Source organism: Klebsiella sp. PCX (genome assembly GCF_021869705.1).
In the GTDB taxonomy this organism is placed as follows: domain Bacteria; phylum Pseudomonadota; class Gammaproteobacteria; order Enterobacterales; family Enterobacteriaceae; genus Klebsiella; species Klebsiella quasipneumoniae.
The window spans coordinates 1,899,599-2,121,841 of record NZ_CP091527.1 but is presented as its reverse complement, the minus strand read 5'-3'; the positions used below and the strand labels follow the sequence as shown (position 1 = coordinate 2,121,841).

At 58.7% G+C, this 222,243-nt stretch carries 232 protein-coding genes, 2 tRNA genes, 2 other RNA genes and 1 pseudogene (2 of these 237 only partly in view); 105 read left to right on the top strand and 132 right to left on the bottom strand.

Translation table 11 applies throughout. The features are described from left to right. Nucleotides 1-1,227: the 3' portion of a catalase HPII gene (gene katE, locus GQR96_RS09980; protein WP_049002938.1), read on the top strand. The gene continues 1,032 nt to the left of window position 1, outside the view; the window shows 1,227 of its 2,259 coding nt (coding positions 1,033-2,259); its start codon lies beyond the left edge, outside the window; its stop codon occupies nt 1,225-1,227. Between the two features lie 55 nt (nt 1,228-1,282). Here katE and chbG read toward each other — a convergent pair whose 3' ends face one another. The 8 genes from chbG to osmE form a co-directional block, all read right to left on the bottom strand. Beyond that, on the bottom strand, nt 1,283-2,041 hold the full coding sequence (gene chbG / locus GQR96_RS09975) for a chitin disaccharide deacetylase (protein WP_017898664.1): 759 nt from the start codon (nt 2,039-2,041) through the stop codon (nt 1,283-1,285). 12 nt (nt 2,042-2,053) lie between these two features. Beyond that, nucleotides 2,054-3,400 (bottom strand): 6-phospho-beta-glucosidase, encoded by a 1,347-nt coding sequence (locus GQR96_RS09970; protein ID WP_023289304.1) that lies wholly within the window; start codon nt 3,398-3,400, stop codon nt 2,054-2,056. A gap of 110 nt (nt 3,401-3,510) precedes the next feature. Continuing rightward, a complete protein-coding gene (gene chbR, locus GQR96_RS09965; protein WP_004203825.1) occupies nt 3,511-4,335 on the bottom strand; it encodes a transcriptional regulator ChbR in 825 nt (274 codons plus the stop codon). Nucleotides 4,336-4,362: 27 nt separating this feature from the next. After that, nucleotides 4,363-4,710 (bottom strand): PTS N,N'-diacetylchitobiose transporter subunit IIA, encoded by a 348-nt coding sequence (gene chbA / locus GQR96_RS09960; protein ID WP_004203824.1) that lies wholly within the window; start codon nt 4,708-4,710, stop codon nt 4,363-4,365. Nucleotides 4,711-4,763: 53 nt separating this feature from the next. Further along, on the bottom strand, nt 4,764-6,122 hold the full coding sequence (gene chbC / locus GQR96_RS09955) for a PTS N,N'-diacetylchitobiose transporter subunit IIC (RefSeq protein WP_004203823.1): 1,359 nt from the start codon (nt 6,120-6,122) through the stop codon (nt 4,764-4,766). An 11-nt stretch (nt 6,123-6,133) separates the two neighbouring features. After that, nucleotides 6,134-6,250 carry a hypothetical protein gene (locus tag GQR96_RS09950; protein ID WP_032425961.1) on the bottom strand — a complete coding sequence of 39 codons (117 nt, stop codon included), beginning with the start codon at nt 6,248-6,250 and terminating at the stop codon, nt 6,134-6,136. A gap of 19 nt (nt 6,251-6,269) precedes the next feature. Beyond that, nucleotides 6,270-6,590, bottom strand: coding sequence for a PTS N,N'-diacetylchitobiose transporter subunit IIB (chbB, locus tag GQR96_RS09945; RefSeq protein WP_002901547.1), 321 nt, complete (start codon nt 6,588-6,590; stop codon nt 6,270-6,272). A gap of 278 nt (nt 6,591-6,868) precedes the next feature. Next, the gene (osmE, locus tag GQR96_RS09940) at nt 6,869-7,207 is read right to left on the bottom strand and encodes an osmotically-inducible lipoprotein OsmE (RefSeq protein WP_004203822.1); all 339 of its coding nucleotides are present in this window, start codon (nt 7,205-7,207) and stop codon (nt 6,869-6,871) included. A gap of 282 nt (nt 7,208-7,489) precedes the next feature. On the opposite strand from osmE, the gene nadE reads away from it, so the two are divergent. Both nadE and cho read left to right on the top strand, forming a co-directional pair. Beyond that, a complete protein-coding gene (nadE, locus tag GQR96_RS09935) occupies nt 7,490-8,317 on the top strand; it encodes an ammonia-dependent NAD(+) synthetase (protein WP_004203821.1) in 828 nt (275 codons plus the stop codon). A 99-nt stretch (nt 8,318-8,416) separates the two neighbouring features. Next, nucleotides 8,417-9,280 carry an excinuclease Cho gene (gene cho / locus GQR96_RS09930; protein ID WP_017898663.1) on the top strand — a complete coding sequence of 288 codons (864 nt, stop codon included), beginning with the start codon at nt 8,417-8,419 and terminating at the stop codon, nt 9,278-9,280. 87 nt (nt 9,281-9,367) lie between these two features. On the opposite strand, the gene spy is transcribed toward cho, so the two are convergent. The 6 genes from spy to GQR96_RS09900 form a co-directional block, all read right to left on the bottom strand. After that, nucleotides 9,368-9,853, bottom strand: a complete 486-nt coding sequence (spy, locus tag GQR96_RS09925) for an ATP-independent periplasmic protein-refolding chaperone Spy (RefSeq protein WP_074186524.1) — start codon at nt 9,851-9,853, stop codon at nt 9,368-9,370. A gap of 343 nt (nt 9,854-10,196) precedes the next feature. Further along, nucleotides 10,197-11,162: a succinylglutamate desuccinylase gene (gene astE / locus GQR96_RS09920; RefSeq protein WP_069134916.1), complete on the bottom strand. Its 966-nt coding sequence runs from the start codon at nt 11,160-11,162 to the stop codon at nt 10,197-10,199. A 9-nt stretch (nt 11,163-11,171) separates the two neighbouring features. Next, complete coding sequence (astB, locus tag GQR96_RS09915) at nt 11,172-12,497, bottom strand: N-succinylarginine dihydrolase (protein WP_069134918.1); 1,326 nt, start codon at nt 12,495-12,497, stop codon at nt 11,172-11,174. Beyond that, a complete protein-coding gene (astD, locus tag GQR96_RS09910; protein ID WP_060657053.1) occupies nt 12,494-13,972 on the bottom strand; it encodes a succinylglutamate-semialdehyde dehydrogenase in 1,479 nt (492 codons plus the stop codon). The genes astB and astD overlap by 4 nt, the downstream gene beginning before the upstream one ends. Further along, entirely contained in the window at nt 13,969-15,003 is a 1,035-nt protein-coding gene (gene astA / locus GQR96_RS09905) for an arginine N-succinyltransferase (protein WP_032437637.1), read from the bottom strand. The genes astD and astA overlap by 4 nt, the downstream gene beginning before the upstream one ends. Beyond that, nucleotides 15,000-16,220 (bottom strand): succinylornithine/acetylornithine transaminase, encoded by a 1,221-nt coding sequence (locus tag GQR96_RS09900; RefSeq protein ID WP_004203812.1) that lies wholly within the window; start codon nt 16,218-16,220, stop codon nt 15,000-15,002. Before GQR96_RS09900 ends, astA begins: the two co-directional genes overlap by 4 nt. 438 nt (nt 16,221-16,658) lie before the next feature. Between GQR96_RS09900 and xthA the strand changes: the two genes are divergently transcribed. Continuing rightward, complete coding sequence (gene xthA, locus GQR96_RS09895; protein WP_004203811.1) at nt 16,659-17,465, top strand: exodeoxyribonuclease III; 807 nt, start codon at nt 16,659-16,661, stop codon at nt 17,463-17,465. 156 nt (nt 17,466-17,621) lie between these two features. Here xthA and GQR96_RS09890 read toward each other — a convergent pair whose 3' ends face one another. Beyond that, nucleotides 17,622-17,768: a hypothetical protein gene (locus tag GQR96_RS09890; protein WP_227665813.1), complete on the bottom strand. Its 147-nt coding sequence runs from the start codon at nt 17,766-17,768 to the stop codon at nt 17,622-17,624. Between GQR96_RS09890 and GQR96_RS09885 the strand changes: the two genes are divergently transcribed. The 7 genes from GQR96_RS09885 (at nt 17,697) to GQR96_RS09855 (ending at nt 24,311) form a co-directional block, all read left to right on the top strand. Next, a complete protein-coding gene (locus tag GQR96_RS09885; RefSeq protein ID WP_224052166.1) occupies nt 17,697-18,335 on the top strand; it encodes a TVP38/TMEM64 family protein in 639 nt (212 codons plus the stop codon). The genes GQR96_RS09890 and GQR96_RS09885 overlap by 72 nt on opposite strands. Next, the gene (locus GQR96_RS09880) at nt 18,322-19,032 is read left to right on the top strand and encodes a TVP38/TMEM64 family protein (protein WP_064150260.1); all 711 of its coding nucleotides are present in this window, start codon (nt 18,322-18,324) and stop codon (nt 19,030-19,032) included. The genes GQR96_RS09885 and GQR96_RS09880 overlap by 14 nt, the downstream gene beginning before the upstream one ends. Next, nucleotides 19,029-19,589: a carboxymuconolactone decarboxylase family protein gene (locus tag GQR96_RS09875; RefSeq protein WP_043521274.1), complete on the top strand. Its 561-nt coding sequence runs from the start codon at nt 19,029-19,031 to the stop codon at nt 19,587-19,589. Before GQR96_RS09880 ends, GQR96_RS09875 begins: the two co-directional genes overlap by 4 nt. 2 nt (nt 19,590-19,591) lie before the next feature. Further along, nucleotides 19,592-20,770 (top strand): ABC transporter substrate-binding protein, encoded by a 1,179-nt coding sequence (locus GQR96_RS09870; RefSeq protein ID WP_065904697.1) that lies wholly within the window; start codon nt 19,592-19,594, stop codon nt 20,768-20,770. Continuing rightward, nucleotides 20,743-22,278: an ABC transporter permease subunit gene (locus GQR96_RS09865; protein ID WP_065904699.1), complete on the top strand. Its 1,536-nt coding sequence runs from the start codon at nt 20,743-20,745 to the stop codon at nt 22,276-22,278. The genes GQR96_RS09870 and GQR96_RS09865 overlap by 28 nt, the downstream gene beginning before the upstream one ends. Continuing rightward, nucleotides 22,278-22,910, top strand: a complete 633-nt coding sequence (locus tag GQR96_RS09860; RefSeq protein ID WP_004203804.1) for an ATP-binding cassette domain-containing protein — start codon at nt 22,278-22,280, stop codon at nt 22,908-22,910. The genes GQR96_RS09865 and GQR96_RS09860 overlap by 1 nt, the downstream gene beginning before the upstream one ends. Before the next feature lie 93 nt (nt 22,911-23,003). Next, nucleotides 23,004-24,311: a sulfurtransferase gene (locus GQR96_RS09855; protein WP_065904700.1), complete on the top strand. Its 1,308-nt coding sequence runs from the start codon at nt 23,004-23,006 to the stop codon at nt 24,309-24,311. 48 nt (nt 24,312-24,359) lie between these two features. On the opposite strand, the gene GQR96_RS09850 is transcribed toward GQR96_RS09855, so the two are convergent. Beyond that, on the bottom strand, nt 24,360-24,974 hold the full coding sequence (locus GQR96_RS09850) for a CDP-alcohol phosphatidyltransferase family protein (protein ID WP_032455852.1): 615 nt from the start codon (nt 24,972-24,974) through the stop codon (nt 24,360-24,362). An 86-nt stretch (nt 24,975-25,060) separates the two neighbouring features. On the opposite strand from GQR96_RS09850, the gene GQR96_RS09845 reads away from it, so the two are divergent. Together GQR96_RS09845 and gdhA are read left to right on the top strand one after the other, a co-directional pair. Continuing rightward, nucleotides 25,061-25,471, top strand: coding sequence for a pyrimidine (deoxy)nucleoside triphosphate diphosphatase (locus tag GQR96_RS09845; RefSeq protein ID WP_057216769.1), 411 nt, complete (start codon nt 25,061-25,063; stop codon nt 25,469-25,471). A 182-nt stretch (nt 25,472-25,653) separates the two neighbouring features. Continuing rightward, nucleotides 25,654-26,997 (top strand): NADP-specific glutamate dehydrogenase, encoded by a 1,344-nt coding sequence (gene gdhA, locus GQR96_RS09840; RefSeq protein WP_004203797.1) that lies wholly within the window; start codon nt 25,654-25,656, stop codon nt 26,995-26,997. Between the two features lie 43 nt (nt 26,998-27,040). Here gdhA and GQR96_RS09835 read toward each other — a convergent pair whose 3' ends face one another. The 3 genes from GQR96_RS09835 to selD form a co-directional block, all read right to left on the bottom strand. Further along, nucleotides 27,041-28,021 (bottom strand): NAD(P)H-quinone oxidoreductase, encoded by a 981-nt coding sequence (locus GQR96_RS09835; RefSeq protein WP_065904702.1) that lies wholly within the window; start codon nt 28,019-28,021, stop codon nt 27,041-27,043. Between the two features lie 176 nt (nt 28,022-28,197). Further along, a complete protein-coding gene (locus GQR96_RS09830) occupies nt 28,198-30,144 on the bottom strand; it encodes a DNA topoisomerase III (RefSeq protein WP_023318003.1) in 1,947 nt (648 codons plus the stop codon). A gap of 4 nt (nt 30,145-30,148) precedes the next feature. Beyond that, a complete protein-coding gene (selD, locus tag GQR96_RS09825; protein ID WP_023318002.1) occupies nt 30,149-31,192 on the bottom strand; it encodes a selenide, water dikinase SelD in 1,044 nt (347 codons plus the stop codon). A gap of 225 nt (nt 31,193-31,417) precedes the next feature. On the opposite strand from selD, the gene phoC reads away from it, so the two are divergent. Continuing rightward, nucleotides 31,418-32,164, top strand: coding sequence for an acid phosphatase PhoC (gene phoC / locus GQR96_RS09820; RefSeq protein WP_004203793.1), 747 nt, complete (start codon nt 31,418-31,420; stop codon nt 32,162-32,164). Nucleotides 32,165-32,898: 734 nt separating this feature from the next. Here the strand turns inward: phoC and GQR96_RS09815 are convergent. Next, the gene (locus tag GQR96_RS09815) at nt 32,899-33,450 is read right to left on the bottom strand and encodes an NAD(P)H nitroreductase (RefSeq protein ID WP_004176531.1); all 552 of its coding nucleotides are present in this window, start codon (nt 33,448-33,450) and stop codon (nt 32,899-32,901) included. Nucleotides 33,451-33,616: 166 nt separating this feature from the next. Here GQR96_RS09815 and sppA point away from each other — a divergent pair, with 166 nt between their 5' ends. From sppA to yajD, 5 genes are all read left to right on the top strand, one after another. Beyond that, nucleotides 33,617-35,470, top strand: coding sequence for a signal peptide peptidase SppA (gene sppA / locus GQR96_RS09810; protein WP_049117586.1), 1,854 nt, complete (start codon nt 33,617-33,619; stop codon nt 35,468-35,470). Between the two features lie 138 nt (nt 35,471-35,608). After that, nucleotides 35,609-36,628 (top strand): asparaginase, encoded by a 1,020-nt coding sequence (ansA, locus tag GQR96_RS09805; protein ID WP_004203791.1) that lies wholly within the window; start codon nt 35,609-35,611, stop codon nt 36,626-36,628. A gap of 9 nt (nt 36,629-36,637) precedes the next feature. Continuing rightward, nucleotides 36,638-37,279: a bifunctional nicotinamidase/pyrazinamidase gene (gene pncA / locus GQR96_RS09800; RefSeq protein ID WP_004203790.1), complete on the top strand. Its 642-nt coding sequence runs from the start codon at nt 36,638-36,640 to the stop codon at nt 37,277-37,279. Nucleotides 37,280-37,449: 170 nt separating this feature from the next. After that, a complete protein-coding gene (locus GQR96_RS09795) occupies nt 37,450-38,703 on the top strand; it encodes a chitinase ChiD (protein ID WP_004203789.1) in 1,254 nt (417 codons plus the stop codon). 160 nt (nt 38,704-38,863) lie between these two features. After that, the gene (yajD, locus tag GQR96_RS09790) at nt 38,864-39,208 is read left to right on the top strand and encodes an HNH nuclease YajD (RefSeq protein WP_002901254.1); all 345 of its coding nucleotides are present in this window, start codon (nt 38,864-38,866) and stop codon (nt 39,206-39,208) included. Between the two features lie 93 nt (nt 39,209-39,301). On the opposite strand, the gene GQR96_RS09785 is transcribed toward yajD, so the two are convergent. Further along, complete coding sequence (locus GQR96_RS09785) at nt 39,302-39,580, bottom strand: YeaC family protein (RefSeq protein ID WP_004203787.1); 279 nt, start codon at nt 39,578-39,580, stop codon at nt 39,302-39,304. Nucleotides 39,581-39,623: 43 nt separating this feature from the next. Further along, a complete protein-coding gene (gene msrB, locus GQR96_RS09780; protein WP_023317991.1) occupies nt 39,624-40,037 on the bottom strand; it encodes a peptide-methionine (R)-S-oxide reductase MsrB in 414 nt (137 codons plus the stop codon). A gap of 338 nt (nt 40,038-40,375) precedes the next feature. Between msrB and gapA the strand changes: the two genes are divergently transcribed. Next, a complete protein-coding gene (gene gapA, locus GQR96_RS09775; RefSeq protein WP_004203784.1) occupies nt 40,376-41,371 on the top strand; it encodes a glyceraldehyde-3-phosphate dehydrogenase in 996 nt (331 codons plus the stop codon). Nucleotides 41,372-41,445: 74 nt separating this feature from the next. Further along, entirely contained in the window at nt 41,446-42,330 is an 885-nt protein-coding gene (locus tag GQR96_RS09770) for a D-hexose-6-phosphate mutarotase (RefSeq protein ID WP_004203783.1), read from the top strand. A gap of 60 nt (nt 42,331-42,390) precedes the next feature. On the opposite strand, the gene GQR96_RS09765 is transcribed toward GQR96_RS09770, so the two are convergent. Both GQR96_RS09765 and GQR96_RS09760 read right to left on the bottom strand, forming a co-directional pair. Further along, entirely contained in the window at nt 42,391-43,245 is an 855-nt protein-coding gene (locus GQR96_RS09765) for an aldo/keto reductase (RefSeq protein WP_023317989.1), read from the bottom strand. A 91-nt stretch (nt 43,246-43,336) separates the two neighbouring features. Next, nucleotides 43,337-44,083, bottom strand: coding sequence for a MipA/OmpV family protein (locus GQR96_RS09760; protein WP_004203780.1), 747 nt, complete (start codon nt 44,081-44,083; stop codon nt 43,337-43,339). A gap of 416 nt (nt 44,084-44,499) precedes the next feature. Between GQR96_RS09760 and yeaG the strand changes: the two genes are divergently transcribed. The 3 genes from yeaG (at nt 44,500) to GQR96_RS09745 (ending at nt 48,537) form a co-directional block, all read left to right on the top strand. After that, nucleotides 44,500-46,434 carry a protein kinase YeaG gene (gene yeaG, locus GQR96_RS09755; RefSeq protein ID WP_004203779.1) on the top strand — a complete coding sequence of 645 codons (1,935 nt, stop codon included), beginning with the start codon at nt 44,500-44,502 and terminating at the stop codon, nt 46,432-46,434. Nucleotides 46,435-46,519: 85 nt separating this feature from the next. After that, entirely contained in the window at nt 46,520-47,803 is a 1,284-nt protein-coding gene (locus tag GQR96_RS09750; protein WP_012968476.1) for a YeaH/YhbH family protein, read from the top strand. Nucleotides 47,804-48,054: 251 nt separating this feature from the next. Continuing rightward, complete coding sequence (locus GQR96_RS09745; protein ID WP_004203776.1) at nt 48,055-48,537, top strand: glutathione peroxidase; 483 nt, start codon at nt 48,055-48,057, stop codon at nt 48,535-48,537. A 147-nt stretch (nt 48,538-48,684) separates the two neighbouring features. Here the strand turns inward: GQR96_RS09745 and GQR96_RS09740 are convergent, their stop codons facing one another. Together GQR96_RS09740 and GQR96_RS09735 are read right to left on the bottom strand one after the other, a co-directional pair. Beyond that, nucleotides 48,685-49,125 carry a VOC family protein gene (locus tag GQR96_RS09740; protein ID WP_004203774.1) on the bottom strand — a complete coding sequence of 147 codons (441 nt, stop codon included), beginning with the start codon at nt 49,123-49,125 and terminating at the stop codon, nt 48,685-48,687. Between the two features lie 246 nt (nt 49,126-49,371). Beyond that, nucleotides 49,372-49,683, bottom strand: a complete 312-nt coding sequence (locus GQR96_RS09735; protein WP_004203773.1) for a hypothetical protein — start codon at nt 49,681-49,683, stop codon at nt 49,372-49,374. Nucleotides 49,684-49,750: 67 nt separating this feature from the next. Here GQR96_RS09735 and GQR96_RS09730 point away from each other — a divergent pair, with 67 nt between their 5' ends. Then, nucleotides 49,751-49,870: a hypothetical protein gene (locus GQR96_RS09730; RefSeq protein WP_032425956.1), complete on the top strand. Its 120-nt coding sequence runs from the start codon at nt 49,751-49,753 to the stop codon at nt 49,868-49,870. A 71-nt stretch (nt 49,871-49,941) separates the two neighbouring features. On the opposite strand, the gene GQR96_RS09725 is transcribed toward GQR96_RS09730, so the two are convergent. After that, the gene (locus GQR96_RS09725) at nt 49,942-50,823 is read right to left on the bottom strand and encodes a LysR family transcriptional regulator (RefSeq protein ID WP_017898598.1); all 882 of its coding nucleotides are present in this window, start codon (nt 50,821-50,823) and stop codon (nt 49,942-49,944) included. 175 nt (nt 50,824-50,998) lie between these two features. On the opposite strand from GQR96_RS09725, the gene GQR96_RS09720 reads away from it, so the two are divergent. Beyond that, the gene (locus tag GQR96_RS09720; RefSeq protein ID WP_069134920.1) at nt 50,999-52,195 is read left to right on the top strand and encodes an MFS transporter; all 1,197 of its coding nucleotides are present in this window, start codon (nt 50,999-51,001) and stop codon (nt 52,193-52,195) included. Here GQR96_RS09720 and GQR96_RS09715 read toward each other — a convergent pair. The 8 genes from GQR96_RS09715 to GQR96_RS09680 all read right to left on the bottom strand — a co-directional run bounded on the left by GQR96_RS09715 (nt 52,192) and on the right by GQR96_RS09680 (nt 59,441). Next, on the bottom strand, nt 52,192-53,208 hold the full coding sequence (locus GQR96_RS09715; RefSeq protein ID WP_043522477.1) for an acyl-CoA--6-aminopenicillanic acid acyl-transferase: 1,017 nt from the start codon (nt 53,206-53,208) through the stop codon (nt 52,192-52,194). The genes GQR96_RS09720 and GQR96_RS09715 overlap by 4 nt on opposite strands. 21 nt (nt 53,209-53,229) lie before the next feature. Continuing rightward, nucleotides 53,230-53,952, bottom strand: a complete 723-nt coding sequence (gene glnQ / locus GQR96_RS09710) for a glutamine ABC transporter ATP-binding protein GlnQ (RefSeq protein WP_004203768.1) — start codon at nt 53,950-53,952, stop codon at nt 53,230-53,232. Between the two features lie 2 nt (nt 53,953-53,954). Continuing rightward, on the bottom strand, nt 53,955-54,611 hold the full coding sequence (glnP, locus tag GQR96_RS09705) for a glutamine ABC transporter permease GlnP (RefSeq protein ID WP_049004538.1): 657 nt from the start codon (nt 54,609-54,611) through the stop codon (nt 53,955-53,957). A gap of 51 nt (nt 54,612-54,662) precedes the next feature. Beyond that, nucleotides 54,663-55,415: a glutamine ABC transporter substrate-binding protein GlnH gene (gene glnH / locus GQR96_RS09700; protein WP_048294509.1), complete on the bottom strand. Its 753-nt coding sequence runs from the start codon at nt 55,413-55,415 to the stop codon at nt 54,663-54,665. A 127-nt stretch (nt 55,416-55,542) separates the two neighbouring features. Further along, the gene (locus tag GQR96_RS09695; protein WP_017898603.1) at nt 55,543-56,097 is read right to left on the bottom strand and encodes a carboxymuconolactone decarboxylase family protein; all 555 of its coding nucleotides are present in this window, start codon (nt 56,095-56,097) and stop codon (nt 55,543-55,545) included. Next, a complete protein-coding gene (locus tag GQR96_RS09690; RefSeq protein ID WP_017898604.1) occupies nt 56,094-57,422 on the bottom strand; it encodes an aspartate aminotransferase family protein in 1,329 nt (442 codons plus the stop codon). Before GQR96_RS09690 ends, GQR96_RS09695 begins: the two co-directional genes overlap by 4 nt. A gap of 128 nt (nt 57,423-57,550) precedes the next feature. Continuing rightward, nucleotides 57,551-58,408, bottom strand: a complete 858-nt coding sequence (locus GQR96_RS09685) for a MurR/RpiR family transcriptional regulator (RefSeq protein WP_004203760.1) — start codon at nt 58,406-58,408, stop codon at nt 57,551-57,553. Between the two features lie 124 nt (nt 58,409-58,532). After that, nucleotides 58,533-59,441: a LysR family transcriptional regulator gene (locus GQR96_RS09680; RefSeq protein WP_004203758.1), complete on the bottom strand. Its 909-nt coding sequence runs from the start codon at nt 59,439-59,441 to the stop codon at nt 58,533-58,535. Nucleotides 59,442-59,541: 100 nt separating this feature from the next. On the opposite strand from GQR96_RS09680, the gene GQR96_RS09675 reads away from it, so the two are divergent. Both GQR96_RS09675 and GQR96_RS09670 read left to right on the top strand, forming a co-directional pair. Continuing rightward, entirely contained in the window at nt 59,542-60,651 is a 1,110-nt protein-coding gene (locus GQR96_RS09675; RefSeq protein WP_065697229.1) for an alkene reductase, read from the top strand. A gap of 2 nt (nt 60,652-60,653) precedes the next feature. Next, complete coding sequence (locus GQR96_RS09670; RefSeq protein ID WP_062913969.1) at nt 60,654-61,247, top strand: ester cyclase; 594 nt, start codon at nt 60,654-60,656, stop codon at nt 61,245-61,247. A gap of 88 nt (nt 61,248-61,335) precedes the next feature. Here GQR96_RS09670 and GQR96_RS09665 read toward each other — a convergent pair whose 3' ends face one another. Beyond that, entirely contained in the window at nt 61,336-62,085 is a 750-nt protein-coding gene (locus GQR96_RS09665) for an SDR family oxidoreductase (RefSeq protein WP_065904705.1), read from the bottom strand. Nucleotides 62,086-62,251: 166 nt separating this feature from the next. Between GQR96_RS09665 and GQR96_RS09660 the strand changes: the two genes are divergently transcribed. Then, entirely contained in the window at nt 62,252-63,157 is a 906-nt protein-coding gene (locus tag GQR96_RS09660) for a LysR family transcriptional regulator (RefSeq protein WP_004203753.1), read from the top strand. A 6-nt stretch (nt 63,158-63,163) separates the two neighbouring features. On the opposite strand, the gene GQR96_RS09655 is transcribed toward GQR96_RS09660, so the two are convergent. Further along, nucleotides 63,164-64,429: a Y-family DNA polymerase gene (locus GQR96_RS09655; RefSeq protein WP_004203752.1), complete on the bottom strand. Its 1,266-nt coding sequence runs from the start codon at nt 64,427-64,429 to the stop codon at nt 63,164-63,166. A 2-nt stretch (nt 64,430-64,431) separates the two neighbouring features. Beyond that, nucleotides 64,432-64,851 carry a translesion error-prone DNA polymerase V autoproteolytic subunit gene (locus GQR96_RS09650; protein ID WP_004203751.1) on the bottom strand — a complete coding sequence of 140 codons (420 nt, stop codon included), beginning with the start codon at nt 64,849-64,851 and terminating at the stop codon, nt 64,432-64,434. 270 nt (nt 64,852-65,121) lie between these two features. Between GQR96_RS09650 and GQR96_RS09645 the strand changes: the two genes are divergently transcribed. Next, complete coding sequence (locus tag GQR96_RS09645) at nt 65,122-65,364, top strand: DinI family protein (protein WP_004203750.1); 243 nt, start codon at nt 65,122-65,124, stop codon at nt 65,362-65,364. Nucleotides 65,365-65,547: 183 nt separating this feature from the next. Here GQR96_RS09645 and GQR96_RS09640 read toward each other — a convergent pair whose 3' ends face one another. Then, on the bottom strand, nt 65,548-66,684 hold the full coding sequence (locus GQR96_RS09640) for a glycosyltransferase family 9 protein (protein WP_074384552.1): 1,137 nt from the start codon (nt 66,682-66,684) through the stop codon (nt 65,548-65,550). On the opposite strand from GQR96_RS09640, the pseudogene GQR96_RS09635 reads away from it, so the two are divergent. The 3 genes and pseudogenes from GQR96_RS09635 (at nt 66,679) to GQR96_RS09625 (ending at nt 67,995) form a co-directional block, all read left to right on the top strand. Then, nucleotides 66,679-66,835: pseudogene (locus GQR96_RS09635) on the top strand (hypothetical protein). The gene GQR96_RS09640 and the pseudogene GQR96_RS09635 sit on opposite strands and share 6 nt — an antisense overlap. A 95-nt stretch (nt 66,836-66,930) precedes the next feature. Beyond that, nucleotides 66,931-67,431 (top strand): YbaK/prolyl-tRNA synthetase associated domain-containing protein, encoded by a 501-nt coding sequence (locus tag GQR96_RS09630; RefSeq protein ID WP_004203748.1) that lies wholly within the window; start codon nt 66,931-66,933, stop codon nt 67,429-67,431. A gap of 117 nt (nt 67,432-67,548) precedes the next feature. Continuing rightward, nucleotides 67,549-67,995 (top strand): DUF441 domain-containing protein, encoded by a 447-nt coding sequence (locus GQR96_RS09625; protein WP_004203746.1) that lies wholly within the window; start codon nt 67,549-67,551, stop codon nt 67,993-67,995. On the opposite strand, the gene GQR96_RS09620 is transcribed toward GQR96_RS09625, so the two are convergent. After that, nucleotides 67,979-68,773, bottom strand: coding sequence for an AraC family transcriptional regulator (locus GQR96_RS09620; RefSeq protein ID WP_072500731.1), 795 nt, complete (start codon nt 68,771-68,773; stop codon nt 67,979-67,981). The two genes, GQR96_RS09625 and GQR96_RS09620, sit on opposite strands and share 17 nt — an antisense overlap. A 107-nt stretch (nt 68,774-68,880) precedes the next feature. Between GQR96_RS09620 and GQR96_RS09615 the strand changes: the two genes are divergently transcribed. After that, nucleotides 68,881-70,056, top strand: a complete 1,176-nt coding sequence (locus GQR96_RS09615; RefSeq protein ID WP_072140547.1) for a CynX/NimT family MFS transporter — start codon at nt 68,881-68,883, stop codon at nt 70,054-70,056. A gap of 31 nt (nt 70,057-70,087) precedes the next feature. Here GQR96_RS09615 and GQR96_RS09610 read toward each other — a convergent pair whose 3' ends face one another. After that, nucleotides 70,088-70,780: a CTP synthase C-terminal region-related (seleno)protein gene (locus GQR96_RS09610; RefSeq protein ID WP_004203741.1), complete on the bottom strand. Its 693-nt coding sequence runs from the start codon at nt 70,778-70,780 to the stop codon at nt 70,088-70,090. A 145-nt stretch (nt 70,781-70,925) separates the two neighbouring features. On the opposite strand from GQR96_RS09610, the gene GQR96_RS09605 reads away from it, so the two are divergent. Continuing rightward, nucleotides 70,926-71,435, top strand: a complete 510-nt coding sequence (locus GQR96_RS09605; RefSeq protein ID WP_004203740.1) for a 2-thiouracil desulfurase family protein — start codon at nt 70,926-70,928, stop codon at nt 71,433-71,435. Between the two features lie 4 nt (nt 71,436-71,439). Continuing rightward, the gene (locus GQR96_RS09600) at nt 71,440-71,778 is read left to right on the top strand and encodes a DUF488 domain-containing protein (RefSeq protein ID WP_074186551.1); all 339 of its coding nucleotides are present in this window, start codon (nt 71,440-71,442) and stop codon (nt 71,776-71,778) included. Here the strand turns inward: GQR96_RS09600 and GQR96_RS09595 are convergent. Next, a complete protein-coding gene (locus GQR96_RS09595; RefSeq protein ID WP_004203736.1) occupies nt 71,768-72,007 on the bottom strand; it encodes a putative hemolysin in 240 nt (79 codons plus the stop codon). The two genes, GQR96_RS09600 and GQR96_RS09595, sit on opposite strands and share 11 nt — an antisense overlap. Nucleotides 72,008-72,307: 300 nt before the next feature. On the opposite strand from GQR96_RS09595, the gene GQR96_RS09590 reads away from it, so the two are divergent. The 3 genes from GQR96_RS09590 (at nt 72,308) to GQR96_RS09580 (ending at nt 73,798) form a co-directional block, all read left to right on the top strand. After that, the gene (locus tag GQR96_RS09590; protein WP_017898645.1) at nt 72,308-73,321 is read left to right on the top strand and encodes a sensor domain-containing diguanylate cyclase; all 1,014 of its coding nucleotides are present in this window, start codon (nt 72,308-72,310) and stop codon (nt 73,319-73,321) included. A 57-nt stretch (nt 73,322-73,378) separates the two neighbouring features. Beyond that, a complete protein-coding gene (locus GQR96_RS09585; protein WP_004150782.1) occupies nt 73,379-73,480 on the top strand; it encodes a YoaK family small membrane protein in 102 nt (33 codons plus the stop codon). Nucleotides 73,481-73,672: 192 nt separating this feature from the next. Continuing rightward, nucleotides 73,673-73,798 carry a hypothetical protein gene (locus tag GQR96_RS09580; RefSeq protein WP_004203733.1) on the top strand — a complete coding sequence of 42 codons (126 nt, stop codon included), beginning with the start codon at nt 73,673-73,675 and terminating at the stop codon, nt 73,796-73,798. Between the two features lie 59 nt (nt 73,799-73,857). Here GQR96_RS09580 and GQR96_RS09575 read toward each other — a convergent pair whose 3' ends face one another. The 4 genes from GQR96_RS09575 to fraE form a co-directional block, all read right to left on the bottom strand. Continuing rightward, nucleotides 73,858-74,121, bottom strand: a complete 264-nt coding sequence (locus tag GQR96_RS09575; RefSeq protein ID WP_004203731.1) for a DUF2534 family protein — start codon at nt 74,119-74,121, stop codon at nt 73,858-73,860. A 130-nt stretch (nt 74,122-74,251) separates the two neighbouring features. Continuing rightward, a complete protein-coding gene (gene leuE, locus GQR96_RS09570; RefSeq protein ID WP_004203730.1) occupies nt 74,252-74,890 on the bottom strand; it encodes a leucine efflux protein LeuE in 639 nt (212 codons plus the stop codon). 89 nt (nt 74,891-74,979) lie between these two features. Further along, on the bottom strand, nt 74,980-75,894 hold the full coding sequence (lpxP, locus tag GQR96_RS09565; RefSeq protein ID WP_017898648.1) for a kdo(2)-lipid IV(A) palmitoleoyltransferase: 915 nt from the start codon (nt 75,892-75,894) through the stop codon (nt 74,980-74,982). Between the two features lie 657 nt (nt 75,895-76,551). Beyond that, nucleotides 76,552-77,595 (bottom strand): fructose-asparagine asparaginase, encoded by a 1,044-nt coding sequence (gene fraE, locus GQR96_RS09560; RefSeq protein ID WP_017898650.1) that lies wholly within the window; start codon nt 77,593-77,595, stop codon nt 76,552-76,554. Between the two features lie 303 nt (nt 77,596-77,898). Between fraE and GQR96_RS09555 the strand changes: the two genes are divergently transcribed. Then, nucleotides 77,899-79,107: an HD domain-containing phosphohydrolase gene (locus GQR96_RS09555; protein ID WP_065904680.1), complete on the top strand. Its 1,209-nt coding sequence runs from the start codon at nt 77,899-77,901 to the stop codon at nt 79,105-79,107. A 73-nt stretch (nt 79,108-79,180) separates the two neighbouring features. Next, nucleotides 79,181-80,965, top strand: a complete 1,785-nt coding sequence (locus tag GQR96_RS09550) for a sensor domain-containing diguanylate cyclase (protein WP_065904678.1) — start codon at nt 79,181-79,183, stop codon at nt 80,963-80,965. Here the strand turns inward: GQR96_RS09550 and GQR96_RS09545 are convergent. Beyond that, on the bottom strand, nt 80,962-81,861 hold the full coding sequence (locus GQR96_RS09545) for a LysR substrate-binding domain-containing protein (protein WP_065904675.1): 900 nt from the start codon (nt 81,859-81,861) through the stop codon (nt 80,962-80,964). The genes GQR96_RS09550 and GQR96_RS09545 overlap by 4 nt on opposite strands. Nucleotides 81,862-81,982: 121 nt before the next feature. On the opposite strand from GQR96_RS09545, the gene GQR96_RS09540 reads away from it, so the two are divergent. Further along, nucleotides 81,983-83,485: a UbiD family decarboxylase gene (locus GQR96_RS09540; RefSeq protein WP_004203721.1), complete on the top strand. Its 1,503-nt coding sequence runs from the start codon at nt 81,983-81,985 to the stop codon at nt 83,483-83,485. Nucleotides 83,486-83,570: 85 nt separating this feature from the next. Here GQR96_RS09540 and GQR96_RS09535 read toward each other — a convergent pair whose 3' ends face one another. The 4 genes from GQR96_RS09535 to GQR96_RS09520 all read right to left on the bottom strand — a co-directional run bounded on the left by GQR96_RS09535 (nt 83,571) and on the right by GQR96_RS09520 (nt 86,071). Further along, the gene (locus GQR96_RS09535) at nt 83,571-83,981 is read right to left on the bottom strand and encodes a Spy/CpxP family protein refolding chaperone (protein WP_017898654.1); all 411 of its coding nucleotides are present in this window, start codon (nt 83,979-83,981) and stop codon (nt 83,571-83,573) included. A gap of 135 nt (nt 83,982-84,116) precedes the next feature. Next, nucleotides 84,117-84,803, bottom strand: coding sequence for a KPN_01159 family EAL domain c-di-GMP phosphodiesterase (locus GQR96_RS09530; RefSeq protein ID WP_004203719.1), 687 nt, complete (start codon nt 84,801-84,803; stop codon nt 84,117-84,119). Between the two features lie 434 nt (nt 84,804-85,237). Continuing rightward, on the bottom strand, nt 85,238-85,393 hold the full coding sequence (locus GQR96_RS09525; protein ID WP_032425982.1) for a hypothetical protein: 156 nt from the start codon (nt 85,391-85,393) through the stop codon (nt 85,238-85,240). Between the two features lie 45 nt (nt 85,394-85,438). Then, nucleotides 85,439-86,071 (bottom strand): ECs1377 family protein, encoded by a 633-nt coding sequence (locus tag GQR96_RS09520; protein WP_004203718.1) that lies wholly within the window; start codon nt 86,069-86,071, stop codon nt 85,439-85,441. 567 nt (nt 86,072-86,638) lie between these two features. Between GQR96_RS09520 and GQR96_RS09515 the strand changes: the two genes are divergently transcribed. Continuing rightward, nucleotides 86,639-86,836, top strand: a complete 198-nt coding sequence (locus tag GQR96_RS09515; RefSeq protein WP_004203716.1) for a hypothetical protein — start codon at nt 86,639-86,641, stop codon at nt 86,834-86,836. After that, a complete protein-coding gene (locus GQR96_RS09510; protein WP_114140415.1) occupies nt 86,796-87,275 on the top strand; it encodes an FUSC family protein in 480 nt (159 codons plus the stop codon). Before GQR96_RS09515 ends, GQR96_RS09510 begins: the two co-directional genes overlap by 41 nt. Here the strand turns inward: GQR96_RS09510 and cydB are convergent. The 6 genes from cydB to GQR96_RS09480 form a co-directional block, all read right to left on the bottom strand. Then, the gene (gene cydB / locus GQR96_RS09505; protein ID WP_065904674.1) at nt 87,193-88,203 is read right to left on the bottom strand and encodes a cytochrome d ubiquinol oxidase subunit II; all 1,011 of its coding nucleotides are present in this window, start codon (nt 88,201-88,203) and stop codon (nt 87,193-87,195) included. The two genes, GQR96_RS09510 and cydB, sit on opposite strands and share 83 nt — an antisense overlap. Next, the gene (locus GQR96_RS09500) at nt 88,200-89,606 is read right to left on the bottom strand and encodes a cytochrome ubiquinol oxidase subunit I (RefSeq protein ID WP_004203714.1); all 1,407 of its coding nucleotides are present in this window, start codon (nt 89,604-89,606) and stop codon (nt 88,200-88,202) included. Before GQR96_RS09500 ends, cydB begins: the two co-directional genes overlap by 4 nt. Before the next feature lie 54 nt (nt 89,607-89,660). After that, nucleotides 89,661-90,548 carry a manganese catalase family protein gene (locus GQR96_RS09495; RefSeq protein WP_004140512.1) on the bottom strand — a complete coding sequence of 296 codons (888 nt, stop codon included), beginning with the start codon at nt 90,546-90,548 and terminating at the stop codon, nt 89,661-89,663. 16 nt (nt 90,549-90,564) lie between these two features. Continuing rightward, nucleotides 90,565-91,071, bottom strand: coding sequence for a ferritin-like domain-containing protein (locus GQR96_RS09490; protein ID WP_004203713.1), 507 nt, complete (start codon nt 91,069-91,071; stop codon nt 90,565-90,567). A 26-nt stretch (nt 91,072-91,097) separates the two neighbouring features. Next, on the bottom strand, nt 91,098-91,592 hold the full coding sequence (locus tag GQR96_RS09485; RefSeq protein WP_008807707.1) for a YciE/YciF ferroxidase family protein: 495 nt from the start codon (nt 91,590-91,592) through the stop codon (nt 91,098-91,100). A gap of 90 nt (nt 91,593-91,682) precedes the next feature. Beyond that, nucleotides 91,683-91,868 (bottom strand): con-10 family general stress protein, encoded by a 186-nt coding sequence (locus GQR96_RS09480; RefSeq protein WP_004150795.1) that lies wholly within the window; start codon nt 91,866-91,868, stop codon nt 91,683-91,685. A gap of 631 nt (nt 91,869-92,499) precedes the next feature. Here GQR96_RS09480 and GQR96_RS09475 point away from each other — a divergent pair. Further along, on the top strand, nt 92,500-93,693 hold the full coding sequence (locus GQR96_RS09475) for a zinc-dependent alcohol dehydrogenase (protein ID WP_004203711.1): 1,194 nt from the start codon (nt 92,500-92,502) through the stop codon (nt 93,691-93,693). A gap of 111 nt (nt 93,694-93,804) precedes the next feature. Further along, nucleotides 93,805-94,032 (top strand): DUF1272 domain-containing protein, encoded by a 228-nt coding sequence (locus GQR96_RS09470; protein WP_004203710.1) that lies wholly within the window; start codon nt 93,805-93,807, stop codon nt 94,030-94,032. A gap of 54 nt (nt 94,033-94,086) precedes the next feature. On the opposite strand, the gene GQR96_RS09465 is transcribed toward GQR96_RS09470, so the two are convergent. Both GQR96_RS09465 and GQR96_RS09460 read right to left on the bottom strand, forming a co-directional pair. Continuing rightward, on the bottom strand, nt 94,087-94,632 hold the full coding sequence (locus GQR96_RS09465; RefSeq protein ID WP_004203709.1) for a cysteine hydrolase family protein: 546 nt from the start codon (nt 94,630-94,632) through the stop codon (nt 94,087-94,089). 301 nt (nt 94,633-94,933) lie between these two features. Then, entirely contained in the window at nt 94,934-95,575 is a 642-nt protein-coding gene (locus tag GQR96_RS09460; protein ID WP_004203708.1) for a GntR family transcriptional regulator, read from the bottom strand. A 157-nt stretch (nt 95,576-95,732) separates the two neighbouring features. On the opposite strand from GQR96_RS09460, the gene GQR96_RS09455 reads away from it, so the two are divergent. From GQR96_RS09455 to GQR96_RS09440, 4 genes are all read left to right on the top strand, one after another. Further along, complete coding sequence (locus GQR96_RS09455; RefSeq protein ID WP_004203707.1) at nt 95,733-96,206, top strand: OsmC family protein; 474 nt, start codon at nt 95,733-95,735, stop codon at nt 96,204-96,206. A 136-nt stretch (nt 96,207-96,342) separates the two neighbouring features. Continuing rightward, nucleotides 96,343-96,666 (top strand): antibiotic biosynthesis monooxygenase family protein, encoded by a 324-nt coding sequence (locus tag GQR96_RS09450; protein ID WP_004203706.1) that lies wholly within the window; start codon nt 96,343-96,345, stop codon nt 96,664-96,666. Next, nucleotides 96,659-97,051 (top strand): amino acid-binding protein, encoded by a 393-nt coding sequence (locus tag GQR96_RS09445; RefSeq protein WP_065904672.1) that lies wholly within the window; start codon nt 96,659-96,661, stop codon nt 97,049-97,051. Before GQR96_RS09450 ends, GQR96_RS09445 begins: the two co-directional genes overlap by 8 nt. Next, nucleotides 97,048-97,761 (top strand): ArsR/SmtB family transcription factor, encoded by a 714-nt coding sequence (locus GQR96_RS09440; protein ID WP_065904670.1) that lies wholly within the window; start codon nt 97,048-97,050, stop codon nt 97,759-97,761. Before GQR96_RS09445 ends, GQR96_RS09440 begins: the two co-directional genes overlap by 4 nt. Before the next feature lie 272 nt (nt 97,762-98,033). On the opposite strand, the gene icd is transcribed toward GQR96_RS09440, so the two are convergent. Continuing rightward, nucleotides 98,034-99,284: an NADP-dependent isocitrate dehydrogenase gene (gene icd, locus GQR96_RS09435; protein ID WP_004150800.1), complete on the bottom strand. Its 1,251-nt coding sequence runs from the start codon at nt 99,282-99,284 to the stop codon at nt 98,034-98,036. A 240-nt stretch (nt 99,285-99,524) separates the two neighbouring features. Here icd and rluE point away from each other — a divergent pair, with 240 nt between their 5' ends. Genes rluE through purB form a run of 5 tightly spaced genes read left to right on the top strand, consistent with a single transcriptional unit; the run spans nt 99,525 to nt 103,883 of the window. After that, entirely contained in the window at nt 99,525-100,175 is a 651-nt protein-coding gene (gene rluE / locus GQR96_RS09430) for a 23S rRNA pseudouridine(2457) synthase RluE (protein ID WP_017898965.1), read from the top strand. Between the two features lie 16 nt (nt 100,176-100,191). Next, entirely contained in the window at nt 100,192-100,650 is a 459-nt protein-coding gene (locus tag GQR96_RS09425) for an NUDIX hydrolase (protein WP_004150802.1), read from the top strand. Nucleotides 100,651-100,706: 56 nt separating this feature from the next. Further along, a complete protein-coding gene (gene mnmA / locus GQR96_RS09420) occupies nt 100,707-101,813 on the top strand; it encodes a tRNA 2-thiouridine(34) synthase MnmA (protein ID WP_012542211.1) in 1,107 nt (368 codons plus the stop codon). A 54-nt stretch (nt 101,814-101,867) separates the two neighbouring features. Further along, nucleotides 101,868-102,509, top strand: coding sequence for a high frequency lysogenization protein HflD (gene hflD / locus GQR96_RS09415; protein WP_004140557.1), 642 nt, complete (start codon nt 101,868-101,870; stop codon nt 102,507-102,509). 3 nt (nt 102,510-102,512) lie between these two features. Next, a complete protein-coding gene (purB, locus tag GQR96_RS09410; protein WP_004150804.1) occupies nt 102,513-103,883 on the top strand; it encodes an adenylosuccinate lyase in 1,371 nt (456 codons plus the stop codon). A gap of 54 nt (nt 103,884-103,937) precedes the next feature. Here purB and GQR96_RS09405 read toward each other — a convergent pair whose 3' ends face one another. Together GQR96_RS09405 and GQR96_RS09400 are read right to left on the bottom strand one after the other, a co-directional pair. Beyond that, nucleotides 103,938-104,300: a cupin domain-containing protein gene (locus GQR96_RS09405; protein ID WP_004206638.1), complete on the bottom strand. Its 363-nt coding sequence runs from the start codon at nt 104,298-104,300 to the stop codon at nt 103,938-103,940. An 83-nt stretch (nt 104,301-104,383) separates the two neighbouring features. Then, the gene (locus tag GQR96_RS09400; RefSeq protein ID WP_004206637.1) at nt 104,384-105,190 is read right to left on the bottom strand and encodes an AraC family transcriptional regulator; all 807 of its coding nucleotides are present in this window, start codon (nt 105,188-105,190) and stop codon (nt 104,384-104,386) included. A 282-nt stretch (nt 105,191-105,472) separates the two neighbouring features. On the opposite strand from GQR96_RS09400, the gene phoP reads away from it, so the two are divergent. The 3 genes from phoP to GQR96_RS09385 all read left to right on the top strand — a co-directional run bounded on the left by phoP (nt 105,473) and on the right by GQR96_RS09385 (nt 108,817). Further along, entirely contained in the window at nt 105,473-106,144 is a 672-nt protein-coding gene (gene phoP, locus GQR96_RS09395) for a two-component system response regulator PhoP (RefSeq protein ID WP_004206636.1), read from the top strand. Further along, on the top strand, nt 106,144-107,610 hold the full coding sequence (phoQ, locus tag GQR96_RS09390; protein ID WP_004206635.1) for a two-component system sensor histidine kinase PhoQ: 1,467 nt from the start codon (nt 106,144-106,146) through the stop codon (nt 107,608-107,610). The genes phoP and phoQ overlap by 1 nt, the downstream gene beginning before the upstream one ends. An 85-nt stretch (nt 107,611-107,695) precedes the next feature. Beyond that, entirely contained in the window at nt 107,696-108,817 is a 1,122-nt protein-coding gene (locus GQR96_RS09385) for a ribosomal protein uL16 3-hydroxylase (RefSeq protein WP_004206634.1), read from the top strand. 139 nt (nt 108,818-108,956) lie between these two features. Here the strand turns inward: GQR96_RS09385 and pepT are convergent, their stop codons facing one another. Further along, nucleotides 108,957-110,189 (bottom strand): peptidase T, encoded by a 1,233-nt coding sequence (pepT, locus tag GQR96_RS09380; RefSeq protein WP_004206633.1) that lies wholly within the window; start codon nt 110,187-110,189, stop codon nt 108,957-108,959. 257 nt (nt 110,190-110,446) lie between these two features. Between pepT and potA the strand changes: the two genes are divergently transcribed. From potA to potD, 4 genes are read left to right on the top strand one after another with little or no spacing between them, the layout of a single operon-like run. Then, nucleotides 110,447-111,583: a spermidine/putrescine ABC transporter ATP-binding protein PotA gene (potA, locus tag GQR96_RS09375; protein WP_004150811.1), complete on the top strand. Its 1,137-nt coding sequence runs from the start codon at nt 110,447-110,449 to the stop codon at nt 111,581-111,583. Beyond that, on the top strand, nt 111,567-112,424 hold the full coding sequence (gene potB / locus GQR96_RS09370) for a spermidine/putrescine ABC transporter permease PotB (protein WP_004150812.1): 858 nt from the start codon (nt 111,567-111,569) through the stop codon (nt 112,422-112,424). The genes potA and potB overlap by 17 nt, the downstream gene beginning before the upstream one ends. Beyond that, on the top strand, nt 112,421-113,206 hold the full coding sequence (gene potC, locus GQR96_RS09365; protein ID WP_004150813.1) for a spermidine/putrescine ABC transporter permease PotC: 786 nt from the start codon (nt 112,421-112,423) through the stop codon (nt 113,204-113,206). Before potB ends, potC begins: the two co-directional genes overlap by 4 nt. Next, the gene (gene potD / locus GQR96_RS09360; protein ID WP_017898962.1) at nt 113,203-114,249 is read left to right on the top strand and encodes a spermidine/putrescine ABC transporter substrate-binding protein PotD; all 1,047 of its coding nucleotides are present in this window, start codon (nt 113,203-113,205) and stop codon (nt 114,247-114,249) included. Before potC ends, potD begins: the two co-directional genes overlap by 4 nt. A gap of 44 nt (nt 114,250-114,293) precedes the next feature. Here the strand turns inward: potD and GQR96_RS09355 are convergent, their stop codons facing one another. The 9 genes from GQR96_RS09355 to pdxA all read right to left on the bottom strand — a co-directional run bounded on the left by GQR96_RS09355 (nt 114,294) and on the right by pdxA (nt 125,622). Further along, nucleotides 114,294-116,018, bottom strand: coding sequence for an aldehyde dehydrogenase family protein (locus GQR96_RS09355; protein WP_065905403.1), 1,725 nt, complete (start codon nt 116,016-116,018; stop codon nt 114,294-114,296). Then, nucleotides 116,015-117,643 (bottom strand): long-chain fatty acid--CoA ligase, encoded by a 1,629-nt coding sequence (locus GQR96_RS09350; RefSeq protein WP_065905401.1) that lies wholly within the window; start codon nt 117,641-117,643, stop codon nt 116,015-116,017. The genes GQR96_RS09355 and GQR96_RS09350 overlap by 4 nt, the downstream gene beginning before the upstream one ends. 237 nt (nt 117,644-117,880) lie before the next feature. Next, complete coding sequence (gene tkt, locus GQR96_RS09345; protein WP_069134964.1) at nt 117,881-119,884, bottom strand: transketolase; 2,004 nt, start codon at nt 119,882-119,884, stop codon at nt 117,881-117,883. A gap of 20 nt (nt 119,885-119,904) precedes the next feature. Further along, nucleotides 119,905-120,855 carry a transaldolase gene (gene tal, locus GQR96_RS09340; protein WP_004204605.1) on the bottom strand — a complete coding sequence of 317 codons (951 nt, stop codon included), beginning with the start codon at nt 120,853-120,855 and terminating at the stop codon, nt 119,905-119,907. Between the two features lie 30 nt (nt 120,856-120,885). Then, on the bottom strand, nt 120,886-121,344 hold the full coding sequence (gene rpiB, locus GQR96_RS09335; RefSeq protein ID WP_065904845.1) for a ribose 5-phosphate isomerase B: 459 nt from the start codon (nt 121,342-121,344) through the stop codon (nt 120,886-120,888). A 28-nt stretch (nt 121,345-121,372) separates the two neighbouring features. Further along, nucleotides 121,373-121,747, bottom strand: coding sequence for a PTS glucitol/sorbitol transporter subunit IIA (locus GQR96_RS09330; RefSeq protein ID WP_065904847.1), 375 nt, complete (start codon nt 121,745-121,747; stop codon nt 121,373-121,375). A gap of 1 nt (nt 121,748) precedes the next feature. Next, nucleotides 121,749-122,768 carry a 2-keto-3-deoxygluconate permease gene (locus GQR96_RS09325; protein ID WP_065904849.1) on the bottom strand — a complete coding sequence of 340 codons (1,020 nt, stop codon included), beginning with the start codon at nt 122,766-122,768 and terminating at the stop codon, nt 121,749-121,751. Between the two features lie 92 nt (nt 122,769-122,860). Next, nucleotides 122,861-124,579, bottom strand: coding sequence for a four-carbon acid sugar kinase family protein (locus GQR96_RS09320; RefSeq protein ID WP_065904851.1), 1,719 nt, complete (start codon nt 124,577-124,579; stop codon nt 122,861-122,863). Nucleotides 124,580-124,614: 35 nt separating this feature from the next. Next, complete coding sequence (gene pdxA, locus GQR96_RS09315; protein ID WP_004179336.1) at nt 124,615-125,622, bottom strand: 4-hydroxythreonine-4-phosphate dehydrogenase PdxA; 1,008 nt, start codon at nt 125,620-125,622, stop codon at nt 124,615-124,617. A gap of 243 nt (nt 125,623-125,865) precedes the next feature. Here pdxA and GQR96_RS09310 point away from each other — a divergent pair, with 243 nt between their 5' ends. Both GQR96_RS09310 and GQR96_RS09305 read left to right on the top strand, forming a co-directional pair. Then, the gene (locus tag GQR96_RS09310) at nt 125,866-126,660 is read left to right on the top strand and encodes a triose-phosphate isomerase (protein WP_004204598.1); all 795 of its coding nucleotides are present in this window, start codon (nt 125,866-125,868) and stop codon (nt 126,658-126,660) included. A gap of 35 nt (nt 126,661-126,695) precedes the next feature. After that, entirely contained in the window at nt 126,696-127,658 is a 963-nt protein-coding gene (locus tag GQR96_RS09305; RefSeq protein ID WP_004204597.1) for a sugar-binding transcriptional regulator, read from the top strand. 24 nt (nt 127,659-127,682) lie between these two features. Here the strand turns inward: GQR96_RS09305 and GQR96_RS09300 are convergent, their stop codons facing one another. From GQR96_RS09300 to GQR96_RS09270, 7 genes are all read right to left on the bottom strand, one after another. After that, entirely contained in the window at nt 127,683-128,027 is a 345-nt protein-coding gene (locus tag GQR96_RS09300) for a hypothetical protein (RefSeq protein ID WP_069734271.1), read from the bottom strand. Between the two features lie 90 nt (nt 128,028-128,117). Further along, nucleotides 128,118-128,948 (bottom strand): Sir2 family NAD+-dependent deacetylase, encoded by an 831-nt coding sequence (gene cobB / locus GQR96_RS09295; RefSeq protein WP_017898959.1) that lies wholly within the window; start codon nt 128,946-128,948, stop codon nt 128,118-128,120. A gap of 14 nt (nt 128,949-128,962) precedes the next feature. After that, nucleotides 128,963-129,874, bottom strand: coding sequence for an N-acetylglucosamine kinase (gene nagK, locus GQR96_RS09290; RefSeq protein WP_032455829.1), 912 nt, complete (start codon nt 129,872-129,874; stop codon nt 128,963-128,965). 48 nt (nt 129,875-129,922) lie between these two features. Then, nucleotides 129,923-131,167, bottom strand: coding sequence for a lipoprotein-releasing ABC transporter permease subunit LolE (gene lolE / locus GQR96_RS09285; RefSeq protein ID WP_008806005.1), 1,245 nt, complete (start codon nt 131,165-131,167; stop codon nt 129,923-129,925). Next, complete coding sequence (gene lolD / locus GQR96_RS09280; protein ID WP_004204584.1) at nt 131,167-131,868, bottom strand: lipoprotein-releasing ABC transporter ATP-binding protein LolD; 702 nt, start codon at nt 131,866-131,868, stop codon at nt 131,167-131,169. The genes lolE and lolD overlap by 1 nt, the downstream gene beginning before the upstream one ends. After that, entirely contained in the window at nt 131,861-133,060 is a 1,200-nt protein-coding gene (gene lolC / locus GQR96_RS09275; RefSeq protein ID WP_004204582.1) for a lipoprotein-releasing ABC transporter permease subunit LolC, read from the bottom strand. The genes lolD and lolC overlap by 8 nt, the downstream gene beginning before the upstream one ends. A gap of 133 nt (nt 133,061-133,193) precedes the next feature. Continuing rightward, nucleotides 133,194-133,325 carry a hypothetical protein gene (locus tag GQR96_RS09270; protein ID WP_004140630.1) on the bottom strand — a complete coding sequence of 44 codons (132 nt, stop codon included), beginning with the start codon at nt 133,323-133,325 and terminating at the stop codon, nt 133,194-133,196. A 39-nt stretch (nt 133,326-133,364) separates the two neighbouring features. Between GQR96_RS09270 and mfd the strand changes: the two genes are divergently transcribed. Together mfd and GQR96_RS09260 are read left to right on the top strand one after the other, a co-directional pair. Next, nucleotides 133,365-136,811, top strand: coding sequence for a transcription-repair coupling factor (gene mfd / locus GQR96_RS09265; protein WP_065802211.1), 3,447 nt, complete (start codon nt 133,365-133,367; stop codon nt 136,809-136,811). Nucleotides 136,812-136,975: 164 nt separating this feature from the next. Further along, entirely contained in the window at nt 136,976-137,929 is a 954-nt protein-coding gene (locus tag GQR96_RS09260; protein ID WP_017898955.1) for a L,D-transpeptidase LdtC, read from the top strand. 128 nt (nt 137,930-138,057) lie between these two features. Here GQR96_RS09260 and bhsA read toward each other — a convergent pair whose 3' ends face one another. Next, a complete protein-coding gene (gene bhsA, locus GQR96_RS09255; protein ID WP_002900788.1) occupies nt 138,058-138,315 on the bottom strand; it encodes a multiple stress resistance protein BhsA in 258 nt (85 codons plus the stop codon). A 133-nt stretch (nt 138,316-138,448) separates the two neighbouring features. On the opposite strand from bhsA, the gene GQR96_RS09250 reads away from it, so the two are divergent. Then, entirely contained in the window at nt 138,449-138,568 is a 120-nt protein-coding gene (locus tag GQR96_RS09250; RefSeq protein ID WP_048294479.1) for a hypothetical protein, read from the top strand. Next, on the top strand, nt 138,565-139,200 hold the full coding sequence (locus GQR96_RS09245; RefSeq protein WP_004204579.1) for a TetR/AcrR family transcriptional regulator: 636 nt from the start codon (nt 138,565-138,567) through the stop codon (nt 139,198-139,200). The genes GQR96_RS09250 and GQR96_RS09245 overlap by 4 nt, the downstream gene beginning before the upstream one ends. A 52-nt stretch (nt 139,201-139,252) precedes the next feature. On the opposite strand, the gene GQR96_RS09240 is transcribed toward GQR96_RS09245, so the two are convergent. Further along, entirely contained in the window at nt 139,253-139,375 is a 123-nt protein-coding gene (locus tag GQR96_RS09240; protein ID WP_004140642.1) for a hypothetical protein, read from the bottom strand. Between the two features lie 69 nt (nt 139,376-139,444). Between GQR96_RS09240 and GQR96_RS09235 the strand changes: the two genes are divergently transcribed. Then, nucleotides 139,445-141,634 carry a TonB-dependent siderophore receptor gene (locus tag GQR96_RS09235; protein WP_043519501.1) on the top strand — a complete coding sequence of 730 codons (2,190 nt, stop codon included), beginning with the start codon at nt 139,445-139,447 and terminating at the stop codon, nt 141,632-141,634. 57 nt (nt 141,635-141,691) lie between these two features. Here GQR96_RS09235 and GQR96_RS09230 read toward each other — a convergent pair whose 3' ends face one another. The 22 genes from GQR96_RS09230 to yceD form a co-directional block, all read right to left on the bottom strand. Further along, nucleotides 141,692-142,231: a glycine zipper 2TM domain-containing protein gene (locus GQR96_RS09230; protein ID WP_002900781.1), complete on the bottom strand. Its 540-nt coding sequence runs from the start codon at nt 142,229-142,231 to the stop codon at nt 141,692-141,694. A 193-nt stretch (nt 142,232-142,424) separates the two neighbouring features. Continuing rightward, the gene (locus GQR96_RS09225) at nt 142,425-143,729 is read right to left on the bottom strand and encodes an NAD(P)/FAD-dependent oxidoreductase (RefSeq protein WP_008805997.1); all 1,305 of its coding nucleotides are present in this window, start codon (nt 143,727-143,729) and stop codon (nt 142,425-142,427) included. 244 nt (nt 143,730-143,973) lie between these two features. Next, nucleotides 143,974-144,516, bottom strand: a complete 543-nt coding sequence (ycfP, locus tag GQR96_RS09220; protein WP_002900775.1) for an alpha/beta hydrolase YcfP — start codon at nt 144,514-144,516, stop codon at nt 143,974-143,976. Between the two features lie 35 nt (nt 144,517-144,551). After that, a complete protein-coding gene (nagZ, locus tag GQR96_RS09215) occupies nt 144,552-145,562 on the bottom strand; it encodes a beta-N-acetylhexosaminidase (RefSeq protein ID WP_074437481.1) in 1,011 nt (336 codons plus the stop codon). Nucleotides 145,563-145,585: 23 nt separating this feature from the next. Beyond that, complete coding sequence (gene thiK / locus GQR96_RS09210; protein WP_004204574.1) at nt 145,586-146,413, bottom strand: thiamine kinase; 828 nt, start codon at nt 146,411-146,413, stop codon at nt 145,586-145,588. Then, nucleotides 146,394-147,032 carry a penicillin-binding protein activator LpoB gene (gene lpoB, locus GQR96_RS09205; protein ID WP_072096711.1) on the bottom strand — a complete coding sequence of 213 codons (639 nt, stop codon included), beginning with the start codon at nt 147,030-147,032 and terminating at the stop codon, nt 146,394-146,396. Before lpoB ends, thiK begins: the two co-directional genes overlap by 20 nt. A gap of 21 nt (nt 147,033-147,053) precedes the next feature. Beyond that, nucleotides 147,054-147,428, bottom strand: a complete 375-nt coding sequence (locus GQR96_RS09200) for a YcfL family putative periplasmic lipoprotein (RefSeq protein WP_004204572.1) — start codon at nt 147,426-147,428, stop codon at nt 147,054-147,056. 4 nt (nt 147,429-147,432) lie between these two features. Then, nucleotides 147,433-147,789, bottom strand: coding sequence for a purine nucleoside phosphoramidase (gene hinT / locus GQR96_RS09195; RefSeq protein WP_004204571.1), 357 nt, complete (start codon nt 147,787-147,789; stop codon nt 147,433-147,435). A gap of 261 nt (nt 147,790-148,050) precedes the next feature. Continuing rightward, nucleotides 148,051-149,484, bottom strand: a complete 1,434-nt coding sequence (gene ptsG / locus GQR96_RS09190; protein ID WP_004204570.1) for a PTS glucose transporter subunit IIBC — start codon at nt 149,482-149,484, stop codon at nt 148,051-148,053. A gap of 296 nt (nt 149,485-149,780) precedes the next feature. Further along, complete coding sequence (locus GQR96_RS09185) at nt 149,781-150,575, bottom strand: metal-dependent hydrolase (RefSeq protein ID WP_004204569.1); 795 nt, start codon at nt 150,573-150,575, stop codon at nt 149,781-149,783. 10 nt (nt 150,576-150,585) lie between these two features. After that, nucleotides 150,586-151,590, bottom strand: coding sequence for a DNA polymerase III subunit delta' (gene holB / locus GQR96_RS09180; RefSeq protein ID WP_017900729.1), 1,005 nt, complete (start codon nt 151,588-151,590; stop codon nt 150,586-150,588). Further along, complete coding sequence (gene tmk, locus GQR96_RS09175; protein WP_065904853.1) at nt 151,587-152,228, bottom strand: dTMP kinase; 642 nt, start codon at nt 152,226-152,228, stop codon at nt 151,587-151,589. Before tmk ends, holB begins: the two co-directional genes overlap by 4 nt. After that, entirely contained in the window at nt 152,218-153,240 is a 1,023-nt protein-coding gene (yceG, locus tag GQR96_RS09170; protein ID WP_065904858.1) for a cell division protein YceG, read from the bottom strand. The genes tmk and yceG overlap by 11 nt, the downstream gene beginning before the upstream one ends. A 1-nt stretch (nt 153,241) precedes the next feature. Further along, a complete protein-coding gene (gene pabC / locus GQR96_RS09165; protein WP_017900730.1) occupies nt 153,242-154,051 on the bottom strand; it encodes an aminodeoxychorismate lyase in 810 nt (269 codons plus the stop codon). A gap of 125 nt (nt 154,052-154,176) precedes the next feature. Continuing rightward, nucleotides 154,177-155,418, bottom strand: a complete 1,242-nt coding sequence (gene fabF, locus GQR96_RS09160; RefSeq protein ID WP_065904860.1) for a beta-ketoacyl-ACP synthase II — start codon at nt 155,416-155,418, stop codon at nt 154,177-154,179. An 88-nt stretch (nt 155,419-155,506) separates the two neighbouring features. Further along, nucleotides 155,507-155,743: an acyl carrier protein gene (gene acpP, locus GQR96_RS09155; RefSeq protein WP_000103754.1), complete on the bottom strand. Its 237-nt coding sequence runs from the start codon at nt 155,741-155,743 to the stop codon at nt 155,507-155,509. A gap of 210 nt (nt 155,744-155,953) precedes the next feature. Then, entirely contained in the window at nt 155,954-156,688 is a 735-nt protein-coding gene (fabG, locus tag GQR96_RS09150) for a 3-oxoacyl-ACP reductase FabG (protein ID WP_002899294.1), read from the bottom strand. 12 nt (nt 156,689-156,700) lie between these two features. Further along, nucleotides 156,701-157,630, bottom strand: coding sequence for an ACP S-malonyltransferase (fabD, locus tag GQR96_RS09145; protein WP_004204563.1), 930 nt, complete (start codon nt 157,628-157,630; stop codon nt 156,701-156,703). Between the two features lie 15 nt (nt 157,631-157,645). Continuing rightward, nucleotides 157,646-158,599 carry a beta-ketoacyl-ACP synthase III gene (locus GQR96_RS09140; protein WP_002899288.1) on the bottom strand — a complete coding sequence of 318 codons (954 nt, stop codon included), beginning with the start codon at nt 158,597-158,599 and terminating at the stop codon, nt 157,646-157,648. 53 nt (nt 158,600-158,652) lie between these two features. After that, complete coding sequence (gene plsX, locus GQR96_RS09135) at nt 158,653-159,750, bottom strand: phosphate acyltransferase PlsX (protein ID WP_202821064.1); 1,098 nt, start codon at nt 159,748-159,750, stop codon at nt 158,653-158,655. A gap of 203 nt (nt 159,751-159,953) precedes the next feature. Beyond that, nucleotides 159,954-160,127 carry a 50S ribosomal protein L32 gene (rpmF, locus tag GQR96_RS09130; RefSeq protein WP_000290724.1) on the bottom strand — a complete coding sequence of 58 codons (174 nt, stop codon included), beginning with the start codon at nt 160,125-160,127 and terminating at the stop codon, nt 159,954-159,956. 16 nt (nt 160,128-160,143) lie between these two features. Next, the gene (gene yceD, locus GQR96_RS09125; RefSeq protein ID WP_017900733.1) at nt 160,144-160,665 is read right to left on the bottom strand and encodes a 23S rRNA accumulation protein YceD; all 522 of its coding nucleotides are present in this window, start codon (nt 160,663-160,665) and stop codon (nt 160,144-160,146) included. A 141-nt stretch (nt 160,666-160,806) separates the two neighbouring features. Between yceD and GQR96_RS09120 the strand changes: the two genes are divergently transcribed. Beyond that, complete coding sequence (locus GQR96_RS09120; RefSeq protein WP_004204559.1) at nt 160,807-161,391, top strand: Maf family protein; 585 nt, start codon at nt 160,807-160,809, stop codon at nt 161,389-161,391. A 37-nt stretch (nt 161,392-161,428) separates the two neighbouring features. On the opposite strand, the gene rluC is transcribed toward GQR96_RS09120, so the two are convergent. Continuing rightward, nucleotides 161,429-162,382 (bottom strand): 23S rRNA pseudouridine(955/2504/2580) synthase RluC, encoded by a 954-nt coding sequence (gene rluC, locus GQR96_RS09115; protein ID WP_012542245.1) that lies wholly within the window; start codon nt 162,380-162,382, stop codon nt 161,429-161,431. A 699-nt stretch (nt 162,383-163,081) separates the two neighbouring features. On the opposite strand from rluC, the gene rne reads away from it, so the two are divergent. Beyond that, complete coding sequence (gene rne, locus GQR96_RS09110; protein ID WP_064189299.1) at nt 163,082-166,315, top strand: ribonuclease E; 3,234 nt, start codon at nt 163,082-163,084, stop codon at nt 166,313-166,315. A 38-nt stretch (nt 166,316-166,353) separates the two neighbouring features. Here rne and GQR96_RS09105 read toward each other — a convergent pair whose 3' ends face one another. Beyond that, entirely contained in the window at nt 166,354-167,382 is a 1,029-nt protein-coding gene (locus GQR96_RS09105) for a LysR family transcriptional regulator (RefSeq protein WP_074194119.1), read from the bottom strand. Between the two features lie 16 nt (nt 167,383-167,398). On the opposite strand from GQR96_RS09105, the gene GQR96_RS09100 reads away from it, so the two are divergent. After that, the gene (locus GQR96_RS09100) at nt 167,399-168,613 is read left to right on the top strand and encodes an MFS transporter (protein WP_004204552.1); all 1,215 of its coding nucleotides are present in this window, start codon (nt 167,399-167,401) and stop codon (nt 168,611-168,613) included. A 53-nt stretch (nt 168,614-168,666) separates the two neighbouring features. Here GQR96_RS09100 and murJ read toward each other — a convergent pair whose 3' ends face one another. From murJ to rimJ, 4 genes are all read right to left on the bottom strand, one after another. Continuing rightward, on the bottom strand, nt 168,667-170,202 hold the full coding sequence (murJ, locus tag GQR96_RS09095) for a murein biosynthesis integral membrane protein MurJ (RefSeq protein WP_004204551.1): 1,536 nt from the start codon (nt 170,200-170,202) through the stop codon (nt 168,667-168,669). 111 nt (nt 170,203-170,313) lie between these two features. Continuing rightward, on the bottom strand, nt 170,314-171,225 hold the full coding sequence (locus GQR96_RS09090) for a Gfo/Idh/MocA family protein (RefSeq protein ID WP_072140422.1): 912 nt from the start codon (nt 171,223-171,225) through the stop codon (nt 170,314-170,316). A gap of 14 nt (nt 171,226-171,239) precedes the next feature. Continuing rightward, nucleotides 171,240-171,893, bottom strand: coding sequence for a YceH family protein (locus tag GQR96_RS09085; protein WP_004204549.1), 654 nt, complete (start codon nt 171,891-171,893; stop codon nt 171,240-171,242). A gap of 9 nt (nt 171,894-171,902) precedes the next feature. Next, a complete protein-coding gene (gene rimJ / locus GQR96_RS09080; protein WP_017900738.1) occupies nt 171,903-172,487 on the bottom strand; it encodes a ribosomal protein S5-alanine N-acetyltransferase in 585 nt (194 codons plus the stop codon). 228 nt (nt 172,488-172,715) lie between these two features. Here rimJ and mdtH point away from each other — a divergent pair, with 228 nt between their 5' ends. The 7 genes from mdtH to GQR96_RS09045 all read left to right on the top strand — a co-directional run bounded on the left by mdtH (nt 172,716) and on the right by GQR96_RS09045 (nt 178,082). Further along, nucleotides 172,716-173,924 carry a multidrug efflux MFS transporter MdtH gene (mdtH, locus tag GQR96_RS09075; protein WP_023289127.1) on the top strand — a complete coding sequence of 403 codons (1,209 nt, stop codon included), beginning with the start codon at nt 172,716-172,718 and terminating at the stop codon, nt 173,922-173,924. 113 nt (nt 173,925-174,037) lie between these two features. Next, on the top strand, nt 174,038-174,598 hold the full coding sequence (locus tag GQR96_RS09070) for a lipoprotein (RefSeq protein WP_004204546.1): 561 nt from the start codon (nt 174,038-174,040) through the stop codon (nt 174,596-174,598). 125 nt (nt 174,599-174,723) lie between these two features. Beyond that, nucleotides 174,724-175,770: a dihydroorotase gene (pyrC, locus tag GQR96_RS09065; protein WP_004893020.1), complete on the top strand. Its 1,047-nt coding sequence runs from the start codon at nt 174,724-174,726 to the stop codon at nt 175,768-175,770. Between the two features lie 72 nt (nt 175,771-175,842). Next, nucleotides 175,843-176,094, top strand: coding sequence for a DNA damage-inducible protein I (gene dinI, locus GQR96_RS09060; protein ID WP_002898994.1), 252 nt, complete (start codon nt 175,843-175,845; stop codon nt 176,092-176,094). Between the two features lie 302 nt (nt 176,095-176,396). Beyond that, nucleotides 176,397-176,651 carry a biofilm formation regulator BssS gene (gene bssS, locus GQR96_RS09055; protein WP_002898992.1) on the top strand — a complete coding sequence of 85 codons (255 nt, stop codon included), beginning with the start codon at nt 176,397-176,399 and terminating at the stop codon, nt 176,649-176,651. A 125-nt stretch (nt 176,652-176,776) separates the two neighbouring features. Further along, nucleotides 176,777-177,895 carry an N-methyl-L-tryptophan oxidase gene (solA, locus tag GQR96_RS09050; RefSeq protein ID WP_004204542.1) on the top strand — a complete coding sequence of 373 codons (1,119 nt, stop codon included), beginning with the start codon at nt 176,777-176,779 and terminating at the stop codon, nt 177,893-177,895. 73 nt (nt 177,896-177,968) lie between these two features. Beyond that, a complete protein-coding gene (locus GQR96_RS09045; protein WP_004204539.1) occupies nt 177,969-178,082 on the top strand; it encodes a DUF2770 family protein in 114 nt (37 codons plus the stop codon). Here the strand turns inward: GQR96_RS09045 and GQR96_RS09040 are convergent. Further along, nucleotides 178,068-179,132 (bottom strand): oxygen-dependent tRNA uridine(34) hydroxylase TrhO, encoded by a 1,065-nt coding sequence (locus GQR96_RS09040; protein ID WP_004204538.1) that lies wholly within the window; start codon nt 179,130-179,132, stop codon nt 178,068-178,070. The two genes, GQR96_RS09045 and GQR96_RS09040, sit on opposite strands and share 15 nt — an antisense overlap. 205 nt (nt 179,133-179,337) lie before the next feature. Here GQR96_RS09040 and GQR96_RS09035 point away from each other — a divergent pair, with 205 nt between their 5' ends. The 3 genes from GQR96_RS09035 to GQR96_RS09025 all read left to right on the top strand — a co-directional run bounded on the left by GQR96_RS09035 (nt 179,338) and on the right by GQR96_RS09025 (nt 182,146). Next, nucleotides 179,338-180,258, top strand: a complete 921-nt coding sequence (locus GQR96_RS09035; RefSeq protein ID WP_065904868.1) for a Kdo(2)-lipid IV(A) acyltransferase — start codon at nt 179,338-179,340, stop codon at nt 180,256-180,258. Nucleotides 180,259-180,429: 171 nt separating this feature from the next. Then, nucleotides 180,430-181,668, top strand: a complete 1,239-nt coding sequence (gene mdtG, locus GQR96_RS09030) for a multidrug efflux MFS transporter MdtG (RefSeq protein WP_065904870.1) — start codon at nt 180,430-180,432, stop codon at nt 181,666-181,668. A gap of 91 nt (nt 181,669-181,759) precedes the next feature. Beyond that, a complete protein-coding gene (locus GQR96_RS09025; protein ID WP_002898981.1) occupies nt 181,760-182,146 on the top strand; it encodes a MysB family protein in 387 nt (128 codons plus the stop codon). Here GQR96_RS09025 and GQR96_RS09020 read toward each other — a convergent pair whose 3' ends face one another. The 3 genes from GQR96_RS09020 to mdoG all read right to left on the bottom strand — a co-directional run bounded on the left by GQR96_RS09020 (nt 182,147) and on the right by mdoG (nt 186,515). Then, a complete protein-coding gene (locus tag GQR96_RS09020; protein ID WP_004204534.1) occupies nt 182,147-182,374 on the bottom strand; it encodes a YceK/YidQ family lipoprotein in 228 nt (75 codons plus the stop codon). Nucleotides 182,375-182,440: 66 nt separating this feature from the next. After that, the gene (gene mdoH / locus GQR96_RS09015) at nt 182,441-184,969 is read right to left on the bottom strand and encodes a glucans biosynthesis glucosyltransferase MdoH (RefSeq protein ID WP_004204533.1); all 2,529 of its coding nucleotides are present in this window, start codon (nt 184,967-184,969) and stop codon (nt 182,441-182,443) included. Next, on the bottom strand, nt 184,962-186,515 hold the full coding sequence (gene mdoG, locus GQR96_RS09010; protein ID WP_004140751.1) for a glucans biosynthesis protein MdoG: 1,554 nt from the start codon (nt 186,513-186,515) through the stop codon (nt 184,962-184,964). Before mdoG ends, mdoH begins: the two co-directional genes overlap by 8 nt. A 251-nt stretch (nt 186,516-186,766) precedes the next feature. Between mdoG and mdoC the strand changes: the two genes are divergently transcribed. Next, entirely contained in the window at nt 186,767-187,927 is a 1,161-nt protein-coding gene (mdoC, locus tag GQR96_RS09005; RefSeq protein WP_004204532.1) for a glucans biosynthesis protein MdoC, read from the top strand. 34 nt (nt 187,928-187,961) lie between these two features. Here the strand turns inward: mdoC and GQR96_RS09000 are convergent, their stop codons facing one another. The 6 genes from GQR96_RS09000 to ghrA form a co-directional block, all read right to left on the bottom strand. After that, nucleotides 187,962-188,555, bottom strand: a complete 594-nt coding sequence (locus GQR96_RS09000) for a TetR/AcrR family transcriptional regulator (protein ID WP_017900746.1) — start codon at nt 188,553-188,555, stop codon at nt 187,962-187,964. 66 nt (nt 188,556-188,621) lie between these two features. Continuing rightward, nucleotides 188,622-189,149 carry an O-acetyl-ADP-ribose deacetylase gene (gene ymdB, locus GQR96_RS08995; RefSeq protein ID WP_004204529.1) on the bottom strand — a complete coding sequence of 176 codons (528 nt, stop codon included), beginning with the start codon at nt 189,147-189,149 and terminating at the stop codon, nt 188,622-188,624. Nucleotides 189,150-189,301: 152 nt separating this feature from the next. Continuing rightward, nucleotides 189,302-189,784 carry a DUF1097 domain-containing protein gene (locus tag GQR96_RS08990; protein ID WP_049004596.1) on the bottom strand — a complete coding sequence of 161 codons (483 nt, stop codon included), beginning with the start codon at nt 189,782-189,784 and terminating at the stop codon, nt 189,302-189,304. A 103-nt stretch (nt 189,785-189,887) separates the two neighbouring features. Beyond that, entirely contained in the window at nt 189,888-190,442 is a 555-nt protein-coding gene (locus GQR96_RS08985) for a TorD/DmsD family molecular chaperone (RefSeq protein ID WP_049092945.1), read from the bottom strand. 22 nt (nt 190,443-190,464) lie between these two features. Continuing rightward, entirely contained in the window at nt 190,465-191,202 is a 738-nt protein-coding gene (locus GQR96_RS08980) for a phosphatase (protein WP_004204525.1), read from the bottom strand. 88 nt (nt 191,203-191,290) lie between these two features. Further along, nucleotides 191,291-192,229 carry a glyoxylate/hydroxypyruvate reductase GhrA gene (ghrA, locus tag GQR96_RS08975; RefSeq protein WP_049004597.1) on the bottom strand — a complete coding sequence of 313 codons (939 nt, stop codon included), beginning with the start codon at nt 192,227-192,229 and terminating at the stop codon, nt 191,291-191,293. A 268-nt stretch (nt 192,230-192,497) separates the two neighbouring features. Here ghrA and GQR96_RS08970 point away from each other — a divergent pair. Both GQR96_RS08970 and GQR96_RS08965 read left to right on the top strand, forming a co-directional pair. Then, nucleotides 192,498-192,585, top strand: a tRNA-Ser gene (locus GQR96_RS08970). A gap of 44 nt (nt 192,586-192,629) precedes the next feature. Continuing rightward, nucleotides 192,630-192,766, top strand: a non-coding RNA gene (locus tag GQR96_RS08965) — RtT sRNA. Nucleotides 192,767-192,856: 90 nt separating this feature from the next. On the opposite strand, the gene GQR96_RS08960 is transcribed toward GQR96_RS08965, so the two are convergent. Next, nucleotides 192,857-193,762 (bottom strand): LysR family transcriptional regulator, encoded by a 906-nt coding sequence (locus tag GQR96_RS08960; RefSeq protein ID WP_004204523.1) that lies wholly within the window; start codon nt 193,760-193,762, stop codon nt 192,857-192,859. A gap of 114 nt (nt 193,763-193,876) precedes the next feature. On the opposite strand from GQR96_RS08960, the gene GQR96_RS08955 reads away from it, so the two are divergent. From GQR96_RS08955 to GQR96_RS08940, 4 genes are all read left to right on the top strand, one after another. Further along, nucleotides 193,877-194,737 (top strand): pirin family protein, encoded by an 861-nt coding sequence (locus GQR96_RS08955; RefSeq protein WP_049115954.1) that lies wholly within the window; start codon nt 193,877-193,879, stop codon nt 194,735-194,737. Between the two features lie 18 nt (nt 194,738-194,755). Continuing rightward, entirely contained in the window at nt 194,756-195,433 is a 678-nt protein-coding gene (locus GQR96_RS08950) for an isochorismatase family protein (protein WP_065904877.1), read from the top strand. A gap of 145 nt (nt 195,434-195,578) precedes the next feature. Then, nucleotides 195,579-195,666, top strand: a tRNA-Ser gene (locus tag GQR96_RS08945). Between the two features lie 43 nt (nt 195,667-195,709). After that, nucleotides 195,710-195,847, top strand: a non-coding RNA gene (locus GQR96_RS08940) — RtT sRNA. A gap of 199 nt (nt 195,848-196,046) precedes the next feature. Here the strand turns inward: GQR96_RS08940 and phoH are convergent. From phoH to efeU, 4 genes are all read right to left on the bottom strand, one after another. Continuing rightward, nucleotides 196,047-196,835, bottom strand: coding sequence for a phosphate starvation-inducible protein PhoH (gene phoH, locus GQR96_RS08935; RefSeq protein ID WP_002898923.1), 789 nt, complete (start codon nt 196,833-196,835; stop codon nt 196,047-196,049). 504 nt (nt 196,836-197,339) lie between these two features. Beyond that, the gene (efeB, locus tag GQR96_RS08930) at nt 197,340-198,623 is read right to left on the bottom strand and encodes an iron uptake transporter deferrochelatase/peroxidase subunit (protein ID WP_048323645.1); all 1,284 of its coding nucleotides are present in this window, start codon (nt 198,621-198,623) and stop codon (nt 197,340-197,342) included. Between the two features lie 4 nt (nt 198,624-198,627). Then, complete coding sequence (gene efeO, locus GQR96_RS08925; RefSeq protein WP_017901109.1) at nt 198,628-199,755, bottom strand: iron uptake system protein EfeO; 1,128 nt, start codon at nt 199,753-199,755, stop codon at nt 198,628-198,630. 51 nt (nt 199,756-199,806) lie between these two features. After that, complete coding sequence (gene efeU, locus GQR96_RS08920) at nt 199,807-200,637, bottom strand: iron uptake transporter permease EfeU (protein WP_004204515.1); 831 nt, start codon at nt 200,635-200,637, stop codon at nt 199,807-199,809. A 270-nt stretch (nt 200,638-200,907) separates the two neighbouring features. Between efeU and GQR96_RS08915 the strand changes: the two genes are divergently transcribed. Next, the gene (locus GQR96_RS08915; RefSeq protein WP_065905020.1) at nt 200,908-202,092 is read left to right on the top strand and encodes a NupC/NupG family nucleoside CNT transporter; all 1,185 of its coding nucleotides are present in this window, start codon (nt 200,908-200,910) and stop codon (nt 202,090-202,092) included. A 31-nt stretch (nt 202,093-202,123) separates the two neighbouring features. On the opposite strand, the gene GQR96_RS08910 is transcribed toward GQR96_RS08915, so the two are convergent. Further along, nucleotides 202,124-202,558, bottom strand: coding sequence for a DUF3574 domain-containing protein (locus GQR96_RS08910; RefSeq protein WP_023317897.1), 435 nt, complete (start codon nt 202,556-202,558; stop codon nt 202,124-202,126). Nucleotides 202,559-202,692: 134 nt separating this feature from the next. Further along, nucleotides 202,693-204,201 (bottom strand): sodium/proline symporter PutP, encoded by a 1,509-nt coding sequence (putP, locus tag GQR96_RS08905; RefSeq protein WP_004147889.1) that lies wholly within the window; start codon nt 204,199-204,201, stop codon nt 202,693-202,695. A gap of 420 nt (nt 204,202-204,621) precedes the next feature. Here putP and putA point away from each other — a divergent pair, with 420 nt between their 5' ends. Beyond that, complete coding sequence (gene putA / locus GQR96_RS08900) at nt 204,622-208,584, top strand: trifunctional transcriptional regulator/proline dehydrogenase/L-glutamate gamma-semialdehyde dehydrogenase (protein ID WP_049116747.1); 3,963 nt, start codon at nt 204,622-204,624, stop codon at nt 208,582-208,584. A 184-nt stretch (nt 208,585-208,768) separates the two neighbouring features. Further along, nucleotides 208,769-209,164: a lysozyme inhibitor LprI family protein gene (locus GQR96_RS08895; protein WP_004204510.1), complete on the top strand. Its 396-nt coding sequence runs from the start codon at nt 208,769-208,771 to the stop codon at nt 209,162-209,164. Here GQR96_RS08895 and rutR read toward each other — a convergent pair whose 3' ends face one another. Beyond that, nucleotides 209,165-209,803 (bottom strand): HTH-type transcriptional regulator RutR, encoded by a 639-nt coding sequence (gene rutR / locus GQR96_RS08890; protein ID WP_004204508.1) that lies wholly within the window; start codon nt 209,801-209,803, stop codon nt 209,165-209,167. Between the two features lie 284 nt (nt 209,804-210,087). Here rutR and rutA point away from each other — a divergent pair, with 284 nt between their 5' ends. The 7 genes from rutA to rutG are packed head-to-tail and all read left to right on the top strand — an operon-like array spanning nt 210,088 to nt 215,510. After that, entirely contained in the window at nt 210,088-211,179 is a 1,092-nt protein-coding gene (gene rutA / locus GQR96_RS08885) for a pyrimidine utilization protein A (RefSeq protein WP_004204507.1), read from the top strand. Continuing rightward, on the top strand, nt 211,179-211,889 hold the full coding sequence (rutB, locus tag GQR96_RS08880) for a pyrimidine utilization protein B (protein ID WP_004204506.1): 711 nt from the start codon (nt 211,179-211,181) through the stop codon (nt 211,887-211,889). The genes rutA and rutB overlap by 1 nt, the downstream gene beginning before the upstream one ends. Next, the gene (rutC, locus tag GQR96_RS08875; protein WP_004204505.1) at nt 211,882-212,274 is read left to right on the top strand and encodes a pyrimidine utilization protein C; all 393 of its coding nucleotides are present in this window, start codon (nt 211,882-211,884) and stop codon (nt 212,272-212,274) included. The genes rutB and rutC overlap by 8 nt, the downstream gene beginning before the upstream one ends. Then, complete coding sequence (gene rutD / locus GQR96_RS08870) at nt 212,271-213,074, top strand: pyrimidine utilization protein D (protein ID WP_049093322.1); 804 nt, start codon at nt 212,271-212,273, stop codon at nt 213,072-213,074. Before rutC ends, rutD begins: the two co-directional genes overlap by 4 nt. After that, complete coding sequence (locus tag GQR96_RS08865) at nt 213,071-213,661, top strand: malonic semialdehyde reductase (protein WP_017901103.1); 591 nt, start codon at nt 213,071-213,073, stop codon at nt 213,659-213,661. Before rutD ends, GQR96_RS08865 begins: the two co-directional genes overlap by 4 nt. 10 nt (nt 213,662-213,671) lie before the next feature. After that, entirely contained in the window at nt 213,672-214,166 is a 495-nt protein-coding gene (gene rutF / locus GQR96_RS08860; RefSeq protein WP_065904879.1) for an NADH-dependent FMN reductase RutF, read from the top strand. 21 nt (nt 214,167-214,187) lie between these two features. Then, a complete protein-coding gene (gene rutG, locus GQR96_RS08855; protein ID WP_065904880.1) occupies nt 214,188-215,510 on the top strand; it encodes a pyrimidine utilization transport protein G in 1,323 nt (440 codons plus the stop codon). 315 nt (nt 215,511-215,825) lie between these two features. On the opposite strand, the gene GQR96_RS08850 is transcribed toward rutG, so the two are convergent. Then, nucleotides 215,826-216,764 (bottom strand): DMT family transporter, encoded by a 939-nt coding sequence (locus GQR96_RS08850; protein ID WP_017899487.1) that lies wholly within the window; start codon nt 216,762-216,764, stop codon nt 215,826-215,828. A 163-nt stretch (nt 216,765-216,927) separates the two neighbouring features. Beyond that, nucleotides 216,928-217,101: a con-10 family general stress protein gene (locus GQR96_RS08845; RefSeq protein ID WP_002898708.1), complete on the bottom strand. Its 174-nt coding sequence runs from the start codon at nt 217,099-217,101 to the stop codon at nt 216,928-216,930. 87 nt (nt 217,102-217,188) lie between these two features. Here GQR96_RS08845 and GQR96_RS08840 point away from each other — a divergent pair, with 87 nt between their 5' ends. From GQR96_RS08840 to GQR96_RS08830, 3 genes are all read left to right on the top strand, one after another. Continuing rightward, on the top strand, nt 217,189-217,410 hold the full coding sequence (locus GQR96_RS08840; RefSeq protein WP_060656416.1) for a hypothetical protein: 222 nt from the start codon (nt 217,189-217,191) through the stop codon (nt 217,408-217,410). Nucleotides 217,411-217,537: 127 nt separating this feature from the next. Next, the gene (gene wrbA, locus GQR96_RS08835) at nt 217,538-218,134 is read left to right on the top strand and encodes an NAD(P)H:quinone oxidoreductase (RefSeq protein WP_002898704.1); all 597 of its coding nucleotides are present in this window, start codon (nt 217,538-217,540) and stop codon (nt 218,132-218,134) included. Nucleotides 218,135-218,154: 20 nt separating this feature from the next. After that, complete coding sequence (locus GQR96_RS08830; RefSeq protein ID WP_008805934.1) at nt 218,155-218,382, top strand: YccJ family protein; 228 nt, start codon at nt 218,155-218,157, stop codon at nt 218,380-218,382. Nucleotides 218,383-218,447: 65 nt separating this feature from the next. On the opposite strand, the gene agp is transcribed toward GQR96_RS08830, so the two are convergent. Beyond that, nucleotides 218,448-219,695 (bottom strand): bifunctional glucose-1-phosphatase/inositol phosphatase, encoded by a 1,248-nt coding sequence (gene agp, locus GQR96_RS08825; protein ID WP_017899485.1) that lies wholly within the window; start codon nt 219,693-219,695, stop codon nt 218,448-218,450. Nucleotides 219,696-219,847: 152 nt separating this feature from the next. On the opposite strand from agp, the gene GQR96_RS08820 reads away from it, so the two are divergent. After that, entirely contained in the window at nt 219,848-220,297 is a 450-nt protein-coding gene (locus GQR96_RS08820; RefSeq protein WP_049003764.1) for a winged helix-turn-helix transcriptional regulator, read from the top strand. A 115-nt stretch (nt 220,298-220,412) separates the two neighbouring features. Then, complete coding sequence (locus GQR96_RS08815) at nt 220,413-221,201, top strand: SDR family NAD(P)-dependent oxidoreductase (RefSeq protein WP_004201480.1); 789 nt, start codon at nt 220,413-220,415, stop codon at nt 221,199-221,201. A gap of 19 nt (nt 221,202-221,220) precedes the next feature. Here the strand turns inward: GQR96_RS08815 and GQR96_RS08810 are convergent, their stop codons facing one another. Then, nucleotides 221,221-221,442, bottom strand: a complete 222-nt coding sequence (locus GQR96_RS08810) for a hypothetical protein (protein WP_004201478.1) — start codon at nt 221,440-221,442, stop codon at nt 221,221-221,223. Nucleotides 221,443-221,698: 256 nt separating this feature from the next. Between GQR96_RS08810 and GQR96_RS08805 the strand changes: the two genes are divergently transcribed. Beyond that, a complete protein-coding gene (locus tag GQR96_RS08805; protein ID WP_002898600.1) occupies nt 221,699-221,821 on the top strand; it encodes a small membrane protein in 123 nt (40 codons plus the stop codon). Nucleotides 221,822-221,939: 118 nt separating this feature from the next. Here GQR96_RS08805 and GQR96_RS08800 read toward each other — a convergent pair whose 3' ends face one another. Further along, nucleotides 221,940-222,243, bottom strand: the end of a protein-coding gene (locus GQR96_RS08800; RefSeq protein ID WP_004201476.1) for an APC family permease. It continues 1,088 nt past the right edge of the window; the window shows 304 of its 1,392 coding nt (coding positions 1,089-1,392); its start codon lies off the right edge, out of view — the gene reads right to left on this strand; the stop codon is at nt 221,940-221,942.

The window sequence follows — 222,243 nt, the reverse complement described above, 5'->3', positions numbered from 1 at the left end:
GAATTTGATTTTGACTTCGACCTGCTCGATCCCACCAAGCTGATCCCCGAGGCGCTGGTGCCGGTGCAACGGGTCGGCAAAATGGTCCTCAACCGCAACCCGGACAACTTCTTTGCCGAAAACGAACAGGCGGCCTTCCATCCCGGGCATATCGTCCCGGGCATCGATTTCAGCAACGATCCGCTGCTGCAGGGGCGCCTCTTCTCCTACACCGATACCCAGATAAGCCGCCTCGGCGGACCGAATTTCCATGAAATCCCGATCAACCGGCCGACCTGCCCGTACCACAACTTCCAGCGCGACGGTATGCACCGGATGGAGATTGACACCAACCCGGCCAACTACGAACCCAACTCGATCAACGATAACTGGCCGCGCGAGACGCCGCCAGCCGCCAAACGCGGCGGTTTTGAGTCCCTCGCCGAGCGCGTCGACGGCGAGAAGATCCGTCAGCGCAGCCCGTCATTCGGCGAATATTACGCCCAGCCGCGTCTGTTCTGGCTGAGCCAGACGCCGATTGAGCAGCAGCATATTATCGATGGCTTCAGCTTCGAGCTTAGCAAAGTGGTCCGCACCTGGATCCGCGAGCGGGTGGTCGATCACCTGGCCCATATTGATACCCGGCTGGCGGAAACGGTCGGGGCGAATTTAGGTATCGAACTGAGCGATGAGCAGCGCAGCCTCACTCTGCCCTCCCCGGTCAACGGCGTGGAGAAAGATCCCACCCTCAGCCTCTACGCGGATGCCGAAGGGGATGTGAAAGGTCGTGTGGTGGCGGTGCTGCTCAATGAGCGTACCTCGGCGCAGGATCTGGTCCATCTCCTGCAGGCGCTACAGGCCCGGGGCGTGCACAGTAAACTGCTCTATTCGCGGATGGGGGAAGTCGTCGCCGACGATGGCTCTCCCCTGCCGATCGCCGGCACCTTCGCCGGCTCCCCGTCGCTGACGGTGGATGCCGTGGTGGTGCCCGGCGGCGATCTCAGCGCCCTGAGCCAGAGCGGCGACGCGCGCTACTACCTGCTGGAGGCCTATAAGCATCTGAAGCCGATCCTGCTGGCAGGCGATGCGCGGCAGTTAACGTCGGTTCTGCAGGTCCCGGCCCAGGGCGAAGAGGGCGTCATCGTCACCGATGCTCTTGACACGCCGGCGGCAGATAAACTGCTCGCCCTGATGACGGCCCACCGGGTATGGTCGAGAAGCCCGAAAATCGCCGCTATTCCGGCGTAGCAAAAAGCCCGGCACGGTGTGCCGGGCTTGACTCACTTTCCTTTCCCCGTCGGGTTTACACGTCGCGGTAGGTTCCCAGGCGATAACCCCGGTCGGCCACCGCCGCTTTCAGCGAGGCGGACGTCAGCACATCAAGCTCGCCCAGCCGCGGATAGCAGTAGGCGCTGCCCATGATGGTCTGGTCGACAAAGGCCGGATGACACATCACCTCCAGAGAGCGCTCCTCGCGGGCGATTGAGGCGTCCAGCGTCTGCAGGAACAGCGCCTCAGAGACGGCTTCCCCGTAAAACTCGCTGCTGAAGCCTGCGCTGCTGCGCGCCGCCTGCTGATCGAGACCGCTCTGCGCCGCCACCTGGCGATCAATGCGCAACGCGATGCCCTTGTCGCGGGCAAAAGCCGCGACGATGGGGTAGATCGGAGCGATCATATGCACATGGTGATGACTGTCGAGATGCGTCGGCTCATGACCGAAGAGTTCGATAAAACGACGGTACTGACACGCCAGCTCATGGGCAATCTCCTCCAGCGGCAGGTTATCTTCTTCCGCCTGCTGCCAGATCCATTTGCCCAGCCGGCCGTCGCGGGTTAACCCCGGCATGGCCGACAGCGGTTCGCCCAGCGTCAGCACAAAGTGCATCCCGACCGCCAGCTCCGGCGTACTGCGGCTCAGCTGGGCGGCGTGGTCAATAGCCGCACCGTTGACCAGCGCCGTAGTTGATGTCACCACGCCGTTGCGGCAGGCCTCGATAATGCCGTAGTTCTGCCCTTTACTGAGGCCGAAGTCGTCGGCATTGACGATCAATACGCGTTCCATTAGCCGCTCCCGTTACGCTTTCAGTTTTTCGATCGTCGCCGCAAAGTTCGGCAGCCATTTTTCATGGGCCAGAATCATCTCCCGCGCCAGCTGCTCGGCGTCACGATCGGAATGGATCAGCGGGCTTAAGTTCAGCGCCAGCAGCACGTCGTTCAGCTCGCCGCTGATCGCCGCCTGGCTGGCCGCCACTTCAAACCCTTTGATGGTATAGATAAGCCCCAGCACCTTCTCGTCGAAATGGGTGATGCGCGGCGTCGGCTTCGCGCCATCGCGACCTAAGGTGCAGCTCATCTCGACCGCCCAGTCCGCCGGGATATTATCGATATGGCCATGATGCGGGATATTCACATAGTGCTCAGTCTGCTTATCGTTATAGATAGCGTTGATCACTTCGCATGCGGCATCGGAGTAATAGGCACCCCCGCGCTGCTCCAGCTCCTTCGGCTTGACCTTGAGATCCGGATTTTTATACAGCTCAAACAGCTGCTTCTCTACTTTCTGCACCACCTGGGCGCGCGCGCCGCCCTTATAGTACTCGCCCATCTCAATCGCCAGCATCTCTTTTGGCTTAAAGTAGTAGAGCAGATAGGAGCATGGGATCAGGCGCAGGGAGCGGATCAGCCCTTCGCTAAACGGCAGGTCGAAGATATTTTTTACCGAGTTCGCGGTCAGGCGGCCGGAGGCGACGCCGTCCAGCAGTTCATCGAAGCGCGAGACGCCGTTAACCAGCACGTCGCGGACGAACACCAGGTGGTTCAGACCGAACAGATCGATGTTCAGCTCATCGCTCGGGCTGAGCTGCAGCACGTCGGTGATGAACATCTTCATGCCGATGGGAATGTTGCACACCCCGATAAAGCGTTTGAAACTGGTGTGACGATAGACCGCCTCGGTGACCATGCCCGCCGGGTTGGTGAAGTTGATGATCCACGCGTCCGGGCAGATTTCCTGCACATCTTTCACGATGTCGAAAATCACCGGGATGGTGCGCAGCCCCTTAAACAGCCCGCCCGCCCCGTTGGTCTCCTGGCCAAGATAACCGTGGCTCAGCGGGATGCGCTCATCTTTTTCCCGCGCCTTCAGCTGGCCCACGCGCAGCTGGGTAGTGACGAAATCCGCGCCCTGCAGCGCCTCGCGGCGGTCCAGCGTTTTATAAACCTTCATCGGCACGCCGGCTTTTTCCACCATCCGCTCGCACAGCGCATGGATAATATCGAGCTTCTCCTGGCCCTCTTCCACATCCACCAGCCACAGCTCTGTCACCGGCAGTTCATGATAACGTTTCAGGAAACCTTCCAGTAATTCCGGGGTATAGCTGCTACCGCCGCCAATAGTGACGACTTTTAATTTCTGGCTCATCTTTTTCTCCCTTAGACGCTGCGTGTAGACGCAGGCCGCTCTCCGCATAAATGCGGACAGTTAACTTAAATTAGTTATGGTGTAAGCCTGGCGACTAATACCGCCTGGGCTTAATTAATACTGGTCAAATGTTTGCGATAACTACTCGGTGTAAACGAGGTCAGCTTTTTAAAGGTTTTAATAAACAGGCTCGGGCTGCTGTACCCTGATTCATAGGCAATATCCGTCACCGAATAGTTGGTAATTTCCAGCTGCTTTTTGGCAAAATTGATACGGATATCGTTAATTATCTGCATCGGCGTTTTACCATAATATCGCTGGGTCGCCCGGGTTAAATATTCCTGCGTTTTTCCCGATAACCGAACCATATTCTCGAGGGCGCTCTCGCCAAACTCCAGTTTATCGTGCATAGCCTCAACGGTATTTTTTAACCATTGCGGGACGACGTCTGCAACCGGCTCTTCGCGATAGTGACGTAAACGGTTAATGACATAAAAGGAGACCAGCTCGATAAATTCGTCAAATTCCGTTTCGCGAAAATTGAGTGAGGCGATGACCGACTCAATGTAGCCGAGAAAAGCGCTCTGCACGGCGTAGACCTGCGACGCCACCAGGCCAAACGGCAGCAGCGGCAGATAATGTTTCTCAAAGAAGCGCCTGCTGATGCCGACGTTAAGGATGCGCGTCGCACCAAATTCATAGAAGCTCTGGTGGTGCGAACCCATCGGGATAAAGACAAAATCCCCGCGCTCCAGCAGCACCCGTTTACCATTGATCTCCTGGTAATAGCGCCCGGTTAATACGACGGTAAATTCGTAGTAATCATGCTGGTGGAGCCCGCTCACGCTTTCCGTTTTGTTATAGATGACCACATGAAAGTTCTTCCCGTTGAACAACTGCTGTTCTCTGGCGGTACTGATCTCGGTGGTCATCATCCTGGGCTGCCTCATCGTCGCGATGGCCTATTGTACCTTCTCGTGCAGCTCAATCAATTCCGCTACCAGCTCGCGGGCCAGCATGGAGGTCATCAGGTGATCCTGAGCATGCACCAGCACCAGGCTGACCTTCATTTTCCCCTCGCCCTCGTCGCTTTCGATAAGCTGGGTCTGCACCCGATGCGCCTCGCTCAGCGCCTGACGCGACTGCTCCATCATCGTTTTCGCCGCGGCAAAATCCCCCTGCTTGGCCTGCTTCAGCGCGGCATAGGCCAGACTACGCGCTTGGCCGGAGTTGATAATCAGCCCCATCACCACCTCTTCGAGGTCGTTTTCCGGGGTCTCTACCGCGTCGATGTTGTCCAGATCAAACATAATATTTCCCTCATTTCTCAGGCGGTACGGGACGTTGCCCGTACCGCGCGGTATCAGAATTTCAGTGCGTTGGCGATGTCTTCTTCGCTCTCTTCCTGCTCGATAACGGTCTGCGCTTTATTCGACAGCACCACAAACGGCAGGTAGACCAGGGTGGAGACGCCAAGGTTGAACAGGGCGACCAGCAGAGCGGCGACACTGCCGTTACTGTTAAAGAACGCCCCCAGGCCAGTTGGCATGGTCCACGGCGCCAGGTTGGTCACCGGTGGGATAATCCCCAGGCTGTAGGCCGCGAGAGTAATGGCCGCCAGAATCGGCTGGACCAGCACGAACGGGATGAACATCACCGGGTTCATGATGATCGGCAGGCCAAAAAGAATCGGTTCGTTAATCTGGAAGATGCCTGACGGCAGCGCCAGCTTCGCGACCTGACGATGGTCAGCGCGGCGGGAAGCGATAAAGATGGCGATAATCAGACCCAGCGTCGCCCCGGAGCCACCCAGCAGGATGTAGGAGTCGAGCATCGGCTTGGCCCAGAAGTGGAACTGTTTACCCGCTTCGATCGCCGCATCAACCGATCCGTACTGGTTGTACAGGGCGATGTTTTCCAGCGCCCACGGCGTCATGATGCCGTTATCCAGCGCAGTCAGCGCCAGCGAACCGTGCACCCCGAAGAACCACAGCAGGGAGTTAAAGATGACGTATGCCCAGCCGACCACGCTGCCCATCGCCGCCAGCGGCGTAGAGATGGAGTCCATGATGATCTGGTGGAAGTTGCTGCCGTAGCTCGACAGGGCCCACGAGATAATGCCGAAGATGGAGAGGATCAAGAAGCCAGGGATCAGCGCGGAGAAAGAGCGCGATACCGATCCCGGCACGCTGTCCGGCAGTCTGATCACCCAGTTGCGACGGATCACGAAGGTGAACAGCTCCGCGACAACCAGACCGATAATCATCCCCGAGATGATGTTCTGCCCGCCCAGCCAGTTGGCGCCGACGGCATAGGCTTCGCCCACGCTGTACGGGGTCACGGTCATGAAGGCCGCTACCGCCAGCAGGCCAGCGGCCATCGGGTCGACTTTGCGCTCTTCCGCCAGCGCGGAGCCGATAAAGAATGGCGCCATCAGCGACATAATGCCGAGGGTGCCGTTATAGACGTTGCCGCCGATAGCCTTAAAACCGTTTAAGGTTTCAATGGTAGAGGCATCCAGGCGAATGCCCATGGAGTAAAAGAAAGAGCCTTCGCCGAAGCTCAGAAAAACGTTGTTAATTAATACAAACATGGCCCCGGCGAGGGTCAACGGCATGAGTTTAATAAATCCATTTTTAATCGCATTAATATGCGGCTGCTTTCCTATTTTCACTGCAAAAGGAAGGAGTACCTTTTCAAGCGAGTCGATCACTTTACTCATAGTCAATACCCTTAAAAGCCGCAATAAACTATTACGGCGATGATGTATGAAATTACTCTTTGACGGGAAAATAAACTCTTTATTTTTTGACGTCCGGCAACAGAATGCCGCCAGGCGTCAAAATACATCGAGTTTTAAAATTTAAAATTATTGTGCTGCAGCTTTCTTAATGGCCGCGACGGCGGCTTTCAATACTCCTAAACCATCCACCTTGCCATACAGAAGAGAATCGATGACTTCTACCGGTTTATTCGGCAGCAGGCGCTGAATTTCCGGTAACATATACGCAATTTGTGGCCCTAATAATACAACGTCGGCTTCCGGTCCCTTTTCACCCGCGAGAGTTTCAGGATAGGCTTCAATAATGACCGGGACTTCGTATTTTTCCGCCTGCGCCCGCATTTTGGAGACCAGCAGTGACGTGGACATGCCTGCCGAGCAGAACAGATAAATGTGTTTCTTTTCCATGAACGCTTCCTCAATGTGTGAGACCAGGGCCTTCAGTAACCGCTGAGAGCCGGTAAGACTGGTAACATCCGGTTAATTCTGTTTATGGGTTGAGTATACGGCAAGCTGAGCCGTCGTGATAATTCCCTGTTGAACAGAATTGTCTCTCATTGACCTCCGGTTTTGACTACCCTCACATTTTCACCCAAATAATTCGCGCAATTAAATAAGCATCAGGACTCACAAAAAAGCCCGACCAGTGGTCGGGCTTACGTACAACTCAGTCAACAGTAGGGCGCTTACTTAGCGTTGCGCGGATCCGTATCATACTCGGCGCAGGTCTGGTAGCCGGAGTTCATCACGTGCCCCGTTTCGTCGAGGGCCACAAAGTAGGTCTCCACTTTACCATCTCGTTGACCGAGGATATAGGTCTGGCAGGTGCCGCGGGCATGGACCATCGTCACTTCCGTTGAAGGTTTGCCTGCGATCTGCATCACCTGCTGACGCGACATCCCTTTCTTCACATCTTTCACCACCGGCTGGGTAAACTGGTCTTTGGTACGATCGTAAGCGGTACAGCCCGCGAGTAAGGTTAACGCGACGGTGACGCCCAGTATTCCTGCTAAGCTTTTGTTCATTTTGGTTCCTCTCTTCCACTGTGTAACGATAAGCCTGGAATAAATAGTGTTATTTTTCAAGCCGAACAGCGAAATCATGTCTGAGTGTGTTATTACGTAAACAGGATTGACGCTCCGCTGCCGACCGGCGCTTTCTCTTGCGCGGTGGCATCTATAATGAAATCCTATGTCATTGATTGCCTTCTTTTCCGGCAGTCAAAACCCCGGTCCTTGTCGTTTCAGCGGCAAAGAGGTAGCTTTAAGCCAACAGGTTGCCAAACAGATTCACTTTCGGAGGGCGCGATGACGCTACAACAAGAGATTATTCAGGCGCTGGGCGCGAAGCCGCAGATTGATGCCGCAGACGAGATCCGTCGCAGCGTCGATTTCCTGAAATCCTATCTGCAGACTTACCCTTTTATTAAATCGCTGGTGCTGGGTATCAGCGGCGGCCAGGACTCGACCCTGACGGGGAAACTGTGCCAGATGGCGATCAATGAACTGCGCGCCGAAACGGGCGACAGCAGCCTGCAGTTTATCGCCGTCCGTTTACCCTACGGCGTGCAGGCGGATGAGCAGGACTGCCAGGATGCCATCGCCTTTATTCAGCCTGACCGGGTGTTGACGGTGAATATCAAAGCCTCGGTACTGGCAAGCGAACAGGCGCTGCGCGAAGCGGGGATCGAACTGAGCGACTTCGTTCGCGGCAACGAAAAAGCCCGTGAGCGCATGAAAGCCCAGTACAGCATCGCCGGGATGACCCAAGGGGTGGTAGTCGGCACCGACCATGCAGCGGAGGCGATTACCGGCTTCTTCACCAAATATGGCGACGGCGGCACCGACATCAACCCGATCTTCCGCCTGAACAAACGTCAGGGCAAACAGCTGCTGGCCCATCTCGGCTGCCCGGAACATCTGTATAAGAAGTTACCGACCGCCGATCTGGAAGACGATCGCCCCTCCCTGCCGGATGAAGTGGCGCTGGGGGTGACCTATGAGAATATCGACGACTATCTGGAAGGCAAAACGCTGGACCCCAGCATCGCCAAAACGATCGAAGGCTGGTATCTGAAAACCGAACACAAGCGTCGGCCACCGATCACTGTCTTTGACGATTTCTGGAAAAAATAGTCCCTCCCCCGCCCCGGCCCGCGCCGGGGTTGTTTTTTGCGCTTTTCGCCGCAAAAACCGCCTGCTATACTGGATAGATAGACAGTATCAGGAGTTATTGTGGCCAGAAAGCAATCTGCCCCGCGTCTGGAGTTTGAGGCGGCGGCGATCTATGAATATCCCGAACACCTTCGCCCGTGGCTGGAGACACTGCCGAAGCTGCCGGGCGTCTATCAGTTTCACGGCGATAGCGACACGATGCCGCTCTATATCGGCAAGAGCGTCAACCTCCGCAGCCGGGTGCTCTCCCACCTGCGCACCCCTGAAGAGGCGGCGATGCTGCGTCAGTCCCGGCGTATCACCTGGCAGCGCACCGCTGGCGAGCTGGGAGCGCTGCTGCTGGAGGCGCGGTTGATTAAAGAGCAGCAGCCGCTGTTTAACAAGCGGCTACGGCGTAACAAGCAACTCTGCGCCTGGCTGCTTGCGGACGACCGGCCGCAGATTGTCTATGCCCGCGAGGTTGATTTCTCGCACCAGCAGCATCTCTATGGTCTGTTCGCCAACCGGCGGGCGGCGCTGCAGATGCTGCAGAGCCTTGCTGACGAACAGCGCCTCTGTTACGGCCTGCTCGGTCTGGAGCCGCTCAGCCGCGGCCGCGCCTGCTTTCGATCCGCACTGGGCCGCTGCGCCGGCGCCTGCTGTGGAAAGGAGAGCGTGGAGGCGCACCGTCAGCGTCTGCTGGCGCAGATGAGCAAGCTGCAGCTGGTGTGCTGGCCGTGGGCAGGACCGGTGGCGCTGGAGGAGCGCGGCCCGGATATGACGCAGTATCATGTCATTCATAACTGGCTGTGGCTGGGAGCCGTCGACTCGCTCAATGAGGCCGCTGCGCTGACCCGCCTGCCCGCCGGATTCGACCAGGATGGTTACAAAATCCTCTGTAAGCCTCTGCTCAGCGGCAACTACCCGTTGCATCCGCTTGGCTGAAAGACCAGAAAGAAAAAACCGCCGGCCCTGCCCAACGCCTGATGGCATTATTGGGCAAGACCGGCGGTCTTGATTCAGTGCGCTACATTATTCAGCGGGTGCAGGCATTTTACCTGCCGGCGCGTTGCGTTCTGTCAGATGCTTCTCAAAATTGGCATTGAACTGTTTTTTCTGGTCTGGGGTCAGAATGTTGTAGATCTTGTTCTGCGTTTCCAGGCGGGACAGCGCCATCGCTTTATGCTGCGCTTCCATCTTATCGATCTGCGCTTCCGCTTTCGCCTTGTCGAAGGTATCGCTGGCGATCAGCTCGTGCATCGCGCGGCGTTCGTCAAGGGACGGACGCTTCATGTTTTCGCGCTGGCTCTTCATGATCTCGCGGATCTGCTGCTTCTGCGCATCGGTCAGGTTCAGCCCTTTAAACATCATGTCATGCTGACCCGGGCCGCCTTTATGATGCATCATCATCGGCTTGCTGTCGCTCGGCGCGGTGGTGGTATCGGCGGCGTGTGCCAGGTTAGCCGCGCCCAGAGCCAGAGTAGAGGCAACAAACAGTGCAGTGAGTTTCTTCATCATTCAATCCTTACTTTACGTTATTCTTACGGCGCGTTGCCGTGTTGACGAGATTAACTTTACGACGTTTATCGTCAATTAGTCAGAGCAAGAGTAAAACAATGAAAGTGTAAAAAACAGTTTCTCACCAATTATGGAGGAAATAAGGAATTTGAACGAAGAATTGCAATAAAAAATAAATAACTTGCTGTTTTGCACAGGAATTATGGAGAGTATAAAGGAGCGACGATTAAAAACAAAGCATTTTACCAGGAATAATCTGCAAATTTACACTGGCGCACGAAAAAATAAGAAGATGAATAACCACGCGCGAAATAAAGCAGGCCGCCCGGCGGACGGCTTGCCCTCAGGATAATTTTTCCAGCATCAGGCCAGCGCGCAGCCCCCTGGCCACCGCCGGATTGGGAAACAGAACATACTCCGGCTCTGCCCCCACCACATACCGCGTCTCCCCCTCCTCCGCCAGCAGCGTGCCTGGGGCGAAGGGGGTGAAGTTCAGCGTCTGTTCCGCCATATGCAAGCGGAAATCATCGCTATGGCGGGTGATCTGCTGCACCACCCGGTAGCGCAGCGGCGCCGGGGTGTCGGCAATGGCCAGATCCCCCACCAGCAACCGGGAGATCGCCCCCTCGGCGGCGGCAAACTGCGTTAGATCGTTTTCCCCCAACGGCAGCGCTTTACCCAGTTCAAGAGTGCAGGCCAGCGCCGCGAACCGTTCGCAGCTGAAATGGGTGAAGGTCCCGCCCGGCTGGCGATGAAATACCAGCGCCTCCAGCCCGGCGCCGCCCAACCAGTGAAGAAAATCCTCCTCCCAGGGCGTATCGCGGGCCGGGAGCACGCCGAAGCGCGGATGCAGCGACCCGCGGATCGCGGTATGCAGATCGAGGTGCCAGCGCGGACCATCATGGTCGCGATAGAAACGGGCCACCGCCTGCTCCAGCCGCTGCGCCCGCTGCGTCTCCTCGCTGGCCGGGAACTGCCGCCAGCGCTCGCCAAACATCCGGTTCATATCGCTGTGCAGATAGCGTTTATTCGCCCGCAGCGCCGGCGGGTTACCGACGATCACCAGCAGCCGCCAGCGCAGGGGGAGAGCCTCCCGGACCAGCCGCTGCACCAGCCGGTCGACAATCTCCACCGGCGCCGTTTCGTTGCCATGGATGGCGCAGGAAAGCACCAGCCCGCGCTCGCAGCGCGCATGCGGCGTCAGCTCGAGGATCCCCTCGCCGAGCCAGTGCCAGCGGAAATGGGCCGTCTCGCCGTGAAAGTGATGGGGCAATCGCCCCGCCAGGGTTAATGCCAGAAAGTGTTCCACCGCGCCCCCTTATTGCTGAAATGGATAAACCGAACCGAGCTGCAGGATCTGGGTCAACCGATCCAGCGCATCGCGCCCTTCCCGCAGCAGCTGTGGGTCGGCGAGGTCGGCCTGGGTGAGGCGGTCGCGATAGTAGCGATCCACCCAGTCATTGAGGGTGGCAAACAGCGTATCGTTCATCAGGACGTGCGGATTGACCGCCTGATACTCCTCGGCCGTCAACACCACCCGCAGGCGCAGGCACGCCGGACCGCCGCCGTTGGCCATACTCTCGCGCAGATCAAACACCTGCAGCGCGGCGATGGGGTTATCTGCGGCCAGCAGCTCATTAAGATAGTTCCACACGCCCGGATGCGCCTGGGCTTCCTGGGGCAGGATCAGCGCCATGCTGCCGTCCGCCCGGCTCAACAGCTGACTGTTGAACAGATAGGTAGCAACCGCCTCTTCCACCGTGACCCGGCTGGCGGGAACCACCAACGGGGTAAAGCCCGGCACCTGCTGCGCAAGCTGCTGCAAAACCGCGTCCTGGTCGGCAAAGGCCTGCTCATGGCAGAACAGGACCTGACGGTTGCTCACCGCGATGACGTCGTTATGAAAAACCCCCTTGTCGATCGCCTCCGGATGCTGGCGGGCGAAGATGAGCTGGCGGGGATTGACCTGATTGAGGCGCGCCACCGCCTGGCTTGCCTCAAGGGTTTGCCGCGCCGGATAGCGACGTGGCGCCTCCTCGCTTCCCCGACGGCGGCCATAGACAAATAGCTGGACGCCGGGGGCGCCATATTCGCCGCCGAGACGGTTATGGTTCGCCCCCCCTTCGTCGCCAAACCAGGCAGAGGCAGGCAGCGCCGGGTGGATGGCAAATCGCGTGCGGTCCGGGAATATCGCCTGCAGCAGCGCCCCGGTGGTGGGGGCTTCACTGGCGCGGTGGAATTTATCCTGCAGATTCGCCACCGTCAGGTGCACCAGGCCATCCAGCGAATCGGCGGAGGGACAGACGGTCGCGGCGTTCGCCACCCACATCGCCGAGGCCGAACTCACCGCCGACAACAGATCCGGATCCTGCTGGGCCGCACGGGCCACCACCTGCTCATCGCTGCCGCTAAAGCCCAGCTGACGCAGGAGCGGCACGTTGGGTCGTTCCTGAGGGGGGATCACCGCCTGCGGATAGCCGGCGTCGGCAAGGGCTTTCATTTTTTTCAGCCCCTGTTTCGCCGCCAGCTGCGGGTTCGACACCCGATAGCGGTGCCGGGTGGAGGCCTCATTGCCAAAGGAGAGCCCTGCGTAGTGATGGGTCAGTCCGGGCAGACCATCAAAGTTGACTTCGCGGGCGGTCATAACGCCTCCCCGGCCCGGAAGTCGAGCCCCGGATTGAGACTGGCGGGCAGCGTCAGGGTCGGCGATTCGAGACTGGCCATCGGCCAGGCGCAATAATCTGCGGCATACCAGGCCCCGGGGCGATGATTGCCTGAGGCTCCGGTGCCGCCGAACGGCGCGGTACTCGCCGCCCCGGTCAGGGGTTTGTTCCAGTTGACTATCCCGGCCCGTGCCTCAAGCAGCAGCCGATCGAACTTCTCTCGTTCCGGGGAGATTAACCCGCAGGAGAGGCCGAAGCGGGTGGCGTTGGCCAGGGCAATCGCCTCTTCGAAAGTATCGTAGCGCCAGACGCCAAGCAGCGGGCCGAACACCTCTTCATCCTCGACCTGGGTCATGTCGCTCATGTTGACAATCCCCGGCGTCAGCAGCGACGTCCCGGCCTGCAATAACCGCGGCTCCAGCAGGGTGACCGCGCCAGCAGCGACCCGCTGCAGCCAGGCCTGATGCACTTTCTGCGCGGCCTGTTCAGAGATAAGCCCGCCGAGAAACGGCTGCGGCTCGGCGTCCCACGCCGCGGGGATCAGCCGTTGGCTGACCGTCACCAGCCTGGAGAGGAAGGCATCCCCCGCCTCTCCGCGCCGGACCAGCAGACGTCGGGCGCAGGTGCAGCGCTGGCCGGCGGTAATAAAGGCGGACTGGATGGTCAGATGCACCGCGGCATCGACGTCCCGTGGGTCGTCAACGATCAGCGGATTATTGCCGCCCATCTCCAGCGCGAGGATCTTTTGCGGCTGCCCGGCCAGCTGGCGATGCAGATGAAAACCGGTGGTCGAGCTGCCGGTAAACAGCAGCCCATCGATGTCCGCCTGGCCGCTGAGCGCCTCGCCGGTTTCCCGACCGCCCTGCAGCAGGTTGAGCACGCCGGCGGGCAGGCCAGCTTGCTCCCACAGCTTCACCACCGCTTCGCCGCTGTGCGGGGTTAATTCGCTGGGTTTAAATACCACAGTATTGCCCGCCAGCAACGCCGGCACGATATGCCCGTTCGGCAGATGGCCGGGAAAGTTATAGGGACCAAAGACCGCCAGCACGCCATGCGGCCGGTGACGCAGCGTCGCGGCGCCATCGGGCAGATCGCTGTGCTGTTCACCAGTGCGGGTGTGATACGCCTTCACCGAGATCGCCACCTTGTTGATCATCGCCGTCACTTCCCCGGCCGCCTCCCAGCGCGGCTTTCCGGTCTCGGCGCCGATAATCGCCGTCAGCTCCGCCTTGCTGGCCTCCAGCAGACTGGCAAACTTTTCGACGATGGCCTGGCGGTCGGCAAACGGCAGCCGCGCCCAGGCCGGGAACGCCTGGCGGGCAGCCGCGACCGCCTCGGCAACCTGCCCGGCATCCGCCGCCTCGCCCTGCCAGACAATCTTCAGGTTGACCGGATCCTGTTTGCTGAAGCGCGGCCCATCGCCGGGCCGCCATTCGCCGTTAATCCACAGACTCATGCGGTTTTCTCCTCAGGGATCAAGCGCACCATGCGCACCTGGTCGCCAGCATGACACTTCAGCATATCCAGCTCGCGGGCGCTGAGGGTCAGGGTGTCGCCATCCGGGTCGGCACGCACCAGCAGGGCGCGGAACTGGTGATACTGTTCGTTCGCCACGAGGCACAACGGCCAGTCGCCGGGTGGCGTTTCGCCGGCCTCGGTGGTCACCAGACGGCTTTTGCGGATCGCCCGCACCCGGTCGATGTCGCACTCCAGGGTCGGGCCTCCGTCGAAAATATCGATGTAGTTCAGGTAGCGGAATCCCTCTTTCTCCAGCACCGTCCGGGCCGGGGCGGTCTGCGGATGGACCTTGCCGATCACCGCCTGCGCCTCGGGGGTGAGGAAATCGATATACAGCGGATGCTTGGGCATCAGGGCGGCAATGAAAGCCTTTTGTCCGGTGCCGCACAGGTAGTCGGCGCGGGAAAACTCCATGGCGAAAAAGCGTTTGCCCAGGCTCTCCCAGAACGGGGAATAGCCGTGCTCGTCAATCACCCCGCGCATCTCGGCGACCACCTTCTCATTGAAGCGCTCGCGAAAAGCGGCCATAAATAAGAAGCGCGATTTCGACAGCAGATAGCCATTGCCCTCTTTGCGCCACTGCGGGTCGAGGAACAGGGTGCACAGCTCACTGCTGCCGGTGTGGTCGTTGCTGAGAAACAGCGTCGGCAGCGCCTGGTAGACGTTAAGCTCCTTCGAGGCATGGACCTGAGTGCCGACCCGGTAGTTGTACCAGGGATCGTTCAGGCCCACCGCCACCTCTATCGCGCAGATGCCCACCACCGTGCCGCTCTCGCTCTCCTCCAGCACAAAGACATAGCCCTGCTCGCTTTTCGGCAGCTCGCCGCGCCAGGTTTGCTGCGAGCGGGCGATCCGCGCCGCCAGGGTCGCTTCATCCACCGGCAGCGAGGTCAGCCCGCCGCCGGTCTCCGCTGCCAGCTTCAGCAGCCCGGGCAGATCGCCCGGCTCCACCGGTCGAATAACCATCATGATGAGACTCCCGCCAGGAAACGCGCGCAGGCCCGCTCGACGCGATCCAGACCGCTGTTCACCTCTTCTTCACTGACGTTCAGCGCCGGAGCGAAACGCACCACGTTGGCGCCGGCGATCAAGATCATCACCCCCTCTTCCGCCGCCAGGTTGCTGAGGGCTTTCGCCTTCCCGGCCCAGGCGTCGTTCAGCACGCAACCGAGCAACAGCCCCAGGCCGCGGATCTCCTTGAACAGGCCATAGCGGGCGTTGATCGCCTGCAGACGTTCGCAAAACCACTGATGGCGCTGTCTGACGCCGGAGAGCACTTCCGGAGTGTTGACGATCGACAGCAGCTCGCCGGCCACCGCCCCCGCCAGCGGGTTGCCGCCGTAGGTGGTGCCGTGGGTGCCGACGGTCATCACGCTGGCGCAGGCCTCGGTGGCCAGCAGCGCGCCGATGGGGAAGCCGCCGCCCAGCGCTTTGGCGGTAGTCAGCACATCGGGCGTCACGCCGTAATGCATATAGGCGTACAGCTCGCCGGTGCGCCCGACCCCAGTCTGCACTTCATCGAAAATCAGGAGGGCGTTGTGCTGGTCGCAAAGCTGACGCAGGCCGCGTAAAAACTCGACGCTGGCCGGCACCACGCCCCCTTCACCCTGCACCGGCTCGACGATCACCGCGCAGGTTTGGTCATTGATTAAGGCCTTTGCCGACTCGAGATCGTTAAACACCGCATGCTGGATCTGCGGCGGCAGCGGAGCAAAATCCCGGGAGTAGGCCGGCTGACCGCCCGCCGAAACGGTGAACAGCGTCCGCCCGTGGAAAGCGTTCTGGAAGGCGACGATGCCGCTTTTCTCGCTGCCAAAGCGATCGTGGGCATATTTACGCGCCAGCTTGAGCGCCGCCTCATTAGCCTCGGCCCCGGAGTTACAGAAGAAGACCCGATCGGCGAAAGTGGCATCAATAAGCATTTTGGCCAGCCGCAGGATCGGCTCATTCGTATAGCCGTTGCCGGTATGCCAGAACTTGCCCGCCTGCTCGGTGAGGGCCTGCACCAGACGCGGATGCGCATGCCCCAGCGCGTTCACGGCGATGCCGCCGGCAAAATCGATATACTCTTTGCCCTGCTGATCCCACAGCCGCGACCCGGCGCCCCGCACCGGAATAAACGCCGCTGGCGCGTAGACCGGCATCATCCATTCATCAAAGTGGTTACGCGTAATTGACTGAGACATATCGACCTCTTCCGGTAAATTAAAAGTAGCAATAATGTTAATAAATATGAGTTATTACGCTGTAAATGTAGATTGCACGGTTCGTGCCAGCCAGCGATAAAAATGCATAAACCGGATGAGATAACGCAATATCAACGAGTTACAACCTAACGCTATTCATATAAAATGCATATTTAGTGAATAACTATCCGATAAAGGGGGATGAACAGTGATTAAAGAAGATAAGTTATGCAACGGTAAGATATAATTCTGTAATTGTGATCTTATGCGAAATTTATCGTAGATATTTGCCCTTTTTTGGCGCGGCGTGCCCGCAAAAGGGGCACCCACGGCACGATCATGCGCAGCGATTGGCAGAATGACGCATCGGATGGCAGCCAGCCTGGCGAATTTCTGCTACCATCCCTGCACTATTCACCTTGCACAGTGGCAGCGACTATGAAATTCGTCTCTTTTAATATCAACGGCCTGCGCGCCCGCCCACACCAACTGGCCGCCATCGTCGAAAAACACCAGCCGGACGTGATTGGCCTGCAGGAAACCAAAGTTCACGACGACATGTTCCCTCTCGAAGAGGTCGCCAGACTCGGCTATAACGTCTTTTATCACGGCCAGAAAGGCCATTATGGCGTCGCGCTGCTGACCAAAGAGACGCCGATTGCCGTCCGCCGCGGTTTCCCTAACGATGGCGAAGAGGCTCAGCGCCGCATCATCATGGCGGAGATCCCGTCGCCCTTCGGTAACGTCACGGTGATTAACGGTTATTTCCCGCAGGGTGAAAGCCGCGATCATGAGACCAAATTCCCGGCCAAAGCGGCGTTCTATCAGAATCTGCAGAACTACCTGGAGAGCGAGCTCAACAAAGAGAATCCGGTACTGATCATGGGCGATATGAACATCAGCCCTACCGATCTCGACATCGGTATCGGTGAAGAGAACCGCAAACGCTGGCTGCGCACCGGCAAATGTTCCTTCCTGCCGGAAGAACGGGAATGGATGGATCGCCTGCTGGGCTGGGGCCTGGTAGATACCTGGCGTCAGGCTAACCCTGACAATCATGAGCACTTCTCGTGGTTTGATTACCGCTCCAAAGGCTTTGACGATAACCGTGGGCTGCGCATCGACCTGCTGCTGGCCAGTCAGCCTCTGGCCCAGCGCTGCGTGGAGACCGGGATCGATTATGAGATCCGCGGGATGGAAAAACCATCCGACCACGCGCCGGTGTGGGCCACCTTCCGGCCGTAAGTCACGTCCTTCTCTCGCCTCCCGCCGCGCGGGGGGCAGAATTTCCTGAGCAAAATCAACAAAGCGACGGTAAACCATTGTGACCGTCGTCGGAACAGGATACTGTCGCGCGCACTTTTTGACGTCCACCGCGTCCAGGCTGTACAGGAGACCCCTTCATGAAAAAGAAGCCATCATCCGGCCATTGGTAAAGGGCTGGTACTTCTCGCGCTGGCGGCCACGCTGGCCGTTATCAGCCACCGCGTTGGTCTTCACGATCTGCTGACTCACCTGCATCTGCTGCAGGAGACCCTCCGCCATCATGGCGCCTGGGGCTATCTGGTCTATGTTGCGCTATTTATCATTGCCACCCTGTGCCTGATCCCCGGCAGCCTGCTGGTGATCGCCGGCGGGGTGCTTTTCGGCCCGCTGACCGGCTCTCTGCTCTCGTTTGCCGCCGCCACCGTCGCCTCTTCGTTGTCGTTTTTGATCGCCCGCTGGCTGGGGCGCGATCTGCTGCAGCGCTATGTGGGCCATACCGCCGTCTTCCAGGCCATTGAGCGCGGTATCGCCCGCAGCGGCAGCGATTTCCTGATCCTCACCCGCCTGGTGCCACTCTTCCCCTACAACATTCAGAATTACGCCTACGGCCTGACGGCGATCCCCTTCTGGCCTTTTACTCTGATCTCCGCCGTGACCACCCTGCCGGGCCTGGTCATCTATTCGGTGATGGCCAGCGAACTGGCCCGCGAAGGAGCGACCCTCGCTTTCGCGCTCAAGTTGAGCCTCGCCGGCGGGCTGCTGTTTGCCCTGGTGCAGATGGGCAAACGGTTTGCCCGCGCCCGCCGTGTGGCAACGCCCGGCGAGGAGGTGCGCCATGACCCGACCTGATCGCCGTCACCTGCGCCGCGCCAGGCTGGCCCTTGCCGTGGTGGCTGTCGCCGGGCTGACCTCCTGGCTGTGGTTCCCAGACGGGCGAGCCTTTCTGCAACACAGCCTGACGGCGTTAGCGTCGCTGGATCCCCAGTATGTCAAAGACTTTATCGCCGCCTGGGGGACGCAGGCGGCGCTGGTCTCTTTTGCGCTAATGATCCTCCAGGCGATCGTCGCCCCGCTGCCGGCCTTCCTGATCACCCTGGCGAACGCCGCGCTGTTCGGCGCCTTCTGGGGAGGCACGCTGTCGTGGTTCAGCGCCATGGTCGGGGCCGGGCTCTGCTTTTGCATCGCCAGAGCGCTGGGGCGCGAGATGGTGGAGAAGCTCACCGGCCGCACGGTGCTGCGCAGCGTCGACGGCTATTTCGCCCGCTATGGCGCGCAGACGATCCTGGTCTGCCGCCTGCTGCCGTTTGTCCCTTTTGATCCGGTCAGCTATGCCGCCGGACTGACCTCGCTGCGCTTCTGGCCCTTTATGCTGGCCACCGGCGTGGGCCAGCTGCCGGCGACCATCGTCTATTCCTGGGCCGGGAGCCTGCTGACCGGAGGCGCCTTCTGGCTGGCCACCGGCCTTTCGCTGCTTTTGGCCCTGGCGGTGGTCATCTCCATCGCCAAAAATATTTACCGTGAACGTCATAAGAGATCGTCGCCATGAGCTTACCCCCGCTGGATACTGTCCCCCTGATCCTTCGTCCGCAGGCCTGGCTGCACCGCCGGCATTACGGCCAGGTGCTGAGCCCCATTCGCTGGTGGGGACGTATCCCGTGGCTGTTTTACCTGGTTTCGCTGTTCGTGGGCTATATTGAACGCCGCCGCTCGCCGTTGGATCCGGTGCTGCGCTCGCTGGTCAGCGCCCGCATCGCCCAGCTGTGCCACTGCGAATTCTGCATCGATATCACCAGCATGACCCTCGCGGCGCGGAGCGGGAGCCAGGACAAGCTGCTGGCGGTCGCCGACTGGCGCAGCAGTAAGCTGTTCAGCGAAAAAGAGCGTCTGGCGCTGGCCTATGCCGAAGCCGCCACCCAGACGCCGCCGGAGGTGGATGATGCCCTGCGTAGCGCGATGGCCGCGCATTTTGACGCCCGGGCGCTCACCGAGCTGACCGCCCTGATTGGCCTGCAAAATTTATCGGCGCGGTTCAATGCCGCGATGGCGATCCCGGCCCAGGGGCTGTGCAAGATACCTGGTTCTTCCCCGCACCATAAGGAGTAACGATGCGCCGTTTGCGTGATTTCAGCCTCTGTCTGTGCCTGCTGCTTCTCTGGCCGCTGGTGGTTCAAGCCGACGACAGCTGGCGGCAGACCCAGACGGAAGCCCGCGGCCAGACCGTCTGGTTTAACGCCTGGGGTGGAGACCCGGCCGTCAACCGCTATCTGGCGTGGGTCAGCGAGGAGGTCAAACGCCACTACGCGATCGACCTGCGTATTGTCCCTATCGCCGATGCCGCCGACGCGGTGAAACGCATCCAGACTGAGGCGCAGGCCGGCCGTCGCCGCGGCGGGTCGGTGGATCTCCTGTGGATCAACGGCGAGAACTTTCACACCCTAAAACAGGCCAACCTGCTGCTCACCGGCTGGGCCGAATCGCTGCCCAACTGGCGCTATGTCGATCTGCAAAAGCCGGTTCAGGAAGATTTTTCTGTCGCCACCGAGGGCGCCGAGTCGCCGTGGGGCAGCGCCCAGCTGACGTTTATCGCCCGCCGCGAACAAACCCCGCAGCCCCCCGTCAGCCCGCAGGCGCTGCTGGCCTTCGCCAGAGCCCATCCCGGCAGCGTGACCTACCCGCGGCCGCCGGACTTTACGGGTACCGCCCTGCTGGAGCAGCTGCTGATCGCCCTCACCGACCAGCCTGCCGCCCTGCGCCAGCCGCCGGAGACGGCGACCTTCTCGGCGGTCACCGCCCCGCTGTGGCGCTATCTCGATGCGCTGCACCCGACGCTGTGGCGGGCGGGTAAGGATTTCCCGGCGTCGCCGGCGCGGATGGACGCCATGTTCAACCAGGGCACCCTCCGCCTGTCGCTGACGTTTAACCCGCTCCATGCCCGCCAGAAGGCCGTCAGCGGGGAGTTACCGGCGGACAGCTACAGCTTCGGCTTTACCGGAGGGACCCTCGGCAACGTCCATTTCGTTACCATCCCGGCCAACGCACGCGCCGTCGCCGCGGCCAAAGTGGTCGCCAATTTCCTGCTTTCCCCTGAGGCGCAATTGCGCAAGGCGGATGCCGCCGTCTGGGGCGATCCAAGCGTACTGGACCCGCAGCGTCTGCCTGACAAACAGCGTCAGGCGCTGGCGGCCACCCTGCCGCAGGATCTGCCGCCGGTGCTTGCCGAGCCACATGCGGCGTGGGTTGACGCGCTGGAGCAGGAATGGCTGCGCCGCTACGGTACCCACTGATCCTGCTGGCCTGGGGGACGATGGCGGCCATCTATCTGCCCTTATTCCCCGCCGCTGCAGGGCTGATGTGGCCGGCGCTCTCCCCGGTCCACTGGCGGGCGCTGTTCGCCGACCCGCAGCTGGGCCAGGCGCTGGCCGCCACCCTTGTTTCCACGCTGCTGTCCGTCGGCGGTGCGCTACTGATCGCCCTGACCATCGTCGCCGCTTTCTGGCCTTCGGCCCGCTGGCGGCGGCTGGCTTCCCGCCTGCCTTTGCTGCTGGCGGTGCCCCATCTTGCCCTGGCGACGGCGGCGCTGCTGCTGTTCGCCGAAGGCGGCTGGATCTGGCAGCGACTGCCGTTTTTGACGCCGCCGGTCGACCGGTACGGCATCGGGCTTGGCCTGACGATGGCCCTTAAAGAGAGCGCCTTTGTGCTATGGGTGATCTACGGCCTGCTGGGCGAGGCGCGCCTCGCCGACCAGGCGACAGCGCTAAAGAGCCTCGGTTACGGCCGCTGGCAGTGCCTGCGCTGGCTGGTGCTGCCTGCGCTGCTGCCTGCCCTCGGCATGGTGCTGCTGGCCGCCGCGGCCTGGAGCCTGTCGACGGTAGACGTCGCCCTGGTGCTGGGGCCCGGCAATCCACCCACCCTCGCCGTTCTGGCGTGGCAGTGGTTAAGCCAGGGCGATGACATGCAGCAGGCGAAAGGGGCGCTGGCCAGCCTGCTGCTGCTGGCGATCCTCGGCGGGCTGGCGCTGGTCGCCTGGGGCGGATGGCGGCTACAGCGTCGGCGTCTGCCCGATCTGCGCGGCATTCGGCATCCCCATCCCCACGCCCTGCCCGGCCGCCTGCTGGCGAGTGCCCTGCCGCTGAGCGGCCTGCTGTGCGCGCTATTGCTGGCGGGGCTGGCGCGCTCGGCGCCGCCGCAGATGGATGCCCTGGGCAACAGCCTTGGCCTCGCGCTGATGGCTTGCGCCCTCGGCGCGGCCGTCTGCCTGCTGTGGCTGGCCTGCGGCCCGAAGCGGGGAGATGGCTGGGTCTGGCTGCCGCTGGTGCTGCCGGCCCTGCCGCTGGCCGATGGCCAGTACCGGCTGGCGCTGTACGCCTGGCTAGACGGCGAATGGTGGACCGTCCTGTGGGGCCATCTGCTGTGGGTGGTGCCGTGGATGCTATTTATTTTGCGCCCGGCCTGGCGCCAGCACGATCCGCGGATGACGGTGATCGCCCGCACGCTCGGCTGGGGACCCACGCGTATTTTCTGGCTGTTGACTCTGCCCTCGCTGACCCGCCCACTGCTGACCGCCCTGGCGGTGGGCTTCTCGGTGAGCATCGCGCAGTATCTGCCAACGCTATGGCTGGGGGCAGGCCGTATCCCGACGCTCACCAGCCAGGCGGTGGCGCTCAGCAGCGGCGGCGAGGCGCAGACGCTTGCCGCCCAGGCGCTGTGGCAATTACTGCTGCCGGCGGTATGCTTTATCCTGACGGCCCTGCTGGCCTGGCTGGCAGGCCGCTATCGACGAGGACTTCGCTAGTGCTAACCGTAAACCATCTGACCCTGAGCGTGAACCGTCAGCCGCTGCTGCGGGAGGTCGACTTTTCGGTGGCCCCGGGTGAAGTGCTGACGCTGATGGGCCCTTCCGGCAGCGGAAAATCGACGCTGTTTGCGTGGATGATTGGCGCCCTGGCCGGCGACTTCCGCGCCGAGGGCGAGCTGTGGCTCAACGGGCGGCGGTGCGATACGCTGCCCACGGAGCGCCGGCGCATCGGCATCCTGTTTCAGGACCCGTTGCTGTTCGACCATTTCAGCGTCGGGCAAAATTTACAGCTGGCGCTACCGGAAAGCGTGCGCGGCGAGGCGCGAAAAGCCGCGGTGGAGCAGGCGCTCAGTCGCGCCGGGCTGCATGGCTTCGCCGCGCGCGACCCGGCCACGCTCTCCGGCGGACAGCGGGCGCGGGTGAGTCTGCTGCGCGCCCTGCTGGCGCGCCCCGAGGCGCTGCTGCTGGATGAACCCTTCAGCCGCCTGGATGCCGCCCTGCGCGCCGCGTTCCGCCGCTGGGTATTTGAGGAACTGGCCCGCCAGGCCATTCCGGCGATCCTGGTGACCCACGATCGCGAGGACTGTCCGCCGACGGGGCGCTGCCTGACGATGGAGCGCTGGCAATGAAGAGCAATAGCGTGCAAACCTGCGTTACCGCAAAGAAATCAACGCCTGGCAAGCGGAGAATACGCCCTCCACTTTTTACCGTCGGGCATTTCGATGAAACGTGTTTCTCAATTGACCGCACTCGCCCTGTTCATGGGGCTTGCTGCTTCCACCACCTTCGCCGCTGAAACCATGCCAGCGCTCACTCTTTCCCACCTGCAACAGCAGCACGGCGTGGCCATCGACACCCGCCTGAGCGCTTATTACAACGGCTGGCCGCAGCGCGCCAACGGCCCGGAAGGGCATGAGCCGCAGGCGCTGAATCTTTCCGCCCGCTGGCTCGGCGCCATGAGCGACGAGCAGCTCCGCGGCTGGGCTAAGCAGCACCAGCTCCAGGCCGATACCCCCCTTGCGCTGTACGGCAGTCCTGAGGATAACGCCAGCGTCGCGGCGCGACTGAAACAAGCGGGCTTCACCCGGCTCAACACCCTGAGCGACGCCCTGAGCCAGGGAGACCGTCTGCAAAAGCTGCCGCACTTTGAACAGCTGGTTTATCCGCAATGGCTGCACGACCTGCAGCAAGGGAAAAGCGTGGCCGCCGCCCCGGCCGGCGACTGGAAAGTATTTGAGGCCGCCTGGGGGGCGCCGAAGCTCTATCTGCTGAGCCATATCCCGGGCGCGGGCTATATCGATACCAATGAGGTGGAGAGCGAACCGCTGTGGAATAAAGTGTCCGATGCGCAGCTGAAGGCGATGCTGGCGAAGCACGGCATCCGCCATGACACCACGGTGATCCTCTACGGTCGCGACGTTTACGCCGCGGCGCGTGTGGCGCAGATCATGCTGTACGCCGGCGTCAAAGACGTGCGCCTGCTGGACGGCGGCTGGCAGACCTGGTCCGACGCCGGTCTGCCGGTGGAGCGCGGCATGCCGCCGACGCCGCAGCCGGCGCCAGATTTTGGCGCGCCGATCCCCGGCCAGCCGCAGCTGATGCTGGATACCGAGCAGGCCCGCGGCCTGCTCCACCGTCAGGACGCCTCGCTGGTCAGTGTCCGCTCGTGGCCGGAGTTTATCGGCACAACCAGCGGCTACAGCTATATCAAACCGAAGGGCGACATCGCCGGCGCCCGCTGGGGCCATGCCGGAAGCGACTCCACGCACATGGAAGACTTCCATAACCCGGACGGCACCATGCGCAGCGCCGACGATATCGCTGCCCTGTGGCGCCAGTGGAACATCCTGCCGAACCAGCAGGTGGCGTTCTATTGCGGGACCGGCTGGCGGGCCTCGGAAACCTTCATGTATGCCCGGGCCATGGGCTGGCCGCACGTCGCTGTCTATGACGGCGGCTGGTACGAATGGAGCAGCAACCCGCACAATCCGGTCGCCCGCGGCGAGCGCGGCCCGGAAAGCAGTCAGTAACACACCCCACCAGCGCGCGTCCCCAGCCGGCGACGCGCGCTTTCCCGCTCACGCCACCCGCTTTAAGGTCTCGTAGCCGCTGGCGATACGCGTCGCCGTCGTCAGCCAGCATAGCGCGCCAAACAGCCACGCCAGCCAGGCAAAATGTGCCGGAAACAGGCAGCTGAGGACAAACAGCAGGATGGTTTCCGTCCCCTCCGTCAGCCCCCCGAGGTAGTGCAGCGATTTATGGGCATAGCCGGGATTGGCGATCTGGTGCTTTGCCGCCAGCGCGGCAAAGGCGAGAAAGCTGCTGCCGGTGCCGATAAAGGCAAACAGCAGCCAGCCGCCCGCCAGGGCGTTATTCTGCGGATCCGCCAGGATAAAACCGAACGGCACCAGGGCATAGAAGAGAAAATCCAGTGAGATATCGAGAAAACCGCCGGCGTCGCTCAGCCCGCGCCGCCGCGCCAGGGCGCCGTCCAGGCCGTCCAGCAGGCGGTTGAGAAGAATGGCCGCCAGCGCCGCGCCATACCACCCTAATGCCAGAAATGGCAGAGCCAGCACGCCGATGGCAAAACCGAGCAGCGTCAGCCTGTCTGGTGAAATACCCGGGCGGTCAAGCGCGCCGGCGACAGCGTTAAGGAGGGGTTTGAGGCGAGGATGCAGGTGGCTATCAAGCACGAGGATCTCCAGCAGAGTTGGCGGTTGTCAGTGAAGGTCTATGGCGGTGATAATAGGCCAGTTTGGCCTTATTAACGTTGATGCTTATGCTAAAAATGATTGAAGTTGTCGCCGCCATTATTGAACAGGATGGCAAAATTCTGCTGGCGCAGCGCCCGCCCCACGCCGACCAGCCGGGAATGTGGGAGTTCGCCGGCGGCAAAGTGGAGCCAGGTGAAAGCCAACCGCAGGCGCTGACCCGGGAACTGCAGGAGGAAATGGGCATCATCGCCCACCCGGCATGCTATATCGCCAGCCATCAGCGGGAAGTCTCCGGTCGTCAGATCCATCTGCACGCCTGGTGGGTGCCGGATTTTCAGGGCGTGCCGCTGGCCCACTATCACAGCCAGCTGCGCTGGTGCCTTCCTGCCGACGCCTTAACCCTCGATCTCGCCCCGGCCGATATCCCCCTCCTGCACGCCTTTATCGCCCAGCGCCCGTCCCTTTCCCTCCGCTGATCCGCTCGCCGCCTCGTCATCGTTTTTAGTTATGACGGGCGGGCAATTATAAATTTTGCTGACGGCTTAATTTTTCCTTGCTTGCCTAAGGATTAGCGGTGTTATAGTCGGAAAATCGGTTTTTTCAAGGACCGAATCATAATAAATACATGCAACCACAACCATAAGGGGAACTTATATCTATGGATCAGACGTGCACTCTGGAAGGCTTTCTCACCCGCGTTCAACAGCGCGATCCTCATCAAACCGAATTTGCTCAAGCCGTCCGGGAGGTCATGACCACCCTGTGGCCTTTCCTTGAGGAAAATCCGCGCTATCGTCAGCTTGCTTTGCTGGAACGTCTGGTGGAACCGGAGCGCGTGATCCAGTTCCGCGTGGTGTGGGTGGACGACCGCAATCAGGTCCAGGTCAACCGCGCGTGGCGCGTGCAGTTCAACTCGGCCATCGGCCCGTATAAGGGCGGAATGCGCTTCCACCCGTCGGTAAACCTGTCGATTCTCAAATTCCTTGGCTTCGAGCAGACCTTCAAAAACGCCCTGACCACGCTGCCGATGGGCGGCGGGAAAGGCGGCAGCGATTTCGATCCTAAAGGCAAGAGCGATGGCGAAGTGATGCGCTTCTGCCAGGCGCTGATGACCGAGCTTTATCGCCATCTGGGCCCGGATACCGACGTACCGGCGGGCGATATCGGCGTCGGCGGCCGCGAGGTCGGCTTTATGGCCGGAATGATGCGTAAGCTCTCCAACAACAGCGCCTGCGTCTTCACCGGTAAAGGCCTCTCATTCGGCGGCAGCCTGATCCGTCCGGAAGCCACCGGTTACGGCCTGATCTACTTCACCGAAGCGATGCTCAAACGTCACGGCCTCGGCTTCGAAGGCGCTCGCGTGGCGGTTTCCGGCTCCGGCAACGTCGCGCAATACGCCATTGAGAAAGCGATGGAGCTTGGCGCGCGGGTGGTCACCGCCTCCGACTCCAACGGCACCGTCGTTGACGAAGCGGGCTTCACCAAAGAAAAACTGGCCCGCCTGATCGACATCAAAGAGCGTGCCCACGGCCGGGTGGCCGACTACGCCCGCGAATTTGGCCTCACCTATCTCGAAGGCCAGCAGCCGTGGTCAGTGCCGGTGGATATCGCTCTGCCTTGCGCCACCCAGAACGAACTGGATGCCGACGCCGCTCGCCAGCTGATTGCCAACGGCGTGAAGGCCGTGGCGGAAGGCGCCAACATGCCAACCACCATCGCCGCGACCGATCTGTTCCTTGAAGCTGGCGTGCTGTTTGCCCCGGGCAAAGCGGCCAACGCCGGCGGCGTGGCGACGTCCGGTCTGGAGATGGCGCAGAACGCCGCGCGCATGGGCTGGAAAGCGGAAAAAGTGGATGCCCGTCTGCATCACATCATGCTGGATATCCACCACGCCTGCGTGCAGTACGGCGGTGAAGCGAAGCAGACCAACTACGTGCGCGGCGCCAATATCGCTGGTTTCGTCAAGGTGGCGGACGCCATGCTGGCCCAGGGCGTGATTTAACCTCCCCTCACGCCATCCCGGCGGCTGCCCGCCGGGATGTCTCTCACGATGTCATCGTGATCACCACTTTCCCCAGATGCTGACCACTGTCCAGACAGGCATGCGCCTCGGCAATTTCCGCCATCGGGTAGCTGGCGTAGATCATCGGCTTGCATTTCCCAGCCTCAAGCAGCGGCCAGACGTGGCGCCGCAGCGCCTCGGCAATCTCCTGTTTCTCCGCCGCCGTCCGGCCGCGCATGGTGGAGCCGGTGACGGTGGCCCGCTTGAGCATCAGGGTCTGAATGTCGACCTCATGGGCCATTCGCCCGCCCATAAAGCCGATGATGACCAGCCGCCCGTCCTTTTTCAGCAGCCCCAGGTTGCGGTTAAAGTAAGGGCCGCCCACGATATCCAGAATGACATCCACCCCTTCATCGTTGGTCAGCTGATGAATTTTCTCAGCGAAATCTTCGGTTTTGTAGTTGATCGCCGTGGCGTAGGGCCGCAGCGCGGCAATTTTTTCGTCCTGGCCGACGGTGGCATAGACGGTCATCCCCAGCGCGTGACACAACAGGATCGCGGTGGTGCCAATCCCGCTGGCGCCGCCGTGGATCAGAATGCTCTCGCCGGGCTGCAGCTTACCGAGCTGGAAAACGTTCGCCCACACCGTGAAGAAGGTTTCCGGAATGGCGGCCGCTTCGCTAAAGCTGAGGCCAGCCGGGATCGGCAGCGTCTGGCCTGCCGGGACGGCGCAGTATTCGGCATACCCGCCGCCGTTGGTCAGCGCGCAGACGCGATCCCCGGTGGCAAAGGCCGCGACCTGCGCACCAACCTTCACGACCACGCCCGCCACCTCGAGGCCGGGCACGGGGGTAACCCCCTCAGGCATGGGATACAGACCCTGGCGCTGCAGAATATCCGGCCGGTTGACGCCCGCCGCTTTCACCTCGATGAGCACCTCATGCTCCCCGATAGTGGGGATCTCACCTTCGCGGATCTGTAAAACCTCAGGGCCACCCGGTTGGCTGATAGCGATATATTTCACGGGTCCTCCTTATCGCCTGTGAGAGAATTAAGCAAGGCATCGGGAAGAGCAATGGGCGCCCCCCGTTCTGCGGGGCGATCGTCCCCCCCTTCCCGGCTGTTTAGTGTAGACCATTGACCAGTCTGGCGGAGAAACGGCGGCCGTGGGGAATGACCTCCTCACGGCCGCCGGGCGGGTTATTGCGGCGGCGGCGCGGCATCCTCTGCCGCTTTTTTGCCTTTCGCTTTGCCTTTGCCTTTACTGAACGATTTTTTCGCCCCGCCCGGCGCCACCAGACCGCGGAACTGGCGCACCGGCGTGCTGCGCGCCTGCTCGATTAGCTGATACAGCGTGCCCACCAGCGGCTGCATAAAGTCCTGATAGCGGCACTGTTTCTCGCTGATTTGCGTCAATACCGACTCCCAGTGGGCGGTCATGTCCGGTCGACCGGCCATCTCCGGCAGGGAATGAATCAGCGCCCTTCCGGCCTCCGAGGAGTGGATATAGCGCCCCTTTTTAGTCAGGAAACCGCGCTTAAACAGCAGCTCGATAATCCCGGCGCGGGTTGCTTCGGTGCCGAGGCCGTCAGTAGCGCGGAGGATCTTCTTCAGATCTTTATCCTGCACGAAGCGGGCAATCCCGGTCATCGCCGACAGCAGCGTGGCGTCGGTAAAGTGGCGCGGCGGCTGCGTCTGGCGCTCCACCACTTCGCCCCTCTCGCACAGCAGTTCATCGCCTTTGGCCACCACCGGCAGCGGCGTGCCGTCGTTCTCTTCATCGCGCTCTTTGCTGCCAAGCAGCGTCCGCCAGCCCGCCTCGGCCAGAAAACGCGCTTTGGCGACAAACTTACCGTTGGCGATCTCGAGGTCAATCTGGCATTTACGGAACACCGCGTCCGGGCAGAACTGCATCAGATACTGGCGGGCGATCAGGGTGTAGACCTTCGCTTCGTTATCGGTGAGTTTGACCTGGCTGCTGCGGGCGGTCGGGATAATCGCATGGTGCGCGTCGACCTTTTTATCATCCCAGCAGCGGTTGCGGATCTCCGGATCCACCACCGGCTGCGGCAGCAGATCCGCCGCATGGACGGCAATCGCATTCAGCACCGCATGGCGGCCGGCGAAATGTTCTTCCGGCAGGTAGCGGCTGTCCGAACGCGGATAGGTGATGAGCTTGTGGGTTTCATACAGCTTCTGGCAGATATCCAGCACGTTTTGCGCGCTGAAGCCGAAACGTTTGGCCGCCTCAATCTGCAGCGCCGACAGCGAAAACGGCAGCGGCGCGGGTTCGGAATCGCGCTTATCGTTATAGCCTGTCACCAGCGCCGGCTGGCCTTCAATACGCTTAACCACGTGCTCGGCCAGCGGACGATGCAGCAAGCGCCCTTCTTCATCCTGGTAAGGTTCGCAGGCTTCGCTCGGCACCCAGGTCGCGACAAAGCGCTCCTCCTGCGGCGTGACGATATGCGCTTTGACATCGAAGAAGTCTTTGGCGACGAAGTTTTCAATCTCTTCATCGCGGCGCACCACCAGGCCGAGCACCGGGGTCTGCACCCGCCCCACGGAGAGCACCCCCTGATAGCCGGCGTTGCGCCCCAGCAGGGTATAGGCCCGGGTCATATTGATGCCGTACAGCCAGTCGGCGCGCGCCCGCGCCAGCGCCGACACGCAAAGCGGCACAAACTCGCTGTTAGCGCGCAGGCGGTTGATCGCCCGCTCAACCGCCTGCGGGTTGAGATCGTTTATCAGACAGCGCTGCACCTGCTGACGCTTCTCCGGCGCCAGCTGCAGGTAGTCGAGCACCTCATCCACCAGCAGCTGCCCCTCACGGTCGGGGTCGCCGGCGTGGATAACCTCCTCGGCCTCGCCGAGCAGGCGCTTGATGACATTCAGCTGTTTGGTGACCGAAGGTTTTGGCTGCAGCTGCCATTTCTCCGGCACAATTGGCAGATCGGTGAGATTCCAGCGGGCATAGCGGCTGTCATAGACGTCCGGCTGCGCCTGCTCCAGCAGGTGACCGATACACCAGGTGACCACCTGCCCGTTGCCGCACTCAATAAAGCCATCGCCTTTGCGATGCGGTTTAGGCAACACATCGGCGATAGCCCGACCGAGACTCGGTTTTTCTGCAATAAACAACCGCATCGAATCAACGGATCTCGATCATGGGTCGTCCGCCGCGGGCGGTCACCAGCTCGCCGATGGCGGCCAGCTTAATACCGAACTCCGCCGCGGCAGCCTGCACTTCCGCCTCCGCCTCCGGGGTCACCGCCAGCAGCAGACCGCCGGAGGTCTGCGGGTCGCAGAGCAGATCGCGCCACTCCGTCGGCATCTCGCCCATCAGATGGCCGTAGCTGGCAAAGTTGCGCCCGGTGCCGCCCGGCACCGCGCCGGCGGCGATATACTCCTCCACCCCCGGCAGTTTCGGGATATCGGCATAGCGCAGTTGCGCCTGCACGCCGGCTCCGCGGCACACTTCGCTGAGGTGGCCGAGCAGGCCAAAGCCGGTGACGTCGGTCATCGCCTTCACCCCGTCGATAGCGGCAAACGCGGCGCCGGCGAGGTTCATCTGGCACATGGTCTCCGTCGCCAGCCCCTGATGCTCCGGCTTGAGCAGCGATTTTTTCTCTGCGGTGGTCAGCACGCCGATCCCCAGCGGTTTGGTGAGATACAGTTTGCAGCCCGCCTGCGCGGTGCTGTTTTTCTTGATGCGCTCGGTGGGCACCACGCCGGTGACCGCCAGACCGAAGATCGGCTCCGGGGCGTCAATGGAGTGGCCGCCCGCCAGCGCGATCCCCGCCTGCTGACAGGCAAAGCGCCCGCCCTCCACCACTTCGCGGGCGATTTCCGGCGCCAGGGTGTTGATCGGCCAGCCGAGAATGGCAATCGCCATAATCGGTTTCCCGCCCATGGCGAAAATATCGCTGATGGCGTTGGTGGCGGCAATGCGGCCAAAGTCGAACGGATTATCGACAATCGGCATAAAAAAGTCGGTGGTGCTGACGATTGACGTGCCATTACCGAGATCGTAAACGGCGGCATCATCGCTGGTTTCGTTGCCGACAAGCAGGTTCGGGTCGACGAACTTCGCCTGCTCGCTATGCAGGATGGTTTCCAGCACTTTCGGGGAAATTTTACAACCACAACCGGCTCCGTGGCTGTATTGCGTTAAACGAATGGCTTGCTCGCTCATGGACATCTCCTGTCATTGCAATCCCGCTATGTTAGCGCCCAAACGCCAGGGTGGTAAGTACGACAGTCTGAAATCGCGTATGGTTGCTCATTAAGCAGACAAAAAGCCGTTTTTGCGAGACGCGGCAATTTTTTCCCGACCATTTTCACTTTTACTTAAAGATGACAGAAATGTGACAACACAGGACTGTCTTCTCTGGAATGATTATGACGTAAGGAAATTCTAATGAAAAAGCGTGTTCTTGCCCTTTGCCTGGCCAGTTTCTTCTCCGTTAACGCCTTCGCACTGGTTCCCCCCGGTAACGATGTCACCACCAAGCCCGATCTCTACTATCTGACCAATGCCCAGGCCATCGACAGCCTGGCGCTGTTGCCGCCGCCGCCGGCGGTGGGCAGTATCGCGTTCTTAAACGATCAGGCGATGTATGAGCAGGGGCGCCTGCTGCGCAACACCGAGCGCGGGAAGCTGGCGGCAGAGGATGCCAACCTCAGCGCGGGCGGCGTGGCTAACGCCTTCTCCAGCGCCTTTGGTTCGCCGATCACCGAAAAAGACGCGCCGCAGCTCCATAAGCTGCTGACCAATATGATTGAAGACGCCGGCGATCTGGCGACCCGCGGCGCGAAAGAGAAGTATATGCGCATTCGCCCGTTTGCCTTCTACGGCGTCTCCACCTGCAACACCACCGAGCAGGACAAGCTGGCGAAAAACGGCTCTTACCCGTCCGGGCATACCTCCATCGGCTGGGCCACCGCCCTGGTGCTGGCGGAGATCAACCCGCAGCGGCAGAACGAAATTTTGAAGCGCGGCTATGAGCTTGGCGAGAGCCGGGTGATCTGCGGCTATCACTGGCAGAGCGATGTCGATGCGGCGCGCATCGTCGGCTCCGCGGTGGTCGCCACGCTGCACACCAACCCGGCCTTCCAGCAGCAGTTGCAGAAAGCCAAAGACGAATTCGCCAAAACGCAGAAGTAACGTCATCGCCGCTGAACTCCCGGATACGGCGCCTGGCGCGCCTTGTCCGGGCGACAAATCGCGATTGATTCGAAGGGTAGGGTTTGAAGGCCGGGTCAGGCGCCAGCCGCCGCCCGGCATAAATGCGGCTCCGAGCTTGCTGCCGTCGCCCGGCGGCGCTGCGCTTGCGCGGCCAGCCGGACGGTTCCCTCTCCCTCCGGGAGAGGGCCAGGGTGAGGGGAAGCACTGCAGTGTGGTTGTTTATGTTATCTGTGGCTTCAGCGTAGTTTGCGCTCCCGGTTAATCGTCTGCGTTATGTCACTCATGGCGCCGGGAGCGCACAGGGGGCGGCCAGTCGCCGCCGCCCCCTGTACCCCCGGGCTCCGGCCAGCAAAATCGCCGCTGCGCGGTGCCTTCGACTTATCCCTGCAGGCTTCGGGTCGGGCCGAGGCAGCGTCCATGCAAAACACGGCCCTCAGCCCGCATCCATGCGGGCTGCCCCGGCCTTCCGGGAACGTCTCAGCGATTTTGAGGCCGCCAGCACCGGCAGTTTCAGCAAGAAAAGTGAATAAATTAACGACAGGTCGTACGAACGTAGGCCGGGTAAGGCGACAGCCGCCACCCGGCACAAAATCGGCTCCGTACCCGCTGTCCTTGCCCGGCGGCGCTGCGCTTGCGCGGGCCTATAGACAGTCAGAGCCGGATGCGTTGGCCGGGTAAGGCGCAAGCCGCAGCCCGGCATAACACCCGCTGACTCAGAATCGCGTCACAAACGGCGCGGTATCCGGCAGGGCAATGGTGGTTGAGGCTTTCAGCTGCGGCGTGCCCAGATAGAGGAAACCGACGATTTTATCCTGCTCGCGGCACTCGAAACCGGCGCGCACCACCGGGCTCTCGGTCAATGCTCCGCTGCGCCAGATGCCGTTGAATCCCTGAGCCAGGGCCGCCATCTGCATCGCCATCACCGCGCAGCCAGCGGACATCTCCTGCTCCCAGCGCGGCACCTTCGGGTGGTCTTCACAACGCGCCACGACGGTAATGATTAGCGGCGCGCGGAACGGCGCATTTCGGGCTTTCTCTATGCCCTTCTCATCCTGACCGGCCTCCCTGGCCCCCTTTTCCAGCAGCTGACTGAAGCGTTCGCGGCCGTCATCGGCGATAATGAAAAAGCGCCACGGCTGCAGGGTGCCATGATCCGGGGCGCGCAGCCCGGCGCGCAGAATGTTTTCCAGCTGTTCGCCGGCCGGGGCCGGTTCCGCCAGGCGGGAAGCGCTGCGGCGATTAAGCAGTAGGTCGAGAGCATCCATCTGTATAACTCCTGTGATGTCATTTTTCATAAAATTAACATGCACAAGGATTTTGTTACAGCGCGGTCGGTGATTCCTGCTGACAACCGACGGCTCACTCTTTAGGATAGCCAGACGCGGCGGCCCCTGCGGCCTGCCCATTTTTAGATAACGTTAGGGAGAAGACATGCGAACCCTTTGGCGACTGATTGCCAGCTTTTTTAAATGGACGTGGCGGATACTCAACTTTATTCGCAAACTGGCCCTCAATGCGATCTTCCTGGTACTGGTGCTGGTGTGTATCGGCATCTGGAGCCAGTTCAGCAGCACCACCAGCGAACATACCGCCCGCGGCGCGCTGCTCCTGGATATTACCGGCGTGGTGGTGGATAAACCTTCCGCCAGCAGCAAACTCGGCGTGATAGGCCGCCAGCTGTTTGGTGCCAGCTCGGACCGTTTGCAGGAGAATTCTCTGTTCGATATCGTGCAGACCATCCGTCAGGCGAAGGATGATCGTAATATCACCGGTATTGTGCTGGATCTGAAAAACTTCGTCGGCGGCGATCAGCCGTCCATGCAGTACATCGGTAAAGCGCTGCGCGAATTCCGCGACAGCGGCAAACCGGTCTATGCCGTCGGCAGCAGCTACAGCCAGGGCCAGTACTACCTGGCGAGCTTTGCCAACAAAATCTGGCTCTCGCCGCAGGGCGAGGTAGACCTCCACGGCTTCGCCACCAACGGGCTGTATTACAAGTCGCTGCTGGATAAGCTGAAAGTCTCCACCCATGTCTTCCGCGTCGGCACCTATAAATCCGCCGTCGAGCCTTTCATTCGCGATGACATGTCCCCTGCCGCCCGCGAAGCGGACAGCCGCTGGATTGGCGAACTGTGGCAGAACTACCTCAACACCATTGCCGCCAACCGGCAGATCACCGCCCAGCAGCTCTTCCCGGGCGCCCAGGGCATTATCGATGGCCTGCGTAAAGTGGGCGGCGATACGGCGAAATATGCGCTGGACAATAAGCTGGTGGATGAGCTGGCGACCTCCACGGAAGTGGAAAAAGCGCTGACCAAACAGTTTGGCTGGAGCAAAGCGGATAACAATTATCGGGCGATTAGCTATTACGACTACAACGTGAAGACGCCGTCTGACCAGGGTTCCGCTATCGCGGTGATCTTCGCCAACGGCGCCATCATGGACGGCGAGGAGACCCCGGGCAACGTCGGCGGCGACACCACCGCAGCGCAAATTCGCGATGCGCGCCTCGATCCGAAAATTAAGGCCATCGTTCTTCGCGTGAACAGCCCTGGCGGCAGCGTGACCGCCTCGGAAATCATTCGTGAAGAGCTGGCGGCAGCCAAAGCCGCGGGTAAACCGGTGGTCGTTTCAATGGGCGGCATGGCGGCGTCCGGCGGCTACTGGATCTCCACCCCCGCGGATTACATCGTGGCGAACCCAAGCACCCTCACCGGCTCCATTGGCATCTTTGGGGTGATCAACACCGTGGAAAATACCCTCGGGTCGATTGGCGTCCACACCGACGGCGTCGCCACGTCGCCGCTGGCGGATATCTCCAGCACCAAAGCGCTGCCGCCGGAAGTGCAGCAGCTGATGCAGTTGAGTATTGAGAACGGCTATCAGCGCTTTATCACCCTGGTGGCTAACGCCCGTAAGAGCACGCCGGAGAAAATCGACCAGATAGCCCAGGGCCACGTCTGGACCGGGGAAGATGCCAAAGCCAACGGTCTTGTCGACAGCCTCGGCGATTTCGACGACGCGGTGGCCAAGGCCGCCGAGCTGGCGAAGCTGAAAACCTGGCACCTTAACTACTATCAGGAAGAGCCAACCTTCTTCTCGATGGTGCTGGACAGCCTGACCGGCTCGGTACGCGCCTCGCTGCCGGCCGCCATTCAGGCCTGGCTGCCTGCGCCGGTGGCCGCGGCGGCCGAGACGGTGAAAGCGGAAAGCGACAAGCTGGCGGCGTTCAACGACCCGCAGAACCGCTATGCCTTCTGCCTGACCTGCGCCAACATTCGTTAATACGCAGCGGCTGCCCCGTATCACGGGGCAGCCTTTTTTCCGCACCTGCCAGCGTCGCCACAAAGCGAGCGGCCAACACTGTATTTTTTCCTCCGTCTCTTTATACTGCGCCTGTCTACGACCAACCTAAGCGATGCTATGCAAAAAAAATCGATTTACGTTGCCTACACCGGTGGGACCATCGGTATGCAGCGCTCCGAACACGGCTATGTACCCGTTTCCGGCCATCTGCAGCGTCAGCTGGCGCTGATGCCGGAGTTCCATCGTCCGGAGATGCCGGACTTCACGATCCATGAATACCATCCGCTGATGGATTCATCCGATATGACCCCTGAGGACTGGCAGCACATCGCCGACGATATCCGCAGCCATTACGCGGAGTATGATGGCTTTGTGATCCTCCACGGTACCGACACCATGGCGTTTACCGCCTCAGCGCTGTCGTTCATGCTGGAAAATCTCGGCAAACCGGTGATTGTGACAGGGTCACAAATCCCGCTGGCCGAGCTGCGTTCCGACGGCCAGATCAACCTGCTCAATGCCCTGTACGTCGCCGCCAACTATCCGATTAACGAAGTGGCGCTGTTCTTCAACAATCGACTGTTCCGCGGCAACCGTACCACTAAAGCCCATGCCGACGGCTTTGACGCCTTCGCCTCGCCCAACCTCGCGCCGCTGCTGGAGGCCGGGATCCATATTCGCCGTCTCGGTACCCCGCCGGCGCCGCAGGGCCGTGGGGAGCTGATTGTGCACCCCATCACCCCGCAGCCGATTGGCGTGGTGACGATTTACCCCGGCATCTCCGCCGACGTGGTGCGTAATTTCCTGCGCCAGCCGGTGAAAGCGCTGATCCTCCGCTCCTACGGCGTCGGCAATGCCCCGCAGAATGGCGAGTTTATTCAGGTGCTGGCGGAAGCCAGCCAGCGCGGCATTGTGGTGGTCAATCTGACGCAGTGTATGTCCGGCAAAGTGAACATGGGCGGCTATGCCACCGGCAATGCCCTCGCCCAGGCGGGAGTCATCAGTGGTTTCGATATGACGGTGGAAGCGACGCTGACCAAGCTACACTATCTGCTGAGCCAGCAGCTGGACGTTGACGCCATTCGCGCGGCGATGCAGCAGAATCTGCGTGGCGAACTGACCCCTGACGAAGCTTAAGGAGGACGTATGGCACATCGAGCGCTGTTACTGGTTGATTTGCAGAACGACTTCTGCGCCGGCGGCGCGCTGGCGGTTCCCGAAGGCGACAGCACCGTCGAGGTGGCCAACGCGCTTATCGACTGGAGCCTGGCGCGCGGCGAGCCCATCGTCGCCAGTCAGGACTGGCATCCGGCGGATCACGGCAGCTTCGCCAGCCAGCACCAGGTGGAGCCCTACACTGTGGGCGACCTGGACGGCCTGGCGCAAACTTTCTGGCCGGATCACTGCGTTCAGCACAGCGAAGGCGCGGCGCTGCATCCCCTGCTCAAGCAGCAGGCGATCGCCGCCGTGTTCCACAAAGGGCAAAACCGGGTCATCGACAGCTACAGCGCTTTTTTTGACAACGGTCACCGGCAGAAAACCGAACTGGACGGCTGGCTGCGTGGTCAGGGGATCGTGGAGCTGACCGTTCTCGGCCTCGCCACTGATTATTGCGTGAAGTTTACCGTGCTGGATGCTCTGGCGCTCGGCTACGCGGTCAACGTCATTACCGACGGCTGCCGCGGGGTGAACCTTCAGCCGCAGGACAGCAGCCAGGCGTTTATGGAGATGGCCGCCGCAGGCGCCACGCTCTATACCCTTGATGACTGGCGGGAAACCCACGCCTGATCCTTCACCCGGCGCTTCCGCGCCGGGTCTTCTTCTGCCGCTTCGTTATCGTCCATAAATTGAACTCTCTCGCAGTTTCAATAAGTTATTGCTGGTAGTCTGGCAAGGCTGTTTTTTCGCCACGCCATTTCCGTGGCGCGGTTATTTTTTTATGTCAAAGAGGAACCACTATGAAACGTTTGCCCTTGCTGGCAGCCTTGCCCCTGCTTTGCGCTTCCGCGCTCTCTGCCCAACCGCTGATGTCCGTCGGCTATTTCAACGGCGGCGGCGACGTCACTGCCGGGCCGGGCGGGGATATCGACAAGCTGGACGTCCGGCAGATCACCCATCTCAACTACTCGTTTGGCCTTATCTATAACGATGAAAAAGACGAGACCAATGCGGCCCTGAAGGATCCTGACCATCTGCACGAGATCTGGCTGTCGCCAAAGGTGCAGGCGGATCTGCAAAAGCTCCCTGCCCTGCGTAAACAGAACCCGGACCTCAAGGTCCTGCTGTCGGTCGGCGGCTGGGGGGCGCGCGGTTTCTCCGGCGCGGCGGCAAGCAAAGAAACCCGTAAGGTGTTTATTCAGTCTGCGCAGGAAATTGTTGAAAAATATGGTCTGGATGGGATTGACCTCGACTGGGAGTTTCCGGTCAACGGCGCGTGGGGGCTGGTTGCCAGTCAACCGGCCGATCGCGATAACTTCACCGCGCTGTTAAAAGAGCTGCGCGCAGCGTTTGGTACGAAGAAACTGGTTACTATTGCCGTGGGCGCCAACGCCGAGAGCCCGAAAAGCTGGGTGGATGTCAAAGCGGTGGCCCCGGTGCTGAACTACATCAACCTGATGACCTACGACATGGCCTACGGCACGCAGTACTTCAACTCGAACCTGTATGACTCCAGCCACTGGCCGACGGTCGCCGCGGCGGATAAATACAGCGCCGATTTTGTGGTCAACAATTACCTAGCCGCCGGGCTTAAACCCAGCCAGATGAACCTCGGGATTGGTTTTTATGGCCGGGTACCAAAACGGGCGGTCGAGCCGGGGATCGACTGGAGTAAAGCGGATGCGCAAAAGAACCCGGTCACCCAGCCCTATTTTGGTCCACAGCAGATCGCGCTGTTTGCCTCGCTGGGCTATGACCTGAGCAAAGACACCTACGTGAAATACAATGATATCGTGGGCAAATTGCTCAACGATCCGCAGAAACGCTTTACCGAGCACTGGGACGATGAGGCGAAAGTTCCGTGGCTGTCGGTGCAGTCCGCGGAGGGCAAGCCGCTGTTCGCCCTTTCCTATGAGAACCCGCGCTCGGTAGCCATCAAGGCGGACTACATCAAGGCGAAGGGCCTCGCCGGGGCGATGTTCTGGGAGTATGGCGCCGATGACCAGAACCAGCTGGCCCGCCAGCTGGCGGAATCCCTGGGGATCAAACACTAATCGCGGCTGTTTCGCCGCATCGCCGCCGCCGGGCGGCGTGACGCAGGCAGCATCGCCTGCAATGCAGGTATATCGCGCCGCCCGGGATAGGTTATGATGCCTGTTATCCGCTGCGCCAGGGGCTGGCGCAGCTTAACCGTTTGACAGGAGGCAGGGGGCCATGGCCTATATCCCCAAAAATTACGCACGTCTGGAAGTGGGTTATCGCGAAAAGGCGCTCAAGCTCTTTCCCTGGGTATGCGGACGCTGCTCGCGGGAGTTTGTCTACTCCAATCTGCGCGAGCTGACGGTGCACCATATCGATCACGACCACTCCAATAACCCGGAAGATGGCAGTAACTGGGAGATGTTGTGCCTCTACTGTCACGATCACGAACACTCCAAGTACACCGAAGCCGATCAGTATGGCTCCACGGTGGTGGCCGGCGAAGATGCACAAAAGAGCGTCGGCGAGGCCACCTACAATCCGTTTGCCGACCTGAAAGCGATGATGAACAAAAAGTAAGCAAAGCGGCTGACCGTCGAGCGCGGTCGTAGACGCTGACCCTTCCGGCGCCGGATCACCCGACGCCGGAACCTCTCCCCGCCGGCCGGCGGTTTATTGCAGCTTCACGGTGGCGATCGGCTTCGGCACGATACCGAAATCTTCCTTCAGCTGCTGTTTGCTCTTCATCACCATCTGCCCGCGAGTATCGATGGTCATATGCTGGGCGTCGGTGTTATACCGGGCCTGCCACAGCATCACCAGCTGCAGGCTATTTTCCTTCTGCTCCGGCGTCAGCGCCACGCCATCCGGCCATTTTCCCAGCTCCACCGCCGTCGCCAGACGCTGATACACTTCCGGGGTCATGCTGTCGATAATTTGCTCAATATCCATCTTCCGCTCATCTCCACCAGGAATAATTTGCTGAATCGTTTCTTCAACCCTTGATCTGCTCGCCGTTCTGCTCATCGGTGAAGCTGAGCGACGCCGAATTCACACAATAGCGCTCGCCGGTCGGCTGCGGGCCATCCGGAAACACGTGACCGAGGTGGGCATCACAATTTCCGCAGCGGATCTCAATGCGCTGCATGCCGTGGGAGCTGTCGTCCAGATAGCGAATGGCCTCTTCGCTTACCGGCTCGTAGAAGCTCGGCCAGCCGCAGCCGGAGTCGTACTTGCTCTGGGAGTTGAACAGCGGCGCATCGCACACCAGGCAGTGATACACGCCATTTTTCTTGTTGTGCAGCAGCCGTCCGGTGAAAGGCGGTTCGGTACCATGATGTTGGGTCACGTAAAACTGCATTTCGCTCAAGCCGTTTTTCAGCTCTTCCGGGGAGGGTTTATTTGCCATGGGCTTACATCTCGCTTTGCAATGGACAACTTTCGCCCCAATTCTAACAAAACATTAACAATGAAGCGTACACTTTTGTTCTAAACTTATCCGGTGCCCACAGGCAGCCAGATAATTGTGACTTAAATCACGTTTTTATCTTAAATGCCCTTTAAAATTCCGCGCGCAGCCCCCATATGGAATTGGGCTCAAAGGGAGAGTGAGGCAAATCAATCGCGCAAAGGTCTGCTCAGGATTGATTTGTCGCAATGATTGACACGATTCCGCTTGACGCTGCGTAAGGTTTTTGTAATTTTACAGGCAACCTTTTATTCACTAACAAATAGCTGGTGGAATATATGACTATCAAAGTAGGTATCAACGGTTTTGGCCGTATCGGTCGCATTGTTTTCCGTGCTGCTCAGAAACGTTCTGACATCGAGATCGTTGCAATCAACGACCTGTTAGACGCAGAGTACATGGCTTACATGCTGAAGTATGACTCCACTCACGGTCGTTTCGACGGCACCGTTGAAGTGAAAGACGGTCATCTGGTCGTTAACGGTAAAAAAATCCGTGTTACCGCTGAACGTGACCCGGCTAACCTGAAGTGGGACGAAGTTGGTGTTGACGTTGTTGCTGAAGCAACCGGTATCTTCCTGACCGACGAAACCGCTCGTAAACACATCACCGCTGGCGCGAAAAAAGTCGTTCTGACTGGCCCGTCCAAAGACAACACCCCGATGTTCGTTCGCGGCGCTAACTTCGACACTTACGCTGGCCAGGACATCGTTTCCAACGCATCCTGCACCACCAACTGCCTGGCGCCGCTGGCTAAAGTCATCAACGACAACTTCGGTATCGTTGAAGGCCTGATGACCACCGTCCACGCTACCACCGCTACCCAGAAAACCGTTGATGGCCCGTCTCACAAAGACTGGCGCGGCGGCCGCGGCGCAGCTCAGAACATCATCCCGTCCTCTACCGGCGCTGCTAAAGCAGTAGGTAAAGTACTGCCAGAACTGAACGGCAAACTGACCGGTATGGCGTTCCGCGTTCCGACTCCGAACGTATCCGTTGTTGACCTGACCGTTCGTCTGGAAAAAGCAGCGTCCTACGAAGAAATCAAGAAAGCTATCAAAGCCGCTTCTGAAGGCGCAATGAAAGGCGTTCTGGGTTACACCGAAGACGACGTTGTTTCTACCGACTTCAACGGCGAAGTTTGCACTTCCGTGTTCGATGCTAAAGCGGGTATCGCACTGAACGACAACTTCGTTAAACTGGTTTCCTGGTACGACAACGAAACTGGCTACTCCAACAAAGTTCTGGATCTGATTGCCCACATCTCCAAATAAGTTGAGATGAAAAAGTAATCTGTAAGAGCGACTTCGGTCGCTCTTTTTTTTGTCTGCAGAGATAGGATTGCACAATGATAAATAAAATTTTTGCTCTCCCGGTGAATGAAACCATTTCGCCCGTTATCTCCCGTCGCCAGCTGGACGACCTGGAGCTGATTGTCATCGACCATCCGCAGGTGAAAGCCTCTGTGGCGCTGCAGGGGGCGCATCTGCTCTCCTGGAAACCCGCCGGTGAAGAAGAAGTCCTGTGGCTGAGCAACAACACCCCGTTTAAACAGGGCGTCGCCCTGCGCGGCGGCGTGCCGATTTGCTGGCCCTGGTTTGGCCCATCGGCGCAGCAGGGCCTGCCGTCGCACGGCTTTGCCCGCAACCTGCCGTGGACCCTGGAAGGCCATGATGAAGACGACGGCGGCGTGATGTTGACCTTTGCGCTGCAGAACAGCGCCGAAACCATGAAGCTGTGGCCGCATGAGTTCACCCTCTATGCCCGCTTCAAGCTGGGCAAGACCTGCGAAATCGAGCTGGAAGCCCACGGCGAATTTGAGACCACCTCTGCCCTGCACAGCTACTTCAACGTCGGCGATATCGCGGCGGTGAAAGTGAGCGGTCTTGGCGAGCGCTATATCGATAAAGTGAAAAATGCCGAAGAAGGCGTTCTGAGCAACGGCGTGCAGACCTTCCCGGATCGTACCGACCGCGTCTATCTCGACGCCGAAGGCTGCAGCGTGATCCACGACGACGCGCTCAGCCGCACTATCGACGTGGTGCATCATCATCAGCACAACGTGGTGGCCTGGAACCCGGGCCCGGCGCTGTCCGTCAGCATGGGCGACATGCCGGACGATGGCTACAAAACCTTCGTGTGCGTCGAAACCTGCTGCGTGACCCAGCCGCAGAAAGCCAGTGAAGAGACCCCGTCTCGCCTGGCGCAAACCATCAGCGTGAAAAAACGCTAAGCGCAAAAAGCCCCGTTTATCACGGGGCTTTTTCTCTTCTCCACCAGGATGCGCTGTGGGTTAAACCATATCCAACCGGGTTTTCCGCGGCGGCGGTGGATAGAGGCGGTCCAGCTGCGCAAGCTCTTGCGGGCTGAGAACGAGATCAAGCGCGGCGGCATTCTGCACCACATGTTCAATACTGGCCGCTTTCGGGATCGCCAGCATTCCCGGATGACGAATCACCCAGGCCAGCAGCAGCTGCGCCACCGTCACGCCCCGCTCGTTAGCCATTTTGATGATATCGGTATGCTGAAAAAGTCCATCACGTAAGCGCCCCGCCTGCGCCAGCGGACAATAGGCCATCACCGGCAGGGTGTGCTGCTGGCACCAGGGCAGGAGATCGTATTCAATGCCCCGCGACGCGAGATGATAGAGCACCTGATTGGTGGCGCAGCGTTCGCCACCCGCCGTGCGCCACAGCGCCTGCATATCGTCGGTGTCCAGATTGGAGACGCCCCAGCGGCGGATTTTACCCTCGGCCACCAGCCTTTCCATCGCCTCGACCGTCTCCTCTAGCGGGATATCGCCCCGCCAGTGCAGGAGATACATATCCAGATAGTCGGTCTGCAGCCGGCGTAGACTGTTTTCACAGGCGCGGCGCATCGCCGCGCCGCCGGCGTGCCAGGGATAGACTTTGGAGACCAGCACCACCCGGTCGCGCAGGCCGCGGACCGCCTGGCCCACCACCTCCTCCGCCCCGCCGTCGGCATACATCTCAGCGGTATCGATTACCGTCAGGCCATGGTCGATGCCCGCGCGCAGTGCAGCCACCTCCTGCTGACGCTGCGCCGCGTTCTCGCCCATATACCAGGTCCCCAGCCCGATGGCCGGAACTGCCGCCTGCTCGCCAAAGCATACTGTTTTTTTCACCATCGTCTCCTCCTTAGCGCCCTGCACCACCATAAAGCAAAACAGGGCACGAAGCCCTGTTTTGATGCATAAAGCGCACTGTAATAATGCACAATCAGAAGGTGTAAGTGATCCCGGTTGAGATCAGACCGCTCCAGGATTTGTCCACCATCGGGCTATCGGTAATTTCATCCGACAGACGGGTGTAGCGCGCAATACCGTATACGCTCCAGTCGCCGAGGAAGCGATAGTTGGCCGACAGCTCCAGATACGGGTTCCAGCTGCTGTCCGGATCGTAGCTGCGCATGCCGCTGCGACGGGACTCATGCTGCGAGACGCCATAATAGTATTCGTTCTGATTGTCGCTGTTCCACTCCACGCCGATGCCCGGCGTCAGCGTCAGGTTCCCGTTGGTGTAGCGGTACAGCCAGGCGAGATCCCAGTTGATGCCGTTGCTGTTATCCAGCGTATCGCCGGCAATCGTCGTGCGCAGGAAACCATAGGGCGTGTTGTGGACATAAGAAAGACCGGCCATCACGGTCGATTTACGTTTATCCAGGCGACGCATTTGTTCGCTATCGCTGTCGCCCGGCTTGAAGTACATCGGCGACCAGTAAGCCGTTATCGACAGCTTATCATTGGTGTCATTCCACAGGTAGTAACCCCCACCCAGACCGTGGAACCAGAAGTTATCGCTCTCATAACTAATGACCGGCACCGGATACACATCCGCATCATACTGCTTGTACGGATGCTCAACGATGCCGACGCCAGCGCCAAGCGTGAACTTCCCATCGGCATGCGCCGCGCTGGCGGAGGTCGCAATCAGCACGCCGAGTGCCAGAAGTTTGATTTTAGTCACAATCCATATTCCCGTTGTCAAATAATCAGCCCGTGCAGTTTACCGTCGTAGGTCTCATGCCTCAAATTCTTTACCCGATATGACACAAATCGTTCACTTTCCCACCCTTCTCTTACCATCTGGTGACAGCCCGATGACAGCTTCACGTCCCGGCGAAGCAAAAAGCGTCTTTTTCAGGATGAGTTATTGATATGTCATTGAAATTGATTTTCTGCGTCATGCAAGATTTCTAAATGCATCTACGCTTAAATTTAGAAGGTGTAATTGCAGGGCACATTCACGCTACCCCACCCGCAACCTGGCATAAGGGTTGCTGGATACCAGGAGAGCGATGTTCAGCTTATGTCTTCCGGGGGCCCCCACTATTCATATGAACGGCTCTCAACCTGTGCTAAAAAACGAAAGGACGGCATGCCATGAATATATTCGATCACTATCGCCAGCGCTATGAAGCTGCCAAGGACGAAGAGTTCACACTGCAGGAGTTTCTTACCATCTGCCGGCAAGATCGCAGTGCCTATGCCAATGCGGCAGAACGTCTGTTGATGGCCATTGGTGAACCCGTCATGGTTGATACGGCTCTCGAGCCGCGGCTATCCCGTCTCTTTTCAAACCGGGTTATCGCACGCTATCCGGCGTTTGAAGAGTTTTACGGTATGGAAGACGCCATTGAGCAGATCGTTTCCTACCTCAAGCATGCCGCCCAGGGGCTGGAAGAGAAGAAACAGATCCTCTATCTGCTGGGACCGGTGGGCGGGGGTAAATCATCGCTGGCTGAACGGCTGAAAGCTCTGATGCAGCGCGTGCCTATCTATGTGCTGAGCGCCAACGGCGAGCGCAGCCCGGTTAACGATCACCCGCTGTGTCTGTTCAATCCGCAGGAGGATGCGCAGATCCTTCAGAAAGAGTATGGCGTCCCTACCCGCTATCTCGGCACTATTATGTCGCCATGGGCGGCCAAACGCCTGCATGAGTTTGGCGGCGATATCACGAAATTCCGCGTGGTCAAAGTCTGGCCATCGATTCTCGAACAGGTCGCCATCGCCAAAACCGAACCGGGCGATGAAAACAACCAGGATATTTCGGCGCTGGTGGGTAAAGTGGATATCCGCAAGCTGGAACACTATGCGCAGAACGACCCGGACGCCTACGGCTACTCCGGTGCTCTGTGCCGCGCCAACCAGGGGATCATGGAGTTCGTCGAGATGTTTAAAGCGCCGATCAAGGTGCTGCATCCGCTGCTGACCGCGACCCAGGAGGGTAACTACAACGGGACCGAAGGGATCTCCGCCCTGCCGTTTAACGGGATCATCCTTGCCCACTCTAACGAATCGGAATGGGTGACCTTCCGTAATAACAAAAACAATGAGGCCTTCCTCGACCGCGTCTATATCGTCAAAGTGCCTTATTGCCTGCGGATCTCCGAAGAGATCCGTATCTATGAAAAACTGCTCAACAGCAGCGAGTTGACTCATGCGCCATGCGCCCCGGGCACTCTGGAAACGCTGGCGCGCTTCTCGATTCTGTCGCGCCTGAAAGAGCCGGAAAACTCGAGCATCTACTCGAAAATGCGGGTCTATGACGGCGAGAGCCTGAAAGATACCGACCCGAAAGCGAAATCCTATCAGGAGTATCGCGACTATGCCGGGGTGGATGAAGGGATGAACGGGCTCTCCACCCGCTTCGCCTTTAAGATCCTCTCAAGGGTGTTTAACTTCGACCATGTTGAAGTGGCGGCCAACCCGGTGCATCTGTTCTATGTCCTGGAGCAGCAGATTGAGCGCGAACAGTTCCCGCAGGAGCAGGCCGAGCGCTATCTGGAGTTCCTCAAAGGCTATCTGATCCCGAAATACGCCGAGTTTATCGGCAAAGAGATCCAGACCGCCTATCTGGAATCCTACTCCGAGTATGGGCAGAACATTTTCGATCGCTATGTCACCTACGCTGACTTCTGGATCCAGGATCAGGAATATCGCGATCCGGACACCGGGCAGCTGTTTGACCGTGAATCGTTGAATGCCGAGCTGGAGAAAATTGAGAAGCCGGCCGGGATCAGCAACCCGAAAGACTTCCGTAATGAAATCGTCAACTTTGTGCTGCGCGCCAGAGCCAACAACAGCGGACGTAATCCGAACTGGACCAGCTATGAGAAACTGCGCACGGTTATTGAGAAGAAAATGTTCTCCAATACCGAAGAGCTGTTGCCGGTCATTTCGTTTAACGCCAAAACCTCAACCGATGAGCAGAAAAAACACGACGACTTTGTCGACCGCATGATGGAGAAAGGCTACACCCGCAAACAGGTTCGCCTGCTGTGCGAGTGGTACCTGCGGGTTCGTAAATCGTCCTGATGCGTCCAGCCCGGCGGTGCGCCGCCGGGTCAACTGCAGCTGAATGATGATAAGTAAAGTTGGCTAATGCAGTACAGGAGGGCATATGACCTGGTTCATAGACCGACGCCTGAACGGGAAAAACAAAAGCGCCGTCAATCGTCAGCGCTTTTTGCGCCGTTATAAGGCGCAGATTAAACAATCAATCTCCGAGGCCATCAACAAGCGCTCGGTGACCGATATTGAGAGCGGAGAATCCGTCTCGATCCCGACGGACGATATCAACGAGCCGATGTTTCATCAGGGTCGCGGCGGACTACGCAACCGCGTCCACCCGGGCAATGACCATTTCGTGCAAAACGATCGGATCGAACGCCCGCAAGGGGGCGGCGGGGGCGGTGGCGGCGGTCAGGGGCAAGCCAGCGCCGATGGCGAAGGGAAGGATGAGTTTGTCTTCCAGATTTCAAAAGATGAGTACCTGGATCTGCTGTTTGAAGATCTCGCCCTGCCGAACCTGAAGAAAAATCAGCACCGGCAGCTAAACGAGTTTAAAACCCATCGCGCGGGTTTTACCTCTAACGGGGTGCCGGCCAACATCAGCGTGGTGCGTTCGCTGCAGAACTCGCTGGCCCGTCGGACGGCGATGACCGCCGGCAAGCGCCGTGAACTGCGCGCTCTGGAGGAGGATCTGGAGACCATCAGCCGCAGCGAGCCGGTGCAGCTGCTGGAGGAGGAGCGCCTGCGCAAAGAGATTGCCGAGCTGCGGGCTAAAATTGAACGGGTGCCGTTTATCGACACCTTTGACTTACGCTACAAAAATTACGAAAAACGGCCGGAGCCCTCCAGCCAGGCGGTAATGTTCTGCCTGATGGACGTCTCAGGCTCGATGGACCAGGCCACCAAAGACATGGCCAAGCGCTTTTATATCCTGCTGTATTTGTTTCTCAGCCGGACCTATAAAAACGTCGATGTGGTCTATATCCGCCACCATACCCAGGCGAAAGAGGTGGATGAACACGAATTCTTCTATTCTCAGGAAACCGGCGGCACCATCGTTTCCAGCGCCCTCAAGCTGATGGATGAGGTGGTGCAGGCGCGTTATGACCCGGCGCAGTGGAACATCTACGCCGCCCAGGCGTCGGATGGCGACAACTGGGCCGATGACTCCCCACTGTGCCACGAACTGCTGGCGAAGAAAATTCTACCGGTGGTGCGTTATTACAGCTATATCGAAATTACCCGCCGGGCGCACCAGACCCTGTGGCGCGAGTATGAACACTTGCAGGCGACCTTTGATAATTTCGCCATGCAGCATATTCGCGACCAGGAGGACATCTACCCGGTATTCCGCGAACTGTTTCACAAGCAGTCCTCTAAAAGTGAAGCGTAGTTAAATAAAATCAGCCAGTTAGCGTCACCTGCTGGCTGATTTATTTTTTAAATGCTTTTATTTCTCTATTAATCAATACGCTCATTTTTTGTGCAGAATAGATGCAACTGCCTCATCGCAAAATGCTTCTTTCCCCCATGTTGTACATTCCAGGTACAAATCCCTAACCCTGTGTATTATAACTGCCTAATCTGCTTCAAACAGTCACGCGATCGTCAGCGTTGCACTGTTTCCACTCTCAGGAGCCTGCTATGACCCCTTTTTATCAATTGACCGCCACCCGCCTGCGCGGCCAACCTCTCTCCATGGCTGACTATGCTGGCAAGGTGGTTCTGGTGGTGAATACGGCCAGCCATTGTGGCTTCACGTCACAGTATGCTGGTCTGGAAGCGCTCTACAAAAAGTACGCGGCTCAGGGGCTGGTGGTGCTTGGTTTTCCGTGCAACCAGTTTGGCAAGCAGGAACCCGGCGGTGCGGATGAAATCGAGCAGACCTGTCACGTTAACTACGGCGTGAGCTTCCCGATGTTTGCGAAAGTGGACGTCAACGGCCCCGCTGCACACCCGCTGTTTCGTTATTTGAAACAAGCGTTGCCCGGCGTGCTCGGCGGACGGATCAAGTGGAATTTCACCAAGTTCCTCATCGGTCGCGACGGCACACCCCTCACGCGTTTTGCGCCGTTCACGACACCGGAGAAAATGGAGGCTTCCATTGTTGCCGCCCTCAAGCGCTGAGTGTGCAGTCATTCCACGTTCACCCAACGGTGGCTGTCTGCCCATACAAGATAGATGTTGGTTCCTGGCCTGTAGCCGACCGCGCCAGCTGTCGCCGGAACGCCCTATTTCACGTCAGGGGCTGTAAACGCGCAAAACCGTAAGATGCTATATGCGAAGCGCCTGTTTCTGGTTGACGAACTTATCAGTTGCGGGAGAATAATGCTGACAAACGCATGCCAGCTTATTCCCGTCAGGATCGCGCAGGTAGGCCACATAAAAGTCGGGGCCATAGGCGGGGCGTGTGCCCGGTGCGCCTTCATTTTGCCCTCCTGCAAGAAGGCCTGCGGCATGGAACTGTCTGACAATCTCTGCGTTATCAGCCTGGAATGCAAACATTGTCCCGTTTCCCGCCGTTGCGGAATGTCCGTCAAAAGGAGGGCAAATACAAAAGCTGAACGCCTTATCCGGATTATTTTTATCTCCCCACATTGCCCAACTGTCTGTCCAGGCAGGCAGACGTGAGTAGCCAAGAACATTAAAAATAGCGTCATAAAAATCTACTGAGCGCTGAAAATCATTGGTACCTATCGTGATATAAGCCAGCATCTTATGACATCCTCTTTGCCGTTTCCCAGAACAGGCAGGATACCTCTTAACGTAACAATAAACGATTTCCTCTGATGCGCCTGACGCCGTTTGCCGTCTGAGCATCGGCGGTTTCGACATAGCCCGACCTGTTAAACGCTGGCGCAGTTGAGCGGTCCAGGGTTAATTAACCGGTGACGTCAGTCGATCTCACGCGGCCAGCAACCGTCTGTTGCTGGCCGATCTTCCACCTGCCCGGTCATCAGTCTACAGCGGCGACACGGCCTCAACTTCATGCTGAAACACGTAGGGGTCGGAGAGGAGTTCGAATACTTCATCGTCCGGATAGGTGACCGCGACGTGATAGTCTTCGCCTGCGAAGGCTTTGACCGCCGCGAGATCCTGCCAGTAGGTGGCGAGAAAGAAATGCGCCCATTCGCCCTGGTTTTCCCGGCGCACCAGGGCGCCTCTGTTGCCGGCGATGCTCTGAGCGTGTTCCACGCCGGTCCGCTCGAGGTGGCGGGCAAACCCCTCAGCATGCTGCAATGGCACACAGCCGTGCCAGGTCCTGACAATCATTTGCATTCTCCTGTGGTGATAAACATCTCACCCTAACATCGACAGGCATTTCTGGGGGAGCGCAACAATGCGGCGCTGGCCACAACACAAAATTATTTTGCCGGACGGGGATATCCTCTCACTCTGCACTATTTTTGACTGCGGAGCAGCATTGGGCCGAATATTGCGCGGCGAGTATCGCTGTTAGCTGGCGCGGAAAAAAATCGTGGCTCGTCAGCCTCGGGCTGTCGTATCGCTACACGCCCAAGCCGCGCCCCTTCAGGGCATCGCCAGCCGATCTTGATGGGCCGCAAAGAGGGTGATGAGATGGTCGGCGATAACCCGCACGCGTCTGGACCCGGCCAGGTCGGAATGCATCACCAGCCAGAGAGTCTGATCCGCGCCGATCTCCGGCTGCAGGCACTGCAGGCCGCTGGCCCGTGCCATAAAGTGCGGCAGAACGCCCAGTCCGAGGCCCGCGGATACCGCGGAAACCTGGGCCACGAGCGTATTGGCTTCGACTTTACACGGCCGCCCTCTCAGGGTGCGCGCGATCCATTGGGCGGCCGGCAGGTGCTGGTGAGTTTCCGGCCACCCCACAAAGTCCGCCTCGCTCAGCGACAGGCCGTCCGCACCGGCCAGATAGCCGGCGGCGCCATAGACGCCAAACCCCACCGTCCCCAGTCGCTTTAACGTCAAATGCCCGGCCTCAGGCTTGACCATGCGGATCGCCAGATCGGCATCCCGACGGTGCAGGTTCACCGGCTGCACGCCGCTCAGCACCTCCACCCGCAGCTCGGGATAATGGTCCAGGAGCCCTTTCAGGGAGGGCAGAATAAAATGCGTGGCCAGGTTATCTGAGGTGGCCAGGCGGACAACCCCGGCGACATGCCCCTGCAGTTGCGCCGCTTCGCCAAACGCCAGGCCTGCGTATTCCAGCGCCTCGGCCCGAGCGAGCAGGGCTTCGCCATCATCGGTCAGGCGATAGCCGCTCTGATGGCGGCTGAAGAGCGGAACGTTCAACGCCTGCTCCAGCCGATCCAGCCGGCGGGAGACCGTGGCTATCCCCATGTTCATTTTGTCGGCGGCGCCGCTCAGCGTTCCCGCCCGGGCGATGGCGAGGAATATGCGCGCATCATCCCAGTTAAATTCTGCGGTCATCTGTTTTCCATTTATGGAAAACGACTCTCCGTTTTCCGCTATTTTTTATCAGTTTCGCAGGGATGATACTGCACGCCACTCGCGGAGACAACCAGGCCATCCGGTCGCCTGCTCTCTCCTCACCTGAACGTCCGTGTACCGCGCGGAACGCTCCTTTCCTAAGGATACGCCTGATATGAAAGAGATTGCTTTACCCCTCCACCCGGCGCCGGCGCGCGTCTGGATAGCCGTCGTTGCACTCGGGATCTGCGCCTTTTCAATCGTCACCAGCGAACTGGCGCCGGTGGGCATGCTCAGCGCCCTGGCGGCGGATTTTCACCAGACTGAATCCGGCATGGGTCTCGCCGTCACCGCCTATGGCTGGGTGGGCGCCCTGGCGGCTCTGCTTTCCGGCGCAATGCCGGCGCGTATTTCCCGCAAGGCGCTGCTGGTCGGGCTGATGCTGATCCTCGCGCTTTCCTGCCTCGCCGCAACCCGGTCTTATTCGATGTTCGCCCTGATGAGCGCCCGCATGATTGGCGCCCTGGCGCATGGCGCCTTCTGGGCCTTAATTGGCATCGTCGCCGCGCAGATGGTGCCGCCGCACCGGCTGGGGCTGGCCACGGCGATCATTTTTGGCGGCGTGTCGGCGGCAAGCGTAGTGGGGGTGCCGCTGGCGAGCTTTATCGCCACCCTGGCGGGCTGGCGATACGCGTTTATGGCGATGGCCTTGCTGTCACTGGCCGCCGCTGCGGTGCTGTGCTCGACGCTGCCCGCGCTGGCCGCCCCAGCCCCCGTCAGGCTGCGCGTTTATCGTGATATTTTCCGCAATCCGCTGCTCGGTGGCCTGTATGGCGCCACGGCATGCATCATTACCGCTCACTTTGCCGCCTTCACCTACATTGAACCGCTGCTGATAAATCTGCAGGGAGTCCCGACGACCGCCCTCTCCGGCCTGCTGCTGCTGTCAGGGGTTTCCGGGCTGCTGGGTAACGTTATCGCGGGGAAGCTCATCGATCGTCATCTGAAGGGGCTGATTTTCGCTGCGCTGCTGCTGAGCGGGGGCGCGTTGGCGATCCTTGGCACCGCCCGTTTTGCGCCACTGCCATTCTGTTTTAGCGGGCTACTGTTAGCCCTGTGGGGCACCGGCATCGCGATTGTGTTCGTCGGCTTACAGACCTGGCTACTGCGCAGCGCGGGCGCGGTCGCGGTCGCCCAGCCGGCGTCAGCCATTTACGTGGCCATTTTTAATGCCGCCATCGGCACCGGGGCGCTTGTCGGCGGCCAGCTGATCGCCTCAGCTGGCCTGTCGGGAATGGTGTGGCTGGCGGCGGGGACCATGGTGGGCAGTACGCTGCTGATCGCTCTGCTGAAAGCGCCCTCGGGCCGCTAAACGCTGCCCTGTAAAACCGCGTTTTCACGGTCCAGCGTGAAGACCTGCCACACGACGCGGGTCGCGCTCAGGGTAAAAATGGCCGTCGCCAGCGTATTTTCCTCATCAGGATCGTCGGGAGACAGCCGGTAAATCGGTAACAACGGATCCTGCTGGTCGGAGAGCATCGCTTTCGCTGTCACGCCATCCAGCGGCGGGTTCGTCGCCAGCCACGCGTCCAGGCGCCGCTGGCGCGAGCCGGAGCTGCCGGTCACGATCTGTTCAATGGCCGCAAGCTGGGGATGGATCAGATGGTTGGCATGCCCGCTGGTGGCGGACAACGCGAGCACCGAGCTGCCGGAGCCGGTGGCTTCCACGCTAAACAGACGGCTATCGCCCATCTGGCCCAGGGTGTGGTGAAACGCGCCCGCGCGCGGCGTGGCGCTCAGCAGAGTGACGGCTTCCTCTAAGGTGGTGGCGTTCAGCGAGGCGCGGGCCAGAATCTGGCGCGGCATCCCGTCCGGACGATGCACGGCGCGAATATTGTTGACCGTATTGACTATCCCCTTCTCATTTACTGCGAAGGTATGTCCGCACAGGGAGCCGGGATAGGCGAAGCTGGTAAAGGCGAGGCCCACGTCCGGGGTTATGCTGACGATGGCGCAGTCTTCACGCAGCTGCGGGAAGCCGTCTTCATTGTGCGCAATGATCAACTCGCCCTCTGCGCTTCTCCCCGCCAGAGTGGTGCAGCCATCCGACGTCGAACGTACCAGATCGCCGCGACAGTTCCAGGCGAACACCTCATCCACCGGCGCCTGCAGCCCCTCCGCCATGCCCTCCAGCTCCTGCCAGATCAGCGGGAACTGAGCCTGCACGGCTGCGCGCATGCGCTGGGTCTGTTCCGTCGTTTTCAGGGCGGCCACCGTTTGCCACAGCGCCGTTTGCCTGATTTTTGTCTGCCAGGCCTCACGACCAAACGCGCCAAGCTGCTGACCGACCGCAAAGGCGGAACCACGGATTGCGATTGTTTTCATATTGTCATTATTCACTTATGTTCAGGATACGTGTTGCAAAAACTCTTGCAGACGCGGATTGCTGCTGGCCGTGAGCAGCGCCTCAGGTGAACCATCTTCGGCAATAGTGCCGCCATCAATAAAGATCAAACGGGAAGCCACCTCTCTGGCAAAGCCAATCTCATGGGTCACAATCACCATCGTCATGCCCTCTTCGGCCAGCGAGCGCATGACCTTTAACACCTCATGCCGCAGTTCAGGATCGAGGGCGGATGTTGGCTCATCAAATAACATCATTTTGGGTTTCACCGCCAGGGCGCGAGCTATCGCCACGCGCTGCTGCTGACCGCCCGAGAGCTCGGCAGGATAGTGGTTAGCGCGTTCACGCAGCCCCACGCGATCCAGCAACGCCAGCGCCTGCTCCCGCGCTGTGGCCTTGCTCTGCTTGCGCACGCGAAGCGGACCGAACATGACATTCTCCAGGGCGGTCAGATGCGGGAACAAATGAAACTGTTGAAACACCATACCGGCTTCGCGGCGAATATCACACTCATTCGCGTGCGGATCCGTAATATGCATGCCCGCCACCAGCAGCGTGCCGGAGGAGATCTCTTCCAGCTTGTTAATACAACGCAGCAGGGTCGATTTTCCCGAGCCGGAAGGACCGATGATCACTACCACCTCGCCCGCTTCAATCTTTAAATTGATATCGTGCAGCACCTGAGTGGCGCCGAAGTTTTTCGCCACCGCGCTAAATTCAACCATGCTCATAAAATATGGATCCTTTTCTCAACTTGTTTTAGCAGGAAGCTCAGGCACAATGTCAAAAACAGATAAATCATCGCCACCGCCGTCCACACCTCCAGCGCCCGAAAGTTGCCGGCAATAATCTCTTGTCCCTGACGGGTTAATTCTGCCACGCCAATCACAATAAACAGCGACGTATCTTTAATACTGATAATCCATTGATTGCCTAATGCCGGGATCATCCGCCGAAAAGCCAGCGGCATAATGACATGCCACAGGGTGCTGCGCGGCGATAATCCCATCGCGAGGCTGGCTTCTTTAAATCCTTTATTGATCGACAGAATCGCGCCCCGGGTGATCTCCGCTATATAAGCCCCGGAGTTAATCACAATGGTGATAATGGCGGCAGGAACCGGGTCAATACGCACCGGCAACACCATCGGCAGGGCGAAGTAGATAAACATCACCTGCACCATAATTGGCGTCCCGCGGATTAATTCCACAAACACCAGCGATACCGTTTTGGATATTACCCCGCCTAATGCGCGGCAGGTCCCGGCCAGCAAACCAATGATTAATCCACCTAACAAACCTGATAACGAAATAATTAGCGTCAGCTGCAAGCCTTGCATCAGCAGCGGCAATGCATCCCAAATATAGCGACTGTCAAAGTTCATGCTTCTACCCGTAAAGAAAATATGAGGTCGGATCGCTCCGACCTGGCAGGGTTATTTCGGCTGTTTAGCAAACCACTTTACGTAAATCTTGTCGTAGGTACCATCGGCGCGCAGGGCCTGCAGGGCCTGGTTGACTTTTGGCGTCAGGCTGCTGTTTTTCTGCATCGCAAAGCCATACTGCTGTGGCAGAATGCTGTCCGTCTCACCAGTGGATTTGACCTTGCCATTACCCGCCGTCTTCACGTAGTAAAGGACATTCGGCGAATCATGAACGACGGCATCGAGATTACCGGCCTGCAGGTCAAGGTAAGCGTTATCAATATTCGGGAACTCGATATAATTCGCTTTATATTTGCTTTTCATAAAGCTGGCCGCCGCCGTCCCCTGCTTAAGGCCGACTTTTTTCCCGGTCAAATCACTGAATTTAACAATGGAATTATCATTACTTTTCACGGCTATTAACAGGTCGGCATTATAATATCCTTCACTGAAGTCCACGACCTGCTTGCGCGCATCGGTAATCGTTATTCCCGCCATCGCCACGTCCAGATTACGCGACTGCAGACCGGGGATCAGGCCGCCGAAATCCATCGGCCTTAATTCGTAGCTGATATGCATTTTCTTCGCAATCGCGTCCCACAGATCGATATCAAAGCCGACATATTTATCGCCTTGTTTAAATTCAAATGGAACAAAGGCAGTATCGACACCCACCGTTATTTTATCTTCTGCTGCTGTAACAAAACTGGCTGAACAAATAACTAATGCCAGCGTCAGCTTTAATTTCTTAAATAATCCACTCATAATTACCCTCAGCGTCAGTGAAATAGCCTACAACGAACGTCACCCTGCGAAATATCTCGCCGGAAGAACCAATAACAAGAGCTGATATACCGGGCGCAGTTTTATGCGCCCGAATAAAAACGATAACTTATGCAGAAGACAGAGAGTCAGAGGTAGCCGGTGCTGGCGTCTGGGCGCTGTTCATCACCATGGAGAGAAAACTGTAATAACCGTTTATTCCAATCAGATCCACCACGCCCTTCTCGCCCCATAACTCAATGGCTTGTTGCCAGGTCTCATCGCTGACCTTTTGCTGTTGATGCAGCTGCTGACAGAAGTCATAGACCGTCTGCTCATCGGGCCGGAGATCCACGGGCCGGCGCCTTTCCTTAATCGCCTGCACCGCCGCGGCAGCGATCCCTTTCTCGCGTGCTATCGGCGCATGGATCGCCCACTCAACCGGCTGCGACCAGTGCCGCGCGGTCAGCAAAATCGCCAGTTCAGAAAGACGCTGGCCCAGCGCGCTGCGATAGCGCAGGTACTCCCCCATACGCTGGGCATGGGCCATCAGCTCGGGGCTCCGCAGCAGCGGTTCAAAGGGCGGCAGCAAGGCGCCGCGCGGTCCGTTGATAATCTCTTCCGCTAACTGACGCTGCTGAACGTCCCATTCCTGTTCCGCCAGGGGCGGTAAACGATTGCTCATAATTTCCCCGTCTCTTCGCGGATCACGCAGTTCAGGGTATCGACCACAAAATCGAGCTGCGCCGGGGTGATGATAAACGGCGGTGCAATCAGAATGTGGTCGCCAGACTGGCCATCGATGGTGCCGCCCATGGGATAGACCATCAGTCCACGCGCCATGCAGTTTGCTTTGATCGCAGCGTGCAGCTTCAGGGAAGGATCGAACGGCGTTTTGTCGTCTTTATCACGCACCAGCTCGACCCCCGCAAACAGGCCGCGTCCGCGCGTATCACCGACATGCGGTAACTCCCCCAGCACCTCGCGCAGCGCCTTGTGCAGATAGGCGCCCTGCTGTTTGACGGCGTCCAGCAAATTATCGCGCGCGATCACTTGCTGCACCGCCAGGGCTGCCGACGCGGCGGTGGCATGACAAATGTAAGTGTGACCATGCTGGAACAACCCGCTGCCCGCCTTTAGCGCGGAGACGATAGTCTCACTCGCCAGCACCGCCCCAATCGGCTGATAGCCTCCGCCGAGTCCTTTGGCGATGGTCACTAAATCGGGCACCACGTCATCCTGTTCAAACGCATGCAGCGTCCCGGTCCGCCCCATACCGCACATCACCTCATCCGCGATGTACAGGATGCCGTATTTGTCGCACAGGCGGCGGACCCCTTGCAGATAGCCCGGCGTCGGCGGCGTGGCTCCCGTCGTCGCCCCCACCACGGTTTCGGCACAGAAACCGATGATCGTTTCCGGGCCGGCCTCAAGGATGGCTTGCTCCAGCTCATTAAGCAGGCGCTCGGTATATTGCTGTTGGGTCTCGTCAGCCCGGCGATCGCGGTACTCATTGCAGGCGGAGACGCGGATAACATCCATTAATAAGGGAGCAAACTGACGACGGCGCCATTCGTTCCCCCCCACCGCCAGCGCGCCCAGCGTATTGCCGTGATAGCTCTGTTTACGGGCGATAAAGCGGGTGCGCGATGGCTGGCCGATCTCCACAAAGTACTGCCGCGCCATCTTCAGCGCCGTCTCTACCGCCTCAGAACCGCCCGAGACAAAGTAGGCGTAGTTAAGCTCGCCGGGCGCCGTGCGGGTGAGATGTTCTGCAAGCTGCTCGACGGCATCGCTGGTGAAAAAGCTGGTATGCGCATAGGCCAGCCGATCGATCTGGCGGTGCATCGCCGCCAGCACATCAGGATGCGCGTGTCCGAGGCAGGAAACCGCCGCCCCGCCGCAGGCATCAAGATACGGTTTTCCCTGGGCATCAAAGATATAGGCCCCTTGCGCACGTGAAGCCACCATCGGCGTGCTACGCAGGCTGCGGTGAATGACATGACTCATACTGGGTTCTGCTCCTGAATCCGCTACATGAATTGAGCGTATCTTGCAGGATCCATTTGGATCACGTCAACGAATTAAAGATATAAATGCATCCATTATTCTTATAATTGATACATTTGAATCATTTATCAGGACTTACCGGGGATCACGTAGGCGCCAGACTCAATAAGATAGCGTTCGGCATTTTCAATTTTACTCACCGCCTCCCGACCGTGGCGCACCACCAGCATCGCCAGCAGGCACTCCGCCAGGCCCATGCCGGAGACCACGGAAGGGAAAAATGACGGACTGTCGATGGAGAACAGCAGCGTGCAGTCTGCCGCCTGCGCTAAGGGGGAAACCGGCGAGTCGGTAATGGCGAGGATCTTCGCCCCGGCCTGCCGGGCTGCCTGTAAAACATCCAGTGATTCGCGTGAATAGGGAGCAAAGCTGGTGAGTAAGACGCAGTCCCGGGCGGTTAGTTCGCGGGTAAAAACTTCGATATTGCTGGCCAGGCCATCGATCAATGACACCTGGCGGTTAAACAGTCGATAGACATAGAACAGCGACCACGCGATCGGAAAGCTGGCGCGGAATCCGCAGATATAGACATTCTCCGCGCTATCGAGCAAGGTCACCGCCTGCTCCATCTCCTGGGCATTTTCATTTTGCGTAAAGGTCAGATTCGCCTGATGCGCCTGAAAAACCTCTTTATACAGCTGCGTTTGCGTCCCGCGGGCCATCATTTTTTCCGCTTTTGATACGTATGTATCATTGCGCAGCCCCAGATCGTCAATGAAATCACTTTTCAGCTCGCTCCAGCCGCGGTAGCCCAGCCGCTGCGCCAGACGCAGCAGCGTCGCCGGTTTTACCCCGGCTTCCGCCGCGAAGGCACGCATTGATAACACCACCAGCTGACTGGCATTTTGCAGTGAGAACTCGGCGGCGCGTTGCAGCTCGGGCGACAACCCGCCGAATTCATTAATGATTTTTTCCCTGAGATTCATGGCAGCCACTGACTGGTTTTAAGTGAAAGCTATCTAATCATATTTGAGATCAAGACTCTATAGGCTGGTCTAACACCCGGGGGCCATCCTTTGCGCTCCTGAGCATGGCGAACCGCCCTGCCCGTCACTTCTCCAGCCAGTCGATAAAAAACGCCATAAACGCCGACACCTGCGGCGGTTGCAGCTTTCGCTGGGGAAAGACAAACTGCAGCCCAACCTCCTTGCGGTCTAAGGGGCTAAATCCGGTGAAGCGATCGGCAAACAGCACCTGAAGCCGCCCCTCCTCGACATCCCTCTTCACATCCCACCATGATTTACCGGCGATCCCCGACCCGCTGAGCGCCCACTGCCGCAGCAGCGCCCCATCGTCGCAGACCATCGCCGGCGTCACCCGGATGATCTGCTCTTTTCCCGCCTCCTCAAAGCGCCACTCGTTCATCACCACACCGTGCCGCTCCAGCGCCAGGCAGCGGTGATGATGCAGCGCCTCGGGCGAAGCCGGCGTTCCACGGGCGGCAAGGTAAGCCGTCGAGGCCACCAGCACCCGGTGGTTAGGACGGATGTGGCGGATGGCCAGGCTGCTGTCCGGCAGATTACCGACGCGAATGCTCATATCCAGCCGGTTGGCGACCAGATCCTCCACGCGCTCGCCTAAGTAGACGGAAAAGGTCACTTCCGGGTGACGGCGGGTAAAGTCGACGATGGCCGGGCTAAGGTATTGTCGGCCAAAGTCGGAGGGGGCGGAAAGGCGAATATCGCCGCTCAGGACGCCCTCTTTTTGCGTCAGCAACGACTCGGCGTGGCGCGCCTCCTCCAGTACGCGCCGCGCGGCATGATAAAAATCTTCCCCCGCGTTGGTCAGGGTGATAGCGCGCGTGGAGCGATGGAACAGGCGGGTCTGGTAACGCTCTTCCATCGCCTTCAGGCGGGCCGTCATGGTGGCCGGCGAAAGCGACAACCGTCTACCGGCGGCGGAGAGTCCCCCCGCTTCGGCGACTGCCACCAGCAGCGCCATATCTTCCAGCTTGCCCATTTTTCGTATATCCCGAAAAGTGAATCTATTTTTCGTCTAATTATCAAAATCAGCTCCCGACTGTAAAGTGATTTCCATTCCACTCGCAAGGGACACCACTATGAACACGCTCTCACTTTTTGATCGTCATCGCATCGGTACGCTGCCGCTGAAAAACCGTATCGTCATGGCTCCCATGACCCGGGCGCGCGCGCTGCAGCCGGGAAATATCCCCTCCGCGCTGATGGCGGAGTATTACCGCCAGCGCGCCAGCGCGGGATTGATCGTTACGGAAGCGACGCAAATCTCTCCCGAGGGACAGGGGTATTCCTGGACGCCCGGCCTGCATTCCGCTGAGCAGATTGCCGGCTGGCAGTTGACGACCCGCGCCGTACATCAGGCCGGCGGCGTTATTTTTTCTCAGCTCTGGCACGTGGGACGCATGTCGCACGCCCGTTTCCATGCGGATGGTCAACCCGTGGCCCCCTCGGCGCTGGCGCCGGACGCCCAGGTCTGGGTGGTGGATGAGCAGGGCCGGGGCCAGATGGTTGACTGTTCACCGCCGCGGGCGCTCTCCCGGTCGGATATCCAGCGTATTGTCGCCGATTACCGTCAGGCGGCGCGCAATGCGATCGCGGCGGGGTTTGACGGCGTGGAAGTACACGGCGGCAATGGCTATCTGATCGACCAGTTCCTGCGGCGGACCGCCAACCAGCGTACCGATGAGTACGGCGGCAGCCTGAACAACCGGATCCGTTTTGCCCAGGAGGTACTGACCGCCATCGGCGACGCAATCGGCCGCGAGCGGACGGGCATCCGCCTTTCCCCCTTCATTACCCAGCGCGGGATGAATGACCCGCAGGTGATCGATGCCATCCTTGCCCTGGCGGCCTGGTGCGAACAGCAGGGCATCGCCTTTATCCATCTGGCGGAGGCGGACTGGGACGATGCCCCAGCCGTTCCCCGACGCTTCCGCGACACGCTGCGCGCGACCTTCAGCGGCACGCTGATCGTGGCCGGGAATTACGATCAGCAGAAGGCGGAGCGCATTCTTGACGCCGGTCTCGCCGACCTCGTGGCTTTCGGCCGGCCGTTTATTGCCAATCCCGACCTGCCGCAGCGGCTTCTGCACCGCTGGCCGCTGGCGACCGTCAGCGATCCCGGCACGCTGTTTGGCGGCACGGCGGCGGGCTATACCGACTATCCCTTCTATACGGAGCATAAAGAGTGAAAATGACCCGCAAAATGTTACCTGCCGGCCGTGGTGTCGCGGTTGCCCGCACGCAGGCCAGACGCGGCCTCACGCGCCATCGCTGCGCCACCGCGCTGCTGCTTGTCGCAATGTCCGGCTCCGCGTATGCAGCCCAACAGGATCTGCTGAAGCCGGCGCAACTCATCGCTGACGGCAGCCTTCCCGCAGCCACACGCGCCGCCAATGAATATGTCGCCAGGCAGTATGCCACGTTCTGGAATACCGGTGATGCCGCGCTGGCCCGGGCGGCGCTGGCGGAGAATTTTATCGATAAAACGCCCCCGGAAGGCCGCCGACAGGGGCCGGAAGGAGCGATCCTCGCCTCCAGAGCGTTTCGCCAGGCGGTGCCGGATTTACGCTGTGATGTCGAACAAATGATCGTGGCCGGTGACCGGGTGGTCTCACACTTACATTTTCATGGCCGCTTTACCGGGACCTTCGGCACCCGGCAGGGTAAGGGACAAAATATCGATTTTATCGCCACCGATATCTATCAGATCCGCGGCGGTAAAATTACCGCCAACTGGCATATTGAAGATAACCTGACGCTGATGAAACAGCTGGGCGCGCAATAAGCCGCCCGCGGACGGTGCGTCAGCGATCGCCAACACGGCGAGCCGCCCCGGTCTCCGCTGGGACGGCTCGCCTGGCGTCAGCCGGCGCTTAGATTTGCGCCAGCCCGCCGTCGACATAGATCTCTGCGGCGTTAATAAAGCTCGACTCATCCGACGCTAAAAACACCACCGTCCGGCCAATCTCCTCCGGCTCGCCCAGCCGCCCGAGCGGTACGCCGGCGGCCAGAGCATCGAACAAGCCCTGGCGGTCCGTCTCCGCCACCAGCCCTCCCAGACCCGGGGTACGTACCGGCCCCGGGCTGACCACATTAATGCGGATCCCGCGGTCGCTAACCTCCAGCGCCCAGGAGCGCGCCAGGCTGCGTACTGCGGCCTTACTGGCGCTATAGATGCTGAAGTTAGCCGTCCCTTTTACCGCCGCCGTAGAGCCGGTCAAAATCACCGAGGCGCCGTCGGTGAGCAGCGGCAGCGCTTTCTGCACGGTGAACACCACCCCGCGCACGTTAGTGGCAAAAATCCGCTCAACGTGCGCTTCGGTAACGGCGCTGAGCGGCAGCATGTCTCCGCCGCCGGCATTGGCGAACAGTACATCCAGCCGGCCGGACTCGTCGGCAATGGTCGCAAATACCGCGTCAAGGTCGCTTAACACGCCGGCATCAGCGCGGATCCCGCGGGCGGCGGGTCCGATGAATCTTACCGCCGCATCCAGCTCCTCCTGACGGCGGCCGGTGATGTACACCTTCGCGCCCTGCTCCGCCAGCGCTTTCGCCGACGCCAGGCCAATCCCGGCGCTGCCGCCGGTGACTAACGCCACTTTATCCGCAAGTTTTTTGCTCATGGTGCATTTCCTTGGTTAGAGTATAAACAGGCCAGGCTCGCGAAAGCGCCCCGCCGGGTATGGAAAGCACTGTAATCGTCCCGGCGAGGCCGAAAAATGGCCTAATCTGAAAAACACTCTTCCCCTCGGTGGATAATCACCTCCAGTAACCAGGATAAAGAGAATAATGGACCGGTTTTCAGCTCTTAAAGCCTTCACCCGCGTTGTCGAAGCCGGCAGCTTTACCCGCGCCGCGGACTCGCTGAATATGCCCAACGCCACCCTCAGCAAAACCATTCAGCAACTGGAGGCGCATCTTGGGGTTTCCCTCCTGCAGCGCACTACGCGGCGTATCACCGTGACGCCGGAAGGACGGGAATACTATGAAAAGGCCCGGCGCCTGCTGGAAGACCTGGAAGAGATCGACGCCGCCTTCAATACCGCCCGCAATAAGCCAAAGGGCCATCTGCGGATCGCCATCGGCGGGTCGACCGCGCGCGATGTGCTGATCCCGCTGCTGGCGGACTTTATGACCACCTGGCCGGATATCCGTATCGATTTGCAAGTGGCCGATAAGCCCTCGGACCTGATCGGCGGCAATATTGACTGCGCCATCCGCGGCGGACCGATGGAAGACTCGACGCTGATCGCCCGTAAAATCGGCGAGGCGGCGCTGGTTACCTGCGCCACCCCGGGCTATCTTCAGCGCTATGGTACGCCCGCCTCACCGGATGAACTGAACCATGGCCACCGGCTCATCAGCTACCTGTCGCCGGCCAGCGGCAGAGCGTTTCCGTTTCGTTTTGCCCGTCACGGCGTCAGCACCGAGCTGAAGACGGAGCACCATCTCGGCATCAATGAGAGCAACGCGCATATTGCCGCCGGCGAGGCGGGCTTAGGCATTGTGCAGACCTTTACCTATTCGCTGAAACCGGCGCTGGCGAGCGGCGAGCTGGTGGAGATCCTCAGCGCCTGGCGCCCGGCCCCCTATCCTTTTCACGTTGTCTATGCCCGGCACCGGCACGTCCCGCCCCGGCTCCGCGTCTTTATTGACTGGCTGGCGGCGGTTTTTCCGTCTGCGGTGCAGGGATAGCGCGCGTTATCTGACGCGGAGCAGGTCGCCGTATCGCGTGGTGTAGCGCGGCGATAGCATCTCTCGCTTCATCTGCCACTGCTGCTGGACCCCCTGGCCGGCAAAATAGAGCGCCCCCCTGCCGTTTTTCGCATTCAGCTGGTCGAGCACCTGCATCAGCCTGGCGCTGTTCTGCCGCGGGGCAAGCTCGTCGAACAGGTTCAGCTGGGCGACGCCCTGGCTGTAGAAATCGCCGAGCATCACCCCGGCCTTCTGATAGCGATGCCCCGCTTTCCAGATGGCGTCCAGGCAGTTTGTCGCCGCGGCGATAATATCCCGGGAATCCTGCGTCGGCGTCAGCAGCTTCAGTGAGGCGCTGTTGCCGTAATAGGGTTCATTCAGCGCGAAGGGGCTGGTTTTGACAAAGGCGGAGACGAACCGGCAGTACTGATGCTCACCGCGCAGCTTTTCTGCTGCCCGCGCGGCATAGCTGCAGATCGCCTGGCGCATATCCTCATAGGCCGTAATGCGATCCCCGAACGAGCGGCTGCAGATAATTTCCTGCTTAGCGGGAGCAAACTCCTCCAGCGCCAGGCAAGGCTCGCCGCGCAGCTCCCGTACCGTTCGCTCAAGCACCACCGTGAAGTGCTTGCGGATAAAGCGGATATCGCTCTCCGCCAGCTGGAGTACCGTGCCGATCCCCATTGCCTCAAGCTTTTTACCGATCCGCCGCCCGATGCCCCAGACCTCACTCACCGGCAACAGCGCCATCAGCTTCCGCTGCCGCTGCGGGCAGGATAAATCCACCACCCCGCCCGTCTGCCGCTGCCACTGCTTCGCCGCGTGGTTGGCCAGCTTCGCCAGGGTTTTGGTCGGGGCGATCCCGACGCCCAGCGTCAGATGGGTGCGCTGCTGCACCGTGGCGCGGATTTCCCGGCCAAAGTCGGTCAGATCTTTGCAGTGGCGCACGCCGCTGACATCGCAAAAGGCTTCATCGATACTGTAAATTTCGCAGCGCGGGGCGAGCTCTTCCAGGGTGGTCATTACCCGGTTGGACATGTCGGCGTACAGCTCATAGTTGCTGCTGAACGCCACGACGCCGTGGCGAAGAAACGCCGCCTTCTGCTTAAAGTAGGGTTCGCCCATTTTCACAAACGGCTTCGCCTCCGCCGAGCGGGCGATCACACAGCCATCGTTGTTCGACAGCACCACCACCGGCCGCCCCTTCAGGTCTGGCCGGAAGGCGGTCTGGCAGCTCGCATAAAAGGCGTTCACATCACAGTGCGCGAACATGATCAACCCGCTGCCTTGATGATGTAGGTCACCACGCCGAAAATATCGAGCGTCTCCTCGCGGCCGACCACGATGGGCGAATAGGCCGGGTTCATCGGGTTAAGCTGCACCCGGGGCAGAAGTTGCAGCTTTTTTACCGTAAATTCGCCGCCGACGGCGGCAATGACGATATCGCCATGCTCCGCTTTACGCGCGCTGTCCACCACCAGCAGATCGCCTTCGTCAATGCCGGCATTGATCATGCTGTCGCCTGCGGCTTTGACAAAATAGGTCGCGCTGGGATGCTGCACCAGCAGCTCGTTGAGGTCGATTCGCTTCTCGACATAGTCCTGGGCCGGGCTGGGAAAGCCGCACTGCACCAGGTCGGCAAAAAAGGGAAAGGAGACAATCTGACGTAGCTCAACCGGCGTGTAAAAGTTCATTTTTTAACCCACCACATAATACTGAATATATATACAGTAGTTTTGCCTGTTTTGCCGGTCAATATCGGCTCCAGCTATCAATCGCCAGCACTGAAATAACTCCTTGATGTCAATGGGGGTCCTCTTCAGCGCCCACGAACCGTTTGCTGCTTTTGCGCGCAGCCCGCCCGCCGCGCAAGGTGGTAGATGCGCCGCGCCGCGGCATTCGCTTGACACTGTACATTAATACAGTAAAACTAACGCCCGCGATCAGCATACAGAGGACAGAAGATGTTTGTGGAACTGATTTATGACAAGCGCAATTTTGCCGGGCTGCCGGGCGCCAGAGAGACCATTCTTAACGAGCTGACCAAACGCATGCAGCGCATTTTCCCGGAGGCGGAAGTGCGCGTGAAGCCGATGATGACGCTGCCGGCGATCAACACCGACGCCAGCAAGCATGAAAAAGAGCTGATCAGCCGCACGGTGCAGGAGATGTTTGAAGAGGCGGACATGTGGCTCACTGAAGAGTAATGCCGCCCGTTAGTCGCGGCGCCCCCCTCTTTAAGAGCTTTCCCGGATGTAGCAGAGCCACGGGCAACAGTACAATAGCGGCGGTTGCAGACTGGCAATGCAACCTTCGCTCACCTGCTGGCTCTTGCATACGGCCAGCAGGTGAGCCTCCCGGACATGCCTGCCGGCCTTTCCTCATCGCCCTCACAGCGTCTCCGGTAGCGCCGCTATAATTCTATCCACCAGTTCGCGATGCTCATGCACCTTCCCGCATTTAACAATAATCTGTCTGGCGTTGTCATAGCCCGGCGCCCACAGCCGATTATTAAGCAGAACGTCCTTGTAGACCGCGATCAGCGGTTTGTTCCACGCCGCCGCCATGTGCACCACCGAGGTGTCCGGGGAGATAATCAGCTCCGCCTGGGCAATCAGCGCCATCGCATGGTGTAACGTGTTAAATGGGTTAATCACCACCTCCGGCGGCAGCGGGATGCGGATCTCACGCCGGTGATCGAGCAGAATAACCGCGATCCCCGGATGGCGAGCCAGCAGTTTGTCGAGCAGTTCGGCCAACTGCGTCTGCGAGAGACTGCGGTCGCCATGGCCGGCAAAAATATTAATCACTACCGCTTTTCTGCTCAGCGACGCCAGATACTGCGCCACCTCCTGCATAATCGGCCCGGGCACCGCCAGGTCGTAAGCGTCCAGCCCGCGGGTGTCCAGTTTGAGATAATTGGCGATCAGCTCGAACGTTTTCGTCACGTGCCAGCGCTGGCAATCAAAATCAAAAGAGTGGGAATAATGCTTAATCGACGGCCATTTATTAAACCCGAGCACCGATTTCGCTTTTATTTGTCGGAAAAGCCGCAGGCGATGCACGGGAATATCGAACAGCGAAGGGTCAATAATAATATCGTACTTATTATTAGCCAGTTCATTAATAACATCGCGGGGAACGTTATGATTAAATTTTCGCAAAAAATCGGCGGACGTAACCGGTTCAGCTTCATAAATATAGCGGATCCGCGGGTTATAACGCATCACCTGGCTATTAGAGGTCGTCAGCAGGAAATCAACGATATAGCCTGACTGATGCAGGCATTTCACCAGCGCGGAATCCACCACCACATCGCCGACCGCCCCCTCATTGCGCATCAGTAAGACGGTTTTCGCGGACGACAAATCCACCGGCTGACGGCGTCGGCGATCCCAGAGCGCTTTCGCCACGCCCACCCGCAGGGCATTACGTACTTTCTTAGTAAAGTAATTTCGCCGTCTGTTGAGCTCCCTTATTTTATTAAACTTCTTGCGTGGGGAGCCCTGCATGGTTGCATCGTGCATCATCCTAACCTCATTACGGCAATCATTAATATTCTGTGTCGTCCGATAGAGACTGAGCGAAATAAAAAAAGTTCGATTGAAAATGAAAATCATTCTTTTTTTTATTTACAAAACTCATCCAGCCCTGCGGGATTGCACCACAGCACTGTGAAGCAATAATGAGTGAATCGTGAATTTGCCGGCCCACCGTTGGCAGGCCGGCGCAACAGCGCTAAGCTGGCTGCTTTATGAAGTCAGGAGGACGCTATGCTTGAAGCAGTAGAAGGTAATATCCATCAGCGGCTGTGCGCGCTGCTCGACGAACATCAGGCGCGCTATCGGGTGATGGCGCACGAGGCGGTCGGCCAGTGCGAAGCCGTCTCGGCGATCCGCGGCACCGCGCTTGGCCAGGGCGCGAAAGCGTTAGTCTGTAAAGTCAAAGGAAACGGCGTCAACCAGCATGTGCTGGCGATCCTCGCCGCCGATCGGCAGGCCGACCTCGCCAGCCTGGCCCGGCATATCGGCGGCAGCAAAGCCTCGCTGGCCAGCCCGGCGGAAGTGGAAGCGCTCACCGCCTGCGCGTTCGGCGCCATTCCCCCCTTCAGTTTCCATCCGGCGCTGCGGCTGGTGGCCGACCCGCTGCTGTTTGAGCGCTTCCCACAAATCGCCTTTAACGCCGGGCGCCTGGACCGATCGATCATTCTCGATACCGAAGACTATTTACATATCGCCCGACCGGAGATCGCGACCTTTCGCCGTCTTAGCTAACCGGGCATCGGCCCTGATTTCCGCCGCATGGCGTAAAAATCCTGTTTATTCACGCCACGATGCGTAGAGTCAGCGGGATATTTTTTGGCATTCTTTTTTTGGCAAGGACCTCTGTACATGTTTGATACCACCCTGTTGATCCTGCTGGGTCTGGCGGCGCTCGGCTTTATCAGTCATAACACCACCGTAGCAATCTCCATCCTCGTGCTGATTATCGTGCGCGTCACGCCGCTGAACGCCTTCTTTCCCTGGATTGAGAAGCAGGGCCTGACCGTCGGGATCATCATTCTGACTATCGGCGTGATGGCGCCCATCGCCAGCGGCACGCTGCCGCCATCGACGCTGATCCACTCCTTTATGAACTGGAAATCGCTGCTGGCGATTGCGGTCGGGGTGTTTGTCTCGTGGCTTGGCGGACGCGGCGTCTCGCTGATGGGCTCCCAGCCGCATCTGGTGGCCGGGCTGTTGGTCGGTACGGTGCTCGGCGTCGCCCTGTTTCGCGGCGTCCCGGTCGGGCCGCTGATTGCCGCCGGGATCATCTCGCTGTTTATTGGGAAGTCGTAGCCAGGCTGCCGTGATAGCGGCCCGGCGTCTGCCCAAGCCCTTTCTTAAACATGGTGATGAAGGCGGTGGTGGAATCGTAGCCCAGCGCCTGGGCCGTCTGCTGTACCGTCTGCCCGCGGATCAGCTGCTGCAGTGCAAGGATCAGCTGCAGCTGATGGCGCCAGCGGCGAAAGCTCAGCCCCGTTTCACGCACCACCAGCCGCGCCAGATTGCGCTCGCTCATCGCGAACTCCGCCGCCCACTGGTTCAGGGTCTGCCAGCGCGCCGGATCCTCAGCCATCATCGTCACCATCTGGCGAATTTTCGGGTGGTTCGATACCGGCAGCTGCAGGTGCTCCTGCGGCTGACGGGGCAGCTCATCAAACAGAACCTGCACCAGCCGGGCCGTGGCGGGGGCGGCCAGCGACTCCCCGCCGCGTTCCGCCAGGGCGAGGATCAGCTCCCGCACCAGCGGGGAAATCTTTAACGTACAGCAGCGGTCCGGCATCGGCGCGGCGCCCGGCTCGATGAACAGGAAGCACACCTGGGCGCCGGGGGTGGCGCGGTTACTGTGGGAAAGCTGCCCCGGGACCCACACCGCATACTGCGGCGGCACCATCCACATCGCGTTCTCCACCTCGCAGGTTAAGGCGCCGTGCAGGGCGAGGATCAGCTGCCCCTTGCGGTGGGAATGCGCCGGAATATACTGCTCCGCCTCCACCACCCGAATACGAAAGGCAATGGCCGATTCGTGGCCACTGTCCGGTTCATAACCATCCAGACCCAGTCCGATCATCATGTTGTCCGATATTAGCGATAATCTGTCATTTTAGCTTGATTTAAACAGAGGACAAAGTCGCTATCGTAACCCCCCTCTTTAGTTACCTTGAGAATGATATGTCTTCTGTGACCTCCTCCACCGGCCGCCGCTCCGCGCTGCTGATTGCCGGTATCCTGCTCATCGCCACCACCCTGCGCGTGGTCTTTACCGGCGCGGCGCCGCTGCTGGACGCGATTCGTAGCGACTATGGCCTGACCACCGCGCAGACCGGGCTGCTCACCACCCTGCCGCTGCTGGCCTTTGGCCTTGTCTCGCCGCTGGCGGCAGGGGTTGCCCGCCGGTTCGGCATGGAGCGCAGCCTGTTGCTGGCGATGCTGCTGATCTGCGCCGGCATTGCCCTGCGCTCCCTGCCCTCCGCTGCATGGCTGTTTATCGGCACGGCGGTGATCGGTTGCGGCATTGCGCTGGGAAACGTGCTGCTGCCCGGGCTGATTAAACGGGATTTCTCGCAGCATGTCGCGCGGATGACCGGCGCCTATTCCCTGACGATGGGCGGCGCAGCGGCGCTAGGCTCGGCGCTGGTGGTCCCCGTGGCGATGGCCGGATTCGGCTGGCGCGGGGCGCTGCTGCTGCTGATGATCTTTCCGCTGCTGGCGCTCCTCAGCTGGCTGCCGCAGTCCCGGCGTCAAGCGGAGGCCCCGCTGACCGGCTCAGGCGCCATGCATAACCGGGGGATCTGGCGGTCGGCGCTGGCCTGGCAGGTGACGCTGTTCCTCGGCATCAACTCGCTGGTCTATTACGTGATTATCGGCTGGCTGCCGTCGATTCTGCAGAGTATGGGCTATAGCGAAGCGCAGGCCGGCTCGCTGCATGGCCTGCTGCAGCTGGCGACCGCTGCGCCCGGCCTGGCGATACCGCTGATCCTGCATCGGCTGCGCGACCAGCGCGGGATCGCGGTGCTGGTCGCCCTGATGTGCGCCATCAGCGCCGCCGGGCTGTGGCTACTGCCAGGGCTGGCGATCGGCTGGACGCTGCTGTTCGGCTTTGGCTCCGGAGCCACGATGATCCTCGGCCTGACGTTTATCGGCCTGCGCGCCAGCTCGGCGCACCAGGCCGCGGCGCTGTCGGGGATGGCGCAGAGCGTCGGCTATCTGCTGGCCGCCTGCGGGCCGCCGCTGATGGGCAGGATCCACGATGCCAATGGCGACTGGCATATTCCGCTGCTGGCGGTGGCGCTGATTTCGCTGGTGATGGCGATCTGCGGCGCCCTCGCCGGGCGCGACCGGGAGATTCATCCCTGAAGATGACCGGCAGCGGGCGCTGCCGGTAGGGTTATTGTGCCGCGGCGCGCAGCAACGCCTGCACCAGCGGCGCAGGACGCCCGTCCAGCGCGTGGCGCTCATGCTGGAACAAGGTGGCGACAAAAAACGGGTGCGTCACCAGCTCGACGGCGCGGATCTCACCCTCTTCATCCCAGCCGGTGACGCGCAGATCGCCCTGCTCCAGCTCCGCGGCAAACGCGCTGTCCACACCGTAGCGGCAGTGGTAGCCCTCTTCAATGCTCTCCCGACCATAGGCGCGGGCAATCAGCGTATTCGCCCGCAGCTCGACGACGGCAGAAGCCTCCACCAGCGAGCAGCTGAGGGGCGCGATCACCATCCGCCCTTCGCTGTCGGTTTCCGCATGACCGGCATCCTGCCAGCCGAGCACGTTACGGGCGTATTCAATCACCGCGTGCTGAAAGCCGCCGCAGGTGCCGAGGAAAGGAATGCTGTTTTCACGGGCATAGCGGATAGCGGTAAACGCGCCTTCCGGGTGACGATACGGGCTGCCGGGAACGACCCAGACGGCATCGTACTCCGCCAGCGCGTCGCCGGAGGCGATCGACGGGGTGGCGAGCCAGTCATATTTCACCGGCTGCTCCAGCACGGCGGCAGCATCGTCTATTGCCAGGGGAATGGCCTGATGGGCAACAATATCGGGGTGATAATCGCCGACAAGGGCGAGGCGTAAAGGGGTTTTCATAGCAGGTTCCTTATGTCTGGACGAGACGAGCAGCACAAGGCACGTCAGGATAGCGATCCCCTCTGTGGAACACAATCCTTATTTTCACCCCACCGCCGTGGCCGGCGGGTGAGGTATACTGGAGCAAGCGCAAAAGGGAGAGAGGATGAAAAGTAAGCTTTTGGTCAGCGCCTGCCTGATGGGATTCCAGGTGCGATATAACGGTAGCGAGAAAGCGCAGCTGGCGGCGACCCTGTCCCGCTGGCAGCAGGCGGATCGTCTGGTGATCCACTGCCCGGAGCTGGCGGCCGGTCTGCCGACGCCCCGCCTGCCGGCGGAGATCGTCGACGGCGCCGGCGGCGATGTGCTTGCCGGGCGGGCGCGGATCGTGGAAAGCGACGGCCGCGACGTCACGGGACATTATCAGCTGGCTGCCTGGCTGGCGCTCAGCGCCGCCCGGGAAGCGGGCTGTCAGGCGGCGTTACTCACCGACGGCAGCCCCACCTGCGGCAGCCAGTTTATCTATGACGGTTCCTTTCGCGGGCGGCGCAAAGCGGGCGCCGGCGTGGCCGCCGAGCTGCTGCGCGCCCACGGCATCACGGTGTTTTCCGACGGGCAGATCCCGCAGTTGCTCGCCTGGATGGCACAGAGGGAGCAGGATGATGATTCAATGTAAACGGGTGTACGATCCGCAGGAAAGCAGCGACGGCTACCGGGTGCTGGTCGACCGTCTCTGGCCGCGGGGGATTAAAAAAGAGGCGCTGGCCTGTGATGAGTGGTGTAAAGAGTTAACGCCGTCCGCTGAGCTGCGGAAAGCCTTTCACGGCGAGGCGATCGATTTCGACCACTTCAGCCAGCACTATCGTCAGGAGCTCGACGCCCATCGCGACACGGGCCTGCGGCTGGCGGCGCTGGCGCAGCGCCAGACGCTGACGCTGCTGTACGCCGCGAAGAACACCGAGCAGAATCATGCCCGGGTGCTGGCCGCCTGGCTGGCGGCCCTGCCGGTTACGATTTAGCCGGATGGTCCCGGCGCCATAGCGCCCACTCATCGAGGGTTTCGCCGCTGGGCAGCTTGCACTGGGTGCTGACGCCCTGCGGCGTTTGCACCGGCACCCGGGTGCCGCCGGATTGCTGGCAGTAGACCGCCGCGGGATTGGGCATGCCGATGGTTTTCGTCGGCGCGGTGGGCTGCGGCTGGGCACAGCCGGCCAGCGCCAGGGGCAAAATAGCCAGTAACTTTTTCATCTTTTCTCCCTTTCTCCAATTCCCGGGGATTTTAGCCTGAATCTCCATGGTTTCTCCATCTTGCCTGCACTTTTCCCCCGTAGAGTAGCCCCTGTTCTCGAACTGACCAGAGAACAGATCATTCCATAATCAATGAGTTTTTCCCCGTCGCCCCCGACGGGGCTTTTTTCCCGGCGAGTCGACAAGTATTCCCCAGAAAGATGTGATAAATTTAAAAATATCACTGTTTATTCGACGCTGATGTCCGTTTGCAGCCCAATATGCTGGGGTGACGTTTGGCGTGCTGGAGCTGTATTATTCATGTCAGATTTTATTCTTGCCCGGGTGTCGCAAACCCTCGCTACGGAACAGTCCCTGGAAACCCTGGTGCGCCAGCTGCTGGAGATGCTTGAGGCGGTGACGCGAATGGAGTCCACCTACCTTACCCGCATCGATATCAACGCCCAGCGGCAACAGATCATGTTCGCCCACAACAGCAGCGAAATGCAGATCCCGGAAGGGTTTTCCGTTCCCTGGGATGAATCCCTGTGCAAACGCGCCCTTGAGGATCAGTGTACGTTTAGCAATGACGTCGCCCGTCGCTGGCACTCCTGTATCGCCGCCCAGGAGCTGGGGATCGCCACCTTTTTAAGCATTCCTGTGCGCCTGGCCGACGGATCTCTGTTCGGTACCCTCTGCGCCACCAGCCGGCAACAACAGCCTTATAACCTTGAAGGTGAACAGGTCATGGGCCTGTTCGCGAAGCTCATTTCCCACTACGTGGAAAAAGACACCCTGGTGCAACAGCTGCAGGCGGCAAACGTCGCGCTGGAGCTGCACTCGTCTACCGATGAGCTCACCCAGCTCCCTAACCGCCGCGCGCTGTTTAAGCAACTGGCGCTACGCTTTGCCTCCGCCCGCGCTCAGCAGCAACAGGTCGCGCTCATTTTTATCGATCTCGACGGTTTCAAAGCCATTAACGATCGGTTCGGCCATCCGTGCGGCGACAGCTTTCTGGTGCAGGTCGGTGAACGACTCACCGCCGTCGCGCGCCGTGAAGATATCGTTGGCCGCCTTGGCGGCGATGAGTTTTTGATCGTCGGTAGCGCCCAGCCACCTGCAGCGCAGCAGGCGTATGTCACCACCCTGCGCCAGGCCCTGTGCGGGGTCTACTTCCTCGGCGAACAGCGTATCAACTATGAGGGCGCCAGCTTCGGGGTGGTCATCTGCGATCCGCAGAGTATCGATGTTGAAGCGGCCTTACGCGCTGCCGATGAGGCGATGTATCAGGATAAGAAGTCTCGCCGGCAGGAGAATTTTATTCATATTGACTAAAGTCACGCGATATCCAGTATCATGCAGGGCATCATTCGTGGGTACAGGGACACTATCATGAAATTGGGTATTCTTTTCCCGGTGGCGATCTTTATCATCGCCGTCGTCTTTCTCGGCTGGTTTTTTGTCGGCGGCTATGCGGCGCCGGGCGGGGCATAATGAAAAAAAGCACCATTATTATGCTGGTTGTCGCCATCGTGGCGGTGGCCGGTGCCCAGTTCGGCTGGTGGTGATCGCCGCGACGATATTGCGGAGTTGTCTTATCCCATCAATAAGTTAACGCTTTACACTCACGTTATCCGCCGCGGCATTCTCGGCCACGGGGAAAGAAAAATAGCGGGAGAAGTAAGGATGAAAAAGCCGATCGTGTTACCGTTGATTATTGCGCTGTGCACGCTGTTATCGGGATGCATTGTTGACGATGGGTATCACCACCATCGCCACCACCACCATCACCACTATCATGACGATGATTAATGCTTCACGCTGTTGATGAGCCGATAAGACAGGGCGAACCGCGGTTCGCCCGTTGACGCTTAATCCTGACGCTCGTCGCCGAGGAAAATAAAGCCGAGCGGAATAGCGAAGAGCGCGGTAAAGACGATGCTGTAAACTGTCACCATCGCCCCCTGCAGGAAGAACATAGACGTCGTCCACTCCGAGTACGGCATATTGTACTCGCTCACCACGCCGCCAAAGGTCGCCCGTCCCACCACCGCCAGCGCGATAGCAAACACCGCCGCGAGCGACAGACAGTATTTTTTGCAGTTTTTATTGCTGAGGAGTTTTTGCAGAATCATCCGGGCTTCCTTTTTGCTGAGCGATAAACGGCTGTATATGTAACACCAATGCAATAAAAAATGAAGGGTTTTTGTTACAGGACAGAATAAGAGGCGGCGGGCCGGTCTGTGGGTAACCGGCCCGTGGGGATCAGGACTGCAGGGTAGCCAGGCGCGCGGCGAACCCAACGAAAACCAGGCCAATCAGGCTGTTGCCAAGTTTAGCCAGCTTCTTGCGGGTTTTGACGTAGCGGGTGACAAACGAGCCGGAGAGGATCAAAAAGCTCATATAGCAGAAGCTAATCACCTCAAGGGTCAGCGCCAGAATAAAGAACGCCACCCCGGGCGCTTTGGCGTTGACATCGATAAACTGCACGAAAAACGACACATAAAACAGAATCGCTTTCGGGTTGGTCAGGCTCAGGGTCAGGGAGCGCTTGAGGATCGCGCTCGCCGGCTCCGCGCTGGCGTCGGCCTGGCCGTCACGCTGGGTCAGCACCGCATAGAGCATTTTGCCCCCCAGCCACAGCAGGTAAATCGCCCCGAGGTAACGGACGACGTTAAACAGCACCGGCGTGGTCTTAATCAGCGTCGCCACGCCGGCAAAGGCCAGAAACATCAGCACCGCGTCGCCAATAAAGACGCCCGCCGCCGCCAGATAGCCTTTCTTCACGCCGTGGGCAATGCCCGTCTTCAGCACAAAAAACGTATTAGGGCCAGGGACGAGGATGATAAACACCGCCCCGACCAGGTAAGTCAAATAATTCAGAACACCAAACTCAGCGAACACTCTGCACTCCTTCGCGCACGACTAAAACATGATCCAGCTCACGTTACCCCAACTGTCGGGATTTTGAAAGCGCAGCCTGTGCGGGAAGGTTAATAGACGGAAGGTTCACCCAGCGGGCGGGTTTTAAAACGGCGATGCACCCACAGATACTGCTCAGGGGCGCGGAGGATCTCGCGCTCAATCACCTTGTTGATATAGCCGGCGGCGATCTGCTTATCCTCACCCGGATAGTCATTCATCACTTCGCTAATGTGCAAGCTGTAGCCCTGGCGATCCAGCTTGCGCACCATGCTGATGCTCAGCATTTTCGCCCCCGATAAGCGGGAAAGCACATAGGTGCCGTTGGTGGTTGCCGCCTGCGGGACGGAGAAAAACGGCGCAAACACGCTGCCCTTGGGGCCGTAATCCTGGTCCGGAGCAAACCATACCGCTTCGCCTGATTTTAAGGCATGTACCAGGCCGGTCAGGTTGTTACGATCGATCATCGCTTTGTTCGAGCGCAGGCGACCGCGGGTTTGCACCCACTCCATCAGCGGACTGTTATGCGGACGATAGGTGGCCATCATTGGACGACACAGCCCCATGGCGCGCCCGCCCAGCTCCAGCGACATAAAGTGCACGCCGACGACCATCACCCCTTTCCCGCCGCTAAGCGCATGATTAAGGTTGGCAAAGCCCTCGACATCAAACCATTTTTTGACCCGTTCGTCGCTCCAGAACCAGGCCATGCCGGTTTCAATCAGCCCCATTCCCAGCGACATAAAGTTTTGATCGATCAGGGTCTCGCGCGCCGCCGGCGACATCTCCGGGAAGCAGAGTTCAATATTGCGCCGGGCGATATGTTCGCGGCGTTTGAGAAAACGTCGGGAAAGACGACCCGCGCTGGTGCCGATAAAATGCAGCAGCGGATAAGGCAGTTGTACAATCAACCAGAGGATGCCGAGCCCAAACCAGGTCAGCCAGTTGCGCGGGTGTAAAAGTTGTTTATTAAATACGCAGGCCATGATTTTTCCTGTAAACATTAATTATGTGGTAACGCTTAAGGAAAACAGAATCCATTTATCATCATTAGGCGGTACGTACAGCAAGTAGGACAATACTAATCCGCTGAAATTCCCTCCGGCAAGTAAAAAACAACGTGCTGACAAAAAAACATAATTGCGGCACAAATGTTACTAAATGTAAACTTAAATCTTATCCTCTTCTTAATATATTCATCGTGCATATCATTTTCACGCTAATCATCAGCGTTACTACCGGACATAATCGAAACCCGACGCGAGAACGCCTTGTCTGCCGGGGTCTGATGCCCGCTCAGCCACACGGCCCGCAGCCTGCCCGCGTCTCCAAGCTCTTCGTATGTGCCGCGAAAAAATAAAAGGGTTCCCCTTCAGCGTGACTCATTTTTTATCCGTGAGCATAAGGAATATTAAAATCGCCTTAAGGTAATAATTAAGAATAGACTTATTTAAAGATGCTTTAAAAATAAGCGCCCTGGCAATTGTTTGCGCGTTAATACCGCCCTTACCCGCCGCTGAAAAAATATTTCTTTACGCCTTACCGGCATAAAGCACCGTGTTTAGCGCGGACAGTGACCCGACATCGGGTCACTGTAGGGCAAACCGCAGCGAAGACGTGATGGACGCCCCGGCGGCAGAGGATCAGTAGGTGTGGAAATATTGCTGGATCAGCAGCGGATCTTTCGTTTGCGTCAGCGCCGTCATCAGCAGAATACGCGCTTTCGCTGGATTGAGGGAATCGGCCACCAGCCCGGGCTGGCTGTCGTCCGGCGGCACCACGCCACTGCCGGTGCGGGAGGCGCGCACCACCACGATGCCCGCCTGCTGCGCTTTTTTAATACCGGCGGCGCTACGTACCGACACCGAACCTGCCCCCGTGCCGGCGTAAATAATACCGTCGGCATGATGGGCGATCGCCGCATCGTACATATACTCCGGGTCGTCCTGGTAACCATAGATGATCACCACTTTCGGCAGAGCCTTCAGCTGACGCACATCGAAGACCGAGCGCAGAGTGTGGACCTTATCCACCCGCGTTTCAAACTGGGGTTTTCCCCCCACCACGACGCCAAGATAACCCTCCTCCGACGCCCGGAAAGTATCCAGCGAGGTGGCATTGGTTTTGGTGACGAAGCGCGCCGCGCCGATGCGGTCGTTAAGCACCACCATTACCCCGCGCCCGCGGGCATCCGGGTCGGCGGCGACGGTGACGGCTTCCAGCAGATTCATCGGTCCGTCGGCGCTGATCGCCGTCGCCGGACGCATCGCGGCGGTAAAGACCACCGGTTTATTGCTTTTCACCGTCAGATTGAGGAAATAAGGGGTTTCATCGAGGGTGTCGGTGCCATGCGTGATCACCACGCCATCGACATCATCCCGGGCTAATAACGCATTCACCCGCTTCGAGAGCTGCAGAATAATATCGCTGGTCATATTCTCACTGCCGATATTCGCCACCTGCTCACCTTCGACGTGGGCAATTTTACTGATTTCCGGCACGGCGTTAATCAGCGTCTGCACGCCAATTGCCCCGGCTTTATAGCCCGTCGTCTGGGTATTGCTGGCCGCCGAGCCGGCAATCGTCCCGCCGGTGGCTAAAATGACAATATGCGGTAAACGCGTCTCGCTAAACGCCAGGCTGCTTATCGTCAGTAACGCAATGGCAAGTAATGCTCTAAAATTCATACAGGTCACTCCCTTCATAGACATTAATCAAACTTACGCTTGCTTAATGCAAAGGGCTTGCCAGAATTGATATCTTTTACGGGGGGTAAATGGTTAACTATCAGACAATAATAAGGTTCTCGCCTCAACATCGCCCAAATCTGGTGCATGACTGGATCTGAACCGGGCAGGCGCCATGACCCCATACATTATGAGATTTTACCCGTTCAGCAACACACAACACGCATTGCGATCAGATTATCGACACTTCCGTCACCCTCAAGGTCATTTATGCCCGCCAGGTGACGCGAACGGAGAACAGAAATGCGCATTGCCCTGAAGTCGGCCCTGATGCTGACCACCAACGTCATTCAGATCATTAACCCTGAACTGCACCGGCATATGCAACGAACGGCCTTAATCGCGCTGACGCTGGCGCAAAGGCTGGAGCTGCCTGCCGAGCGTCAGCAGACCATTTTTTGCGCCGCGCTGCTGCACGATATCGGCGTACTGGGTGATAGACGCACCATCCATTCGCTGGATGCCATCGATAATATCCACGATCCGCATCAGCGCCAGGGGGCGGCGATGCTTGAGGGGTTAGCAACCTTCCAGCCCATCGTCCCCTTTATTCGCGACCACCACTTTAGCCCGGAGCACCGCGGCAGCCGCGAACAGCATATTGTCTATTTCGCCGATGCCTTTGAACGGCTGCTGCCGGCGGATAGCCGCGTGGCCGCGTGGCCCATGCGGGCAGTGGTGGAGCAGTTCGTCACCCTGCACCGGGAGATCGATCCGCTGCTCTGCGATACCCTGTGCGAGGTCGCTGAAAATGCGAGCTTCTGGCAGCACCTGCATCCCGGGCATATTCAACGGCTGCTGGAAATTATTGCCCCCATCAACACGCTATATCTGGATATTGACGGTCTGAAAGATGTCTGCCTGCTGATTGCCAAAATTGTCGACACCTACAGCAGCTTTACCGCCAGCCACAGTATTATGGTCGGGGAAATCGCCCGCCAGCTTGCCCATTGGATGCAGCTGCCAGAGCCCACCTGCCAGCAAATACAGGTTGCCGGCTATCTGCATGACATTGGTAAAGTTTATATCCCTCTTTCTATTCTGGAAAAAGAGGGGGAGCTGGATGACGACGAGCTGAGTCAGGTACGCGAGCACAGCTACATGACCGGAGATCTCCTGAGCGACTACAGCGAGCTTGGCGACATTATCAACTGGGCCTCGAATCATCATGAAAAACTGGACGGCAGCGGCTACCCTCTGCATCTCGAAAAGGATCACCTGACCCTCGCCGACCGGATTATCTCCATCGCCGATATTTTCACCGCCCTGACCGAAAATCGCCCTTATCGTAAAGGGATGGCCTGGCAGGAGGCCTTACAGATTATGGAAACGGATGTTATAAATGGCGCTCTGGATCGCGATGTCTTTCTCGTTTTACGCCACCATGCGGAAACGCTACACGCCATCATTCTTCAGACCCTTGAACACCCCCGCAGCGAGCACCGCCCCTGAAGCGGGCCGCCGTCATAACCGGGGGCGGGTTCTATAATTAAAACCGCTTCATCTGCATGCAAGGAAACACAGGGTGAGAATCGCCACCATCACCAACTGGGCCTACGGGATCACCGTCGGCCTGACGCTGGCATCCGGGAGCGCCATGCTCATGGCCTCCAGCGCTGACCGCGTCGAACGCCAGGCGGTACAGCAGCGCCAGGTCTTTGATACCCTCTCCGACGAGGTGGAAAACGACGCCTGGGCGCTGTCTGACCTCGCCCGGCTATACGTGGTTAAGCCCTCGCCGGAGACGCTGGAGCAGTATCAGCAGCTGCAGCGGAGCGACAAAAGCATTGAGCTGCGGCTGGCCAGATTGAAAGATAACGGCGCCAGCCGCGAGGAGCTGGCGCTGCTGCACGATGGCCTGCAGATTGCCGCTGAACTTCAGGATGAACAGCAGGCCGCCCTGGCGCATGTCGCCAACGGCGATGCGCCAGCGGCCATCGCGATACTGTATGGCAAAGCGTACGAGACCGAGCTGGAACGTATGCAGACGCAGATCGATCGCTTCCGCCAGATGCTCGAAAATCGCGCCGCCGTTGCCATTGACCAGGCCACCGACCGCTCGCGGATCTGGCGAACCCTGTCGGAAATCATGGTCGGCCTGACCGCCCTGATGTTTTTGTTCGTCCTCGGCTTTATTCTCAAACGCCGGGTGCTCTACCCGGTGGTTCGCCTGAGCGACGTGGTGCAGCGTCTCGCCTCCCAGGACTATGCGGTGGAGACGCCGCAGTTCACTCAGGTGGATGAGATTGGCGATATGGCCCAGGCCATCCGCATTTTTCGCGAGAACGGCCTGGCCCGCCAGCAGCTGGAGCAGCAGCGCGACGCCGACTGGGCGATCCGCGAACTGCTGGCGCGCATGACCCAGCGGCTGCAGGGCTGTGAAACCATTGAAGATGTGATTAAGGTGGCGGAACTGTTTGCGCCGAATATCGCCCCGACGATCCCCGGGAAACTGTATATTCTGGATACCGATCCCTGGCAGATGCGCTGCGTGGCGCAGTGGCTGGCGCCCGCCGGGGAGACGACGCCCTTTTCACCCGACGACTGCTGGGCGATACGTCGGGGACTCAGCCATCCGCCGGTGCAGGGCGAACCCGATATCACCTGCTATCATCTGCCGGAGGCGCACGCCGGCCAGTCGCTCTGCGTACCGCTTATCGCCCAGGGCGAAGCCATCGGGCTGCTGACCTTTCAGAACGTTACCGCCAGTGACGCCCCTTCCCGGGCCTACCTTGAGCTGATGGCGGAAGCGCTGGGCCTGGCGCTGGCCAATCAGCGCTTACGCAGCGCCCTGCTGGAAAAAGCGCTGTTCGATTCCCTGACCGGCCTGCGTAATCGCCATCATCTTGACGAAGCGCTGCATTCACAGATGGCGCTGGCGGTCCATACCCACACCCCGCTGAGCTGCCTGATGATCGACATCGATCATTTTAAAGCCATCAATGATCGCTACGGCCACGAGGCCGGGGATCTGGTGATTAAGAGCGTCGCCACCATCGTGCAGCGCGCGGTGCGCGATATCGGCATGGCTTTCCGCTACGGCGGCGAGGAGTTTCTGGTGCTGCTCCCCGGCATTGACGAAGCCGAGGCGCACCAGTGCGCCAGCGAGATCTATACCCAGGTGCATAATATGACGCTGCGCGATGGTCTGACCGAAATAGGTCAGGTGGATGTGTCGATTGGTATCGCCAGCTATCCGCAGCATACCCAAAGCGACAGCCTGCTGCGCGCGGCGGACGCCGCGCTGTACCGGGCGAAAGAGCTGGGCCGCTCAAGGATTGTCAGCTTTGGCCGCCTGAAGACCGGTTAACCGGGTGATTGCTCAGTCGCATTGAGCAGCGAGATGACTTTCCGTACTACCGCCGAACGGATATGGCGGTGGTAAACCATGCTCAGCTCACTCTCCGCCAGCCGGTCCTGAAGATCGATGTACACCACGTTATCGAGGCGTAAAGCCCGCGCCGAGACCGGAACCAGGGCCACCCCGACCCCGGCGGAGACCAGGCTAATCATCGAGGTGACGTCGTTGACCCGCTGCGCCACCTGCGGCGTAAAGCCCGCGACGCGGCAGGCGTCAATAAATACCTGCTCCAGCCCGGTGCCCTGCGGATCGTTAAGAGAGATCCAGTTATCCGCGCGCAATGAGGCCAGATTGAGCGCCCCTACCCCTGCCAGTGGATGCTGCTGATAGAGCGCCAGACAGAGCTTTTCCCGCACAAACGGCCTGACCACCAGCGCGTCCGGCGGCGAGGCCAGCGGCGCGCGGATGATGGCGATATCCAGGCGTAGATCCAGCAGCGCTTCGTAGAGCATTTGCACATCGCCATGCACCAGCGACAGCTCAATCCCCGGCCAGTCGGCGCGCAGCTCGCGCAGGAGCCCCGGCAGTTTGCTGTCGTACATCGCGCTGGAGACATACCCCAGATGCAGTCTTCCCTGCTCGCCCCGCGCGGTGCGCTGGGCGTCCAGTGCCGCCTGGTCGACCATCTCCAGCGCCAGCCGCGTCTTCTGCCAAAAGGCCTCGCCCGCGGCGGTCAGGGTCAGACGGCGGTTAGCGCGGGAGAAGAGCACCACCCCCAGACGCTGCTCGAGCTGTTTGATCTGCTGGCTGAGGGCGGGCTGGGCGATATGCAACCGCTCCGCCGCCCGGTGCATATGTAACTCTTCGGCAACGACCACAAAATGGCGTAACGCTCGCAAGGACATGGCCGGACTCCGGTGGGTTTGATTGATAATAAAAATATTATCAATAAAGCATAAATGATGCAATTGATAACCATTAGCCTGCGAAGCATACTGTGCGCATCGACACGCTAAGGAGAACATCATGACCGCACCGATTCAGGATCTGCGCGACGCCATCGCGCTGCTGCAACAGCATGACAATCAATACCTCGAAACCAATCATCCGGTGGACCCTAACGCCGAGCTGGCCGGCGTCTATCGCCATATCGGCGCCGGCGGCACCGTGAAGCGCCCCACCCGCATTGGCCCGGCGATGATGTTTAACAATATTAAGGGCTATCCGCATTCGCGCATTCTGGTGGGCATGCACGCCAGCCGCCAGCGGGCAGCGCTGCTGCTGGGCTGCGAAGCTTCGCAGCTGGCGCTGGAGGTGGGTAAAGCGGTGAAAACACCGGTCGCGCCGGTAGTGGTCCCGGCCGACAGCGCCCCCTGTCAGGAGCAGATCTTTCTGGCCGACGATCCGGACTTTGATTTGCGCACTCTGCTCCCGGCGCCCACCAACACCCCGATCGACGCCGGCCCCTTCTTCTGCCTGGGCCTGGCGCTGGCCAGCGATCCTGACGACGCCTCGCTCACCGACGTCACCATCCACCGCTTGTGCGTGCAGGGCCGGGATGAGCTGTCGATGTTTCTTGCCGCCGGCCGCCATATCGAAGTGTTTCGCCAGAAAGCCGAGGCTGCCGGAAAACCGCTGCCGATAACCATCAATATGGGTCTCGATCCGGCCATCTATATTGGCGCCTGCTTCGAAGCCCCCACCACGCCGTTTGGCTATAACGAACTGGGCGTGGCTGGCGCGCTGCGTCAGCGCCCGGTGGAGCTGGTGCAGGGCGTCAGCGTCCCGGAGAAAGCCATCGCCCGCGCCGAGATCGTTATTGAAGGCGAACTGCTGCCCGGCGTGCGCGTCAGAGAGGATCAGCACACCAACAGCGGCCACGCGATGCCGGAATTTCCCGGCTACTGCGGCGGCGCCAACCCGTCGCTGCCGGTGATCAAAGTCAAAGCGGTCACCATGCGGCACAATGCGATCCTGCAGACGCTGGTGGGACCGGGGGAAGAGCATACCACCCTCGCTGGGCTGCCGACGGAAGCCAGTATCTGGAATGCCGTCGAGGCCGCCATCCCGGGCTTCTTACAAAATGTCTACGCCCACACCGCGGGCGGCGGTAAATTTCTGGGGATCCTGCAGGTGAAAAAACGTCAGCCCGCCGACGAAGGTCGTCAGGGACAGGCTGCGCTGCTGGCACTGGCGACCTATTCCGAACTGAAAAACATCATTCTGGTTGATGAGGATGTCGATATCTTTGACAGCGACGATATCCTGTGGGCGATGACCACCCGCATGCAGGGGGATGTCAGCATCACCACCCTCCCCGGTATCCGCGGTCACCAGCTCGATCCTTCCCAGACGCCGGAATACAGTCCGTCGATCCGCGGGGAAGGTATCAGCTGCAAGACGATTTTTGACTGCACGGTCCCCTGGGCGCTGAAGCCACACTTTGAGCGTGCGCCGTTTGCCGATGTCGACCCGCGTCCGTTTGCTCCGGAGTATTTCGCCCGTCTGGAAAACGGCCACGGTCAGTAAGTCAGTCAAGCTGGGCGACTGGCGCCGGACACGCGGCGTCTGTCGCCCGATTCAGCGCCATCCGGAGCGGATGGCGAAGGCCGGGTTAATTAATCGCCGCGGCGAGGTCTTTTTTCACCTGCTCACGCTGCTCGGCAGTCAGCACCTGGCTGACGTCAAAGTAGTATTTCACACGATAGTAGCGCACCTGCTGATCCAGCTGGCCAAAAGCAGCCAGCTGCTGTTTGACTTTAGCTTCATCCCATTTCCCGGAGTGAATAACGTCGGCCAGGGCGCCGTCCTGATAGCCGCTGATTTTAATCTGGCTCACATTGTTTTCGAATCCCTGACGCAGCGCCTGGATTTTGGCGACCTGCTCCTCACTCAGCTTCAGATGCTGGACGACCGGGTCCTGCGAGACAGACGGCACGTCAGCCGAGGTCGACGCCTGGCTGGCGGCGGTGAAGCAGGTGGTCAGCGCAATGGCGATCAGGGTGTTACGCAAGCGTGTATTCACAATGAGTTATCCTTCAGGCAAGTAAAAGAGACGGGATTATCATCGCGGGAATAAAGCCTATCTGTAACAAAGCATTCGTTTAAAACTGGATAAGAAAAGAATGGCAGGTCACCGAAACCTCGCCCCGGTGGGGGCTCAGCAGCAGAGAAAGATATATTCATCCTTCCAGTAACGGCCCTGACCAATGATATCCCCGGCCGCAGTGATTAACCGTTTTTGCTTTTCGGTTTCGATCCCCTCCACAATCACATGCCCGGTCAGGGTATGAATAGCCTGTAACAGCCCAGGCAAAGCGGGATCGTTTTCTTTGTCCCAGAAATAATCTTTATCCACTTTGACGCAATCGAAGCGAAATCGCTCCAGCAGCCGGAAAGTCGTGCGTCCGCGTCCAAAGTCATCCAGCCAGACCGGGCAAAGCGCCGCCAGCGTGCTCAGCGCCGTCAGTTCGCGACCGGCGATAAACTCATGAAAATTCTCATTTATTTCCAGGGCGATGTATTTACTGGCGCGCAGAAAATCACACAGATAGCGATCGGTCAGAATAAAATGGCTTAATAAATCATCAATATTCAGCGAGATCGGCTTATTATCGACCTGGGAAAAATCAAAGACGGAAAGCAATTCGATTTGCCGGGTAAATAGTGCAAGCTTGTCGCGTTCGGTGAGCGTGGAGAAAGAAAACGTGGGCGCGGAGGTGTTATTTTGTGCGGGTGCTATAATGTCTTTAGTGAGCAATTCCCACGAGTGGTAGGCACCATCATCGCTAATAGCGGGCTCCAGAACGAAGCGATAAGAGGTATTTTTCACGTTTTCTTTAACCATTTAAAAAATACCAGAAATAAGAAAGGGTTAAAGCATGTCATATATTTCCCGCCAACAAAAATAGTTTAAAATGATCGATAAGAAACATTCGATAGCTAAAAGCTATCAAGATATAATTTATTGATCGGTAAAGTGAATTAATATAAATTTGCCACCGCTGTCATCCCCACCTAAGTCAAAATTAAAATATCGTTTCAAACCAGCCAGTTACAAAATAATCCATCACCAGGCATTGCGGCTTCATGCTTTTTCCCTACGGGGAAAAAAGCATGGAGTAATAAAACCGAAAAAAACAAGCCGCCAGTTTTTGGCATTTTTATGCCGAAGATCAATAACGCATCACCCGGCACGGCCCGCCTGCCACGCCTGCCACGCCGTCTGCAGGCGATAAATCAGGCAGACGGGTCAACGAAACGTCATATTTTCCCGCTACCTTACTGGCAAAAGAGGCGAAGTGGGAAAAGGGTAGTGAGAAGAATATACGGGGTTCCGCTGGCGCTGATGCTAGTCATGCTCAGCGCCAGCGCGTGGCTGGAACCGGCTCCGCGGCATGCCGCCAGAGGCCTGTGCGTCTGGTTTGATGGAGCAATGGTCGACTGCCTGCAGAGGCAGCGGCTGGGCGAAGGGAGGCCCGCTCACACGCTGGCCAGACGATAAACCGGTACCCGCCGGGTGGTATTGAACAGAGTGTCGCAGACCTCCACCTCCTCAGTGACAATGGCCATACCGGACCGGCGCAGCTGGGCAATGTCCGCCGCTACCCGCTGACTGCCGAACCAGAACAGGGCATCCAGCGCGGTAACCGGCAGGCCGGCGATTAATGCCTGCCGGAGTCGATCCCGGGCTGGTTTAATCTCCCGGGCGATCTGCTGGTACGGCGCCGCCGTCTGGCCCGTCGCCTCGACGCGACGAATACGGTTTGTCAGGTGGTAATGAAAGCTCTCCGGTACAGCCTGTAAATCCTGCTTCAAACTGTAGACGCAGCCGTAACGTTTGCCGTTGAAAACGGCGGCTTTACGACTGAGCTGCAGCGTCTCGCGGACGTCGGCGATCAGCTGCGGCGCGCGCACCAGCAGCAGGCGAAAAGGCAGCTCGAAGCTGGTGACATAGTCGACGTTCAGCAACGCAATGCGCAGACGCTCCTCTGCCCCGGCCTGCAGCTGACGGCACTCCTGATAGACTTCTCGCCACTGCTCCCGCAGCCGCGACGTTTCACCGGCTTCGGTAAACTGGTATTTTTCAATATCGTAATCAATTCTCCCGAGCACCGCACATTCCTTCCTGAATCAGTCCCGGCGTTATACTATCATCCTCCGGCGCGGTACCCTATGCCCAGCGCCGTCGCCTCTGTCGGTTATTTACGATAAAGATAACGGGTGATGACCACATCAAGAACAAACAGCAGGAAAATAACGCTGCTTAACCACAATAAGCCTGCGAATAAATCAAGTAATTGCATCGTTGTTCCCTCGCCGTTGGCCATAAAAATAAAGCCCCATCACCATAAGGTAGTTAAGAACTACCTTAACAGCCACAGATTAAAAATTATTTAGCGATATGAAATCCCGAGCCCTTGCAGGTTCATTTTACTGACATCAAATTGTCATCAAACAATGTCTATCATCAGCCGACACCGCAGGATGGTTCCTGCCGTCATGGTATCGCCGGCAAACGCGCGACCGCACGGTTTAACAACACGGAATAATATCGCCCTACCTCACTCTTACTGTCATTGCATAATCTTATATCAGGCGCCATTACCATTCTGCTGAATAATCCGGAATGCGCTATAAGTCATAAACGCCCTGCTGATTGGTTGACCATGGAGAAATACGATGCCCAGCGAAAAAGCCCGCAGCCTTGACCATTTCTATGAGTTACTGGCGACAGGACAACATCAGAAAATCGAACTCGATTTTGACGTCGCCGCAGACGATTTTTTTAAAATCGCCACCGAGTTTGGCGACATTGGCGCGAGGATCACCCGGGTGAATGAGCGATTTATTATTAAGATCAAGTCGCCAAAAGCGTAAGCCTCTGCCCGCCTTCCCCGGCGGGCGTCAGGCCAGCATCATGCGGGCTCTGTGGCTCGCAGGGAGTCACAGCCTGCCCCTGATTGAACGCCCATCGCGTGGGTACGCTTTCCTGTTGGCGGGTGACACCTTGCGCCTGTTGGGCTTTGCCGCCGTCTCCAGGCCCGGAACCCTTTTTGACCCTGCGGTGATCCGGGTGGAGAAGATAACGATCGGTATCTTAAGCGCCGACCTGACCGACGGCTTCGGGCTGCCGGTGCGCCCCCATATTGACACCCTGCCCAAGCAAGAAGGGAACGGGGCCGGTCTGCCCGCGACTATCTGGTTCATTCCCGGGCCGCCGGCGCGTATCTCGCTCAGTGATAGCCTTCGCTGCCGGACACTTTGCCGCGAAAGACGTAATAGCTCCAGGCGGTATACATCAGGATCACCGGGATGATCAGCAGCGCCCCCGGCAGCATAAATACCTGGCTGGAGGGCGGCGCGGCGGCATCCCACAGGGAGATGTGCGGCGGAATAATGTTCGGCCAGACGCTGATTCCCAGCCCGCTGAAGCCGAGGAATATCAGGCCCAGCGTCAGGATAAAGGGACGAGCATGGCTTGCGGGGCGCGCGCTCAGGCGCCAGATCCACAAGCTCAGGGTCAGCACCAGGATCGGCACCGGCACGAACCAGAAGAAATTGGGCAGCGTAAACCAGCGTTCCGCCACGTAGCGCCAGCCCAACGGCGTCCAGACGCTGACCACCGCGATCACCGCTATCAACGCCAGCAGCGCCTTGCGGGTCAGCTCGCGCATCCGCTGCTGCAGCGCGCCTTCGCTTTTCATGATCAGCCACGTGGTGCCCAACAGCAGATAGGCTACTACCAGCCCCAGACCGCAGAACAGATTGAAGGGGGTAAGCCAGTCCAGCGTCGAGCCGGCGAAGCGGCGGTCAGCCACCGCAAAGCCGTTGATAAACGCGCCGACGACAATCCCCTGGCTGAAGGTCGCCAGCAGCGAGCCGCCAGCGAAGGCATAGTCCCAGAAGGTGCGATGCGAGGGAACCGCTTTAAAGCGAAACTCAAACGCCACGCCGCGGAAAATCAGGCCGATGAGCATCGCCGTCAGCGGGATAACCAGCGCATCGGTGATCACCGCGTAAGCCAACGGAAAGGCGCCGAACAGCCCTGCCCCGCCGAGCACCAGCCAGGTTTCGTTACCATCCCAGACGGGCGCCACGCTGTTAACCATCACGTCGCGCTCTTCGGCGTCATGCACCACGCTGAACAGCATTCCGATGCCTAAATCGAAACCATCCATCACGATATACATCAACGTGGCGAAGACAATGATGACAAACCAAATCACCGAGATATCGATGCTCATGATGCGTTCTCCTCATCCCGCACCGGCTCTGCCGCCGAGAGCGGACGCGCCGGGGTACCTGCGGTTTGCGAGGTCAGCTCCGTCACCGGCTGCGGCCCTTTTTTGATAAGCCGGAAGATATAGTAATACCCCACGCCAAACACCGCGCAGTAGACCACGATAAACACCAGCAGGCTAATAGCCATCTGCAGCGTACTGTGCAACGACACCGCGTCCCGGGTGCGCAGCAAACCGTAGATCACCCACGGCTGACGGCCCATCTCGGTGGTCACCCACCCGGCGACCAGCGCAATCAGACCGGCGGGACCCATACAGAGCGCAAACCACTGGAAGGGACGCGAATGGTACAGCCGCCGCCGATAGCGCAGCCAGGCGCTGCAGATCCCTAAGGCGATCATCAACACCCCCATCCCAACCATAATGCGAAACGACCAGAACACGGCGGGCGAATAGGGCCGGTCCTCTTTCGGGAAATCTTTCAGGGCCGGCACCTGCTTATGCAGGCTATGGGTGAGGATCAGGCTGCCGAGCGCCGGGATCTCCAGGCCATAGCGGGTGCGCTCCTGCTCCATATCCGGCAGACCAAACAGCAGCAGCGGGGTGGCCTCGCCGGGCCGGTTTTCCCAGTGTCCCTCAATCGCCGCAATCTTCGCCGGCTGATGTTCGAGGGTATTAAGACCGTGCATATCACCCACCACCGCCTGGATCGGCGCCACCAGCAGCGCCATCCACATCGCCATCGACAGCATTTTGCGGATGGCCGGCGAGTCGTTGCCGCGCAGCAGATGCCAGGCGGCGGAGGCCCCGACGAACATGGCGCTACTGAGAAACGCGGCGATCGCCATATGGAATAAGCGATACGGGAACGAGGGATTAAAGATAATCGCCAGCCAGTCCTGCGGGATGAGGTGGCCATTTTCGAGGGTAAAACCCTGCGGCGTCTGCATCCAGCTATTGGAGGCGAGGATCCAGAAGGTGGAGACCAGGGTGCCAAGGGCTACCATGCAGGTGGTAAAAAAATGCAGCGCTGGCGGCACCTTGCTCCAGCCGAACAGCATCACGCCGAGGAATCCCGCTTCGAGGAAGAAGGCTGTCAGCACTTCATACAGCAGCAGCGGGCCGGTAATACTGCCGGCAAATTGAGAGAATCCGCTCCAGTTGGTGCCGAACTGATAGGACATGACTAATCCGGAAACCACGCCCATACCAAAATTGACGGCGAAAATTTTCAGCCAGAAGTTGTAGAGCGAGCGCCAGACGTTATCCCGGGTTCTCAGCCACATCCCCTCCAGCACCACAAGGTAGCTGGCAAGACCGATGGTGATGGCCGGAAACAGAATATGGAAGGAAACGGTAAAGGCAAATTGCAGTCGGGCCAGATGAAACGCGTCAAATTCAAACATAATCCGCACCATCATTGTGAAACGCCCCGGCCGCAGCCGGGGCTTATGCGAACATCACTTAGCCGATGATGACGTGTTTTGCTTACCGGCGCCGAGTTCGGCGCCGGTCAAAGGATCACCCTGCGGGTCAGACTGTGTTCGCTTCAGCATCGCTTTGCACAGCGCTTCCTGCTCCGGCGTCAGGCCGACAGAGGCGCTGCCATCTCCGCCATCCACGGCCGGCTGCGGATCCTTGACATAATCGAAGTGTTTGTCACTGTTCCAGCTGCCGCGTACTTCTCCACCCTCAGACATATTGTAGTAGGTGTTCGCGTACTCGCTAATGGGCGGCAGTTTGCCCGGTGGATAGTTATTACGAATCGACTGCAGCGCTTTCTCAAAAGAGAGCTGATGCGCCGCTTCGCGAGTCATCAGGAACGCCAGCGCGTCCTTCACGCCGGGATCGTCGGTCACGTTGATCAGCCGTTCATAGACGATCTTCGCCCTCGCCTCCGCCGCGACGTTCGATCGCAGGTCTGCGGTGGGTTCGCCGATAGTATCAATGTAGGCCGCTGTCCACGGCACGCCCGCCGAGTTGGTCAGCGGAGTACCGCCGCCGTAGAGCAGCGACGTAATATGGCTGTCGTTGCCGTTGGCGGTGAGCGAACGATAGAGTTCCGCCTCGCTCTCGGTGCCCTCCGCCAGCGCCCCTTTGGCGCCTTTATTTAGCATGCCGACCAGGGTGCCAATGATCTCCAGATGGCTTAGCTCCTCTGTCGCGATATCCATCAGCATGTCTTTACGGCCGGGATCGTCATCGCTTAATCCCTGAGTGAAATAACGACACGCGGCGGCCAGCTCGCCCTGAGGGCCGCCAAACTGTTCGAGCAGTAAATTCGCGAGCCCCGGGTTGGGTTCAGCAACGCGCACGGTATACTGCAGTTGTTTCACATGACGAAACATAGGCCTGCCTCCTGGGTTATTTTTTCGCTTCTACGCCGTCAGCATCTGAACGCAGGAGAAACTGCTCCGTGGTCTGAGGAATATGTTTGATCAGCCAGTCGGCCATTTCCCGCTCTTCCGCCAGGATGGCCTCAATGGCTGGGATGGAGGCGGTATCGCCCGCTTTTTCAGCGGCCGCCAGCAGAGAGGTATAGCAGGCGATCTCAAACTGCTCGAAAACGTACCCGCTGATCGAGCCTTTGACGATTTCATCGGAAGGAAACATTCCGCCAATGGACTGGCCAAGAGCCGCCATTTTACTCATCGAATCTTTAATCACCGAGCGCGAAATGTCGTTGCGGTCGAGGATCTCTTCCAGCACGGTAATTTGCCGTTTGGTCTCATTAATATGCTGTTCGATTCTGGCACGGAGATCCGGATAATTATCGATACGGCCAGCCATTGATTCCAGCATGGATTCTGCCTGTTTTTCCATGGCATGCGCATCTCGTAGCCAGTCATGATAATGTTCAATGTGATTCATCGTGATTTCCTCGTGTCAGGGAGCGTTTATTTTTCCGCTTTTTTATTAATATTACCTACCGCCAGGTCGGTTAATTTAACATCGGTTTGCTTTTCTTCTTCCAGGGTTTCGGCCAGCAATTTGACCGCTTTTTTATAACCCAACTGTTCCGCCAGGGTAACCAGGGTACCGTAACTGGCAATTTCGTAATGCTCGACCTTTTGCGCAGCGGCAATTAACGCGGCATCGCGTACCTCATTTTTTTCCGTGCTCTCAACGACTTCATTGGCCTCTTCGATCAATCCTTCCATGGCCACGCATTTCATGCGTTTGATTTTCAGACCAGATTCCTGCTCAATAATCTGGTCGATACGTTCAATCTGGCCCTGGGTTTCTTCAAGATGAGCATTGAACGCCGCGCTGAGTTTTTCACTGGACGCCGCTCTGGCCAGTTTTGCCAGCCCGCGGGTTAATTGTTTCTCTGCGCTGTAGGTATCTGAGAGCAGGTGAATAAATACATCTTCAATGCTTTTCATATTCATAGAAATACCTTCTGGAGTCAGAAAATAACTGCGAGTCTGTGACAGACTCGCAGGAGATACTTTCACTTCAGGGTGCAAGGAAAAGGATAATCAGGAATTATCGGACTTGCGGCCACCGCCGTGGCTGTTTTGTCCGCCTTTTTTACCCGCTTCAGACGCACGCTGCGGATCATTTTTAAAGTTCCCGCCGCTGTGCTGACCACCTTTACGACCTGCTTCAGAAGCTTTTTCACGGTCTTCAGCAAAATTTCCGGAACCACCACGATGCTCTGCCATATTTCACCTCATGTATATCGGTTATGTCAGTACGATACGAAAATATTCCGTATCACTCGTCGTTCGATATTTAAATCTAGCGGGTAATGCTGGTTAGTCAAATTATTATCCCGTGTTTTTGATGCCTTTTAGGAGTAATTCGGAATAATTCTACAAAACACATCAAAAATAACCAGACGGTACATTACCGCTAACTTACTGTGTTCAGGGAAATAATGCACACAGAGCACCACTGTGGCAAAGAATTATTTATACCGGCGGAGTACTCCTGTTGGGTTATATAACGAAGCGGCAGTACTGCCCTTAGTCTGGTTGAAATTCAGATTTTTTCTTTTTTTAAGGCCAAAAAAAAAGCCGCTGGGGAAGCGGCTGGAAAATAAAACGGAGCGAATATCATGCCCGATTAAGCCTGGCATACATAAGGGGAATAGGCAAATAACCTAAAATAACCTCAACAAACCAGCCGCTAAATAAGCGAAGCGTGGAATACATTCACTGAGTGGAATATCACGCAGTTCCATTATAAGTACTCTACGCTTTATTTTTACTGTGGTTTATCGGCGGCAATAACGTTAGGTCACAATGCCTTTTCGCCTGCTGCTATCAGCCATTCTCTCCAGGAGAAGACTTTATGAAAGCACTCACTTATCATGGCCCCCATCATGTCAGCGTCGACACCATGCCCGACCCGGCCCTTGAGGCGCCGGACGATATTATTCTGCGCGTCACGGCGACGGCGATCTGCGGTTCCGATCTGCACCTTTACCGCGGTAAGATCCCCGGCACGCACCATGGTGATATTTTCGGCCATGAATTTATGGGGGAAGTGGTGGAAGCCGGTTCCGAGGTCACCGCGGTTCGTAAAGGCGATCGGGTGGTTATCCCGTTTGTCATCGCCTGCGGAGACTGCTTCTTTTGTCGCCTGCAGCAATATGCCGCCTGCGAAAGCACCAATAGCGGCCAGGGGGCGACGCTCAACCGAAAAGGCATTTCGCCACCGGCGGCCCTGTTCGGCTACAGCGATTTGTACGGCGGGATCCCCGGCGGCCAGGCGGAATATGTGCGCGTTCCCAAAGCCAATACCGGACCGTTTAAAGTGCCGGACACCTTACCCGATGAAAAGGTGCTGTTTCTGTCAGATATTCTGCCTACCGCCTGGCAGGCGGTAAAAAACGCCGAGGTCAAACCCGGCAGCAGCGTGGCTATTTTTGGCGCCGGCCCGGTTGGCCTGCTGTGCGCCTCCTGCGCCAGGCTCAATGGCGCAGAGCAGATATTTATCATCGATCATAACGATTACCGACTCGACTTCGCGCAGCGGCGCTATGGCGCGATCCCGATAAACTTCGACCACCATGACGATCCGGCGCAGTGGATTATCGACAACACCGCCGGCCATCGCGGCGTCGATGCGGTGATTGACGCCGTCGGCTTCGAGGCGAAAGGCAGCCTTACGGAAACCGTCCTCAGCACCCTGAAAATCGAGGGCAGCAGCGGGAAAGCGCTGCGCCAGTGCATCGCTGCCGTGCGCCGCGGCGGCATCGTCAGCGTGCCCGGGGTTTACGCCGGTTTCATTCACGGATTTATGTTTGGCGATGCCTTTGATAAGGGGCTGACCTTCAGAATGGGGCAAACCCACGTCCATGCCTGGTTGCCGGATCTACTGGCGCTTATTGAGCAAGGGTTGCTCACCCCGGAGGAGATTGTCACTCACCATATGCCTCTGGAGGAGGCCGCGCGCGGCTATCAGATCTTTGAGAAACGTGAAGAGGCATGCCGCAAAGTGATCCTCGTGCCGGGAATGCAGCCCGGAAAGGCAACGCTTTGAGGCGGAGATTAACGCAGCGAAATCCCTCGGAGGCCAGTCTGCGCCGTGCTATAAAAACAGCATGCGCTGGCCGGCCGTCGCTGATACAGCCGTTAACCACAGGAGAAGGTCATGCTCGAGTTACGCCCGAATTGCGAATGCTGTGATAAAGATCTGCCGCCAGACTCACGCGAAGCGTTTATCTGTTCGTTCGAGTGCACCTTTTGCCAGGACTGCATGACGGCGCGGCTTAACGGCCATTGCCCGAACTGCGGCGGCGAACTAGTGCGGCGTCCGGTGCGTCCCGAAGAGGCGCTCCGGCGCCACCCCGCCTCCACCCTGCGCCGCCATGGGCAGTAAAACCGGATGAGCAGGCGTAGCGAAAAGGAGCCCTCGGGCTCCCTTTCTTCATCCTTATTTCGCTGCCGAAAAGCGCCACTCTGCGGCGGTCGACAGCGTCACAAATGGCCCGGCAAGGGTGACAATGTGATGGCCAATGATGTCAGGCGCTGATAAACGTTCGTTATCCATGGTTGAGTGCGCATCTGAGATCAGCACCGTCCGTAATCCCAGCGCCGATGCCGCTCGGCAGGTCGTGTCCACGCAGAATTCGGTTTTCATCCCGGCAATAACCAGCTGTTTTACGCCGGCCTGAGCGAGCTGATGCGCAAGGTCAGTTTGCTGAAAACAGGAAGGGTACTTTTTAATAAAGACGATATCCCGCTCGCCGTTAACACCCATCTCAGGCAGCAGTTGAGTTAATGGACTTTGCGCGGAGAACGGAGAGTCGTCAGCTCCGGTATGGCGGGCAAAGAAGACGGGCACCTCAGCCTGTCTCGCTTTTTCAATCAGCAGGCAAACGTTCGCCAGAAGCGCATCGGCCTGATACGGGGAAACCGGGCCACGGAAAAGCCCCTGCTGCATATCGATAATTAACAGGGCATCCTCAGATGAAATCATGATGGGTCTCCATTCAGTCTGTCACGAACGGAGAGGTCTCTCCCCGTCCACATTGGCGGGGAGTGAGGATCTGTTTGTCAGGAGCCGGTCACAGATACGCCCACACCACCGCAGGTTACGGTCGTGGTGGTGACGGTGGTGGTTGGCTGCACTGACGTAATCATTATCTGACCTTCACTTATTCCTTACAGATAAAACACAGATAAAACATAAGCGCCATTAAAACGGCTCTTTTCTTATAGCATTGAGCTGAGACGGATGGCAATTTATGCGTGAACAACGCAGCCGCTTTACGCAACCATTAACGGCTTACAATATAGGCGCGAAGGATTTCACCTGCTGAAAGAATATGTTTCACAGTATATGCCCGAGCCTCCTGTGGATTATTTTGCTGGCAGGCCATCAGGATCTGCTGATGCTCATCCTGGAATTTCAGCGTATCCGACAGCAGTCTGTTCTGAAAAAGCTCATATCTTTCAATCTGCTCGCGCAATTCACCGATCATCTTCAACAGGCGCTGATTGTTACACTTCCGATACAGCAGTTCATGAAACTCCCGGTTATACCTCCCCTGCAGCTCGGGTTCAGAAGCGCTACTCAGCAGCTGATGCACCAGCTCTGCCCGGGCAAGCGTTTCCGGGTCCATATTCTCCAGGCTATGAAAAATGGCTTCACCTTCCAGGAGTGCCCGCAGCTGATAAATTTCATCGACATCTGCGGCCGTCAGCGTTTTCACCACCGCGCCACGATTTCTGAAAATCTCAACCAGACCTTCGCGCTCAAGCTGCTGTATCGCTTCTCTCATTGGGATACGGCTGACAGAAAACTGGCAGGCCAGGTCGCGCTCCACAAGCCGGTCGCCATCTCGCAATGCCCCCTTGTTGATTAAGATTTTTAACTCACTGGCAAGGATATCGGCGGTCGAACGGGTAGCAGCGTTCATTTGGCTCTCTTTACATCATTCATAAATGGTATACGATTATACCATTCGAGCCAACGTCATGACAACCTTGCGATTCTACCTGCGGCTTCGTTCAGGCAATGCAACTGGACGATACCGCAGTGAAGAAATTCATCCCTCTATAGAGAAAGGCAAACCAATGGAACATGCTTATACCAGTCATATCACATGGACCGGCAATCAGGGCACGGGTACCTCGGGTTACAAGGCTTATGCCCGGACCTGGGATATCGCGGTAAAGGGAAAAGAACCCATTCATTGTTCAAATGATCCATTACTGGGCGGCGATCCCGGCAAAATGAACCCGGAAGATCTCCTGCTCTCTTCTCTCTCTGCCTGTCACATGCTGTGGTACTTACATCTGGCCTCAGATGCCGGCATTACGGTCATGGAATATCAGGACTCGCCGGTGGCAACGGGTGAAGTATTAAAAGGGGGCGCGGGTCGCTTTATTTCTGCTACCCTCCGGCCGAAAATCACCGTATTACCAGGTACCGATCTCGACGCCGCCGCGGCCCTTCATCAGCAGATCCATCACGTCTGTTTTATCGCCCGATCGGTCAATTTCCCGGTCAGCTACCAGCCTGAATTTATTATCTTTAACGCAGAGTAACTCGTTTCTGGCGCGATCATCCGGTGCGCAGGAAATGTGGCTGGGGTATCCAACCTCAGCCACACTTCGCTGCACGCCGAAGCATCCTGCTCTGGTCGTCATTAGACTGCACGGACATTCACCACGGAGCAGACTTATGATTGCAGTACTTTTTGAGGCCGACGCCTTACCGGAAGCACAGGAAAGATATCTTCAGCTGGCGGCCGGGCTGACGCCTTTGCTTTCAGACACGCCGGGGTTTATTGCCATCGAGCGTTTTCAGAGCCTGAATTCGCCCGGCAAAATCCTTTCGCTATCCTGGTGGGAAGATGAAGCATCGGTGGCCAACTGGCAGCAAAATGAGCGGCATCTGGCTGCCCAGCGCGAAGGCAAAGCATCGATTTTTTCATACTACAGAATACGCGTTGCCCGCGTGTTCCGGGATTACTCATCGGATCGGGGAGCACAGCCAGATGTATGATATTCACATCATTCTCAGCAACACGCCGGGCTCGCTTGGCGCAATGGGTATAGCGCTGGGCAACAACGGTGTGGGCCTCGAAGGTGGTGGGGTATTCACCACGCCTGATGCCGGACATGCGCATTTTCTGGTGGAGGACGGTGAGACAGCCCGCAGGGTGCTGACCGAGGCCGGCTTTACGGTCAGCGATGTATGCCGTCCTCTGATACGTAAGTTACCCCAGGAACGCCCCGGGGAACTGGGAGACATTGCCGACACCCTTGCCCGCAACAGTATTAATATTCTGGTACAGTACAGCGACCACCGTAACCGGCTCATTCTTCTTACCGATGATGACACCCGGGCAGCGGAAGTGACCAAAAAATGGGCCATACTTTCTGAATGAATCTCCTGAAAACGCAGCAAGACAGTGAGCCAGAGGCGGCACTGGAAACCGCGATGGCGATGGTGGCCTCTGCCCTCTCTGACCCGTCAAGGGTCAGTATTCTCTGCGCGCTGATGGACGGGCGCGCATGGACGGCGACCGAGCTCAGCACGGTCGCCGAGGTCTCCGCCTCCACCACCAGCGGACATCTTGCCCGGCTGCTCAGCAACGGGCTGGTGGTGTGTCTCGCGCAGGGGCGCCACCGCTATTACCGCCTGGCAGGCGCGCATATCGCCGGGCTGCTGGAAAACCTGATGGGCGTCTCAATGCAGTCGCATAAGGCGCTGGCCACCAGCACGCCGGTGACACTTCGCTACGCTCGCACCTGCTACGACCATCTGGCGGGCGAACTGGCGGTGAAGATTTATGAGTTTATGCTGCGGGAAAAATGGCTGACGGCCGATGGCCTGGCCCTGACGTCAGCCGGTAAAACCCAGCTTGAAAGCCTGGGCGCGGTACTTAACGCTCGCCCGCGACGTAAGCCTTGTTGCCCCTGTCTTGACTGGAGCGAAAGACGTTTTCATCTGGGAGGCGACGCCGGTTCGGCGCTGATGACGCTGTTTGAGCAGAAAGGATGGATAACCCGCGCGCCGGGATATCGGGAAGTGCAAGTGACGGATAGCGGCAGAGCGGCGCTGTCCCGGCTGTTTAATCTGAAGGTGGGTGGATAGCCTGAGTTTAGGCTACATCACATTTTCGCCGAACGGCACCGGTTTAAGCCGGTCGGGCCATCAGTAAGACCCCTGGCGTTCAATCCATACCCACTTGCGATCTCGCGGTAAACTGAGCTAGCCCTGTTGTAAGCGCATGGCTTTGATGGACATTGTGTTGCGGGAAATCGACCATGGTACCGCGCAGCGAGCGTCCGGCAAAATAACGGCCTGAATGCGATAAAAAAACGGGAGCCCATCGGCTCCCGCTTTAACTTAATCCACTAACGGGATTACATGTTCGCGATAATCGCGTCGCCAAACTCTGAACATTTCAGCAGTTTAGCGCCTTCCATCAGACGTTCGAAGTCATAGGTCACGGTCTTGGCGGCGATAGCGCCTTCCATGCCTTTGACGATCAGGTCTGCGGCTTCGAACCACTGCATGTGGCGCAGCATCATTTCTGCGGACAGGATGATGGAGCCCGGGTTCACTTTGTCCTGGCCAGCATACTTCGGCGCAGTACCGTGAGTCGCTTCGAACAGCGCGCACTCGTCGCCGATATTGGCGCCCGGGGCGATACCGATACCGCCAACCTGTGCCGCCAGCGCGTCAGAGATGTAGTCGCCGTTGAGGTTCATACAGGCGATAACGTCGTATTCCGCCGGACGCAGCAGGATCTGCTGCAGGAAGGCGTCGGCGATCACGTCTTTTACCACGATCTCTTTACCGGTGTTCGGGTTCTTGATTTTCACCCACGGGCCGCCGTCGATCAGCTCGCCGCCGAACTCTTCGCGAGCCAGCTGGTAGCCCCAGTCTTTGAACGCGCCTTCGGTGAACTTCATAATGTTGCCTTTGTGCACCAGAGTGACGGAATCACGATCGTTGGTGATCGCATACTCTATGGCTGCACGAACCAGACGTTTGGTGCCTTCTTCAGAGCACGGCTTGATGCCGATGCCGCAATGTTCCGGGAAGCGAATTTTCTTCACGCCCATCTCATCGCGCAGGAATTTGATCACTTTGTCTGCTTCAGCAGAGTCGGCTTTCCACTCGATGCCTGCATAGATATCTTCGGAGTTTTCACGGAAGATAACCATGTCGGTCAATTCCGGGTGCTTAACCGGGCTCGGGGTGCCCTGGTAGTAACGTACCGGACGCAGGCAGACGTAGAGATCCAGCTCCTGGCGCAGCGCCACGTTCAGGGAACGAATGCCGCCGCCGACTGGGGTAGTCAGAGGACCTTTGATAGCAACGCGGTAGTCACGAATCAGATCGAGGGTTTCAGCTGGCAGCCAGACATCCTGGCCATAGACGTGGGTCGATTTCTCACCGGTGTAAACTTCCATCCAGGAAATTTTACGCTCGCCCTTATAGGCTTTCTCAACGGCGGCATCAACCACTTTCAGCATCGCTGGGGTAACGTCAACGCCGATACCGTCACCTTCAATGAACGGGATAATCGGATTGTGAGGGACGTTCAGTTTGCCGTTTTGCAGGGTGATTTTTTGACCTTCCGCCGGAACTACTACTTTGCTTTCCATTAACCTCTCCTTCGAGCGCTTCTGGTTCTGCTCTTCCCTCTTCACGCGAGCCTGGTGTTGGCTGAGTCGGCCAGCTTCGGAGTACCGGGTCTTCCCGCTAACCGGAGCTATCGCGTCCGTGTCGCCTTCCTGCCTGTAGTGCGAATCGGTTTGAGCAATTTTTTGTTAATAATTTGTAATGAGCATGTCAATACTACCTGAATGTTTGCGTCCATGAAAGGCATTCGTAATTAGGCTATAATGCGGCAATTGATAGAGCCTGAAAATACCATGCAGAAAACTTCATTTAGAAAACATCGCGTTGAGCGATTCAGCACACAACAAGTCACCAGACAACGTAAAGAACGCCAGCCAAAAACTGTGATCTTGTTCAATAAACCCTATGATGTGTTGCCGCAATTTACCGACGAGGCCGGGCGCAGCACGCTGAAAGATTTTATTCCAGTGGCGGGCGTCTACGCCGCAGGTCGACTCGATCGCGACAGCGAAGGCCTGCTGGTGCTGACCAACGACGGCGCGCTGCAGGCGAAGCTGACCCAGCCGGGTAAGCGCACCGGCAAGATCTACTATGTTCAGGTGGAAGGCGAACCCACGCCCGAGGCGCTGACCGCCCTGCGCGACGGCGTCACCCTCAACGACGGCCCCACCCTGCCTGCCGGCGTAGAACTTGTGGAGGAACCCGTCTGGCTGTGGCCGCGCAACCCGCCGATTCGTGAGCGCAAATCGATTCCCACCCGCTGGCTGAAAATTACGCTCTACGAGGGACGCAACCGCCAGGTGCGCCGGATGACCGCCCACGTCGGCTTCCCCACCCTGCGTCTGATCCGCTACGCCATGGGCGGCTATACGCTCGACGGACTGGCCAACGGCGACTGGCGCAAAGCCGAATAACTGAAAAGGAAAAGCGATGTTTAAACCTCATGTCACCGTTGCCTGCGTGGTTCACGCCCAGGATAAATTTCTCATCGTCGAAGAGACCATTAACGGCAAAGCGCTGTGGAACCAGCCGGCGGGCCATCTCGAGGCCAATGAAACGCTGCTGCAGGCCGCCGAACGTGAACTGTGGGAGGAGACCGGCATTCGCGCCACGCCGCAGCACTTCATCCGCATGCATCAGTGGCTGGCTCCCGATAACACCCCGTTTCTGCGCTTCCTGTTCGCTATCGAACTTAGCGATCTGTGCGCCACTGAACCGCACGACAGCGATATCGATCGCTGCCTGTGGCTCAGTGCTGAGGAAATTCTTAACGCGCCAAACCTGCGCTCGCCGCTGGTTGCCGAAAGCATTCGCTGCTACCTGCAGGACCCGCGGCAGCCGCTGTCGCTGATTGGCGCCTTTAACTGGCCGTTCACAGGGGGTGAATGAACGGTGAGCGCGTGCTAGAATACGCCGCCTCGAAGTTCAATGTAGCGAGTATTTCCATGTCAGAAAGCCAGAAAAAAGTGATCGTCGGCATGTCCGGCGGCGTCGACTCCTCGGTCTCCGCGTACCTGTTGCTGCAGCAAGGGTATAAGGTGGAAGGCCTGTTCATGAAGAACTGGGAGGAAGACGACGGCGAGGAATACTGCACCGCCGCCGCCGACCTTGCCGATGCGCAAGCGGTCTGCGATAAGCTGGGCATTGAACTGCACACCGTTAACTTTGCCGCCGAATATTGGGATAACGTCTTTGAGCTCTTCCTGGAAGAGTACAAAGCCGGCCGCACGCCGAACCCGGATATTCTGTGCAATAAAGAGATCAAATTTAAAGCCTTTCTCGAGTTTGCTGCCGAAGACCTCGGCGCCGACTACATCGCCACCGGGCACTATGTGCGCCGCGCCGATGTCGACGGTAAAAGCCAGCTGCTGCGCGGACTCGACGGCAATAAAGATCAGAGCTACTTCCTTTATACCCTCAGCCACGAGCAGATTGCCCAGAGCCTGTTCCCGGTGGGTGAACTGGAAAAACCGCAGGTGCGTAAGATCGCCGAAGAGCTGGATCTGATCACCGCGAAGAAAAAAGATTCCACCGGCATCTGCTTTATCGGCGAGCGTAAATTCCGCGATTTCCTTGGCCGTTACCTGCCGGCGCAGCCGGGCAAAATCCTCACCGTCGACGGCGAGGAGATCGGTACCCATCAGGGGTTGATGTACCACACCCTGGGCCAGCGTAAAGGGCTGGGTATCGGCGGCACCAAAGAGGGTAGTGAAGATCCATGGTACGTGGTCGATAAAGACGTTGAGAATAATATTCTTATCGTCGCCCAGGGCCATGACCACCCGCGCCTGATGTCCGTCGGTCTGATTGCCCAACAGCTGCACTGGGTTGACCGTGAACCGCTGCAGGGCACCCTGCGCTGCACGGTGAAAACCCGCTATCGCCAGACCGATATCCCCTGCACCGTTACCGCGCTGGATGAAGACCGTATCGAAGTCCGCTTCGATGAGCCGGTCGCGGCAGTGACACCGGGCCAGTCCGCGGTATTCTATTTGGGTGAAGTGTGTCTCGGCGGCGGAATTATTGAACAACGACTGCCTCTGCAGTCCTGAACGCGCGTTATTTCCGCCGGGACGAACCGCCCCGGCGGCTGACAAGGAGTATGTGTGGCGAAGAATTACTATGACATCACCCTGGCGCTGGCTGGCGTTTGCCAGGCGGCGCGACTGGTTCAGCAACTGGCGCATCAGGGACATTGCGACAGCGATGCCCTGCATGTGTCGCTGAACAGCATCATCGACCTCGATCCCGAGTCGACGCTGGCGGTGTTCGGTGGCAGTGAAGCCAATCTTCGCCTCGGCCTTGAAACGCTGCTCGGGGTGCTCAATACCAGCAGTCGCCAGGGCCTCAATGCGGAACTCACCCGCTATACCCTGAGCCTGATGGTGCTGGAGCGCAAGCTCGCCGCCAGTAAAGGGGCGATGGACACGCTCGGCAACCGCATCGCCGGCCTGCACCGTCAGCTGGAGCACTTTGACCTGCAGTCCGAAACGCTGCTCAGCGCCATGGCGGGCATCTATGTCGACGTGATAAGCCCGCTGGGCCCGCGTATTCAGGTGACCGGCTCCCCTGCCGTGCTGCAAAGCCCGCAGGTGCAGGCGAAAGTTCGCTCAGCGCTGCTGGCGGGTATTCGCGCCGCGGTGCTCTGGCATCAGGTGGGCGGCGGACGTCTCCAGCTTATGTTTTCCCGTAATCGTCTGGTTAACCAGGCAAAGCAAATTCTTGCTCATTTAACCCCGGAGTTGTGATCTATGGAATTATCCTCACTGACCGCCGTTTCCCCTGTAGACGGCCGCTACGGCGATAAAGTCAGCGCGCTGCGCGGTATCTTCAGCGAATTCGGTTTGCTGAAATTCCGCGTTCAGGTGGAAGTACGTTGGCTGCAAAAACTGGCCGCCCACGCAGCGATCAAGGAAGTTCCTGCTTTTGCTGCCGACGCAAACGGTTTCCTTGACAAAATCGTTGCCGATTTCAGCGTCGAAGACGCCGAGCGCATCAAAACCATCGAGCGCACCACTAACCACGACGTGAAAGCGGTAGAGTACTTTCTGAAAGAGAAAGTCGCTGACATCGCCGAACTGCACGCCGTGTCGGAGTTTATTCACTTCGCCTGTACGTCCGAAGACATCAATAACCTCTCCCACGCGCTGATGCTGAAAACCGCCCGCGACGAAGTGGTTCTGCCTTACTGGCGCAAACTGATTGACGCGGTAAAAGATCTGGCGACCCAGTACCGCGATGTGCCGCTGCTCTCCCGCACCCACGGCCAGCCGGCGACGCCGTCCACCATGGGTAAAGAGATGGCGAACGTCGCCTACCGTATGGAGCGCCAGTACCGTCAGCTGAACCAGGTGGAAATCCTTGGTAAAATCAACGGCGCGGTGGGTAACTACAACGCCCACATCGCCGCTTACCCGGAAGTCGACTGGCATCAGTTCAGCGAAGAGTTTGTTACTTCGCTGGGCATTCAGTGGAACCCGTACACCACGCAGATCGAGCCGCATGACTATATCGCTGAGCTGTTTGACTGCATCGCGCGCTTTAACACCATTCTGATCGACTTCGATCGCGACGTGTGGGGCTACATCGCGCTCAACCACTTCAAACAGAAGACCATCGCCGGGGAAATCGGCTCCTCCACCATGCCGCACAAGGTGAACCCGATTGACTTCGAAAACTCCGAAGGCAACCTCGGCCTGGCCAATGCGGTCATGCAGCACCTGGCCAGCAAACTGCCGGTTTCCCGCTGGCAGCGCGACCTGACCGACTCCACCGTCCTGCGTAACCTCGGCGTGGGCATCGGCTATGCGCTGATCGCCTATCAGTCCACCCTCAAAGGGATCAGCAAGCTGGAGCTGAACCAGGATCGCCTGCTGGACGAACTGGATCACAACTGGGAAGTACTGGCTGAGCCGATCCAGACCGTGATGCGTCGTTACGGTATCGAAAAACCGTACGAGAAGCTGAAAGAGCTGACCCGCGGCAAACGCGTGGACGCGGAAGGGATGAAGCAGTTTATTGACAGCCTCGCCCTGCCGGAAGAGGAAAAAGTGCGTCTCAAAGCGATGACCCCGGCCAACTATATCGGTCGGGCAACCACCATGGTTGACGAGCTGAAGTAATCGCCCTGCCCCTCTTTCCGCCGGAAAGAGGGGCGTTTTATCGCCGGAAAGCGATCAGATCCAAACGTCGTTCACCGCCGTCCGCTCGCCGCCCTCGTGGCCGGTATTTAACACCCCGCGCGGTTCAATCAGCATCAGCTTCGCTTCCGTCTCCGTCGAGGTCTTATGTTCCACCCCGCGCGGCACGACGATCATCTCCCCGGCCTTCACCAGCACATGTCCGTCGCGAAAGTCCACGCGCAATACCCCCTCCACCACCATCAGCGTCTCATCGGTTTCCGGGTGGCTGTGCCAGATAAAGTCGCCGGCGATGCGCACGATCTTGAACTGATAGTCATTCATTTCGGCCACCACTTTGGGCTGCCATTGTTCGCTGAACAGGGAAAATTTCTGAGCAAGATTAACGAGTTGATACATAGGCTGTCTCCTTGTGATAAAGGCAGTCAGCATAGTTCGCCTCGCCGCGTTGACGCTTGAACGATTGTGCAACCTGCGCCGCCTTAGCCGCGGATCGCCCGCAGCCAGCGCCCCGGAGAGAGGCCAAAGCGGCTGATAAACTGGCGCGTCATGTGGCTCTGGTCGGCAAAGCCCGCGTCAGCGGCAATATCCACCAGACGCTCCCCGGCGCGCATCCGCTGGCGACAAAAATCGAGCCGGCGCATCATGACGTAGCGCCACGGGCTGGTGCCGTACAGCGTTCTGAAATCACGGCTCAGGCTCCAGCGGTCCCGGCCGCTGACCTGCGACAAGGTGTCGAGGGTCATATCCTGCATAAAACAGGCATGGATATACTCCCGAGCCCTCTCCGCCGCCTGATAATCAAACGCCTGGCGACGGGAACGCTGCCCGCCGACCACGGCCAGGGTCTGCGCCAGGTCGTACAGGGCGTCTTCTTCCTCCAGCGGCTCGAAGGTATCCGTAACCGCTTTCAACAGCGGCTGCACGGCGCGACCTAGCCGTGGATCCGCCGACAGGCCGCCGGGGATAAACGGCAATGGCCTGCCGCCGAGTATCTTCTGGATCAGCGCTGGCTCAATGTAGACCATGCGGTAGTGAAACCCCGCCTCGGTGCCCGCCTCGCCATCGTGTATTTCGTCCGGGTGAAGGACCATCGTCCCGCCGGGCAGACTGTGCTGTAGCCCGCCGCGATAGTGAAAGCTCTGCACGCCGGCGATCGTCTGGCCGATGGCGTAGGTATCATGCCGGTGCGGCTCGTAGCCGTGGCCGCCGAAGAAGGCTTCGATGCGCTCCGTGCGGCTGGGCGATTGCGCCAGCCTGACCCAATCCGCGCTCTGCTGCTGAGACATAATGAATAACCTGCGGCGTTCTTGAGGGAGGATTCGAGCACTATTACACAAAAAATTAACATCACCAACCCGCTCACTGCCGCGCCCAGCCGCTGGGCGTTTGCTGAAATTACGCATAGAATGAAGGAGTTCCATACCCGCTGCGCAAAAGGCGCCGCTCAACGCCGGCCTGCCCGGCGATGCTCCACGCCGTTTGTATAAAAAGCTTTATTTAACAGCTGTTTATATTTTGCGTATATAATAAACGTCAGACTACTTTCGAAATTGCAAGGGAGAACAGCCATGCGCGTACTCGTGGTTGAGGATAATGCCCTGCTGCGTCACCACCTCAAAGTTCAGCTCCAGGAGCTGGGCCATCAGGTCGATGCCGCAGAGGATGCCAAGGAAGCGGATTACTATCTGGGCGAACATCTCCCGGATATCGCCATCGTCGATCTCGGCCTGCCGGACGAAGATGGATTATCGTTGATCCGTCGCTGGCGCAGCCATGACGTGTCGCTGCCGGTGCTGGTGCTGACCGCCCGCGAAGGATGGCAGGATAAAGTCGAAGTGCTCAGCGCCGGGGCGGATGATTACGTCACCAAGCCTTTCCATATTGAAGAGGTTGCCGCCCGCATGCAGGCGCTGCTGCGCCGCAACAGCGGCCTGGCCTCGCAGGTGATCTCTCTGCCGCCGTTTCAGGTCGACCTCTCCCGCCGCGAGCTGTCGGTGAACGATCAGCCGATCAAGCTGACGGCCTTTGAGTACACGATTATGGAAACCCTGATCCGCAACCGCGGCAAAGTGGTCAGTAAAGATTCCCTGATGCTCCAGCTTTACCCGGATGCCGAACTGCGTGAAAGCCATACCATCGACGTGCTGATGGGCCGGCTGCGTAAGAAAATTCAGGCTGAATACCCGCAGGACGTCATCACCACGGTGCGCGGCCAGGGCTATCTGTTCGAACTGCGCTGATGAAGGGACTGTTGCGGCATATTTTCCCGCTGTCATTACGGGTTCGCTTCCTGCTGGCGACCGCCGGGGTGGTGCTGGTGCTCTCCCTGGCCTATGGCATGGTGGCGCTGGTGGGCTACAGCGTCAGCTTCGATAAAACCACCTTCCGTCTGCTACGCGGCGAGAGCAATCTCTTTTATATGCTGGCCAAATGGGAGAACGGCGCCATTGATGTCGATATCCCGGAAAATCTGAATATGGAAAGCCCGACGGTGACCCTTATTTACGATGAGAAGGGCAAACTACTGTGGGCGCAGCGCGATGTCCCCTGGCTGACGAAGCGCATTCAACCGGATTGGTTGAAACGCAATGGCTTCCATGAAATTGAAGCCGATGTCGACAGCAGCAGTATGCTGTTGCGCAATAACCATGAGGTTCAGGAACAGCTGGACGCCATCCGCGAACAGGGCGACGATTCGGAGATGACCCACTCGGTGGCGATCAACTTCTACCCAGCCACCAGCAAAATGCCCCAGCTCAGTATCGTGGTGGTCGACACCATCCCGGTGGAGCTCAAGCGCAGCTATATGGTGTGGAGCTGGTTTATCTACGTGCTGGCCGCCAACCTGTTGCTGGTGATCCCCCTGCTGTGGGTCGCCGCCTGGTGGAGCCTGCGCCCCATCGAGTCGCTGGCCAAAGAGGTGCGCGAGCTGGAGGAACATCACCGCGAGAAGCTCAATCCCAACACCACCCGCGAGCTGACCCGACTGGTGAGCAACCTTAACCGGCTGGTTCGCAGCGAGCGTGAACGCTATGACAAATACCGCACCACCCTCACCGATCTCACCCACAGCCTGAAAACGCCGCTGGCGGTGATGCAGAGCACGTTGCGCTCGCTGCGCGGCGAGAAGATCAGCGTCGACGAGGCGGAGCCGGTGATGCTGGAGCAGATAAGCCGCATTTCGCAGCAGATTGGTTACTATTTGCATCGCGCCAGCATGCGCAGCGGCGGTACCCTGCTGAGCCGGGAACTACACCCGATCGCCCCGCTGCTCGACAGCCTGACCTCCGCCCTCAATAAGGTCTATCAGCGCAAGGGGGTCAATATCTCGCTCGACATCTCGCCGGAGATCAGTTTTGTCGGCGAGCAGAACGATTTTATGGAAGTGATGGGCAACGTTCTCGATAACGCCTGTAAGTACTGTCTGGAGTTCGTGGAGGTTTCCGTGCGCCAGACCACCGACAGTCATCTGCACATCCTGGTGGAAGACGATGGGCCGGGGATCCCACCGAGCCAGCGCCGCGCCGTCTTCGACCGCGGCCAGCGGGCGGATACTCTGCGTCCCGGCCAGGGGGTGGGGCTCTCCGTCGCCCGGGAAATCGTCGAACAATATGACGGGGAGATCATCGCCGGCGAGAGCCTGCTCGGCGGCGCCTGCATGGAGGTGGTGTTTGGCCGCCAGCTGATGGAAGATAAAGAGAGTTAATCGTTGAGTTTTTTCACGGCGCCTGCATCGCCGGGGCGCCGCATCCGTTATAATCCCTGTCAGACACCTGCAGTGGAATATCAATATGGATTATCAATTAACGCTTAACTGGCCCGACTTTATCGAACGCTACTGGCAAAAACGGCCGGTGGTATTGAAGCGCGGCTTCGCCAATTTTATCGACCCGCTGAGCCCGGACGAACTGGCTGGACTGGCCATGGAGAGCGAGGTCGATAGCCGCCTTGTCAGCCATCAGGATGGAAAATGGCAGGTCAGTCACGGTCCCTTCGAAAGCTACGATCACCTGAGCGAAAACAACTGGTCCCTGCTGGTGCAGGCGGTTAACCACTGGCATGAGCCGTCTGCGGCGCTGATGCATCCGTTCCGCGCCCTGCCGGACTGGCGTATCGACGACCTGATGATCTCCTTCTCAGTACCGGGCGGCGGCGTCGGCCCGCATCTGGATCAGTATGATGTGTTTATCATTCAGGGCACCGGCCGTCGACGCTGGCGCGTCGGGGAAAAAGTGCCGATGAAACAGCACTGCCCGCATCCGGACCTGCTGCAGGTTGACCCCTTCGAGGCGATTATCGATGAAGAGATGGAGCCGGGGGATATTCTCTATATTCCGCCAGGATTCCCGCATGAGGGGTATTCGCTGGAAAACTCGCTCAACTATTCGGTCGGCTATCGCGCGCCGAATGCCCGCGAGTTGTTCAGCGGATTTGCCGACTACGTTCTCCAGCGCGAACTGGGCAGCCAGCGCTACGCCGATCCGGACGTGCCGTCGCGCGACCATCCGGCGGATATTTTACCGGCCGAACTCGACCGCCTGCGCGAGATGATGCTGGGGCTGATTAACCAACCGGAGCACTTTAAGCAGTGGTTCGGCGAGTTTATCACCCAGTCGCGTCATGAACTTGACGTCGCGCCGCCGGAGCCGCCGTATCAGCCTGACGAGATTTATGATGCCCTGCAGCAGGGCGATACCCTGGAACGCCTGGGCGGCCTGCGGGTGCTGCGCATTGACGGCGAGGTGTTCGTCAATGGGGAGAAGATCAACTCCCCGCACCGTCCGGCGCTGGACGCCTTAGCTACCCACCTGACGCTGCGCGCCGACCATTTTGGCGATGCGCTGGAAGATCCTTCCTTCCTCGCCATGCTGGCGGCGCTGGTCAACAGCGGCTACTGGTTCTTTGGCGACTGAGTCTCCATCCTGCCCGGCGGCGCTGCGCTTGCCGGGCCTACGGGTTCTGCGGTCACCGGCTGGACCGTAGGCCGGATAAGGCGAAGCCGCCATCCGGCATCTTATGCGACAAGCAGAATGACCGGTCTGGTTGCGAAGGTTATTTCCCTGTTCGTGCCGCCGTCAGCTCGGCGATACGCACGATCACCTGCACCGCTTTCTCCATCCCTTCCAGGGTGACAAACTCATGTTTGCCGTGATAGTTGTAGCCGCCGGTAAACAGGTTCGGGCACGGCAGTCCCATAAACGAGAGCTGCGCGCCGTCGGTACCGCCGCGGATCGGTTTCATCTGCGGTTCGATATCGCAGTCCACCATCGCCTGGCGGGCAATATCGACCACGTGCGGGTGGGCAATCACCTGCTCATGCATGTTGTAATAACTGTCCTCGATCACCAGCTCGATATAGCAGTCCGGGTGCAGCCCCTTGCCCACCTTTTTGGCGATCTCCATCATCTTGCGCTTGCGCGCCTCAAAGTGCTTGCGGTCAAAATCGCGGATGATGTAGTGCATCTCGGCCCGATCGACGCTGCCTTTGATGCTGGTGAGGTGATAAAAGCCTTCATAGCCTTCTGTGGTCTCCGGCGCCTCGTCGGCCGGCACTTCGGCATGAATGCGCGCGGCCAGCGACAGCGCGTTGACCATCACCCCTTTCGCGGTGCCGGGGTGCACGTTGTTGCCGACGATCTTAATGGTCACCGAGGCGGCATTGAAATTTTCAAACTCCAGTTCGCCGACCCCGCCGCCATCTACGGTGTAGGCCCAGCGGGCGTCAAAGGCCTCGACGTCGAAATGCTTCGCCCCTTTTCCCACCTCTTCATCGGGGGTGAAGGCCACGCGGATATCGCCGTGGGGGATGTTTTTCGCCTGCAGGGTCGCCAGCGCGGTCATGATTTCGGCGATGCCGGCCTTGTCGTCCGCCCCCAGCAGCGTCTTCCCGTCGGTGGTGATCAGCGTCTGCCCCAAAAGCTGATGCAAAACCGGGAACATCACCGGAGAGAGCACCTCATCGCCAATGCCGAGCGCGATATCGCCGCCGCGATAGTTTTCGACAATCTGCGGGTTAACGTTTTTGCCGCTGAAATCCGGGGAGGTGTCGACGTGAGAGATAAAGCCGATGGCCGGGATATCGCCCTCAACGTTGGCGGGCAGGGTTCCCATTACCGTCCCTTTTTCACTCAGCGTTACCTTGACCAGTCCCATTTCTTCCAGCTGCGCCTGCAACAGGCGTAACAGCTTCCACTGCCCTTCCGTGCTGGGGACCTGACGAACGCCAGGCTTCGACTGCGTGTCCAAAGAAACGTACTGCAAAAAACGCTCAAGCAATTTATCCATGTAGCCACCCTCTTCTTTTGTGACAACATTATTGATAAGCCAGAAAAGACAAATATTGCGTCAGGTCATTTTTAGCCCGTAAAGCGAAATTTAATAACGGAACCGACGTTATGGTGTAAAGGTAGACTATGCGGGCGTATCAAGGATTGGCGATTACCCTCGTTTGCCGTAGAATGCTGGCCCTTATTAAAAACGTGCAACCCCAAAGGTGGTTAATCACAAACCCCGCAGCGGCCGGAAATTTCCGTTGCGTCTACATGGGACAGAGTCAAAAATTGAATATACAACCGCGTTCGCGTTCGCCGCTGGTGCATCTGGCGGGAATTCGCAAGAGCTTTGATGGTAAAACGGTCATCGATAACCTTAACCTGACCATCAACAATGGTGAGTTTCTCACCCTGCTTGGCCCCTCTGGCTGCGGTAAAACCACCGTTCTGCGCCTTATTGCCGGCCTGGAAAACGTCGACAGCGGACGGATCCATCTCGAAGATCACGATATCACTCATGTTCCGGCGGAAAACCGCCACGTTAATACCGTATTCCAAAGCTACGCCCTGTTTCCGCATATGACGGTGTTCGAGAACGTCGCCTTTGGCCTGCGGATGCAGAAAACCCCGGCGGCGGAAATCACACCGCGGGTGATGGATGCCTTAAAGATGGTGCAGCTGGAGGCCTTTGCCCAGCGCAAACCGCACCAGCTCTCCGGCGGCCAGCAGCAGCGCGTGGCCATCGCCCGCGCGGTGGTCAACAAACCGCGCCTGCTGCTACTCGATGAGTCCCTTTCGGCGCTGGATTACAAGCTGCGCAAGCAGATGCAGAACGAACTGAAAGCGCTGCAGCGTAAGCTCGGCATCACCTTCGTCTTCGTCACTCACGACCAGGAAGAGGCCCTGACCATGTCCGATCGCATCGTGGTGATGCGTGATGGCAAAATTGAGCAGGACGGCACCCCGCGCGAGATCTACGAAGAGCCAAAAAACCTGTTCGTCGCCAGCTTTATCGGCGAGATCAATATCTTCGACGCCACGGTCATTGAACGCCTCGACGAACAGCGCGTGCGGGCCAGCGTGGAAGGGCGTGAATGCAACATCACCGTCAATTTTGCGGTGGAGGCCGGCCAGCGCCTGCATGTCCTGCTGCGCCCGGAAGATCTGCGCGTCGATGAGATCCACCACAACAGCGACGCCGACGGCCTGATAGGCTATGTCCGCGAGCGCAACTATAAGGGCATGACCCTCGAGTCGGTGGTGGAGCTGGAAAACGGCAAAATGGTGATGGTCAGCGAATTCTTTAACGAAGACGACCCGGATTTCGACCACTCTCTTGATCAGAAAATGTCTATCAATTGGGTAGAGAGCTGGGAGGTGGTGCTGGCCGATGAAGAACACCAGTAAATTCCAGAATGTGGTGATCGCCACCATCGTTGGTTGGCTGGTGCTGTTTGTCTTTCTGCCCAACCTGATGATCATCGCCACCAGCTTCCTGACCCGCGACGACGCTAACTTCGTCAAGCTGGTCTTCACGCTGGACAACTACTCGCGGCTGCTGGATCCGCTCTATTACGACGTGCTGCTGCATTCGCTGAACATGGCGCTGCTGGCGACCCTCGCCTGCCTGGCGCTGGGCTACCCGTTTGCGTGGTTCCTTGCCCGGCTGCCGCAGAAGGTGCGCCCCCTGCTGCTGTTCCTGCTGATCGTTCCCTTCTGGACCAACTCGTTGATCCGCATCTACGGGCTGAAGATTTTCCTCAGCACCAAAGGCTACCTTAACGAGTTTCTCCTGTGGCTGGGAGTGATCGACACGCCGATACGCATTATGTTCACCCCGTCGGCGGTGATTATCGGCCTGGTATACATCCTGCTGCCGTTTATGGTGATGCCGCTCTACTCCAGCATTGAGAAACTGGACCGTCCGCTGCTGGAAGCGGCGAAAGATCTCGGCGCCAGCAAGCTGCAGACGTTTATCCGCATCATCATTCCGCTAACCATGCCGGGGATCATCGCCGGCTGCCTGCTGGTGATGTTGCCGGCGATGGGGCTATTCTACGTTTCCGACCTGATGGGCGGCGCCAAGAACCTGCTGATCGGCAACGTGATCAAGAGCCAGTTCCTCAATATTCGCGACTGGCCGTTCGGCGCGGCAACCAGCATTACCTTAACCCTGGTGATGGGCCTGATGCTGTTGATTTACTGGCGCGCGGCGCGCCTGCTGAATAAAAAGGTGGAGCTGGAATGATCGGTCGACTGCTGCGCGGCGGCTTTATGACCGCCATCTACGCGTATCTCTACATCCCTATTATTATCCTGATCGTTAACTCATTTAACCGGTCGCGCTTCGGCATCAACTGGCAGGGGTTCACCACCGACTGGTATAGCCTGCTGATGAACAACGATAGCCTGCTGCAGGCCGCCCAGCACTCGCTGACCATGGCGGTGCTTTCGGCGACCTTCGCCACCCTTATCGGCTCGCTGACCGCCGTGGCGCTGTATCGCTATCGCTTTCGCGGCAAACCGTTCGTTAGCGGTATGCTGTTTGTAGTGATGATGTCGCCAGATATTGTCATGGCTATCTCCCTGCTGGTGCTGTTTATGCTGATTGGCGTCCAGCTTGGCTTCTGGTCGCTGCTGTTTTCGCATATCACCTTTTGCCTGCCGTTTGTGGTGGTCACCGTATACTCCCGGCTGAAAGGCTTTGACGTGCGGATGCTGGAGGCGGCGAAAGATCTGGGCGCCAGCGAGATGACCATCCTGCGTAAAATCATCCTGCCGCTGGCCCTGCCGGCGGTGGCCGCCGGGTGGCTGCTGAGCTTCACGCTGTCGATGGATGACGTGGTGGTCTCCTCGTTCGTCACCGGTCCGGGGTATGAAATCCTGCCGCTGAAGATCTATTCGATGGTGAAGGTCGGCGTTTCGCCAGAGGTGAACGCCCTGGCAACGATACTGTTGGTTCTGTCGCTGGTGATGGTTATCGCCAGTCAGTTAATTGCACGTGATAAAACTCAGGGGACGTTAAAATGAAAAAATGGTCACGCCACCTGCTCGCGGCGGGCGCTCTGGCAATCGGCATGAGCGCTGCCCACGCGGACGACAGCAAAACGCTCTACTTCTACAACTGGACCGAATATGTGCCGCCGGGCCTGCTGGAGCAGTTCACCAAAGAGACCGGCATCAAGGTTATTTACTCGACCTACGAGTCGAACGAAACCATGTACGCCAAACTCAAGACCTATAAAGACGGAGCGTACGATCTGGTCGTCCCGTCGACCTACTTCGTCGACAAGATGCGCAAAGAAGGTATGCTGCAGAAGATCGATAAGAGCAAGCTGACTAACTTCAGCAACCTCGATCCGCAGATGCTGAACAAACCGTTCGACCCGAATAACGACTACTCCATCCCCTACATCTGGGGGGCGACGGCTATCGGCGTCAACAGCGACGCTATCGATCCGAAAACCGTCACCAGCTGGGCCGACCTGTGGAAACCGGAATACAAAAGTAGCCTGCTGCTAACCGACGACGCACGTGAAGTGTTCCAGATGGCGCTGCGTAAGCTGGGTTATTCCGGCAACACGACCGACCCGAAAGAGATTGAAGCCGCCTATAACGAGCTGAAAAAACTGATGCCCAACGTCGCGGCGTTTAATTCCGATAACCCGGCGAACCCGTATATGGAAGGCGAAGTGAACCTCGGGATGGTATGGAACGGCTCGGCTTATGTCGCACGCCAGGCCGGTACCCCGCTGGAAGTGATCTGGCCGAAAGAAGGCGGCATCTTCTGGATGGACAGCCTGTCGATTCCGGCAAATGCTAAGAACGTCGACGGCGCGCTGAAGCTGATTAACTTCCTGCTGCGCCCGGATGTCGCCAAACAGGTCGCGGAAACCATCGGCTATCCCACGCCAAACCTGGCGGCGCGCAAAATGCTCAGCCCGGCAGTGGCCAACGATAAATCGCTCTATCCGGACGCCGCCACCATCGAAAAAGGCGAATGGCAGAATGACGTCGGCAGCGCCAGCGCCCTTTATGAAGAGTATTACCAGAAGCTGAAAGCGGGCCGCTAATCCCGCAGGGCGGAACCGCGGTTCCGCCCTTTTTTCCCCTCAGTTTAGCCTCTCAGCGCGCGCCAGAGGATCGCCGGCAGCTTGCGCCAGCGCGGCCGATGGTAAAAATCCACCAGCCGTTTCGCCACCGCTTCCTGCCCCCGGTGGGTAATAAACCAGGGCGGCAAAGGCATCAGCGTCAGTTCGCCATGCCACAGACTGCGCGGAAACGGCCGAAACGGCGCCTCAATCACCGTGCGCTCGGTTTTCTCCAGCATAAAGCTGTTATGCACCTTGCCCCGCCCGCTCTGAATATCGTCGAGCGTATGGCCAGGGAACGCCCCCCACGGGCAAGGGGCTAACAGGAAGGCCACCCCGCTCCAACAGTTGATCGCCACCGTGCCGTAGCGCAGCTCGGCGATCAGCGCGTTAAAACGCTTACGCCCTATCGCTTTACGGGTGCGCGGGTGGATCACAATATTGGCTCCCAGCGTGCCCTGCAGCCGCTGATTGGCATAGCCGATCGCCTGACGCAGAAAGCTTTCCGCGCTGTCGGCCTCAAGGCGGGTGATCGACAGCCCCGGACCAAAGACCTCCTGCTGGCAGAAGTCGGGGTCATCCTCGGTGTTAGCCACAATCAACGGCAGCGCGTCGCCGCGCGCTATCTCCAGCGGCTGGCGGGCGCGCAGGCGAAAGTTAGTCAGCCGGTTTTCCGCACCGGGGTAATAGTCCGGGCGGGTATTGGCGGCGATCAGCCGGTACAGCTGATTAAGCAGGGCCGACGCCGGCTCCCAGCCCTGCTGCAGGATCAGCACCTGGCTGGCCACGCAGTTAAACCCGCCGTTGTTCATTTTCTGCGTCGCCAGCTGCTGCGCCTGAAAAGCGATATCCGCCTCGCTCCATGGCCCGGGGACGATAATGGTGGGACTAACGCCGCCCAGCTCTGAGGTCACCCGGCGCGGGTTCAGCGGCGTCCCGGCGGCCCGACGCTGGCGAGCGGCCTCCCCATCGCCCCAGACGATGGCGTCATGGCTCTCCCGCGATCCGGTGATATGGATCTCATCGACAGCGGGATGGGTGGTCAGCCACGCCCCCGCCCGGGCGTCGCCGGTGACGATGCGGAGCGCATCCATGGCGATCAGCGGCGCCAGAGCCTGAGCCAGCAGATCGTGCAGATAATCATTCACCGGGTTGAGCTTCAGCAGGCAGACCTGATTTTCAATAAACAGCTTGTGTAACACGTCCAGCGGCGCGATAGAGGCCACATTTCCGGCGCCGAGCACCAGCGCCAGCTTGCCCTGCCGCGCGGCCGGCGGGATGTCGTATGCGGCTGCCGCGCAGCGATCGAGATTGCCCCGGGTGACTCCCGGCTGCATCCAAATTTCAGCGCGAATACCGGAGAGCAGCAGCCGATCCCAGAGCGTGCCGGGCACCACCCGCAGCGCCAGCCGGCCGTCCGCCAGCGTCCTCAGCGGGATCCGCCGCAGAAAGGTTTTCTCCTCCAGTTGCTCCAGGGTGGCGATAAGCCCGTTGCAGCCGACCATTAGCGCGCAGGGGCCCGCCAGCCATTCTTCGCCCGTCAGCGGATCCCCCGCCGGCAGCCCTTTAGCCCTCGCCGCCGCCTCCACCCACGCCGGCGCTATGCTGGCCAGGGCATCCTTGATCTGGCGCAGGAGCGCCAGACGACGGTTCACTGAGGTTTCCGCCCAGCGCTGGCGCGCCGCCGACAAGGCGTGCAGCGCTGCGTCATACTGAGAGCAGGTCGTCAGACCGGGTCGCGCGTGGCTCATTGTCCCTCACTCATTAAAATTTCCCCGTAGGCCTGGCGCAGCTGGTTTTTAAGCACCTTGCCCGTGGCGCTGACCGGCAGCGCATCGACAAATATCACCCGGTCCGGGATCTGCCACTTGGGCACCCGTTTCTCAAACCAGGCCAGCAGATCGCTCTCCTCCACTTCCTCCCCTTCCGCGCGGACGCACAGCAGCACCGGCCGTTCGTCCCAGCGCGGGTGGCGGGCGGCGATGGCCGCCGCGCTGCGTACCGCCGGATGCGCGATGGCAATATTCTCCAGCTCAACGGTGGAGATCCACTCGCCACCGGACTTGATAATATCCTTTGCCCGATCGCTGATCACCAGATAACCATTGGCGTCGAGCGTACCAATATCGCCGGTATCAAACCAGCCTGCCGCGGTCAGGGCGCTTTCGTCCTGACCATAGTATTGCTCTACCACCCAGTGCCCCCTCACCTGCAGATACCCCTGACTTTGACCATCCCGGGGCAACGGTTCGCCATCCACGTCGACCACCTGCAGCTCGATGCCAAAAATAGGCCGCCCCTGACCGGTACGCTGCTTTTGCTGCTCCTGTGCCGGGAGGGCATCATGTTTGCTCAACAGCGTGTTGATGGTGCCGATAGGCGATGTTTCGGTCATTCCCCAGGCGTGGGTCAGCGCAATGCCGTAATCGCGCTGAAAGGCCTCGGCCATCGACGGCGGCAGCGCGGAACCACCAACCAGCGCACGTTTGAATTCAGGCATTCTCACGTCTGTCCGACGCATCGCCGCCAGCAAGCCGGCCCAGATCACCGGTACGCCAAACCCCACGGTTACTTTCTCGGCAGCCAGCAGCTGCAGCAGGCTGTCGCCATCGAGGTGCGGCCCCGGCAGCACCAGCCGCGCCCCGACCATGGCGGCGATAAACGGCGTCCCCCACGCGTTGACATGGAACATCGGCACCACCGGCAACAGACTGTCCCTGGCCGATATCCCGGCGGCGTCCGGCTGATTGCCGCTCAAAGCGTGCAGGACCAGCGAACGATGGGTATTCAACACCCCTTTCGGCCGGCCAGTGGTTCCCGAGGTATAGCAGAGCGAGGCCGGCGTCAGTTCATTCAACTGCGGCCAGCGATAGTTTGCCATTCCCTGCTGCAACAGATCGTCATAAAACAGCAATGAGGGCAGCTGGCTGAGCGCCGCTTCGCTGCGCGGCTCCATCAGCACGAGGTGTTTCACCGTCGGCAGCTGCGCCTGCAGCTGCGCTACCAGCGGCAAAAAGGTCTGATCAAAGAACAGCACTTCGTCGGCAGCGTCGTTGAGGATATACAGTAGATGGTCAACCGACAGCCGCGGATTGACGGTATGCGTTACCCAGCCGCCGGAGGCGACGGCAAAATAGATCTCCAGGTGGCGACGGTTGTTCCATGCGAGGGTGGCGCAGCGGGCGCCCGGTGGCAGCCCCAATGATGCCAGCGCCGACGCCAGCCGCTGAGCGCGGCTGGCCACCTCCCCCCAGCTGCTGCGCTCCTTCTCACCGCCAGCGCTCACCGAGACGATCTCGGTCTCGCTGTGGTATTGCGCCGCATGGCTGAGCAGCGCGGTGGTGGTGAGATCCTGATAAATCATCGGTGACGGCATGGCGGGGTCTCCTTTGCAGACTTCCGGCGGAATTGAGGGGTGCGGCGCGATCGCGCGGGCGCCTATTGAATCTGGTCTACATTTGCCGGTCTGCACAAAAAAACGTACAGAAATCAGCGGTCACGCACAAAATAGAGTGGTAAATGGTTCAGGAAGGAGAAGACGAACGCATGACCGGAAGATCATTACTCAGGGAGCGTATCGCCCGACACCGGGCCGGGCGATAGCGGTGGGGATTTACAGCAGCGCTTTCGCTTTAGCGACCACGTTGTCGACGGTGAAGCCGAACTCTTCGAACAGCTGCTCAGCCGGCGCAGACTCACCGAAGGTGGTCATGCCAACGATCGCCCCGTTCAGGCCAACGTATTTGAACCAGTAGTCAGCAATACCGGCTTCCACGGCAACGCGCGCGGTCACGGCTTTCGGCAGTACGGATTCACGATAAGCCGCATCCTGCTTGTCGAACGCGTCGGTGGACGGCATGGAGACCACGCGCGCCTTCACGCCTTCGGCAGTCAGTTTGTCCCACGCGGCCACCGCCAGCTCCACTTCTGAACCGGTGGCGATGAAGATCAGCTCCGGCTGGCCGGCGCAATCTTTCAGCACGTAACCGCCGCGGGCCACGTTCGCCAGTTGCTCTGCGGTACGCTCCTGCTGCGCCAGGTTCTGACGGGACAGGATCAGCGCGGTCGGGCCGTCCTGACGCTCAACGCCATATTTCCACGCAATTGCGGATTCAACCTGGTCACACGGACGCCAGGTGGACATGTTCGGGGTCACGCGCAGGGAAGCGACCTGCTCTACCGGCTGGTGAGTCGGGCCATCTTCGCCCAGACCGATGGAGTCATGGGTGTAGACCATCACCTGACGCTGCTTCATCAGCGCCGCCATACGTACCGCGTTACGCGCATACTCGACGAACATCAGGAAGGTGGAGGTGTACGGCAGGAAACCGCCGTGCAGCGCGATACCGTTGGCAATCGCGGTCATACCGAACTCACGCACGCCGTAGTGGATGTAGTTCCCGGCAGCGTCTTCGTTGATCGGCTTAGAGCCAGACCACAGAGTCAGGTTGGACGGCGCCAGGTCAGCGGAGCCGCCGAGGAATTCCGGCAGCAGCGGGCCAAACGCTTCGATGGCGTTCTGCGAGGCTTTACGGCTGGCGATTTTCGCCGGGTTGGCCTGCAGCTTCGCGATGAACTCGTTGGCTTTGGCGTCGAAGTCAGACGGCATCTCGCCTTTCATGCGGCGGGTGAATTCGGCGGCTTCCTGCGGGAAAGCTTTGGCGTAGGCAGCGAACTTCTCGTTCCATGCCGCTTCTTTCGCCTGGCCGGCTTCTTTGGCATCCCACTGCGCATAGATGTCAGACGGGATTTCAAACGGCGCGTATTTCCAGCCCAGCGCTTCGCGGGTCAGGGCGATTTCGGCGTCGCCCAGCGGTGCGCCGTGGGAGTCGTGGGTGCCTGCTTTGTTCGGCGAACCGAAGCCGATGATGGTTTTGCACATCAACAGGGACGGTTTGTCGGTGACCGCGCGCGCTTCTTCTACCGCGCGTTTGATGGCGTCAGCGTCGTGCCCGTCAACGCCGCGCACCACGTGCCAGCCGTAGGCTTCAAAGCGTTTCGCGGTATCGTCGGTGAACCAGCCTTCAACGTGGCCGTCGATGGAGATACCGTTGTCATCATAGAACGCCACCAGTTTGCCCAGTTTCAGGGTACCGGCCAGGGAGCACACTTCGTGAGAAATGCCTTCCATCATGCAGCCATCGCCCATGAAAGCGTAGGTGTAGTGGTCGACGATGTCGTGCCCCGGACGGTTGAACTGCGCCGCCAGAGTTTTCTCGGCGATAGCCATCCCGACCGCGTTAGCGATACCCTGGCCCAGCGGACCGGTAGTGGTTTCCACGCCCGCGGTGTAGCCGACTTCCGGGTGGCCCGGGGTTTTGGCGTGCAGCTGGCGGAAGTTTTTCAGCTCGGATATCGGCAGATCGTAGCCAGTGAGGTGCAGCAGGCTGTAAATCAGCATCGAACCATGGCCATTGGACAGGACAAAACGGTCACGGTCAGCCCACGCCGGATTGTTCGGGTTATGGTTCAGGAAATCACGCCACAGCACTTCGGCAATGTCAGCCATACCCATCGGGGCACCCGGGTGGCCGGATTTGGCTTTCTGTACAGCGTCCATGCTCAGGGCGCGCAGCGCATTGGCGCACTGGCGGCGAGTGGTATTTGTCGTCTTCATCGGTCTATTTCCCCTGCGGCCTACAGCATCTGCTGAATCTGTTGTTCCAGTTTCACCTGATCGACAGCAAACAGGCGGATCCCTTCCGCTAGTTTTTCCACTGCCATGGGATCCTGATGATGCTGCCAGAGGAATTCCGCCTGCGTCATCGGGCTGGGACGGGTTTCCGTCACGCAGCCGGGGGTCAACTGGCGGGTCAGCGCCCCTTCGCTGGCCGCCAGCTCGTCCAGCAGTGCCGGAGAGATAGTCAGGCGATCGCAGCCCGCCAGCGCCTGGATCTGCTCGATACGACGGAAGCTGGCGCCCATTACCACCGTGTCATAGCCATGGGATTTGTAATACTGATAAATCTGGCGCACAGAGACCACGCCTGGGTCGCTGTCCACCTGATAGGCTAACTGCGGCTGGTGCTTCTGATACCAGTCGTAGATGCGACCCACAAAGGGCGAAATGAGAAAGACGCCCGCTTCAGCGCACGCCCGGGCCTGAGCGAAAGAGAACAGCAGCGTCAGGTTGCAGTTTATACCGCTCTGCTCCAGCTCTTCGGCAGCGCGAATGCCCTCCCAGGTGGCGGCGAGCTTAATTAAAATCCGCTCGGGACCAATGCCATTTTTTTCATATAACTGAATGAGCTTGCGCGCCTTCGCGACGCACATCCCGCGATCCCAGGCAAAGCGGGCATCCACTTCGGTGGATATACGCCCGGGCACATGGCGCAGCACCTCGCTGCCGATATCCACTGCCACCTGATCGCAGGCGTTAATCAATTGCGTTTCTGCGCTGCCTCCCTGGCGGCGTGCCTTGCCAATCGCATCGGCAATCAGCGGCTGATACTGCGGTAGCTGCGCGGCCTTCAGCACCAGCGAGGGGTTGGTGGTCGCATCCTGTGGTGCAAACTTTTTAATCGATTCAATATCGCCGGTATCAGCAACAACCGTGGTGTATTTTTTCAGTTCGTCTAACTGGCTCATCATCTGTTCCTTATCTTACGACTGCGGAGATTAATCTCTGGCATGCTGGTGTTCGTAATAATCAATACGTTCCACTTTGGGCGCGGAGCCGCCGCCTTCATATTCGGACTCAAGCCACGCCTGAATAATTTTTTTGCCCAGCTCAGTGCCAATCACCCGCGCGCCGAGGGTAATAATCTGCGCGTTGTTACTTTTACGCGCTCGCTCGGCGGAGAAGGTATCGTGACACTGTGCGGCGCGGACCCCGGGGACTTTATTGGCCACAATACTCATCCCAATGCCGGTACCGCAGATCAGAATGCCGCGCTCGTGTTCGCCCTGTTTAATCGACATCGCCACCGCATGGGCAACATCCGGATAAACGGTACTCCCCTGGCGTTGATCGCTGCTGTAATCCGCGACGTTAATTCCCAACCCATTCAAATAAGCGACGATGGCATCGCGAAAAGCATAGGCGGCATCATCCGCACCAATAGCGATTGTTTTCATGGTTATTTCCTTAATTTAACAGTACGTCTTAATGACAATTCGGGTAAAACGAAATTTGGTCGCCAGGCTGAATAATTTGTGGTGGTTCGCCGTAAAGGTGTACCGTCCCGGGTAATTCAGCGATATCTGCGCCATCAAAATTTAGCGTGATATGGCCAAGCTGTCGTAAATTTGCCGTTGCCACACGGCCTACCGCGGTCACCCGATAATTTTTATCATTTAATTTCATTTGCTGACCGGGCGATAACTCGGCGGTCAGTTCGCTGGCCTGGTGTACAGCGCAATAATTCGCAATATCGTCGGGAACGGCATCGGAGAATAAAATAAGTCGCAGCTCCCGCAGAGAGCACTCAACATATTCCCCGACGGCGGTAATCCGTAATGAATACAACGGCACGCTCATACTATTTGTGTCCTTTGGCAGCAGGGGAAGATAATGTCACGCTCTCTTCACTTTTCACCTCTTTCAGCGGTTCAGCGGCTGGCGCACGCTTTTTCAGCCGTTTATCAAACCAGGCGACCAGTATCGGCGCGGTGATCATGGTGATAATGCTCGCCGTCGCCAGCTGCGCGGTGGCGGCATCCACGTACATCGCCAGCGAAGGATCAGCCTGGGCAACCATCGCCGGCGTCAGCGCCGAGCTGGCGGCGGTGGTTCCTAGCGCGGCGCCCAGCGCGCTTTTCTTCTTCAAAAACAGGTTGTAGATAAAGTAGAACACAATCCCGGTTAGCGCGGAGATAATACCCAACAGGATCCCGGACAGCCCGGCGGTGAACACCGTATTGATACTGGAGTTGGCGCCGATGGCGAACGACATAATAATGATCACCAGCGGCTGCGCCGCAGCGCATAACTGTTTAAAACGTTCGTCCAGATTGCCCCACAGCATGCCAATCAGCAGTGGGATCAGCATCGACAGCAGCGCGGCGAAGGGAATATTGGCCAGGCCGCTAACGCCCAGCACCATCATGGTAACAAACGGACCATCCTTGATGCAGAATACGGAGATCGCCCCGGCATCACTGGCATCGCCATAGTTGCTGCACAATGCGATATAGAGGGAACTGTTCGAGCTGGTCAGGCAGGCAATCAGCGCCAGGGTCGATATCCCGAGAAAACCGCTCGGGCCAAACAACGTTCCCGCGGCCCATACCGCCAGAGCCCCGGCCAGACATTTGAGAAACAGCAGCACGGCGCCTTTATAGAGCGGTAACCCGGCCTGACGGATATTGATCGAGGTTCCGCAAATGAGCAAAAATATGCCCATCATGGCACTGGAACCAACTTTAAATAAGGCGGTGGTCGGGCCGCCAATGCTGAGCACCTGGGGCGCGAAAGTATTAATTAATATGGCCACCAGCAGTGGAATAATAATTAACCCACCGGGCACCTTATTCATTTTCTCAAGTATATTAATATTCATAGGGTAACTCTTAAATTAAGATTTAACAGAGATAACGACGCAATACTACCCTGACGACCATTACGTCGTTTATTAGTTATTAGATGACTGGGTTATTGCTGTGCTTCTTGATAAATTCGGTCAACAATGGTGCTAATAATATCTTCCGGTCCGGTTAACCCTCCTTTTCCGACACAAATTAAGCCGGCATAATCGCCACCAATAATCCGCACCATATCGGTTTGCGGGATGACATAGTCAATCATTTCTATTCCGGTGGCACCCAGCTCTTTTAGTACATTGACCATAGTATCGCCACCGGTCATATACAATCCTTTAATTTCACCCGACGCACAGTTAAGCACCTCGCGCACAATACTGCCCAGCCCCTGGTTAATATTTTGCGCAGCCTGGCCGTGGGCCAGAGCAAATCTCTGCTCCTCTTCCTGAAGGTTTAGCAACCGCCCGGTCAAGGCGGACTCAAAAACAAAGAGCGCGTTGTGCTGCGCCGGAACGCACTGCCGGGCATGCTGCACCACGCGATTGACTTCAATCTCAGCGGCGTTTTTCCGGTCAACCAACAGCTCGGCATCCACCGGGATATGGCAGACCCGGGCATCATTGGCGATCAAATACTGGAGCTGTTTTTTGGTCACTGGCGTTGCGCTGCCGGCGACGATCAGAATCGAGCCGCGCTGGCTGTCCGCTGTCAGGCTCGCAGGCGCGCTGCTCCGCGCTTCGCGCATCAGGCCGCGACGAACCGCCAGCCGTTCGGTAAAGGGCCCTGGATCGACGGCCAGCACGTTCCAGTTCAGGGCCACTACCGCCCCGGCGATGGCATCGACATCGTCGACGGTTATCGCATCGACCACTATCACCCGCACGCCGCGCTGTTGTTGTTCCTGTAAATCCTGCTGGATTTGCCCTTCGCCTTTCATCACCGACGTCAGCGCAATATGCCCGACCTGATGATGGGTCTGCGCTGCCAACAGTCCCGGCACCCACGACTCGGTGACCGGAGTACGTACATCGCGAGCCACATCGGTCCGCGACAGGGCTACCGAATCAATCACCGAGTAACCGCCGACGAGAATACGCCGTGACTGCGGCATCGCCGGCACCACAACAGCCACCGTCTCCTGCGGCAGTTGTTCCAGCATGGCGTCGATTTCAAATCCGATGCCGCCGCGCAGCGTGGTATCAATCCGCTTGGTGAAATAGTGCGCGCCGCGAGCCTGCAGCTGTTTCACCGCAGCGCTCACTTTGTGCTGGGCCTCCGCTTTCGGCAATGGGCGGCTGTCGCTGCTGACCACCATCGCCGGATACTCTACCTCATTGCGGGCGAAGGATTCGGTATCGAAAAACGCGGCGGTTTTTAAACCGCTGCGCGCCAGCAGCACCCCGACGGTGGTTGCCCCGGTCAGATCGTCCGCCACGATCCCAAGCTTTCCGCCTTCCCCTTGCGGCCAGACCATCTCAATGCAGGCTGGCGTCACCCCGGAGACGTAGATCCCTTCGTGTATAAATTCCGCCAGCGGGCCGCTTTTACCGGTGGGATGCAGGTTAATGGTGGGAATTCCCCGCTTCGGATAGAGTCCGCAGCGCAACGTGCCGCCGCAGTCGATGACCATTAAACCAATCTCTTCCGCCGGCGGTTCGCCATTTTTGAATACATCAATTGAGGGCCAGCCGGTCAGTTCGCTCAGGCGGTCGACGACCGGGGGGCGGATACCCCCGGTGATGTACGCGATCTTTTTCCCCTGACCCAGCGTGATAGTCAGCGGCCCACCCCAGCCCTTACAGCCCTTGCTAATCAACAGATGTTTTTCCATTTCTCTGTCCTCGTGATTCGCATGAACCTCAGCGATTATTGATGCTTCATTTTCCAGTAACGGGCCGCCACCAGCGTCGACTCCAGCATACTGACGGTACCCGCCTTACCGGTACCGGCGATGTCAAACGCCGTCCCATGGTCAACGGAGCTGCGCATAAACGGCAGGCCGAAGGTAATGGTGATCGAACGTTCAAAGTCGAGGGTTTTGCAGGCGATATGCCCCTGATCGTGATACAGCGAGAGAATGGCGTCGTAGCGCCCCTGTTTGCCGAGATGGAAGACGGAATCGGCCGGAACTGGCCCGATAGCGTTGATCCCCATCTCCTGGGCCGCTTTCACCGCCGGGATCAGATTGTCTGCCTCTTCGTGACCAAACAGACCGTTGTCGGAACCATGCGGGTTCAGGGCAGCCACGGCAATGCGCGGATTTTTGATGTTCAGGGCGGTAAATTCATGGTGGATCTGCTGAACGCAGGCCAGCACTCGCGCTTTGTTGGCATAGTCACAGGCTGCTTTTAGCGCCATATGACGGCTCACGAAGAAGACGCGCAGGTTGTGGACGTGGAACATGGTCAGACCGTAATCAGATTGGGTTTCCACCTGATAGATTTCGGTATGGCCCGGGAGCTTACATCCTGCCAGCTTGATGGCTTCCTTATGAATTGGTGCAGTCGAGACCACATCGATCAGCCCCGCTTTGCCCAGCTCGATCGACTTCATCACATAGTCCAGTGACATTTGCCCCGCCAGCTTCTGCACCTTGCCCCATTCGATGCTGTCGCAATCGTAGTCGCCGGTTTCCAGAACATCCAACGTCCCCCAGCTGAAACGGGCCTCCTGCGGATGGGCAATTTTATGGATAGCAAAATCGCAACCCATGATTTTCATCGCCCGGCTGATAATCGGTACCGAGCCGATCAGGAACGGTTTGCACTCGTCATACACACTTTTGTCCATCATGGTGGCCACGGTGATCTCGGGGCCGATCCCTGCCGGATCGCCAATGGTAATCGCCACAACGGGTTTTTTCTCTGCTGACATCATGCGCCTCTCATTGTCTCAGTTGATTGTTCATATGTTCATTACAGAATCATATGCTCAAAACATTACCTGAGGAATGAGCCGCCATAAGTGATGAAGATCACATAAAAAAATTCATAGATTTTTTTCATCGAAAAATGTGATCTAACATATGTTCACGCACTGATAAAAAGTTCAACCTCAATACAGGGTATGGCACCCACATTTGGCAAGCGTCTGATTTTATTAATAGGAGAAGCAACGATGACCCCGATATGGTTAGGAACCAGCTGGAAAATGAACAAGCCGCTGTCGCAGGCCATGGCGTGGTGCGAAACGCTGGCAGCGCGAATGCCTGAGGGCTGTCACCCTGCTATTCAGCCCTTCGTCATTCCCCCCTTCACCGCTATCCAACCCGTCAGCCATTTTCTGCAAACGCATCAGTTACCGCTTCTGACCGGCGCGCAGAATATGCATGAAGCGGATCAGGGCGCCTGGACCGGGGAAATCTCGGCGGCCATGTTGGCAGAAACCGGCGCCACGCTTGTTGAGCTGGGACATTCAGAACGACGCGCCGCCTTTAATGAAAGCGATGCCGCGATTAATCGAAAAGTACACAGCGCCTTAGGTCATGGCCTGCGCCCGCTGATCTGTATTGGCGATAGCGCCGAGGAGAAACGCTGGCAGGTGTCGCGGGAGAGCGTGGTGCGGCAGATGAAAATCGCCCTGTATGGCCTGAGCCACCAGCAAGCGCTGCAGACCCTGATTGCTTATGAACCGGTGTGGGCCATTGGCGAACACGGCACCCCCGCCTCGCCGCAGGAGGCGGGCGTTATTCATCAGGCGTTGCGCCAGGCGCTCTGCGAGCTGTTTGGTCACGAGACGGGAACCCGTATCCCCCTGCTGTATGGCGGCAGCGTTACGCTGCAAAATGCGGTGGAACTGCTGCGCCAGCAGGAGATCAATGGGTTGTTTATCGGCCGCGCGGCCTGGGACGCGCAAGGTTATTGCGACATTGTTCAACGCGTTACACAGGAATTTATTTTACAGGCGCAGTAATATAAAAGGGACATCAGAGATGGAAATGCCAGGCCATGATTGAACAAGACTCAGATTACGCCCTGCTCACTGAAATTGCGGTGGCTTATTACGACCAGGAACAAACGCAGGAAGAGATTGCCAGGCGATTTGGCATTTCACGTATCAAAGTCGGGCGCCTGCTGAAAAAAGCGCGTCAGGAAGGGATTGTTGAGATCAGCGTCAAATACCATCCGGTCTTCAGCTCCCAGATTGAGCAGCAGTTTATTTCGCACTTTGGCATTAAGCGCGCGCTGATTGCCCTGGATCACCATGATGAGGATGAACAGCGCCAGCAAGTGGCGGCCCTGGTCAGTAACTACCTGGCTGGCGTGTTAAAAAACGATATGACCGTCACCGTGGGTCAGGGACGCAATGTGGCCGCGGTGGCGAATCACGTTGGCGTGTTTCCTGAGCGCCACTGCCGCTTTATTTGCGGCATCGGCGGAACCAAGCGTGACAATCAGCTGATTGACGCCGACCACATCAGCCGGAATCTGGCGCGCAAATTTAACGGCTTCAGCGAAACACTTTACGCCCCGGCCTATGTGGAAACCCCGGAGCTGCGCGCGGCCTTTATGCAAAACCGCCTGATTAAGGCCACGCTCGAACAGGCCAGCAAGGCTGACGTGGCGATCATTGGCCTCGGCGATATGAATGAAAACAGCTTTATGGTCCAGCTCGGCTGGTTTACGCCGCAGGAAATTGCCACCGCGCGTCAGGAACAGGGGGTGGTGGGCGATCTGGCGGGGTATAGCTTTTTCAATATTCAGGGCAAGCCCGTCGATACGGTAATGAATGACCGGGTCATTGGCTTAAGTCTCGAACAGCTGCGGGCCATCCCCTGCGTGATCGCTATCGCCTCCGAAAGCACGAAAGCGACGGCGATCCTGGGGGCATTACGCACCGGAGTTATCGATGTGCTGGCTACCAGCGCCTCGAACGCCCGTTCGGTCATTAATATGCAAAAGGCGCTATAAATAAGCCACGGCGCAGGCGGCGGATCAGCGTCGTCCGCCGTCGCGCTGGTCTTTGCCCTTCCCTTTTGCGGCTCGCCGCTGCAAAACACCCTCCATGATGCCGACAACCCCGTTGAGGGGTTTCCACAGCGCCACCAGCAGCAGCAACGGGCCGTATATTCGCACACCGCCGGTCGCTATCTGGCCGGTTAGCAACAGGGCTAAACCATCCAGCAGCAGGCACAATGCGCTGCCGGTGCCGACGAACAGACACAGCAGGAAGAGGATCGGTCGGCTGTCGGCGTGTAGCGGTAAAGCACGCTGGCTCCAGACGCCAACGAGAATGGCCGCGATCAAGGCGATCGATTCAATGACCAGGGGATTATGCATGGTCTGACTCCTGTCATGACGTATCATCCTTGTCAGCAGCGCTGCCGGAGGCGGCGGGCGTCGCCCTCGTCCCCGGCAGGCTGCTTCAGTTTACAGCGCGTTTTCCTGCAGCAGCTTATCGATAAAGGCGGGCACCACTTCGCTCGCCAGTCCGTAGTGCTTTTCGGCAAACTCGCTGCCCACCTGGCTGGGCTCCAGGTTCAGTTCAACGGTGTGGGCGCCGTGCAGCCGCGCCTCGTGCACAAAGCCGGCCGCCGGATAAACGTGGCCGGAGGTGCCGATGGCGATAAAGATATCCGCTTCGGCCAGCGCGCTGTAGATCTCGTCCATCCCCAGCGGCATTTCGCCAAACCAGACCACGTGGGGACGCAGCGCCGCCGGGAACTGGCAGCAGTGGCACTTGTCCTCTGCGGTGACGTCGCCGGTCCACTCCAGTACCTGGCCACTCCACGAACAGCGCACCTTCAGCAGCTCGCCGTGCATATGGATTACCCGGCGGTTGCCGGCGCGTTCGTGCAGATTATCGATATTCTGGGTGACCAGCAGAAAATGGTCGCCCAGCAGATCCTCCAGACGCGCCAGCGCCAGATGCGCCGCGTTCGGCGCGATCTCCGGACTCTGCAGCTGACGACGACGGGCGTTGTAGAACGCCTGCACCAGCGCCGGGTCGCGGGCGAAGCCTTCCGGCGTCGCCACATCTTCCACCCGATGCTCTTCCCACAGGCCATCGGCCGCGCGGAAAGTTTTGATCCCCGACTCCGCCGATATCCCCGCGCCGGTTAACACCACCACTCTCGGTTTGGCCATCGCTTCAGGCTTCATCCTGTCCTCCCTAAAGAAAATCCGCTGACGCAGACGGTCACGCAACTGACGTTTATTGCGACGAAAACGGCTCAATCGATGTAAACGGCGCGACTGCATAGCTACCTCTGTGATTAATGAGTCAGATGAAGGAAGGCCGCACCGCGCATTCCCCCGGCATCGCCGTGGCGCGCGCGCTCAATGCGCGGTACCCTGGCGACCGGCAGAAGATGGCGCGGTAATCGCTGCGCCAGCCCTTCGCTAATGGCCGTAAAGTTAGATAATCCACCGCCGAGCACCAGCAAATCCGGGTCGACAATGGTCAGTATATTCCCCAGACACACCGCCAGCAGATCGAGATAGCGCTCTACGTGCGCCTGGGCGCGCGGATCGTGCTGCTGCCACTGCGCCACAATCTCCGGCGAGGTGAGCGGTTGCTGATAAAAATGTTCATACAGCCAGGCAAAACCGCGGCCGGAGAGATAATTTTCAATGCAGCCCAGCTGGCCGCAGCCGCAGCGAAGCAGCGGAAAATCACGCCCGACCACCTCCAGGGCATCCACCGGCAGACGAATATGACCAAACTCGCCGGTGATATAGCTATGTCCGGTAATCGATTTACCGTTCAACACCAGGCCGCCGCCCACGCCGGTGCCGAGGATCAGCCCCATCACCAGCGGGTATTGCGTAAACTCATCGTCCCACGCTTCCGACAGCGCGAAGCAGTTGGCGTCATTATCGAGGCGCACATCGCGCCCCAGCCGCGCGCTGAGGTCGGCGCGCAGCGGCCGGCCGCTGGCGGCAGGCACGTTAGCGGCATACAGCGTGCCGTCCGCCGTTTCCGGCATCCCCGGGATACCGATCCCAACCGACCCCTGCTGGTCGAAGCGCTCATCGGCCTCGCGGACCAGCGCCTCTACCGCCTGAAGAAAATCCTCATAACTGCTTTTCGGCGTGGCGACGCGTTTTTCCCACTGCAGTCGCCGCTCCTGATTAAATACGCCCAGCGCTATCTTGCTGCCGCCAATGTCAAATCCATAGTACATTTCAGCAATTCCTCTTGTGTCGTCAGCCAGGCCGACGATGACGATAAATTACTGGCCACTCAGCACCCTCGCCGGGTCGATACGGCTGGCGCGGCGGGCGGGATACCAGCTGGCCAGCAAACTCAGCAACAGTGCTGTCACCAGCACATAAAAGACGTCCAGCCAGTGCAGTTCTGACGGCAGGAAGTCAATAAAATAGATGTCGCCGGAGAGGAATTTATGCCCAATCAGGTATTCGATGCCGTTGATGATTGACGTCAGGTTCAACGCGCAGATCACGCCGATCACCACCCCAAACAGGCTGCCTACCGATCCGGCTAATAAACCATACCACACGAAAATCGCGCGAATTAAGCCGTCTTTTGCGCCAAGCGTGCGCAGCACCGCAATATCGCCGCTTTTGTCTTTGACCGCCATCACCAGCGTCGAGACGATATTGAAGCAGGCCACGCCGATCACCAGCACCATCGCCAGGTACATAATGGCGCGGATCATCTGGATATCGCGATACATATAGCCGTAGGTGCCGATCCAGCTCTTGATATAGACGTAGCTGTTGGTCACCTCGCCGGCGTCGCGCACCAGCTTGTTAGCATGGAAAACGTCGGTGACCTTGATGGCGATGCCGGTCACGCTGCCGCCCATCTCCAGGTACTGCTGCGCATCCTGCATCGGGATCATGGCAAAACTATGATCGAGCTGGCCGCTCAGCTGCAAAATACCTGTCACATGCAGCCTGACGCGTTTCGGCTGCAGCAGCTGATGGTCGGCGTCGGCGTTAGGGATCATGATCGACACCCAGTCTCCCTGCTTCACGTGCAGCGCATCAGCGACGCCTTTACCCAGAATCACCTGCTGTTCACCGGCCTTGAAGCCGGCCCACGCGTTATTCTGCACAAAGGTGGGCAGCGCGCTGAGCCGGGTTTCCTGCTGCGGGTCGACCCCTTTCACCTGGATGGCGCGCATATTGCTGCCGCTTTCCACCAGGCCGGTGAAGTTAATATAGGGCGCCGCGGCGACTATCCCCTTCACTTTCTGCACCTTAGCCAGCGCCTCCTGCCAGTTATTCCACGGCTGGTTCACGGGTTCGATTTCACCGTGCGGCACCACCGCCAACACGCGGTTATTCAGCTCGCGCTCAAAGCCGTTCATCGCGCTGAGGCCGACGATCAGCACTGCCACCCCCAGCGCAATACCGATGGTGGAGATCACCGAGATCAGCGACACCATGCCGCCGCGCCGCCGGCCGCGGCTGAAACGCAATGCAATCAGTAACGATAACGGAGAGGCCATTACTCGGCCCCCATCAGGGTCAGGTCGGCGGTCAGGCGGCCATCGCGCATCTCCAGCTGGCGGCTCATCCGCTTCGCCAACTGCAGGTCGTGGGTCACCACCAGAAACGCGGTGCGCTGCGCGAGGTTCAGTTCGCCCAGCAGCTGGAAGATGCTGTCGGCGTTGCGAGCGTCGAGGTTACCGGTCGGCTCATCCGCCAATACCAGTCGCGGTTTGTTCACCAGCGCGCGGGCAATCGCCACCCGCTGGCGTTCGCCACCGGAGAGTTCCGACGGACGGTGATGGCTGCGGTGTTCAAGCCCGACCGCCTGCAGCATCGCTTTCGCCTGGCGTTCAATGTCCGCCGGCTTCTTTTTGCCAATCAGCAGCGGCATCGCCACGTTTTCCAGTGCGCTAAAGTCCGGCAGCAGATGGTGGAACTGATAGATAAAGCCCAGCTCGCGGTTACGCAGGTCGGCGCGCGCGGCGGTGGAGAGCTTGCTCATCGGCTGGCCGGAGAAAATCACGTCGCCAGAGGTGGGGGTATCGAGGCCGCCCAGCAGATGCAGCAGGGTACTTTTGCCGGAGCCGGAGGTACCGACGATGGCCATCATCTCGCCTTCATCAATGCTGAAGCTGACATTGTGCAGGACATCGGTTTGCACATTGCCTTCCTGATAGCGTTTGCACAGGTTGTCGCATTGCAGCAGGATCTTATTCATAACGTAAAGCCTCAGCGGGTTGAGTGGCGGCAGCGCGCCAGGAAGGGTACAACGTAGACAACAATGCCAGCGCCATCGCCACCAGGGCGATAACGACGACCTGCAGCGGCTCAATCGCCACCGGCAGCGCCGCGCCGTCAAGGAAGGCGCCGATGATCGGCATTAAATTATTCAACTGGCTGGCCAGCAGCGCACCAAGCACCGCTCCCAGCAGCGCGCCGACGATCCCGGCGCTGGCGCCCTGCACCATGAAGACGGCCATAATCTGCCGCGGCGTCAGCCCCTGGGTCTGCAGGATCGCCACTTCGCCCTGCTTCTCCATCACCATCATCCCCAGCGAGGTAATAATGTTGAAGGCCGCGACGGCGACGATCAGGCTGAGCAGCAGGCCCATCATATTTTTCTCCATGCGCACCGCCTGGAACAGTTCACCCTTGCGCTCGCGCCAGTCCTGCCACTGGGTGCCCGGCGGCAGCGTCTGCTGGCTGAGGGTATCCACTTGCAGCGGTTTATCCAGCCACAGGCGCCAGCCGGTGATATTCCCCAGCGGATAGCGCATCAAACGGGAAGCGTCGTCGATGTTGGTCAGCATCTGATAACCATCGACTTCGCTGTTGGCAGCGAAGGTGCCGATGACCGTAAACAGGCGCTGGCTCGGCACGCGGCCCATCGGCGTAAACTGGCTGGCGGAAGGAACCATCAGGCGAATTTTATCGCCGCGATTAACCCCCAGCTGACCCGCCAGCTGCTCGCCGAGAATAACGTTATATTTACCCGCCTGCAGATCGCTCTGTTTGACGTTCACCAGATACGGGGTCAGGGGATCGTTCTGCGCCGGGTCGATGCCCAGCATGACCCCAACCGCCACGCTGCGCGCGCTCTGCAGCACCACGTCGCCGGTGGTGATCGGCGCCACCCGGGTTACGCCCTGGAGTTTCGCCTCGCGCTCCGGCAGCTGTTGGGGATTCACCGAACCCTGTTTGGCGCTAAGTATGGCCTGGGGCATCAGCCCCAGGATGTTGTTTTGCAGCTCGCGTTCAAAGCCGTTCATCACCGACAGGACCGTCACCAGCGCCATGACGCCGAGGGTAATACCGATGGTGGAAAGCCAGGAGACGAAGCGACCGAAGCGGTCGGCTGCTCGCCCACGCATATAGCGCAGGCCGATAAAGAGTGCGGCAGGTTGATACATGTCATCCATCTGGTTGCTGATAGCCGATTCCCGAGTATATAAGCGATTAGGGGCAGCGTAAATGACTGATACCTGACGACTTTATTAGCAAAAATCCTAAAACCCAAGCAAATACAAACGGATAGATAAGTACTTACTTATTTATCTTTACGCTTATCGACAGCGCTGACCTTTCTTCACCCAACACGCGATGGCAATTCGGGTTGGCGAATCCAGACCAATCGCGGATAATCTCACTATTGAATATCAGCGAGTTGCCCTCCATATCGGCAGAGCGAATCCCTAAGAGACCATGAAACCGTCTATGCCTGAACAATATCGATACTCATTGCCGGTGAAAGCCGGTGACCAGCGCCAGCTTGGCGAGTTGACCGGCGCAGCCTGCGCCACCCTGGTGGCGGAGATGGCCGAACGCCACAAGGGCCCGGTGGTGCTGGTGGCGCCTGACATGCAAAACGCGCTGCGTCTGAACGACGAGATCAGGCAGTTCACCGACAGCATGGTGATGGGGCTGGCGGACTGGGAGACGCTCCCTTATGACAGCTTCTCACCGCATCAGGACATCATCTCCTCCCGTCTTGCCACCCTTTACCAGTTACCCACCATGCAGCGCGGCGTGCTGATCGTCCCGGTCAGCACGCTGATGCAGCGCGTCTGTCCGCACAGCTTCCTTCACGGCCACGCGCTGGTGATGAAAAAGGGTCAGCGCCTGTCGCGCGATGCGCTGCGCGATCAGCTTGAGGGGGCCGGCTACCGCCATGTCGATCAGGTGATGGAGCATGGCGAATATGCTACCCGCGGCGCGCTGCTCGATCTGTTCCCGATGGGCAGCGACCAGCCCTACCGCCTCGATTTTTTTGACGATGAAATCGACAGCCTGCGCCTGTTCGACGTCGACAGCCAGCGCACGCTGGAGGAAGTGGCGGCCATTAACCTGCTCCCGGCGCACGAATTCCCCACCGATCAGACCGCCATCGAGCTGTTCCGCAGCCAGTGGCGCGACCGCTTTGAAGTGAAACGCGATGCCGAGCATATCTATCAGCAGGTCAGTAAAGGGACGCTGCCTGCCGGTATCGAATACTGGCAGCCGCTGTTCTTCAGCGAGCCGCTGCCGCCGTTATTCAGCTATTTCCCGTCCAGCACGCTGATCGTCAACACCGGCGATCTCGAGGCCAGCGCGGAGCGTTTCCAGAATGAAGCCCGCGCCCGTTTTGAAAACCGCGGCGTCGATCCGATGCGCCCGCTCCTGCCGCCGGAACTGCTGTGGCTGCGCAGCGATGAGCTGTTTAGCGAACTGAAAAAGTGGCCGCGCGTACAGCTGAAAACCGAGCGCCTGGCGGACAAAGCGGCAAATACCAATCTGGGCTACCAGACGCTGCCGGACATCGCCGTCCAGGCGCAAAACAAAGCGCCGCTGGATAATCTGCGCCGCTTCCTCGAAGCGTTTACCGGCCCGGTTATCTTCTCGGTGGAAAGCGAGGGTCGCCGTGAAGCGCTGAGCGAAATGCTGGCGCGGATTAAAGTTGCGCCAAAACACGTGCTGCGTCTGGAGGAAGCCACCGGCAACGGCCGCTATCTGATGATTGGCGCCGCCGAGCACGGGTTTATCGACAGCCAGCGCGGCCTGGCGCTGATTTGCGAGAGCGACCTGCTCGGCGAGCGCGTCGCGCGCCGTCGTCAGGATTCCCGTCGCACCATTAACCCTGACACACTCATTCGCAACCTTGCCGAACTGCATATCGGCCAGCCGGTCGTTCACCTGGAACACGGCGTGGGACGCTATGCGGGCATGACCACCCTGGAGGCGGGCGGCATCACCGGCGAATACCTGATGCTGACCTACGCCAACGATGCCAAATTATACGTTCCGGTCTCCTCCCTGCATCTTATTAGCCGCTACGCCGGCGGAGCGGAAGAGAACGCGCCCCTGCACAAGCTGGGCGGCGATGCCTGGACCCGGGCGCGGCAAAAAGCGGCCGAGAAGGTACGCGACGTCGCGGCCGAATTGCTGGATATCTACGCCCAGCGCGCAGCGAAAGCCGGGTTTGCCTTTAAACACGACCGCGAACAGTATCAGCTGTTCTGCGACGGTTTCCCGTTTGAAACCACGCCGGATCAGGCGCAGGCGATCAACGCCGTCCTCAGCGATATGTGCCAGCCGCTGGCCATGGACCGCCTGGTGTGTGGCGATGTGGGCTTCGGCAAAACTGAAGTGGCCATGCGCGCCGCCTTCCTCGCTGTGGAGAACCACAAACAGGTGGCGGTACTGGTGCCGACCACCCTGCTGGCTCAGCAGCACTATGACAACTTCCGCGATCGTTTCGCCAACTGGCCGGTACGCATCGAAATGCTCTCCCGTTTCCGCAGCGCTAAGGAGCAGGCGCAGATCCTCGAGCAGGCCGCGGAAGGCAAAATCGATATCTTGATCGGCACCCACAAGCTGCTGCAGAGCGAGGTGAAGCTCCGCGATCTGGGGCTGCTGATCGTCGACGAAGAGCACCGGTTTGGCGTGCGGCATAAAGAGCGTATCAAAGCGATGCGCGCCGATGTCGATATCCTGACCCTCACCGCCACGCCGATCCCGCGAACGCTGAACATGGCGATGAGCGGGATGCGGGATCTGTCGATCATCGCCACGCCGCCGGCGCGCCGCCTGGCGGTAAAGACCTTCGTTCGCGAATACGATGCGCTGGTGGTGCGCGAGGCGATCCTGCGTGAAACGCTGCGCGGCGGCCAGGTTTACTACCTGTTTAATGACGTCGAGAACATCCAGAAAGCCGCCGACAAACTGGCGGAGCTGGTGCCTGAAGCGCGGATCGCCATCGGCCACGGTCAGATGCGGGAGCGTGAGCTGGAGCGGGTGATGAATGACTTCCATCACCAGCGCTTCAATGTGCTGGTGTGCACCACCATCATCGAAACCGGGATCGACATTCCCACCGCCAACACCATCATCATCGAACGCGCCGACCATTTTGGCCTCGCCCAGCTGCACCAGCTGCGCGGCCGCGTTGGCCGCTCCCATCACCAGGCCTATGCCTGGCTGCTGACGCCACATCCAAAGGCGATGACCACCGATGCGCAAAAGCGCCTTGAAGCCATTGCCTCGCTGGAAGATCTCGGCGCCGGCTTTGCGCTAGCTACCCACGATCTGGAGATCCGCGGCGCCGGGGAACTGCTGGGCGAAGATCAGAGCGGTCAGATGGAGACCATCGGCTTCTCCCTGTATATGGAGCTGCTGGAGAATGCGGTGGATGCGCTGAAAGCCGGGCGCGAGCCGTCGCTGGAGGATCTCACCAGCCAGCAGACGGAAGTCGAACTGCGCATGCCTTCCCTGCTGCCTGACGATTTCATCCCCGACGTCAATACCCGCCTGTCGTTCTATAAGCGCATTGCCAGCGCCAAAAACGAACAGGATCTGGAGGAGATCAAAGTCGAGCTGATCGATCGTTTTGGTCGCCTGCCCGACGCCGCCCGCAACCTGCTGGATATCGCCCGTCTGCGTCAGCAGGCGCAGAAGCTGGGGATCCGTAAACTGGAAAGTAACGAAAAAGGCGGCGTGATCGAATTTAACGAGAAAAACAACGTCAATCCGGTGTGGTTAATTGGCCTGCTGCAGAAGCAGCCGCAGCACTTCCGCCTGGACGGGCCGACGCGCCTGAAGTTCATGCAGGATCTCGAGGAGCGTAAGACGCGGATGGACTGGGTTCGCCAGTTCATCCGCCAGCTGGAAGAGAACGCCGTCGCCTGATCGCGGGGGGATACGGCCGTTACGCCGTATCCCCCTTTCCACATATCTGGCAATCTTTACAAACATTTTGCAATCCGCCTGGATTTCCCCACACAGACTCACGCCATAATCTCATCTCCTTTTTCATATAAAAATAACCACTTATATATTTTGGAGTTATGGTAATGAGAATCCGTTTCCCCTTGATGCTGGCGCTGGTCGCGCTGGTTGCTGCGCTGGCGCTGCCCGCGCGCGCTAACACCTGGCCCCTTCCCCCGCCGGGCAGCCGACTGGTGGGGCAGAATCAGTTCCATGTGGTGCAGGATAACGGCGGTTCGCTGGAGGCGATTGCCAAAAAGTACAATGTCGGCTTCCTGGCCCTGCTGCAGGCCAATCCCGGGGTGGACCCCTACGTTCCGCGCGCCGGCAGCGTGCTGACCATCCCCCTGCAGACGCTGCTGCCCGATGCGCCGCGCGAAGGGCTGGTGATTAACCTTGCCGAACTGCGCCTCTACTATTACCCGCCGGGCAAGAATGAAGTGACCGTCTACCCGATCGGCATCGGCCAGCTGGGCGGAACCACCATCACGCCGACAATGGTTACCACCGTGTCCGACAAGCGGGCCAATCCGACCTGGACGCCAACCGCCAACATTCGCGCGCGCTACAAAGCGATGGGGATTGAGCTGCCGGCGGTGGTGCCTGCCGGTCCTGACAACCCGATGGGACATCACGCCATCCGCCTCGCCGCCTATGGCGGAGTCTATCTCCTGCACGGCACCAATGCCGATTTCGGCATTGGTATGCGCGTCAGCTCCGGCTGTATTCGTCTGCGCGACAACGATATCAAGGCGCTGTACAACGCCATCTCGCCGGGCACGAAGGTGAATATTATCAACACGCCGATCAAGGCGTCGGTAGAGCCGGACGGTCGCCGTCTGGTTGAGGTCCATCAGCCGCTGTCTGAGCATATCGATGATGACCCGCAGACCCTGCCTATTACGCTTAACGCGGCCATGAAGGCGTTCAAACAGGCGCCGCAGACCGACGGAACAGTGATGGAGCGCGCGATGAATTACCGCTCGGGCATGCCCATTGACGTCACCCGTCATGCGGACCCCGGCCCGCAGTCGCTGTAACCTCACGCTGCAGAAAACAAAAAACCCGCCTGAAGGCGGGTTTTTTGTTGGCAAGGGTCAAACAGGGGTACAACAGGGTTTTACTCATCGCTGACCGGTGAAGGGGGCCGGGCAGCGACGCATCGGGTTTACTTGTAGATAACCGCGGTACCGTGAAGGGTATTCGGACCGGTTACCGAAGTAATACGGTATGAGGTGGCGCCCATCTCATCCGCTTTCTGCGCCAGCTGGTCTTCCAGCGAACCCAGGTTAGTCCCTGCGGAAGCTGAGATAGTGCCCACTTTATGCTGGCCAGCTGGGGTGGACTGCACCTCAACAGCGGCAAAGCTGGCGAAAGAGAGGGAGCTAAGAACGGCGGCAATAGCCAGAGTATTAACGGTTTTCATGATTATTATACCTATGCAGATGAATTTTATAGTAGGGTCGTAAGCATTAACTTAACGATCGATAGGTAAATATTAATGTGATCTAAGTCACACGTCAACGCATTTTTATAACGACCGTTTAACTATTTATAAAATGCTTAATTTTCATACGCATATGAATTATTTATTTTTGAACCAACAGCGCTGGCCCCGGCGATCGTTTATTTTTATAATGACGATTCACCAAACCAACATAGGTACAACGGCATCATGACAACTGACGTTCAGAGTTGCGCCAAAAAAAGCCGTGGCCGACCGAAGGTGTTCGACAGGGATGCGGCGCTGGACAAAGCCATGACACTCTTCTGGCAGCACGGCTATGAGGCGACCTCGCTCGCCGATCTGGTCGAGGCGACAGGAGCAAAAGCCCCCACCCTGTATGCGGAATTTGTGAATAAAGAAGGACTGTTCCGCGCAGTATTGGACCGTTACATTTCGCGCTTTGCCGCGAAGCACGAAGCCGTGCTGTTTGCTGAGGGAAAATCCGTCGATCGGGCGTTGCGCGACTACTTCACCGCGGTCGCCACCTGTTTTACCAGCAAAGAGACACCGGCCGGCTGCTTTATCATCAATACCTCCGCCGCGCTGGCCGCCTCCTCGACGGATATCGCCAATACCATCAAATCCCGCCATGCGATGCAGGAGCAGGCGCTAACCCAGTTTCTGCAGCAGCGGCAAGCACAGGGCGAACTGCCCGCGGGCCGCGACGTGGGCCAGCTGGCGCAGTTTCTCAACTGTGTCCTGCAGGGGATGTCCATCAGCGCACGGGAAGGCGCCGATTTTGACAAACTGATGCAAATCACTGACACCACCCTCCGTCTCTGGCCGCTGGTCCTCGAGTCCTGATGCGCCCCGCTTCCGGCGGTGTTCAACCGCCGGAACCGCCCGCCGTTTCGCTTTATCCCCACAAAATAGATTGATTTTTATTACCTTTTCTCGCGCAAGATAAACGCAAATGATATTGATTGCGATATTCATTATGTGCAAAATCCTTTTTTGAGTTTTTCCAGATGTTTCGCATTGTAACGAATACCGGCCCGACGCCGGCCCATAACAACGACAAAACAACTTGCTCATAAAAGGAATGGATATGAAAAAGCGCCTCTGGGTGCTCCACCCTCTGCTGCTGGCCAGCGCGCTGCCTGCGCTGGCGGCTCAGTCTGAAGAAGACAGCATCATCGTTAGCGCGAACCGCACCCATCGCACCGTAGCCGAAATGGCCCAAACCACCTGGGTCATTGAGGGCCAGGAAATTGAGCAGCAGGTCCAGGGCGGAAAAGAGTTCAAAGACGTGCTGGCGCAGCTGATCCCGGGCATCGACGTCAGCAGCCAGGGGCGCACCAACTATGGGATGAACATGCGCGGGCGCGCCATCGTCGTGCTGATTGACGGCGTCCGGCTCAACTCTTCCCGCACCGACAGCCGCCAGCTCGACGCCATCGACCCGTTCAACATCGAGCATGTCGAAGTGATCTCCGGGGCAACCTCGCTGTACGGCGGCGGCAGTACCGGCGGACTTATCAACATCGTCACCAAAAAAGGGCAGCAGGATCGCCAGGTCGATCTTGAGGTGGGCAGCAAGAGCGGGTTTGCAAACAGCAACGATCATGATGAGCGTGTCGCGGCGGCGGTCAGCGGCGGGACAGACCACGCGTCCGGGCGTTTATCGGTAGCCTATCAGCGTTTCGGCGGTTGGTACGACGGCAATAACGATGCGCTGATCCTCGATAACACCCAAACGGGGCTCCAGCACTCTGATCGTCTGGACGTCATGGGGACGGGAACGATCGAGATCGACGACAACCGCCAGCTGCAGCTGGTCACCCAGTACTATAAAAGCCAGGGCGATGATGACTATGGCCTGTGGCTCGGGAAAAATATGTCCGCGGTCACCAGCGGCGGCAAAGCGTACACCACCGATGGGCTCAATTCCGATCGTATCCCCGGCACCGAGCGCCATCTGATCAGCCTCCAGTACTCCGATGCCGATTTCTTCGGCCAGAATCTGGTGAGCCAGGTGTACTATCGCGATGAGTCCCTCACCTTCTATCCATTCCCGACGCTCAGCAAAGGTCAGGTCAGCAGCTTCTCCTCGTCGCAGCAGGATACCGATCAGTACGGGGCAAAGCTGACCCTCAACAGCCAGCCGCTGGCGGGATGGGATCTCACCTGGGGTCTCGACGCCGATCATGAGACCTTCAATGCCAACCAGATGTTCTTCGATCTGCAACAATCGCTGGCGTCCGGCGGGCTGCACAACGAATCGATCTACACCACCGGCCGCTATCCGGGATACAGTATCTCCAACGTCGCGCCGTTCCTGCAGTCGAGCTATGATCTGAACGATATCTTTACCCTCAGCGGCGGGGTTCGCTACCAGTGGACCGAAAACCGGGTTGACGACTTTGTCGGCTACGCCCAGCAACAGGATATCGCCAACGGCAAAGCGCGCTCCGCCGACGCCATCAAAGGCGGAAAAACCGATTATGACAACTTCCTGTTTAACGCCGGGATCGTGGCCCATCTGACCGAGCGTCAGCAGACCTGGTTTAACTTCTCGCAGGGCGTTGAGCTGCCGGATCCGGGTAAATACTATGGCATCGGGAAATACGGCGCGGCGGTCAATGGTCATCTGCCGCTGCTCTCCAGCGTCAACGTCGATGACTCGCCGCTGCAGGGGATCAAAGTTAACTCGTATGAGCTGGGCTGGCGCTATACCGGCGATAACCTGCGCACCCAGCTGGCGGCGTATTACTCGACTTCGGATAAGACCATCGTCGTCAACCGTACCGATATGACCATCGATGTTCAGTCCGACAAACGGCGTATTTACGGCGTTGAGGGTGCGGTCGATTACTTTATTCCGGACAGCGACTGGAGCGTCGGCGGCAACTTCAACGTGCTGAAATCACAGGTGCAGACCGATGGCCGCTGGCAGAAGTGGGACGTCACCCTCGCCTCGCCGTCCAAAGCCACCGCCTGGGTGGGCTGGGCGCCGGATCCGTGGAGCCTGCGCGTGCAGAGCCAGCAGGTGTTTGACCTCAGCGACGCCGCCGGCAACAAGCTGGAAGGCTATAACACCGTCGATTTTATCGGCAGTTACGCGCTGCCGGTGGGGAAACTGACCTTCAGTATCGAAAACCTGCTTAACGAAGACTATATCACCATCTGGGGCCAGCGCGCGCCGCTGCTCTACAGCCCAACCTACGGCAGCTCGTCGCTGTATGAATACAAGGGCCGCGGCCGCACCTTCGGTCTGAATTACGCGTTAACCTTCTGATAAAAAAAGCCCCTCAGCCTGAGCGATTGAGGGGCTAATCAATACACAAATCTGTTTTTAGATTTTGTTGTTCAGGACCAGCTGGCCGTTGTTGTCCAGCGGGATCTGGCTGCCAGGATCGTGATCCATCCGGATTTTCCCCTGCTGATCGCCTATCTTATAGGTCACATCGTAACCCAGCATTTTGTCGGATTTGTCATACACCGTTTTGCAGCGCTGCTGCGTGGTGGTGTAGGTGTCGTTGTCCTGCATCGCGCCCTGGATCTGGTTACCGGCATAGCCGCCGCCCAGCGCGCCCACCACCGTCGCCACGCTGCGTCCGTGACCGCCGCCGAACTGGTGGCCAATCACCCCGCCCGCCACCGCGCCCAGCACGGAACCGGCGATGCGGTTTTCATCCTGTACCGGACGACGATGGGTCACGGTGACATTGCGGCATTCCTGGCGCGGGGTTTTCACGGTTTCTTTAATCGGTGTACTGGAGACCACTTGCGCATACTGCGGGCCGCGATCTAACACGTTGAGACCAGCGACAGCTGCAACGCCCAGCGCGGCAGCCACGCCTATCCCTATACCCGCCAACATAGATTTATTCACGGGAGATCCTCCTTTGTTGCTGTTGATACAATTTTGCAACCGGACCCGGGAAGGCGCAAATCAGATAGCGGATGAAAAGTGCGAGAATTCGCTGCAAATCAAAGGGATTCAGAGGATTCCGAGCGGGATCGCCGCCGGTTCAGCAGAAGAGCCCGGAGGCGCCGCCAGGGCGCGCTCCGGGTCGCAACAGCGATTAATGCAGCTTGAGGCGCGGGCGAATGATGCGGTTGATGCGCCCAACCAGCATCATCAGGCCGGTTTTGAAATAGCCGTGCAGGGCGATCTGGTGCATACGGTACAGGGAGATGTACACAAAGCGCGCAATGCGCCCTTCCACCATCATCGAGCCGCGCATCAGGTTGCCCATCAGGCTGCCGACGGTGGAGTAGTTGGATAGCGACACCAGTGAGCCATGGTCTTTATAGGTATACGCCTTCAGCGGTTTACCTTTCATCTGCGCGAGGATGTTATTCAGCGCGCAGGTGGCCATCTGGTGCGCCGCCTGGGCACGCGGTGGTACAAAGCCGCCTTCCGGACGGGCGCAGGAGGCGCAATCGCCAATGGCGAAAATATCCGCGTCGCGGGTGGTCTGCAACGTCGGCTCAACCACCAGCTGATTGATACGGTTGGTTTCCAGGCCGCCGATCTCTTTCATGAAATCTGGCGCTTTGATCCCGGCCGCCCAGACCATCAGATCCGCTTCAATATATTCGCCATCTTTGGTGTGCAGGCCGCCCGCATCGGCGCTGGTGACCATGGTCTGCGTCAGCACCCGTACACCCAGCTTGGTCAGCTCATTATGCGCCGCCCCGGAAATGCGCGGCGGCAGCGCCGGCAGAATGCGTTCGCCCGCTTCGACCAGCGTGACGTTCAGCGCTTCGTTGGTCAGCCCTTTGTAGCCGTAGCTGTGCAGCTGTTTCACGGCATTATGCAACTCAGCGGAGAGTTCCACGCCGGTGGCGCCGCCGCCGACGATGGCAATGTTTACTTTACCGTTAGCGCCGAGGTTCGCGGAGTATTTAAGGAACAGGTTGAGCATTTCCTGATGGAAACGACGCGCCTGGTGCGGGTTGTCGAGGAAAATACAATTCTCTTTAACGCCAGGGGTGTTGAAGTCATTCGAGGTACTGCCCAGCGCCATCACCAGCGTGTCGTACGGCAGTTTACGCTCAGCCACCAGCAGCTCGCCTTTTTCATTGCGCAGCTCGCCGAGGGTGATGGTCTTCCCTTCGCGATTGATATCGACCACCGACCCCAGCTGGAACTGGAAGCCGTGGTTGCGGGCATGGGCCAGATAGCTCAGCGCATCGACACCTTCATCCAGAGAACCGGTGGCCACTTCGTGCAGCAGCGGCTTCCACAGATGGCTGTGGTTACGGTCCACCAGGGTGATTTTCGCTTTCTTATGGCGCCCTAACTTTTTCCCCAGCTGAGTTGCCAGTTCCAGTCCGCCTGCGCCGCCACCCACAATTACGATTTTTTTCAATGGCGTAGTCATGTGTACCCCTAAAATTATTAACCAATTGTTAAATAAAAGTTATTAAAATAGCCTTTATTTAACAACAAGTTACGTCAATGAAACCATTCAGCACTGTCGAGAATACCATGAACGGTGCATTGGTCATACCAAAATTGATGTGCATCAAGTTTTGTCGCGTATTTTTTCAGCGAAACCAATAAGTGTAGACATGAAAAAACCCGCGCGGTGAACCCGGCGCGGGTTTGGAGACAGGGGAAAAGGCTTAACCGAGGGTTTTAAACGCTTTCAGCCGCTGCAGGTGCGGTGAAATGTTTTTAAACTTATGGGTCTGCTCTTCATCCCAGATAATTTCATAATAGTGGTGCAGAAGGTCGGCGGAACGCTGGCTGTCCAACGCTTCGTCCTGTCGGGAAAGCACCACCAGGCAGCGATCGCGGTTCTTTTCGCGGAAGTTGGTCACGCATTTGGTGGCGATGTCAGCATACTCTTCCGGTCGGTCGATTTTGCCTTCCATATTCTCATGCGGAAACAGGTTCGGATTGAACACCGCCTGACGGATATCGCACAGGAAACCAATCCGCTCCGCCCAGTAACCGCCGAGTCCAACGCCGCAGATCAGCGGCCGGTCATCGGCGGTAAGCTGCAGCATTTTATCAACCTCTTTCAGCAGATGCTGCATGTCGTGCTTGGGATGGCGCGTGCTGTAGCTTATCAACCGCACGTCAGGGTCAATAAACTGCAACTGCATCACCTTCTCGTGGTTACCGGGGCTGTTCGAGTCAAAACCGTGTAAATAGATAATCATCGCATCCTCACCAGACAACAACGCCCCGCAGAGCGTTACGCGGACTTCGCCTCTTGCCAGCGCGCATGAAGCTGCTCCAGCTGGGCACTCACCGTTTTCCAACGGGCTGAATCCCTTAACTCCTGACGGGAAAAGGAACCTTTATGATACAATTTCGTAACACGCTCTGCTTTGATCGGCGACAGGTTATCCAGCACACTGACCGCGCCCTTACGATTATTGCAGACGAGTATCATATCGCAACCGGCCTCGAGCGATGCCTGGCCGCGTTCGGCATAGCTGCCCATGATCGCCGCCCCTTCCATCGACAGATCGTCGGAGAAAATCACCCCATCGAAGCCCAGCTCGCCGCGCAGCACCGTTTTCAGCCAATAGGCCGAACCGCTCGCCGGACGCGGGTCGAGCTCCGGGTAAATCACATGCGCCGGCATAATGGCATCCAGACGCTGCTCGGCGATAAGGCTTTTGAATACCGCCATATCGTGGTCGCGGATAACCGATGCCGGACGCGGATCGAAGGGGGTTTCTTTGTGCGAATCGGCAGTCACCGCCCCGTGTCCCGGGAAGTGTTTGCCGGTGGTTTTCATGCCCGCGGCGTGCATGCCGTCAATGACGTGACGCGCCATCGTCAGCGCTTTCTGCGGATCTTCATGATAAGAACGTTCGCCGATTGCGGCGCTGATGTGACCGACGTCCAGCACCGGCGCAAAGCTGATATCGATGTCCATGGCGATCATTTCGCTGGCCATCAGCCAGCCAGCCTCGGCGGCCAGTTTGCCCCCCTCTTCCATCCCCAGCAGCGCAGCGAAAGACTGGGCCGCCGGTAAACGGGTAAAGCCTTCGCGGAAACGCTGAACGCGTCCCCCTTCCTGATCGACCGCCACCACCAGATGGTTACGGGAGGCTTCGCGGATCTGGCGCACCAGCTCCCGCAGCTGCGCCGGATCGTGATAATTTCGGGTGAAGAGGATCAACCCTCCCACCAATGGATGCGCCAGAATCTCTCGCTCTTCCGCATCCAGTTCATACCCTTCAACATCCAACATCACTGGGCCCACACTGACCTCTCTTATCCTTTGCGTTCGTTGTCTAACTGACACCATGTTTCATCTGCCAGCATGATAAATTGCCGATCCCCGCTCTGCCGCCAGCGCATTTCATACCAGCCCGCCATGAGCAGCAGTACCCACGGACGCCAGCGCGCCACCTGCCGCCATAGCTGCTGCGCGTCGATAGCCGCCCGTCGGGCATATGCCGCCACCAGCTGGCGGCGCTCGTCCGGGGCGATCCACACGGCGGCCAGCTCCAGCGCGATATCGCCATCGCCGGCATATTCCCAGTCAATCAGCTTCAGACCGGCGTCGCTGTGGATAATATTGCCGGCATGGACATCCATATGCAGCGGCGCCAGCCGCAGAGGACGAGGCTCTCCCCGGCGGCACAGCCGCTGATGCCAACGTAGCCAGCGCGGCGTGCGCCGGGCCGGATCGCTCCTCTGCCAGTACTGCGCCAGCAGCGGCCCGAGACTAACACGCCAGCCGAACCGCGGTTGCTGATGCAAATCATACAATAAGCCAGACAGTTGCGGGCAGTCAGGTAACTCGCTTTTCACCTCACCCGCGCAATACTCCACCACCATCCAGCAGGGCGAGTAAAACAGAGGATTGGGCGCCAGCCTGGCAGGCAGCCGGCGCAGCGCACGATACTGACGGCGAAAATAACAGGCAGCGGCAGACGGGTCATGCGGCTGACGCAGCACTCGTCGCTGGTCGCCATCGCTGATAATCACACTGCCGCCGCTGAGGCCGGTCTGGCTCAGCGAGGCGACAGGATGATAGTGGGGAAAGAAGCGCGACAAGAGCTCGTCGCGCGTTAGCTTATTGTTGCTGAACCGCACCTTTACCTGACCAGATAATCTCGCCGGTTTGCACCAGCATCAACTGCATCTTCAGCTCGGGCGCGTTGACGTTGCCAGTGGCATTGGAATAAAGCACATACTGCGCGCCCACGTTGCGGGCGATGCCCATGGCTTTGCTGCGGCTGCCGAGGCTGTCCTGCGGCGACAGGCCCAGCTGCTGCTTGGCGACCGCCAGCTGCTGCGGTGAAACAAGGGTAAATTTGCCGTTGCCCGCCAGCGCGTTACGTAACGCGGTGGTGGCTTCTCCGGCATTCAGCGAACCGTTGGTGCGGTTGTTCACGCTGTCAACCAGCAGAATACTGCCGGCATTGACCCCGCCCGCCTGCAGCATCTGTCCCACCATCGGCTGCACCGCGCCGTTCCAGTCATAATGACGCACGCGCGGCGCCGGCTGACCCGACTGCTGATCCTGATGCTCAATCGGTCCTGGCTGCGAAGGGACGGAAGGCACCGCCGGTACCGTCGGCACCGTGGGCTGTGGCTGCGCAGGCTGCTGCGGCTGCGGTTTGGCCTCTTCTACCGGCGCGGGCTGCTCACGCAGCCCCGCACAGCCTGCGAGGAATATCGCCAGTGCTGTGATTAACGCATAGCGACACATTTTCATCATTATAATTACCCCTTACAGATAAAGATAAAGGCGGGCCTTATGCGCCCCCAGGATATTGGCGCTGCCATACAACGTCACCGAGGAGCGAGCCGGGACCACGATGGTGCGCGGCGCCTCCAGGGGGTGCATCTCCAGCCCTCGGGCGTCATACCAGAAAAAACGATAATGCACGGTGACCGGCTGTTGGCGCTCGTTATACAGCGTAGAGGAGGCGGTAGCCTGTATCTCCGTCGCCACGACGACAGGCTCGCTGGCGCTGATCCCGGCGGCCAGCACGCTCGACTCCATCACCAGCGCCTGCTGGTCAGAAACCGGGATCTCCGGGTGTGAACTACATCCGGCCAGCAGCCCCGCCGCCAGACACGCGCCCAAAAGGGTCCTTAGCATGGCGTTAGCCTTTGTGCGCCAGCATCGGACCCAGCGGACGACCGCCCAGCAGATGCATATGGATATGGTAAACTTCCTGGCCGCCGTGGCGGTTGCAGTTGACGATCAACCGGTAGCCATCGTCGGCGAGGCCTTCATCGCGGGCAATCTTCGCCGCGACGGTCATCATCCGGCCCAGGGCCAGCTCATGTTCGGTGGTGACGTCATTTACGGTAGGAATCAGAACGTTCGGGACAATCAGAATGTGGGTGGGCGCCTGCGGGGAGATGTCGCGAAAAGCGGTCACAAGCTCATCCTGATAAACAATATCCGACGGGATCTCCCGGCGAATGATTTTGCTGAAAATCGTTTCTTCTGCCATGACTGATTCCTTATTAGTTTTATCCCGTACGCTGGCCTGCTTCTGCAGATAAACGCAGACGCACAGGTTCCGGTAAGAGTATGAGCGACATCCTCCCTCTCTTTCAACCTGAAAGCTCTTTTTCTTATTCAACTATAGACTTAGCTGCTGAGGGAATAAGCATTTGGCGGACAGTTAGCAGGGTTATCGCCTCTGGAAGGCCTATCTTGTCACGTAAAAAAGGCAGCCAGTTGGCTGCCTTAGTCTCCCCGATACTACGTCTTAACTGTTACGGATGTACTCATCCATTTCAGTTTTCAGGTTATCGGACTTGGTACCGAAGATGGCCTGTACGCCAGAACCTGCCACTACCACGCCAGCGGCGCCCAGTTTTTTCAGGCCAGCCTGGTCAACTTTCGCTACATCCGCCACGCTAACACGCAGACGAGTAATACATGCGTCGAGGTTGGTGATGTTCTCTTTACCGCCGAAAGCGGCGATCAGAGCCGGAGCCATCTCGCTGGTTGCACCAGCTTTGCTCTCTTCGGTGGTATCTTCACGACCCGGTGTTTTCAGATCCAGGGCTTTAATCAGCACGCGGAAAATGACGTAGTACACGATCGCATAGCAGATACCGACGATCGGGAACAGCCACAGCTTGCTGCTGTTACCGGACAGCACGATAAAGTCGATCAGGCCGTGAGAGAATGAAGTACCGTCACGCATACCCAGCAGGATACAGATCGGGAACGCCAGACCCGCCAGGATGGCATGGATAACGTACAGGATCGGCGCCACGAACATGAACGAGAACTCGATCGGCTCGGTGATACCGGTCAGGAACGAGGTCAGCGCGGCGGAGATCATGATACCGCCCACTTTGGCGCGGTTTTCCGGTTTAGCAGAGTGCCAAATCGCGATAGCCGCTGCCGGCAGACCGTACATTTTGAACAGGAAGCCGCCAGACAGTTTGCCCGCGGTCGGGTCGCCTGCCATGTAGCGCGGGATATCGCCGTGGAATACCTGACCAGCCGCGTTGGTGTATTCGCCGATCTGCATCTGGAAAGGAACGTTCCAGATGTGGTGCAGACCAAACGGCACCAGGCAACGCTCGATGAAACCGTAGATACCAAACGCCACCACCGGGTTCTGATAAGCAGCCCACTGGGAGAAGGTCTGGATCGCGGAACCGATCGGCGGCCAAATGAAGGAGAGGATCACGCCGGTGAAGATAGCGGCCAGACCAGAGATAATCGGTACAAAGCGCTTGCCCGCAAAGAAGCCGAGATATTCTGGCAGCTTAATGCGATAGAAGCGGTTAAACATGTACGCGGCGATAGCACCGGAAATAATACCGCCAAGCACGCCGGTATCAGCCAGGTGTTTTGCCGCAATCTCGTCAGCAGGTAAATGCAGCACCAGCGGCGCAACCACCGCCATGGTTTTCACCATGATGCCGTAAGCTACCACTGCAGCCAGTGCGGATACACCGTCGTTATTGGTGAAGCCGAGGGCCACACCGATAGCGAAGATCAGCGGCATGTTGGCGAAAACTGAACCGCCTGCTTCTGCCATAACGTGGGAGACCACGGCTGGCAGCCAGCTGAAGTTTGCGGAACCGACGCCCAGCAGGATACCTGCGATAGGCAGTACGGATACCGGCAGCATCAGCGATTTACCGACCTTCTGCAGGTTAGCAAATGCATTCTTAAACATAATTGAGAGTGCTCCTGAGTATTTGGTACTTTTTTACGTTTTCACGCATTGGCCCGGGGGGAGAACCGCGCCGTGGACAGGACATCTAAGCGCCCTTTATTTATTACACAGAGTAAAATAATTAACGGGATGATTGTTTGACGGCTATCACGTTTCAATCAGCCTTCCGGTAAAAATTTACATCAGCTTACATAAGTTGTATCCAGATGTTGCCAAAAAACCTTCACCGCCACTTTTGTGGCGGTGAACTTTACTCGCTTTGGCTATTAATTACGAGCCTTAAAATAATAAGCAGATCAAGCAGGTTGCAAGCGGGCGGGGTCAATGTGGAACAGCGTGGCAAAATTGTCGGTGGTCTGCTGAGCCAGTTGCTCCAGCGACACACCCTTCAGTACCGCCATGTATTCAGCAACGTCACGCACCAGTGCCGGCTGGTTCTCTTTGCCGCGATGGGGTACCGGCGCCAGGTATGGCGAATCGGTCTCCACCAGCAGACGATCCAGCGGAACATAGCGCGCCGCATCGCGCAGCTGCTCGGCGTTACGGAAAGTGACGATACCGGAAAACGAGATATAGAACCCCATGTCGAGCAGCTTACCCGCCGTCTCCCTGTCCTCAGTGAAACAGTGTAGTACGCCTCCGCAATCCGTCACCTTTTCTTCGCGTAAAATGGCCAGGGTATCGGCGCGAGCGTCGCGGGTATGCACGATCACGGGCTTGTTCAGCTCCCGGCCGATGCGGATATGGTCACGGAACGAAGTTTGCTGCTGGACTTTGGTTTCCGGGGTATAAAAATAGTCCAGTCCGGTCTCTCCCATCGCGACGACGCCCTCTTCCGCCGCCAGCGTGCGCAGCGTCTCCACCTCGTAGGGCTCATCCTGGTTTAACGGGTGCACGCCGCAGGAGAAGACGACGTTGTCACGCCTTCCTACCAGCTCGCGCATACTGCGGTAGCCAGGTAGCGTCGTGGCGACCGCCAGGCAAAATTTCACATCGCGTGCGGCCGCTTTTGCCAGTACGTCATCGACGTTTTTGTGCAGGGTTTGATAATCCAGACCATCAAGATGGCAGTGGGAGTCGACTAAAAACATAATGTCTCACTCAGAGGTGGGAGACGGGTAAAACCGTCCCGGGTTGCAGGTAATGTTCCCAGCGCAGCAGGCGCTCGGTGAGCAGCAGTTCGCGGTTGACGCCGACGACGTTCAGCAATTGCTCGCGGCAGGTACAGACGTCATGGGCAATCGCCTGCAGCCGGGCGGCGGGCAGACTGTGCGCCAGCTGCTCCAGCAGCGGCCAGACATCCGGGTTACTCACCAGGGCAATTCCCTGCTGTCGTTTTTGCGCATCGACCAGCAGCGATGCCAGCCAGTGCAGGCGAACCGCCGCCTGTTCATGATTGAGTATCGGCAGCAGCGCCAGCCAGTCACCGCTCGCCAGTGTGGTCGCCAGCGCCTGACACAGCTGCTGTCGCGCCGTCCACTGCGGCTCTTTAAGCAGTTCGAGCGCGGCGGCCGGCGCGCTGGCGCACAGACGTAACGCGGTCAGCAGCGCCTCCTGCGGCAGGTTCACCTCACGCTCCAGCCAGGCCAGGGCATAAGATTCCGTCGGCGGCGACAGGTGGTGCAGGCGGCAGCGACTGCGCAGGGTGGTCAGCAGACGCGCCGGCTCCTCGCAGGCGAGGAAGAACCAGGTATTTTCCGGCGGCTCCTCCAGCGTTTTCAGCAACGCGTTGGCGGCAGCATCGGTCAGCAAGGCGGCATCGCTAATCCATACCACCTTCGCCCCACCGAGGCGCGCGCGCTCATAGAGCTTGTCGTTGACATCGCGCACCGCGTCAATACCCAGCGCGCTCTTGCCTTTCTCAGGGCTCAGCGGATAGTAATCGGGGTGCGTACCGGCCTGCATCAGCTGGCAGCTGTGGCAGTGACCGCAGCTTTTATGCCCTTCAGGCTGGCGGCACATCAGGAAGCGGCACAGCGCATAAATCAACGCCTCGCCGCCCATCCCGCTCAGAGACTGTAACAGTAAGGCGTGGTGGCCACGTCCGGCCTGATAGCTACCGACCAGTTGTTCGAACGAGGGGCGCAGCCACGGATACCATTTCATGCCGGTTGCTCCGCCATCCACTGGGCGATCGTGGCGCGAATATCGCGCGCGACGGCATCCAGCGGCTGCGTCGCATCCACCGTGCGGATAGAAGGATCTGCCGCAGCCAGCTCAAGGTAGCGCGCGCGGGTACGATTGAAGAAGTTCATCGACTCCTGCTCAATGCGATCCAGTTCACCGCGGGCGCGGGCGCGCTGCAGCCCCACTTCCGGCGTAACGTCGAGGTACAGCGTCAAATCGGGACGAAAATCGCCGAGAACGGCGTCGCGCAGCGTCGCCAGCATCGTGCGGTCAATGCCCCTGCCGCCGCCCTGATAGGCCTGGGTGGAGAGATCGTGACGATCGCCGATCACCCACTGGCCGCGAGCCATAGCAGGCTTAATCACCGTCTCCACCAGTTGGACGCGCGCCGCGTAAAACATCAGCACTTCCGCTTTATCGTTAATCACTTCATCGCCCGTGGACTGGATATCCAGCACCAGGCTACGCAGTTTTTCAGCAAGGATTGTGCCCCCCGGCTCACGGGTAAACACCATATCGTGAATACCTGCCGACTGCAGCGTCTCCACCACCAGTTGACGTGCGGTGGTCTTCCCGGCGCCCTCCAGCCCCTCGATGACGATATAGTTACTGCGCATTTTTTTCCTTAAGTACTTTCAGATAGTCCTGCACCGCGCGGTTATGGCTGACCAGGTTTGTGGTAAACGTATGGCCCCCTTTCCCGTCGGCGACAAAATAGAGGTATGGTGTTTTCGCCGGATGGGCGGCCGCCTTCAGCGACGCTTCGCCCGGCACCGCGATAGGGCCTGGCGGCAGGCCGCTGATGGTATAGGTATTGTACGCGGTCGGCGTCTCCAGATCCTTACGCGTTAACTTTCCATTATACCCTTCGCCCATCCCGTAGATCACCGTTGGGTCGGTCTGTAAGCGCATGCCGATGCGCAGGCGGTTGATAAATACCGACGCGACGCGATCGCGCTCTTCCGCCACCGCGGTCTCTTTCTCAATAATCGAGGCCATGGTCAACAGCTGATTCTGATCGGCATAGGGCAGATTATCCATCCGTCCTTCCCAAATCTTCGCCACTTCAGTGACCATTTTCTGATGCGCGCGCTTGAGGATGGCGATGTCGCTAGTATTGGCGGTGTACATCCAGGTGTCCGGCCAGAACCAGCCTTCCACCCAGTCGGCATGGTCAAGACCTAACGCCTTAGCCACCGTCGCGTAGCTATCGTCTTCAAGCGTGTGCTTCACGTAGGGAGCATCGCGCAGCTGACGAAGGTAGTCGCTGACGCGCATGCCTTCGACAAAGCGCAGCGGAAACTGCGCCTCTTTGCCGCTGGCCAGCAGCTGCAGCATCTCGCGCACCGTAATTTGCGGCGTGAGGCGATAGGTCCCGGCCTTGAAGTGAGACAGCTCAGGCTCAATCCGCAGCAGCCACTGGAACACGCGCGGGCGATTGATCACCTTCTCGCGATAGAGATCCTGCCCCAGCGCCAGCCGGCCGGTGCCGGCTTCGAGGGTAAAGATGGTCTCTTCTTTAATCAGCAGCTTGCTGTCCGCCAGCTGGCGTACCTTCCACATTCCTGCCGCCGCGGCGATGCCCAACAGCACCACCAGCAACAGGATAAAACGTAACATTTTCTTCATACTAACCAGACAGCTCACACAAAGGGGCTAAAAAATGGTAAAGCTCGCGCGAGGACCAGACGGTCTCATCCCAGCGACGAACCGGCACCAGCGGCATCAGCGCATTGCAGATCAGCACTTCATCGGCCTCCCGCAACGCCTCGGGACGCGCTGTCACTTCGACAACGCGAAACGTCGATGGTGCCAGCTGCGCGATACAGCGCTGCCGCATTATGCCGTTGACCCCGGCATAATCGAGTCGCGGAGTAAATACATCCCGTCCCTGACGCCAGAATAAATTCGCGGCACAGCATTCCGTAAGCCACCCGTCACTGTCAAGGACCAGCGCCTCATCGGCGTCCGTCTGTTCAAGATGAGAGCGAATCAGCACCTGCTCCAGACGATTAAGATGCTTCAGGCCAGCCAGCCAGGGGTTGCGCCCCAGGGTCACCGGGCTCCGGGTCAGGGTAATGCCCTCCTCCCGCCAGCGCGCGTAGTGCGCCGGAAGCGGAGAGTCGCTCAGAATACGGGTGGGCGGCGCACAGCCCGCCGTGCTGTATCCCCTTCCCCCAACGCCGCGGGTAAGGGTCACCTTAAGCACGCCCTGCGCGTGCGGTCGAGCCAGACGCTGCATCTCGTCGCTTAGCGTCAGCCAGTCGTCAAACGGGATGCGTAATTTTTCGCAGGTTGTCTGCAAACGCTGCAGATGGGCGTCCAGTAACGCAACCTGTCCATGCTGTATACGGGCAGTGGTAAAACAACCGTCGCCAAACTGGACGGCGCGATCGTTCGCCGCCAGCGTGTCCTGTTCAACGCCATTTATCAAGAACATAAAGGACTCCTTTTCACTGGTCGGTGAGTGTCTCAGGACACGGAGCAGAGGACAAGTGGAGAAAGCCGAATAAAAAAGGCCCGACAATCGGGCCTTTTGTTAAAGCAGTACCGGGGCAAGCCCTGTCACACTTTTTTGAAGATCAGCGAACCGTTAGTGCCGCCAAAGCCGAAGGAGTTGCACAGGGTGTACTCCATACCGGAAACCTGACGCGCTTCGTGCGGAACGAAGTCGAGGTCGCAGCCCTCATCCGGGTTGTCGAGGTTGATCGTCGGCGGAACCGCCTGATCGCGCAGCGCCAGGATAGAGTAAATCGACTCTACCGCCCCTGCCGCGCCCAGCAGATGCCCGGTCATGGATTTGGTGGAGCTCACCAGTACGCGGCTCGCCGCATCGCCGAAGACAGACTTAACCGCCTGCGCTTCCGCTTTATCGCCAGCCGGCGTCGAGGTGCCGTGGGCATTGACGTAGCCGATCTGGCACGGTTCGATGCCCGCATCGCGAATGGCATTCACCATCGCCAGCGCGGCGCCCGCGCCATCTTCCGGCGGTGATGTCATATGGTAAGCATCGCTGCTCATGCCGAAGCCGACGATCTCGGCGTAGATTTTCGCGCCGCGTTTTTTTGCGTGCTCGTACTCTTCCAGCACCACCATGCCCGCGCCGTCGCCCAGCACGAAGCCGTCGCGATCTTTATCCCACGGACGGCTTGCCGCCTGCGGGTTGTCATTGCGCGTGGAGAGCGCCCGCGCTGCGCCAAAGCCGCCCACGCCAAGCGGGGTACTGGCTTTTTCCGCACCGCCTGCCACCATCGCATCGGCATCGCCATAGGCGATAATGCGCGCAGCCTGACCGATGTTGTGCACGCCTGAAGTACAGGCGGTCGCGATGGAGATACTTGGTCCACGCAGACCAAACATGATGGTCAGATGGCCGGCCACCATGTTAACAATTGTGGAGGGAACGAAGAATGGGCTGATCTTACGCGGTCCGCCGTTGACCAGCGAACTGTGGTTTTCTTCGATCAAGCCGAGACCGCCAATACCAGAGCCGATTGCGGCACCAATACGGGTAGCATTCTCTTCCGTCACTTCAAGGCCAGAATCCTGCATGGCCTGAACGCCAGCGACAATTCCATATTGAATGAAGGCATCCATCTTGCGCTGCTCTTTGCGCGAGATGATGTCATCACAGTTAAAATCCTTTACTAAGCCAGCAAATTTCGTTGCATAGGCGCTAGTATCGAAATGGTCGATCAGGCTGATGCCACTCTGACCGGCAAGGAGAGCTTTCCAGGTAGACTCTACGGTATTGCCGACAGGAGACAACATGCCCAGTCCGGTCACAACTACACGACGCTTAGACACGTTTGTCCTCCAGGGAGGGAAAATAGATTCTTGTGGGACAAATAAAGATAAAACTCAGGCGGTCGAATGACCGCCTGGAGATGTTCACTTACGCCTGGTGGCCGTTGATGTAATCAATGGCAGCCTGAACGGTGGTGATTTTCTCAGCTTCTTCGTCCGGAATCTCAGTATCAAACTCTTCTTCCAGAGCCATTACCAGCTCAACGGTGTCAAGAGAATCAGCGCCCAGGTCTTCAACGAAGGAAGCATTGTTGGTAACTTCTTCCTGCTTAACGCCCAGCTGCTCGCCGATAATTTTCTTAACGCGTTCTTCGATAGTGCTCATACTCTTAAATTTCCTATCAAAACTCGCTTTCGCGATGGTTTTCGTAGTGTATAAAATGTTGAAAAATTTGCAACTAAATCCCGGCAGGTCTTACCACGATTTTGCGCTATTTTGAGGCCGTTTGCCCTAAGAACGCAAATCTTTTCGCACAAAACCGCACAGAGAACCGTGCGAAGTGCGCGGTTCCTGAACGTTTTGCACAAATCTCGGTCAGACCATGTACATTCCGCCGTTGACGTGCAGGGTTTCACCAGTGATGTAACTTGCTTCGTCAGAGGCTAAAAATGCAACCGCGCTGGCGATTTCATTTGGGGTGCCAAGGCGCCCCGCAGGAACTGCCGCCAGCGTACCCGCACGCTGCTCATCGGTCAGCGCACGCGTCATGTCCGTTTCAATAAAGCCCGGAGCAACAACGTTTACAGTAATACCGCGGGACGCAACTTCACGCGCCAGTGATTTACTGAAGCCGATCAGACCCGCTTTCGCCGCAGCGTAGTTGGCCTGACCCGCATTTCCCATGGTACCAACCACAGAACCGATAGTGATAATACGTCCATGACGCTTTTTCATCATAGCGCGCATTACCGCTTTTGACAGACGGAAAACCGATGACAGGTTGGTTTCGATGATATCGTTCCACTCGTCATCTTTCATGCGCATTAACAGGTTGTCGCGAGTGATCCCGGCATTATTCACCAGGATATCCACTTCGCCAAACTCTGCGCGCACATTTTCCAGAACAGATTCAATAGATGCCGGGTCGGTCACATTCAACATCAGACCTTTACCGTTGGCGCCTAAATAGTCGCTGATCGCCTGCGCGCCGCTTTCGCTGGTCGCAGTACCGATAACTTTCGCGCCGCGGGCGACGAGCGTTTCAGCGATGGCGCGGCCAATACCGCGGCTTGCACCGGTAACCAGCGCGATTTTTCCTTCAAAACTCATGGTTTTCCTCTTTTATTGCTCAAGCGCCGCAGACATCGCCGCCGGCTCGTTAAGCGCGGAAGCGGTCAGGGTGTCAACAATACGTTTGGTCAGGCCGGTGAGGACTTTACCCGGGCCAACCTCATACAGATGCGTTACGCCCTGAGCTGCCATAAACTCAACGGTTTTAGTCCACTGAACCGGACTATACAGCTGGCGTACCAGCGCGTCGCGAATGGCGTCAGGCGCGGTTTCGCACTTCACATCGACGTTATTTACCACCGGGATCGTCGGCGCGTTGAAGGTGATTTTCTGCAGCTCAAGCGCCAGTTTCTCCGCTGCTGGCTTCATCAGCGCACAGTGAGACGGCACGCTCACCGGCAACGGCAGCGCCCGTTTAGCGCCCGCGGCCTTACAGGCGGCGCCTGCGCGTTCAACGGCCTCTTTGTGACCGGCGATAACCACCTGGCCCGGGGAATTGTAGTTCACCGGAGAGACGACCTGCCCTTCGGCCGATTCTTCACAGGCTTTGGCAATAGCCGCGTCGTCCAGACCGATAATCGCTGACATGGCGCCAGTACCTTCCGGTACAGCTTCCTGCATGAATTTGCCGCGCAGTTCAACCAGGCGAACGGCATCAGCGAAAGCGATAACGCCCGCGCAAACCAGCGCGGAGTATTCGCCGAGGCTGTGGCCAGCCAGCAGCGCCGGCGCTTTGCCGCCCTGCTGCTGCCAGACGCGATACAGCGCCACGGAGGCGGTCAGCAGCGCTGGCTGGGTCTGCCAGGTCTTATTCAGTTCTTCTGCCGGGCCCTGTTGCGTCAGCGCCCACAGATCGTAACCCAACGCTGCGGAAGCTTCACCGAAGGTCTCTTCAATGACCGGCCAGGTCGCCGCCATATCGGCCAGCATGCCTACGGCCTGCGAGCCCTGTCCCGGGAACACAAAAGCAAATTGCGTCATGTTTAAATCCTTATACTAAAAACGAACCAGCGCGGAACCCCAGGTGAAACCGCCACCAAAGGCTTCCAGCAAAATCAGCTGCCCACGTTGAATGCGGCCATCGCGGACGGCCTCATCCAGCGCGCAAGGGACTGACGCCGCGGAGGTGTTGCCATGGCGGTCGAGGGTCACTACGACGTTATCCATCGACATGCCCAGTTTCTTCGCCGTCGCGCTGATGATCCGCAGGTTTGCCTGGTGCGGCACCAGCCAGTCCAGCGCTGAACGTTCGAGATTATTCGCGGCCAGCGTCTCATCAACGATGTGCGCTAACTCGGTGACCGCCACTTTGAAGACTTCATTGCCGGCCATCGTCAGATAGATCGGATTTTCCGGATCGACGCGATCGGCGTTCGGCAGGGTCAGCAGTTCGCCATAACTACCGTCAGCATGCAGATGCGTCGAGATAATGCCAGGCTCTTCGGAGGCGCCCAGCACCACCGCCCCGGCGCCATCGCCGAAAATAATAATCGTCCCGCGATCGGCCGGATCGCAGGTGCGCGCCAGCACATCAGCGCCGACGACCAGCGCATAGTCCACCGCGCCGTTCTTGACATACTGATCGGCGACGCTCAGCGCATAGGTGAAACCGGCGCAGGCGGCCGCGACGTCAAACGCCGGGCAGCCCTTGACGCCCAGCATAGACTGAATCTGGCATGCCGAACTCGGAAACGCGTGCGTGCCGGAGGTGGTCGCAACGATGATCAGACCAATTTGCTCCGCGGACACGCCCGCCATCGCCAGCGCCTGCTTTGCGGCTTCAAAGCCCATCGTAGCAACTGTTTCATGCGCTGCGGCAATACGACGCTCACGGATACCTGTGCGGGTGACAATCCACTCGTCAGAGGTCTCTACCATTTTTTCCAGGTCGGCGTTTGTACGCACTTGCTCGGGCAGATAGCTGCCGGTACCAATAATCTTCGTATACATGTACGCTCAGTCACTCTTGGGTAATATACCCGCCTCGTTCAACCGCCGCGGCGTCAGTGGTGTCCATTCGTCCCGCTTTGCTGTCGGGCGTTCACGTCACTGTCGCTTTCCGGCAGCTCGAAACCAGCTGGGTATAAAGATTCCAGGCGCGCGGCGATCCGTTGGGGAATTTGCCGCTGCACCGCCTGCACTGCCTGCTCTATCGCGACGCTAAAGGCGCGTTGATTGGCAGCACCATGACTCTTGATCACGGAACCGCGCAATCCTAACAGACAGGCGCCATTATACTGGTCGGGGTTGAGGTGACTGAATCGCCTCGCCAGGCTTTTTTGTAACCAACGTTTTAGTAACAGCAGCCACCACGACCGTTTTTTGCCCTCTCCCTGAGATTTCAGCAGTGAAAGGAACATTCTGACAACACCTTCCATGGTTTTTAATGTGACGTTGCCCGTGAATCCATCACAAACCAGCACATCGGTTTTTCCGGTCAACAGTTCATTGGCTTCAAGATAGCCGATGTAGTTGAGGGAAGGCAGCGTTTTGAGCACTGCGGCAGCATCGCGGATGCTGCTGAGGCCTTTCATCTCTTCTTCGCCGATGTTCAGCAAGGCGACGCGAGGATTGGCAATGCCAACCACCTCTTCCGCCAGCACTGACCCCATCACCGCGAACTGCACCAGCATCGTGCTGTCGCAATCGACGTTGGCGCCGAGATCCAGCACCACGGTTTTGCCCTTCTGCTGGTGCGGCAGCATCGTCACCAGCGCCGGCCGCTCAATACCTTCAATCGGTTTGAGCAGCAGTTTCGCCAGGCCCATCAGCGCGCCGGTGTTGCCGGCGCTGACGCAGGCTTCCGCCCGCCCTTCTTTCACAAGCTCCAGCGCCACGCGCATTGAGCTTCCGCGACTGCTGCGGATAGCCTGTGCGGGTCGCGCATCACTGGCAATAACTGACTGCGCAGGAATAATCTGCAGACGCGAACGTTGTTCGAAGTCAGCTTTGGCGAGTAATGGCGTGATGGCGTCGGGATCGCCGACTAAAAGAAGTGTGAGTTGCGAATTAGAGTTCAGTGCCTGCAGTGCTGCAGGCACTGTCACGGATGGGCCGAAATCGCCCCCCATGACATCTAACGCCAGGGTTAGACGTGTCAAGGTATCGTCGCTGCCCGGTTCGGTGATTCCCCAGTTGCCCGGGGAGTCCTCACTAAGCTTCATCACGCTGGCACCCGCGAATTTTCACGCTGCAGACGCAACAATCCGGGCATTGACGCCTCTGGTTATCGGGTTAACCGAGTGCCCAGGTACGTACAAACCCGCCATGGCCTGCAACGGGAAATCCTGCGAGTATCGCGTGATTACTTAGCGATAACCTTGCGACCGCGGTAGAAACCGTCGGCAGTGATGTGGTGACGCAGGTGTTTCTCACCAGAAGTTTTGTCTACAGACAGGCTGGTGACTGCGGTCAGCGCGTCATGGGAACGACGCATGCCACGTTTGGAACGGGTTGGTTTATTCTGTTGTACGGCCATGGACCTTACTCCTCAATTACTTACGCTTTAAGCTGGCTAATACGGCAAATGGGTTTGGTTTTTGTGCCTCTTCAGGCAGTTCGCCAAAGACCATGTCCGCGTCGGACACTTCACAGTGTTCAGAATCATGCACCGGAACTACGGGCAGGGAGAGGATAATTTCATCCTCGACCATTGCCTGCAGGTCGATTTCACCGAATTCGTTAACCTCAATCGGCTCATACGCTTCCGGTAGTGCTTCGGCCTGTTCGTCATTTCTGACGGGGCTAAAACAATACGTGGTGTGGACGTGATGGGAAAACGGTTTCCCGCAACGCTGGCATTCGAGGGTTACCGTCACCTTCGCATCGCCTGTAATAACGGCGAGACGCTGGTTATCGATAGCGAACGACATGCTGCATTCCACATCGCTGTCCACGCTGACTACAGAATCGGCTACACGTTCAACCTGATCGCGGGCATAGATGCCTTCGTAATCAAGGCGTTTTTGAGCCGTGCGTACCGGATCAAGAGTCAGGGGTAATTTTACCTTTTGCATAGGGCGCGCATATTAACTTTGTAATGTCATAGAGTCAAAGAAAAAGGCAGCCTCAGGTTGCCTTTTGCCATTTATTCGCACACATTGCGGCGCATAGTTTAAGATGATGCTCTGCGAAGCGCTATATGTGGATGAAAAAATATGTCTCAACTTATCCTGGCGTCAACCTCTCCCTGGCGGCGCATGCTGCTGGAAAAACTGGGGTTACCATTTGAATGTGCGGCGCCTGACGTCGACGAAACGCCCCGCCCTGAAGAATCCGCGCGTCAGCTTGTTACCCGGCTGGCGCAGGCCAAAGCGCAGAGCCTGGCTTCGCGCTACCCCAATCACCTTATTATAGGCTCCGATCAGGTTTGCGTATTGGACGGTGAGATCACCGGCAAACCGCACACCGAGGAAAATGCCCGCAGGCAGTTGAGAAAGGCGAGCGGGTCGATCATTACCTTTTATACCGGGCTCGCGCTGTACAACTCCGCCAGCGGTCATCTGCAAACCGAATGCGAGCCCTTTGACGTCCACTTCCGGCATCTCAGCGATAAAGAGATCGAAGGCTATGTGCGTAAAGAGAACCCGCTGCAGTGCGCCGGGAGTTTTAAGAGCGAGGGGTTAGGTATTACGCTGTTCGAACGGCTGGAAGGCCGCGATCCGAATACGCTGGTCGGTTTACCCTTGATCGCGCTCTGTCAGATGCTGCGCCGCGAAAATTACAACCCGCTGTTAGGCTGAGGTAAAAAAAACGGCGGAACTGATTCCGCCGTTGCACTTATTTGCTCTTCCGTAGCACCTGTAGACAGTGCTTCAGCTGGTTATCCAGCGGCGCCTCAACGCGCATCACCTCCCCGCTCCCTGGGTGGGTAAACTTCAGCGCAGCAGCGTGGAGGAACAGGCGGTTTAAGCCGGTACCAGAGAGTTGCTTGTCAAATTCGCGGTCGCCATAGCGGTCGTCAAAGGCGATAGGATGGCCGGCATACTGGGTATGAACGCGAATCTGATGCGTGCGTCCGGTGACCGGACTGCAGCGCACCAGAGTGGCGAATTCATAACGCTCTTCCACTTTGAAGCGCGTCTCTGACGGCTTGCCTTCCTGACTCACGCGGACGATTCTCTCGCCGCTCTGCAGAATGTTCTTCAACAGCGGGGCCTGCACCACTTTGGTATGCGACTGCCACTGGCCGCGCACCAGCGCCAGATAGTCTTTCTGCATGCCTTTATCACGCAGCTGCTCGTGCAACGAACGCAGCGCCGAGCGCTTTTTCGCCACCAGCAGCACGCCAGAGGTATCACGGTCGAGCCGATGTACCAGCTCAAGGAAGCGCGCCTCCGGGCGCAGGGCGCGCAGCCCTTCAATCACGCCGAAGCTCAGGCCGCTGCCGCCATGTACCGCGGTACCGGATGGCTTATTGAGGACCAGAATATGATCGTCTTCATAGAGGATCACCTCAGAGAGCGCCGCCACTTTCTGCAGATGCGGCGATACCGCCTCTTCTTCACGTTCCGCCACACGCACCGGCGGGATACGGACTTCATCGCCCGCTTCCAGCTTATACTCCGGCTTCACGCGTTTTTTATTCACCCGCACCTCGCCTTTACGCAGGATGCGATAAATCATGCTCTTCGGTACGCCTTTCAATTGGGTACGCAAAAAGTTGTCGATACGTTGCCCCGCTTCATCAGCAGCAATGGCAACCATTTTTACGGTTGGGGTCTCAGTTTTCATGGTGCGCGATTCTAAATAGCCGGACGCATTAGCGCCACTCATTTTTATATGCTTATATTTATCATTATCCTGTTTTCACGGTTTGCCTGACCGCCATATTGTTTGTTATTAGAACAATCTGTATGGGCAGGTGATAAAACTGTGAGTAACCGGGTGATAAAAGGTGAAAGTCAACTTGCTATAACAAGGTTAGCAATGGAATAATGAGACCGTTTTCCGTATTGCATCTTGTTAGAACAAGACATTAGCGGAATGACCAGTTTTGTCTGACCGATCGCCCACGCAGCAATGGCGTAAGACGTTGTGATCTTTCAGACAGTTAGCGGGCTGCGGGTTGCAGTCCTTACCGGTACAGGCTCTATGGATTTCAAGTCGCAGGAAGGCGTCAACTCCGGGACTCCCGGGAGCTCATCTGGATCCGCTGATCGAGGTGAGCAGGTTAAGCCATCATGCCTGCAACGCGAAAGACGACGAGTATAAATGGAATATTCTCTGGTGATACATCCCAGGCTGTTCCCCTGAATAATTGCGCTGTGTTTCCGTTTGAAACACAGGCGACCGACACTCTGCGCCTCTTAAGCGCGCGACAACCGTGAGGTTGGCGACGTGAACCAGACACGAGGCCATCGGTTTTCCCCCGGAAAGGCATTACTCTGCCCGCAGCTTAGTCGTCAATGTAAGAATAATGAGTAAGTTACGATGAAAAGAATGTTAATCAACGCAACTCAGCAGGAAGAGTTGCGCGTCGCCCTTGTTGATGGGCAGCGCCTGTACGACCTGGATATCGAAAGCCCCGGGCACGAACAGAAAAAAGCGAACATCTACAAAGGCAAAATCACCCGCATTGAACCCAGCCTTGAAGCCGCGTTTGTTGATTACGGCGCCGAGCGTCATGGTTTCCTCCCCCTCAAAGAAATCGCCCGCGAATATTTCCCCGCCAACTACAATGCGCACGGCCGTCCTAATATCAAAGACGTACTGCGTGAAGGTCAGGAAGTTATCGTGCAGATTGATAAAGAAGAACGCGGCAACAAAGGCGCTGCGCTCACCACCTTTATCAGCCTGGCGGGCAGCTATCTGGTATTGATGCCGAACAACCCGCGCGCGGGGGGAATTTCCCGCCGTATCGAGGGCGACGACCGTACCGAACTGAAAGAAGCGCTGGCGAGTCTGGAGCTTCCGGACGGCATGGGCCTTATCGTTCGCACCGCTGGCGTCGGCAAATCTGCCGAAGCCTTGCAGTGGGACCTGAGCTTCCGTCTGAAACACTGGGAAGCGATTCAGAAAGCCGCGGAAAGCCGTCCGGCGCCGTTCCTTATCCACCAGGAAAGCAACGTCATTGTCCGCGCCTTCCGTGACTATCTGCGCCAGGATATCGGCGAAATCCTGATCGATAATCCGAAAGTGCTCGAGCTGGCGCGCCAGCATATCGCCGCGCTGGGTCGTCCGGATTTCAGCAGCAAAATCAAACTGTACACCGGTGAAATCCCGCTGTTCAGCCACTACCAGATCGAATCCCAGATCGAATCCGCCTTCCAGCGTGAAGTGCGTCTGCCGTCCGGTGGCTCTATCGTCATCGACAGCACTGAAGCGCTGACCGCGATCGATATCAACTCCGCCCGCGCCACCCGCGGCGGCGATATCGAAGAGACGGCGTTCAACACCAACCTCGAAGCGGCTGACGAGATTGCCCGCCAGCTGCGTCTGCGCGACCTCGGCGGCCTGATCGTTATCGACTTTATCGATATGACTCCGGTTCGCCACCAGCGCGCTGTGGAGAACCGTCTGCGCGAAGCCGTCCGTCAGGACCGGGCGCGCATTCAGATCAGCCATATCTCGCGCTTCGGCCTGCTGGAGATGTCCCGCCAGCGCCTGAGCCCGTCGCTGGGCGAATCCAGCCACCACGTCTGCCCGCGCTGCTCCGGCACCGGCACCGTCCGTGATAACGAATCGCTGTCGCTCTCTATTCTGCGTCTGATCGAAGAAGAAGCGCTGAAAGAGAACACCAAAGAAGTGCACGCCATCGTTCCGGTACCGATCGCCTCCTATCTGCTGAACGAAAAACGTGCCGCGGTGAGCGCTATCGAATCCCGTCAGGGCGATGTGCGCGTTATTATCGTGCCAAACGACGAAATGCAGACGCCGCACTACTCCGTCCTGCGCGTGCGCAAAGGTGAAGAGACCTCAACGCTGAGCTACCTGCTGCCGAAGCTGCATGAAGAAGAGATGGCGCTGCCGGGCGACGATGAGCCGGCAGAACGGAAACGTCCGGAACAGCCGGCCCTGGCCGCTTTTGTCATGCCTGACGCGCCGCCAGCCCCGATGCTTGAAGAGCCTGTCGCCGCGCCTGTCGCCGCAGCGGCACCGGTCGCGGCCACCGCACCGGCGCAGCCTGGCCTGCTTTCACGCTTCTTCAGCGCGCTGAAGAATATCTTCTCTGGCGCCGAAGAGGCCAAACCGGCTGAGGTTAAGGTCGAGAAGAAAGCGGAAGAAAAACCGGAGCGTCAGCAGGAGCGCCGTAAACCGCGCGCCAACAACCGCCGCGATCGCAACGACCGCCGTGAAAACCGCGACAATCGTGACAACCGCGATAACCGTGACAATCGTGACACTCGTGCGGACAATGCCGAGGGCCGTGAACCGCGCGAATCGCGTGAAGAGAACCGTCGCAACCGTCGCGAGAAGCCGTCGCAGAATGTGGAAGCCCGTGATGTTCGCCAGACCTCAGGCGACGACGCGGAGAAAGCGAAATCTCGTGACGAGCAGCAGCCGCGCCGCGAACGCACCCGCCGCCGCAATGACGACAAACGTCAGGCGCAGCAGGAAGCCAAAGCGCAGACTCGCGAAGAGCCGGTAGCGCAGGAGACGGAGCAGGAAGAGCGTGTGCAGACCCTGCCGCGTCGTAAACCGCGCCAGCTGGCGCAGAAAGTACGCGTTGAGTCCGCTGTCGTTGAGCAGGTTGCCGAGATCGTGCCAGAAGCCGTAGTGGCGGAAGTTATCGCTCCGCGCAGCGAGCCGGTGAAAGCCGAGCTGCCAGCAGTAGTGGAGAGCGTGGCGGACCAGGACGAAAATGGCGAATCCCGTGAAGCGAACGGTATGCCGCGTCGCTCACGTCGTTCCCCGCGTCACCTGCGCGTCAGCGGTCAGCGTCGTCGTCGCTATCGTGACGAACGCTATCCGACCCAGTCGCCAATGCCGCTGACCGTAGCCTGCGCATCGCCGGAGATGGCTTCCGGTAAAGTCTGGATCCGCTACCCGGTGGTTCGTCCGCAGGAGCAGCAGCCGGAAGAGGTTCAGGTTCAGAACGACAACGTCGTGGAAACCGTCGCGGCCGTCGCGACCCCGGTTGCCATCGTTGAAACCGTTACCGCTGCCCCGGTCACCGTCGAGCCGGCTACCATGGAGCCGGTTACCGCCGAGCCTGTGGTCGTCGAGCCGGTCGTAGCCGCCGAGCCGGTGGTGGTTGATGCTGCGGAGGGTGTCGCGCCAGCAGCCGTCGAGCCAGCGCCGCAGGAGCTGGTCACCGAAGCGCCGGCTGTCGAAGCGCCTCAGGCTATCGCGCCAGCTACGCTCGACGCCGAGCCGGTTGTGGTAGAACCTGAAGTGGTGGAAACGGCGCCTGTCGTTGAAGCGCCAGTGGAAACCATCGCGCCGGCGGCGGAAACCGCAGTTGAAGCACCGGTTGTCGAAGCCGCGCCTGTCGAGCCGGTCAAAGTCGAGCCTCCGGTGAGCAAGCCGGTAGTGGTGGCGGGTCATCGCCATGCCACCGCGCCAATGACCCGTGCGCCAGCGCCGGATTATGTCCCGGAAGCGCCGCGCCACAGCACCTGGGTGCGCCCGCCATTCGCTTTTGAAGGCAAAGGCGCCGCCGGCGGTCATAGCGCCACCCATAAAGCCACCGCTGAACCGACCCGCCCACAGCCCGTCGAGTAAGCGTGCTAAATAAAAAACCGGCCTCCTGGCCGGTTTTTTTATGCGCTTTGCGGAGGCTGCATGCCGGCGAGGTCCGGCATGATCTCCCGCATCAGGTCGAGGAATTTACGCAGCCGCGTCGGATAATAGCGCGCCCAGGGATAGACCAGGTGGACCGGCAGCGAGGCGGGACGCCACTGCGGGAACAGCTCTGTCAACCTTCCGGCAGCAAGATCCTCCGCCACGGCCCAGCTGGACACCATCGCCACCCCCAGCCCCGCCAGCGCAGTGTTACGCGCGACGTAAAGGCTGTCGGTGCTCAGACAGGGGGTGATCGCCGTGGAGACGAGCTGCCCGCTGACCTGATGTCGGAGCCGCACCTCATGCTGATAAAAGGTGTTAATGGCGATCCACGGCAGGCCGGATAACGCCTCCAGCGAGGTTAACGGCGGGTGCTTCGCCAGCAGTTCAGGGGAGGCCACCACGCAGCGCGGCACTTCCGCCAGCAGCACGGAGACCGTGGCCGGATCCACCTCCGCCCCCACGCGGATGGCGCAGTCGATATTATCGCTGAGAAAGTCGACAGTATTATCATTCAGCATCCACTCCACCGACAGTTGCGGGTGGCGCTGGAGAAAGGCGACCAGCGGCCCCAGCAGCTGCTGCTGGCCAAAAGCGTGCGGCGCCCTCACCCGCAGCACCCCCACCGGCCGATCGTCGGCAATACGCAGGTCGTCTTCCAGCGCCAGCCAGGCATCCACCAGCTGGCGGGCGTGACGGTAGCAACGTTCGCCATCGTCAGTGAGCTTCATCGCATGGGTGGTACGCAGGATCAGCTTGACTCCCAGCAGCCCTTCAAGGGACTGCAGGCGGCGGCTGACGGTCGCCTGGGTGGTCTCCATCTGCCCCGCCGCGGCGGAGAGCGACCCTGCCTCTATAATACGAATATAGGTACGCATCAGCTCAATGCGATCTATACGCTCCTGTCTTTTCATTTTTCTTTTGCCTATACGTGCTACGTATAACCGTTTTACCACCAGCCCGGCTACCGCGCCAGCCGCATTCAGGGAAAAATAGCCCCATCGCATTCACGAGGTATTGATCATGACACCGACTTCCCTTTCCACCCGCGACGCAGGCTGGATTATCTTCATTCTCGCGCTCGGCGCCGGCTTTAGCGTCGCCTCTATCTACTACGCGCAGCCGCTGCTGCCGTTGATGGGCGCCAATCTCCACCTGACGGTAGAAGGTATGGGTCTGGTCCCTACTCTGACGCAGGCGGGTTATGCGCTCGGCATTCTGTTCCTGCTCCCGCTCGGCGACCGCCACGATCGCCGCCGGCTGATTTTGGTGAAAAGCGCGCTGCTGGCGCTCCTGCTGCTCCTGTGCAGCCTCACCGGCCAGCTCAGCTCACTGCTGGTGGTCAGTCTGCTGATCGGTATGGCGGCGACCATGGCGCAGGATATCGTCCCTGCGGCGGCGATCCTCGCCCCGGCGGGCAAGCAGGGCAAAATGGTGGGCACGGTGATGACCGGGCTGCTGCTGGGGATCCTGCTTTCCCGGACGGTCAGCGGCGTGGTGGGCGCAGTGTTCGGCTGGCGGGTGATGTATCAGGCGGCGGCGGTCAGCGTGGCACTGATTGGCCTGGTGATGTGGCGGGTGCTGCCGCGCTTCGCCATTCACTCGACGCTGAGCTATCCGCAGCTGATGGCCTCAATGGCGCATCTGTGGCAGCGCTACCCGGCGCTACGCCGCGCTGCGCTGGCTCAGGGGGCGCTCTCTGTCGCCTTCAGCGCCTTCTGGTCGACGCTGGCGGTGATGCTCTCCGAACACTATCACATGGGCAGTGCGGTAGCGGGCGGCTTTGGTATCGCCGGGGCTGCCGGGGCGCTGGCCGCGCCGCTGGCCGGCGGACTGGCCGATAAATTTGGCGCTGGTAAAGTGACTCAAATGGGGGCGGCGCTGGTCACCGTCTCCTTCGCCCTGATGTTTATACTGCCGCTGCTGCCACTGCATGGCCAGCTGGCGCTGATTGCCCTGTCGGCGATTGGCTTCGACCTTGGCCTGCAGTCAAGCCTGGTGGCGCATCAGAACCTGGTGTATGGCCTCGAGCCGCAGGCCCGCGGCCGCCTTAACGCCCTGCTGTTTACCGTGGTCTTCATCGGGATGTCGCTGGGGTCGGTGCTGGGCAGCAAGCTGTACGTGCTGGCCGGCTGGAACGGGGTGGTTACCCTGGCGGTGGTCAGCGGGGCGATCGCCCTGGCAATCCGCCTGCTGGAGAATGCCCGTATCGTCGCTGCCGAACGCCGCGCATCATAAAAAAACCCGCTTCGCCTGAGGCGAAGCGGGTTCATCCATTCCCGCACAACCGCTTAGGCTGTACGTCGGGCAAACTCTTTCACGCGGAAGCCCAACAGCAGCAGTGTGGCGAAATAGGCCACCACCCCGGCGACAACCACCACCAGCAGGCGCATCAGACGGAACGGCATCGTCCCCAGCGACCACTCCGGCATGATATGCATGACGCCCAGCAGCGCCGCAGCCATAACCAGCACCGCAGCAATCAGACGCAGCAGGAAGGCCAGCCAGCCCGGTTGCGGGGTAAAGATCTTCTGTTTACGCAACTGCCAGTAAAGCAGCGCGGCGTTCAGGCAGGCCGCCAGGCCAATGGACAGCGATAGACCCGCATGCTTCAGCGGGCCGATAAACGCCAGGTTCATCACCTGGGTCATAATCAGGGTGACAATAGCAATCTTGACCGGGGTCTTGATGTCCTGGCGGGAATAGAAGCCCGGCGCCAGCACCTTCACCACGATAAGCCCCATTAGTCCCACGGAATAGGCCACCAGCGCGCGCTGGGTCATTGCCGCATCAAAAGCGCTAAATTTGCCGTACTGGAACAGGGCCACGGTCAGCGGTTTGGCGAGGATCCCCAGCGCCACCGCGCTCGGCAGCGCCAGCAGGAAGCAGAGACGCAGCCCCCAGTCCATCAGCCGGCAATACTCGTCATGATTACCGCTGGCGAAGCTTTTTGACAGCGATGGCAGCAGGATAGTGCCGAGCGCCACTCCCAGGACACCGGACGGAAACTCCATCAGACGGTCGGCGTAGTACATCCAAGACACCGATCCCGACACGAGAAACGAAGCGAAGATAGTATTGATAATAAGGGAGATCTGGCTTACCGACACGCCAAGGATCGCCGGCCCCATCTGCTTCACCACCCGCATCGCGCCGGCATCTTTCAGATTGATGCGCGGCAGGACCAGCATGCCAATTTTCTTCAGGTGCGGCAGCTGGTAGGCCAGCTGTAGCACGCCGCCGACCGTGACCGCCCAGGCCAGGGCCAGCACCGGCGGATGAAAGTACGGTGCGGCAAACAGCGCAAAGCCAATCATGCTGACGTTGAGGAACGTCGGCGCAAAGGCCGGCACCGAGAAGCGGTTCCAGGTATTAAGGATCGCCCCCACCAGCGAGGCGAGGGAGATCAGCAAAATATAGGGGAAGGTAATGCGCAGCAATTGGGTAGTCAGCGCAAATTTATCGGCGGTATCAGCAAACCCGGGGGCGGTGATGGTGATCACCCACGGCGCCGCCAGCATCCCGATAACGGTGACGATCGCCAGGGCCAGGGTCAGCAATCCGGAGACATACGAGACAAACACCCGGGTGGCATCTTCGCCCTGCTTGCTTTTATATTCGGCAAGGATCGGCACAAACGCCTGAGAGAAGGCGCCTTCGGCAAAAATACGCCGCAGCAGATTAGGCAGTTTAAAGGCGACGAAAAAGGCGTCGGTCGCCATCCCGGCGCCAAAAATGCGCGCCACAATCGCATCGCGGGCAAAGCCCAGCACGCGCGAAAACATGGTCATCGAACTGACGGCCGCCAGTGATTTTAAAAGGTTCATTACGCTGTTATTCCAAACCCTGGAGTAAAACGCCCGCAAATGCGGGCGCTGGAAAGTGGCGATAGTCTACCGGGTTCAACATGAATTACTACTGTCAGTTGTTACAACGGATTATTCGCTGATGGCGTCGCGCCAAAGTTTGTCGACCACCCGCTGAGCCAGCAGCGCCTGTTCGCCTGCGGTTTCAGGAACCGTCTGATTTTGCACGCATTCGATAAAATGGCGCGCGCAGCCGACAAAGCCGCGCTGCTCAAGGGTGGTTTGCCAGCTGGCGACCGGGCGCTGGACCACGCCGTGACCGCACTCCTCCTGCCATTCGCGCATCTCGCTGACGGCATATAGCCCGCCATCCGTAACCGCCTGCACCCACTCGCGCTGGCTGCCTGCGCGGCGGTGCATGCTGGTGGTGACCTGCAGCCGGGGCGAACTGAACTGGTGTTCGGCATACAGCATCTCGCCCTGCGGAGTGATCTGTAGCGCGCCACCGCGCAGACGCGCCTGACCGTCGGCCAGCCATAGCGCGGTATCCACCACGTGCAGATAGTCATCAAGCAGGGTAAAGCGCAGATCGTTGCCCACGCTATCGCTGCGGTGCTTATCCATCCGCAGCGAGGCCGCCTCGCCCAGCCGCCCCTTTAGCTCCCGATAGAGCGGTGCGAAGCGGCGATTGAAACCGACCATCAGCGTCAGACGACGCCGCGCCGCCAGCTCGACCAGCGTCTCCGCCTCACTCAGCTTGTCCGCCAGCGGTTTGTCTACGCAAACATGAACCCCGGCATTCAGCAAATGATTCACCACTTCATAATGTGAAGCCGTCGACGTATGAACAAAGACCGCATCGCACTGCGCCGCCAGGGCATCCAGCGATTCAGCGTATGGCATTCGCCAGGTTTCGCAAACCCGCAGCGCCTTCTCTTTTCCCGGCGACCAGGCCGCCTGCAGCGTCCAGCTTTCCGCCGCCCCCAGAACCGGCAGCCACGCTTTCTGCGCAATACCGCCCAGGCCAACCACCCCAATGCGCAATCTTGTCCCCACGTTTAGTCCCCCAGATGGTGTAACAGCGAATCGAGGCGCGCTTTCAGCTCCGCCACCTCGCCTTCCAGCGCTTCAACCCTGGCACGCAGATCGTCTTCCTCTTCCAGGGGCGAGAGTGCTTCCACTGTCGTGATCAGTGTGTCCATGTCGTCGCAAAACAGATGCATATAGCGGCTTTCCCGTTTCCCCGGCTCCCGGGGCAGACGGGCGACAAAGGGACCATCTTCGCGGGTCGCCAGCCCTTCCAGCACGCTTTCCACTTCCGCCATATCGCTGAACTCATGCATCCGCTGCGCCCGACTGCGTAATTCACCCGGCGTCTGGGCGCCCCGCAGCAGCAGCGTCGTCACCACCGCCACCTCGCCGGCGCTGAGCTTCAGATCGCCAAATTCGGAGTTGCAAAAGCGCTGCTCATACTTAGTGACCCGATTGCCGAAGCCACTGACCGTACGCAGATAATGGCGTTTCACCAGGGTATCCAGCAGAGCCTGGACTTCGCCTTCGCTCAGCGACATCACCGGCTCGCGGTTGGTTTTCTGATTGCAGGCGGTCACTACGGCGTTCACCGACAGCGGATACTGCTCAGGCGTGGTGACCTGCTTTTCCAGCAGACAGCCAATGACGCGCGCTTCGTGCGCGGTTAACTGATATTTCATCCTCTCTCCTTAACGTCCCGCTGACCAGTCCGGCGTCGTTAGCGCCGTCAATACATGGTCACGCCACTGCCCGTCAATCAGCAGGTAATCTTTGGCGTAACCCTCTTTTTCAAACCCCAACCGCGCCAGCAGCGCGCCGCTGCGCTGATTATGCGGCATATAGTTGGCCATAATGCGATGAATATGCTGCGTACGCTGCATATAGCGAATCGCAGACGTCAGCGCTTCAAACATCAGTCCCTGCCCCTGCCACTTCTCGCCAATAGAGTAGCCGAGATAACAGGCATGGAATGACCCGCGCACCACGTTGGAAAAATTCGCCACGCCGACGATCTCCTTTTCCTCCGGATCGAGTAGCGCGAAATAAAAAGCAGACCCCTGCTTATGAAACTCGGCGATCATCGACAGACGCGCCTGCCATCCGGAAGGATAGCAGTGGCTGTCGTCACGAACCGGCTCCCAGGGTTTTAAGAACGCCTTATTCTCGGCGTAATAATCGGCCAGACGCCAGGCGTCACGATCGTGAACCAGGCGCACCACCAGCCGGTCCGTCGTCAAACGCACCTTCGGCACGTTACTGCGATAGCCAAACATTTCCTTTTCAGTCCCCCTGACTTCATTCTTGCTGCCTTCACTATACCTGTCCTGCGCGACGGTGTGAAAACAGCAACATACCATTTTCTGCGCCATCTCCTCTTTTCGATGAATAGCCTCAATCGAACTTGCATTTTGATAAAAAAATATTGTCGCAAGGGCGCTGGGAAAAGCAGCAGATTGCCCGCAGAATATCCACGCTTATCTCTATTTTTCCCTGGAGGGGAAATGTCCCGCGTCTCGCAGGCAAGGAGCCTGGGTAAATATTTCCTGTTAGTCGATAACATGCTGGTCGTGCTGGGCTTTTTTGTCGTCTTCCCGCTGATTTCCATCCGCTTTGTCGATCAGATGGGCTGGGCGGCGCTGATGGTCGGCATCGCGCTCGGCCTGCGCCAGCTCGTGCAGCAGGGATTAGGTATCTTTGGCGGCGCCATCGCCGACCGCTTTGGCGCCAAACCGATGATCGTCACCGGTATGCTGATGCGCGCCGGCGGCTTCGCGGCGATGGCCGTCGCCCATGAGCCGTGGGTGCTGTGGTTCTCATGCATACTTTCCGGGCTCGGCGGCACGCTGTTCGACCCGCCGCGGGCGGCGCTGGTGGTTAAGCTGGTGCGCCCGCATCAGCGCGGCCGCTTTTTCTCCATCCTGATGATGCAGGATAGCGCCGGCGCGGTGATTGGCGCGCTGCTGGGCAGCTGGCTGCTGCAGTATGATTTCCGCCTGGTGTGCAGCGCCGGCGCCGCGCTGTTTATCGCCTGCGCGGCGTTTAACGCCTGGTATCTGCCGGCATGGAAGCTCTCGACGGTAAAAACGCCGATCCGCGAGGGGCTGGGCCGGGTGCTGCGGGACAAGCGCTTCGTCACCTATGTCCTGACGCTGACGGGCTATTACATGCTCGCGGTGCAGGTGATGCTGATGCTGCCGATCATGGTGAATGACATCGCCGGCTCGCCGGCCGCCGTAAAGTGGATGTACGCCATCGAAGCCACCATTTCGCTGACCCTGCTCTATCCCATTGCCCGCTGGAGCGAAAAACGTTTTCGCCTTGAGCACCGGCTGATGGCCGGTCTGCTGGTGATGACCCTGGCCATGCTCCCCATCGGCATGACCAGCAGTTTGCAGCAGCTGTTTACCCTGATCTGCCTGTTTTACATCGGTTCCATCATTGCTGAACCTGCCCGGGAGACGCTGGGCGCCTCGCTGGCGGACGCCCGGGCGCGCGGCAGCTATATGGGCTTCAGCCGCCTGGGGCTCGCCTTTGGCGGCGCGCTGGGATATGCAGGCGGCGGCTGGCTGTTTGATGCTGGTAAAGCCGCCGGTCAGCCCGAGCTGCCGTGGCTGATGCTCGGGGCCATCGGGGTTATCACTTTTCTGGCGCTGTGGTGGCAGTTTAGTCCGAAACGCTCTGCCTCCGGCATGCTGGAGCCGCGGACCTGATGCGCGCGGCGGCGGTTTCTCCTGCTTTCAGCCTATTCTGCTGGTATCGAGGATGCTGACAGGTCATGATGCTTTGTGTCAGGATGAATGAAGGTATGAGCCAGAGGACCCCCATGAAAAAGATTTTGATCGCCGCCGCGCTGATTGTCAGCGGCCTGCTGAGCGGCTGTAATCAGCTGACCCAATACACGGTAAGCGAGCAGGAGATTAACCAGGCCCTGCAGAAGCGAAACCATTTTGCCAAAGATATTGGTCTGAAAGGCGTTGCCGACGCCCATATCGAACTGCAGAACCTCACCAGCGCCATCGGACGCGAGGAGCCGGGCAAAGTCACGCTGACCGGGATCGCTAACGTTGACCTGAACTCCCTGTTCGGCACGCAGAAAGCGACGATCGATCTGAAGCTCAAAGCGCTGCCAACCTTTGACAGAGAGAAAGGCGCCATCTTCCTGCAGGAAATGGAGGTGGTGGATGCCAAAGTGGCGCCCGAGAAGCTGCAGTCGGTCATTCAGGCCCTCCTCCCCTACCTGAATCAGTCGCTGCGCAGTTACTTCAGCCAGCAGCCGGCCTATGTCCTGCGTGAGGACGCCAGCACCGGTGAAGCACTGGCGAAGAAATACGCCAAAGGCATCGAGGTGAAGCCGGGCGAGATTGTCATCCCCTTTACCAATTAATCTCCAGGGCGCCGCGGCGCCCTCAATTTTTTACGGAAATGAGTGCAAAGGAAAACGTTTACGCTTATCCTTAGTGCCCGGCAAAAAACAGCCCTGATGACTGAACCTATTAGCCGGAGCCTTCCATGACAGCACAATCCCAGGTATTGAAAATCCGCCGCCCAGACGACTGGCATATCCATCTACGTGATGACGATATGCTGAAAACCGTCGTGCCTTATACCAGTGAGTTTTATGGCCGGGCGATCGTGATGCCGAATCTGGTGCCGCCTGTCACCACCGTCGCGGCGGCTATCGCCTATCGCCAGCGCATTATGGACGCCGTCCCGGCCGGGCATGATTTTACCCCGCTGATGACCTGCTATCTGACAGACTCCCTCGACCCGGCTGAGCTGGAGCGCGGCTTTAACGAAGGCGTATTCACCGCCGCCAAGCTCTACCCGGCCAACGCCACCACCAACTCCAGCCACGGCGTCACCAGCACCGACGCCATTATGCCGGTGCTGGAGCGGATGGAAAAACTGGGGATGCCGCTGCTGGTACATGGGGAAGTCACCCACGCCGAGATTGATATATTCGATCGCGAAGCGCGCTTTATTGAAACCGTGATGGAGCCGCTGCGCCAGCGCCTGCCCGGACTGAAGGTGGTCTTTGAGCATATCACCACCAAAGATGCCGCCGAGTATGTGCGTGACGGCAATGAACTGCTGGCGGCCACTATCACCCCGCAGCATCTGATGTTCAACCGTAACCATATGCTGGTCGGCGGTATTCGTCCTCACTTGTACTGCCTGCCGGTACTTAAACGCAATATTCATCAGCAGGCTCTGCGGGAGCTGGTCGCCAGCGGCTTCAGCCGCGCCTTCCTCGGCACCGACTCCGCACCGCACGCCCGCCACCGTAAGGAGGCCAGCTGCGGCTGCGCCGGCTGCTTCAACGCCCCGACCGCCCTCGGCAGCTACGCCACGGTGTTTGAAGAAATGAACGCTCTGCAGCACTTTGAGGCTTTCTGCTCGCTGAATGGCCCGCGCTTCTACGGTCTGCCGGTCAATGAGAGCTACGTTGAACTGGTGCGTGAAGAGACGACCGTTGTGGACAGCATTTCCCTGCCTAATGACACCCTGGTGCCCTTCCTGGCAGGTGAAACCGTTCGCTGGACCGTGAAGAAATAAAAACGTAGCCCCCTGTTGTCAACGCCAACCGGATACTGTATAAATAACCAGTATCGAACACAGGGGGCAATTATGCGCATTGAAGTGTCTATCGCCAAAACTACCGCCTTACCCAACGGCGCGCTGGAAGCGCTGAATAACGAACTCTCTCGCCGTATCGCCGAGCAATTCCCGGCCATCGACAGCCAGGTGAGCGTCCGCTACGCCACCGGCAATCAGCTCTCGGTGTTTGGCGCCCTGAAAGAAGACAAAGACCGGATAAGCGAAATCCTGCAGGAAACATGGGAAAGCGCGGACGACTGGTTTGTCCACGATCTCTCCTGAAGCATGGCGGGATCCAGTTACTCTGGTTTGCTCCCTCATTGTGCTTTTTTTGCCGGGTCGCCCCGGCTTTTTTTAGCCCCTCTTCTGTTCAGAATAGTCCTGATTATTCTGCTCAATATCGACTAAAGTGGCCATTTTACGCGCTTATCTTGAATAAAAAAGCGGCAAAAGAAGAAAATCATGCTGCCTTTCATTTAATTTCTCGAGTTTATTCTTGATCCCTGATATAATTAACTTGCTTCAAAAAATATGCATTAAACCTCGAGAATTGTTGTCTTTTAACATATGAATAAGGGGTTATGATGGAAAAAAATAATGAAGTCATTCAGACCCATCCCCTCGTTGGATGGGACATCAGCACCGTTGATAGCTACGATGCGCTGATGTTGCGCCTGCACTACCAGAACCCCACTCAAGAAAACAGTAATGATGCTGAGATCGGCCAGACGCTATGGCTAACGACGGACGTCGCACGTCAGTTTATTTCAATCCTGGAAGCAGGCATTGCGAAGATTGAATCTGGCGAATACCAGGAAAACGAGTACCGCCGACATTAACGCGGCTTGCGAATGACTTAACATTAAACTTAACAGGCACCTGCGGGTGCCTGAATTATTTTCGGGCTTGTATAAGCACAGGGAGTTAATTACCCTGCTAACAAGGCAATTACCCGGAACTCACCATGCAATACGATCTTATCATTATTGGCAGCGGCTCCGTCGGCGCCGCCGCTGGCTATTATGCGCGCCGTGCCGGACTCAATGTTCTGATGACCGACGCCCATCAACCTCCCCACCAGGAAGGCAGCCATCACGGCAGCAGCCGTCTTATCCGTCACGCCTATGGCGAAGGTGAGAAATATGTTCCGCTGGTGCTGCGTGCCCAGCAGCTATGGGATGAACTGGCAGAGATCAGTGGCGAAGCCGTGTTTGAACGCACCGGCGTCATTAACCTCGGCCCCGCCAGCTCCGCTTTTCTCGCCAACGTCGCCGCCAGCGCCCGTGCGTTCAAGCTTGAGGTGGAAGAGCTGGATGCCCAGGCCGTAATGCAGCGCTGGCCAGAGATACGCCTCCCCGAGGACTATCGGGCGATTTTCGAACCCGCTTCCGGCGTACTGCGCAGCGAGCTGGCCGTCGAAACCTGGATCCGTCTGGCGCGGGAAGCAGGCTGCGCGCAGCTATTCAACTGTCCGGTCTCGGCTATTCATCACCATGCTGACGGGATCACCATCGATACCCTCGACGGTGAATATCATGGTAAAAAGCTGCTGGTCAGCGCCGGGACCTGGGTCACCCGCCTGCTCCCGGACCTCCCCATCCAGCCGGTACGTAAGGTGTTTGCCTGGTACCAGGCCGATGGCCGTTACAGCAGCAAGAATCACTTTCCGGCCTTCACCGGCGAGTTGCCCAACGGAGATCAATACTACGGTTTCCCGGCAGAAGATAACGAGCTGAAGATTGGCAAGCATAACGGCGGTCAACCGATCTCCATGCCGCAGGAGCGAGTGGCATTTGGCGCTGTCGCCAGCGATGGCTCCGAATCGTTTCCTTTTTTGCGCAACGTCCTGCCAGGGATCGGCGGCTGCCTGCACGGCGCCTCCTGTACTTATGACAATACCGTCGATGAAGATTTTATTATCGATACGTTACCCGGCAGACCAGACACGTTGCTCATCACCGGTCTGAGCGGGCATGGCTTTAAGTTTGCCCCGGTGTTGGGGGAAATTGCCAGTCAGTTTGCTCAGGGCGAAGCATCGAGCTTCAACCTGGCGCCCTTCTCGCTGGCGCGCTTTAACGCGTAATGGAATGCGGCACTTTTGCCGTCGGGCAAAAAAAAACGGCCTCTGTCGAGGCCGTTAGTCATTGAGAGCGATTATGCGTCGCCTGTTTAATTTGCTGGTCAATAACGTCCGCGAGCACTTTATGATCTACCTGGCGCTTTGGCTGCTGCTGGCGATCATCGATCTCGTCTGGTTATGGTTTTTCTGATGGCTCAGGATCGAGGATCCCGAGTTTGGTGTTCAGCCGACCACGCGATTTATTAAAGATTTTATTGCCGTTTTCACGCCCGGCGCGCAGCTTACGCTGCTCCTCTTCCGGTAGCTTATGCTCTTCCATGCAGGCTTCGCTACAGCAGCCGGCAAACTTCTCGGCGCAGCTCGGGCACTGGATAAACAGCAGATGGCAACCATCGTTCAGGCAGTTGGTATGAGTGTCGCACGGCACGCCGCACTGATGACAGTGCGCGATAACGTCATTGGAGATCCGCTCGCCCATCCGTTCATCAAAGACAAAGTTTTTGCCAATGAAACGCACAGGCAGCCCCTGCTCACGGGCGCGGCGGGCGTACTCGATGATGCCACCCTCGATGTGCCAGACCTTATTGAAGCCGTTATGCTTCATCCAGGCGCTGGCTTTTTCACAGCGAATACCGCCGGTGCAATACATGACAATTTTCTTGTCTTTATGGTCCTGCATCATTTCCACGGCTTTCGGCAACTGGTCGCGGAAGGTATCCGCCGGGATCTCCAGCGCGTTTTCGAAATGGCCCACCTCATATTCATAGTGGTTGCGCATATCGATAAACACGGCATCCGGATCGTCAAGCATCGCGTTGACCTCAGCCGCCTTGAGATAGTCTCCGACGTTGGAGGCGTCGAAGGAGGGATCGTCGATGCCGTCGGCAACGATGCGGTCACGCACTTTCAGGCGTAGTACCCAGAACGATTTACCGTCGTCCTCGAGAGCGATATTGAAACGCAGCCCCGCCAGCGCCGGATCGAAGCCATAGAGAAACTCACGCAGGGCTTCAACGTTGCTTTGCGGCACGCTGATTTGCGCGTTGATCCCTTCCCGGGCCAGATAGATGCGGCCAAAGACTTTCAGCTGGGTTAAGGCAACCCACAGCGCATCGCGGGTCGCCTGCGGATCGACAATGGTGAAATATTTATAGAACGAGATCGTCGTGCGCGGCTCGGTTTCAGCCAGCATTTGCGCCTTTAACGTCTCATTTGAAATGCGGTTGTGTAACACTGGCATGGTGTACCTGCTCGACATAGAAATGAGGAAATAAACGGCGGGCATGATATAGCAAAGCTTATTAATTTACATCCCTACATTTTACGCTACATTTTTCTCACCCGGTCGCCCCCCACTTAACAAAACAATGTGGCTGTCGCCGCCTTTGGCTGGCCGGTAAAAAAATGCGATAATATAAGATGTTGCTTACTGATACGGGTATGAAATGACTCATTTGCCTAAATTTTCTCCGGCGCTGCTGCATCCGCGCTATTGGCTGCTGTGGCTGGGTATCGGCCTGCTGTGGCTGGTTGTCCAACTGCCCTACCCGCTGATCTACCGCATCGGGAACGCCATCGGCCGCCTGGCCATGCGCTTTATGAAGCGCCGGGCGAAGATCGCCTATCGCAACCTTGAGCTCTGCTTCCCCGAGAAAAGCGAGCAGGAACGTCACCGGATGGTGGTGATGAACTTCGAATCGGTTGGCATGGGGCTGATGGAGACCGGGATGGCCTGGTTCTGGCCAGTTCGCCGAATCGCCCGCTGGACCGACACCATCGGCTTTGAGCATATTCGCGATGTGCAGGCGCAGCAGCGCGGCATTCTGCTGATCGGCATTCATTTCCTGACACTGGAAATGGGCGCGCGAATGTTCGGCATGAACGAGCCGGGGATTGGCGTCTATCGTCCCAACGATAACCCGGTCATCGACTGGCTGCAGACCTGGGGCCGGCTGCGCTCCAACAAGGACATGATCGACCGCAAGGATCTGAAAGGTATGATCCGCGCGCTGAAAAAAGGCGATGTGGTGTGGTACGCGCCGGATCATGATTACGGCCCGACCGCCAGCGTCTTCGCCCCACTGTTTGCCGTTGACCAGGCGGCGACCACCTCCGGCACCTGGATGCTGGCGAAAATGTCCAAAGCCTGCATCGTGCCCTTTGTTCCACGCCGTAAACCGGACGGTAAAGGTTATGAACTGATTATCCTGCCGCCAGAGTGCTCCCCGCCGCTGGACGACGCGGAAACCACCGCCGCGTGGATGAACAAGATCGTAGAGCAGTGCATTATGATGGCCCCGGAACAATATATGTGGCTCCATCGCCGCTTTAAAACCCGCCCCGAGGGGACGCCCTCCCGCTACTGATCCCCTTTCCCGGCCGCGCGCCTCCCGGCCGGGAATCCCCACCGCTCAGGCTTTACGCTCTGCTTTAGCTTTAAAAGCTCTCCTCCATTGCGGCATTTATTTCCCAGGCGCATAATTAGCAGGCTCATATTTTCTCTTAATTTGACCTGCTGCGCAGGCCAGTGGAACCCTATGTCGTCTGCTGATACCCCCATCAACTGGAAACGAAACCTGACCGTCACCTGGCTTGGCTGCTTTTTAACCGGCGCCGCCTTCAGCCTGGTCATGCCCTTTCTGCCGCTCTATGTCGAACAACTCGGCGTCACCGGCCATAGCGCCCTGAACATGTGGTCCGGGCTGGTCTTTAGCATTACCTTTCTCTTCTCCGCCATCGCCTCGCCGTTCTGGGGCGGACTTGCTGACCGCAAGGGACGTAAAATCATGCTGCTGCGTTCAGCCCTCGGGATGGCCATCGTCATGATGTTGATGGGGATGGCGCAGAATATCTGGCAGTTTCTGCTGCTGCGCGCGCTACTCGGCCTGCTGGGCGGCTTTATTCCCAACGCCAACGCCCTGATCGCCACCCAGATCCCACGCCATAAAAGCGGCTGGGCGCTGGGCACGCTGTCAACCGGCGCGGTAAGCGGCGCCCTGCTCGGCCCGCTGGCGGGTGGTTTCCTGGCAGACCACTGGGGCCTGCGTACCGTCTTCTTTATGACCGCCGCGGTGCTGTTTATCTGCTTTCTGTTTACCCTGTTTTTAATCCGTGAAAATTTTGTCCCAATTGCTAAAAAAGAGATGCTCAGCGCGAAGGCGGTATTCTCCTCTCTGCAGAATCCGAAACTGGTGCTCAGTCTGTTTGTCACCTCGCTGATCATCCAGGTCGCCACCGGCTCCATTGCGCCGATCCTGACGCTTTACGTGCGCGATCTGGCGGGTAATGTCAGCAATATCGCCTTTATCAGCGGGATGATCGCCTCAGTGCCGGGCATTGCCGCCCTGATGAGCGCCCCCCGTCTGGGCAAACTGGGGGATCGTATCGGACCGGAAAAAATCCTCATCGTGGCGCTGATTATCTCGGTGCTGTTGCTGATCCCGATGGCGTTCGTCCAGACCCCGCTGCACTTAGGTATCTTGCGGTTCCTGCTCGGCGCCGCGGACGGCGCGCTGCTGCCGGCAGTGCAAACCCTGCTGGTGTATAACTCCACCAGCCAGATCTCCGGGCGGATCTTCAGCTATAACCAGTCATTTCGTGATATTGGCAACGTCACCGGCCCCCTGATCGGCGCCTCGGTTTCCGCCAACTACGGCTTTCGCGCCGTCTTCCTTGTCACCGCAGGAGTGGTATTGTTTAACGCGATCTATTCGACCCTTAGCCTGCGCCGACCAGCCGCGGACGCCTCGCAGCCCGACCGCCATTCAGTAAATTAACGTCCAGAGGGGCTCAGCCCCTTGACGCCTTGCCAAGCGCCTTCTATAGATTGAATCGTGTTCAATTCATATTCTTCTCAGGAGATTCGCTATGCCAAAGGATTCGATGTTCTATGCCACGCTCGAAGAAGCTATTGATGCAGCACGTGAAGAATTTCTCGCCAACAACCCTGACAGCGATGAAGAGAGCGCTAACGTTGAGCAGCTCAATATTCAAAAGTATGTGCTGCAGGATGGCGATATCGCCTGGCAGGCCGAATTTTTTGCTGACGAAGAGGAACAAGGCGAATGCTTACCGATGCTTAGCGGCGAAGCCGCGCAGAGCGTCTTCGATGGGGATTATGATGAGATAGAGCTCCGTCAGGAGTGGCTGGAGGAAAATACGCTTCATGAGTGGGATGAAGGTGAATTCCAGCTCGAGCCCTCTCTGGACACCGAAGAGGGACAGACGGCGGCCGACGAGTGGGACGAGCGTTAATCAGTTATAGGGCCCGTGGCTGGCGTCCAGCGGCAGCAGAAGCGTATCGAATACCAGCGAGAACGGCAGGTCCAGAATGGTGAGATAGCGCCATCCTGAATCGCGAACGTCCCACTGCACGCCCGGGTAATATTGATTGCCATGCCCCTGCCCGGGCACCGTCCGGCTGATAATGCTGCCGCAGCCGCTGAGCAGCAGCGCCATGGCAATGATCGGTAGTATTCGCATCCACAACCTCGTCTTTCAGATAAAAAAATACCGGCATCGCTGCCGGTATTTTCATTAACGTACGGCTTATTTCGTTTTCAGCGCCAGCGGGTTAAGCGCCAGCTGCTGATAGGCGTTCACCCACGAGGAGTATTTCTCCGGCGCGGCCCATACGCGATAGTGCAGACGCGACATGGTTACCGGGTCGCTCAACAGCACCAGTCGACGATCGCGGTTCAGCTTATCCGGCGTTTCATTCAGCGCCTGCTCGACATGACGCTCGCGGGCGATCTCCAGGATATGACCCTGACGGTGCCGCGCGGTGGCCATCGCGGTGGCAAGGGCGTTAAACGACGGGTTAAACACCGCGTGCATAAAGCCATCGTCCAGCGAACGCTGACGGTTCAGCGTCAGGTACGCATCGGTATCCTTGAGCACCTGCGGCGGCGAATACTCTTCCGGAATCAGGAACAGCTTCCAGCGCTTGGTGCGCAGGCCCACGGTCGCCCGGCTGGAGATAGCCGACACGAACGGCGACAGAATCAGCGATACGACAATCGGCGCCAGCCAGAACAGGAAGCGCAGATCCAGCCATGCCATTCCGACCGCCCATACCAGCCCCAGCAGCAGCTGCGAGCCGTGACGCATAAAGGCTTCTCCCCACGGCGTGGAGTCATCATCACGCTGCGGCGAATTCCACACCACTTCCCAGCCGAGGAAGGCGCTGACCACGAAGACGGTGTGGAACAGCATGCGAACCGGCGCCAGCAGGACCGAGAACAGAACCTCCAGCAGCAGGGAAAGCGTCACGCGGATAAATCCACCGTACTCCTTCGGCCCCTTACACCACACCAGGATAATACTCAGCAGCTTCGGCAGGAACAGCAGCACCATGGTCGAGGCGAACAGCGCAATAGCCAGCTCCGGACGCCACTGCGGCCACACCGGGAACAGCTGACGAGGCTGCAGGAAGTACTGCGGCTCGGTCAGGGCATGCACCACCTGCAACGCTGTCGACAGGGCAAGGAACATAAACCACAGCGGCGCTGACAGGTAGGACATCACGCCGGTAAGGAATACCGCTCGGTGGACCGGGTGCATCCCTCTCACGAGGAACAGGCGGAAGTTCATCAGGTTGCCCTGGCACCAGCGGCGGTCGCGTTTCAGCTCGTCCAGCAGGTTCGGCGGCAGCTCTTCATAAGAGCCCGGCAGATCGTAGGCAATCCACACGCCCCAGCCGGCGCGGCGCATCAGCGCGGCTTCAACGAAGTCGTGCGACAGAATCGACCCGGCAAAGTTGCCCTCGCCCGGCAGCGGCGCCAGCGCGCAGTGCTCAATGAACGGCTTCACGCGGATAATGGCGTTATGTCCCCAGTAGTGGGACTCCCCCAGCTGCCAGAAGTGCAGACCCGCCGTAAACAGCGGACCATACACCCGGGTGGCAAACTGCTGGCAACGCGCATACAGCGTGTCCATGCCCGAGGCGCGTGGGGATGACTGGATGATCCCGGCGTTCGGGTTCGCTTCCATCAGACGCACCAGGCTGCTCAGACACTCTCCGGTCATTACCGAGTCCGCGTCAAGCACCACCATGTAGCTATACTGGCTGCCCCAGCGGCGGCAGAAATCATCGATGTTGCCGCTCTTACGCTTCACGCGACGACGACGACGACGGTAGAAGATCTGCCCTTCGCCCTGCACTTCGGCAATCAGCTCCATCCACGCCTTTTGCTCAGCAACACAGATATCGGGGTTATAGCTGTCGCTGAGGATATAGACGTCGAAATGGGCGGCGTTGCCGGTGGCTTTCACCGACTCCCAGGTCGCCCGCAGCCCGGCGAACACGCGGTCAACGTCTTCGTTACAGATCGGCATAATAAGCGCTGTCCGGTGCGCCGGGTTCAACGGTTCGTCACCGACCGTCGAGGCGGAAATACTGTACTTATCGCGACCGATCAACAGCTGCAGGAAGCCCATTAACGCGGTCCAGAAGCCAGCGGAAACCCAGCAGAACAGCACCGCGAAGAGGATCAGAATGCCGCTCTGCAACACGTACGGCAGCAGCTGCATGAAAGAGATCCACAGGTTCTGCCCCACCATGTCGGCCGGGTTGATCAGCGCCCAGCCCTGATAAGGCAGAATGGTTTTCATGTACCAGGTAGCCACCACGGTCTGCGACAGCGTCAGCAGCAGCAGGATGTAGCGACGAATAGTGCCGACGGTACGCCATTTTTGCTCGCTCTCGCGCTCTTCTTGCGTCAGGCGGGAGAGATAGCGCGGCGTGACATCGCGTCCGCGCAGACGGTCCCAGAAGCGGCCAACCGGGTTGGTACGCCACGGGTCCGGGATCATCGAGGAGCGCTTGGCTTTCGGCATCGCATGCAGCTGGGTGCGGCCTTCATCATCCTTCACCAGCTGATCGCCAGACAGCGAATCCGGCCAGCTGTGCGCCAGCCGCGCCTTTACCGACCCCAGCGGGGAGTCGTCTTCGCGGGCGAAGGTCTGATGTTCGTCATCCAGGGCCTGATGAACGGCCTGCAGGCTGGTGTCCGGCAGCGCCGATTTCTCGGCGTCCGACAGCGGCAATGCGTCAATGTACTTCGTTATCTTATTCATTGGCAGGCAGCTGATAGCTCCAGGTTTCGCTCAACGTGTCATCACCGTTAACCAGTGCGGCGCGCATTTCCGTCGTTTTCTTCGGATCTTTCACCTTCAAACGCAGGATCATACGCCAGCCTTTGGTCACCGGATTGTAACGCACGGTATTTTCAACGATTTCAGCGTTATCGCCGGTGCTCGCCTGGGCGGCGACCGGGGTATCCGCTGGCAGTTTTTTCATATCGGCGCCGGTAAAGTCGACAATGAAAGCAATGGTGCCGTCCGGCTGGCGGATCAGGTTCGACTGCTTCACGTCGCCGGTAGAGCGGCGGGTCTGCATAACGTACGCGTTATCCGGCGCATGCAGCTTGTCTTCATCGCGGCTGAAGGTGATGGTGTACTTGAAGTTCATCTCCTTGCCCGGCTCCGGCAGCTGATCCGGCGTCCAGTAAGTCACGATGTTATCGTTGGTTTCATCGTTGGTCGGGATTTCGACCAGTTCGATTTTCCCTTTGCCCCACTCCCCTTTCGGGGTGATCCAGGCGCTCGGGCGCAGGTCATAACGATCGTCAAGGTCCTCGAAGCGCGAGAACTGACGGCCGCGCTGCAGCAGGCCGAACCCTTGCGGGTTTTCCATCGCATAGCTGCTAACGGCCAGGTGTTTCGGGTTGTTCAGCGGACGCCAGATCCACTCGCCGTTGCCCGCCAGGATCGACAGACCATTGGAGTCGTGCAGCGCCGGACGATAGTTGAGCGCCGGAGAAGGCTGGTTGGAACCGAACAGGAACATGCTGGTCAGCGGCGCCACGCCCAGTTTGCCCACTTTGTCACGCAGGTAAACTTTGGACTGGACATCCACCACGGTGTCGCGTCCCGGCATGATCACAAAGCGATAGGCGCCGGTTGCCCGCGGCGAATCCAGCAGCGCATAGATAGTCAGACGCTTGTCGGTGGCTTTTGGTCGCTCGATCCAGAACTCACGAAAACGCGGGAACTCTTCGCCGGAAGGCAGCGCGGTATCGATAGCCAGACCGCGCGCGGACAGACCGTATACCTGACCCTGACCCAGCACGCGGAAGTAGCTGGCACCGAGCATGCTGACGATTTCATCGTTCTTATCTTTGCTGTTGATCGGATACAGTACTTTGAAGCCGGCGAAACCAAGGTCTTTCACCGTGTCTTTATCGTGCTGAACGTTACCAAAGTTAAAATAGTCCGGGCTATATTTAATTTTACGCACGCTGGTGGCCGTCACTTCATTGATGGTGACCGGCGTGTCGAAGTACATACCCTGATGGTAAAATTCAAGCTTGAATGGGGTTTTCTGGTTATTCCAGTAAGCTTTATCGTGATTAAACTGAATTTGCTGGTAGTCCGCGTATTTCATATCGCGGAAAGCGGAGGGCAGGTTACTCTTTGGCGCTTCATAGCCTTTCCCGGCTAACGTTTTGGCCTCTTTTGCAACGTCATCAATGCTAAATGCCCATGCAGATGAAGTACACAGGGACAACATTACGGCTGCGCTTAACCAACGCATTTTCATCATCTGTGGTTTATGTTTCATATAAGTAAGCACTTCCCCCTTTGTGTGCTTAAATCGATCCGATCTATTTTAATGGAAACTCAGGCAATCCGACAACATAATCCCTGCTTTGTTCAGCGTAGCGGCGCAGGGAATAAACAGTTCGCAGTCCCGTTTGCACTTTGCGTGCTTATCCTGGAGACAGGTACCCCGAGTTCATGTAGGGTTGCTGATAATGTAAGCGTTATCATCTTGAGTGATAAGACGAATTATCTGAGATTGTCGTGAATCGTATGAATAATACTCCGGTACAGCGTGAATATTTTTTCGACAGCATCCGCGCCTGGCTGATGCTGCTGGGGATCCCTTTTCACATTTCGCTGATTTATTCCAGCCACAGCTGGCATGTCAACAGCGCTGAGCCCTCGTGGTGGCTGACGCTGTTTAATGATTTCATTCATGCCTTCCGCATGCAGGTCTTCTTCGTCATCTCCGGCTATTTTTCCTATATGCTGTTCCTGCGCTACCCGCTGAAAAAGTGGTGGAAAGTGCGCGTCGAACGGGTCGGCATTCCGATGCTGACCGCCATCCCGCTGCTGACGCTGCCTCAGTTTATTATGCTGCAGTACGTCAACGGCAAGGCGGAAAACTGGCACACCCTTTCCGGGTACGACAAATTCAACACCCTGGCGTGGGAGCTCATTTCCCACCTGTGGTTTTTGCTGGTCCTGGTGGTGCTGACTTCGCTGGGCGTGGTGCTGTTCAAATGGCTGACGCGCCGCCCGGCAGGAGGTGCTCACGCTTTCGGTGACACTGTCACTATGGGCCAGCTGACGATGATTTTCCTTGCGCTAGGGGTGCTTTACGCGCTGATCCGTCGGTCATTGTTCGTGATCTATCCGCCCCTGCTAAGCAATGGTCTGTTTAACTTTGTGGTCATGCAGACGCTGTTCTATCTGCCCTTCTTTGTGCTGGGGGCGCAGACCTTTATTAATCCGCGCTTAAAGGCGATGTTCACCACGCCGTCGCCATGGTGCTGCGCGGCAGCGCTGCTGGGATTTATCGCCTATCGGCTGAACCAGCAGTACGGCTCCGGCGACGGCTGGATGTATGAAACGGAATCGGTGATCACCATGGTGCTGGGGCTGTGGATGGTCAATGTCGTCTTTTCGCTCGGCCATCGCCTGCTGAACTTCCAGTCGGCGCGGGTGACCTATTTCGTCAATGCTTCGCTGTTTATTTACCTGGTGCACCATCCGCTGACGCTGTTGTACGGGGCGTGGATCACCCCGGCCATCAAGTCAAATACCTTAGGCTTTATTGGCGGGTTGGTTTTTGTGGTGGGTATTGCCCTGATCCTGTACGAAATTCACCTGCGTATTCCGCTGCTGCGTTTCCTGTTCTCCGGTAAACCGATGAACAAACCGGCCAAAACCCCGGCCTCGGCCAGTTAACCTTTAGCTTTTGCGGCACGCCTGGCGTGCCGCGCTACGCTTGCTCATCAAACAGCCGGTCGAAGATCATGTTATACAGGGCTTCTAAATCCGCTTTATCGACCGGGGTGGATGCGCTCAGCTCACAGCGGTAGGCTGCCCCCTCCGTCAGAACGGCGATGAGCTCTGAAGCGGCATTGCGTCGCGCATCGCTGAGCCCGGGATGATAACGCTGCGACAAACGCCCGCCCTCCTCTTTCAACCGCCGGTCGGCCTGCACCAGGATCTCGCGCAAGCGTGGGTTGCGCGAGGCTTCGGCGTTAATTTCCATCAACAGATAATTGTCGCTTCTGGTGGCTGCCGAAGTCGGGATCCTGCCCGCCAGCACCGCCGCTTTTCGCGCCAGATTGTGGTTCTCATCGATCATCTCGCCGACTCTGGCGTTGACGATTTCGCTGACAATTGCTTCGATGATCGCTTCCTTGCTGGCAAAAATGCGATACAGCTGACCGACGCTCAGACCCGCCTCGCGGGCGATATCCGCGACAGAGGCGCCATGCAATCCCTTCGCCGCGAAACATCTTTGCGCAGCGGCAACGATCTCCGCGCGGCGCGCCTGCTGCTTCTGCTGTACTTTTCCTTCTGACACCCTGCTCCCTCCTGCTATCCATCATTCCTGTCAATATCGGCGGTTATCATAGCCTATTCTGCTGAATCAGGGGCATGCCGCCAGCAGGCGACGATAGATAGCTGCCGTTTCCTCGTCGAAACAGACGAACAGGACCCGTTCAAGCGGGTTATAGCGGGTGAGAAACGCGGTCACGGTGCGCACGGCGATCGCCGCCGCTTCCTCTTTCGGATAGCCATACACGCCGGTGCTGATCGCCGGAAACGCAATGGAGCGATAGTTGTTTGCCGCCGCCAGCTGCAGGCTGTTTTTGTAGGCATCGGCCAGGGTTTGCGCCTCCATGCGGTCGCCGCCGTGCCAGACCGGACCCACGGTATGGATCACCGCGCTGGCGGGAAGATCGCCCGCCATCGTGATCACCGCATGCCCAGGGGGACATTCGCCCTGCTGCTGCAACACCTGCTTGCAGGCCGCCAGCAGCGCGGGACCGGCCGCCCGGTGGATCGCGCCATCCACCCCGCCGCCGCCCAACAGCGAGGGGTTTGCCGCATTCACAATCACATCGACATCAAGCGTCGTAATATCGCCGAGAATTACTTCAGGTTGAACAGCCATTTCTCCTCCTGTCGGCATAGCGCGTGGGTACGGCTTTCTGCCGATACTAGGGCATACCCGCCCCCGGGAGCAAGATTATCCCGCAGCGCCGGCGACAAGATGGTAAAAAAAACAGGACCCTGAGGGTCCTGTTGATATCATCGTCCCGCCGTTCAGGCGTTGTCGTTGACGAACGATTTTTGCTTTTCCGCACGGGCCGCCAGCCACAGGCCACTATTCTTCATGGCATAGCCAAAGACCAGGCCCAGCGCCAGGGAAGGGATCACCAGACGCCAGTCGCCATCTGCCGCGAAGGTCGCGCAGGCGCCGATAAAGGTGCCAGGGACAAACGACAGCAGCCTCTGTCGCGCCTGGATGCACATCAGAAAGGCCACGACGCCGGTCATCATATAGCTGAGGATCTGCAGCTGTGGGGCCAGCGCGCTACCGTGGATAATCACCAACGCCCAGGCAACGCCGCTCATTACCGTGCAGGAGGAGATGGCCAGGCCTTTCAGACCGCCCTGCGGGCAGGCGAAATAGGCCGTACAGCCGAGGAAACCGGCCCAGCTCAGCAGGCCGAGGGCGACGGCCACCCATCCCCAAATCCCGGAGAGAATGCCCGTCGTTAATGCGATTGCGAAGAGTATGTTCATGGCGCGTATCCTAGCAGATACGCACCGAAAGAATGCGATCTAAAACACACTAAATGAATGAACTTGATTTCAGTTGCATTATAATAGTGACTTAAATCACATTTTATTGCTCATCTTCTTCCTGAAGCTCGTCCCACATCGCGGCGATGGCGTCGCGGGTTAACGGCGCCATGGTGCGCCAGAACGGTGTGTGCGCATGCGCTTCGACTTTCCCCAGCATCGTCCCGCACCACGGCAGGATATAGTCGGCAAACAGGAGCTCCAGCGTCTCGCTCTGCGCTTCTGTGGCATGATCCTCCAGCCAGGAGGCGGCCAGCAGCAGCGATCCGAGATGATCCGCCGGACCTTCTCCTGTCGGGATGCCGTGATTGCTCAGAAAAGCCCGGACCTCCGCTTCAGAGGAACCCTCCACCCACGCGCTACGGTACGGCGGAACGCTGCAGGCTTCACCGACGAACAGCGCATTATAGTCCGTCGCCAGGGACTGCATTTCACAGCTTTTCTGCAGACGCGCCAGCAGCTCGTCCTGCTCCAGCGGCCAGCTGGCGGCCAGTTTGCCCTCGCGGATCAGGCTAAACAGCGGCACCAGCAGCGGGTCCTGCGGTTGACGGTAATACAGCGAACCCAGCACGCGGCAGAGGATTGAAAACTCGTTCATTCAGTTATTCCAGTTATACAAATTAAAGGTCAGCAAATTCCGGGATCGCCGGCATACCACGCGACTCGAGGAAGTCGAGCAGGCGACGCGGAGAAACGTTGAGGATCCTCTCCTCCGGGAAATCGACAGCATCGAGGATCTTGCGGCACTCGGTAAACTCTCCGAGGGTAAACGCCGTATGAGAGTCCGAGCCCAGCGCCACCCACCCTCCCGCGTCGCGCACCGCGGCGGCGATAGCACGGCAGTTATCTTCACTGCCCACGCGCGATGAAACGAAAGAGGAGTTATTGATCTCCAGCGCCACCTGGTAACGGGCCGCCGCTTCGGCAATGGCCGGGATATCCACCGGGAATTTCGGATTACCGGGATGGCTAATCATATGCACTTTACCGCTGGCCATCGCGGCAATCATCGCCTGCGTATGGGTGGCGCTATCCTGCGGCGGAAACACCGGCTCGTGGAATCCGGCGATGATCAAATCGAGCGACGTCAACATCGGCCCGGAACAGTCGATCTCACCTTCGATATTTTTAATATTCGACTCAATACCGCGCAGGATCCCCACCCCGTCTACCAGGCGGGGCCAAATGCGCATATTAACGAAGTGCCAGTAGTGCGGGGCATCCGCCATATCCGGGCCATGGTCGGTGATGGCGAAGAGTTTGATCCCTTTACGCTTTGCTTCCGCAATATAATCGTGCAGGGTGCTGTAGGCGTGGGTGCTGGCGACGGTATGCATGTGCAGGTCAACGGGATACATCACATTCTCCTCTTCTGTTTGTCGCAAGAATAGCAGGAAACCGGGCTATTGATTAGCAAAAACCCCGCCGTGGCGGGGTTCGCTTATCTTAATAACCGCGCTGACGATCGACCTGACCGCTAACCGATTCCCCTCGCTCCAGCCGGCTAATGGTCCCGGCGATATAGGCAATTGCCTCCATCGGGCGGGTGACTGCCGCCACGTGGGGAGTCATAGCCACCCGCGGGTGCGCCCATAGCGGACTCTCCTGCGGCAGCGGTTCGCGACTGAAGACATCGAGCATCGCGCCTTTGAGCTTACCGTTGTTCAGTGCCGCCAGCAGATCCTCTTCTACGACATGCACGCCGCGGGCAAGGTTGAGGAGATAACTCTCATCAGGCAGCTGCGCTAAAAGCGTCTGGTTGATAATACCGACGGTTTCGGCGGTATTCGGCAGCAAGTTGATCAGGACGCGAGTCCCCTGCAGGAATCCACCCAGCTCGGCCTGGCCGGCAAAGCTCTGTACCTGCGGCCAGGATTTACGGCTACGGCTCCAGACGCGAAGCGGGAATCCCCAGGGTTGCAGGCTTTCCGCAACCTTCGCCCCCAGCACGCCGGCCCCCATAATCCCGATGGTGAATTCGTCGGCGCGGTACTCGGGCAGCGGCTGCCAGCGGGAAGCCAACTTCAACGCCTGATAGTCATCGAACCGGCGGAACCAGTGGAGCACCTGGCTCACGGCATACTCCTGCATCTGCCGTCCCATACCGGTATCTTCGAGACGAAACAGCGGGATCGACAAGGGCAACATATCCGGATGATCGCGCAGCTTACTAAGGATCGAATCCACCCCCGCCCCAAGGGCGAACACGGCCTTCAGCGCCCTGCCTTGCAGCATCTCTACCGGTGGATGCCAGACCAGGGCATAGTCCGCCGGCTGGTTATCGCCCGCTTTCCATTCGCGTACTCGCGCGCCGGGTAACTGCTTTTCCAGCTCTCGGATCCAGTATTGGGTATCAAAGGTCGGATGGTAAAAAATAATCTCCATAGTGGCTCCTGATAGCAGACGCCTTTGGCCGATTGACGCTGGCGTCTTATTTTACTCATTGTTTTCTATTGGTTTGCCAGCATAACAAATTTCCCCCGAGCGAAAAGGGAAAAGCTACTGGCGACAAAAAAAACGGATTTCGCACGTTTAAGGAGCAAGTTGCTCGAAGTTTGTCTAAACGCGCTGATTTTGCAAAAAGTTGATTGACGGGCGATACGTATTTCCCTACATTAGCGCCCGCTCCCGACAACAACGGGAAAGACAATATGGTGAGGTGTCCGAGTGGCTGAAGGAGCACGCCTGGAAAGTGTGTATACGGCAACGTATCGGGGGTTCGAATCCCCCCCTCACCGCCATATTCAAGATGAGAGCCTGTACGCAAGTACGGGCTCTTTTCTTTTATATTCTCCGCTGGGGGGGGATGAGAACCCCCTACCGGGGTTCGACAACTGGCGCAGCCAGTTGGACAGACCGCGAGCCCGCGAGCGGGCTGCCCCGCAGGGGCGAGCGAAGCGAGTCAATCCCCCCTCACCGCCATATTCGAGATGAGAGCCTGTACGCAAGCGCGGGCTCTTTTCTTTTATATTCTCCCCGGGGGGAGCCCCCCGAGAAAAGCCAATCCCGAAGCTAATCCTCTTCCATTCGCTGATACTCTTCGCTGAGATAATCCACCAGCGCCCTGACAGAGGGCAGCAGCCCGCGCCGTGAGGCAAATACCGCATGGATCACTTCCCGCCGCGGCTGCCACTCATCCAGTACCACCTCTAACTCCCCTGACGCCAGCTGATCGCGCACCATTAATAAAGGAAGCTGCACCACCCCTACGCCGGCCATCGCCGCCTCGCGCAGCGCCAGCATATCGGTGGTCACCATTCGCGGCGTGAAATACACCTCCGCCCTTGCCCCCTCAGGCCCGGTAAGCTGCCATTTATGCTGATGCTTGTTCGCCCCCAGGCTGAGCCCAGGCCAGGCGCTCAGCTCAGACGGCGCCTGCGGACGTCCGAGCCGGGAAATCAGCTCCGGACTGGCCACCAGCCGGTGCCCTCGGTCCGCCAGCACGCGCATCACCAAATCGCTGTCCTCGATAGGCCGGGGCCGAACGCGGATCGCCACATCAATGCCCTCCCCGACCACATCCACCCGGCGGTTGGTCGCCTCAAGATGCAAAGTGACCCCGGGATAGCGCGCCATAAATCGCGCCAGCATCGGTCCGATATGGACATGCAGCAAGGTGACCGGACAAGTGATCCTGACGCTGCCGCGCGGCTCGGCGCGCAGCGTGTCGACCGCCTGCTGCGCCGCCTCGGCCTCTATCAGCATCGCTTTGCAATGCTGGTAAAAGGTCTGCCCGACCTCGGTAACCGCGAACTGGCGAGTGGTTCGCTGAATCAAACGCACGCCCAGCCGCTCCTCGAGTTGCGCAATGCGGCGGCTGAGCTTGGATTTCGGCTGGTCTAGCGCTCGCCCTGCCGCGGCGAAACCGCCATGGTCCACGACCTGGACAAACCAGGCGAAGTCATTGAGATCCTGCATCCTTCCTCCATTGTTCCATTTTTGGAACAGTATAGGCCATTTTTGCTTACTACCGCACATGTCGTCCCGGATATAAGCTTATTCGCATCAGATACCGATACACAGGAGAAAGCCATGAAACAGATTACAGGAGTCTACACCGCGCCCGCGCAGCATTGGGTAGGCGACGGCTTCCCGGTTCGTTCGATGTTTTCCTATCAGACGCACGGCCAGCAGCTGAGCCCCTTCTTACTGCTCGACTATGCCGGGCCGTACACCTTCCCGGCGGGCAGCAATAAACGCGGCGTCGGTGAGCATCCGCATCGCGGATTCGAAACCGTCACCATCGTCTACGCCGGAGAGGTAGAACATCGTGACTCCACCGGCCGTGGCGGGGTAATTGGCCCAGGCGACGTGCAGTGGATGACGGCGGGCGCCGGGATCCTGCACGAAGAGTTCCACTCGGAGGCCTTCACCCGCAGCGGCGGCGAGCTGAAGATGATCCAGCTGTGGGTCAACCTGCCCGCCAAAGACAAAATGGCGACCCCCGGCTACCAGAGCATTACCGCCGGGACGATCCCCACCGTCGCGCTGACGAATGGCGCCGGACAGGTTCGGGTTATTGCCGGCCAGTATGACGACGTCAGCGGCCCGGCCCATACCTTCTCACCGCTTAACGTGTGGGATATGCAGCTGAATCAGGGGCGCGACCTCACGCTGCGCCAGCCGGAAGGCTGGAGTACCGCGCTGGTGGTACTGGAAGGGGAAGTGATCATCAACGGTTCCGAATCCGCCCGCGAAGGACAGCTCGCCGTCCTGAGCCAGGCAGGAGACGCACTGCATCTGGAGGCGACCGCCCAGGCAAAAGTTCTGCTGATGGCCGGCGAACCGCTGCAGGAGCCGATTGTGGGCTATGGCCCGTTTGTCATGAATAACAAAACGCAGATCGCAGAAGCCGTTCGCGATTTTAACAGCGGCCGCTTTGGCCAAATCTAACTGATTGAGGTGAATACTATGTCTACTCTCGCTAATTTTAACGGTGCTCGTCCGGTGATTGATGTCAACGATACCGCAATGCTGTTGATTGACCACCAGAGCGGCCTGTTCCAGACCGTCGGCGATATGCCAATGCCAGAGCTGCGCGCTCGCGCCGCCGCGCTGGCGAAGATGGCCTCGCTTGCCGGGATCCCGGTGATCACCACCGCCTCCGTGCCGCAGGGGCCGAATGGTCCGCTGATCCCGGAGATTCATGAGAACGCGCCGCATGCGCAATACATCGCCCGTAAAGGCGAGATCAACGCCTGGGATAACCCGGAATTCGTCGCCGCGGTGAAAGCGACCGGTCGTAAAACGCTGATTATCGCCGGGACCATCACCAGCGTCTGCATGGCCTTCCCGGCGATTGCCGCCGTCGCCGACGGTTATAAAGTGTTTGCCGTGATTGACGCTTCCGGCACCTACAGCAAAATGGCGCAGGAGATCACCCTGGCTCGCGTGGTACAGGCTGGCGTAGTGCCGATGGATACCGCCGCCGTCGCCTCTGAGCTGCAGCGCACCTGGAATCGCCCGGACGCAGCAGAATGGGCGGAGGTGTACACCAAAGTCTTCCCGGCCTACCAGCTGCTGATTGAAAGCTACAGCAAAGCGCAGGACGTGGTGAAGAATAACGAACAGCTTGATTCCCAGCGCTAAAACACCCGCCCCACTGCGTCGCAGCGGGGCATTGTTCATTGCGTGAGCGGTCGGTAAAGAAAGAAGAAAATATGCTTGACCGTTTTAACGCAACTCCCTATAGTAGCGCCCCGTTGCCCACCCAAGGTGAGCAGCAAGACAATATGGTGAGGTGTCCGAGTGGCTGAAGGAGCACGCCTGGAAAGTGTGTATACGGCAACGTATCGGGGGTTCGAATCCCCCCCTCACCGCCATATTCGAGATGAGAGCCTGTACGCAAGTACGGGCTCTTTTCTTTTATATTCTCCGCCGGGGGGGATGAGAACCCCCGACCGGGGTTCGACAACTGGCGCAGCCAGTTGGACAGACCGCGAGCCCGCGAGCGGGCTGCCCCGCAGGGGCGAGCGAAGCGAGTCAATCCCCCCCTCACCGCCATATTTTAAGAAGAGCTCGTACGCAAGTACGGGCTTTTTTTCGCATGTGGCACCGCAGACATCCCCGGGGTCGGCATCAATGCCTCTCCCGGGCTACCAGACCGTACCCGCCAGGTAGCCCGCTATGCGCAGCGCCGCCGGAAGGCCCTCCAAAAACAACAAAGCCCGGGCTCGCCCGGGCTTTGCTCACAGTATGACGATTAATAATAGGCTTTCAGCGTCCGCTGGCAGAGGGCCGAGCGCACGCAGTCATCGGTGGTGAAACGCACGATGCCGATCATCTCGTCTTCCTCAAAACGCGCCAGCGCATCGCTCAGGCCGGACCGCACCCCTGAGGGCAAGTCGCACTGGGTGATATCGCCATTGACGATGACCGTCACGTTCTCCCCGAGGCGGGTTAAAAACATCTTCATTTGCGCTGCGGTCACGTTCTGGGCCTCGTCCAGAATCACCACCGCATTTTCAAAAGTACGTCCGCGCATATAGGCGAACGGCGCGATTTCCACCTTGCCGATTTCCGGACGCAGGCAGTACTGCATAAAGGAAGCTCCCAACCTTTTCACCAGCACGTCGTAAACCGGTCGGAAATAGGGCGCGAACTTCTCGGCGATATCTCCCGGTAAGAAGCCGAGATCTTCGTCGGCCTGCAGAACGGGACGGGTAACAATAATTCTGTCCACATCCTTATGGATCAGCGCTTCAGCTGCCTTCGCCGCACTGATCCAGGTCTTGCCGCATCCGGCTTCGCCGGTGGCGAAAATCAGCTGTTTATTGTCGATGGCATTCAGATAATGCGCCTGAGCCTCATTGCGCGCCTCAATTGGGGAAGTATCACGGCTGTCCCGCGCCATGCCAATTGCTTCTACGCCACTCATTTGCACAAGCGATGTGACCGATTCTTCTTCACGCTGCTTATGGCTGCGTGAATCCCGTCTCAGCACACGTTTTGCTTCACGACGAGCTTTGATCACTGCTTTTTGTCTTCCCATGGATAGCACCTTGCGTTGTAGGTTTACATCACACGCGTCAACATCGACGCGACTATGCGCACGAACGATTGAGGTTTGGCTTCCTTGTAAGCCATTGCTTGCCGGTAGAACTGACAACGAGTCGCGGCTACGCGCACCGCGTACCCTGCCAAGGTGGTAATAATTCGAAGCGGAGGGAGAAAGAGTGAGAAAATCGCTGCCGGAAGCGAGGCTTCCGTGCTGAAGAGTACGGTCTGTGGTTTTACGTTGTCCGGTACGGGACCTTACCATTCGCGATCTCCATAGTGAAACGTCACACTGCCGGGAACTACCGCGTATGTAATAAGTACATCAAAAAAGATTCTTAATGCAACTTATTTTTCACAATGACGCAACAAATAGTTCTTAAGCAAGTGTAGGAGACTATCGGTCATTTGTATTACAGAAATATAACACATGGCAGGAAATATAATAAAAAAGAGAAAAACAGCAGAAAACGCCCTGCCCTTGCGGACAGGGTCGGTATCAGGCCTGCAGCAGCGTCTGTCCCAGGTAGTGCTTATCATCCACCACGCCGGGTAAAACAAAGAAGTAGCCCCCGCCGATGGGTTTGACGTACTCCTCCAGCGCCTCGCCGTTAAGCCGTTTCTGCACCGTCAGAAAACCCTTTTCCAGATCGTGCTGATAGCAAACGAACAACAGCCCCATATCCAGCTGCCCGGCATTAGTGACTCCCAGCGAATAACTGTAGCCGCGGCGCATCATCAGGCTGGACTGGGTTTCCGGCGTGCGAGGGTTGGCCAGACGAATATGGCTATCCAGCGCGATCGTCTCGCCGTTAGGATCTTTACTGTAATCCGGGGTATCGTGTTCGTTTTTCATCCCCAGCGGCGCACCGGTGTGCTTGTCGCGGCCGAAGATGGTCTGCTGCTCCTTGAGCGGCGTCCGGTCCCAGAACTCGACGTGGAATTGAATGATGCGCGCCGCCTGATAGCTGCCGCCCACCGCCCAGGCCGGCTCGTCCTGATCCGCCGTGACCCACACGACCTGATCCATCAGCGCGCTGTCATGGCTCGCCGGGTTAGCGGTACCGTCCTTGAAACCCAGCAGGTTGATGGGGGTTTCTTTGCCTTTGCTGCGCGCCGCGCTATCGGAGATAAACCCTTCCCGCTTCCAGCGCACGCTGAGCAAATCCGGCGTATGTTTGATGACATCGCGCAGGGCATGGATCACCGTGTCCTGAGTATTGGCGCAGATCTGCAGCAGCAGGTCGCCATGGCACAGGGCGGCATCCAGTGAATCATTGGGGAAGCGAGTCATCGGCTGCAGCTTTTTCGGCGCTTTATCCGCGAGACCAAAGCGCTCATCAAACAGCGAATGGCCGACCGAGACGGTGATGGTCAGATTATCCGGGGCAATCCACGGCCCTAAGATGCCGGAATCCATCGGCGGCAGACGCGGATTAGGCGTATCCGGCGCCGGGCCGCCCTGGGTTAGAAAGGCGATACGCTGGGTCAGCAGCCGAAACAGACGCTCGAGGTCGGCTTTATCTGACGCCAGCACATCGAACGCCACCAGCATCATCGAGGCCTGCTGCGGCGTCAGAATACCCGCCTGATGCGGGCCATAGAATGGCTGTTTTTCCTGGCGCGCGTCAGGTGTGAGCGTCCCGGGGGAACTTTCCGCTTTTGCCGCATGCGCTACCGGGCAGCCGCCGGTGATGGCCAGCGCGCCGCCAAGCGCGCCGATCCCTTTCAGTAAGCGACGACGTGACGGCTCGTTCACGTCGTGTGGTTTCTGTTGTGCCATCGACTTAGTCCAGACCCAGGATCCCGCGCAGCTGAGCCAGATCTTCCGCCAGGGTGGTGATCGGCCCTTTCAGCGCATTACGGTCAGCGGTGGTCAGCTTATCGTAAGTTTCGAAACCCTCTTTGGTGCGGTATTTGCTGAGGATACTGTCCACTTTCTTAAAGTTGGCGTCCACTTTAGCCAGCAGTGCGCTGTTCTCTTTTTGCAGCTGCGGGCGCAGCAGATCGACAATTTTCTGCGCGCCGTCAATATTGGCCTGGAAGTCCCACAGGTCGGTATGGCTGTAGCGATCTTCTTCACCGCTGATCTTGCTGGCTGCGACTTCTTCAATTAATCCTGCCGCCCCGCCCACGACTTTTGACGGTGGGAACGCCAGCTCGCTGATGCGCTTTTGCAGCTCCAGCACATCGCTGTTCAGCTGATCGGCATATTTTTCCATGCCCTTGACGCTGTTATCGCCAAACAGCGCCTTTTCCAGACGGTGGAATCCGGTGAATTTCGGATCTTCCGCTTTTTTCTCGAAATCGTCTTCGCGGGCGTCGATGCTGCCGTCAAGGTCAGAGAACAGCTCAGCAATCGGCTCAATGCGCTCGTAATGCTGGCGCGTCGGGGCGTACAGCGCTTTCGCTTTTTCGATGTCGCCAGCTTTCACCGCGTCGGTAAAGGCTTTGGTGCCGCTGACCAGCTGCGCGGTTTCCGCCGTCACATAGGCTTTATAAGCGGTGATCGCTTCGCCGAGGCTCAGCACCGCATCCGCTTTCGCCGCGTCTTTGGTGGCGGCGCCGGTGACGATCAGTTTGCCTTTCGGGTTGGTGAGCAGACCGCAGGTCATGTCATATTCGCCCGGCTGCAGGTTTGCGGTGAGCTTCTGGGTAAAGCCCGGCGCGATGTTTTCGCGCTCTTCCACCACCATCACCCCTTTCAAAATCTCCCACTCCAGCGCTTTCTGGCTGTGGTTCTGAATAATAAACTGGGTTTTACCCGCGTTAACGGTCACCTGCATCGGCTCGCACTGTTTGTCGTTGACGGTGACTTTGACCTGCGGGATATCCGCAGCCTGAGCACCGAATGCAGAGCTGAGCAGCGCGGCCACGGTCACCCGCAGCGCATTACGGCGAAAATGAATCATCATGATCATCCCTTTCGGTAAGTAGAGTGTCGCTTATAAGCTCGCAGCGCCTGGTCAGGCAGCCCGCGAGGCAGTCGTATTATTTCGCGGCGGCAGCGCAAACAGCACCAGCGCCGGGATCAGATAAAGCAGATAGACAGCCACTTCGCTGACGCTTGGCGTCTCCTGGTAGCCGAAGATCCCTTCCAGCAGCGTGCCGAACAGCGTATGCGTCGACAGCACAGTGCTCAGATCGAAGGCGGTCTCCTGGAACAGGTTCCACAGGCCCGCCTCGTGAAAGGCGCGGATCGCCCCCGCCGCCAGGCCAGCGGCCACCAGCAGGATAAACAGGCTGGTCCATTTGAAGAACACGCCAAGGTTGAGACGGATACCGCCCCAGTAGAGGAGGAAACCCAGCACGATTGCCGTGGCCAGCCCCAGCATCGCCCCCAGCGGCGGCCAGATGCCAACGTCCTGCTGGAATGCCGCCAGCAGGAAGAAGACCGACTCCAGCCCCTCACGGGCGACCGCGAAAAAGACCATCATCACCAGCGCCCAGCCGTGGTGATTGCCGCGCTGTAGCGCCTTATCCACGGCCTGCTCCAGCTGCTGCTTGACGTTGCGTGAGACATTGCGCATCCAGAAGACCATCCACGTCAGGATCACCACCGCAATGACCGCGACGATCCCTTCGAACAGCTCCTGTTCGCGCTGAGGAAATTCCCCGGTGGTTTCGTTGATAAAGATGCCTAAGCCAAGACACAGCGCCGCTGCGAGGATCACGCCAATCCACATCACGCCAATCCAGTTGCCGCGCTGGGTGCGTTTCAGATAGCTGGCGATCAGGCTGACAATCAGCGCCGCCTCCAGGCCTTCGCGTAACATAATGAGAAATGGGACAAACATGCCAATACCCTTAAATGTAAAGCACCGTCAACGAATGCAAAAACAGGTAATATTTATGATAGTGATTATCATTACAATACTCAGAAACACAAGCGAAATGTTTAGAGAATGATGACTATCTGTAAATAAATCGCTGGCAAATAATGACTTATGAAAATATTCGCCTGTTATGAGGGAAAAGAATAAGCAAAGGATTTTTTACGCCAGATATTTACCCGTCGCGGCGGCTATGGCTAAATGGCGGCCTTATTGACCTGCGAAAAGAACAACATGACTGCATTTTTTCATTTCCTGCTGGCGCTGGCGGTGATCCTCGCCCTGGCCTGGCTTGTCAGCTACGACAGACAAAAAATTCGTATTCGTTATATTCTTCAGTTGATTATTATAGAAATAGCGCTCGCTTTCTTTTTCCTGCACGCCGAAAGCGGCCTGTGGCTGGTAAAAAATATTTCCGGCTTTTTTGCTTCGCTGTTAGGCTTTGCCGCCGAGGGGACCAATTTCGTCTTTGCCGGCATGAGCGAAAAAGGCTTAGCCTTTATTTTTCTTGGCGTCCTGTGTCCGATTGTGTTTATTTCCGCGCTGATTGGTATTCTCCAGCACTGGCGGATCCTGCCGATTTTTATTCGCGTGATTGGCACCCTGCTGTCGAAGGTCAACGGCATGGGTAAGCTGGAATCTTTTAACGCCGTCAGCTCCCTGATCCTCGGCCAGTCGGAAAACTTCATCGCCTACAAAGGCGTACTGGGCGACCTCTCCTCACGGCGTCTGTTCACCATGGCGGCGACGGCCATGTCGACCGTATCGCTGTCGATCGTCGGCGCCTATATGACCATGCTGGACGCCAAATATGTCGTCGCGGCGCTGATCCTGAATATGTTCAGCACCTTTATCGTGCTGTCGGTGATTAACCCGACGCGGCCGGGCAGCGAGCAGGAAATAAAGCTGGAGAAGCTGCATGAATCACAGAGTTTCTTTGAAATGCTCGGGGAATATATTCTGGCCGGCTTTAAAGTGGCGATGATTATTCTGGCGATGCTGATCGGCTTTATCGCCCTGATCAGCGCCATTAACGCGCTGTTCGCTACCCTGTTTGGCCTCAGCTTCCAGCAGATCCTCGGCTACGTCTTCTATCCGTTAGCCTGGCTTATCGGCATTCCGCTGAGCGATGCGCTGAACGCCGGCAGCATCATGGCCACCAAGCTGGTCGCTAACGAATTTGTGGCGATGATTGAGCTGCAAAAGATTGCCGCCAGCATGACGCCGCGCGGGCTCGGCATTCTCTCGGTCTTCCTGGTGTCGTTTGCTAACTTTGCTTCAATCGGCATTATCGCCGGGGCGATCAAAGGCCTGAATGAACCGCAGGGCAATATCGTCTCCCGCTTCGGCCTGCGGCTGGTGTTTAGCGCCACGCTGGTGAGCCTGCTTTCCGCCAGCTTCGCCGGGCTGGTGCTGTAAGACAAACGGCGGGGCTGCCCCCGCCGTTTACTCAGAACTGCACGCAGACCGGCTGGTCGACACGCATCACCGACTCCTGCGCGAAGCGCGATTTATAGCCCTCGCGCAGGGCCTCAATACCGGTCTCGCTCTGCGCGTCGTGGCCATGGATCACCATCAGCGCCTTGCTCTGCTCCCGCACCACCTGACCATTCTGGCCAAGCCACTGGCCGTGGGCATCAAACACCGTCAGCCCGTCGCGAAAGCGCGGCGTGACGTCGCGGTCGACAAACTGTTGCCACTCTTCAGCGGTGATGTCTTTCCCCGCCGGGCGGCTCAGACCGAAGTAAAGCGTGGTTTGCACCATGGACTGATCCGCCGGGCAGGCGCCGGGCTTCGGCGCGCTGGTCGATGAACTTCCACCCGCCGCGCAGCCGCTGAGTAACCCTGCCAGCACCAGCGCCATTGCACCCTGTCTGAACGTCATCTTTGCTATCCTCATTGTTATTAGTCAGGAAATATCAGCGGATTTTCAAATAATTAGCAAGGGTTATAATATTCCGGCCCGGCAAAAGGCAATAAAAAGCCCGCCAGCGGCGGGCTCGTGAGCGTCAGATGAGCTTACTCAGCCGTGGCGCGTACCGGCGGCGGCGTATGGTAGTGGGCATCCGCTTCAGCGAAGCGCTGCTGCATGCTGGCTGACGGCGCTTTATCCAGCAGGCTAAAGACCACAATCCCGATGCTGCCGAAGACAAAGCCCGGAATAATTTCATACAGGCCCAGCCAGCCAAACTGCTTCCAGACGATCACGGTCAGGGCGCCAATCACCATCCCGGCCAGCGCGCCGTTACGGGTCATACGCGACCACATCACCGAGAACAGCACCACCGGGCCAAAGGCGGCGCCGAAACCGGCCCAGGCATAGCTCACCAGACCCAGCACGCGGTTCTCAGGGTTGGCCGCCAGGGCAATGGCCACCAGGGCAACCACCAGCACCATCATACGGCCCACCCAGACCAGCTCTTTCTGACCGGCGTTTTTACGCAGGAAGGCTTTATACAGATCTTCAGTAATCGCGCTGGAGCAAACCAGCAGCTGACAGCTCAGGGTGGACATCACCGCCGCCAGAATCGCCGACAGCAGGATCCCGGCAATCCACGGGTTAAACAGGATTTGCGCCAGCTCGATAAACACGCGTTCGGCGTTCTGGTTAACCGCGCCCGCCAGGCTCGGGTTGTTATTAAAGTAGGCGATGCCAAAGAAGCCGACGGCCACCGCCCCGCCGAGGCAGAGGATCATCCAGGTCATACTAATGCGACGCGCGTGGACGATGCTGTGGTGCGAATCCGCCGCCATAAAGCGCGCCAGAATATGCGGCTGACCGAAATAGCCCAGTCCCCAGCCCATCAGCGAAATAATCGCCACGAAGTTCAGCCCTTTCAGCATGTCGATATTTTCGATGCTCTTCTGCTTAATGACTTCCAGCGAATCGCCAAAACCGCCGACGGATATAATCACGATTACCGGGGTGAGGATCAGCGCGAAAATCATCAGGCTGGCCTGCACGGTATCCGTCCAGCTGACGGCGAGGAAGCCGCCGACAAAGGTATAGATAATTGTCGCCGCCGCGCCGGCCCACAGCGCGGTTTCATAACTCATGCCAAAGGTGCTTTCAAACAGACGCGCCCCCGCCACAATTCCCGAGGCGCAATAGATAGTAAAGAACAGCAGAATAACCAGCGCCGAAATAATTCTCAGCACCCGGCTTTTATCTTCAAAACGGCCGGTAAAATAATCAGGCAGCGTCAGGGCGTTATTATTCACCTCGGTATGCACGCGCAGGCGCCCGGCGACCAGCTTCCAGTTAATCCACGCCCCCAACGTTAAGCCGATGGCAATCCAGCTTTCGGAAATCCCGGAGAGGAAAATGGCGCCCGGCAGGCCCATCAGCAGCCAACCGCTCATGTCCGAGGCGCCGGCGGAAAGCGCGGTCACAAATGGCCCCAGACTCCGTCCCCCGAGAATATAATCATCAAAGTTTTTGGTCGAACGCCAGGCAATAAACCCTATCAATACCATACCAAAAATATAAACAATAAATGTCACCAGCATCGGTGTGCTAATAGCCATGCAAAGTCTCCAGAATTTTTATCGACAGCGTCCAACTTCGTCGTTTTTTTCCACTACCGGAACGGGGTAATGGCGCATTGTTTAATTGGGCGACCGTATCCTGACGGAAGCTTCGGTTTTTCACAAACGATTTAACACAGCATTTACACGAAAATCCGACGGCGCAAAACGTCAATTTGCGAGAGGTTGCACTCTCTCACGTTTTTAAAGGTTGCACCAAACAAAAGTGTTAACTCACGCATACAAATACCCTATGAGCCCGGGGTTAAAATTCTGCTATTTTAGGCATTATTTTTAACAAATCCGCCATTTCACGGCTTTCGTCACAAGCCATAATTAACATGGTTGCACAAAGTTGCAACATAGTGGATATTTCCATGCAACCGCATAAGCTAACGATAAATGACAGGAGTTTTGAGCATGGGCACCACCACCATGGGTGTTAAGCTTGACGACGCAACCCGCGAGCGCATTAAGTCCGCCGCGAGCCGCATTGACCGCACGCCGCACTGGCTGATTAAGCAGGCCATCTTCAATTATCTGGAAAAACTGGAGAACGATGAGACGCTGCCCGAGCTACCGGCGCTGCTCTCCGGGGCCGCCAACGAAAGCGATGACGCCAGCGTATTAACGGAAGAGCCGTATCAGCCGTTCCTCGAGTTCGCAGAGCAGATCCTGCCGCAGTCGGTAAGCCGCGCGGCGATCACCGCCGCCTGGCGTCGCCCGGAAACCGACGCGGTGCCGATGCTGCTGGAGCAGGCCCGACTGCCGCAGCCGCTGGGCGAGCAGGCGCATAAGCTGGCGTATCAACTGGCGGAAAAACTACGCAACCAGAAGACCGCCAGCGGCCGCGCCGGCATGGTGCAGAGTCTGCTGCAGGAGTTCTCTCTCTCCTCACAGGAAGGGGTGGCGCTGATGTGTCTGGCGGAAGCCCTGCTGCGTATTCCGGATAAAGCTACCCGCGATGCGCTGATCCGCGACAAAATCAGCAACGGCAACTGGCAGTCGCACATTGGCCGCAGCCCGTCGCTGTTCGTCAACGCCGCCACCTGGGGGCTGCTGTTCACCGGCAAACTGGTCTCCACCCACAACGAAACCAGCCTCTCCCGCTCGCTGAACCGCATCATCGGCAAGAGCGGCGAACCGCTGATCCGCAAGGGCGTGGATATGGCGATGCGACTGATGGGCGAACAGTTCGTCACCGGGGAAACCATCGCCGAAGCGCTGGCCAACGCCCGCAAGCTGGAAGATAAAGGTTTCCGTTACTCTTACGACATGCTAGGCGAAGCGGCCCTGACCGCCGCCGACGCCCAGGCCTATATGGTCTCTTATCAGCAGGCGATCCACGCCATCGGCAAAGCCTCTAACGGCCGCGGCATTTATGAAGGGCCGGGCATCTCCATTAAGCTGTCGGCTCTGCACCCACGCTACAGCCGCGCCCAGTATGACCGGGTGATGGAAGAGCTCTACCCGCGTCTGAAATCGCTGACCCTGCTGGCGCGCCAGTATGACATCGGCATTAACATCGACGCCGAAGAGGCGGACCGTCTGGAGATCTCTCTCGACCTGCTGGAAAAACTGTGCTTCGAGCCGGAGCTGGCGGGCTGGAACGGGATTGGCTTCGTGATTCAGGCCTACCAGAAGCGCTGTCCGTTTGTCATTGATTACCTGATTGACCTCGCCACCCGCAGCCGCCGTCGCCTGATGATCCGTCTGGTGAAAGGCGCCTACTGGGACAGCGAAATCAAACGCGCGCAGATGGAAGGTCTCGAAGGCTATCCGGTCTACACCCGCAAGGTTTACACCGACGTCTCCTATCTCGCCTGCGCGAAAAAGCTGCTGGCGGTGCCGAACCTGATTTATCCGCAGTTCGCCACCCACAACGCCCATACCCTGGCGGCTATCTACCAGCTGGCGGGCCAGAACTACTACCCTGGCCAGTATGAGTTCCAGTGCCTGCACGGCATGGGCGAACCGCTGTACGAGCAGGTGGTGGGCAAAGTCGCCGACGGCAAACTGAACCGGCCGTGCCGGATCTACGCCCCGGTGGGCACCCACGAGACGCTGCTGGCGTATCTGGTGCGTCGTCTGCTGGAGAACGGCGCCAATACCTCCTTCGTCAACCGTATTGCGGACAATACCCTGCCGCTGGACGAGCTGGTGGCCGACCCGGTCAGCGCGGTAGAAAAACTGGCGCAGCAGGAAGGCCAGGCCGGCCTGCCGCATCCGAAAATCCCGCTGCCGCGCGATCTCTACGGCAGCGGCCGGAGCAACTCCGCCGGTCTGGATCTGGCTAACGAGCATCGTCTGGCCTCCCTCTCCTCTTCCCTGCTCAACAGCGCCCTGCATAAATGGCAGGCATTGCCGATGCTGGAGCAGCCGGTAGCCGAAGGCGAGATGCAGCCGGTAGTCAACCCGGCTGAGCCAAAGGACATTGTCGGCTACGTCCGCGAAGCCAGCGATGACGAAGTGCAGCAGGCGCTGACCAGCGCTATCAACAACGCGCCAATCTGGTTCGCCACCCCGCCGCAGGAGCGCGCCGCCATTCTCGAGCGTGCCGCGGTGCTGATGGAAAGCCAGATGCCGACCCTGATGGGGATCCTGGTGCGCGAAGCGGGTAAAACCTTCAGCAACGCCATCGCCGAAGTGCGCGAAGCCGTTGACTTCCTCCACTACTATGCCGGCCAGGTGCGCGACGATTTCGATAATGAAACCCACCGTCCGCTGGGTCCGGTGGTCTGTATCAGCCCGTGGAACTTCCCGCTGGCGATCTTCACCGGGCAGATTGCCGCCGCGCTGGCGGCCGGCAACAGCGTGCTGGCGAAACCGGCCGAGCAGACGCCGCTGATCGCCGCCCAGGGCGTGGCGATCCTGCTGGAAGCCGGCGTGCCGCCAGGGGTGATCCAACTGCTGCCGGGCCGCGGGGAAACCGTCGGCGCCGCGCTGACATCCGATGAGCGCGTGCGCGGCGTGATGTTCACCGGCTCCACCGAAGTGGCCACCCTGCTGCAACGCAATATCGCCAGCCGCCTCGACGCTCAGGGACGCCCGACGCCGCTGATCGCCGAAACTGGCGGGATGAACGCGATGATCGTCGACTCGTCGGCGCTCACCGAGCAGGTGGTGATCGACGTCCTGGCCTCCGCATTCGACAGCGCCGGCCAGCGCTGCTCCGCCCTGCGCGTCCTCTGCCTGCAGGAAGAGGTAGCCGACCACACCTTAACCATGCTGCGCGGCGCGATGAGCGAGTGTCGCATGGGCAATCCGGGCCGCCTGACCACCGATATCGGTCCGGTTATCGATGCAGAAGCGAAAGAGAATATCGAACGCCATATTCAGACGATGCGCGCCAAAGGCCGCACCGTCTATCAGGCGGTGCGCGAGAATAGCGAAGACGCCCGCGAATGGAACCACGGGACCTTCGTGCCGCCGACGCTTATCGAACTCGACAGCTTTGACGAGCTAAAAAAAGAGGTTTTCGGCCCGGTGCTGCACGTGGTGCGCTATAACCGTAACGAGCTGGATAAACTGGTGGAGCAGATTAACGCCTCCGGTTACGGCCTGACCCTCGGCGTGCATACCCGCATCGACGAGACCATCGCCCAGGTCACCGGCAGCGCGAAGGTGGGCAACCTGTACGTCAACCGCAATATGGTTGGCGCCGTGGTCGGCGTGCAGCCGTTCGGCGGCGAAGGGTTGTCCGGTACCGGTCCGAAAGCCGGCGGCCCGCTGTACCTTTACCGTCTGCTTTCCAGCCGTCCGCAGGGCGCCGTTGGCGTGACCTTCGCCCGCCAGGATGCAGAGCGTCCGCTGGACGCCCAGCTGAAAACGCTGCTGGAAAAACCACTGCAGGCGCTGCAGCAGTGGGCGGCGGGCCGACCTGAGCTGCAGGCGCTGTGCCAGCAGTACAGCGAGCAGGCGCAAAGCGGCACCCAACGCCTGCTGCCGGGGCCAACCGGCGAGCGCAACACCCTGACGCTGATGCCCCGCGAGCGCGTGCTGTGCGTGGCGGATAATGAGCAGGATGCGCTGATCCAGCTGGCGGCTGTGCTGGCGGTCGGTTGTGAAGTGCTGTGGCCGGACAGCGCCCTGCAGCGCGATCTGGCGAAGAAACTGCCGCGGGACGTCAGCGAGCGGATCCGTTTTGCCAAAGCGGATCAGTTGCCCGGTCAGGCCTTCGACGCGGTTATCTATCACGGCGATTCCGACCAGCTGCGCGAGCTGTGCGAGCAGGTGGCGGCGCGCGACGGGGCGATTGTCTCCGTGCAGGGCTTCGCCCGCGGCGAAACCAATCTGCTGCTGGAGCGGCTGTATATCGAGCGTTCGCTGAGCGTCAACACCGCGGCGGCAGGCGGTAACGCCAGCCTGATGACCATCGGCTAACCCGGGCCCCCCGGTGGCGCTGTGTTACCGGGGCTACCTACCACCGCCAAAGGGTAGCCCGGATAAGGCGCTGTGCGCCGCCATTCGTGCAATCAATCTGCGATGCGATCAGCTAATGACAGCCGACGTCAGCTGTGCTTAATTAGGGCTCCCTGACGGGAGCCTTTTTTATGGGAGCAGAACAATGAAACGCATGTTATTTGCCGTGGCGGCCCTGCTGGCCAGCGGCGTGGCGCTGGCGGACGAGTGCAGCAACGCCAACACCCAAACCGAAATGAATCAGTGCGCGGCCGCGCAGTTTCAGGCGGCCGACAAAAAACTGAACGACACCTGGCAGCAGGCTCTGCAGCGGGCGGCGGGTAAACAGCAGACATTACTGAAACAGGCGCAGCAGGCATGGATTGCTCTGCGCGACGCCGACTGCGCCTTCCTCGCGTCCGGCGCCGAAGGCGGCAGCATGCAGCCGATGCTGCTGAGCCAGTGCATGACCGATAAGAGCGTGGAGCGGGAATCTTTCCTCGCCTCGCTGCTGCAGTGCGAGGACGGCGATCAAAGCTGCCCGCTGCCGCCGGCCAATTAACTAACGGACGCGAATGCCTTCGATAATCATCCGCTGGACATTATCGACCGTTTGCTCAAAAAAGGCCGCGTCCTGCAGCGTGGCGCCGGTGACCGCCTCTACCTGGGTGGCGAAGTCGGCGTAATGCTGGGTAGTGGCCCAGATCATAAAGATTAAATGCTGCGGATCGACCGGCGCCAGCTTGCCGCGGTCGATCCAGCCGGAGACAATCGCCGATTTCTCATCGACCAGCGCTTTCAGATCCCCGGTCAGCTCACCCATCAGCAGCGGCGCGCCCTGCAGCATCTCGAGACAGAAGAGCTTCGAGGCCTGGGGGTGATCGCGGGACACCTCCAGCTTCAGGCGAATATACTCGCGGATCGCCACCAGCGGGCTGATATCCTCGCGAAAGGCCTTCAGCGGCGCCAGCCAGATGGCGAGGATCTGCTGCAGAACGGCCACGTACAGCGCCTCTTTCGAAGGGTAGTAATAAAGCAGATTGGTTTTCGACACCCCGGCGCGCTCAGCTACCTGCTCCAGCCGCGTACCGTGAATACCAAATTGCGAAAATGCCTCCAGCGCGGCGGCCAGGATGGCCTCCTTTTTGGCGCTGACCGCTTGTGAACGTTTGCCGTTTTTCTTCACCGCGCCCTGTGCCATACATCCTCTCCTTCAGTTGACGCCACCAGCATAGCAAAAGCCCTGCGCCGACACGACCCCATGCACCCTGATTGCGCATGACTGCCGTTTTTTCGTGCACTGATTTTGACCATCCAGTCCACTTTTTTATCTTCCTTTTTAGCAACCCAATAGCAACACATTAATAACATTAGCATTTATAAAACTGGCATCGCGTTTGCTTTACCTGTTCTGCGAGGTGGTCCAGGGAGAGGCAGGATGCCGCACCACCGCAACCCATCTTCCATGACTGTAGAGAGGTAGGTATGAAAATTGGTGTTTTCGTTCCCATTGGCAACAACGGCTGGCTGATCTCCACCCATGCCCCGCAGTATATGCCGACCTTCGAACTGAATAAGGCTATCGTGCAGAAAGCCGAGCACTACCATTTCGACTTCGCGCTCTCCATGATCAAGCTGCGCGGCTTCGGCGGGAAAACAGAATTTTGGGATCACAACCTGGAGTCCTTCACCCTGATGGCCGGCCTGGCCGCGGTGACCTCGAAGATCCAGATCTACGCCACCGCCGCCACCCTGACGCTGCCGCCGGCGATTGTCGCCCGGATGGCCTCCACTATCGATTCCATCTCCGGCGGCCGGTTTGGCGTCAATCTGGTGACCGGCTGGCAAAAACCGGAATATGACCAGATGGGCATGTGGCCGGGGGATGACTATTTCGCCAGCCGCTATGACTATCTCACCGAATACGTTCAGGTGCTACGCGACCTGTGGGGCACCGGGCGCAGCGATTTCAAAGGCGATTACTTCACCATGAACGACTGCCGGGTCAGCCCGCGCCCTTCGCAGCCGATGAAGGTGATCTGCGCCGGGCAGAGCGACGCCGGTATGGCCTTCTCCGCCCAGCACGCGGACTACAACTTCTGCTTTGGCAAAGGGGTCAACACGCCGACGGCCTTCGCGCCGACCGCAGCGCGCATGATGCAGGCGGCGGAAAAAACCGGCCGTGACGTAGGCTCCTATGTGCTGTTCATGGTGATCGCCGACGAAACCGACGAAGCGGCGCGCGCCAAATGGGAGCACTACAAAGCGGGCGCCGATGAAGAAGCGCTGGCGTGGCTCACCGAGCAGAGTCAGAAAGACACCCGCTCCGGCAGCGATACCAACGTGCGCCAGATGGCCGACCCAACCTCGGCGGTCAATATCAACATGGGCACCCTTGTCGGATCGTATGCCAGCGTCGCCCGTATGCTTGATGAAGTAGCGAGCGTGCCCGGCACCGACGGCGTGCTGCTGACCTTTGATGATTTTCTTGCCGGCATTGACGCCTTTGGCGAACGCATTCAGCCGCTGATGCGCTGCCGGGACCACATTGCTCCTGTTACCCGTGAGGTGGCCTGATGATTACCCTTCCCGCTCGCCCGGAATCCCTGACCTTCGCGCCGCAGCAGAGCGCGCTGATTGTTGTCGATATGCAGAACGCCTACGCCAGCCAGGGCGGTTATCTGGATCTCGCCGGCTTTGACGTCTCCGCTACCCGACCGGTTATCGACAATATTAATACCGCCGTCGCCGCCGCTCGCGCCGCGGGTATGCTGATTATCTGGTTCCAGAATGGCTGGGATGACCAGTATGTTGAAGCCGGCGGCCCGGGCTCGCCGAACTACCACAAGTCCAATGCACTGAAAACGATGCGTCAGCGCCCGGAGCTGCAGGGCAAGCTGTTGGCGAAAGGCGGCTGGGACTATCAGCTGGTGGACGAACTGACGCCGCAGGAAGGCGACATCGTGTTGCCGAAACCGCGCTACAGCGGCTTCTTTAACACCCCGCTCGACAGCATTTTACGCAGCCGCGGTATACGCCACCTGGTGTTCACCGGGATCGCCACCAACGTCTGCGTCGAATCGACGCTGCGCGATGGCTTCTTCCTCGAATACTTCGGCGTAGTGCTGGAGGATGCCACCCATCAGGCCGGCCCGGCCTTCGCCCAGCAGGCGGCGCTGTTCAATATTGAAACCTTTTTCGGCTGGGTCAGCGACGTCGAGAGCTTCTGCCGCGCGCTATCCCCTGCCACCCCGCTGTCTTTAGCCAAGGAGAAACGTTATGCCTAAACAGGTGATCATTCCGCCAGGCACCACCACGCCGATTGCCCCCTTTGTTCCGGGGACGCTCGCCGATGGCGTGGTCTACGTCTCCGGCACTCTGCCGTTTGATAAGCAAAATAATGTGGTGCACATCGGCGACCCAAAGGCGCAAACCCGCCACGTGCTGGAGACCATCAAGAGCGTTATCGAAACGGCGGGCGGGAGTATGGCGGATGTGACTTTCAACAGCATCTTTATCACCGACTGGACAAATTACGCCGCGATTAACGAGGTTTACGCCGAGTTTTTCCCCGGCGATAAACCCGCGCGCTTTTGCATTCAGTGCGGTCTGGTGAAACCCGATGCGCTGGTGGAAATCGCCAGCGTCGCCCATATCGGCACCCCGACATGATGAGGCTCAATATTGCTCCAGCCCCATGGCCCGGCGCGCCGGTGGTGGTCCTCAGCGCCGGTCTGGGCGGCGGCGGCGGCTACTGGCTGGCGCAGCGCGCGGCGCTGGAGGAACAGTATCAGCTGGTGAGTTATGACCATAACGGGACCGGGGAGAACGCCGGTCCGCTGCCCGCCGACTACAGCATGGCGACGATGGCCGGAGAGCTGTTCAGCGCTCTGCAGGCGGCGGGGATCGCCCGATTCGCGCTGGTGGGCCACGCGCTGGGGGCGCTAATTGGCCTGCAGCTGGCGCTCGATCGCCCCGAGGCGGTGAGCGCCCTGGTGCTGGTCAACGGCTGGCTGTCGCTGTCGCCGCACACCCGCCGCTGCTTCCTGGTGCGCGAGCGTCTGCTGCATGCCGGCGGCGCGCAGGCGTGGGTCGAAGCACAGCCGCTGTTTCTCTACCCGGCGGAATGGATGGCCGCGCGCCTGCCGCGCCTCGAAGCGGAAGATGCGCTTGCCATCAGCCATTTTCAGGGCAAGGAGAACCTGCTGAAGCGGCTGCAGGCCCTGAAGCAGGCTGATTTTTCGCGTCGCGCGGCGGCCATCGCCTGCCCGACGCTGATTATCAGCGCCGCTGACGATCTGCTGGTCCCGGCCTCCTGCTCCCGCGTGCTGCAGACGGCTATCTCCGGCAGCCAGCACGTGGAAATGCCATGGGGCGGCCATGCCTGTAACGTCACCGACGCCGATACCTTTAATACCATTTTACGCGACGGGCTGGCCGCTATGCTGCCGGTCGCCACGGAGACCCGATGAACGACGCGATAAACCAGACGGCCTGCGAGACGCTGTTTACCCAGGCCCGAACCCACAACGGCTGGCTGGATAAGCCAGTGAGCGATGCGCAGCTGCAGGCAGTCTGGGACCTGATGAAAATGGGGCCGACTTCCGCCAACTGTTCGCCGGCGCGCATCGTGTTTGTGCGCAGCGCGGAAGGCAAAGAGAAACTTCGCCCGACGCTCTCCAGCGGCAATCTGCAAAAAACCATGCAGGCGCCGGTGACCGCCATCGTGGCGTGGGACAGCGCCTTTTACGACCGGCTACCGACCCTCTTTCCCCACGGTGACGCCCGCAGCTGGTTCACCTCCAGCCCGCAGCTGGCGGAGGAGACCGCGTTTCGCAACAGCTCCCTGCAGGCGGCATATCTGATTTTCGCCTGCCGGGCGCTGGGTCTCGACACCGGGCCAATGTCCGGCTTCGACCGGGAAAAAGTCGATGCGGCGTTTTTCGCCGACAACGGCTGGAAAAGCAACCTGCTGGTGAACATCGGCTATGGCGACCCCGGCAAACTGTACGGCCGCCTGCCGCGTCTGTCCTTTGATGAAGCCTGCCTGCTGGCATAAGGAGTTTACGATGGAGTTAGCGGACAAAGCGAGTTTCCGTGACGCCATGGCCCACGTCGGCGCCGCGGTTAACATTATTACCACCGATGGCCCGGCGGGCCGGGCGGGATTTACCGCCAGCGCGGTCTGCAGCGTTACCGACACGCCGCCGACCCTGCTGGTCTGCCTGAACCGCTCGGCCTCGGTGTGGCCGGTGTTCAGCGAACATCACACGCTGTGCGTCAATACCCTGGCGGCGGGACAGGAGGCGCTGTCGACGCTGTTTGGCGGAAAAACGGCGATGGACGAGCGCTTTTCTGCCGCCGACTGGCAGACCGGTGCCACCGGCTGCCCGCGGCTGGAGGCGGCGCTGGTCAGTTTTGACTGCCGCATCGACCAGCGCGTCAGCGTCGGCACGCACGACATCCTGTTTTGTCACGTCGTGGCCATTACCCGTCACCCGGAACCCCGGGGTCTGATGTGGTTTGACCGCGGCTATCACACGCTTATGCGACCCGCTTGTTAACCTCTAACCCGGGATATCATCATGGCACTCTTCGATTTTCCTCGCTGGAAGCTGACCTCCCCCGCCGCCGAATCCGGCGTCGTCGCGCCCGATGAACGCTTATCGGCCGGGCAAACGCTGGTGATGGGCGTGCAGCACGCCGTTGCGATGTTCGGCGCGACGGTGCTGATGCCGTTGCTGATGGGGCTCGACCCTAACCTGTCGATACTGATGTCGGGAGTCGGCACCCTGCTGTTCTTTGTCGTCACCGGCGGACGGGTGCCGAGCTATCTCGGCTCGAGCGCCGCCTTTGTCGGGGTGGTGATCGCCATTACCGGCTTTAATGGCCAGGGGCTGAACCCTCATCTAAGCGTCGCCCTTGGCGGGATCATCGCCTGCGGGCTGGTCTACACCCTGATCGGTCTGGTGGTGATGAAGATCGGCACCCGCTGGATCGAGCGCCTGATGCCGCCGGTGGTGACCGGGGCGGTGGTGATGGCTATCGGCCTGAACCTGGCGCCGATTGCTGTGCGCAGCGTGTCCGCCAGCGCCTTCGACAGCTGGATGGCGGTGTTGACCGTGCTCTGTATCGGCATAGTCGCGGTATTTACCCGCGGGATGCTGCAGCGTCTGCTGATCCTGGTCGGCCTGATCGTCGCCTGCGCGCTGTACGCCCTGCTGGCTAACGGCTTTGGCCTCGGCAAACCGCTGGACTTCTCCCCCCTCGCCCAGGCGGCGTGGTTCGGGCTGCCGCACTTTACCCCCCCATCCATTAACGGCCAGGCGATGATGTTGATTGCCCCGGTCGCGGTGATCCTGGTGGCCGAGAACCTCGGGCACCTGAAAGCCGTCGCCGGGATGACCGGGCGCAATATGGACCCGTACATGGGGCGCGCCTTCGTCGGCGACGGTCTGGCGACCATGCTCTCCGGCTCGGTGGGCGGCAGCGGGGTCACGACCTATGCGGAGAACATCGGCGTCATGGCGGTGACCAAGGTCTACTCGACGCTGGTGTTTGTCGCCGCGGCGCTGATTGCCATGCTGCTGGGCTTCTCGCCTAAATTCGGCGCATTAATCCACACCATTCCCGGGCCGGTGATCGGCGGCGCCTCGATCGTGGTCTTTGGCCTGATCGCCGTCGCCGGGGCGCGGATCTGGGTGCAAAACCGCGTCGACCTCAGCCAGAACAGCAATCTGATCATGGTGTCTGTGACCCTGGTGCTGGGCGCCGGCGATTTCGCGCTGTCGCTGGGCGGCTTTACGCTGGGCGGGATTGGTACCGCCACCTTCGGGGCGATCCTGCTGCACGCGCTGCTTCATCGCGGGACGCGGGAGGCGAAGGAGGCCAGAGTAACGCCGGTTTAGGCCACATTAGCGCGGCGTTGGCGCAGGGAGCGGGTGGGCCGGATAAGGCATTTATACCGCCATCCGGCCTGCCGGGAACGTCTCAGCGATGTTGAGGCCGTCAGCACCGGCAGTTTCAGCAACAATGGTGAATAAATTAACGACAGGTCGTACGAACGTAGGCCGGGTAAGGCGCAGCCGCCACCCGGCAGAAAAGCGACGCAGTGCCTGATGCTATCGCCCGGCGGCGCTGCGCTTGCGCGGGCCTGGAGACGATCAGAGCCGGACGAGTAGGCCAGCCAGGCTAAGCGCCGCTGTAGGATCAGAAGCGTAAAATTACGGCTCGCGACGATCGGCCAGGTCCGGGAGCGGCTGCGCATCGTCATTTGTTGACATCTGCGGCGGCGGTTTGCGCTTCCACTTCAGCTCGCTCACCAGCACTCCCGCGAGGATAAAGAAGCAGCCAAGGAGGGCCAGCAGCGGCAGACGCTCGCCGGCCAGCCGGCCAAAAATACCGGCCCATACCGGTTCGCCGGTATAGATCAGCGTGGCCCGCGTCGGCGAGACGCTGCGCTGCGCCCAGTTCATTGTCACCTGAATGATCGCGCTGAAAATGCCCAGCCCCAACGCCACGCCGAGCAGCGTCGGCGTCAACGGCGGCACCGATTCACCGGCCGGCTTCATGGCAGCGAAAGCCACCAGCGACGCGGTCGCCAGCTGCACCACCGTCACCCGTCGGACATCCACTTTTCCGGCCCAGGCGCTGATAAGGATAATCTCCGCGGCGATCGCCAGCGCACTCGCCAGAGTGATCATCTCCCCCACGCCAAGCGCCAACAGATTATTTTCCGGCCCGGCCAGCAGGATCAAACCGATAAAGGCCAGCACAATCCCCACGCAGGACATCACCCCCGGCATACGCCCCAGGCACAGCCACTGCAGCAGCGGCACCAGCGGCACATACATCGCCGTGATAAAGGCAGACTTGCTGCTGGAGATCGACTGCAGCCCCCAGGTCTGCAGGCCATACCCCAGCGCAATCGCCACGCCAATCGCCACCCCCGCCTTCACCTCCAGCCACGTCAGGCCGCGCAGGGTGCGGAGCGAGAGCAGGCCCACCGCCAGCGCGGCGGTCGCGAAACGCAGGCCGACAAAAAACAGCGGCCCACTGAGGCTGACCGCATACTGTACGGCAAGGAACGTCCCTCCCCAGAACATGGTGATCATGATAAGGAGCGCTTCCTGGCGGCTAACGGAGAATTTTAACGAAGACATAAGACAGCCATGACGATAAACGGGCGACCAGTGTGCAATCGGCCCGGCGGGAGCGCAACCTCCGACAGCTAAAAAAAACCGCCGGCAGATGCCGGCGGCGAGGGCGATGCGGTTGGGTCGGGGAGATTAACACCGCATCAAAGAGAACAGTGCCAGTCGCGCGTTAACTCTCACGACTACCATGACTGTTTTTACCCCCTTTTTTGCCAGCCTCTGAGGCGCGCTGAGGGTCATTTTTAAAATTCCCCCCGCTATGCTGGCCACCTTTACGTCCTGCTTCTGATGCTCTTTCACGGTCTTCAGCAAAGTTGCCAGAACCGCCACGATGGTTTGCCATTACTGACCTCCATTAGGTTAGACATCATAGTGCATTACGCGGGAGCGGCGACGCCGCTGTTCTGCCGCGTATCTATAAGGTTAGTGAATGACTGCCGGTGACGATGGCAAATGTCACATTCAGAAACAAAGCCTGGCGAAAAAAATCCCCTCGCGCCGCCTGATGGCGCTAACCTGCTCTGCTGCCGAAGAAAAAATAGTCAGCAAAAAATGTATCCTGATGCTACATCCTCGCCGCACCGGCCGGTATAGCGTAGGCATCGCTTCCCGCTTCTCAGCCGCTCAGGCCGCGCTGCGCAAGGAAAAGTAAATAATGTTTTGTCATTTTGTTATAAATCAAATAAATGCCCGTTGGATTTGCACTCTTCGGCAGAGGCTTTATCTTTAAAGGTACCAGCTATTTGGCTGGCTTATAATGCAACCGAGGAGTGATGGAAATGGCTAAAATTCTGGTGCTTTATTATTCCATGTATGGACACATTGAAACCATGGCTCACGCCGTCGCCGATGGGGCGAACCGGGTGGACGGCGTTGAGGTGGTTGTGAAGCGCGTGCCGGAAACCATGCAGGCAGAAGCGTTTGCCAAAGCAGGCGGGAAAACGCAAAACGCGCCTGTCGCCACGCCGCAGGAGCTGGCTGAGTATGACGCCATCATCTTTGGTACCCCGACTCGTTTCGGCAATATGTCCGGACAAATGCGCACCTTCCTCGATCAGACCGGCGGCCTGTGGGCATCCGGCGCGCTGTACGGCAAGATCGCCAGCGTATTCAGCTCAACCGGCACCGGTGGCGGCCAGGAACAAACCATTACCTCCACCTGGACGACGCTGGCCCACCACGGGATGATCATCGTCCCGATTGGCTACGGCGCACAGGAGCTGTTCGACATCTCCCAGGTCCGCGGCGGGACGCCTTATGGCGCCACCACTATTGCCGGCGGCGACGGCTCGCGTCAGCCAAGCGAGGAAGAGTTAGCCATCGCCCGCTATCAGGGTGAACATGTCGCCAAACTGGCCGTTAAACTGCACGGCTAATCTTCCGCAGGAGGAGCACTATGCCAACTCAAGAAGCAAAAGCACATCGCGTCGGCGAATGGGCAAGTTTACGTAACACCTCGCCGGAGATCGCCGAGGCAATTTTCGAAGTTGCCCACTACGATGAAAAACTGGCTGAGCAAATTTGGGAGGAAGGCAGCGACGAAGTGCTGGCGCTGGCCTTTGCCAAAACCGATAAAGATGCGCTGTTCTGGGGTGAACAGACGATTGAGCGTAAAAACGTATAGGGTGTTTATCCCTGCTGAGTCTCACCCTAACCTGCTAAAAACCCGGATTGCTCCGGGTTTTTTCATTATTTCGCCGCCTCGTTGATCACCTTTTTAAAGGTCTCCAGCGGGCAGAATCCCTGGTCATCGACCGGGCAGCCGTTAAGCGCCAGCGTGACCCGCTGTGGCGGGGTCTGCAACGTCAACGGGTCGGCATTACGCAGCTGCTCAGTGCTCTGATAGACATACTCAATCTTCATCAGATCGCGGTTGCTGCCGCTGTCGTGCCAGCGCTGAAACAGCAGTTTGCCGCCGATAGGCGTGCGCTCGTACTGGCCAGGAAGTTGATAGGGCTTAAAGTCCAGCGCCGTCAGCAGTGAGGCGATATTCGAGTCGTGTCCCACCAGCAGGGTGACTTTCGCCTTGCTGGCTCCCTCGCCCACCAGCGCGTTATCGATATATTTAACCAGCGGTTTGGCCACATTTTGCGCCACTGCCGTCGAGGTAAACAGACTATCCTGGTAGCCGTTTTTCAGCTTCGACAGCACCTGCCACTGCTTATCGCTGGTGATCTCCCCCCACGCCACCTGATCTTTCGGGAAGCCTTCATAGTATTGCAGGGTGAAGGCGTCCACCAGCGAGTTGCCCACCTTCAGCGGCCCGGATACCCCCGGCTCCTGCTGATAACCGGCGCTAAAGGTATCTTTACCCTCGCTCAGGGAACAGACCTGCTTCTCTTTGCAGGAGGGCGAGTTGCGGTAATCGATCATTGTCTCCAGCAGCTTGTAGCTCTCGGTCAACTGCATCCCCTGGCGCTCTTTTTCCATCGCCTGCAGCGCTTTCTCGCGAAACGCCGGGGAGTCGTCGGTGATAACCGGGTTGAAGGTCGGGTCCATGGTGCCCATCTGCGGCTGATGATGCACCGCAATGCCGCAGCCCGGGAACGCGCCGGTGATAAAGAACTGCGCAGTGGCGACGGTGCGCTGCAGGCTGTTAGCGTAGGCGTAAACGGCGTTTTCCGGCGGGCACTCCCCGCTGGTCACCAGCTTCTGTTGCGCCAGCCATTCGCGCATATAGTGGCCCATATACACCTCCAGCACGCCTCCCTTGGTGGTCAGCTGGCCGCCCGGCACATCCCACTGCGGCCAGGCTTTGGCGGTGGACTGCTCCAGCACGCTGCCGTTATTGGCCAGCGGCGCGCGAAGGTTGTGACGACTCATGATCAGCACCTGCTGCAGCTGATACCCCTCTGGGGCGGCCGTGTCCTGCGCCTGGGCGCCAGCGGATAACATGACCGCGCCGGCTACGGCGGCGGCGAGTAGACATATTTTCATCCCTTCATCCTTAGTCATTTATTATCATCGGGTTAATTGTGACGGATTTAGGCCATTTTTCCTGGCATTCGCTCGCAAACTTAGACCGGAGCCGAAAATTTCCTCTGCCGACCAAATAGTTTTATAATGAAACAACTAACCTGGAGGCTTTCGTGAAACGTACCCGTCTGGAAAACAGCTGCTGTCCTGTCGCCCGCTCCCTCGACGTTATCGGCGACTGGTGGTCGCTGCTTATCGTCCGTGATGCCCTCCGCGGGGTACGCCGTTTTAGCGAATTCCAGAAAAACCTCGGCATTGCCAAAAATATGCTCGCCGGACGCCTGAAAATGCTGGTGGATGAAGGCATCCTGCATTTGCAGCCGGCCTCCGACGGCAGCGCCTGGCAGGAGTATGTCCTGACGGATAAGGGCCGCGCCCTGCAGACCGTGCTGGTCGCCCTCTCCCAGTGGGCGGACGACTATCTGTTCGACCCGGACGAACCGGCGACGCGGCTCATTGACCGCCAGCAGCGTCAGCCCCTGCGTAAACTGGTGCTGCACGCGGCCGATGGCCGTGAGCTGTCCCCAGCGGATATCACCATCGCCCTCCCGCTGAACGACTAATCGCTCCCTGCGGCAGGCAGAAATAAAAAAAGCCCGGCAAAATGGTTGCATTATTAAACCAGATATCTCATGCTGAATTTGGTTTAATAATGCAACCTTTTAAGAGGCAATACTCATGTCCCAGTCATCGCACACTGCTTTTATCACCGGCGCTTCCTCAGGTATCGGCGCGATCTATGCCGAACGACTTGCCGCCCGCGGCTACGATCTGATCCTCGCCGCCCGTCGTGAAGATCGGCTGCAGGCGCTCGCCGGGCAACTGCAGGCGCGCTACGCCATCCGGGCCAGCATCCTCAAGGCCGACCTGAGCGAGGAGCAAGGCATTGAAGCCGTAGAGCAGCGTCTGCAGCAGGATCCCGCCGTTGACCTGTTCATCAACAACGCCGGAACGGCAAAAATGGCGGGCTTTCTCGCCAGCACGTCGCGCGAGCACCAGGCGATTCATACGCTCAACACCACCGCGCTTCTGCGCCTGAGCTATGCCGCACTGGCCGCTTTCGCTCCCCGGGGCCGCGGAACGCTGATCAATATTGCCTCTATTCTTGCGCTGCATACGCTGCCGGGCAGCGCGGTCTACAGCGCCAGCAAAGCCTGGGTGTTGAGCTTTACCCGTGGCCTGCAGGATGAGTTCGCCGACAGCGGCGTGCGTATTCAGGCAGTATTGCCGGCGGCGACCGCCACCGATCTGTGGCCGACCTCCGGCGTGGCGCTCGACGCCCTGCCCACCGGTACGGTAATGACCACCGAGGATCTGGTTGACGCCGCTCTCAGGGGACTCGAAATGGGGGAAAAGGTCACCTTACCGCCGGTGCATGATCTGGGACTGTGGGAGGCTTTCGAGCAGACGCGACTGGCGCTGTTTACCAGCGCGCGAACCGGGCAACCGGCGCCGCGGTATCGCTAACTCGCCCCGGCGGCGGGCATTATTCCGGCAGCGGAACCGCCGCCAGGGTACAGATCGCCTCGTGCTCCCCGCCGCGGCGATCGGTGATCACTACCTTATCGCCCGCTTTTTTGCCTTCACAGGGTTTCAGGACCTGCTCCACGATCCGCTCGCGGCTCGCCTGACGTTCATTTTCAGCCTGACTGGCGAAGGCCGTCAGCGCCAGCGCCACGCCCAGCAGGCTGAGGGTTGTCTTATACATGTCTTACTCTCAGATCATTCTTATTCGCGGTCAGCGTAACCCGTTGCTGGCCGCACTTCTGTAAAATCACTTAACGGAGTGTTACGCCATTTCAGCTGAAAGCCAGGCTGTCACATTCCTGCGGGAAATATTTTATCACAACCCCGACAGCAGATATTCTCGCGATGAGGCGTCATCTTTCAGACATATCCCGATGTTATCTTCACACAGAGCCCTGTATCTTTTTCCCTTTCTAAACAGAATATTAGGTTGGTCTATGTCGGGTCTTATTCTCTTTATCGTCGCGGTGGCGCTGCTGGGCGTCGCCATCTACAGCCTGGTGTCGTACCTCAAAGAGCGGCGCGCCAGTCAGTTACCTGTCCATAAAAAGAAGAAATAATACCTTCCGTTCTCCGCCGTTTTCTGCTGATTTCTTTACCATCCTGTACTGTCCCTTACCGAACCAAAAACAAAGGCAGGCCTGCGGGCCTGCCTTCGTTCGGTTTCAGCGTCAGGTTCTAGGACTCCCAGGCCTGCTCCGCCTTGGCGGCATCGAACTGCGGCGGCGGTTTACGGAAACGTTGGGTCAGATAAGCCAGATACAGCAGACCAAGCGCCGCCCACACCAGGCCGAGCGTCAGGGAAGTGGCCTCGAGGTTGATCCACAGCACCCCTACCGTCAACGCCCCGACCATCGGCAGCAGCAGATAGTGCAGTCGATCCTTCCAGGTTTTGTTGTACCCCTTGCGACGCCAGAAGTGGTTGAACACCGACAGGTTAACGAAGGTGAAGGCCACCAGCGCGCCGAAGTTAATTAACGCG

Bases quoted from the DNA above. Each gene is read 5' to 3' on its own strand.
- GQR96_RS09320 (WP_065904851.1), bottom strand. From the start codon at position 124,579: ATGGAAAAACATCTGTTGATTAGCAAGGGCTGTAAGGGCTGGGGTGGG.
- GQR96_RS09740 (WP_004203774.1), bottom strand. From the start codon at position 49,125: ATGCTGGCTTATATCACGATAGGTACCAATGATTTTCAGCGCTCAGTA.
- GQR96_RS09270 (WP_004140630.1), bottom strand. From the start codon at position 133,325: ATGGAGGGCAACTCGCTGATATTCAATAGTGAGATTATCCGCGATTGG.
- GQR96_RS09650 (WP_004203751.1), bottom strand. From the start codon at position 64,851: ATGAACTTTTACACGCCGGTTGAGCTACGTCAGATTGTCTCCTTTCCC.
- ghrA (WP_049004597.1), bottom strand. From the start codon at position 192,229: ATGGAGATTATTTTTTACCATCCGACCTTTGATACCCAATACTGGATC.
- bssS (WP_002898992.1), top strand. From the start codon at position 176,397: ATGGAAAAAAATAATGAAGTCATTCAGACCCATCCCCTCGTTGGATGG.
- GQR96_RS09465 (WP_004203709.1), bottom strand. From the start codon at position 94,632: ATGATTTCATCTGAGGATGCCCTGTTAATTATCGATATGCAGCAGGGG.
- GQR96_RS09305 (WP_004204597.1), top strand. From the start codon at position 126,696: ATGATTGAACAAGACTCAGATTACGCCCTGCTCACTGAAATTGCGGTG.
- GQR96_RS09970 (WP_023289304.1), bottom strand. From the start codon at position 3,400: ATGAGCCAGAAATTAAAAGTCGTCACTATTGGCGGCGGTAGCAGCTAT.
- GQR96_RS08845 (WP_002898708.1), bottom strand. From the start codon at position 217,101: ATGGCAAACCATCGTGGCGGTTCTGGCAACTTTGCTGAAGACCGTGAA.
- tmk (WP_065904853.1), bottom strand. From the start codon at position 152,228: ATGCGCAGTAACTATATCGTCATCGAGGGGCTGGAGGGCGCCGGGAAG.
- lpoB (WP_072096711.1), bottom strand. From the start codon at position 147,032: ATGTGTCGCTATGCGTTAATCACAGCACTGGCGATATTCCTCGCAGGC.
- xthA (WP_004203811.1), top strand. From the start codon at position 16,659: ATGAAATTCGTCTCTTTTAATATCAACGGCCTGCGCGCCCGCCCACAC.
- potA (WP_004150811.1), top strand. From the start codon at position 110,447: ATGGGACAGAGTCAAAAATTGAATATACAACCGCGTTCGCGTTCGCCG.
- GQR96_RS09680 (WP_004203758.1), bottom strand. From the start codon at position 59,441: ATGGGCAAGCTGGAAGATATGGCGCTGCTGGTGGCAGTCGCCGAAGCG.
- rpiB (WP_065904845.1), bottom strand. From the start codon at position 121,344: ATGAAAACAATCGCTATTGGTGCGGATGATGCCGCCTATGCTTTTCGC.
- GQR96_RS09185 (WP_004204569.1), bottom strand. From the start codon at position 150,575: ATGTTTTTAGTCGACTCCCACTGCCATCTTGATGGTCTGGATTATCAA.
- holB (WP_017900729.1), bottom strand. From the start codon at position 151,590: ATGAAATGGTATCCGTGGCTGCGCCCCTCGTTCGAACAACTGGTCGGT.
- GQR96_RS09495 (WP_004140512.1), bottom strand. From the start codon at position 90,548: ATGTTTCGTCATGTGAAACAACTGCAGTATACCGTGCGCGTTGCTGAA.
- rutF (WP_065904879.1), top strand. From the start codon at position 213,672: ATGGAGTTAGCGGACAAAGCGAGTTTCCGTGACGCCATGGCCCACGTC.
- GQR96_RS09855 (WP_065904700.1), top strand. From the start codon at position 23,004: ATGAAACGTGTTTCTCAATTGACCGCACTCGCCCTGTTCATGGGGCTT.
- GQR96_RS08980 (WP_004204525.1), bottom strand. From the start codon at position 191,202: ATGTATCCCGTTGACCTGCACATGCATACCGTCGCCAGCACCCACGCC.
- rutG (WP_065904880.1), top strand. From the start codon at position 214,188: ATGGCACTCTTCGATTTTCCTCGCTGGAAGCTGACCTCCCCCGCCGCC.
- fabD (WP_004204563.1), bottom strand. From the start codon at position 157,630: ATGACGCAATTTGCTTTTGTGTTCCCGGGACAGGGCTCGCAGGCCGTA.
- GQR96_RS09325 (WP_065904849.1), bottom strand. From the start codon at position 122,768: ATGAATATTAATATACTTGAGAAAATGAATAAGGTGCCCGGTGGGTTA.
- selD (WP_023318002.1), bottom strand. From the start codon at position 31,192: ATGAGCGAGCAAGCCATTCGTTTAACGCAATACAGCCACGGAGCCGGT.
- GQR96_RS09455 (WP_004203707.1), top strand. From the start codon at position 95,733: ATGGAACATGCTTATACCAGTCATATCACATGGACCGGCAATCAGGGC.
- GQR96_RS09485 (WP_008807707.1), bottom strand. From the start codon at position 91,592: ATGAATATGAAAAGCATTGAAGATGTATTTATTCACCTGCTCTCAGAT.
- tal (WP_004204605.1), bottom strand. From the start codon at position 120,855: ATGAGCCAGTTAGACGAACTGAAAAAATACACCACGGTTGTTGCTGAT.
- GQR96_RS09880 (WP_064150260.1), top strand. From the start codon at position 18,322: ATGACCCGACCTGATCGCCGTCACCTGCGCCGCGCCAGGCTGGCCCTT.
- potD (WP_017898962.1), top strand. From the start codon at position 113,203: ATGAAAAAATGGTCACGCCACCTGCTCGCGGCGGGCGCTCTGGCAATC.
- yceG (WP_065904858.1), bottom strand. From the start codon at position 153,240: ATGAAGAAAATGTTACGTTTTATCCTGTTGCTGGTGGTGCTGTTGGGC.
- GQR96_RS09355 (WP_065905403.1), bottom strand. From the start codon at position 116,018: ATGAGCCACGCGCGACCCGGTCTGACGACCTGCTCTCAGTATGACGCA.
- glnP (WP_049004538.1), bottom strand. From the start codon at position 54,611: ATGAACTTTGACAGTCGCTATATTTGGGATGCATTGCCGCTGCTGATG.
- GQR96_RS08950 (WP_065904877.1), top strand. From the start codon at position 194,756: ATGTCTACTCTCGCTAATTTTAACGGTGCTCGTCCGGTGATTGATGTC.
- efeO (WP_017901109.1), bottom strand. From the start codon at position 199,755: ATGATGATTCATTTTCGCCGTAATGCGCTGCGGGTGACCGTGGCCGCG.
- GQR96_RS09745 (WP_004203776.1), top strand. From the start codon at position 48,055: ATGACCCCTTTTTATCAATTGACCGCCACCCGCCTGCGCGGCCAACCT.
- lolE (WP_008806005.1), bottom strand. From the start codon at position 131,167: ATGGCCTCTCCGTTATCGTTACTGATTGCATTGCGTTTCAGCCGCGGC.
- GQR96_RS09610 (WP_004203741.1), bottom strand. From the start codon at position 70,780: ATGAAAACCCCTTTACGCCTCGCCCTTGTCGGCGATTATCACCCCGAT.
- mdoH (WP_004204533.1), bottom strand. From the start codon at position 184,969: ATGAATAAGATAACGAAGTACATTGACGCATTGCCGCTGTCGGACGCC.
- GQR96_RS09900 (WP_004203812.1), bottom strand. From the start codon at position 16,220: ATGTCTCAGTCAATTACGCGTAACCACTTTGATGAATGGATGATGCCG.
- GQR96_RS09685 (WP_004203760.1), bottom strand. From the start codon at position 58,408: ATGAATCTCAGGGAAAAAATCATTAATGAATTCGGCGGGTTGTCGCCC.
- phoH (WP_002898923.1), bottom strand. From the start codon at position 196,835: ATGGGAAGACAAAAAGCAGTGATCAAAGCTCGTCGTGAAGCAAAACGT.
- GQR96_RS09690 (WP_017898604.1), bottom strand. From the start codon at position 57,422: ATGAGTCATGTCATTCACCGCAGCCTGCGTAGCACGCCGATGGTGGCT.
- rutB (WP_004204506.1), top strand. From the start codon at position 211,179: ATGATTACCCTTCCCGCTCGCCCGGAATCCCTGACCTTCGCGCCGCAG.
- GQR96_RS08955 (WP_049115954.1), top strand. From the start codon at position 193,877: ATGAAACAGATTACAGGAGTCTACACCGCGCCCGCGCAGCATTGGGTA.
- agp (WP_017899485.1), bottom strand. From the start codon at position 219,695: ATGAAAATATGTCTACTCGCCGCCGCCGTAGCCGGCGCGGTCATGTTA.
- lolD (WP_004204584.1), bottom strand. From the start codon at position 131,868: ATGAATAAGATCCTGCTGCAATGCGACAACCTGTGCAAACGCTATCAG.
- mdoC (WP_004204532.1), top strand. From the start codon at position 186,767: ATGAATAATACTCCGGTACAGCGTGAATATTTTTTCGACAGCATCCGC.
- dinI (WP_002898994.1), top strand. From the start codon at position 175,843: ATGCGCATTGAAGTGTCTATCGCCAAAACTACCGCCTTACCCAACGGC.
- GQR96_RS09950 (WP_032425961.1), bottom strand. From the start codon at position 6,250: ATGTATTTTGACGCCTGGCGGCATTCTGTTGCCGGACGTCAAAAAATA.
- GQR96_RS08990 (WP_049004596.1), bottom strand. From the start codon at position 189,784: ATGAACATACTCTTCGCAATCGCATTAACGACGGGCATTCTCTCCGGG.
- nadE (WP_004203821.1), top strand. From the start codon at position 7,490: ATGACGCTACAACAAGAGATTATTCAGGCGCTGGGCGCGAAGCCGCAG.
- fraE (WP_017898650.1), bottom strand. From the start codon at position 77,595: ATGAATTTTAGAGCATTACTTGCCATTGCGTTACTGACGATAAGCAGC.
- spy (WP_074186524.1), bottom strand. From the start codon at position 9,853: ATGATGAAGAAACTCACTGCACTGTTTGTTGCCTCTACTCTGGCTCTG.
- pepT (WP_004206633.1), bottom strand. From the start codon at position 110,189: ATGGATAAATTGCTTGAGCGTTTTTTGCAGTACGTTTCTTTGGACACG.
- glnQ (WP_004203768.1), bottom strand. From the start codon at position 53,952: ATGGTTGAATTTAGCGCGGTGGCGAAAAACTTCGGCGCCACTCAGGTG.
- GQR96_RS08985 (WP_049092945.1), bottom strand. From the start codon at position 190,442: ATGAACGAGTTTTCAATCCTCTGCCGCGTGCTGGGTTCGCTGTATTAC.
- GQR96_RS09330 (WP_065904847.1), bottom strand. From the start codon at position 121,747: ATGAGCGTGCCGTTGTATTCATTACGGATTACCGCCGTCGGGGAATAT.
- GQR96_RS09350 (WP_065905401.1), bottom strand. From the start codon at position 117,643: ATGCCGTCACCGATGATTTATCAGGATCTCACCACCACCGCGCTGCTC.
- purB (WP_004150804.1), top strand. From the start codon at position 102,513: ATGGAATTATCCTCACTGACCGCCGTTTCCCCTGTAGACGGCCGCTAC.
- hinT (WP_004204571.1), bottom strand. From the start codon at position 147,789: ATGGCAGAAGAAACGATTTTCAGCAAAATCATTCGCCGGGAGATCCCG.
- astB (WP_069134918.1), bottom strand. From the start codon at position 12,497: ATGACCGCCCGCGAAGTCAACTTTGATGGTCTGCCCGGACTGACCCAT.
- GQR96_RS09385 (WP_004206634.1), top strand. From the start codon at position 107,696: ATGGATTATCAATTAACGCTTAACTGGCCCGACTTTATCGAACGCTAC.
- GQR96_RS09140 (WP_002899288.1), bottom strand. From the start codon at position 158,599: ATGTATACGAAGATTATTGGTACCGGCAGCTATCTGCCCGAGCAAGTG.
- yajD (WP_002901254.1), top strand. From the start codon at position 38,864: ATGGCCTATATCCCCAAAAATTACGCACGTCTGGAAGTGGGTTATCGC.
- chbR (WP_004203825.1), bottom strand. From the start codon at position 4,335: ATGATGACCACCGAGATCAGTACCGCCAGAGAACAGCAGTTGTTCAAC.
- GQR96_RS09640 (WP_074384552.1), bottom strand. From the start codon at position 66,684: ATGCACGATGCAACCATGCAGGGCTCCCCACGCAAGAAGTTTAATAAA.
- GQR96_RS09235 (WP_043519501.1), top strand. From the start codon at position 139,445: ATGAAAAAGCGCCTCTGGGTGCTCCACCCTCTGCTGCTGGCCAGCGCG.
- GQR96_RS08850 (WP_017899487.1), bottom strand. From the start codon at position 216,764: ATGTCTTCGTTAAAATTCTCCGTTAGCCGCCAGGAAGCGCTCCTTATC.
- GQR96_RS09665 (WP_065904705.1), bottom strand. From the start codon at position 62,085: ATGAGCAAAAAACTTGCGGATAAAGTGGCGTTAGTCACCGGCGGCAGC.
- rutR (WP_004204508.1), bottom strand. From the start codon at position 209,803: ATGGCACAGGGCGCGGTGAAGAAAAACGGCAAACGTTCACAAGCGGTC.
- rpmF (WP_000290724.1), bottom strand. From the start codon at position 160,127: ATGGCCGTACAACAGAATAAACCAACCCGTTCCAAACGTGGCATGCGT.
- GQR96_RS08805 (WP_002898600.1), top strand. From the start codon at position 221,699: ATGTCGGGTCTTATTCTCTTTATCGTCGCGGTGGCGCTGCTGGGCGTC.
- rutA (WP_004204507.1), top strand. From the start codon at position 210,088: ATGAAAATTGGTGTTTTCGTTCCCATTGGCAACAACGGCTGGCTGATC.
- rimJ (WP_017900738.1), bottom strand. From the start codon at position 172,487: ATGTTTGGCTATCGCAGTAACGTGCCGAAGGTGCGTTTGACGACGGAC.
- potB (WP_004150812.1), top strand. From the start codon at position 111,567: ATGAAGAACACCAGTAAATTCCAGAATGTGGTGATCGCCACCATCGTT.
- sppA (WP_049117586.1), top strand. From the start codon at position 33,617: ATGCGAACCCTTTGGCGACTGATTGCCAGCTTTTTTAAATGGACGTGG.
- GQR96_RS09575 (WP_004203731.1), bottom strand. From the start codon at position 74,121: ATGATTCTGCAAAAACTCCTCAGCAATAAAAACTGCAAAAAATACTGT.
- yeaG (WP_004203779.1), top strand. From the start codon at position 44,500: ATGAATATATTCGATCACTATCGCCAGCGCTATGAAGCTGCCAAGGAC.
- wrbA (WP_002898704.1), top strand. From the start codon at position 217,538: ATGGCTAAAATTCTGGTGCTTTATTATTCCATGTATGGACACATTGAA.
- ymdB (WP_004204529.1), bottom strand. From the start codon at position 189,149: ATGGCTGTTCAACCTGAAGTAATTCTCGGCGATATTACGACGCTTGAT.
- rutC (WP_004204505.1), top strand. From the start codon at position 211,882: ATGCCTAAACAGGTGATCATTCCGCCAGGCACCACCACGCCGATTGCC.
- phoQ (WP_004206635.1), top strand. From the start codon at position 106,144: ATGAAGGGACTGTTGCGGCATATTTTCCCGCTGTCATTACGGGTTCGC.
- ansA (WP_004203791.1), top strand. From the start codon at position 35,609: ATGCAAAAAAAATCGATTTACGTTGCCTACACCGGTGGGACCATCGGT.
- GQR96_RS09425 (WP_004150802.1), top strand. From the start codon at position 100,192: ATGTTTAAACCTCATGTCACCGTTGCCTGCGTGGTTCACGCCCAGGAT.
- GQR96_RS09500 (WP_004203714.1), bottom strand. From the start codon at position 89,606: ATGTTTGAATTTGACGCGTTTCATCTGGCCCGACTGCAATTTGCCTTT.
- astD (WP_060657053.1), bottom strand. From the start codon at position 13,972: ATGAGTCTGTGGATTAACGGCGAATGGCGGCCCGGCGATGGGCCGCGC.
- potC (WP_004150813.1), top strand. From the start codon at position 112,421: ATGATCGGTCGACTGCTGCGCGGCGGCTTTATGACCGCCATCTACGCG.
- phoP (WP_004206636.1), top strand. From the start codon at position 105,473: ATGCGCGTACTCGTGGTTGAGGATAATGCCCTGCTGCGTCACCACCTC.
- GQR96_RS09625 (WP_004203746.1), top strand. From the start codon at position 67,549: ATGTTTGATACCACCCTGTTGATCCTGCTGGGTCTGGCGGCGCTCGGC.
- GQR96_RS09530 (WP_004203719.1), bottom strand. From the start codon at position 84,803: ATGGTTAAAGAAAACGTGAAAAATACCTCTTATCGCTTCGTTCTGGAG.
- GQR96_RS09865 (WP_065904699.1), top strand. From the start codon at position 20,743: ATGGCTGCGCCGCTACGGTACCCACTGATCCTGCTGGCCTGGGGGACG.
- GQR96_RS09590 (WP_017898645.1), top strand. From the start codon at position 72,308: ATGTCAGATTTTATTCTTGCCCGGGTGTCGCAAACCCTCGCTACGGAA.
- GQR96_RS09460 (WP_004203708.1), bottom strand. From the start codon at position 95,575: ATGAACGCTGCTACCCGTTCGACCGCCGATATCCTTGCCAGTGAGTTA.
- GQR96_RS09750 (WP_012968476.1), top strand. From the start codon at position 46,520: ATGACCTGGTTCATAGACCGACGCCTGAACGGGAAAAACAAAAGCGCC.
- GQR96_RS09620 (WP_072500731.1), bottom strand. From the start codon at position 68,773: ATGATGATCGGACTGGGTCTGGATGGTTATGAACCGGACAGTGGCCAC.
- cydB (WP_065904674.1), bottom strand. From the start codon at position 88,203: ATGAGCATCGATATCTCGGTGATTTGGTTTGTCATCATTGTCTTCGCC.
- GQR96_RS09070 (WP_004204546.1), top strand. From the start codon at position 174,038: ATGAAAAAGATTTTGATCGCCGCCGCGCTGATTGTCAGCGGCCTGCTG.
- pyrC (WP_004893020.1), top strand. From the start codon at position 174,724: ATGACAGCACAATCCCAGGTATTGAAAATCCGCCGCCCAGACGACTGG.
- efeB (WP_048323645.1), bottom strand. From the start codon at position 198,623: ATGGCACAACAGAAACCACACGACGTGAACGAGCCGTCACGTCGTCGC.
- GQR96_RS09540 (WP_004203721.1), top strand. From the start codon at position 81,983: ATGACCGCACCGATTCAGGATCTGCGCGACGCCATCGCGCTGCTGCAA.
- GQR96_RS09515 (WP_004203716.1), top strand. From the start codon at position 86,639: ATGCCCAGCGAAAAAGCCCGCAGCCTTGACCATTTCTATGAGTTACTG.
- murJ (WP_004204551.1), bottom strand. From the start codon at position 170,202: ATGAACCTTTTAAAATCACTGGCGGCCGTCAGTTCGATGACCATGTTT.
- chbC (WP_004203823.1), bottom strand. From the start codon at position 6,122: ATGAGTAAAGTGATCGACTCGCTTGAAAAGGTACTCCTTCCTTTTGCA.
- putA (WP_049116747.1), top strand. From the start codon at position 204,622: ATGGGCACCACCACCATGGGTGTTAAGCTTGACGACGCAACCCGCGAG.
- GQR96_RS09870 (WP_065904697.1), top strand. From the start codon at position 19,592: ATGCGCCGTTTGCGTGATTTCAGCCTCTGTCTGTGCCTGCTGCTTCTC.
- GQR96_RS09785 (WP_004203787.1), bottom strand. From the start codon at position 39,580: ATGGATATTGAGCAAATTATCGACAGCATGACCCCGGAAGTGTATCAG.
- efeU (WP_004204515.1), bottom strand. From the start codon at position 200,637: ATGTTTGTCCCATTTCTCATTATGTTACGCGAAGGCCTGGAGGCGGCG.
- GQR96_RS09490 (WP_004203713.1), bottom strand. From the start codon at position 91,071: ATGAATCACATTGAACATTATCATGACTGGCTACGAGATGCGCATGCC.
- GQR96_RS09475 (WP_004203711.1), top strand. From the start codon at position 92,500: ATGAAAGCACTCACTTATCATGGCCCCCATCATGTCAGCGTCGACACC.
- acpP (WP_000103754.1), bottom strand. From the start codon at position 155,743: ATGAGCACTATCGAAGAACGCGTTAAGAAAATTATCGGCGAGCAGCTG.
- GQR96_RS08840 (WP_060656416.1), top strand. From the start codon at position 217,189: ATGACTGCCGGTGACGATGGCAAATGTCACATTCAGAAACAAAGCCTG.
- GQR96_RS09645 (WP_004203750.1), top strand. From the start codon at position 65,122: ATGTTTGTGGAACTGATTTATGACAAGCGCAATTTTGCCGGGCTGCCG.
- gdhA (WP_004203797.1), top strand. From the start codon at position 25,654: ATGGATCAGACGTGCACTCTGGAAGGCTTTCTCACCCGCGTTCAACAG.
- chbB (WP_002901547.1), bottom strand. From the start codon at position 6,590: ATGGAAAAGAAACACATTTATCTGTTCTGCTCGGCAGGCATGTCCACG.
- GQR96_RS09450 (WP_004203706.1), top strand. From the start codon at position 96,343: ATGATTGCAGTACTTTTTGAGGCCGACGCCTTACCGGAAGCACAGGAA.
- GQR96_RS09605 (WP_004203740.1), top strand. From the start codon at position 70,926: ATGAAAAGTAAGCTTTTGGTCAGCGCCTGCCTGATGGGATTCCAGGTG.
- GQR96_RS08815 (WP_004201480.1), top strand. From the start codon at position 220,413: ATGTCCCAGTCATCGCACACTGCTTTTATCACCGGCGCTTCCTCAGGT.
- cobB (WP_017898959.1), bottom strand. From the start codon at position 128,948: ATGCAGTCGCGCCGTTTACATCGATTGAGCCGTTTTCGTCGCAATAAA.
- GQR96_RS09260 (WP_017898955.1), top strand. From the start codon at position 136,976: ATGAGAATCCGTTTCCCCTTGATGCTGGCGCTGGTCGCGCTGGTTGCT.
- GQR96_RS09770 (WP_004203783.1), top strand. From the start codon at position 41,446: ATGATAAATAAAATTTTTGCTCTCCCGGTGAATGAAACCATTTCGCCC.
- tkt (WP_069134964.1), bottom strand. From the start codon at position 119,884: ATGAAGACGACAAATACCACTCGCCGCCAGTGCGCCAATGCGCTGCGC.
- GQR96_RS09715 (WP_043522477.1), bottom strand. From the start codon at position 53,208: ATGAAAACAATCGCAATCCGTGGTTCCGCCTTTGCGGTCGGTCAGCAG.
- rluE (WP_017898965.1), top strand. From the start codon at position 99,525: ATGCGGCAATTGATAGAGCCTGAAAATACCATGCAGAAAACTTCATTT.
- yceD (WP_017900733.1), bottom strand. From the start codon at position 160,665: ATGCAAAAGGTAAAATTACCCCTGACTCTTGATCCGGTACGCACGGCT.
- msrB (WP_023317991.1), bottom strand. From the start codon at position 40,037: ATGGCAAATAAACCCTCCCCGGAAGAGCTGAAAAACGGCTTGAGCGAA.
- pabC (WP_017900730.1), bottom strand. From the start codon at position 154,051: ATGTTCTTGATAAATGGCGTTGAACAGGACACGCTGGCGGCGAACGAT.
- GQR96_RS09445 (WP_065904672.1), top strand. From the start codon at position 96,659: ATGTATGATATTCACATCATTCTCAGCAACACGCCGGGCTCGCTTGGC.
- glnH (WP_048294509.1), bottom strand. From the start codon at position 55,415: ATGAGTGGATTATTTAAGAAATTAAAGCTGACGCTGGCATTAGTTATT.
- GQR96_RS09035 (WP_065904868.1), top strand. From the start codon at position 179,338: ATGACTCATTTGCCTAAATTTTCTCCGGCGCTGCTGCATCCGCGCTAT.
- GQR96_RS09670 (WP_062913969.1), top strand. From the start codon at position 60,654: ATGACCCGCAAAATGTTACCTGCCGGCCGTGGTGTCGCGGTTGCCCGC.
- GQR96_RS09510 (WP_114140415.1), top strand. From the start codon at position 86,796: ATGAGCGATTTATTATTAAGATCAAGTCGCCAAAAGCGTAAGCCTCTG.
- GQR96_RS09240 (WP_004140642.1), bottom strand. From the start codon at position 139,375: ATGCGAAACATCTGGAAAAACTCAAAAAAGGATTTTGCACATAATGAA.
- rutD (WP_049093322.1), top strand. From the start codon at position 212,271: ATGATGAGGCTCAATATTGCTCCAGCCCCATGGCCCGGCGCGCCGGTG.
- gapA (WP_004203784.1), top strand. From the start codon at position 40,376: ATGACTATCAAAGTAGGTATCAACGGTTTTGGCCGTATCGGTCGCATT.
- GQR96_RS09100 (WP_004204552.1), top strand. From the start codon at position 167,399: ATGACACCGACTTCCCTTTCCACCCGCGACGCAGGCTGGATTATCTTC.
- GQR96_RS08810 (WP_004201478.1), bottom strand. From the start codon at position 221,442: ATGTATAAGACAACCCTCAGCCTGCTGGGCGTGGCGCTGGCGCTGACG.
- GQR96_RS08960 (WP_004204523.1), bottom strand. From the start codon at position 193,762: ATGCAGGATCTCAATGACTTCGCCTGGTTTGTCCAGGTCGTGGACCAT.
- GQR96_RS09675 (WP_065697229.1), top strand. From the start codon at position 59,542: ATGAACACGCTCTCACTTTTTGATCGTCATCGCATCGGTACGCTGCCG.
- osmE (WP_004203822.1), bottom strand. From the start codon at position 7,207: ATGAACAAAAGCTTAGCAGGAATACTGGGCGTCACCGTCGCGTTAACC.
- mdtH (WP_023289127.1), top strand. From the start codon at position 172,716: ATGTCCCGCGTCTCGCAGGCAAGGAGCCTGGGTAAATATTTCCTGTTA.
- mdoG (WP_004140751.1), bottom strand. From the start codon at position 186,515: ATGAAACATAAACCACAGATGATGAAAATGCGTTGGTTAAGCGCAGCC.
- GQR96_RS09660 (WP_004203753.1), top strand. From the start codon at position 62,252: ATGGACCGGTTTTCAGCTCTTAAAGCCTTCACCCGCGTTGTCGAAGCC.
- rluC (WP_012542245.1), bottom strand. From the start codon at position 162,382: ATGAAAACTGAGACCCCAACCGTAAAAATGGTTGCCATTGCTGCTGAT.
- GQR96_RS09595 (WP_004203736.1), bottom strand. From the start codon at position 72,007: ATGAAAAAGTTACTGGCTATTTTGCCCCTGGCGCTGGCCGGCTGTGCC.
- GQR96_RS09020 (WP_004204534.1), bottom strand. From the start codon at position 182,374: ATGCGAATACTACCGATCATTGCCATGGCGCTGCTGCTCAGCGGCTGC.
- GQR96_RS09400 (WP_004206637.1), bottom strand. From the start codon at position 105,190: ATGTCTCAGCAGCAGAGCGCGGATTGGGTCAGGCTGGCGCAATCGCCC.
- solA (WP_004204542.1), top strand. From the start codon at position 176,777: ATGCAATACGATCTTATCATTATTGGCAGCGGCTCCGTCGGCGCCGCC.
- GQR96_RS09405 (WP_004206638.1), bottom strand. From the start codon at position 104,300: ATGTATCAACTCGTTAATCTTGCTCAGAAATTTTCCCTGTTCAGCGAA.
- GQR96_RS09580 (WP_004203733.1), top strand. From the start codon at position 73,673: ATGAAAAAGCCGATCGTGTTACCGTTGATTATTGCGCTGTGCACGCTG.
- GQR96_RS09440 (WP_065904670.1), top strand. From the start codon at position 97,048: ATGAATCTCCTGAAAACGCAGCAAGACAGTGAGCCAGAGGCGGCACTG.
- nagZ (WP_074437481.1), bottom strand. From the start codon at position 145,562: ATGTTGGATGTTGAAGGGTATGAACTGGATGCGGAAGAGCGAGAGATT.
- GQR96_RS09830 (WP_023318003.1), bottom strand. From the start codon at position 30,144: ATGCGGTTGTTTATTGCAGAAAAACCGAGTCTCGGTCGGGCTATCGCC.
- GQR96_RS09310 (WP_004204598.1), top strand. From the start codon at position 125,866: ATGACCCCGATATGGTTAGGAACCAGCTGGAAAATGAACAAGCCGCTG.
- chbA (WP_004203824.1), bottom strand. From the start codon at position 4,710: ATGTTTGATCTGGACAACATCGACGCGGTAGAGACCCCGGAAAACGAC.
- GQR96_RS09105 (WP_074194119.1), bottom strand. From the start codon at position 167,382: ATGCGATGGGGCTATTTTTCCCTGAATGCGGCTGGCGCGGTAGCCGGG.
- GQR96_RS08910 (WP_023317897.1), bottom strand. From the start codon at position 202,558: ATGACGTTCAGACAGGGTGCAATGGCGCTGGTGCTGGCAGGGTTACTC.
- bhsA (WP_002900788.1), bottom strand. From the start codon at position 138,315: ATGAAAACCGTTAATACTCTGGCTATTGCCGCCGTTCTTAGCTCCCTC.
- lpxP (WP_017898648.1), bottom strand. From the start codon at position 75,894: ATGGCCTGCGTATTTAATAAACAACTTTTACACCCGCGCAACTGGCTG.
- GQR96_RS09480 (WP_004150795.1), bottom strand. From the start codon at position 91,868: ATGGCAGAGCATCGTGGTGGTTCCGGAAATTTTGCTGAAGACCGTGAA.
- GQR96_RS08915 (WP_065905020.1), top strand. From the start codon at position 200,908: ATGACTGCATTTTTTCATTTCCTGCTGGCGCTGGCGGTGATCCTCGCC.
- GQR96_RS08830 (WP_008805934.1), top strand. From the start codon at position 218,155: ATGCCAACTCAAGAAGCAAAAGCACATCGCGTCGGCGAATGGGCAAGT.
- ycfP (WP_002900775.1), bottom strand. From the start codon at position 144,516: ATGATTATCTATTTACACGGTTTTGACTCGAACAGCCCCGGTAACCAC.
- mfd (WP_065802211.1), top strand. From the start codon at position 133,365: ATGCCTGAACAATATCGATACTCATTGCCGGTGAAAGCCGGTGACCAG.
- GQR96_RS09720 (WP_069134920.1), top strand. From the start codon at position 50,999: ATGAAAGAGATTGCTTTACCCCTCCACCCGGCGCCGGCGCGCGTCTGG.
- ptsG (WP_004204570.1), bottom strand. From the start codon at position 149,484: ATGTTTAAGAATGCATTTGCTAACCTGCAGAAGGTCGGTAAATCGCTG.
- mdtG (WP_065904870.1), top strand. From the start codon at position 180,430: ATGTCGTCTGCTGATACCCCCATCAACTGGAAACGAAACCTGACCGTC.
- pdxA (WP_004179336.1), bottom strand. From the start codon at position 125,622: ATGTCAGCAGAGAAAAAACCCGTTGTGGCGATTACCATTGGCGATCCG.
- GQR96_RS09735 (WP_004203773.1), bottom strand. From the start codon at position 49,683: ATGATTGTCAGGACCTGGCACGGCTGTGTGCCATTGCAGCATGCTGAG.
- GQR96_RS09025 (WP_002898981.1), top strand. From the start codon at position 181,760: ATGCCAAAGGATTCGATGTTCTATGCCACGCTCGAAGAAGCTATTGAT.
- lolC (WP_004204582.1), bottom strand. From the start codon at position 133,060: ATGTATCAACCTGCCGCACTCTTTATCGGCCTGCGCTATATGCGTGGG.
- GQR96_RS09765 (WP_023317989.1), bottom strand. From the start codon at position 43,245: ATGGTGAAAAAAACAGTATGCTTTGGCGAGCAGGCGGCAGTTCCGGCC.
- GQR96_RS09875 (WP_043521274.1), top strand. From the start codon at position 19,029: ATGAGCTTACCCCCGCTGGATACTGTCCCCCTGATCCTTCGTCCGCAG.
- GQR96_RS09245 (WP_004204579.1), top strand. From the start codon at position 138,565: ATGACAACTGACGTTCAGAGTTGCGCCAAAAAAAGCCGTGGCCGACCG.
- GQR96_RS09120 (WP_004204559.1), top strand. From the start codon at position 160,807: ATGTCTCAACTTATCCTGGCGTCAACCTCTCCCTGGCGGCGCATGCTG.
- GQR96_RS09730 (WP_032425956.1), top strand. From the start codon at position 49,751: ATGCGGCGCTGGCCACAACACAAAATTATTTTGCCGGACGGGGATATC.
- GQR96_RS09585 (WP_004150782.1), top strand. From the start codon at position 73,379: ATGAAATTGGGTATTCTTTTCCCGGTGGCGATCTTTATCATCGCCGTC.
- chbG (WP_017898664.1), bottom strand. From the start codon at position 2,041: ATGGAACGCGTATTGATCGTCAATGCCGACGACTTCGGCCTCAGTAAA.
- mnmA (WP_012542211.1), top strand. From the start codon at position 100,707: ATGTCAGAAAGCCAGAAAAAAGTGATCGTCGGCATGTCCGGCGGCGTC.
- phoC (WP_004203793.1), top strand. From the start codon at position 31,418: ATGAAAAAGCGTGTTCTTGCCCTTTGCCTGGCCAGTTTCTTCTCCGTT.
- fabG (WP_002899294.1), bottom strand. From the start codon at position 156,688: ATGAGTTTTGAAGGAAAAATCGCGCTGGTTACCGGTGCAAGCCGCGGT.
- GQR96_RS09225 (WP_008805997.1), bottom strand. From the start codon at position 143,729: ATGACTACGCCATTGAAAAAAATCGTAATTGTGGGTGGCGGCGCAGGC.
- GQR96_RS09725 (WP_017898598.1), bottom strand. From the start codon at position 50,823: ATGACCGCAGAATTTAACTGGGATGATGCGCGCATATTCCTCGCCATC.
- GQR96_RS09555 (WP_065904680.1), top strand. From the start codon at position 77,899: ATGCGCATTGCCCTGAAGTCGGCCCTGATGCTGACCACCAACGTCATT.
- GQR96_RS09845 (WP_057216769.1), top strand. From the start codon at position 25,061: ATGCTAAAAATGATTGAAGTTGTCGCCGCCATTATTGAACAGGATGGC.
- rne (WP_064189299.1), top strand. From the start codon at position 163,082: ATGAAAAGAATGTTAATCAACGCAACTCAGCAGGAAGAGTTGCGCGTC.
- GQR96_RS09470 (WP_004203710.1), top strand. From the start codon at position 93,805: ATGCTCGAGTTACGCCCGAATTGCGAATGCTGTGATAAAGATCTGCCG.
- GQR96_RS09045 (WP_004204539.1), top strand. From the start codon at position 177,969: ATGCGTCGCCTGTTTAATTTGCTGGTCAATAACGTCCGCGAGCACTTT.
- pncA (WP_004203790.1), top strand. From the start codon at position 36,638: ATGGCACATCGAGCGCTGTTACTGGTTGATTTGCAGAACGACTTCTGC.
- astA (WP_032437637.1), bottom strand. From the start codon at position 15,003: ATGATGGTTATTCGACCGGTGGAGCCGGGCGATCTGCCCGGGCTGCTG.
- GQR96_RS09815 (WP_004176531.1), bottom strand. From the start codon at position 33,450: ATGGATGCTCTCGACCTACTGCTTAATCGCCGCAGCGCTTCCCGCCTG.
- GQR96_RS08865 (WP_017901103.1), top strand. From the start codon at position 213,071: ATGAACGACGCGATAAACCAGACGGCCTGCGAGACGCTGTTTACCCAG.
- GQR96_RS09085 (WP_004204549.1), bottom strand. From the start codon at position 171,893: ATGAAATATCAGTTAACCGCGCACGAAGCGCGCGTCATTGGCTGTCTG.
- putP (WP_004147889.1), bottom strand. From the start codon at position 204,201: ATGGCTATTAGCACACCGATGCTGGTGACATTTATTGTTTATATTTTT.
- GQR96_RS09655 (WP_004203752.1), bottom strand. From the start codon at position 64,429: ATGTTCGCGCACTGTGATGTGAACGCCTTTTATGCGAGCTGCCAGACC.
- nagK (WP_032455829.1), bottom strand. From the start codon at position 129,874: ATGTACTATGGATTTGACATTGGCGGCAGCAAGATAGCGCTGGGCGTA.
- GQR96_RS09250 (WP_048294479.1), top strand. From the start codon at position 138,449: ATGCTTAATTTTCATACGCATATGAATTATTTATTTTTGAACCAACAG.
- GQR96_RS09040 (WP_004204538.1), bottom strand. From the start codon at position 179,132: ATGCCAGTGTTACACAACCGCATTTCAAATGAGACGTTAAAGGCGCAA.
- GQR96_RS09890 (WP_227665813.1), bottom strand. From the start codon at position 17,768: ATGATGGCGGAGGGTCTCCTGCAGCAGATGCAGGTGAGTCAGCAGATC.
- GQR96_RS09200 (WP_004204572.1), bottom strand. From the start codon at position 147,428: ATGCTAAGGACCCTTTTGGGCGCGTGTCTGGCGGCGGGGCTGCTGGCC.
- icd (WP_004150800.1), bottom strand. From the start codon at position 99,284: ATGGAAAGCAAAGTAGTAGTTCCGGCGGAAGGTCAAAAAATCACCCTG.
- GQR96_RS09695 (WP_017898603.1), bottom strand. From the start codon at position 56,097: ATGAGCAATCGTTTACCGCCCCTGGCGGAACAGGAATGGGACGTTCAG.
- GQR96_RS08895 (WP_004204510.1), top strand. From the start codon at position 208,769: ATGAAACGCATGTTATTTGCCGTGGCGGCCCTGCTGGCCAGCGGCGTG.
- GQR96_RS09630 (WP_004203748.1), top strand. From the start codon at position 66,931: ATGCTTGAAGCAGTAGAAGGTAATATCCATCAGCGGCTGTGCGCGCTG.
- GQR96_RS09300 (WP_069734271.1), bottom strand. From the start codon at position 128,027: ATGCATAATCCCCTGGTCATTGAATCGATCGCCTTGATCGCGGCCATT.
- GQR96_RS09545 (WP_065904675.1), bottom strand. From the start codon at position 81,861: ATGTCCTTGCGAGCGTTACGCCATTTTGTGGTCGTTGCCGAAGAGTTA.
- GQR96_RS09795 (WP_004203789.1), top strand. From the start codon at position 37,450: ATGAAACGTTTGCCCTTGCTGGCAGCCTTGCCCCTGCTTTGCGCTTCC.